The following is a 230686-nucleotide window of genomic DNA, read 5'->3' as shown; positions in this document are numbered from 1 at the left end:
ACCGGCGATGCCGAGCACCCCGTGTTTGCGCACCGGCACGGTCGCCGGCACGTCCAGAGCGCTCCACCGGACCTCCCGGCGGTGCTCGTCCTGGCTCGGATCCCGCAGCACCACCTCGGACGGCAGGTCGGCGCTGCCGGCGCGCAGTTCGAGGAAGTCGGGGTCGGTGCGGCGTCGTTCCCAGAGGCGGCGCTCCGGTCCGACAGCTATCAGCCGTACGGCGGCGGGGTCGGGGAAGTTGTCCCGTCGGGCCAGCCGCTCGGCGGTCAGGGCCGCCCGCGCCTCGGCGCTGATCCGCGCCTTCTTCGCCTCATAATCGGCGAGCCGGGTCCGGTAGCTGGCCTTTCCCTGGCGTCGGGCGCTGATCTGACCGGCGATCAGCGCCACGGGCGACAGAATGGCGAAGAGCAGGGTCAACGGGTTGCCGGTGATGAGGTACGCGGCTCCGGAGACCACCAGCGGGGCCAGTACGGTGATCAGCACGAACGGTCGCCGTTCCGGCGGTGACGGCGGCGAGGGAAGGGTGAACTGGGTCGGGCGGACCTCCGGCAGCAGCCGTGGCGGACGGTTGTAGTCCAGCCCGGTGCGGTCCTCGGAGACCTGTAGCGCCGCTTCGGCCGGGACCGGGATGCGCAGTTCCAGCAGGGACGAGCCGACCGCGAGTTGTCCGCCGGGGGCCCACGCCTGTTCTCCTTCCAGTTCGACCCGATCGAGCAGGAGATCGGGCTGTTCCGGCCGTAACCGGCAGGTGCCGTCCGGGAGGACCCGGACCGAGGCCATCACGGGGGCGAGCGAGGGGTCGGTGAGGCGGACCCGGCTGACGCTTCCGGTACCGATGGTGTGCTCACCGAGGTCGAGCTGGTACGTGGCACCGGCGTCGGTGCCGCTGACGACCCGCACCTGCACCAGTCCCGGCGGCGGTGCCGGCGGCTCCGACACCGGGCGGTCCAGGCCGAGCACCGTGCCCTGGCGCAACGGGGATTCGGCGAGGGTGAGACGTGGATCCAGTGGCGCCCCGGCGACGAAGATCACCGGTGGTGTGTCGGTGGGCTCTGGCCGACGCGCCGCGAGCGCCTCGGCGAGTTCCCCCACGGTGTTCTCGGGGGCCGCCTCGACCTGGTATTCGATGACGGCGGTGGACGGATCCGCAACGGTGAGTTGCAGGCGCACGAGGGTCTCCTGGTCGGGTGGTCCGTCGGGAAAGACGGTCGGGGCCGCGTGGTGATTCGCTCACCACGCGGCCCCGGGCCGGTCCGGTCGTTCAGCGGCCGAGGCTGGCCCCGGTCTGGTTGTCCGTCTCGGAGAAGGCGTCGCTGACCTGCGAGAGGTACTGGCTGATGCCCTCCATGCCGTTGAGGGTCTGGTCGACGCTGCCCTTGTACTCGTCGAAGTACGGGCCGAACTTCTGCTGGGCGGCCGGCGTGTTGTAGCCACCCTGGATCAGGGTGTCGATCTTGCTCTTGGCCTGGTTCATCCCGTCCAGCAGCGTCTGCATGTTCTGCTTCAGCCAGGTCGCGGACTCCTGCATGTCCTCGCTGACGATGTGGTAGGTGGCCACGTTCCGCTCCTTCGAGTCGTCGGTCCTGCTGGCTCCGGGGGGCGACCTCTCCTGGGTCGCCTTCCGCCGTCGCCGCCACCCACACGGACGGTCGCCGCGAACGGTTCAGCGCAGATTCGACGTCGTGACGGGCACCTCCGACAACGTGCCGGTGAACCAGTTCGTCGACCGGGCCGTGTGGATGCCGGACCACGCGGATGGGCGCGGTCCTCCCCGACCACGAGGTGGAGCAGAGATGCTTGTGCACAGTCGGGTCGCGCTGAGCGCGATCGCACTGGCCAGCCTGGCGGCCCTGGCCGCATGCGGCAACGAGGTGACCGGGCCGGCCGCGCCCGCCACGGCGGCCGCCCCGACGGTGGCCCCCACGGCCGCGCAGCCGACGCCGAGTCCGACGGCCGACGCCGGCACCCCGCCGGAGGTGATCGAGGAGCCGGCGACGCCGGTGGCCGCGCCGACGGTGGCGAACACCCAGGGTCGCGTCCGGATCTACAGCGGCCCGTCCGACGTCGAGCTGACGCCCGCGCCGGACACCGGGCGGGGCAGCACCGTCATCCAGCTCAACGGGACCGCGTCCACCGCGATCGGCACCTACGTCGCCGACGGGCAGGGCCGGGCGCTGTACCGGTTCGACAAGGACCGGGCCAAGCCGTCGAAGTCGAACTGCAACGGCGACTGCGCCGCCATGTGGCCCCCGCTGCTCGTCAAGTCGCCGGGGCAGATCTACCCGAGCGGGATCAACCCGAAGCTCGTCGGGTACGTGGAGCGGGCCGACGGCACCTGCCAGGTGACCATCGACGGCTGGCCGGTCTACCTGTTCGCCAAGGACACCGCGCCGGGCGCCCTCAACGGTCAGGGCGTCGGCGGCACCTGGTTCGCGATCAGCCCGACCGGCGAGCGCACCCGGCCGCTGGGCGGCACGTCCACCACGGCCGCCGGCTGACCCCGAGGAGACGACGATGACCACGCCGTACGCGGGAGCCGACGGCTCCCCGACTCCCGCCCCCCGGTGGACGCCGGCACCACCGGCGCAGTGGGGGCCCGACTCCACCGGATCGCAACCGCCGGTCGAGCGTCGGCGGCGCTTCTCCCGCAGGCTCCTGATCGCCATCGTCGCCCCGGTGGTGGCCGTGGTGGCGCTGGTGACGGTGCTCGGACTGGTCTGGCCCGGGTTCTTCGTCACGAAGGTGTTCGACACGGCGCGGGTGCAGCAGGGGGTGCTGTCGGTGCTGCGCGACGACTACCAGCTCGACGCGGACCTGGTGGCCTGCCCGCCGGGCCAGTCGGTGACGGTGGGCAGCCGCTTCTCCTGCTCTGCGCAGGTCGGAGGGGTGCCGAAAGTGGTGACCGTGACGGTCGTCTCCTCCGACGGCCGGTTCGAGGTTGGTCGTCCGCAGTGAGCTGCCCGGCCCGGCGTCCGGATCAGTCCCGGCAGGCCCGTCCACTGTTCAGACAGTCGACGACAGTGGCCATCAGCGGCCGCGGCATCAGGTTGACGAAGAACGCGTGATCGGTCAGCGGGCTGTTGCGTTGGCCGTCGAAGGCGTCGATCTGCAACGCGGCAGCCGGCGGGATGTCGTACCCGAGGGTCAACCGCAGTCGCGGCACCGGAAAGGTGTTGCGCGGGCACGAGCCGTCCGGGGACGGGAAGGCCAGGTGCGCGCGGTGGGTCTTGCTGTCCGCCCGCCGGCCGTCCCAACAGCTCGGGAAGTCGTACACCCGCTGCACCTGCTCGCCGGCCGGGCAGCGAGGGTACGCCGTGGTGCGCCGATCCGTGGTGCCTGAGCAGGTCCAGGTCGCCGCCACGTTCCGGCCGCCGTTGGTGACGGCCACGGCGTCCCCGACCGTACCGGCGAGCAGCGGCGGCATCGGGACGACGTTTCCCCGAGGGTTGCCGAAGTAGGTGAGCCGCACCTCGACCGGCACCTGGATCTGGCCGTCGTGGCCGGTGTGGTCGCTGGTGGCGGCGGGGCCGAGGGTGCGCAGCACCGGCCAGAAGTACGTCGACAGGTCGCCGTTGCGGCAGGTCGTGCGCGCGCCAGCGAGGGTCTGCGGCGTCGAGTCGACGGCGGTGGAGACGTTACCGACGTAGTCGTGCACGTGGTGCGGCTGCCCGGGGGAGCCGGGTGCCATCACGATGTTGGCGGTGTTGCGGTGACCGTTCTCGTTACGGCCGCAGTCCCAGGTGTAGGTGCCGGTCGCCGCGCCCGGCACAGCAGGGGCGGACGGTGCCGACGGGGCAAGGTTCATGTCGACCAGGTTCGTCGCCCTGGGCCGCTCGTCGCCGGCGTCGCTCTGCCACACCAGCGCGCCGGCGAGCACGACGAGCATCAGTTCCAGGGCCAGCGTGACCGAGAGGGTGCGCCGTCGCGCCGTCCCGTGGTGGCTCGCCGCTCGAACGTCCTGCGGCACGTCTCACACTCCCGTCGCCCACCAACGTGGGCTGTCGTCAGGTTTGGTCGGTCGTCTCGTCCGCCGCCGGGCTCGCCCGTGCAGTGCTCGACACGTTGTCGAGGGTTCGCCGGTCAGGTGAGGGCCAGAGCGGGTGGCCGTCCGGCGGCGGTTCGGGACCGGTGACGCCGAGCGCGGCGCGCAGCCGGCCCGACGACAGCTCCCCCGAGCAGCGCCGTGGTGTCCACCACCGGATCAGGCGCGGCGTTCACCCAGCAGCGCCCGTCGGGCAGGGCCGCCGTTCGACAGTCGCTGCGCTGTGCGGCGCTCGGGCACCACGAATCACTGTGGCCGGCGGCGAGAGGTGCGTCCATCCGTCGGAGCCCGCGTTCGGCAACGGCAATACCATCAGTGACCGCATACCTGGCACGACGTGGTGCAGCTGCGGCGGTTCAGCAGGGCCGGCCGGGTGTTACTCGAACACGCCACTGTGGGTGTTGATGGCCGGCTGACCGCCGAGTACCCCTCGGTACGGTCACGGTCGCACTTCGCGGTCCGGTCGCTGCGCGAGACGGTGCTCGACTGAGCGCTCACGAGTCGTCGTCGTTGCGATAGAGCAGCCGTGCGAGGTGGGCTGGGTGCTCCAGGTGCGGAAGGTGCCCCCCGGGCAGTACGGTGACGACCGCGGTCGGCAGGGCCGAGGTCAGCCACTCGACGTAGGGAGCGGGCGGCTGCGCGCCGGTCACCCACCGGTAGCCGATGCCCCGCTCACCGATCGCCCGCAGGTCCGCCGCACGATCGGCGGCGAGCTGCGCGTCCTTGTCGCGCAGCAGTTCGTCCCAGTAGCCCAGCAGCAGGTCGCGCTGGGGATCCGTGGCGGTCTCCGCGAGGTGGCGCGCCTCGCCGCGCAACGACTCGATTCCCATACCGGCCACCATGCGCTCCCAGACCGCGTGCCAGCCCGGGCCGCGCAGTTCCGGCTCCGCCGCACGCACGACGGCGCCGAATGTGCCGGGCAGCAGGAACTGGTCCAGGTTGACGACGGCGCTGGTGGGGTAGCGCGCGGCGTAGATGGTGGCGATCACCGCGCCCACCGAGTGACCCACCACTGTCGGCGGCCCGGCCAGGCCCGCCGCGGTGATCTGGCCGTGGATGACCTCGGCGACCTCGCCCAGGTGGTACGAGGCGCGGGGCCGCGCGTCACCGTGACCCGGCAGGTCCAGGGCGAGGACCGTGCGGTTCGGCTCCAGCACCGCGAGTTCGCGTTGCAGGGGCCGCCAGTGGCGTCGGTCGAAAGTGAGTCCGTGCAGCAGGACGATGGGAGACGACATACCCGGTGGGCGTAACCGGCCACTGAACGACCCGTACGTGGCCCGGGTCACACCTGCCAGCGTGCCGGACCACCGGCTGCTGGTTGGTAGCGGAAGTAACCTCCCGTGTGCATCGATGCCCGCAGGTGCGCCGCGACGATGGGAGCGACCGGCTCGAGCCTGGTGAGCACCATCCGCAGGGCGCGCGTCGCGTTGACCCGAGCCCGTTCCGCTTCGGCGCTCTGCATCCGGGCCCGACCGCTGAGACCGGTGGCACGGCGTAGCTCGGCCAGCAGGGCGCTGCGCTCGGCGGTGAACCTTACGGCGCGGTCGACGTCACCCGTACGGTCCGCCGTGTCCAACTGTTGCGCGAGGTCGTCGAGCCGCCTCCGGTACGCCGCCCGAGCGGCGGTGTCGAGCACCGGTTCGGGCGCGGGCGCCACCAGGCCGACGCCACCGGCGACAAGATCCAGTGCGGCGATCTCCTGACCGGGTGCGGCCAGCAGGGTACGCAGGAAGTGCATCCCGCGGACGTCACGGAGGCGGGCGTGCTCCGGGCCGGCCTCGATGACCCAGTCGTCGCCGTCGCGCCCCAGTTTCCACACGTCGGCACTCGGTTCGCGATGGGCTCCCGGCGGGCCGACCCCCGCTGGCACGGGTTCGCTCGGCGGGGGCGGTCCGACGGGCACCGGCAGGCCCAGCCCTTCGGCGATCGACGCCGCCTGCGTCCGGTCGCCACGAGCCACGAGGGTGGCCGCCAGCCACGGCAGGGCACCGAGCCGCTCCTCCTGGGCGACCGCTCGATCGAAGTGTGCGGACGCCTCGTCGCACCGGCCCAGCCGCGCGGCCAGACGCCCCAGATAGTCGTCGACCGGGCCGGCAATCGTGTTCGCCCCACCCCAGACCACCAGGCGGCCCGCGTACGGGAGCAGAGCATCGTAGAGGGCCTGCACGGCATCCGGTGCGGCACCGAACGAGGAGACGAAGGCCAGGTCGGCCACTGCGCCGAGCCAGCGGGGTCCCGCCCCGGCCAGCACCGACGGCAGCAGGCGGTCCACCTCCAGCAGCGCCTCGGTGACCTGACCCGACTCGGCCAACGCCCGGGCCGCGGTCACCTCGAAGAATTGCCCAGGCAGCCGCCGCGCGAGCGCGCGCAACGTCTGCACCTCGCCCGCCGCCTCGCCGCGCAACAGGGCCATCCGGCCGCGCAGCGACGCCGTCAGCCGGGCGGTGTCCGCCAGACCGACCCGACGTCCGGTCTCCTCCACCTCGGCGGCCAGCGCCTCAGCGAGCCCGAGCCGACCCCGGACCAGCGCCAACACGGCCTGCCGGGAGAGGGCAACGACCGCCGCCTCAGGATCGCTGTCCCGCTCCCCCGCCCGCCCGTACGCCACCAGGGCGGCTTCGGCGGCGTCGAGGTCGCCGAGTTCGGCGAGCGCGGTGAACCGCCAGAAGAGTCCACGCCGCTCAAGGACGGCGTCCCCGGCCCGACGGGACAGGTCGATGATCTCCGACGCCCTGGTCAGCCGTTCGTCGGCAGCGCCGGGATCCCACACCGCGTGCAGCCGCCCGTCCAGCACCTCGGCGAGCGTGCCCGGATCCCCGGAGTCCCGGGCGAGACGGACGGACTCGTTGACGAGTTCCCGTCGCCGGGTCGAGGCGGACGGATCGCCCAACATCTCCGCGGCCAGCCGCACCAGCACCCGAGCGCGGAGGGTCGGCGGTAGCGCGCGGGACGCGGCGTCCTCCAGCAGGCGGATCAGCCCCATATCGAGGTCGAGGAACTGACCTCTCGAGGGCGAGGTGAGGGCTGCCTCGACGACGGCGTCCTCCTCGGCCCCGGGCGGCACACTCGCCGCGAGGTCGAGAGCCGGACCGGGCCACCCGGCGGTGAGCAGCCAAATCGCGTGCACCACGCCCCTCGACGTGTCCGGCAGGAGGGCGGCCAGTTCGGCCTCGGTCAGCGGGGCGAGATAGAGGTGCTGGCCGGATTGCCTCGCCTCGACCGCGGTGGCCACGACCGCTGCGCCGCTGCGTACCAGCCGGTCGAGGTCCACGGTCGGCGCGGTCTGGTCGAGGTCGTCCAGGAGCACCAACTGGGGGCCAGTAGGATCGGCCATCGCCGTACGGTGCACCGGCAGGCCACGCTGCCGAGCGAGGTCCGCCGCCGCGTCGCCGAGCGTGGTCTTCCCCGACCCGGCAGGTCCCACCACGATCAGGCAACCGCCCACGCCAGCGACGGCGCGATCCAGGAGTCGTTGGACGGCGGCACGCTCACGACGACGTCCGATCATGAGTCGAGCGTAGGCGCTGCCCCCGAGCCCACCCCGTCAAGTCCCGTGCGCGCTACGCCACGCAGCCCCCGCGCAACGCGTTGATCAACGCCTGGGCCGGCCCGCCAGCGGGCACCACGTCACCCTGACCAGCCGGCGGGACGCACGCGCGATCGGCGACCGGCTACCGGGTGCAGTTGGGGCCTCATCCCATCCGTAGCAGCGTCGCCGGTCAGGACGCCGCCAGGCGGTCGAGTGCACGCCTGGCGAGTTCGGCGAGGACGAACGACGCGTCGGCGAGAACCGAGTCGTCGAAGACGGCGTACGGGCTGTGGTTGGTCGCGGCGGTCACCGGGTCGTCGGCGGCGCTCGCCCCCAGGTGCAGGTAGCAGCCCGGCACCTGGTTGAGCACCCGGGAGAAGTCCTCCGCGGCGGCGATCGGCGTGGCCATCGGCTTGAACCGGTCCGGGCCCAGCGCGTCCCGCACCACTGCCGCGGCGAACTCGTACTCGTCCGGGTCGTTGACGGTCACCGGGTAACCATCGGTGTAGGTGACCTCGGCTGTCGTCCCGGTCGCCATCGCTGCCGACTCGCACAAACTGGTGAGTTCGGCCCGGACCCGAGGGCGGTTCGCCTCCGAGAACGTGCGGATCGTGCCGGTCAGCTCGGCGCGTTCGGGAATGGTGTTCGCCCCGCTACCGGCGCGCACGGACGTGACGGTGACCACGACCGGGTCGAGTGCGTCGAACCGGCGGGTGAGCATCGGGGGGATGGACGTGATGATCTGCGCCGCCACCGGGATCGGGTCGTCGGCCAGGTGTGGCATCGACGCGTGGCCGCCCGCGCCGTGCACCGTCACGGTGAACGCGTCGACGCCACCCATGAGCGCCCCCGGCCGGCTGCGGAAGACGCCCCGGGCCGTCCCGTAGGAGCGCACGTGCAGGCCGTAGGCCGCCCGCACCCGGGAGCCGGCGGCGTCGAGCACGCCCTCGTCGATCATCCGGGCGGCGCCGTCCCACCCCTCCTCGCCGGGCTGGAACATGAAGACGACGTCGCCGGCCAGCAGGTCGCGGTGCTCGGCGAGGGTGTGGGCCGCGCCGACCAGGGCGGCGGTGTGCAGGTCGTGTCCGCACGCGTGCATCGCCCCGGGGGTGCGGCTGGCGTAGTCCAGGCCGGTCGCCTCGGTCTGCGGCAGCGCGTCCATGTCCGCGCGCAGTAGGACCGCCGGGCCGGGTCGTCCGCCACGCAGCACCGCGGTCACCGAGGTCAGGCCGGCACCGCGTGACACCTCCAGCCCCAGACCGTCGATCGACTCGATGACGGCCGCCTGGGTACGCGGCAGGTCGAGGCCCGTCTCCGGATACGCGTGCAGGTCCCGGCGCAGCCGGACCAGCTCCGGTTGAAGCCGGTGCGCGGTCTCGCGCAGGACGGTGACGTAATCGTGGGGTTCCACAGCGGATTGGCCTCCTGGTCGGTTCTCTGGTGGGGCGGTCACTCGGCGGGCGTCTTCACGGGCTGCGGGATCTTCGGACGTCGGGGACGTACCGCACGTTGCTCGGGGAAGGTCCAGCCGAAGCGGACTGCGGCCAGTCGGACGAATGTGGTCACGGCCACACACACCAGACCCGCGATCGGTGTCGGGGTACCGAGCGCGGTGAGCAGGATGAGCGACCCGGTACCGGTTCCGGCGGCGACGGCGTAGAAGGTGCCGACCTGCAGGAACGAGATCGGCAGGCTCAGGATGATGTCGCGCAGCATGCCGCCACCGATGGCTCCGATGACCCCGACGACCAGCGCGCCGGCCTCACCGACCCCGAGAGACAACGCCTTCGAGGCCGCGATCGCGCCGAACAGTCCCATGACGACCGCGTCCAGCACGGTGATGAGCCAGTCAGCCCGTGCCAGCACCGGTTGCAGCATCATGCCCAGGACCGCCGAGGTGCCGGCCACGAGCAGGTACCAGTTCTTCCAGATCACCACGGGTGGCTGGTTGAGCATGATGTCGCGGAGCAGGCTGCCGCCGAGCGACACCGCGAGTCCGATGACGATGACGCCGAGCAGGTCGATCCGGCGATGCTTCTCGCCCGCGGCGAACAGGGCACCCTGGAGGCCACCGAGCCCGGCGGCGAAGAGTTCGATCCACAGCGCCACCTGGAACGTCGTGCTGGACATGCGGGGTCACGCTCCGGGCGGCTGGGGCCGGCTCACGCGGCGCGCGAGCCGGCCCAGGTCGGGTGGTGGGCGTCAGCGGGCGTTGCCGGCGTTCTGCGCGGCGGTGACGATAACGTCGGCGACGGCGCCGGGCTGGGTCGTGAACAGGGCGTGGCTGGCCGACACGTTGGTGATCTTCGCGCCGATACGCTTGGCCATGTGCTGCAACATCGCCTGGTCGAACGCCCTGTCCTCGCTCGCGATGACCGCCCAGCTCGGCTTGTCGCGCCAAGCGGCGTTCTTCACCGGAGTCTCGAACGCCGCCATCTTGACAGGCGCCTGCGAATCACGGAGGAAAGCGGCGTCGGCGTCGCTGGTGTCCGCCGCGAACCCGGCCTTGAACGTGTCGGGGTTGAGGAAGCCGTACCCGTCCTCGGTGACGTCGATGACGAAGTCGGGTGTGGGGCCGAACCCCTCGTACTGCTGGGCGGTGGTTTCGCCCGCGTCCGGCGCCAGTGCCGACACGTAGACCAGGCCGGCCACGTTCGGGTGCACGCCCGCCTCGGTGATGACCGTGCCGGCCCAGGAGTGGCCGACGAGGATCGTCGGGCCGTCCTGCTTGTCGAGGACCCTCGTGGTCGCCGCGACGTCCTCCTCGAGTGAGGTGAGCGGGTTCTGCACGATTTTGACCCGGTAGCCCTGGGTTGTCAGCTTGTCGTACACGCCACGCCAGCCCGAACCGTCAGCGAACGCGCCGTGCACGATCACGACATTCTTGATCTCTCGACCGTTGGTGCTCATGAGGCTTCTTCCTTCCGTCGCCGCGTCGGCGACCACCTACTCCGTGGTGGCGGCGCAGAGCGCTTAACCGAGTGGACAGCGACTAAACGTGTCGGCGAGGTTGCGGCCGCGTCACCGGGCGGCGTGGAACTGACGGTTCAGGATGTCGGCCGTGGGGCGACCGACCAGGGTCGTCGGCGCCGCGCCGCTCCAGAGCGGCGGGAGTACGGCGACGCCCTGGTCGAAACGAAGCCCGGCCACGCCCTCGCGCCACCGGGGCTGTGTGCGACAGCACTACCGGGTCACCCCTTTCAGGCCGCGACGGCACGCCCCCGCAATCGGTCGTCCGGTTGCATCGCGACCAGACGAGGACAGCGGCGACGTGGCGGATGGTGGCTCTGATAGCGGATTACAGCGCCCGGTCCGGGCCAGCCGCATAACTCCCGTAACCCCATACCCCGACGACGGAGCGGCTGTCGGAAAGTTCAGCCACGACGGCCCTCAGCTGCGACGGTCGTGGCCTCGACGAGTCGCTTCAGCCTGTCCTGGAGCGTGGTCGTCGTCCGCGCGAAGCTGACCTGCCCGAGATCGCGGTACACCAGCGCCGGCTCCGGCCGGCGCCCCGACCAGTCGTCGCCGTCGATGTCGAGTAGTCGGTCTGCCAGTTCGTCGGCGGGATCGCCGAGGGAGGTGCTGGGTGGGGAGGCGATGTGCCCGCCGATGACCCGTAGGGCGATCCCGATCGGCAGTCCGCCGGAGGGTTGTGCCAGCCTGTGCACGGCCGGCGGGTGTCGCGATCACCGACAAGTCCAGCCGGGGCTGAAGTGCGATCGGTGGCTATCTCGGGTCGGCGTACGCTGGTGGCATGGGTGTGCGCGACGCGGATGCGGTCAGAACCTCCCCCACGGTGGGCATTCCGGGCTCCGACCTGGGCTGGCATCTCGGCGTCATCCTGCGCAGCTGGCACGAGCGGGTCGAGCAGGCCGTCGAGGGCGTGCCCCATGGGACGCGCGGCTATCAGATCCTCGCCGTCGTCGGGCACAACGATCCGCCCACCCAGAGCGGGCTCGCCAAGCATCTGCAGATTGACAAGACCGTCATGCCCTATGTGATCGACGCGCTCGAGGGAGTCGGCCTGGTGGAGCGGAGGACCGACCCGGCCGACCGGCGCGTCCGGCGGATCGCGATCACCCCGCGCGGCGCGGCGAAGCTGACGGAGTTGGAGGCCAGGGTCCGGGCGGCCGAGGACGCGGTGTTCGGCAACGTGCCGGCGCCGCTGCGCCGCATGTTCGTCGACAACGCCGCGCAACTCGCCGCCTCCCTGCATAACGATCAGCCCGCCCTGGACCCCTGCCTGGCCGTGATGGACGCGCTAGCCGACCCGGCGCTGGACTCCGCGCAGCGGTAACAGCCGCCGGCCGGCTACCGCGGCCGGACGCGCGCCGTGAGCGCCTCGGCGGTGAGGACGTCGCCGAAGATCGGCCCGCCTGGCTCCAGCACCCGCCCGAGGGGCAGGGTGCCGAGAATCACGGGGTCGAATCCCAGGTCGTCCACCAGTGCCGCCACCCGGCTCAGCGCGTCAGCGTCGTCGGAGGCCAGCGCGATAGCGACCCGGTCCGCGGCACCGCGCGGCTTGGGCCGCTCGTCGATGTCGTGGTAGCCGAGGTGGTTGAACCCCTTCACGAGGCGGGCCCCGGGTAACGCGTCCCGGAGATGCTCGCTGGAGGTCTCCTCCGCGTCGAGCCAATCGGCACGGGGCCCGTCGGTCTCGAGCCAGTGGTTGACGGCGTCGATGACGACCTTCCCCGCGAGCTGTGCGGCGGGCAGCTGCCGGTGGGAGCGCAGCGGGATGGCCAGGATCACGATATCGGCGATCTCGGCGACCTCGTGCGCCCAGCCGGTTTCGACGCCCGGGGTGAGGATTTCCGCAGTGAGCACGATCGCCTCGGGGTCACCGGAACCCGCCGCGAGGACGCGATAACCGGCGTTGCGGGCGAGTCGTGCGAGCACGGTGCCGACCTTGCCGAAACCGATGACGCCCACGATGGGGCGCTCCGCCTGGACGGGAATCATTCTGCTTCCTCCTACGCTATCGTTTGTCAGACATACTAATTGTGATGCAAACGAAGCGAGGTGGACGGGGTGGAGATCGGTGTACTCCTCGACGCGGACAACGCCGGAACAGACGAGCTGGTCACGCTCGCACGGGCCGCCGAGGACCGCGGGATCGGCATCGCCCTGGTGACCGGCAGCCGCAACGCGGACGCATGGGCGATGGCGACGTGGATCGCCGGTGTGACCGACCGCATCCGCGTGGGGGTCCCGCCGCGCGAGCAGGCCTACGAGCCGACCAGCCCCGACTCGGCGGTGCCGTCGGTACTGGACAAGGCGGCGACGACGCTCGCCGCACTGGCCCCGGAGCGCACCCCGCCACCGGGTTCCCGCTTCACGATCGTGGCCGCCGACGCCGATGACGGCGCGATCCGGGACGCCGCCGGCGCCGGCATCCCCGTCGTGCCGGTCCGCGACGCCGCCGATATGACCCGCCTTGCGGCGCTGGTCGCGGCGCCGGAGCCGGAGGCGCCGGCCGGACGCCCGCACCGATCCGGGCCCGCTCTCGCGCAACGGGTGCCGGGCATCGCCTACGACGCGGTGCCGGCCAGCCTGGCCGGCCGGGCGATCGAGCCCGGTGACCGGGAACACCGCGCCGTCTCCTCGACCTACCTACGCGGTGGCAACCCCGGGCTCGTGCTGCGCCCGCGTACGGTCGCCGAGGTGGTGGACGCGATCGCGTTCGCCCGCGACCACCGCGACATCCCGCTGGGGGTGCGCAGCGCCGGGCACGGCATCAGCGGCCGCTCCACCAACCGGGACGGGCTGGTGATCAGCGTCGGGGCGATGAACTCCCTCGAGGTTCTCGACGCGTCGCGCCGGCTGGTCCGCATCGAGCCGGGCCGCACGTGGAAGCAAGTGGCGCACTCCCTGGTCTCGCACGGCTGGGCGCTCGGCTCCGGCGACTACGGCGGCGTGGGTGTCGGCGGGCTGGCGACCGCGGGCGGCATCGGGCTGATCTCCCGCAAGCACGGCCTCACAGTCGATCACGTGAAGGCGGTGGAACTGGTGCTGGCCGACGGCACGCCGGTCCGCGCCTCCGACACGGAGAACCCGGACCTGTTCTGGGCCGTGCGCGGAGCGGGCGCGAACTTCGGGATCGCGACGGCGTTCGAGTTCGAGACCTCCGTGGTCGGCGAGGTCGGGTATGCGAAGCTCACCCTGGTCTCCAGCGACATCGAGGCCTCTCTCTACCGCTACGGGCAGATCGCGAGTCAGGCGCCGCGGGACACGACGGTGTTCCTGGTCACCGGCCGGGCCCGGCGGGGCCAGTGGGTTATCTCCCTCTACGCGGTGGTCGACAACTCCGACCCGGACATCGTCGTCGCGCGGCTGACCCCATTCCTGGAACTCGGTCAGCTTGTCCGCCAGCACGCGCTGATGACCGGTTACCCGGGCGTGATGGACAACGCCGTCGATATCGGGCCGTCGGGCCAGCAGGGCTTCGGGGAGCCGATCTCGCGCTCCGCGTTCGTCCCCAAGCTCACCCGACAGTTCGCCCGCGAGGCGGCTGAGCTGCTGAGCACCGGCCTCGTCTACTTCTTCGAGCTGCGCGCTATGGGCGGGGCGATCTCCGACGTGCCGCCGGAGGCGATGGCGTTCAGCCACCGGACCCCGCATTTCCAGCTGACCGCGATGAGCTCGAGCGACGACCGCCTCATGGCCGAGTGGGACAGGCTGCGCCCGCACTTCGACGGCCTCTATCTCAGCTTCGAGACCGACCGGCACCCCGAACGTCTCCTCGACGCCTTCCCCGCGCCGGTGCTGGAGCGGCTGCGGCGGCTCAAGGCCGAGTACGACCCGACCAACCTGTTCCGAGACAACTTCAACATAGCGCCGACCCCGCTGGCGTTCGAGAAGAAGGTGGCGGCATGACTGACTACGGCCATGATCTGCTGTTCGGTAGTTTCGTCAGTCCCGTCGCACAGCCCGCGCAGCACGCTGTCGACCTCGCCGCCGTCTCCGAACAGGCAGGCCTGGACCTGGTGACGTTCCAGGACCACCCGTACCAGTCCTCCCTCCACGACACCTCGACCCTGCTGACCTATGTCGCCTCGAAGACCCGGAAGATCGCGGTCAGCGGCAACGTGACCAGCCTGCCGCTGCGGCCACCGCTGGGCCTGGCTCGCACGGCCGCGACCGTCGACCGGCTCTCCGGTGGCCGGTTCCGCCTGGGCATCGGCGCCGGCGCGTTCTGGGACGGCATCGCCCGCATGGGCGGCCGCCGCCTGACCACCGGGCAGGGCATCTCCGCCCTGGAGGAGGCGATCGGCATCATCCGGGACGCCTGGGACCCGGAGCGGCAGGGGCCGCTGACCCACGAGGGGCGGTTCTACCAGATCGAGGGCGGCATCCGGGCTCCGTACGCTCATCATCCGATCCCTATCTGGGTCGGCTCCTACAAGCCCCGGATGCTGGCCCTAACCGGCGCTGTCGCAGACGGGTGGCTGCCCAGCATCGAATACATCGACGGCGGCCTGCGGGGTCTCGCCGACGCCAACGAACGGATCGACGACGCGGCGCACCGAGCCGGCCGGGAGCCGGCCGCGGTCCGGCGCCTGATGAACTTCATGCACGCCAGCCTCGAGACGACCGGGCAGGGCTTCCTCGACGGCCCGGGCAAGGTGTGGATCGACAAGCTCACCATGCTCGCCCTCGAGCACGGCGTCAGCGCGTTCATCATCGGCGGTGACGACCCGCTCACGCTGACCCGCTTCGGCGCCGAGGTCGCTCCTGCCGTACGCGAGAACGTGGCGCAGGCCCGGCGGTGACGCGCGGGCGCCATCCGTCCGACATTTATCACGATCGAGAGAAGGCAGTCATGGAGCTGGGCATCGGCGCGTTCGGGGATGCGAACTGGGACCCGGAAACGGGCAAGCGCATCTCGGAGGCGCAGGCGATCCGCAACGTCGTGGAGTCCGGGGTGCTCGCCGAGCAGGTGGGCCTGGACTGGTTCGGCGTCGGAGAACATCACACCCCGGAGTTCCCGGGATCGGCGGCCGCGCCGATCCTCGGCGCGATCGCGGCGCAGACCAACCGGATCAAGCTGTCCACGGCGGTGACCGTGCTCAGCACCGAAGACCCGGTCCGCGTGTACGAGCAGTACTCGACGGTCGACGCGATCGCGAACGGGCGCGTGGAGTTGATCCCCGGCCGCGGGTCGTCGATCGAGTCATTTCCCCTGTTCGGGTACGACCTGCGCGACTATGACGAGCTGTTCGCCGAGAAGTTGGAGCTGCTGCTGGAGATCAACCAGCACGAACGGGTCTACTGGCGCGGCAAGACCCGCCCGGACCTCAACGGCGAGTACATCCCGCCGCGCGCCGAGCGAGGACCAATTCCCATCTGGCTGGGCGTCGGCGGCAACCCCGCCTCCGTCATCCGGGCCGCGCGACTGGGTCTGCCGATGGCGACCGGCGTCCTGGGCGGCAACGCGATCCGCAACGCGGGCATCTCCGAGCTATACCGCCGCGCCGCCCAGCAGTTTGGCAACACCCCGCAGCAGACCATGCTCATGCTGGGCTCGCCCGGCTTCCTGAACAAGGACGGGAAGAAGGCCCGCGAGACGTTCTGGCCGCACTGGCACCAGTTCATGAAGGTCGTCGGCGAACAGCGCGGCTTCCTGCCACCCACCCGCGACCGCTTCGATCAGGACAGCGGACCGCAGGGCGGGCTGCTGGTCGGCTCCCCCGAGGAGATCATCGAGCGCATCCTGCTCATGCATGAGCACTGGGGCCAGGTGCGCTCCTACATCCACATCGACACCGGTGCCGTGCCGCAGCGCGAGGTCCTCAGGACGATCGAGCTGTACGGAACCGTCGTACGCCCGGCTGTGCAGGCCGAACTCGGCACCGCGACCATCGATGAACTCACGGGGCGCGCGACGGCGGCGACCGTCTGAGCCAGCCGGCCAGCGGCATGACGATGGCGCGTCTTGACCCCGTGCGGATCAAGACGCGCTGTGGGTCGTCTGTTCATCTTTCGGGTCCCCGCACCTCAGGCGGAAATGACGCTGACCGCGATATCGATGCTCATCGGGTTGTAGAGGAAGGCGAGGATCGAATGTGAGATGACCTGGAGGCAGATGCCGGAGGTCCGGGCATCTCGTTTTCCTAACCGGTCAGGCCAGCCGGCGTCTGCTCGGTGGCGGCAGCTGGGACCGGCCAGCAAGACCGCGCCGTTGGCACCGATGTGGATCCGGGTGGCGCCGAGAGAAATCGGCTCGTCGACCGCAGCTTGCCGGTCGCCCCGACCGGCAAGCTGGAAGCGCTGACGGTTGGACTCGTCCTTTTGGCTGCGGTGGGCGAGCCCGCGCAACCTTTGTGCCGCGAGTGAAGACTGGATCGCCGTCTCCTCGCCCCGGTCTCATGTCAGCGGCCAGCGCAGCACGGTTGCCAACCCGCCGAATGCCGTCAAAGCGAACTCACCCAGTACGCCTCATTCGGCTAGATAGGCGTTGCTGGGCTCGATCAGAGACCGAGCTGCCCGTCCGTGCCGGCAACAGCTCCAGCAGGCTCCTCCGTCCCCTCCCGGCCGAGCAGAGCGGCCCAGAACCGCGCACCGCTCCAGCCCGGGTCGCACGCATCGAAGGCAACTGTCAGCAGCCGTAAAAGCATCGCCCAGACCATAGACGCCGCCCCGACGCGCCGTGCACCGCGATCGCGCCGTTGACAGACAGGCCGGCAACGACCCTCTATGCGCTCACTCCCTTTCCGCCGACCATGAATCATCAAATCCTTGGCTTTCTACCTGCTGCAACAGGCCTTCACAAGGACGGTTCATAGTGGGACGACCAGGACGCGTACCAGTACGTCGGTGCTCGACGGCCTCGTCGAGGAAGCCATGTTGACGCTGATCGCGGAGACACTGCGGTCGCCTTCGCAGCGGCACGGTGAGTTGACGCCATCACCACGGTCCAGAGTTACTTGCCTTGCACAAGTAGCTTGGGAGGTGTTTGCCGCCGACTCGACACTGGACGACGATTTCCTCGTGGCCGCCGCTAAGGCCACAACGAACACGAGACGAGAAAGGGACATCGCAATGTCTGAGCTCAACCACTTCAATGCCAGGGACTTCGCTCCCGCCGAGATCCTGGAGTCCACCGACCCGGTCGGCTACTGGGGCAATGCCCGGCTCAAGCCGGGTGTGGACGCCGCCGAGGTCGAGAAGACGATGCGGGTCGTGATGGACGCGGCCCGGGAGGAGCCCGGCTACGAGCTGTACGCGATCTACCACAGCCCCGACGAGGTCGGCTCTTACCGCATCAACGAGCGCTGGGCAACCGGTGAGGACCTACGCAAGCACATCGAGAACCCGGCCCTGTACCCCCACCTCGGCCGCTTCGCCGAGACCCTGGACTTCTCGGACGCCCAGTGGGTGCGGGCGGTAATTTGAGACCGGCTCCGGCCGGGCCTCACCGCCACCCGGCGACGGGGCCCGGCCGGCAGTTCGAGGAAGGGCGGGCACACGCCACCCACGTGGTGCAGTCCCTTGTCGTACGAGCCGCGTGAATCTACTACGTGGTCTGCGGCGGTTCGGTGAGCAGTTGGGCGATGTGTTCGGTGGCTTGTTGGCGGCGGGTGGCGTTGATGCGGGTGTAGTAGCGCATGAGGGTGCCTGGGTCGTGGCCGAGTCGTTCGGCGACTTCGTGGATGCCGTATCCGGCGTCGAGGTAGGTGCAGGCGAGCAGGTGCCGGATCTGGTGGGGTCCGATGGGGCGGACTCCGGCGCGGGTGGCGAGGTGGTTGAAGCGGCTGGTGACGTTGTCGGGCCGCAGGGGTTGGCCGGTGCGGCCGGTGAACATGTACCGCGAACCAGCGGTCACTGTCGTGGCGGTGAGGGTCTTGAGGGTTGCCGGGTCGAGGATGAGGGTTCGGGTGCTGTTGTGGGACTTGGGTGGCTTGTCGCGGACTCGGCTGGCCGGGTCTTCGACGACGCGTTGCCGGCGGACGGTGAGGGTGGCCAGGTCCGGTTCCAGGTCGCGCCACTGCAGGCCGCACAGTTCGCCGCGTCGTAGGCCGGTGACCAGCAGCAGCCGCCACAGCGGGTAGAGCCGGTCATGGTGGATGTGGTCGAGGAAGCGGCGCGCTTCGGTGAGGGTCCAGACAGGCCGCAGGGTGTCGCTTTCGCGTGGCCGGCGCGCGCCGAGGGTCAAGCCGGTCTGCTCGCCGTATGCCTTGGTCAGCACGAGGTCGAGGGTGCGCAGGGTGGTGCGGGAGTAGCCGGCCGCTTCCAGGTGGCGGTAGGCACGCTCGGTCATCCTGGCGCTGAGCCGCGAGCCTCGTACCGTGCCCAGGTAGGGGTAGATCAGGCTGAGCAGCCACGTGTAGTTGTAGACAGTGTTCGGCTGTAGTTCCTGCTCACGGGCACGAAGCCAGTCCTTGCACAGTGTTTCGACGGTGTCGGTAAGCCTCGGCCGGACCGTCCGCGCGTCACGTTGGCGGCTGAGCCGACGGTACTCGACCAACGCCGTCTTCTCCGTCACGAACCCTGTCCGACGGGCCTGCATCCACGCGCCGTTACGGTCGCGTCCCATCTCCAGCCGGAACCCGTACAACCCGGACTTTGGGTCACGAACGATCACACCACCATCGACCACGACGACCTCCTCACCGCCTGGCAGTCACCTCCAGCACTGGAGGCCCACCCCGCCATGGGAACCCCGCCACCCGCAGACACAACGGACCAACTGCCCGCCGCAGAACACACGCGGCCGCCCATCCGATGCGGGGTCGATCGTGACCGGCGGCGTGAAGCACGACGTCACCGTACGGACATCCGTGTCGAAGGTGTGTCAGGATCATCCACGAGGGACGGATGTCGATACCTGAGGCAAGCCCTGCCGGGGCGGGGTGCCCAAGACGCAGGAAGCCTCCGGGCCGCAGGGCAGAGAACAAGGCCGTCACGCCTGCTTAAGCGGCCTGCACCGTCATCGCGATCTCTACCGAACTCCGCACAACATTGGATGCCGCCGAGCCACGCGCGCTCGTCGCCCGGGCGCAGGCAGGACGGCGATCGACCTCAGACCGTACGCTCGTACGGGCAAAATCACGTGTCGAAAGCCGATCAACACATCCATAGACACAAATGAAAAAGGCCAGCTGAGCTGGCCTTTCAAGTCGGGACGGCCGGATTCGAACCGACGACCCCTTGACCCCCAGAGAACCAGCCGGCTTGCCGGAGCCTGCCGGACGGTCCCGGGTCCTGCCGGACATGCAGGTCAACGGCCATGTGGCAGTCCGGGACAGGTCGGGCTCTATCGAGCCTTCCCGGACCATCCGTGAGACGGGCGTGAGATATCACGTCAGTCCGGTTTGGAGTGGCGCTGGCGCATTCACCAGCGCCACTCCTTCGATCACAACAACGCCGTAGACCGTCGCCACTTCCGGCCGCCGCGTCCCCGTCCGATCGATTCAGCGCGTCCCAGCCACGCTTCTTTCGTCCGGCAGTATGCCCGCATCGGGAGCCTCGAGCTCGGCGAGCATCTGTCTCCTGGCACCGGGCAGCACGGTGGAGGCGCTCGCCGCCGACCAGCTCCGGGCAGCCATCGCGGCGCTGATCGAGGGGAATCCGTCCCTGCTAGTACGGCAGCCGCCGTTTGAGATGTCGCTGGTGGGGCCGGGTAGACGAGGTGCGGCCACCGCGTGATCGTCTGTCTGCTGTGGACATAACTTCAGATCTGGCGGTGGCCGCGTGCCACAGCGTAAACCCTGCCCGGTGGCGGCGGGTTCTGGCCGGGGTGTGTGATGCGTTCGCGGGTCGGTTCGGGCGGGTCGAGCCGCGGCGGGCTGCGGCGGCGTTCGTGACCGGGCTGCTGGCGGATATCGAGGTCAAGACGTGCTGGCAGTTGGCGGAGCAGGCCGGGCATGCGCGGCCGGATGCGATGCAGAGGTTGTTGTATCGGGCGGTGTGGGATGCCGACGCCGTCCGCGACGATCTGCGTGACGTGGTCGTGGCCCGGTTCGGTGACTCGGACGCGGTGCTGGTCGTTGACGAGACCGGGGACCTGAAGAAGGGCACGCATACGGTTGGGGTGCAACGCCAGTACACCGGCACCGCCGGCCGGATCGAGAACGCGCAGGTAGGGGTGTTCTGTGGCTACGCCAGCCGGCATGGGCACACACTGATCGACCGCCGGGTCTACCTGCCGGTGTCGTGGACCGATGACCGGGACAGATGCCAGGCCGCCGGAGTTCCCGACGAGGTCGTCTTCGCCACGAAGTCCGAGCTGGCCGCCGACATGATCACCGCTGCCCTCGACGCCGGCGTCCCCGCTGGGTGGGCGGCTGCGGACGAGGCCTACGGCAACAGCAGTGTCTTCCGTGCTCACCTGCGCGAACACGGCCTGGGCTACGTCCTGGCCGTGTCCCGCAGCCACCTCGTCCCCCTCGACGGCGGCAAGACCCGCCTGCGGGCTGACCGGGTCGCCGCCGGCCTGCCGGCCTCGGCGTGGCAGCGCCGCAGCGCTGGCGCCGGATCCAAGGGCCCGCGTTTCTACGACTGGGCCTGGCTGGATGACGTCTGCACCGACGCCGACCCCGACGACGGCGGCCACCACAGCCTCCTGATCCGCCGCAACACCACCACCGGTGAACTGGCCTTCTACCGCTGCTGGACACCCAGACCGGCCACCCTCGCCCAGCTCGTGAGGATCGCCGGCATCCGCTGGACGGTCGAGGAAAGCTTCCAAGCCGCCAAGGGCCAGGTCGGCCTCGACCAACACCAAGTCCGCCGCTGGGACTCCTGGCACCGCTTCACCACCCTCGCCCTGGCCGCCCTCGCCGTCTTGGCGATCTGCGCCGCCGAAGCCGACGATGATTCCACCGACACCGGTCTGATCAAGCTGACCGTCAACGAGACCCGCCGGCTGATCAACACCCTCGTACTCCGCCCGATCCGCGACCTCGCCCACCGTCTGCGCTGGTCAGACTGGCGCCGCCGCCATCAAGCCCGAGCCCGCCAAGCCCACTACACCCGACGCCTCAACCTCGAACTCCAGCCATGATCCCGAACGGCGGCTGCCGTACTAGGCGACGGTGCGCGCCGGCTAACTTGGGAGATCCTCGGTTAGCACCGAACCCAGGCAGCCCGTCTCCCCTTGCCCGACGATCGGGCGATAGAACCGCCACGCCAGCCGAGTAAAGGAGTCGTCGCACCACTGCCTCACCATCATCGGCGTCCGGCGGTTACCCGGTCCGCTGCTGCGGTGACGCTGTCGTGCCGGTTGCGACTGCCGTGCTCTGCCGAACGACGAGTTGAGGTACCAGCAGCTCGCGTGCTGCGGTCCGCCCGTCGACGGTCCGGTCGAGCTGCGACAGCAGCAGCCGCACGCTGCTCCGGCCGAGTGCGGCGAAGTCCTGCCGTACGGATGTGAGTGGTGGCAGGAAGTGTTCGGCATCGGGGATGCTGTCGAAGCCCACTACGCTGACGTCAGCCGGGACCTCCCGGCCGGCCTCGTGCAGCGCCCGCAGCACGCCCAGGGCGAGTTGGTCACTGGCGCAGAAGATCGCCGTGACGGAAGGGTCCCGTGCCAGTCGGCCGCCCTGTTCGAATCCGGCGCGGGCGCTCCAGTCACCGGGCAGCAGTGGCGGCACCGGTGCACCCGCGGCCTCGAGTGCCTCCCGCCAGCCGGCGACCCGTTCGCCCGCCTCCGGCCAGTCGTCCGGGCCGCACAGGTGGTGGACGGTCCGGTGCCCCAGAGCGAGCAGGTGGCGGGTGGCCGCTCGCGCCCCGGCGACGTTGTCGATCCGCGCGTTCGGCACCGCCTCGCTGCATCCTCCGCCCACGGTCACGCACGCCACCTCGGTCGACACCTCGACCAGCGCGCGGGCCATGGCCGCCTTGGGCGCGATCGCGATAATTCCCTCGACCGACTGACAACGCAGCCAGTCCACCGCGTCGAGCACCGACCGTCGGTCGAGATCACGAACGCTTGCCACGCTGACGACGTAACCCGCGGCCCGGGCCGCCCTCTCGATCGCGTACAGCATGGAGGTCGGCCCGTACAGCGGACTCTCGTAACCCACGATGCCCAGCGTGCCGGAACGGCAGGTGGCCAACGCCCGGGCCGCCAGGTTCATGTGGTAGTCCAGTGTCCGCATGGCGGCGGTCACCCGCTGCCGGGTGTCGGCCGCAACGTGCGGATGCCCGTTGATCACCCGGGAGACCGTCTGTGCGGAAACGCCGGCCAGCTCCGCCACATCGCGCATGATCGACCGACCCGTTCGGCGGGCCGGCCGCTCACCGCGGGGCGGGACGGACGGCAGACGCGCTCCGTCCGCCAGTGCCAGGTCATGCTTCTCGATCAAAGCCACCCCTCCCGCGCCGGCCGGCGAAAATCCACGGACGTACGCTCGGCCGCAGCAGTCCTGCCTCGTCGCCGGGCCACGCCGTCACCCATCCCCTGACAATGACCTCCAGGAGGATTTCGGCAATGCCTGCCCGGAGAGTGCCGCGAGCCCGTCGGGCATAACGAACCGGTCGTGGTCGGTGAACACGGTGCCACCGACGACCGGGAGGGAGCGCCGGGCCAGCCGGCCACCCGCACGCGGGAGCACCCTTCCGGTGAGAGGTGCGCACGAGTTACCGCGAATGTTGCGTACACCGCCTGCTCGAGCAGGCGGTGTACGACGGTGAGGCCGCCAGTCAACACCAGGTCAAGGTCGAGTTGACCCGGGTGACGTTGCTGATCGTGTTGTTCGATCCGCCACAGGGACTCTGGGTGATGTTGGTGTTGGTAACGGTCAGATTCTGGAACCGGATGCCCGAGGAGATCGGGAACTCCGTCCGCGAGGAGATCCGCACCTCACCGCCGCCCGTCACAGTGCCGGACACTCCGGCGATGGTGACGTTGTAGCAGTTCTCCACGAGGATCGAGTTGTTCCCGGTGTTCGAGATCGTCACGCGGTCGATGACCGCGCCGCCGGACTCCGAAACACAGAAGATCCCCCGGCCGCCGCCGGACGCAATCACGTTCCCGACCCGGATGTTGGCCGGGTACGAGCTACCCACCCGACCGTTGCGGTTGGCCATCCGGAACGCCGCGTACCCGGTCCCGGTCCCGGCGCCCTGCGCGTCAACCGTACCCACCGTGGCGTTGATGGTGTCGTTGAGCAGCAGACCGGAGTAGCCGGTGTTCCGCGCGGTGACCGTGCCGACGGTCAGACCGTCCACGCCGTACGTCTCCACCCCGTGGGCGCCGGTTCCGGAGACGTACACGTTGTCGATCCGAACGTTGCGCACCTTGACCGCCCGGTCGCCGCCGTGGTTGTCGACCCGTACGCCCAGGCCGCCCGAGAGCCGCATGTCGATCTGTCCGAGGGTCAGGTTGTTCACGTTGCGCATGAAGATCCCGTACAGCGGCGATCCGGTAAGGGTCAGGTTCTGCACCTCGATGTCGGTGGTTCCCCGGGAGTAGACCGGTGCGTAGTCGCCCGATCCTGAGCCGGTCACGTTGATCGTGCCGCACACCGCCAGTGTCGTGTACGACGGCAGCGACAGCCGGGAGCCCGCGCTCATCGAACCGGAGCCCCGCACCACCACCCGCTGCTTGGTGGTTCGTCCGGACGACAGCGAGTTCACCGCGGCCTGCATCGCCGACAGCATGTTCGAGCCCGAGTACACGGTCGACGACCCGTTGCGGGACGTCCAGGTGCTTCCGTTCAGCACGGCCTCGGCCTGGAACGAGCCGCTACCGCAACCGGTGCTCGGTGGCGGCGTGGTAGGCGTCCCCCCGCTGCCGACCCGGACCATCTGCCACTGCTGGTTGGCGCCATTGAGATCGGCGTACTGGCTGATCCGGGCACCGTCGGCGGTCGACCACTCCCAGACCTCCAGTGCCTTGGCGGAGTGCCGGTTGATCAGCCGGATGTAGCCCCCGTCGGAGTCGAGGACCTGAAACTGCTGGTTGGTGGCGTTGAGGTCGGGCCACTGTCGGTACTCCGCGCCGTCGGCGACGTTCCACTCCCACAGGTCGACGACCTTGCCACTGTGGCGAGCCTTCAGACGGTAGTAGCCGCTGCCGGAGGAGACGAACTGGAACTGTTGCCACTCACCGTCGTTGCGGGACCACTGCTGAATCGCCGCACCGTCGTCGACGGAGGTGTCCCGGACGTCGAGGACCTTGCCGCTGTTGCGGTTGACCAGTACATAGTAGGCACTGGTGTCGATGGTGGCCGCCTGCGCCGACGGCGCGGCCACCACGGCGACACCTGTCGCGCCGGCCAGCGCCGCCACCAGGGTCAGCACCAGGCCGGCACGCCGAGTTCGGCGACCTGGCCGGTCGGGCGGTGATGTCAGTGCGGGGTTGCGCATCGTTGAACCTCCAAAAGATCGGTGACGGCAGGGTGGTCGTGGTGGGCTCGCGCCGGGCTACTCCAGGTGGAAGGTGGCGGAGGCACGGTCCGCGCTCGAGCTGACCGTCTCCACGTGGAGCAGACCGCTGCGGTGGCGCACGTACCGTCCCGGGAAGTTCTGCGACTCCAGGGAGAGCCCGGCGCTGTCGGCGAGGCCGGCCCGCCGGTGGAAGCTCGCGTCCGAGTCGAACAGGGTTGACCCGTCGTCCCGTTCGACGTAGAGGGCGAAGTCACGGTGACGCAGGAAGTGGCCGGGGAAGTTCGTCGACTCCAGCGACACGGTGCCCGCGCCGGCGAGCCCGGTGACGATACGGAACTGGGAGTCGGCCAGGTTGGTCACGTCCGGCTCGACCCGGGCCCGATAGTCGTAGTGCCGGACGTAGCTGGCGGTGAGGTCGTGCGAGCGTAGCCGCACCGGGGTGGGCCCGTCGGGCACCGGGATGCCGAAGTTCGGGGTGCCGTCGGCGTTCCAGTAGAGCTTCTGGATCCGGGTCCGGCGGTTCGGGTCGTTGAGCGGGTCGCCGTTGATGTCCCGGTAGTTGCGGTCGTGGTAGACCAGGATGTCGCTCTGTCCGTCCTCGGAGACGGTGAAGGAGTTGTGTCCGGGGCCGTACTGGCCGGTGGCCGTGTTGCTGGCGAACACCGGGGTCGGGCTCTTGCGCCAGGAGGCGGCGTCGAGCAGGTTGGCGGTGGTGGACGCGCTCAACAGGCCGAGGCAGTAGTTGGCGTCCGTGGCGCTTGCGGAGTACGTCATGAAGACCCGCCCGTTGCGCTGGATCACTGCCGGGCCCTCGGCCACCCGGTAACCGCGGGATTCCCAGTCGTACGTCGGCACCACCAGCCGGGTCACCGGACCGGTGATCTGCCACGGGTTGCTCCCCATCCGGGCGAGGTAGACGTTGGAGTTGGTGGAGATGCCGGGCTCCTGCTGCGCCCAGGTCAGGTATCGCACCCCGTTAACCACGAAGGTCGAGGCGTCCAGGCTGAACGTGTCCCACGGCGTGCTGATCCGGCCGCGTTCGGTCCAGGAGCCGGACAGCGGGTTCGCGCTCGCGTTCTCCAGCACGTACATCCGGATCCGCCACACGTCGTCGGTCCGTCCGGCGGCGAAGTAGATGTACCACCTGTTGTTGATGAAGTGGATCTCGGGAGCCCAGATGTGGGCGCCCATCTCCCCGCTGGTGTGCCGACGCCAGATCGTCGTTTCGGTGGCGGTGGCCAGTCCTTGCAGGGTGGTCGCCCGGCGGAGCACGATCCGGTCGTACTGCGGCACCGTCGCGGTCATGTAGTAGTAGCCGTCGGTGTGTTTGACGATGTGCGGATCGGCCCGCTGGTTCGCCAGCGGGTTGGTGTAGTTAACCGCCGGTGCGGCCTGTGCGGGCCCGGCCGCCGGTAGGCCGGCCGAGATGGCGAGTATCGCGAGCACCGCGGCCAGCATCGACCGCAGGTGCCGGCGGGAAGGTCTGTCGGTCAGCGCCGGACTGACCGCCCGGTGGTCGACCGGATGGAGAAAGTGCGGATGCAGCATGCGCCCTCCCAGGTGGCGAGTTCGTAGTCGGTATGTGGAGGTGTGCCTCCGGGCACCTCAGTCGGCGTAGCCGCACTCGGCGTCCACTGTGCGTGCGAGCACGTCCGTGGACGGGCGGGCAGTCCGCCCGTCCACGGTGGCAGCCGAGTCAGTACACGTAGGGCCAGGCTGCGGCGTCGTAGCCGATGCGGTTGATGCCGAGCAGCGACCGACCGTTGTCGGCGTAGTAGTGGTAGAACAGGTGGTCGCCGTCGGTGTCGGCGAGGAACGCCTGGTGGCCGGGGCCGTGGATGGCGCCGTGCGAGGCCAGGATCTGGGTGCCTCCCCCGGAGAGCATGTCCCGGCCGGCGCGGTCGACGAATGGCCCGGTCGGGCTCGCCGAACGGCCTACCATGATCCGGTACGTGCTGCTGGCGCCCTGGCAGCAGCGGTCGAACGAGACGTACAGGTAGTACCACGATCCCCGCTTGACCAGGACGGGCGCTTCGATGCCGGGGCCGTAGTTGGCGAGGCTGTGCATGGCGGTGCCGAGCCGGCGACCGGTGGCCGGATCGATCTGGATCATCTTGATGCCGGACCAGAACGAACCGAAGCTCAACCACCAGCGGCCCTGGTCGTCAATTGTCAGATTCGGGTCGATGGCGTTGAAGTTGTCCGAGGTCCGCGATTCGATGACCAGCCCGTCGTTGGTCCAGCTGCCGGAGGCCCCGGTGGTGCTGGTGGCCAGGAAGATCGCCGAGCGGTTGGAGCCGAAGGTCGACGCCGAGTAGTACAGGTAGTAACGCCCGTTGCGGTAGGACAGGTCCGGAGCCCACAGGTTACGCGCACCGTCGGTGTACGTGGTGGTCCACGGCGCACCCCCGGGGAAGACCGCGCCCGCGTTGCGGTAGGTGACCCGGTCCGTGGAGGTCTTCAACGCGACGTTGTCGCCGGTGTGTGCGAGCAGGTAGGTGCCGTCGGCTCGTTTGACCACGGTCGGGTCGTGGACGCCGATGTCCCCGGCGACCCTGCCGGGCTGCGGATAGGCCGGCGGAGGGGTGCCGGTCGGCGGGGGCGGCGTGGTGGGGCCGGGTGGGGTGGTGGGTGTCGCGCCGCCCAGCCGGATCAACTGCCACTGCTGGTTGGCACCGTCGAGGTCGGAGTAACCCGCCAACCGACCCCCATCCGCCGTCGACCACTCCCACACATCAATGACCTTGCTCCACTGCCGGTTCACGAACCGCACGAACCCACCCGCGGAATCCTGCAACCGGAACTGCTGCGTCGCCGACGACCGATCCGTCGACTGCACCAACTGCGTACCGTCGCTACCGTTCGGCAACTCCAGCACCTTCCCACTGTGCCGCGACCGCACCTTGTAGAAACCGCCACCGGCATCCACAAACTGCCACTGCTGCACCGCGAGATCATTGCGCGCCCACTGATTCACCGGCGCGTTCTCCGCCGTCGACCAGTCATACAGATCCATCGCCTTACCACTGTGCCGATTCACGAACACATACGACGCCGACGTGTCCACCGTCGCCGCCGACGCCGACGGCAACCCGTAGAGCACTCCCGTGCCGAGCAGCAGCGACGTCGCGCCCACGACCGCTCCCGTCCGCCAGCGCCGCGACCTCACCCGCGGCACCTGATCCGTCTCTGTCATCGAAACCTCCTTGGTGGTGGAAGTGGCGCGGTTCAGTAGCCGACCTGGAAGGTGGCGTCCGCCCGGTCGACAGCGCTCGACGAGGCGCTCAGCGGATCGATCCGCAGGACGTAGTTGGCGTGCCGGATGTAGTAGTTGGCGAAGTTGTGCGACCGGAACGAGGTCCACCCACCGTCGGCGAGCCCGGCGGTCCGGTAGAACGTGGCGTCACCGGCGAACCCGGAGGAGCCGTCGTTAGCGGCCAGGACGAGGACGTAGTTGCTGTGCCGCAGGTACCGGCCGGGGTAGTTCACCGACTCGAACGACACGCCTGAGGAGTTCGCCAGGCCGGGCCGCAGCCGCCACTGGGCGTCGGCGTAGGGGTCGAACGGGTAGGGATCGATCCGGGCGGCGTTGTCGGCGTGCCGGATCAGGTGGTCGGGGAAGTTGTACGACTTGATCCGGTTCCAGGACGGCGCTCCCCACCGGGACAGCATCGCCGCATGTTCGGCGGCGGTGATCGGCGCGATGGTGGGATGCTTGGCGTTGAGCGGCTGGGTGTAGCGCTCCTTGCCCAGCGGGGTCCAGCTGTTGCTGTTGATGTCGCCGCTGCGCCACACGTACAGTTCGCCGTTGTTCGGCGAGAACGAGTCGCCCCAGAGGAACCACTCGTTCCGGTCGTTGGCCTTGACCACGATCGGTGCCTCGATGCCACCGTTGATCACGCCGCTGGTGTACGTGCCCCGGTCGAAGCTGCGCGGCGCGAGACTGCTCGACCGGGCGCCGTAGAGCCGGCCGTCGGTGAAACTCTTGTAGTACAGGTAGTTCGTCCCGCTGCCGACGTGCATGGTCGCGTCCAGCACGTCGAAGCCCGGGTCGAAGTAGAGCTGGTGCGCGCTGACCGTACGGAAGTCGGTGGTGTAGTTGACGTAGAAGGCGTCCCGGTTGTTGTTCCTGGCCGAGTACAGGATGCCGTACTGGCCACGCGAGGCGTCCCAGAATGCCTCCGGCGCCCAGGTGTGGGTGGGCATGTTGTGCATCCGCACCCGGCGGTAGCCGGTGAAGCTGCGCAGGTCCGGGGAGTCCCAGATGTGGATGTACTGGTTCTGCTGGGTGAAGTCGGTGCCCTTGAGGTCGGTGGCGAGCACGACGAAAGTGCTGTCCTGCTTGCGCATGATGAAGGGGTCACGCAGGCCGCCGGTGCCGGCGGTGGGGGTGACGACCGGGTTGTTCTGGTTCAGCGGAGTCCAGGTGAGACCATCGGTGCTGATGGCCAGGTGCAGACCGTAGTTGTTGGCCACCGAGTTGGGTGACTCGGTGAAATAGCCCATCACGTAGCCGCCGTACACGGGCGCCGCCTGGGCAGGCGCGACACGGGACAGCGGAGCCGTGCCGGCGGCCGCCGCCACGGACGCGCCGGCGACAAGCAGGGTGCGTCGAGAGACCATCGGATCATTCATTTCCGGCCCGGCGTGCGGGCCTGGTTGCAGATTGGGAACGGGACGGTTGGGCAGGCTTCATTCGCCGGAGGGAGCGGTGAGGGTCACCCCGAGCCGGGCGGGCGTGCCGAAGTTCGGGGTGCCGTCGGCGTTCCAGGTGAACTTCTGAGCCCGGGTGGATCGGTTCATGTCACATCCGCCGCCGGCGGAATCATTGGCGTGGTAGACGATCCAGACCTCGGTGCCGTCGGGCGACTTGAAGAACCCGTTGTGCCCGGGGGCGAAGACGCCGTTGGCGTCGTTGCGCTGGAAGACGGGACTGGCTGCCTTGGTCCAGTGCGCCGGGTTGAGCGGATCGCTGCCGGTGAAGGTAAGCAGGCCGAGCTTGTAGTCGGGTCCCCAGCAGGCGCTCGCCGAGTAGACGATCATCGTGCGGCCGTTGCGGTAGAGCGGCTCCGGGCCTTCGTTGACCGGGTGGGTCTGCCGCTCCCAGGACAGGGTCGGGGAACTCAGCCGGACCCGGCTGCCGCTGAGCGTCCACGGATTGCTCATCGGCGTGATGAACAGGCTCTGCCCGTAGTTGCCACCGGCGTTGTACGTACCCATCAGGTAGAGCCGGTTGTTCACCGTCAGAATGCTCGCGTCGAGCTGCCAGTCGGTGCCGAGATCGGCCTTGAACGTGTACGGACCCATCGGGTCGGTGCCGGCACTCTCCAGCACGTGCAGCCGCTGGGTGGGGTTGAAGTCGGGCACGTTCTGCCCGGCGGTGTAGTAGAAGTACCAGCGTGGCCCGTTCGGCCCGTTGATCAGGTGGAATTCCGGGGCCCACATGTTGCAGCAGCCGTTCGGTCGGCCGGCCAGATTGAAGATCACTTGATCCTGGGCGGTGGCCAGCCCGGCGAGGGTGGTGGAGCGACGCATGGTGATCGTCGAGTTCCACGTCGTCGTGGCGAGGTAGTAGACGCCGTTGTGCACCTGGAGCCAGGGGTCGGGGCCGTTCCGCTTGATCGGGTTGGTGAACGTCCGACTGCCGCCGGGTGGGGTGGTGGGTGTCGCGCCGCCCAGCCGGATCAACTGCCACTGCTGGTTGGCACCGTCGAGGTCGGAGTAACCCGCCAACCGACCCCCATCCGCCGTCGACCACTCCCACACATCAATGACCTTGCTCCACTGCCGGTTCACGAACCGCACGAACCCACCCGCGGAATCCTGCAACCGGAACTGCTGCGTCGCCGACGACCGATCCGTCGACTGCACCAACTGCGTACCGTCGCTACCGTTCGGCAACTCCAGCACCTTCCCACTGTGCCGCGACCGCACCTTGTAGAAACCGCCACCGGCATCCACAAACTGCCACTGCTGCACCGCGAGATCATTGCGCGCCCACTGATTCACCGGCGCGTTCTCCGCCGTCGACCAGTCATACAGATCCATCGCCTTACCACTGTGCCGATTCACGAACACATACGACGCCGACGTGTCCACCGTCGCCGCCGACGCCGACGGCAACCCGAACACCCCCGAACCGGCCAGCAGCACCGCCGCGACAGCCACCACGAAGCCAGACCACCAACCACGCCACCGTGCACCCACCGGCGACAACTCATCACGTTTCGTCATCACAACCTCCTTTGACTGCCGGGTCGTGTCGCCCGTTGACCCGACGGAACAATCGACCGCTTGTCGCGCCCGGACAGAATCGATGTTTACGTATGAGCACATACGTATGACGAATGTGTTGCTACGATGTCACAAATAGATGTTCGCGTTAACATCGACGTTCGTCAAGCGTTGCGCCATCGAATCAATCGAATTTTTGAGGAGTATGCAATTTCACCGAGAAGCACGGTCCGGCACCGCGAGGGCACTCCGGCCAGGGCGCACAGCCGGCGGAAGTCTCACCCGCGTCCTCGGTCTCGCTGGAGCCGGACGTCGGGCACTGTGCAGGCGAGCTGCTAAGTTTCAGCCCACGGGGCGCGGCTGCGTGGACAGGCGCACGGCCGTCCACGACACCGGCGGCAGGACAATCTGTGCCCCACTGGTGTTCGGGGTGAGTTGCCGGTTCGGTCGCAGGATGATCCGGTCCTGCTGATCGGCGGTGTTGGTGGCGCGGATGTCGTCGTCCGAGAGTGTCGAGGCCTCTGCGCTTCGCACCGTGAGGCCGAAGCGAGTCAGGTCGATGGTGAGCTGCACCGGTCGGGTGTCGTCGCGATTGACGACGAAGATCGCGACGTCGCCCGTAGCCGGGTCGTGGGTGGCGACCGCGTCGAGCACCGCCGCTTCGCCGTAGCGCGCCGTCTGGTAGGACGGGCTGTCGACCACCGTGCGCAGGACATCGCCGCGGGCAAGTGCCGCCGTGCGGGCGAACGGGTGGAAGGTGGTCTGTCGCCAGGCGGGCCCGCGCGGTTCGGTGCGGATCGGGGCGATCACGTTGACCAACTGGGCCTGGCAGGCCGCGGTGACCCGGTCGCTGTGGCGTAGCAGGGAGATGAGCAGGTTGCCGACGACGACCGCGTCGGCGACGTTGTACTCGTCCTCGATGACCCGGGGAGCGACCTGCCAACCGTCGGTGGGTGGCTGGTTCTGGAAGCGGGAGAGGTACCAGACGTTCCACTCGTCGAAGGACAGTTGGATCTTCTTCTTACTGCGCAGTCGGGCACCGATGCTGTCGGCGGTGGCTACGACGCTGTCGATGAAGTGGTCCATGTCGGCCGCGCAGGCGAGGAAGGAGCCGAGGTCGCCGTCGTGTTCCTCGTAGTAGGCGTGGCAGGAGACGTAGTCCACCAGGTCGTAGGTGTGTTCGAGAACTGTGGCTTCCCATGCGCCGAACGTCGGCATGGCGGAGCTGGAACTGCCACAGACGATCAGCTCCAGACCCGGCTCGGCCGCACGCAGCGCCCGGGCGGTGGCCGCGGCGAGTTGCCCGTACGCGTCGGCGCTCGTGTATCCGAGCTGCCACGGGCCGTCGAGTTCATTGCCCAGACACCACATCCGCACTCCGTACGGCTTTTCGGCGCCGTTGGTCCGACGCAGGTCCGCCAGGTGGGTGCCGGCAGGTTGGTTGAGGTACTCGTGGACGTCAAGGGCCTCCTGCACGCCCCGGGTACCCAGGTTCAGCGCGTACATGATCTCGATGTCGGCCTTGGCGGCCCACCGCGCGAACTCGTCGATGCCGACCTCGTTGGTCTCGATGCCGCGCCAGGCGAGGTCACGCCGGCGCGGGCGCTGCTCCCTCGGGCCGATGCCGTCCTCCCACCGGTACCCGGAGACGAAGTTGCCGCCCGGGTAACGGACCACCGTCACACCGAGCTCGCGGGTCAGGGCCAGGACGTCGGAGCGGAACCCGTCCTCGTCGGCGGACGGATGGCCGGGTTCGTACAAGCCGGTATAGACGCAGCGCCCCATGTGTTCGACGAACGTGCCGAAGGTACGGCGGCTGACCGGAGCCACCACGGCGGCGGGATCAAGCGTGACGTGAGCGAGGTGCACGTCCTTCTCCTGAGGGTTGAAAGTATGTCGGCGCCCGCAGTCGGACGGATCAGTCACTTGAGGGCGCCGATGGTCAGGCCACCGCGCCAGTACCGTTGCAGCAGCAGGAAGGCAGCGATCAGTGGGATGATCGCCGCCAGCGAGCCGACGACGATGACGTTGAACAACGCGGGGCCACCGTTGCCGATGGTCGCCGAGAGGTACCAGGACCGCAGGCCAACGGTGAGCGGGTAGAGATTCTGGTCGCTGAGCATCACCAGCGGCAGGAAGAAGTTGTTCCAACTGGCCACCATGGTGAACAGCAGGACGGTGACCAGAGCCGGTCGCATGGCGGGCAGCGCGACGCTGCGGAAGACCCGGAACTCCCCCGCGCCGTCGATGCGCGCGGCCTCGAGCATCTCGTCGGGCACCGAGTCATGGACGTAGACCCGCAACAGGTACACCCCGAACGGGTTGAGCAACGAGGGCAGGATCACCGCCCATACCGAGTCGATGAGCCCGGCCTCGGCCATCAGCAGGTACGTCGGCAGGACCAGGGCCGTCGCCGGCACCATGATGAGGCCGAGCAGCAGCGCGAACAACGCATTACGGCCGGGAAAGCGCAGTTTGGCGAAGGCGTAACCGGCCAGGGCGGCGATCACTGTGGCCCCGATGCCGCTGGTGACGGCGTACAGGGCCGAGTTGCCCAGCCAGCGCAGGTAGAGGCCGTCGTCCTGGGTGAACAGCAGCCGAAGGTTGTCGAGCAGGTGCAGGTCGGCGAACCAGAGGGGCTCCGAGCCGAACAGCCCGTCGTTGTCCTTGGTTGCCGCGACGAGCAGCCACCAGAACGGCAGCAGGAAGTAGATGACGAACAGCGCCATCACCGCGTGGGCGGCGATGCTGCCGCCGCTGCGCCGCGCTGGCTGGCTGGTCGTGGCGGCCGGGGTGCTCATCGCAGCGAACTCCTCTTCCGCGTGGCGAACAGGAAGATGTACGAACCAACGAAGACCACCGCGCCGAGCAGGAAAGATATCGCCGCCGAGTAGTTGTACTGCTGGTACGAGAACGCCTGGTTGTAGGCGTAGACGTTGGGTGTGTAGCTGTTGGTGATCGCCCCCGGGTTGAGCGGTTGCAGGATGAGCGGCTCGGTGAAGAACTGGAGCGTGCCGATGATCGTGAAGACGGTGCACAGCACCAGGGCTGCGGAGATCATCGGAGTCTTGATCCGCAGCGCGATCTGGACCGCCCCCGCACCATCGATCCTGGCGGACTCGTACACCTCTCGCGGGATGCCCTGAAGGGCGGCGTACAGCACGATCATGTTGTAGCCGGCCCACTGCCAGATGACGAGGTTGCCCAGTGACGCCAGGACGGTGTCACCGGCCAGGAAGTCGATCCCGGTGAACCGGAACGGGCCGGTGTTCTGGCTGTAGAGAAAACCCCACATCAGGGTGCCGACGACCACCGGCACGGCGTACGGGACGAACGCCGCCAGCCGCAGCGTACGCGCGAAGCGCGAACTGGCGCCGTCGACCAACAGGGCGAGCACGAGGGCGATACCGATCATCACCGGCGTCTGCACGAGCCCGAAGACGAACACCCGCACCACACCCGACCGGAACTCGGGGTCACCGAAGGCCTGCCGGTAGTTGTCGAACGCCGCGAACACCTCACCCTCCACCAGGGTGGAGCGGTACAGGCTGAGTTTGAACGCGTATCCCATCGGCAGCAGCAGGAAGACGACAAGCAGCACCGCGAACGGCGCGACGAACAACCATCCGACGACCGCCTGCCGATCGAAGCGACGCTTCCCGGCTGCGAGCCGCCCGTCACCGCCGGGCACAGCAGGCCCCGCGGCCACCGTGGTGGCAGCCGCGGGAACAGGTCGGGTCCGGGTCATTGTGAAACCTTGAAGCCCTGGTTCGAGGCGTACGCCGTGATGTTCTGCTGGACGGTGTCCAGCGCCGCGGGCCACGATGTCTTCTTCTCCACCGCCTGTCCCACAGCGGTGGTCAGCTGGTTGAAGCTGTAGCTGTTGAACGGGCTCCACTCGAACTCTTCGATGCCGTTGTACGCCGGCACGAACACCTCGTTGACCTTTTGTCCGCCGAAGAAGTCGTACTCCTTCGTGCGGAAGTAGTCCCAGTTGAGGATCGACGTCGCGGTTGGAAAGAGGAATGCCTCGTCAATGCCGATTCTCCAGGCGTCCTTGTCGGCTCCGAAGATCTCCATGGCGACCGTGGTGGCCTGCTCGGGGTGCTTCGTCTGGTCGGTCACCGCGAACGAGGAGCCGCCCCAGTCGCCCTGCGCGTTCTCGCCCGCGTTCCACTGGGGCAGCGGCGCCGCGCGCCACTTGCCGGCGGTCGTCTTCGCCACACTCGCCAGGTAACCGGGACCCCACCCCGCTGCCAGGTAGGTCGCGTACTTCCCACTGCCGAGCCCGTTGTAGAAATCCGTCGTCCCGTACGCTGTGGTATCGACCAAGCCGGTGTCGACCATGTCCTGCCAGTAGGCGAACACATTCTTTGCAGGCTCGCTGTTAACGTTAACACCGATGGTGTGCGGATCTGCCACGTTGTAGCTGAACGGCCGGGCGCCGGCCTGCCACATCAACCCCGTCATGAAACCGCCGTCGTTCGCCCCGAAGTCGGTCATGAACTTGTCGGGCGCCGCGGTCTTCAGTTTCTGCGCCTGCTCCTTGAATTCCGCCCAGGTCTTCGGAACAGTCAGCTCGTACTGCTCGAAAATGTCCTGCCGATACAGCATCGCCATCGGCCCGGCATCGACCGGGATCGCATAGACGGCATCACCGTTGCTGACCTGCTTCCACGCCCAGTCGACGTAGTTGCCCTTGAGATCGTTGGCCCCGTACTTGCCCATGTCGACAAGGTGGTTGGTGAGCTGGAAGGTCGGCAGTTCCTGGAACTCGAGCATCACCACGTCGGGGGCGCCCTTGCCGGCTTTCAGCGCAGTCTGCAATTTCGTGTACTGATCCTGGCCAGTTCCCGCGTTGGTCCACTCGATCTTGATATCGGTGTGCGTGCGGTTGAAATGGTCAACCACGCCCTGGAAGGCCGGATACCAGGCCCACACCTTGATCGTGACCGGTCCGTCCTGCTTGTCACCGCTACCCGAACTACAGGCCACCAGCAGCAGGGCGGTGACGACCGCCACCGCTGCGGCCAGCGGCCTACGTCCTAGACTGGAACTCCTGGCACTCACTGAACTCCTCCACCGGAGATCGTTACCTACGTAGCCGATGTGTATGTGCCACAAAGGCCGGTCGCGGTGCTGGCACACCGCGACCGGCCGCTCGGAGACACGGCGGTCCTCCCTGGCACACGCCGCACCCCTACGCCCGTGGCACGTCCTGGTATCTTCCTTTGCAGCGCTGCAAAGACAGCATGCCTGGAGCATCGATGGACGGCAAGAGGTAACCTGCCGGAAACTCGCGGCTGCCCTCGGCATCGGAAAAGGGGGGCCGGAATGCGGCGAGATGTCACGTTACGCGAAGTCGCCGAGCTGGCAGGTGTCTCCAGCCGGACGGTGTCCAACGTCGTGAACGGTTACGCCAACGTCACCGAGCGCACTCGCGCCCGCGTCATGCATGCTGTCGAGCAGCTCGGCTACCGGCCCAATGTGCTGGCCCGCAACCTCGCCCAGGGCCGCTCGGGGCAGCTCGCCGTCGTCGTGCCGTACCTCGACACGCCATACTTCGCCGAGCTGTTGCAGGGCATCATCCGCGCCGCCCGGGTCCAGGGGTACAACGTGCTCATCGACCAGACTGACGGCGATCCCGATCACGAGCGGATGTTCATCCGCCACGGCCGCAGCCGGTTGTTGTTCGACGGCGTCATCTTCAGTCCCCTCGGGCTCGACCAGCAGGCCCTGGCCGACCACGATCCCAGCCTCCCACTGGTGATCCTCGGCGAGCGGGTCAGTCAGGGGACATTCGACCACGTCGGCATCGACGATGTCGCGGCGTCCCGCCTGGCCACCGAACACCTGCTCGATCTCGGCCGTCAGCGGGTCGCCGCCATCGGCGACCAGCCCTACCCCACCGGTGAGGCGGCGCAGCTGCGGACACGCGGATTCCGCGAGGCACACGATCACCGCAGCGCGGCCGTGCATGAGGAGCTCATCATCGCGACTCCACGGTTCAACCGGGCCGATGGTGCGGGCGCCATGCGACACCTGCTCGACCTGCCGGAACCGCCGGACGCCGTGTTCTGCTACAGCGATCTCGTGGCGCTGGGCGCGATGCACGTGCTGGCCTCACGCGGGATACGGGTGCCCGAGGACGTCGCCGTGATCGGCTACGACGACATTGAGGACGGCGCCTATGCGAACCCGCCGGTGAGCACGATCTCCCCCGACAAGGAGGGAATCGCGACGGTCGCCGTGGAGCGTGTCCTGCTGCGCATCGCCAGCCCCACGCCGGTGCCCGGCGTGGAACTGCGCGCACCACACCGGCTCGTCGTACGCGAGAGCACGGTTGGTCGAGCCGCAGCGAGCCGGCCTGGTGCCGGTTAGCAGTTCGTCGGAGTGACGATCCCGACCTGGCGGAGCGGCACCGCCACCTCGTGTCGCAGGGCCGCGTGCCGGCGGAGACTCACGAAGTCTACGAGGAGATGCGGAAACGCAGCCGGGGTAGTAGGCGGCCAGCGACAGCGGTTGACGGGACGGTGCCGATGCGCTCCGCGCCCATCGCCGCGTAGAAGCCCTCGGCGTGCGGCTCGGCGTCGATCAGCACCGCCGTGAACCCGACGGCGCGCGCGGCGGCCATGGCGTGTTCCCAGAGGCGGCGGCCGATCCCACGACGCATCTGCGTCGGATCGATCCAAAGATTGCCCAGTTCACCCTCGGGTGGCACGCCGTCCAACGTGTAGAAGCCGACGATGCGTCCGGACGTCTCCGCCACCACCGCACGTCGAGCGCTGATCTCGTGCGATCGGAGCGTCAGACCCGGCCGACATGCCTCAAGGAACTGCGCGGCGTAGCCCCATTGCGCCTTGGACCTGAGCGCCAGGCGGCTCAGCACATCGGCCTCTTCAGCGCGCGCCGGCCTCATGCTGATCTGCATCGCCGCGACCCTCCGCTTTGCTCGCAGCCTGGCGACGACTTGCCGGCCGTTCCCAGGCCTCGCAACGTCAGGATAGCCCGGCTGCGTGCCGAGCCATTCTCCCGGATGAACGGTGTCGACGGGTGGATGGCCGCCCCCGCGACGCTACCAATGAACGCCGCACACCACCGTACGCCGGATCGTCGACACCTCTCAGCTGCGTGGAGTTGATGATCCGGGACTCCAGCGACCACCACCGCCGCCAGGCCGGTGTCCGGCCCGCACGCCCAAGGAGGTGTCACGGCGGTGGTGCGGTGCTGGCGCGGACGACGAGTCGGGTGGGCACCAGGTCCGTGCCTGGGTCGGTCGATCCGTTGCGGATCTGCCCCAGGAGTGCCCGCACGCAGCGGCGACCCACCTCGGCGAAGTCCTGGTGCACCGTGGTCAACGGCGGGAGGTAGGACGACGCGTCCGCGACGTCGTCGAAGCCGACCACGCTTACCTGCGCCGGCACCTGCCGGCCCCGCTCGTGCAGGGCTCGCAACACCCCGAGGGCCATCTGGTCGTTCGCGGTGAAGACCGCGGTGCAGTCAGGCTGCTCGGCCAGCCGCAGGCCAGCCCGGTAGCCGGACTCTGCGGACCAGTCACCGCGCTCGACCGGCGGCGTCGGGCGGCCGTACGCCTCGAGCGCGGCGCGCCATGCCCTGGCACGCCTTTCGCTGGCGAACGACTCGACTGGACCGGCGACGTGCCACACGGTGCGATGACCGAGGTCGAGTAGATGGAACACCGCCTTCCGGGCACCGTCGGCCTGATCGGTGTCGACGACCGGGTAGCGGTCACCGGCGTCGGAGTCCACCACCACTGCGTGTACCCCGGGTGGCAGGACCACGGTGTTGGTGTCGAGCAGGTGGACCTCGATGATGACGATGACTCCGTCGACCGCCAGCTCGCCCATCCGGGTGAACGCACCGAGCACATTGTCCTGAGTGGGAGCATCGAGCGGAATCAGGGTGATCGCGTAGCCCTCCATCGCGGCGTGCGTCGCGATCGCCTCGACCGTACGACTGTTGCCCGTCGAGGACAGGTTGAACAGGATCACGCCTATCGTGTTGAACTGCCCGTAGCGCAAGGCTCGGGCGGCGCTGTTGGGGCGGTAGCCCAGCTGCCGCATCGCCGCCAGCACCTGCTGGCGGGTCGCCTCGACGACAGCGGGATGGCCGTTGGAGACCCGGGACACGGTCTGGGACGACACGCCCGCGAGCTGGGCCACGTCCGCCATGGAGACCCGCTGCTTACGGCGTCCTCCGGGGATGCCCGCAGTGGCGCGCTGCGCGACAGGTGCGGCCTGGGGCCGGCGACCTGGGGCATCCGTATCCATCGTTGCTCCTGACTGTCGCGCACCATCGGTCGCGCCGACCGGCGGTCCCTTGACGGTCATGGTGAGCGGTGCCACCATGACCGCCACGCGAGTTTACGTAAACATCGCTCACGTCCCTTTCGCTCCCCCGCCCGTGGGCCGGACTTCGACACCGATGTTTACGTAACCATGACCGTCCGGCGATCTGGCGGGAAGGAGGGCGTCGATGGCTTCGGCCCGGCCCACCCGCCGCCCACCCCGCCGGCCGGCAACGGCCGCCGCCCGGAGATCGCGGGCCGGCTGGCAGTTCACCGGCCCGTTCCTGGCCGTCTTCGCGCTGGTCTTCCTCGCGCCGATCGCATACTCGCTGTACCTGAGCGTGTTCCGAACGCGGTTGGTCGGCGGTACCGCGTTCGTCGGCCTGGACAACTACTCCAAGGCGCTGACCGACCCGCAGTTCTGGTCGGCGTTGGGCAGGGTCACGCTGTTCCTGGCCGTGCAGGTCCCGATCATGTTGTTCCTGGCCCTGCTGATCGCCCTGGCCCTCGACAGTGGACGGCTGTACGGGGCGTCGTTCTTCCGGATCGCGGTGTTCCTGCCGTACGCGGTGCCTGCGGTTGTCGCCACGGTCATGTGGGGCTTCATGTACGGCACCCAGTTCGGCCTGGTCGCGAACGTCAACGAGGCGCTCGGGATGTCGCTGCCGGATCCGCTCTCGCCGGACCTGATCCTCGCGTCGATAGGCAACATCGTCACGTGGGAGTTCGTCGGCTACAACATGCTGATCCTCTATTCCGCCCTCCGGGTGGTGAACCCCGCGCTGTATGAGGCTGCGGCGATCGACGGGGCCGGACAGCTGAGGATCATCAGCGCGATCAAGTTGCCGGCACTACGCGGCCCCCTGCTGATCGCCACAATCTTCTCGATCATCGGTAGCTTCCACCTGTTCAACGAACCGAGCATCCTCCAGACCCTGGCACCGAACTCGATCACCACATACTTCACGCCGAACCTCTACGCGTACTCGTTGTCCTTCGCCGGCCAGCAGGTCAACTACGCCGCCACGGTCGCCATCGTGATGGGCGTGATCACGATGGTCGTCGCCTACCTGGTCCAGCTCCAGGGCATCCGGAAGGCGGCCTGAGCATGGCCCTGACCTCAGCCGCCACCCGGACCGCAGCCCGGGCGGCCGGTCGCCGTCCGCCCCGGGTGCGGCGACGCGCCACCCGCCGCCGCGGCAGCGTCACGCTGACCGTGCTGACCGGCCTGGTGCTGATCTACGCGTTGCTGCCGCTGGCCTGGCTGTTGATCAACGCGACCAAGACGCAGCAGGGGCTTTTCGACTCCTTCGGGCTGGCCCTCGCCGAGGACTTCGCGTTGTTCGACAACATCGCCGACACCCTCGCCTACGACGACGGCATCTTCCTCCGCTGGCTGCTCAACACCCTGCTCTACGTGTGCGTCGGGGCCGGTGGCGCCACCCTGCTGGCCGCGTTGGCCGGTTACGGACTGGCGAAGTACGACTTCCGCGGCCGGAAGGCCATCTTCGCGGTGGTCATCGGCGCGGTGGCGATTCCGGGCACCGCGCTGGCGGTGCCGACCTTCCTGATGTTTTCCAGACTGGGTCTGACCAACACCCCGTGGGCGGTCGTCATCCCGTCGCTGGTCTCACCATTCGGCCTCTACCTGATGTGGATTTTCGCCGCCGACGCGGTGCCGGACGAGCTGATCGAGGCGGCGCGGGTCGACGGCGCCGGCGAGTTCCGGACCTTCTTCTCTGTCAGCGCGCCGCTGCTGGCCCCCGGGATGGTCACCGTCCTGCTGTTCAACGTGGTCGCGACCTGGAACAACTACTTCCTGCCGTTGATCATGTTGAAGAACCCGGACTGGTACCCGCTCACCATCGGGCTCAAGACCTGGAGCCAGCAGGCCGGCACCGCGGGCGGTGAAGCGGTCTTCCACCTCGTGATCACCGGTTCGTTGCTGACCATCGTGCCCCTGATCGCGGCGTTCCTGCTGCTCCAGCGGTACTGGCAGTCCGGCCTGGCCACCGGAAGCGTCAAGGAGTAGCACACGTCCAACGCCCGACCATCCCACACACCGACAGCCCCACGAAGGGAACGATCATGATGGTCCTACCCCGCCGGACGCTCCTGGTAAGCGCGGTCCTTTGCGTCTCGCTCCTGGTGACCGGCTGTGGCTCCGGTGACGGGGGCGACTCCGGCGGGTCGCCGGCCGTCGTGTCCGACGCCGACATCGAGGCCGCTTTGGAGGCCGGCGGCAGTATCACCGTGTGGGCCTGGGAGCCGACCCTCAAGCAGGTCGTCGCCGACTTCCAGGACAGGTACCCGAAGGTAGCCGTCAATCTGGTCAATGCCGGCACCGGCAACGACCAGTACACGGCGCTGCAGAACGCCGTCGCGGCGCGCTCCGGCGTGCCCGACATCGCCCAGGTCGAGTACTACGCGCTGCCGCAGTTCGTGCTCTCCAAGTCGCTGACCGACCTGAGCGGATACGGTGCCGACCAGCTCGAAGCCACCTTCACCCCGGGCCCGTGGAACGCCGTGCGATCCGGCGACGGCGTCTACGGTCTGCCGATGGACTCCGGCCCGATGGCCCTGTTCTACAACAAGGAGGTCTTCGACAAGCACGGGTTGACGGTGCCCACCACCTGGGACGAGTACGTCGCCGAAGCTGAGAAGCTGCGCCGGGCCGACCCCGATGCGTACATCACCAACGACACCGGGGACGCCGGCTTCACCACCAGCATGATCTGGCAGGCCGGCGGCAGACCGTACAGCGTCGACGGCACCACTGTCGGCATCGACTTCGCCGACCCCGGAACCCAGCGGTTCACCGCCACCTGGCAACGACTCATCGACGGCAAGCTGCTCGCGCCGGTCACGAGCTGGAGTGACGCCTGGTACAAGGGCCTGGGCGACGGCACCATCGCCACGCTGGTCATCGGCGCCTGGATGCCCGCGAACCTGGAATCGGGTGTGCAGTCCGCCCACGGCAAGTGGCGCGTCGCCCCCATGCCGCAGTGGGACGCGGGCGGTGCGGTCACCGCCGAGAACGGCGGCAGCTCACTGGCCATCCCCGAGCAGGGCACCAACAAGGCCCTCGCCTACGCCTTCCTCAGGTACGCCACCGTCGCCGAGGGCGCCCAGACGAGGACCGACCGCGGGGCCTTCCCCGCCACCACCGCACAGCTGAACTCGCCGCGGTTCCTCGAAAAGGAATTCCCCTACTTCGATGGCCAGCAGGTCAACCAGGTCCTCGCCGAGTCCGCGAAGCAGGTCGCCCCCGGCTGGTCCTACCTGCCGTTCCAGGTATACGCCAACAGTGTCTTCGGCGACACCGTCGGCAGGGCGTACCTCGGCGGCGCCACCACCCTCCAGGACGGACTTCTGGCCTGGCAGGACGTCTCGGTCACGTACGGCAAGGAACAGGGCTTCACAATCCGGTGACCCACCGCGCCGTCCGGCCGCCCGCCAGGCGGTGTCCGCACGGTCGCCCGCTCGAGGTAAAGATCGCCGTCTTCGTTGGGAGCTCGTCGTGGGAGTAAACCGTGATCACCGATGGCTACGTTGGCCCTCGGAGCCGGACCGGGCCCGCCTGGGGTACGGCGCCGACTACAACCCGGAGCAGTGGCCGCGCCACGTGTGGCGCGAGGACGCGCGGGCGATGCGGACCGCAGGGGTGAACATCGTCTCGCTGGCGATCTTCTCCTGGGCACGACTACAGCCCCACGAGGACGAATGGGACTTCGCCTGGCTCGACGAGGTCATGGATCTGATGCACGAGAACGGCATAGCGGTGGACCTCGCCACCGCCACCGCCTCCCCGCCGCCCTGGCTCACCACCAAACATCCGGAGATCCTGCCTGTCGATCGCAACGGTCGCCGGCTCTGGCCCGGCGGCCGGCAGCACTGGCGACCGACCTCGCCCGTCTTCCGACGTCATGCGCTGCGTCTGACGCGCGAGCTCGCGCAGCGCTACGGTCCGCATCCCGCGCTGGCCGCGTGGCACGTCTCCAACGAGCTGGGTTGCCACAACGTCCACGACTACTCCGACGACGCCGCGTCCGCCTTCCGCGCCTGGCTGCGCGCCCGCTACGGCACGCTGGAGGCGCTGAACCAGGCGTGGGCCACCGCGTTCTGGTCACAGCACTACAGCGATTGGGAGCAGATCCTGCCGCCCCGGCTCGCCGCCACCTACCCGAATCCCACCCAGCAACTGGACTTCCGACGTTTCTCCTCCGACGCCCTCAAGGATCATCTGCGCGCCGAACGTGACCTGCTGGTCAAGCTGACGCCGAACATCCCGGTGACCACCAACTTCATGGTGACCGGAGAGAGCAACGCGATGAACTACGCCGACTGGGCCTCCGAAGTCGACTTCGTCGCCAACGACCACTACCTCGCCCCGGGCCCCCAGGCGTACGACGAGCTGTCGTTCTCCGCCAACCTCACCGCCAACCTGGCCGGTGGGCGGCCCTGGTTTCTGATGGAGCACTCCACCAGCGCCGTCAACTGGCAACCGGTGAACCTTCCCAAACGGCCGGGCCAGATGATCCGCGACTCGCTGACGCACGTCGCCCACGGCGCGGACGCGGTCTGCTTCTTCCAGTGGCGGCAGTCGGCGGCCGGTGCCGAGAAGTACCACTCCGCAATGGTTCCGCACGCCGGTGAGGACAGCGACGTGTTCCGTGCCGTCACCGACCTCGGCGCCGCCCTGCACACCCTGGCACCTGTGGCCGGCGCGACGCGAAGCCGTGCCCAGGCTGCCATCGTCTTCGACTGGGAGTCCTGGTGGGCCGCCGAGCTCGACTCCAGCCCCACCGACCGCCTCCGCTACCGTCAGGAGGCGCTGGACTGGTACACAGCCTTCCTCGGCCTGGGCCTTCGCGCCGACGTCGTACCCCTGAATGCTCCACTGGAGGACTACGACCTGCTGGTCGCCCCGATCCTGCACATCGTCCCGAGGTCCCTGGCCGACCGGCTCCGGGCCTACGTCGCGACCGGCGGTCACATGGTCACCACCTACTTCTCCGGCACTGTGGACGAGCACAACCACGTCTGGCTCGGCGGCTACCCCGGCGCCATCCGGGACGTGCTCGGCATCCGCGTCCAGGAGTTCGCCCCGCTCACCGACGAACAGACCGTCGCGCTCGACAACGGCACCACCGGCACGCTGTGGACCGAGCGGATCGACCTCACCGACTCCGAGACCCAGGTCCTGGCCCGCTACACGGGCGGGGACCTGGCCGGGCAACCGGCCGTCACCCGTCGGGCTGCGGGCGACGGCTCGGCCGCCTACGTCTCGACCCGGCTCGGGCCGGCGGGCCTGTCGACAGTCCTGGCGGAACTGGCCGACCTCGCCGGCGTGCACAGCGAACTACCCGAGGAGCTGCGCGGTCGCGTCGAACTGACCGTACGGGGACGCTACCGGTTCCTGATCAGCAGAACGCCACCTGGACACGTCTCCGGCGGGGAGGTCGACCAGGACCAGGCCGCGCCCGGCGGCACGCTCCTACTGCAGCTCAGCGGCGTGACGGTCATGCACCTACCGGCCGAGAATCCCGTTTGACGCCCCTGGCCCGGGACAATCCGGCGACGTCGGGTGCCGTTCGGCGCCGGCGACGTTGCGCGACGCCGGACGGCACGGCGATCCGGATCAGGAGCAGTGGCTACACCGGAAGGGCCGTGCCGTGCCGGCATCCGGAGCAGCCGACCGCGCTCAACCCGGTCCAGGTGTTGAGGTCGGAACTCGTCGCGGTCCACACCCCGCCGTTGGTGTACCTGTCGACGTAGATCCGCCACCTGCCGTCGTCCAACCGGACCAGGGACGGTCCTTCGTAACCGGAACTCCACAGCCGGCCCCGGTTGGTCCAGCCCTCGAAGAGGTTCGCGGTCGTGGTCCAGTGCTCGATGTACTTGGTTGTCTCGTTCTTCACGAACGCGTGCCACGTGTTGCCCGACTTCACCACGAAGGTGTCGATGTAGTTGGTGCCTAGCCCCCACATCTGGGCGGGGCCACTCCATGACGTCAGCGCGGTGTTCCGCGCCGTGTAGACGTACGGGCGGAAGCAGTTGGAACAGGTGGTGGCTGCGACGGACGCGAGGATCCGTACGGTGCCGCCCTCGACGTAGAACTCGGGAGCCCAGGTGAACCTGGTGTTGGCGATCCCGGAGTTGACGCTGGCCACGTGCGTCCAGGACGTGAGGTTGGTGCTGGACGCGATGTTGAAGTAGGTCGAGTTGGTGGTCCAGGACTGGACGGTGTATGCGATGTAGTACCTGCCGTTGTGCCGGATGATGCTCGGGTCGCGGAGCACGCCGGTGGGGCCCCGGAAGTTGGTGTCCGACAGCACGCTGTAGCTCGTGCCGCCGTTCGTCGACCGGTAGACCCACAGCTCCTGGTCTGCTGCGCCGTCACCCTTGAACGTGGTGTAGACCAGTGTCGTGGCGGCCGAGGCCGGCTGCGGCGCGGCGACGGCACCGGCGAGGACGGCGCACACGCTGACCAGTGCGGCCAGCCAACGTAACCGTCTGCTCTTTGGGTTTCTCGACGTTGTCATGCTGCCTCCGTTGGCTCTGCTGACGCCTCGGCTGTTCGGGAGCCGTGCGTTGGTCACCGCGCTCATGCCACCGTGCGGGACCATTGCTGGTTGGTGCCGCTGCCGCAGGTGTACTGCTGGATGTCGGCACCGTCGCCAGTGCCGGCGTTCACGACGTCGAGGCACTTGCCGCTGTGCCGGGCGCGGAGCTGGTGGTAGCTGCCGATCGCCGCCCATTGCCATTGCTGGTTGGTGCCCGTGCCGCAGGTGTACTGGATGATGTTGGCACCGTCGGCGGTGGAGCCGGAGGCGACGTCGAGGCATTTGCCGCTGTTCTGGTTGACGAGGCGGAAGTAACCGCCACCGGCGTCCTGGAACTCCCAGCGCTGGTTCCCGCCACCATTCCAGCCGTACTGCTTGACCTCGGCGTTGTTGGCCGTGGAGTTGCTCACCACGTCCATCACCCGGCCGCTGTTGCGGTTCGTCACCCGGTAGTACGTCGGAGAGTTCGCGGTGATCGTGCCAGTGACCGTGTCGATGGTGATCGACGGAGCCCAGTTCAGGCTCATGCTGGTGCTGGACGGGAAGGTGATCGGCAGCCAGACGTACTGGGAGTCGTTGACCGGCCCGCCCCAGGCACCGGCCCAGCGGTCACCCAGGTAGAGATAGCTCGTCGTGTTGGTGCCCTGGATGGGCAGCACGAACGCCGGCTGGGAGCGGAAGGTGGTGGAATCACCAACGTTGCTCCAGCCGGTCCACGGACCGGAGATACTCGACGCGGTCGCGTACCTGGCCTGGTTCGGGCTCCAGCCGGTCGCGCCCGAGGTCAGCATGAAATAAGTACTGCCCCGCTTGAACAGGGCGGGAGCCTCCCGGTGGGCGTCGTTCCAGAAGTTGCCGACGAGGCTGGCGACGTTGAGGTAGTCCGAGGTGAGCCGGTAGATGTGCAGGTCGTAGTTCTCGTCGGCGGCCGAGATCATGTAGCCGGTGCCGCCGTCGTTGTAGAGCGTGATGTCCCGCGACATGTGCCCGAGCGGGCGAAAGCTGCCGTGGTAGGTGTAGTTGCCGTCGACCGTGGCCGACGAGGCCACGGCAGCGCGCGCCTCGCTGTAGTTCGTGCCGTTCTCCTTGTGCATCCACATGACGTAGCGCCCGGTGCTGGCGTTGTAGATGACCTTCGGCCGCTCGATGTTGGCGGACTGCAACTCAGCGGCCGAAGACTGGGTGAGGACGTTGTTGCGGAACTCCCAGTTACGCAGGTCGGTGGAGCGGTAGACCGACACCGCTCGGAACGTGTTGTTCGGGTTGCGGTTCTCGCCGAACCAGTAGTAGTAGGAGCCGACCTGGAGTACGCCACCGCCGTGGGCGTGCAGGGCGTTTCCGCTGGTGTCGGTGAACTGGGTGCCGTTGGTGATGGTCACCGCTACCGCCTGGGCGGGTCGGCCGTCGCTGGCGACCGCTGCTGCGACCATTCCAGTTGTGACCACGAGCGCCATCGCGAGCGACAGGAGCCCTCTGCTCGATCTCACTGTGCTACCCCCTTCTGCCGCCGGCGCGTCCGGTCCAGCACGATTCACACTTGGGTAACTTCTTGGTAATCGACGCGGTCCCAGGCACGCCACAGATCGCACCAATTCATTCACGAACATACATAGACGAACGTCACCAGGGTTGTCGTCCTCGCTAGCGCATCGGCGACCGCGGCCACGACGAGTCGCGTACGACAAGCTCGGGGGCGAGAAGCACCCGGTACGCCGGGCGGCGTTCGCCGTCGAGCAGACGCGAGACCATCAGCTCCACCGCGAGCCGGCCGACGTGACTCTTCGGTGGCCGGATGGCCGTAAGTGGCGGATCGGCGAGGTGGGCAAGCTCGTCGTCGTAGGAGACGATCGCCAGGTCGTCGGGGATCCTGAGGCCGTGCTCGGCGCAGACCTGCGCAATAGCTATCGCGTGCGAATCGCTGTGGATGATCAGGGCGGTGATCTCGGCGTGCCGGCACCGCCGAACCAGCCGACCGATGACGTCCCGGTCGTCGCTCGTGCCGAGCGTCACCCACTCTCGCAGCACGAGCAGGTCGGACACGGCGGGATCGGCGGTCGCCGCCTGCCAGGCGCTCAGCAGGTGGGCGGAGGTCGGGCTGCCGTGGGACACGACGAGACCCACCCGGCGGTGCCTCTGTTGCCGCAGGTGGTGGATAGCGATCTCCAGGCCGAGTGCGTGGTCGCTGCGTACCCACTCGATCTGCCGGGTGAGGGGCGTCCATCGCCGCGGCTGGCGCTCGACGAGAATCGTCGGCACCTGTAGGTGCCCGATCCAGTCGAGCATGTCCTCCGCGCGGTCGTCATCAAGGCTGGGAGCGAGGAGCAGACCCTGGACCTCTTGAGCGGCGACCAGCAGGCCGATCTGGCGGCGGTCCTCGTCCGGGTCGTAACTGGAGCCGCGCAACTGGATGTTGACGCCGAGGGCGGCGGCGGCGGCTCGCGCCCCGCCCACAATCGACGGCCAGTAGAAGTCCAGCGATGGTACGACCATGCCGATGGTGAACCGCATCGGTGTGCGTCGCGGCTGTTTGTCCGTACCGCCCCGCAGGGGCAGGGTCGCCCCACCGTGCACCTTGGACACCAAGCCACGCTGCGCCAGGGCGGCGATGTCCCGACGAATGGTCAGTTCACTCACGCCGAACTCGCGGGCGAGATCGCGAACCCGCACGGCTCCGTTCCCGCGAAGTGCGGCGAGCAGTCGCTCCTGCCGCTGCGTACCGAACAGCCGCCCTTCCATCATGCCCGCCTCACCTGAGGCCGCCCGGCGATCGCCGGCAGCGGTCGGGCGGCCTCGACGCCTGTCACGAACCCACGAAAGCCGGTTTCGCTGATGTCACGTCCCGTCTCCGTTCACGTCGTCCGGCGGCTACGCCGTCCACCCGAGAGGGACGCCAGGGGTGTTTCTAGCGGGCGAGCCAGCCGCCGTCCACCGGTACGACGACGCCGTGCACGTAGCGGGCGGCGTCGGAGGCGAGGAAGACGATGGTGCCCGCCAGGTCGTCCGCTGCCCCCCAGCGACCGGCGGGAATCCGCTCCCGGATGGCGCGCTCCCGGTCGGGGTCCTCGCGTAGTGGCGAGGTGTTGTCGGTGGCGATGTAGCCGGGCGCGATCGCGTTGACGTTGACCCCGCCGGCGGCCCACTCGTTTGCCAGTGCCCTGGTCAGACCCACCACGGCGTGCTTCGCCGCGGTGTAGGACGGAACCCGGATGCCGCCCTGGTAGGACAGCATGGAGGCGATGTTGATGATCTTTCCGTGGCCGTGGTCCAGCATCACCCGCCCGGCCGCCTGACTGAGGTGGAACACCGCGTCGAGGTTGACCCGCAGCACGGCGTCCCAGTCCTCTGCCGGGTGCGCTGCGGCGGCCGCGCGGCGGATGATGCCGGCGTTGTTCACCAGGATGTGCACGCCACCAAGGCCGGAGACGACCGTGTGCACGGCGTCGGCGAGTTCGTCCGGTCCGGCAGCGGCCAAATCGCCAGGCACCACCAGGGCTCGCCGGCCCGTCGCTTCGATGTCGGCCACCGTCCCGGTGGGGTGGGTACGGTCCAGCAGGGCGATGTCGGCACCCGCCTGGGCCAGGGCGATCGCGAGTGCCCGGCCGATGCCCCGGTTGCCGCCGGTAACCAGGGCAACCCGCCCGTCCAGCCGGAATCTGTCCAGAATCACGGCTACAGCCCCACGCTGCGCAGGGTGGGCACGGTCCCGCCGACCCAGGCGAGGTCGGTGTCCTCCCGGGCGCCCTGGGTGCGCTGGGAGCCGGCAAGGAACCACAGATAGTAGGTGGTGTACCCGGGTGCGCTCACCACCGTGTGGTAGCCCTCCGGCATCATGTGCATGCCGTGGTCGCGGACGGTGAAGTTCTCCTCGTACCCATCGTCGGTGTACATCCGGCAGATGCCGAACCCGTCGGACGGGTTGACCCGGAAGTAGTACATCTCCTCGTGGGCGGCCTCCGCCGGCAGGTCGTCGACCTTGTGCCGGTGCGGCGGATAGGTGCTCCAGTTGCCGGAGGGTGTGTACGTCTCCCCCACGATGAGCCGGCCGGCCGGCAGATCCGGCTGCGCGATCTCGGTGAGGATCTGGTGATACGTCCGGCCGAAGTTGGCGGCACCCCAGCGGCCACTCGCGACCCGGGCCGGTTCGATGACGTACGGATCGACGGCAAGGTCGCTCGGTGCGCTCGGGAGCGCGACCTCCACCGCGCTGTCCGCCACGACGGCGACGTCGGCGCCGGCGGGAATGAAGACGGAGTGGGGTTTTCCGGAGAAGACGTCCGCCCGCTCGCCGACCTGCGCGAAGTGGTGGCCGGCGACGGTGAAGCTCGCGGTTCCGCCGAGGACGACCGCGAGGATCTCCCGATCACCGGACTCACCGGCCCAGCTCTGGCCCGCCGCCAGCTTCAGCAGCGTGAAGTCCAGCAGCTCGCACGGGTTGAAGGGCAGCTTGTTGTGGCCGTTCTCGGCCGGGAGATAGCAGTGGTAGCGGTAGTCCATGAGTTGGCCTCTCTGTCGGGTGGGGTCTGGCAGTAGACACCGGCGGCGGCTACCAGGGGCTGGTCCAGTCCGGATCGGTCGCCCGAACCAGGGCTTCGAGGTAGAAGTAGTCGCCCCACAGGTTGCCCTCGTCGACGCCGATGCCTTTCGGCTTGTCGTAGACGCCGTGCAGGATCAGCGCGTTCGAGGTCGGCTGGTGGCTGGCGGCGTAGTGGTCGATGAGCGAGCGGAGGATCCGGTCGGCCGCCTCGCGGTAGCTGTCGGCGCGCGCGGTGTCCGTGAGGTTGTCGGCCAGCTCGATCAGGCCGCAGACGGCGATGGCCGCCGCCGAACTGTCGCGCTCCTGGTCGCTGCCGTCGGTGAACTCCAGATCCCAGTACGGCACCTGGTCGGCGGGCAGCCGGGCGAGGAAGTGGTCGGCGCAGATCTGGGCGGCCACGAGCAGCGATGGATCCCGTGTGTAGCGGTGGTTGAGGCTGAAACCGTAGATGCCCCAGGCCTGCCCCCGCGCCCAGCAGGAGTCGTCGGCCTGGCCCTGTTCGGTCTCTCCGCGCAGTGGCACCCCGGTGGCCGGGTCCCAGTAGAAGGTGTGGAAGGTCGTGCCGTCCGCACGCAGGATGTGTCGGCGTAGTTGGTTGCTGTGCCGGTGGGCGGCGGTTGCGTAGCGTTCGTCTCCGGTGGTGTGACTCGCCCAGTACAGCAGCGGCGTATTCATCAGGCTGTCGATGATGGTTCGCCCACGCTGGCGTGGGTCCCGCAGGTCGCCCCAGGCCTGGATGATTCCGGCCGGTTCCAGGACGCGGGTCATCAGGTGGTCGGCGGCCGCGAGGGCGGCCTGCCTGGCTGATGCGTCACCAACACGCCGCGCCGGGATGACGCAGGCGAGGGTGTAGAGGAATCCCAGATCATGGGTGTCCAGGTCGATCCGGTTGACCACCCGGGCGACAAAGCTGTCCACGTGTGACACGCCGGCACGGCGGTAGCGTTCCGCTCCGGTCAGATCGTGCGCCAGCCACAACATGCCCGGCCAGAAGCTCGTGGTCCAACCCACGTTGGCACCCGCCGGTTGCCCGCTGGCCGGTGCGCGCACCGGGTAGCGGTTGTCGACGGTGGTGTCCGCCGGATACCGGTCGCCGAAGGTGTCGATGTTCGCGTCCAGAGTGCGCAAGGCGGCGGACACGGCCGTGGGGATCGTCTCGGCGTCAGGACTGGGACGGGCACTGATTGCCGTCATGAAGGTTGTTCTCCCTCGGTCTGCGGTCGGATCACCATCGGCCCGACCGGGTTGTCGAACTGTGGTGACGGGCGATCAGGCGGTTCGGGGTTCGGTCGGCGGATCGAGTGCCACGCGTAGGCTGAAGCGACTGTTTGCCCAGACCACGTACAGCAGCGGCGTGGCGGCGACACCCAGGGCGATCGCCGGACGCAGCGCGACGAGCTGCGCCAACAGGGTGAGCGTCAGCAGCGACGCAACGGTGAGGTACCAGCGGCGCACCGCCAGATAGAGGCAGGCCCGCGCCACCCGGTGCAGCCGCGCGCCGGGCTGTTCCGCGATGGCCACTAGTCCGAGCAGTGTGGTGGCGACGGTGAGGACGGCCAGCATGGCCAGGATCGGCAGGGTGACCGCTCCGGCCCGGTGTCCCCAGAGGGCGTACGCGTCCACGCCGAGCACGACCAGGACGGCGGTCGCCGCGGCGGCCCAGAGCGTCGCCGGCCAGGCGGTGGCTCGCCAGGCACGGCCGAAGATGCGCAGCGGGCCGTCGGCCCGACCGGCCGAGTAGGCGGACATCACCGCGAAGATCCCGCAGAGCCCCGGTGCGCACAGCGGAGCCGCCAACGCGTACAGCGGCCAGGCCCGGGTGCTGTCGGTGGTGACTGCGAGCAGCACCAGCGGAAGGCCGCCGGCCACCAGCAGCATGTTGGTGACCAGTGCGGTGTACACCCCGTCGAAGATGGCCTGGATGGTGTCGTGCCGCATCGGTCAGCCCTTCAGCCCGGTGGTGGCTATGCCTTCGACGAAGTGCCGCTGTCCGAGCAGGAAGATGACCGCCACTGGCAGCACGGACAGCACCGAACCCGTCATGATCAGCGCGTACTCGGCGTTGTACTGGGTGATGAACGTGCGCAGCCCCAACTGGATGGTGCGCAACTCGGGACTGCGCAGGTAGATCAGCGGACCGAGGTAGTCGTTCCAGGTGGTGACGAACGTGAGTAGCGTCAGGCTCGCCAGTGCCGGGCGGGACAGCGGCAGCATGATCCGCCGGTAGATGCCGAACTCGGAGAGGCCGTCCACCCGTGCCGACTCGCTGAGTTCCTCGGGGATCGTCTCGTAGAACTGCTTCATCAGAAACACGCCGAAGGCGCCGAACGCCTGGAGTGCCACGATCGCCCACAACGTGTCTGACAGGTGCAGCTTGGACATGAGGATGAACTGCGGGATCATGTACGACTGCCACGGCACCGCGATGGTCCCGATGTAGGCCAGGAACAGCAGGTTGCGGCCCGGGAAGCGGATCCGGGCGAAGCCGTACGCGGCGAAGCTGCCGGTGAACACCTGGAGCATGGTGACGACGACCGACAGCAGCAGGGTGTTCTTCAGCCACGTCGTCATGTCTGACCGTTGCCAGATGTCGACGTAGTTTCGCCATACCAGCGTGTCCGGGATCCACTTGATCGGGATGGTGAACACGTCGCTGTTGGTCTTCAGTGACGACATCACCATCCAGTAGAACGGCAGCAGCAGCGCGGCCACCGCGAGGGCGAGACCGAGGTATCCCGCCAACCGCCAACCGCAGGAGGTCACGCGGCGACCGGGTGCGGAGTTGGCCGGCCCGGTGATGGAGACGGGTACGGGCGTTGTGGTGAAGCGGGTCGCGGTCATCAGCCATCCCTCCGGTTGTTGATCCAGAACTGGATGGCTGTGACCCCGAAGCAGATCGCGAACAACACGACGGATACCGCCGAGGCGTAACCGAACTGGTTCTCGACGAAGCCCTTCTGGTAGATGTACTGCGACAGCACCAGCGTGGACTGGCCGGGACCGCCCTCGGTCATCACGAGGATGAGGTCGAACACCTTGAAGCTGCCGATGGTCAGCATCACGACGACGAAGAACGTGGTGTGCCTCAGCCCTGGGATCGTGACGTGCCGGAACCGTTGCCAGGCGGTCGCGCCGTCGATCTTGGCGGCCTCGTACAACTGGGCGGGGATGGTCTGCAGGCCGGCCAGGAACAGCAACATGTAGTAGCCCATCTCCCGCCAGGTTCCGACGATGATGACCGCCGGCATCGACCAGTCCGCAGATGTCGTCCAGCCGGGCGGGCTGTCGACTCCGATGGCCCGCAGGAACGCGTTGACCGGCCCGTACTCCGGGCTGAACAACTGGTTCCACACCACCGCGATCGCCACGATGGAGGTGATGTAGGGGAAGAACGCGACGGTCCGGAAGAACCCCACACCCCGCAGCCTGCGGTTGAGCAGCAGCGCCAGGCCGAGGGCCGCCGCCATGGTCAGCGGAATGTGCAGGACTGAGTAGTAGAGGGTGTTCTGCAGTGCGGTCCAGAAACTGGAGTCTCCCCACATCCGCCGGAAGTTCGCGCTACCGGTCCACTCGGCCGCCCCGAACACGTTCCAGTCGGTGAAGGCCAGGTAGAACAGCGCCACCACCGGCACCAGCGTGAGCAGGGCGAAGCCGACGAAGTTCGGCAGAATGAACGACCAACCCGCGACGGTGTTGCGCCATACCAGGCGGCTGCGCCTGGGGCGCGACCGCGTCAGTGTTGCTGCCATCAGGGGACTCTCCGGGGGAGGCGTTTTCGGGTCAGGTGGCGGGCCCGGCGCCCGGCTCGCGTCGTACGCCGGACCCGCCGATCGCGCTCAACGGCGACCTGTCGCCGGACCTTTCTCAACCGGCACCGCGCGCCGGCCGTGGTCGACCGCCGGGGGGTGGGTGGCGGAGGTCACTGATTGAGAACCTCGTTCTTGGCGCGGGTCTGCGCCTCAGCGATGGCCTCGTCCAGGCCCTTGCTGTCGGACATGACCGCCGAGTGCAGGTCGTTGAGCACGTTCTGCATGCCGGCCGTGTGCTTCGAAACCGGGTTCTCCGGACGGATCTCGTGCGTGCCGTAGGCGAACTTCGACAGGTCGTCGCTGGGCACGCCGTCGAGGGCGAACAGCGTCGTGGTGATCGGGTCGGAGGCCTGGGCGGGAGTGATGCCGATGCCCGCCAGCGCCTTGCCGGCGTCCTCACTGGCCACGTACGCGAGGAACGCCTGGGCCGCCGCGACCTTCGACTTGCTGATCTTCGGGTTGATTCCCATGCCCGTCGGATCACCGAAGGTCACAGGTGTGGCGGAGGTGCCCGCGGTGGACTTGTCGTACTGCGGTGCGGGGGCGAGGCCCCAATCGAACGTGTCGGCTTCGCCACTCTTGCGCTGGTTGAGCAGGGTGGCCACATACCAGGTGCCCATGAGCAGCATCGCCGACTGCTGCTTGCCGAACTGCGCCTGGTAGGTGAGCTTGTTGGTGTTCGCGGTGCCGAAAGTCGGCTGCGCGCCGGCAGCCTGCAGGTCGAGCGACCGCTGGTAGTACGGCTTCAGGTAAGCGAAATCGCCGGAGAGCAAATCGGCGCCGGGTGTCTGGGCGAGCGCGAACCCCTGCACTGTCGACTGCCAGACGTGCTGGTAGGCACCGGTAGCGCTGGATCCGGCGGCCTTCAGCCCAGCGGTGAGCTGCTTCGCCGCGGCGGCGTACTCGTCCCAGGTCCAGGTCCCGGTCGGATGGGCCACCTTCGCCTTGTCGAACAGTTCCTTGTTGTAGTACAGCACCCACGAGTCCTGCCGGTACGGGACCGCGTAGATCTTGCCGTCGACCTGGTATGAGGCCAGCGCGGGCAGCTCGCCGAGCGCGGACCCGGCGTCGGACACGTCGAGAAGCTGACCACCACTCTGGTAGGTGTAGAAGTTTTTCAGGTTCTTCAACACGTACACGTCCGGCGCCGTACCAGCAGCGAGGTCGGCGATCATCTGGGTGTCGTAGTTCGCGGCGTCGTACTCCTTGAGTTCGACAGTCACGTTGGAGTGCGTCGCCTTGAACCCATCGGCGAGTGTCTTGAACTCCGGCGTGGAGGACAGGCTCCAACCCGCCAGAGTGATCGTTACCGGGGCGTTGGGGTCGACTGGCTCGTCCTCGCCGCCGCAACCGGCAAGGACGAGCGTCAGCGCCATCGCGGTGCTGACAACGGCTGGTATCGCGCGTTTCATACCTTCTCCTTCGGATCAGGGGCCCTGAGGGTGGGTCCACGCTGGCGCCAGGTCGGTCATTCGGTTGGCCCGCTCGGTTCCGTGTCGAGGCGGATCGTGGTGCTGAGTCCGTCCGGCCAGTCGACAGTCACGTGTGCCTCGGCGACATCGAGGACCGCCCGACAGGCCTGTCGTTCTACGCTCGCCTCACCACCGGACAGTTCGACGAGGCACGCGGTCCAGGTGCCGGTTCGGGCGGGGTACCGGAGCCACGGCACGGTCAGCGAGCCGCCCAACGGCCCACCGTCGGGGACTGAGGTGGTACCGGGGGAACCGGTGCCGAGGACACTCTCCAGCCGGCTGGTCAGGCCCGCTCCGGTCACGCTGAGCACATCACCGCAGCCTGTGGAGGGCACCCCGTCCGGCACCGCCCAGCCGCCGACGACCAGCCGCAGACCTGTCGCGTCGATCCCCTCGGCGAGGTCCTCAATGCGAGCCAGACGCAGCTCCCAGGGGCCGCGGACCAGCGAGTAGACGGTGAGGTGCCCGGCCGGCCACGAGTGGCCGTCGCGTCCGCTTCCATGGTCGCGCTGGCCGGGGTCCGGGTCGACCCAGTGGGCGAGGGTGCGCGATCCGGCCACGCCGATGCCGTCGTCGCCAGCTCGCAGTGTCAGCAGCCGCATGCCGGCGCGGTGAGTGGCGCGACCCTCGCTGTCGACCAGGGTGACGGACTGGTCGAGCGGGTTCAGCCAGCCACACTCGTCGAGCACCGGGCTGGTCGCGGTCGAGTAGCCGAGGCGGGTGTACAGGGGTGAGTCGCCGACGCTGGCGCCCTCCTCCGCGTGGTCGGTGCCGTGATTGACCACCCGCACAATGCCGTCGGACCGGGTGGCCGAGATCAACCAACCCGGTGCGCGTACGGCCCGCACGGTGTCGCGCTCCTCGATCGGCAGCGGCTGCTCCGGCGTCAGCCACACCGGATGATCGTCGGGCAGCGCTATACCGAGCAGGCCCTTGCTGGCCCAGTAGGGGGATCCGGGCCCGGAGTAGTGCTGGGCGAGCCGTGGCCAGGGCCGATGCCAGCCGATGGTGAGCAGGTCATCCGAGTCGGGAGCGCCGTGAGTGACGAAGTGGCGTACGGTCTGCGTGGCGGCCCGACGCAGCTGCCCGAGGCTGATCGACGGTACCCCGGCGATGGCGCCGACCCAGAATGGCGCCGCGGCGGCGAACCGGTAGATCAGGCTCCGCCCCTGGATGAGCGGTGACCCGTCAGCGCCCACCAGGGCGACCGCGTCGCGCAGGAAGCGGTCGAGGTGCGACCGGTCCCGGTCCCGACGGCCGGCGGCGAGGTCGCCCGCGCCGGCCATCCTCGCCCACAGCGTGGGATACAGGTGCAGCGCCCAGCCGACATAGTGGTCGTAGGCGCGGTCCGGGCCGTCGGCCATCCAGCCGGCGGGACGCGCGAAGCTGTCGTGGGTGGCGAGGTCCTCGGCCATCTCGTCCAGCGAGTACGGCCCGCCCACCGATCGCAGGAACGTCTGCACGAGAAGCCGGAACCAGACCCAGTTGATCCTCGGATACGTGTCGTCGCCGACGGCCGGGGCGAGGTACCGCACCACGCGCTCCTGCACGTCGGCCGGCAACCGGTCCCAGAGCCACGGCCGGGTCAGGTCGAGGATCAGGGCCAGCGAGGCGGCCTCCACTTTCGCCTGAGGGTGCTCGTCCAGCCGGATCCACCGATCAGCGGAGGTTGGATCGGTGCCGGCGGCGATCCCGGCCGCGTACCAGTCGAGGAGTTCGTCGACACCCTCCCCCCGCGCACCCGCTATCCGAAAACCGGCCAGCAGGAGCGTCCGGGCGAACCCCTCAAGCCCGTCGACAGCTCTGCCGTACCCGCCGGGCGGGCCGGGAAAGGTGATGAGGGCGTGCCCTGGCGAGGCGTGCGCCCGAGCGGCGACGAGCAGCCGGTCGGCAAGGGCAAGCCAGTCACCACGGCTCCATGTCCCGACGGTCTGCGGGACCGTCGTGGTGGGAACCAGATCGTTCGGCGTGCCGGACATCATCGGCGGTCCTGTCGCATCGGCCCACGTCAGGGGATGTAGGCGAACGGAAGATGTCGCCAGCTCTGTGTCAGCGGGGTGACAGCTGGGTTTCCGAAGTAAAGCGCTCACAACCGAACAAGTCAATGCCATCAACAAACTCAGACGGACACGTTCGATCAAGAACGTGCGCACACCAACACCTCGAAATGGGTTGTTGGTGTGGAAAAATGACCTTACGACAGTCCACTCGAGAGGACGGAACTCCCCCTTTTAGGACCAATCGCTACTGATCCAGTGCTGATCGATCAGGATCGCGCCTGATACGGTCGCAATGGTTCACGTCCGCTCTGTCGTTCACCGAGGAACCATGCCCACCAACGACCGCTTCACCGGTCCTCTCGCCGCCGCCTGGCCGGGTGTCGGAGCTGCCCTGCTCGCGCAGGTGCTTGAGCCGGCCGAAAGGTCGCTGCCCGTCCCCCCGGCAGAGGAGCGGGCCGTCTGGGCCGAGTCGCATGTGGACGTGCCCACGCTGAGGCGTCTGCGGGCCCACGCGGAAGAGGACCTGGGTCGCCCCTGGCCTTCGCTACTGGCTCGTCACTACGCCAGATACTTCCGCGACGGCGACCGGGACACCTACGAACAGCTGGTCTTCGCCCGGCAGCGGCGGCTGAGTCGGGCCAGCGTCCTCGCCGCCGCGACGCTCGCCCCGCACTGGCTGGACGAGGTGGTCGACGGCGTCGTGTTGCTGTGCGAGCAGAGTTCCTGGTGTTGGCCCGCCCATGACGACACCCGCACTCGCCACGACGCGGTGCTGCCGACCGTGACCGATCCGGTCCTCGACCTCGGCGCGGGCGAGGTCGCCGCGCAGCTCGCCTGGATCGACCACCTGCTCGGCGGGCCACTCGACAAGCACACACCGGGCCTACGCCCGCGCATCCGGCACGAGGTCGACCGACGCGTGCTGACCCCGTTCACCCGGCGCCGCGACTGGCACTGGCTCGGTCTCGACGGCGACGTACACAACTGGAGTGCGTGGATCCACGCCAACGTCCTCGTCGCCGCGCTGCGCCTGGTCGACGACCCACCGCGCCGAGCGGCGATCGTCGATCTGGTCATCGAGGGCCTGGATCGGTACGTGGCCTCTCTGCCGGTCGACGGTGCCGTCGACGAAGGCTACGGATACTGGTGGCAGGGCGCGTGCCGGGCACTCGAGGCACTCGACATCCTCGCCCACGCCACCGGCGGGAGGCTCGACGGCGTGCCGGGCGAGGCCCTGCGGCACACCGTCGCCTTCCCCCATCGCATGCACCTCGGCGGCGCCTGGTATCTCAACCACGCGGACGGGGTGGCGCGGCCACCGGCAAGCCAACCCTGGGACGCCCTCTACCGGGCCGCACGGCGCGTTGGCGACCGGGACGCGCTGGCACACGCCACCGCCCACCGCGACCGCGACGCGCCCGTGGGCGACGAGGATCAAGGGCTCGGCCGGTTGCTGCGTGCGCTGAGCCACCAGGAATGGATCAACGCCTCCCCCGGCACACCGCCGCTGCCACGCGACGTGTGGCTCCCCTCCGTCCAGGTCCTGCTGGCCCGCCGTCGCCGGGGCAGCCCAGCCGGTCTGACCCTGGCGATCAAGGGTGGGCACAACGGCGAGCACCACAACCACAACGACGTCGGCGCGATCGTGGTCGCCCTCAACGGCGTACCCGTGCTCGTCGACGCCGGCCGCCCCACCTACACCGCACAAACCTTCGGACCCGACCGCTACGACATCTGGACGATGCAGAGCGCGTGGCACAACGTCCCCCACATCCGAGGTACCGCTCAGGCCCCCGGCCACGCCTACCGCGCCCGCGACGTGGCGGCCCTCATCGACGAGACGAGGGCCGAGTTGTCCCTAGACATCGCCGCCGCCTATCCGCGCACCGACTTACGCCACTGGCGGCGCAACGCACGGTTGGAGCGCGACAGCGGGCGGATCGTGGTCACCGACGCCTGGGACCTCGCCCCGACCGACTCCGCCGCGCCGACCCGCGTCCACCTGCTGGTTGCAGGTGACGTGCGGCTCAGCGCGGGCCGGGCGGAGATCAGCGCACCTCACGGCGCCGGCCACCTCACGCTGACCTGGCGTCCCGCGTCCGCCCCCGGCACCGCGACCACCCGACCACTTGATGATCCTATGCTCGTCAGCGTGTGGGGACCGACACTGACCCGTCTGGAGATCGACGTCGGCGCGGCCACGGCGACCGGCACGTTCATCCTCACCGTCGAGGAGTCCCCAACCCGTGAAGTGTCTTCCTCGGAGGTGCCCGATGCCCAGGAGAGGTAACGCCGTCAGCCCGCCAGCGGCCCACCGGGGACCATTGCAGGCCGCGCGTCGCCAGCACCTGCTCGAGGCACTGCAACGCGACGGATGGATGCGCATCTCCGACCTGTCCCGGCGGCTCGGCGCCGCGCCGGTCACCATTCGCCGTGACCTGGCACAGTTGGCCGCTGAGGGCCTGGTGCAGCGGGTCCACGGCGGAGTGGCCCTGATCGAGCCGGGCGATCCGCAGACACCCGAGGAGGAGCCCGCCACCGGGCTGGATTCCCTCAGCGGGCGTACCCTCGGCATGCTCGTGCCCTCCCTCGACTACTACTGGCCGGACGTGGCCCGCGGCGCCGAGGAGGCAGCTCGCGAACTCGACATGCGGGTGGTCCTGCGTGGCTCGTCCTACGACACAGAGGACGACAAGCCGCAGCTGACCCGCCTCGTCGACCGGATGGGCGTCGATGCACTGATCGTCGTTCCCCGCATGGACGCGCCGACCGCCGGACGCACCATCGACTGGCTCGCCCACATCGGCGTTCCGGTGGTGCTGCTGGAACGGTCCGCCACGGTCGGGGCGCACCACGCGGTGATGGAGTCGGTGGTGACAGACCACGCACTGGGCGCGGCCATGGCGGTACGACATCTCACCTCCCTCGGGCATCGCCGGGTCGGCCTCGTGCTCGACGCCAACAGCCCCACCCGACCACACGTACGCCGCGGTTGGCTCGATGCGGCGGCCGAGTGCGGCATGAGCCCTCACGAAACCCTGGAGGCGGTGATACCCGACATCCGCTCACCCGACCGCGACGCGCTCCTCGACCAGGTCCTCGACCGCTGTCGGGAAACCGCAACCACCGCGCTGCTGGTGCACGCCGACGCGGAGGCCATCGCGCTGGTGCAGCGCTGCGAGGAACGGCACATCACCGTACCCGGCGATCTGTCCATCGTGGCCTACGACGACGAGATCGTGGGGCTGTTCAGCCCACCGCTGACGGCGGTCCGCCCTCCGAGACGTTCCATCGGCCGCGCCGCGGTACGCCTCGTCGCCGATCGGCTCGCCGATCCCGACCGGCCCACCCATCGGGTCGTCATCAGCCCCTCCCTCCGGATTCGTGAGTCGACCGCAGCACCACGGGCCTAGCCTTCCCACCTTCATCGGCACCGGGTCCGGCGGCCGAGGTGATGGCCGCGCCATGCCGCCCGGGCAGTTGACGACGTCATCCGACGCGGTAGCCGTCGCGGGGGTGGCTCGATCGCTGTGCAACCGGCCAGAGGCCAATGCTGGCCGGGGCTGGCGCGGTTCCGACGACGCACACCAGCCCCGATTAGATTCGGCCGGTGCCGGCAGGCCAGGCCCCGACGGCGATTCGATGCAGATCAATTGACAGTCGAATGTCCGGCGGGAAAACTGGCCCTTCCGAGGGTGCGTCGCTTCAGGCCCGCACCGACGACCCGACGATCAGCACCGCGCGAGCCGCCGCGTCGCCCGAGACGGGTGCCACCGCATGCTGCATATGGAGGATCCGATGCAGATTTTGAAACGATTCATAGCTGTCGCCGCTGTCGCGTCCCTCACGCTGAGCACGGTTGGCTGCGGGGGCGATGACGCCGGGTCGGATTCCGTGACGTTGCGGTACTCGTGGTGGGGCAACGCCGACCGTGCCAAGTTGATGCAGCAGGCGATCGACCTTTTCCAGGACCGGAACCCGAACATCAAGATCACCCCAAGCTTCCAGGAGTACGAGGCGTACTGGCAGAAGATGGCGACGGAGACCGCCGGCAACAACCCGCCCGACGTGTTCCAGATGGACTTCTCGTACCTGCGCGAGTACGCCGACCGCAACGCCCTCTACGACCTGAAGGAGCAGGAGGGCGACGCGCTCAAGCTCGACGACCTCCTCGACGGGCTCAAGGGTGCCGGCGAGGTCGGCGACGGCCTGTACGGCGTGCCGGTGGGCGGCAACACCTGGGGGTACATCTACAACCCCGCGGTGTTCGAGCAGGCCGGTGTGCCGGAGCCGAAACTCGGCTGGACCTGGAACGACTACCGAGCCGCACTTGCCAACATCACCCAGTCCACCGGCGGCAAGGTGTTCGGCGGGGCCAACTACATCGGCAGCTACTACAACCTGGAACTGCAGCTGCGACAGGAGGGCGGGCTGCTGTACACCGAGGACGGCAAGCTCGGCTTCGACAAGGCCCGGCTGGCGAGGTTCCTCAACGAGGGCAAGGCGCTCGCCGACGCCAAGGTTGTGCTGCCGGTGGAGAAGGGGGTTCAGATCAAGCCGCAGCACGCGCTGGAGCTCGACCTGATCGCCAGCGACCTGAGCTGGGACAACTTCATGGCCCGGTACGCCGCCAGCACGCAGGAGCAGCTCGAGCTGGGGCCGGTCCCGTCGGACGTCCCAGGCAGCCAGGGCCAGTACCTCAAGCCCGCCATGCTGCTCAGCGCCTCGACGAAGTCGAAACACCCGGAGGTGGCGGCCCAGTTCATCTCCTTCATGATCAACGACCCGGAGGTGGGCAGGATCTTCGGCGCCAACCGAGGACTGCCGGCCACCAACGCGCAGCGCGCCGCAGCCCAGCTCGAAGGCCCACTCGCCGCCGTCGCCGCATACGAGGACGAGCTCAGGGATCAGCTGACCAAGGCGCCGCCCGCGCCGCCGAAGGGTGCCGGCACCCTGGAGCAGGCGTTCATCCGGATCGCTGAGGAGCTCCAGTACGGCCGGATCACCGTCGACGAGGCGGTCAATCAGTTCTTCACCGAGGCCGAAGAGACCCTCGAGCCCTGACGATGACAACAGTCACGCCGACCCGGCGTACCGGGGTCGACAGCCCCGCACCGTCGGGTCGCAGTAGGAGTAGCCGACGGTCCGGCGACGGGGTGGCGGGCTACCTTTTCCTCTCGCCGTGGATCATCGGCATCCTGCTGCTCACCCTCGGCCCGATGCTGGCCTCGCTGTATCTGTCGTTCACCGACTACGACCTCTTCAACCGCCCGCAGTGGATCGGCCTCGACAACTACCAGCGAATGCTCACCGACGCCCGGTGGCTCACGTCGGTGCGGGTCACCGCGCTGTACGTGGTGCTCGCCGTGCCGATCAAGCTGGCCTGCGCGCTTGCCGTCGCCATGCTGCTCAACAATGATCGGCGGGGCCGGTCCTTCTATCGCGCCGCGTTCTACGGTCCCTCGTTGATCGGCGCCAGCGTCAGTCTGGCGATCGTCTGGAAGGCGATGTTCAGCGACGACGCCGTGGTCGACCGGCTGCTGCAAACGGTCGGCGTCAACGTCGGCGGCTGGGCCGGCAACCCCGACTTCTCACTGCTCATGCTGGTGCTGCTGGCCGCATGGCAGCTTGGCGCCCCAATGGTGATCTTCCTCGCCGGGCTCAAGCAGGTGCCCAGGGAGTTGCACGAGGCGGCCGAGGTGGACGGTGCCGGCGCGTGGCGACGGTTCCGGTCCATCACGCTACCGATGATCTCGCCGGTGATCTTCTTCAACCTGCTGCTGGAGACGATCAACTCGTTCCAGGTCTTCACGTCCGCGTACATCGTCGGCGGGCCCAACGGCCAACCGGCCGGCACCACGCTGTTCTACACCGTCTACCTCTTCGACCGTGGCTTCGGCGACTACCGCATGGGTTACGCCTCGGCCATGGCGTGGATGCTGCTGGCCGGGGTCGGGCTGGTGACGCTCCTTCTCTTCCGCACCGCCCGGGGCTGGGTCTACTACTCGGGGGACAGGCAATGAGACCGAAGCTTTCGACCGTGGCCTGGCACGCTGGCGCCATCGCGTTGCTCGCCGTCGTGTTGTACCCGATCGGGTGGGTGCTGGCGGCGACCTTCAAGCCCACCGAGGACATCATCGGCAGCCTTCAGTTGCTGCCCACCCGCGTCACGACGGCCAACTACGACCGTGCGCTCGACGGCATCGCCGGCATCAGCGTGGTCCGCTTCTTCTGGAACTCGACGGTCTTGGCGGTGCTGTCCGTCGTCGGCACGGTGGCAACCTCAGCCATGGCGGCTTACGCGTTCGCCCGACTGCGGTTCCGCGGTCGCAGCCTCATGTTCGTCCTCATGATCTCCACGCTGCTGCTGCCGTTCCACGTGCTGATCATCCCGCAGTACGTGGTCTTCCAGAAGCTCGAACTCGTCGACACGTACGCCCCGCTGCTGCTGGGCAAGTTCCTCGCCACCGAGGCGTTCTTCGTGTTCCTCATGGTGCAGTTCATGCGGGCGATCCCGCACGAGCTTGACGATTCCGCGAAGATCGACGGTGCCGGCCACTGGGGCATCTTCTGGCACATCGTGCTGCCGCTGTCCCGCCCCGCCATCATCACCACGGCGATCTTCACGTTCATCTGGACCTGGAACGACTTCTTCGGCCCCCTCATCTACCTCAGCACCCCGGACAAGTACCCGCTGCCGCTGGCGCTCCAGCTCTTCATCGACGAGACCGCCGGCTCCAACTTCGGCGCGCTCATGGCGATGTCGATGCTCGCGCTGGTACCCGTGATCCTGTTCTTTCTGTTCTTCCAGCGCTTCCTGGTCGAGGGCGTCTCCACCTCGGGCCTCAAGGGATGAGGCGCTTCGCGCTCTTCGGGGAGTGCCTGACGGCCGGCCTACTGGTCGCACTCGCGGTCCTCCCGGTCGTCACGCTGCTGCCGGCGCTGGCGGCCGGCTGCGCGCACATCCGGGCGCACGTCGACGGTGAGAGCACCGCGATCCGTACGTTTTTCGCACGGGTCGGCGCGGCGTACCCGGGGAGTCTCCCGCTGTCGCTCGGCGTCGCCGCCGGTTACGCGGTCCTCGCCACCGACGTGCTCATCCTCCGTGCCGGCGTGCCCGGTGGTGGCGTCGTCGTCGCCGTCTGCGCCGTCGTGGCCGTGGCGCTGTCGGTGGTCGTTCTACGTGCTGCGGCCGGCTGGTCGCCGGACACGCGGTGGACCCAGCTGGTACGGCAGGCCGCCCGCCTCGCCGTCAGGGGCGATCCGTCCGGCTCCCTGCTCCTGGTCATGGCCCTCGCCGTCCTCGTTGTCGTCACCTGGCAACTGCTGCCGCTCGTGGTGCCGATGCTCGGCTGCCTGCTCATGGCCGCCGTGGCGGTCGAGCGCCGCCGCGCCGGGCCGGTCTAGCCCCCAGGAGCGTTCACCGGGCCGCCCCGGGTTCGGCCGAAGGCGAGGTGGCGGCCGGCACCAGCGGCCGGCGGGGCGGTCAGCGACCAGTTCAGGTGGCGTCGGCAGGCTCTGGCCCTCAAGCCGACGACTGGATAGTATATCGACAAGCTTCTATTAAAACGTTTCATGGTCGCGCCGGCGTCCGGCCCACAGGCCAGCCGACGCGGGAGCAGTTAGGCGGCATCGGCCACGCTCCGTGCCCGGCCGGGCCGACATCGACCCAGGAGACCAGATGAGTCCTCGCTACAGACCTCGTCCCCGGCTCGCCGCAACCCCAGCCGGACTGCTCGCGGCCGTCTGCGTCACCGCCGTTGCCGTGGCAGGCACGCCAGTGTCCGCTGAGCCCGGCGACACCAATCGCGTCGGCGTCGTCCAGCTGGAGCGCCTCAACCGTGGGCTGGTGGCCGCGACCACCGACGCAGGGGTGTTCCTCAGCTGGCGCCTGCTCGGCCACGAGGTCACCGGTTCGGCCGCCACCGGCATGACAGGGGCGAACTTCCACGTGTACCGCGACGGCAGGCGGATCGCCACGGTCGCCGACAGCACCAACTATCTGGACCGGGACGGCACCTCGACGGCCAGGTACCGCGTGGCGGCGGTCGTCGGCCGGCACGAGATCGACCGGGGCGCGACGGTGACCGCGTGGTCCGAGGCCTTCCACGACCTCCCGCTGCGCAAACCAGCGGACGGTGTCACCCCGGCCGGGGAGAGCCACACCTACTCGGCGGGTGATGTCAGCGTCGGTGACCTCGACGGCGACGGCGAGTACGAGTACATCGTCAAGTGGGATCCGTCGAACGCCAAGGACGTATCCCAGGTCGGCTACACCGGCAACGTCTTCATCGACGCGTACCGGTTCGACGGCACGCTGCTGTACCGCGTCGACCTCGGTGTCAACATCCGCGCGGGCGCGCACTACACCCAGTTCCTGGTCTACGACTTCGACGGTGACGGCCGGTCGGAGCTGATGTTCAAGACCGCGCCGGGCACGAAGATCACCAGGTACGGGAAGAGGGGCAACGTCGTCGCCGAGCGGTACATCAAGCTGCCCAAGAAGGACGCCAGGGCGGGCGTGGCGCACACCGACGACTACCGCCTCAGCGCCACCGACTACCACGCGCACGTCGTGCGGATGTTCCGGCAGTGGCACCGTCACCCCGAGGTGGTGGCCGGGCGGTGGCCCGCCACGCTGGAGCAGGCGTTCGGTATCGAGCCGCGCTACCCGTACCCGCTTTCGCAGGAGGACGCGCTGGCACTCGCGGACCACTTCATGGACGTCTACGCCCCCGGACGCAGCAGCCGCAACAACCTGCGGGCGTTCGAGGGCTTCATCCTGCACGGCCCCGAGTACCTCACCGTTTTCGACGGTGCCACCGGACGAGACCTGGAGACCGTCCACTACCAGCCCGGACGGCATGACGACGGCCTGATGTGGGGCGACTACGCGATGGGGCGCATCGAGCCGGGAAACCGGGTCGACCGGTTCCTCGCCGGGGTGGCGTACCTGGACGGCCGGCGTCCGTCGGCGGTTTTCGCCCGCGGCTACTACACGCGTTCGACACTCGCGGCCTACCGCTGGGACGGCGCGCGATTGACCCGGAACTGGTACGTCGACAGTGGCTGGACACCGATGACGAACCCGTTCAACGACAGCCCGCACGGCCGGGACGGCACCGACCCCCAGTTCGGCACGATCACCACCCAGGGCCAGCACTCGCTGAGCGCGGCCGACGTGGACGGCGACGGCAAGCAGGAAATCGTCTACGGCGGAGCCACCATCGACCATGACGGTTCTTTGTTGTACAGCTCGTACGGCACCATGCCGCCGGAAAGCGCCGACCCGGGCGCCTCGGCCCGGATCGGTCACGGTGACGCGATGCATGTGACCGACATCGATCCGAACCGTCCGAGGCTGGAGATTTACCAAGTGCACGAGGGAGGACAGTGGGCCCCTTACGGCTTCACTCTGCGCGACGGCGCCACCGGTGAATTGATCTACGGAGGCTACACCGGCGTCGACACCGGTCGGGGTATGATCGGAGACGTCGTCGCCGAGCATCCGGGGCTGGAAACCTGGTGCTCGCAGCCCGCCGGGTCGATCGACGGACTCGGGCTGCGCGGCGCGGACGGTGCACGGCTCGGTGACCGGGTGCCCGGTACGAACCAGAGCATCAAGTGGGCCGCCGACATGACCACCCAGATCGTCAACGGGGCGATCGACGTCACGCCGACCATCGACGACTGGCGGCGCGGCACTCTCCTCACCGCGGAGGGCACCCGCACCAACAACCACACGAAGGGGAACCCGGGCCTGATCGCCGACGTCTTCGGTGACTGGCGGGAGGAGATGCTCGTCCGGACCGCGGACAGTTCGGCGCTGCGGATCTACCTGAGCACCGAGGTGACCGACCGCAAGCTGTACACCCTCATGCATGATCCGCAGTACCGCGCGGAGGTGGCTCGCCAGCAGACCACCTACAACCAGCCGTCGTACCCGGGCTTCTACCTCGGCTCGGACATCGACTGGTCGCAGGTACCACTGCCGCGGATGTGGGCACCGGGCAGCGTCGCCAGGCCCGGCGACCGGCTCGACGCGCAGATCCGTGCGGAGGAGGTGCCCGGCCCCAGCGCATGACTCGCCACGCTGACGGCCCAGCCGGGGAACACGACGACCCCGCCGGGGCGCGTCCCGGTGCGCTTCGGATGCCGCCGCCCATCAGCTTGAGTTCGAACTCAAACGGCGTCGCCGGTCACCCAACGCAGCGCGTGGGCCAGATGGTCACGGAAGGCATGCTCGGCGTACGCCTCGATCGTGTGTCCGAGCGCGGTGTAGAAGACCCGACCCCCGAGCCGTTCGTGACACCAGGCCACTGGATGGTCGACGCCCATACCGCCACCGCCGTACGTGGACTCGTCGACGCGCAGCAGGATCCGGGCGTCGGGGTACGAGCGAAAGTCGTACCACTCGTCGACGCGTGGCCAGGACGCTGGCAGGTGGGCGGTGGCCGGATGATCCGGATCGACCACGGTGACCGTGGCCGGTTGCACCTCCGGATGCCTGTCGAACCAGGCGCCGACCAGTTCGCCGTAGAACGGCCAGCCGTACTCGGTGGCAGCGGCGGAGTGCACGCCGAGGAAGCCGCCGCCGCCGCGCACGTACGCCTCCAACGCGCTCCGGCTGGCGTCGGTGAGCACGCGGCCGTTGGTGTTCAGGAAGACGACCGCGGCGAATCGCGCCAGATCACTCTGCGTGAAGGCGTCCGGGTCCTCAGTGGCCTCAACATCGGACCGTAGCTCGCGGATGGTGCGTACGCCGGCCGGGATCGAATCGTGCCGGAACCCTGTCGTACGGGAGAAGACCAAGACGCGCTTCATCCGACACCGATCCCGGGACCGCTCACCACCTGCATGATGCCACCTGCGCTCCGGGTCGTCATCGGTCTTACCGGACCCCGGTGTTCGAGCCTGAATGTTCCTGAACGTGTCGGTTCGGGTTCTGGTTTCTCGTTGCCGTTTCCGTTACCGATGTAACTCATACGACATCAGCCTGATGTCCGAGCCGGAGGCCCAGTTCAGTGATTGGACATTCGATGACACGGATTACCTCATCTGATGGTCATGCATCAGGGCCCTCGCGCAGCACTCGATCGTCGCGCCGGCTGCTGATCGCCCTGGTGACCGCTCTGACAGCCCTGGGTAGCGTCGTCGCCGTCTCGTCGCCGGCCTCTGCCGCCACCCGCCAGTTCCGAGGCATGAACTGGGCGGTACTGGGAGACAACTTCAGCACCGGACCGCTCGTCCTGCACGGTCTGAGCCAGTCCGACAGCAACGCGACGGTGCGGGCCAAGGCCAACGCCCTCTACGACGACATGGCCGCCACCATGGGGGTCAACACAGTCCGGCTGCCGATCAACACCCACACGGTGGGGACGACGTGGTGGAATGCCTACCGGGGCACCATCGACGCCGCCACCGACCGCGGATTCAAAGTCATCCTCGCCTACTGGGAGGACGGCGCCGCCTCCGGCGGCAGGATCACGAACCTCGCCGCGTGGAACACGATGTGGTCCACCGTGACCAACACGTACGGCTCGAACCCCAACGTGTACTTCGAACCGATGAACGAGCCGCACGGGTACAGCTCGACGGAGTGGCGCAACGTGGCGGCCAACTGGCTCAGCTACCACTACTCGGCGGCGCCCAGCCGGGTGCTCATCGGCGGCACCGGCTACAGCCAGGACCTGCGGGACATTTGCAACGACAGTCGCTTCAACTCGACGCTACTGTCCTTCCACCACTACGCCTTCTTCTACAGCGCGATGACCTACGACGCCTTCCGGAGCCACATCCAGACCCGCCTCGGCAACTGCGCCTCCCGCGCGGTCGCGACCGAGTTCGGCGCACCCATGGACAACGGTCTCAACTACGGCGACCCGAACAGCACCGACAACTTCGTGCGCCACATCCGCGCGATGGCCCAGGTCATGCGGGACAACCAGATGGGCGGCACCTACTGGCCGGCCCTCGGCGGCAAGCCCGGCAACATCGGCTACGACTGGTACTCGATGTACGCCCTCAGCGGCAGCGGCACCAACCTCAACCTGACAATCCGCAACAGCTCCGGCGCCGACCGGATCCGGTACGCCTGGGGTGACACCGTCGGCGGCGGCCCCACGACGCCTCCGCCGACGACGGGCACGTTCTACCGAATCGACGTACGTCACAGCAGTAAGGCCATGGACGTCCAATCACCGAACACCGACAACGGTGCGCGCGTCGGCCAGTACACCTACGGTGGCAACGCCTGGCAGCAGTGGCGGTTCGAGGATGCCGGCGGTGGCTACTGGCGCATCATCAGCCGGCACAGCGGAAAGTGTCTCGACGTGGTGAGCGCGTCCACCGCCGACGGTGCCGAACTCATCCAGTACACCTGCGGCACCGGCACCAACCAGCAGTTCCAGATGGTCACCAACGGCAGTTACTTCCAGCTCCGGGCGCGGCACAGCAACAAGTGCGTGGACGTACCGTCCGCGTCGACCGCCAACGGCGCGATCCTCAAGCAGTATCCGTGCAACACCGGCACCAACCAGCAGTGGTCGCGCACAGCCGTCTGACGGCCGCCTCGACGTGACCGCGATCCGCCTCGACGTGACCGCGATCCGCGGTCTGGTCTCAGCCCCGGTGCCGAGTTCCTGCGCGGCGCCGGGGCTCGTCGTCCCGATCATTGCGGAAGGGAAGGTCGCCGGCCCTCGCCCACGCTGTCCGGGCGAATACCGGTCCAGTCGTGGTCAGGTCCACCCGCCTGAAGCGTCGCACCACGCACGTGCGACCGTCGAAAGGACCGCACCATGCGCATACGTAGGCAAACCATTGCCACCGTGTTGGTCACCGCTGTCACCGTCGGCGTGGGCCTGGTGGTTTCTTCCACCCCGAGCAGCGCGGCTCCCGGAGCATCGTTCCGAAACCCCATCGTCGGTACGCCCAACAGCGCCGACCCGTGGCTCGGCTATCACAACGGCAACTACTACTACACGGCCACCACCTGGACCGGGAACATCTACATCCGCAAGGCGTCCACTCTTGGCGGCCTGCGGACCGCACCGGAGACCCGTGTCTTCACGATGTCGCAGGCGAACGCGACATCGAACATGTGGGCGCCCAGCATGCACCTACTCAACGGCCCGAACGGGCAGCGCTGGTACCTGTACTACTCGGCCGGCCCGAGCGCGTGCTGCGGCGGGCAGCGCCAGCATGTGCCGGGTACGTGTCGTTCGAGTCGGTGAACTTCCCCGGGTACTACCTGCGGCACGCCGACTACGTCCTCAGGTTGAGTCCCAACAACGGCTCGGTAGTGTTCAGCGAGGACGCCACCTTCCGTCAGGTAGCCGGACTGGCCGACTCGTCGTGGTCGTCGTTCCAGTCCTACAACTTCCCCGACCGACACGTCAGGCACAGCAACTACATGTTGCGGGTCGACCCGATCAACAACGCCACGGGCCGCGCCGACGCCACGTTCCGCCGGATCTCCTGATCCTCAGCATCAGCTTTGTTGATCTAAGCCGCGTTGACAGCCCCAGTCCATCGCATAGCATAGATTTACATGAGTCGATGGGTGGACGCCCAGTCGGGTTCCGCTCGGCCGCCCCGGTGATCGGTGAGGCACGCTCCGGCCCCGCCGGTCAGGCGCACCCGCCTGCTGGGTTCAGATCCTCCGTCGATCCACTCCACCACCGTTCGGAGGATCGGTAATGCGCGTACATCGTCCCCGGTCCCGGCTGTGGGCAGCCGGGACCGTGGCGGCCGTGGTCGTCGCCAGCGGAGCGGCTATCACCCTCGCCGGACCCGCAGTGGCCGCACCCGGCTGCAGAGTCACCTACACGGTCGGCTTGCAGTGGCAGGGCGGTTTCACCACGACAGTCACCATCAACAACGTCGGCGACCCGGTCAGTTCCTGGACCCTTACCTGGAGCTATGACGCAGGCCAACGCGTCACGCAGGCATGGAACGCCACCGTGACGCAGAACGGGAGCCAGGTCAGCGCACGCAACGCCAGTTACAACGGCAGCATCGCGACCGGGGCCAGCACCTCGTTCGGCTTCAACGGGTCCTGGAGCGGCAGCAACCCCGCGCCGACCAACTTCGCCGTCAACGGCACTCCCTGCACCGGGTCGCCCGGCCCCAACCCCACGACGCCGCCCCCCACCACACCGCCGCCCACCACACCGCCACCCGGCAACCCCACCTGGGGGACCGCACTGCCGCCCGCAGGAGTGGAGACCAGCCGGGCGTATGATCTGATCGCCACCGCGAACGAGAAGGGCTACCTGCCCCGCTCCGGCGAGTGTTCGGTCGAAATCCACGCCCGGTACTGGACGTACGGTCCGGATGGCAAGGTCTACCCGACCTGGCACCCGCCGCGCGACCCCAGCGGTTGCAACTTCGGCCACGAACACGGTGACGACCCTAGACCGTCCGACCTGTTCAGCACCGCGGGCTGGCCCGCCTTCGGCTACACAAGCGAGGTGATGCTGGACCACATGCCCGAGCACAGCCACCGGCATGAGGACCACGTCGGGCACAAGGTCCTCACAGTCAACAACGTCAACGTGATCCAGGGCGACAACGGCAGCAGCTTCTTCCCGCCGCAGGGCACCACGATCGCGACCTGCGACACTCTGCTCAAGTTCCACCAGGGCACCCACTCGCCGGACGCGTTCAGCAACAACCTGCACGAACTGCTGTTCAACCAGCGCTGCGCCGCCAGCAACGGCGGTCAGGTCACCGAGGCCCGGTACAGCGCGATGATCCCACTCGGCCGGCCCGGCGGGTTCAGCCCCAGCGAATGCCCGGGCTTCGGCGGCCAGTTCATCAACGTCGCTCCGGCGGTGCCGGCGGACTCGCCGTCGGACACCCGCTCACTCGGCCGACTGATCACCGAGCCGGGCTGCGTGCAGGCGATCCGGGAAGGCCGCACCCACTACGACCCGCTCTACCCCAATCCCGTGCCGTTCACCGTCTCCGACATGGACGACTTCTGGTTCTCCGACTTCCAGGTCACCGGTCCCGGGCTGAACTTCCGCCTGGCGCCGCTGTTCTACGTGGTCAACCCGTCGCGCTACTACGACCCGTCCAAGCCGAACAACGTGGGCCGGATCGTGGACCTGTGCTACACGAACCTCGCCGGTGGTGACTACTGCGACCAAGCCCGCCAGGCCGGCCAGAACCTCGCCTGGGACGACCCGCGCTCACCGTTCAAGGGCACCCTGCGGGAGTTCCGGCCGGGCACCTTCCAGGTGCAGAATAGCGGCCCGACCACGGTCTACACCGACGTGCACGGCCGCAACGCCTCCAGCACACCTTTCGCCGGCTCCATCAAGCAGTACTTCTCCGGCAACCAGGGCAGCTCCATGTACGTCCGGGGTGCCACCAGGGACTGGTCCGCCAGCGGGGTGCACGCCCCGAACTGACAGCCACCAACCATGACCCGGGCCCGCGACGGAAACTCCGTCGCGGGCCCGGACCGCGCCAGCCGGCAGCGGCACCGCGGTACGAGAAGCCGGTGCCACCATTTGACGGCCGCCTGCGCCAGCGGGTCGATGTGGCAGGCCGTTCGGGCGGGCGGTGCCAAACATCGACCCAAGGTGCGCCCGACGAGGCCGGCACTCACCACGACCAACCGGTTCGCCCTCATCCACCGGCTCAACGCGGCGAAACGGGCGGAGACCCGGAAGCGGAAGATCGGCGAATTCATCGCCATGCTGATCCGGCACGAGACGGTTCACCCGCAGAAGGCGAAGCCGCCGCAGTCGCCGTGAGGCGTGGGGCACGATCCCGGTTCCTTCGCACTGCCGTGCTGCCCGTGTCTCCTCGACTCGACGAGCGGCTGCCCAAATCCTGCAACAAACCTGCACATCGCTGGGCTTGTCTTCTGGGCAAGCGCTTTCCTAGCCTGACATTACATCGATGTTTCGCTCTATAGCCAGGCTGATGACACGAACATGTAGCCACTCTGCGGTGCCGGGCTGCGCAGGAGAAGCCTCGCACCATGCTCACTCCCCGGAGGAGACGAACAGTGAGAACTACAGTGCGACAAAGGCTGCTCGCCGGCGGCACCGCCGTGGCCGCCGCAGCCGCCATCGCCTCGGCGCTGCCGGTGCCCCATGCGTCGGGCTCGGCTGACGGTTTCGCCGCCGCTTCGGTAAGCGCCAACGCGACGAACCTCAGTCTCGGGGCCGGCGCCGACGGCTCCAGCAAGGCCAGCGGCACCAGCTACGGCAATGTGATCGACGGCGACATGGGCAGCTACTGGTCGCCGACCGGCACGACCGGTCGCATCTCCGTCAAGTGGGGTGCCGCCACCACTGTGGCGTCGGTGAACATCCGGGAGGCGGCCGGCGCGGTAGGTGTCGTCGGCTCCTGGCGACTCGTCAACAACGACACCGGGGCCACCCTGGCCAGTGGTGCCGGGGCCGGGGTCATCAACTTCCCCGCCACCTCGCTGAGAAAGATCAACTTCGAGATCACCGGCGCGAGCGGCACGCCGAGGATCGCCGAGTTCGAGACGTACGCCTCCGGTGCGACGCCCGGGCCGACGACCCCGCCACCGACGACCGGGCCGACCACCCCGCCACCGAGCCCGCCCCCACCGACCAGCCCGCCCCCGCCGTCGAGCGGCACGCTGTACGTCGCGCCGACCGGCACCGACAGCGCGCCCGGCACGCTCGCGAACCCGACGACGCTCACTTCCGCGATCACCCGGATTCCCGCAGGCGGAACGATCTTCCTACGCGGCGGCACCTACCGCCACTCGCAGACCATCACCATCGCCCAGGGCAACAACGGCACGTCGAGCGCACGCAAGAACATCTTCGCGTACGCGGGTGAGACCCCGATCCTGAACTTCTCGGCGCAGAGCGAGGACCCGGCCAACCGGGGCCTGGCGGTGGGCGGATCGTACTGGCACATCCGCGGCATCATCGTCGAGCGGGCCGGCGACAACGGCATCCTGCTGGCCGGCAACAACAACATCATCGAACGTACGATCACCCGCCACAACCGGGACTCGGGGCTGCAACTCTCGCGGCTGGTCGCCAACGCGCCCCGCGACCAGTGGCCCGCCAACAACCTCGTGGTGAGCACGGTGTCGCACGACAACGTCGACTCCGACGGCGAGGACGCCGACGGTTTCGCCCCGAAGCTCACCGTCGGCCCCGGCAACGTCTTCCGTTACACGGTGGCCCACCACAACATCGACGACGGCTACGACCTCTACACCAAGAGCGACACCGGGGCCATCGGCGCGGTGACCATCGAGTCCTCCCTCGCCTACACCAACGGCACTCTGAGCAACGGTGGTCAGGCCGGCAACGGTGACCGCAACGGATTCAAGCTCGGCGGCGAGGACATCGCGGTGAACCACACCATCCGCGGCAACATCGCCTACAACAACGGCAAGCACGGGTTCACCTACAACCGCAACCCCGGCACGATGACGGTGTCGAACAACGCAAACATCGGCAACGCCGAGCGCAACTTCAACTTCGACGGCGGCTCCTCCGTGTTCCGCAACAACACCTCGTGCAACGGCGGCTCGAACGACCGGATCATCGGCAACTCCGACAGCTCGAACCAGTTCTGGTCCGGCACCAACGGATCCCGGTGTTCCTCGTACACCGGCGCTCTGGGCTGGTCCTTCGCCTCCGACGGTCGGCTGGTCGTGACCTTCGGCGGCCGAGTCGTCACCCCGTAACGAGCGCGGCCGATGCCGGCGTCACCGCCGACGTGACGTCGGCATCGGCTCAGGTCCACCGGGTCAACGCTCGCTGCGGTACGAAACCACAGTGTCCGGGACGTCGCCGTACCGGAGCAGCCACTCGCGCTCGACATCGGTGACAGGTCTCGGCCTGCCGCCATCGACGAGCACCAGCACCTGCCGGCTGACAGCCGCCTCGGCCCCGTCACGACTGCGGCGCAGTCGGTAGGTGGCCCGGACGGACGTTCGACCGACGTGATCGACGGTGAGGCCGACATCCAGCGTGTCGTCACTGAGCGCCGCCGGCAACAGGTAATCGCACTCGACCCGGGCGATGACGAACCCGTCCTCAGTCCAGCGCACCCCCGTGTCCTGCTCCAGGCAGCGCAGCATCGTCGTACGGTGGTCTTCGCAGTAGGTCAGGTACCGAACATGGTTGACGTGGCCAAACACGTCCAGGTCGCTGAACCGGATCGGTACCGTCACCACGAACTCAGGCATCGCCGTCCTCCAACTGGGCTACGACGTGTTCGGCGATGGCAAGACTGGAGGTCGCCGCCGGCGACGGCGCGTTACGGACCAGCATGATCGGTCCGACCCGCTCGATCAGGAAGTCGTCGACGAGAGATCCATCGCGGGAGACCGCTTGAGCGCGGACACCGGCCGGTGCCGGCGCCAGATCGGCTGCGGTGAGCCCAGGTAGGTAGCGCGCGGCGCGCCCGGCGAAGCGTCGGCGCGACAGCGAGCCGGCCAGTTCGTACATCCCGGTGCGCCAGTGCCGCCGTGCCATCCTGGCCGTTCCCGGCCACACAGCCATCCGTGCCAGGTCAGGAAGGCTGACATCACGCCAGGTGTATCCCTGAGTGGACAGGGCGAGAACGGCGTTCGGTCCGACCAGCACCTCGTCGTCGACATGGCGGGTCAGATGAATACCGAGGAACGGGTAGCGCGGATCCGGCACCGGATACACCAGCCCTCGCACACGGTCACGCAGACCAGCCCGCAACAGGTAGTACTCGCCACGGAACGGGATGATGCGGGCGTCGCCGCGGCCACGCACCATCGCCGCCACCGCGTCACCGGAGAGACCGGCGCACACCACGAGCCGGCCCACGAGATACCGTTCCTGACCTGCCGACACCTCGATATGCCCGACCCCCGGTCTGATGCGGTGTACCTCGGTGGACGTCAGCACTCGACCGCCGAGCCGCCGTACGTCTGCGGCGAGACGCTCGCAGACCGCGGCGAAGTCCACCACCGCGGTACGGGGTGAGTGCAGTGCGGCGATGCCGGCCACCGCCGGCTCGCGATCGGCGATGCCGGCGCGGTCGAGCCGCGCCAGGTCCGGCACGCCGTTGCTCCGCGCCCGGTCCTCGATCCGGTCCAACGCCGGCAGTTCCGCGCGGTCCAGGGCCACCACGAGCTTGCCAAGTTCCCGGTAGGGCAGCGTGTGCTCGGCGCAGTACTCCCGCAGCAGGCCCGCGCCTCGGCGACAGAGGTGAGCCTTCAGGGAGCCGGGCTGGTAGTAGAGGCCAGCGTGCACCACGCCACTGTTGTGGCCGGTCTGGTGTGCGGCGAGTCGGTCCTCCTTCTCGAAGACCGTGACGCTGGTGCCGGGCCGGCGCAGCAGCAGTTCCCGTGCGACCGCCAGCCCGAGGATGCCGCCGCCGACAACTCCGACGGTCTGCTTCCTGCTACTCATGCGGCCAGCCACCCTCCATCTACGGCAATCATCTGACCGGTGACGTACGTTGACGCCTCAGCGAGAAGAAAGACCACGGCGCCACCGAGTTCCTGCGGCGTGCCAAGGCGGCGCATGGGGATCCGCGACCTGATCCACGTGTGCCGTTCCTGGTCGTCGAGCAGGTCGGCGGTGAGCGCCGTCCGGAAGTAGCCAGGAGCCAGGCAGTTCACCCGTACCCCGTCGGCCGCCCACTCGGCCGCCAGCGAGCGGGTGAGGCCCAGGACGCCGCTCTTGCTCGCCGCGTACGCCGCGACGTCGCGGAGGCCGATGGCGCTGGCCAGGGAGCCGATGAAGACGTGGCTGCCGCCCGCGGAGCGGGCGCGTTGGGCGCGGTACAGCGACGTGCTGAGGAAGAACGGCGTGTCCAGGTTGACCGCGAGGACCCGCCGCCACTCCTCGGGCCGGAAGTGGGCCGCCGGTGACCGGCTCTGCACACCCGCGGCGTGGACAACCCCGTGCACCGGCCCGGCCAGCCGCTCGGCCTCGGCCACCAACGCATCCGCGTGACCGGCCTGGTCGGCATCGGCCAACAGGTCCCAACGCAGCGGCACCACCCTCGGGCCGCCGGCCAGGGCCGTCTCCTCAAGCTCCGCGGCCGAGCGGGCGACGGCCACCACGCGGGCACCCGCGCCAGCCGCCGCCAGCACCATCGCCCGACCGAGGCCACGCCCGCCGCCGGTCACCAGCACGGTACGGCCGGTCAGATCGAATGGCGAGGTCACCACGCGAACCGCACCGCACAGGTCTTGACGCGCGAGTAGAAGTGCAGGGCCTCGGTGCCCTGCTCCTTGAACGGAGATCCCGATGCCTTGAATCCGCCGAACGGGTGGTGCACGTCCCAACCCGACGTGGGCAGGTTGACTGCCACCTGACCTGTGTCGGCGCGGTCGAGGAAGAGGTTTGCGTGGGACAGGTCGCGCGTGAACAGCGCCGCCGCCAACCCGAACTCCGAGTCATTGACCGCGGCGACCGCCTCGTCGAAGCCGTCGACCTCCAGCAGAGCGAGCACCGGGCCGAAGACCTCCTCGCGCCAGATGTCCATGTCGGCGGTCACCCCGGTGAGGATCGTCGGCCGGACGAAACAGCCGTGTGCCAGCCGCTCGCCGTCCGGTGCCGTACCGCCCTCCGCGACCGTCGCTCCGGCCGCGACCGCGGCGTTGACGTGGTCGAGCACCGCGACGCGATGCCGTTCGTTGATCACAGGTCCCATCGCTGTTCCGGGCTCGCCGCCCGGCCCCAGCGCGAGGGCGCGGACCCGGGTGCGCAGCAACTGGAGCAGGCCGGCGCTGACCCGCCGGTCGACGATCACCCGACTTGTCGCCGTACACCTCTGGCCTGCCTGGGCGAAGGCCGCCGCCACGATGGTGTCGGCGGCGAGGGTCAGGTCGGCGTCGGCGAGCACCACCGTGGCGTTCTTGCCACCCAGTTCGGTCTGTACCCGCAGGTTTCGACCGCTCACCGAGGCGTGGATGGCGGCTCCGACCTCGTTGCTGCCGGTGAAGGTCACGGCGGCCAGTCTCGGGTCGTCCAACAGCGCGGCCGATATGTCCGCACCGCGGCCGGTGAGCACCGACAACACCTCGGCGGGCAGCCCGGCGTCCACAAGCGCGCGGGCCAGCCGCACGCTCACCAGCGGGGTGTCCGTGGCGGGCTTCAGCAGCACGGCGTTGCCGCAGGCCAACGCGGGGGCCAGTTTGCGGGCCGGGGTCAGGAGCGGGTCGTTCCACGGCGTGATGGCCAGTACGACGCCGACCGGCTCGTACCTCACGCTGGTGGTCGTGCCGGGCCGGCCGTCGTTGAGGCTGTACCCGGTCGCCGAGCGAGCCAGCCCGCCGTAGTACTCGAAGAAGTCGGCCGCCTTGGTCAGCTCGATGCTCGCCTCGGCTCGCGTCTTGCCCATCTCGCGCACCAGGTCGGCGACGATCGGGGCGCTACGGTCGCGCAGCAGACTCGCCGTCCTGAGCAGGACCGCACCCCGGTCGAGGCCCGAGGTGCGCCCCCAGGCCCGCGCGCCCCGGATGGCTGCGGCATAGGCGCTGTCGATGTCGGTAGCCGTCAGGGCCGGTACCCGCGCCACCACCTCGCGCAGGTCCGCCGGGTCGCGGACCTCCAGATCCGCGCCCTGGGTGGCACCGCGCCACTCACCGGCCACCAGCGTCTCGACGTTCCTGATCTCGGTCGCCGCGGTCGTACTCATGCGGACACCACCGTCGGCGACGAGGCCCACGCGCCGCTCAGATCTCCTTCGACCATGTGGGTCAGAAGATCTCGTACGGCGGTCTCGGTAAGCGGCACCGGGTTGTTGGGCCGCGGATAGTCACGCATGATCTCGGCGGCCATCAGCGCAACCTCCGTGGGTCGAATCCCGATTTCCGACAGGTGGCCGGGTAGTCCGAGACGGGCGGTCAGGGCGGCGACCTCCTGGGCGGCGTCCGCCGGCGTGCTACCGGCCCGGCCGGTCAGCAGCTCGGCCAGGTGTACGCCGATCTCGGCTGGCACCGCCGCGTTGTAGGCCAGGCAGTACGGCAGCGCCAGGGCGCAGCAGGTGCCGTGCGGCAACGGCGAACGCCGCGCCACCACGTAGGCCAGGCTGTGCCCCAGCACCACGCCGGCGTTGAGCGCGATCCCAGCCAGGTGCGCGGCGTAGAGCGTACGACCGCGGGCGGTGCCGTCGCCCGCGACGGCAGGTTCGAGGTTCGCGCGCAGCATGGTGATCGCCTGGGCGCTGAGTGCCATCGTGAAGGGCGTGCGGAGCGTCGACAGCATCGACTCGATCGCGTGAGCCAGCGCGTCCATGCCGGTGGCGGCGACGACCGTGCTGGGCAGCCCGGTCACCAGTTGCTCGTCGAGCACGGCGATCGAGGGCACGAACTGGCTGCAGCTGATGACGCGCTTGACACCACCGACCGTGACCATCGCAATTCGGGATGCCTCCGAACCCGTACCGCTCGTCGTCGGCACGAGTACCAGCGGCGGCAGCGACCGCTGCGGCTCCACCACCCCCACGTGGTCGGCGGCGGCGCCCAGATTGGTCGCGAGCAGCGCCGCGACCTTGGCTGCGTCCATGGCGCTACCACCGCCGATCCCGATCACCGCTGTCACGCCCCGCTCGCGGGCCTGGGCGGCGGCGGCGTCGACAACGGCCTCGCCGGGCTCGCCGGAGACCTGGTCGAAGACGTCGGTCACGAAGTCGGCAGCATGTAGACCGGTGAGCAGGTCGGCAAGCAGACCGAGCTGGGTGACGGCGGCGTCCGCGACCACCAGTACCGGCCCGGGTGCCACACCCCTTGCCCGTAGCACCGAGCCGACCTGTCCGGACGTCCCGGGACCGGCCAGCGTCTCGCGTGGCGCGAGGTGACCATGAATTTGTGCGTGCTCGCTGATGGGCATCGTTGCCTCCTACGCCGCGCAGGGCTGCGGCTGTTCGGCTGGCTCGGTGGTGGGCACCACGAGCACCTTGACGGCTGTCTCGTCGGTGGCACTGGCGCGGATGGCGGCTCCGGTCTCGTCGAGCGGGAACCGATGCGACACCGCCGCGCGCATCGACACGCGCCCGTCGACGATCAGGCTGATCGCGCGGTGGAAGTCGCGATCCAGGTAGGCGAACGCACCGCGCAGATCGGCGTGTGCCGCCTCAACCGGAATGGGCCGGTCGGACAGGCCGAGCAGTACCAGCGGTGCCCGCTCGGCCGCACGCGCCGCGGTGGCCAGCCCGCCCGATGCACCGGACGCCTCGAAGACCGCGTCGTGACGGCCGGTGGCCACCTCGTCCGCGGTAACGGTCCTCGCGCCGAGCACCTCGGCCGCCGCGCGCCGGACCGGCCGCGGCTCGACAACGTCGACGCGCACGCCACCGGCGATGAGCGCGCCGATCACGCACAGTCCGACGGATCCGGCACCGACCACCAGCGCCTGATCGCCGGCGGACGCCGCGGAGAGCGTGATCGCGCGGATCGCGACCGCCAGAGGCTCCGCCCAGAGCAGGTCCTCCGGATCGACGTGCTCGGGCACCGGCACGACGTCGCGGCCGATGACGGCGTCCGGTACGAGCACCTCCTCGGCGAAGCCGCCAGCCAGTCCGTAGGCGAGGCTGCGGGCCGCGCTGCGGCCGCACAGGTGTGCGTCACCTCGTGCGCAGTACCAGCATCTGCCGCAGGTCCGCAGGGGACGAACCGCGACGAGGGTCCCGGGCCCCAACTCGACCTCGGCGCCGACGGCGATCACCCGCCCGGCCATCTCGTGACCCATGACCTGGCCCGGTTTCACATAGTGACCGTGCAGGTAGCTCCCGACGTCGGAGCCGCAGACCCCGCACGCCGTCACCCGGAGCAGCACGTCCCGCGGGCCGAGTTCGGCCCGTTGCACCTCGACGATCTCCACCGCGCCTGCGGCACGGAACACCGCCTGCCGATACCCGCTCAATGCATCTCCTGACCGCCGGTCACGTTGATCGACTCTCCCGTTACGTAGGCCGCCCGTGGCGAGGCGAGGAACCGCACCATGTCGGCGATGTCGCCCGGCACCGCGAAGCGTCCGAGCGGGATCTGCCGGAGCAGTTTGGTCTTGTAGCGCTCGGGATCGATCCCGAACCGCTTGGGGTAGGTCTCGAACACGCCTCCCTTGACGTCGAGCAGCGGCGTGAGCACGGTGCCCGGGCAGACCGCGTTGACGGTGACACCGTGCGACCCCAACTCGTGAGCAAGGCTCTGGGTGAACCCGAGGACGGCGAACTTCGCGGCCGTGTAGGCGGCCATCGAGGGTTGGCCGGTCTTGCCCGCCTGGGAGGCCATGTTGATGATCCGGCCGCCGCGGCCCTGCCGGACGAGGATGCGCGCCGCGGCCCGGCTGCACAGGAAGGTGCCCGTGGCCATCACGTCGAGGTTGAGTCGCCAGTCGGCCTCGCTGAGATCGACCACGTCGGTGAGACCGACCGCGAGACCCGCGTTGTTCACGGCCACGTCGAGTCGCCCGAACGTGTCGACGGCGGCGGCGAACAACGCGTCGACCTCCGCCGCGCGCCGGACGTCACAGGGCACGGCTAGGACGTCGCCACCGGTCGTCTGCGCGAGTCCGCTGGCCGTGCGGTCGAGCATCGTCGCGGTGGCGGACTCGTAGTCGGGGTGTGAGCTCATCGGTGTGGCGAGGTCCGACACGATCACCCGGTAGCCGTCGGCCAGCAATCCGGCTGCGATCTCCTGGCCGATTCCACCCGGCCGGCCGGCACCGGTGACGACGGCTACCGGCGCCTCGTCCCTACTCATGACGCATCCCTTCCGATCAGGCCGGCGGCGAGTAGTTCCCACGCGCTCATCAGGTCCCGGCGCTGCAGCAGCCGAATCTCCCGCTGCACGATCGTCGTCGGCGTGGGCATGGTCCGGGCGATGCCTGGCACACCGGCGGCACCGCCACGGCGTACCGTGGCAGCGGCCCACGCGAGATCCCCGTCGAGATCGATGACCACGTCCGCGCGTCCCGGCCGTCCGCGGGCGATCCACTCGTCCCGGGACGCCTCGCCCGGCAGGACATCCGCCACGACGGTACGTACGAGGTCGCACACGGCGGCGGCGCGCCGGCGGTCCTGGGTGCGTACCTGCACCGCGCCGAGCGGCATTCCGCTGACGAGCACCATGTCCACGACGCTGATGGCGTCGAGCAGCAGCGGCGCCGACGCGACCGGTGGCCCGTTGCGGTCGGTGCGCGCGGTGGTCGTCGAGGTGCAGTGGGCCGGATCGCCGACCCGACATCGGGGGCACGCTCCGCACTGGGCGGAGCTGAGGGTGGCACCCTCAGCGCTCATCTGCACACGGTACGGGCCGAGCTTCTCAGTGCTCATCATCTTCTCCCAACCGACTGGTCGGTCGACCGTACTGGCCAAGCCCATTCACGGTCAATGACTAAACCCACTGTCGCTGCCCTTCTGAGCTGCTACCGGATGCTACTCGACTGGCCAGTCGGTAAGCTTGGGGGTGACGAGCCTCCGCAACTCCTTCTTGAGCAGCTTCCCGGAGGCGTTGCGGGGCAGCGTCGGCACGACCTCGATCTCGTCAGGACACTTGAAGCTCGCGAGCCTTGCCCGGCAGAAGGCGCGGATGTCGTTCAGATCGGGCGTCGCCGCGCTCGGCACCAACACGAGGTAAGCCTTGGGCCGCTCACCCCAACGCTGGCTCGGGACCCCGATCACGGCCACCTCCGCCACGGCAGGGTGGTCGAGCAGGACGCTCTCCACCTCCGCGGGGAAGATGTTCTCGCCACCAGAGATGATCATGTCCTTGACGCGGTCGCAGAGATACAGATGGCCGTCAGGCCCGAAGTAGCCCATGTCGCCCGTCCGCAGCCACCCCCCGGGCATCAGCACCGCCGCCGTCTCCTCGGGCCGCCGCCAGTAACCGGCCATGACCTGGGCACTACGCACCCAGACCTCGCCCACCTCACCGACAGGCAACTCGGTGCCGTCGTGCAGTGCGCGGATCGACAGCTCGATGCCTCGGCGCGGACGCCCGCAGGAGCGCAGCAGATCAGGCTCGCCCTCGGCCGGCTCGGGCTGCCCGGCCGCCTCCCGATGCGCCTCCGGTCCCAGCTGGGTCATCGAGCTGCAGCTCTCCGTCATCCCGTAGGCCTGGATGAAGTCCGCATCCAGGACCTCAAGAGCCTCCCGCAGCTGACTACGTGGTATCGGCGAGGCGCCGTACACGATGATCTCCAGCGCCCTGATGTCCAGGCGATCCCGGAGTTGCTGCTCAACGATGGAGGCCATCAGAGCGGGCACCAGGATGACGTGGGTGACGCCGTGCGCGGAGATCGACCGTAGGATCAGATCCGGCCGAGCCTCCTCGAGGAGCACCACGGTGGCACCCCGGGCGACCGAAACAAGGATCCAGCCAAGCCCGCCGATGTGGAAGGCCGGCAGCGGGCACAGCAGGACCGAGCCCGGCATCACCCGCCAGTCCTCGTGCGCGCCGCTGAGCAATGACCACATGTTGCGGTGACTGAGCAGGACCCCCTTGGGTCGTCCGGTGGTGCCGGAGGTGTAGAGCTGCACGCAGGTGTCGTCGAGGTCGGAGTTGCTCCGACCCGCGATCGGCACAGCTTCGCCCACCCACGTGTCGTAGTCGCGCCCGCGCGTCGACGCCATCTCGTTGCCCATGGTCGAGGCCAACAGCACGATCGCGGGACCGTCGCGCGTCGGGTCGACGAGGCCGTCCGCGGACGGCACCTGCGGATCCACGACGACGAGCCTCGCCTCGGCGTCCTCGACGATGGCGCGAAGCTCCGCCGTCGCCAGGCGCCAGTTGAGCACCACCGGCACGGCGCCCAGCACGAGGGCGGCGAAGTAGACCTCGACCAGTTCGACCCGGTTGCGTGCGAGCACGGCCACCCGGTGTCCGGCGGCGATGCCGTCGGCCGCCATGGCGCCGGCGACCTGACGCGTGCGGGTGGCCAGTTGGGCGTACGTGAGGCTGCGTCCCCGCCACTGGACCGCCAGGTGGTCGGGGCGGTGCTCCGCGTTGTCGTCGAGCGCGGTCAGCAGGTCACCCGGACCGCGCGTCAGCCAGGTTGCCGGCATTGCCCATCTCCTCCTCGGCGGATCTCGCCTCGTCCCGTACCTGGACGAGCTTCCCGAGCGCGGTTCGGAACAGCTGAACGAAGCCACCGGGCATCAGGAACATCACGGCGATGATGGCGACGCCGAACACCATTCCGGACAGACCCTGGTTGACATCCGCGGCGTACTGCGGCAGGAGGTGCACGATCGCCGCGCCGAAAAGCGCACCCCAGACCGAACCCAGGCCGCCCATGACGACACCCGCGAGTAGGAAGATCGACAGCATCACGCCTACCGACTGTGGCGCGATGAAGCCGATCGCGAGCACGTAGAAGGCACCACCGAGGCCGGCGAGCATACCGCTCGTGCCGAACAGGGCGGTCTTCCAGCGGGCGGTGTCGACGCCCTGACTGCGCGCGACGATCTCGTTCTGTTTGATGACGGCCAGGGCCAGCCCGCTGTAACCGCTGGTGATCCGCGATACCAGCCAGGTCACCAGCAGCATCGCCGCCAGGACGATGTAGTAGACGCTCGCGTCCTTGCCCAGTGGGCTGTCACGCAGCCAGTCAGGAGTCGGCACGATGACACCTTGAACCCCGCCGGTCAGCCCCTCGAAGCGCCGCAGCAGCGGCCCGGTCGACAACGCCAACGCCAGGGTGGCCAGCGCGAGGTACAGACCCCGCAGCCGCAGTGCAGGAAAGCCGAGCAGTAGGCCGGCCCCGCCCGAGAACAGGGCGACCGGAATGAGCGTCGCGAAGAAGTTCCAGCCGTGGTCGGCCATGAGTACCGCACTGGTGTAACCACCCACGGCGATGAAGAAGCTGTGTCCGAGCGAGACCTGCCCGCCGTAGCCGACCAGGAGGTTGAGCCCCAGCACGCCGATCGCCAGGGCGAGGATCAGGCTGACCTGGAACACGCTGAACGCCGTCATGAAGAACGGAATCGCCAGCGCGACCAGGAGCACGACGCTGACCGCCGCGCGGGTGACATGGCGCGCCCGACGTGGACTGACGACGATCGGAAAGGCGCTCATACCCGCGCCACCTCCTTCGAACCGAGGAGTCCGGCCGGGCGCACCAGCAGGACGGCCAGGATGATGGCCAGGGCGAACACGATCGTGAGATCGGAGCCGATCCACGGGATGTAGGTGGCGGCGAGATTCTGGCCGACACCCACCAGCAGCCCGGCGATCACCGCGCCGATCGGACTGTCCCAGCCGCCCAGGGTTGCGGCGGCGAAGGAGTAGATGAGCACGCCGAACATCATGTGGGGTTCGAGGAAGAGCTTCGGAGCGATCAGAATCCCGGACATCGCCCCCATTCCCGCAGCCAACGCCCAGCCGAGACTGAGCACCGCGCCGATCGGGATGCCCACCAGCTGGCTGGAGGTGCCGTTGTCCACCACCGCGCGCATGGCCAGGCCCACCTTGCTGCGTTGAAACAGCAGAAAGAGCAGGAATGTTGCCGCGAGCACGATCGCCAGCGTCCCGAGGGTGGCGATCGAGGTCCGTACCGGCCCGATGTCGAGGGTTCCATCCGGGAGCAGGCTGGGGAACGGCCGGATCGTGTACGACCAGATCCAGCCCGCCAGGCTGTTGAATATCAGGAACAGGCCGAGTGTGACGATGATGATGGTCAGCTCGTCGCGCTTGCGGAACGGGCGGATCAGCACGCGCTCGATCCCGGCGCCGGCCGCCATCGACAGCACGACCGTGATCAGAAAGGCGAGCCAGATGTTCAGCCCGATCGCGGTCAGTTGCCAGGCGACGAAGGTGGAGAACATCGCCATCTCACCCTGGGCGAGGTTGATCACGCCGGTGGAGCGGAAAACGAGCACGAGCGCGACGGCCAGCGACGCGTAGATTGCTCCGTTGCCGATCCCGGACACTATCTGCTCTGCCAGTTGCTCCATGTCAGTACCCCAGGTAGGCGCGGCGGAGGTGCGCGTCGCCACGCAGCTCGTCGGATGTGGCGGCGGCGACGACCCGCCCGGTCTCCAGCACGTACGCATGGTCGACGAAGGCGAGGGCCAGCTCGGCGTTCTGCTCCACGACCAGAATCCCGACGCCCGAATCGCCGTGGATCTCCCGGAGGATGGCGAACACATCCGCGGTCACCCTGGGGGCGAGGCCGAGCGACGGTTCGTCGAGCAGCAGCAGCCTCGGCCGCAGCATGAGCGCTCGGCCGATGGCGAGCATCTGCTGCTCCCCACCGCTGAGCGCGGCTGCCTTCTGCCGCCGCCGCTCCCGCAGCACCGGGAAGTAGCCGTACACCTTGTCGATGTCCTCGGCCACCTCGCCGTCCTTGCGGGTGAAGGCGCCGACCGTCAGGTTCTCCTCGACCGTCAGCTGGCCGAACGTGCCCCGGCCCTCCGGCACGTGCGCCACGCCACGGGACACGATCTCCTGCGGTCGGCGACCTCGAATCTCCTCGCCGTTGAAGCGGATCGAGCCGGTGACGTCGATCAGTCCGCTGATCGCCCGGAGCAGAGTGGACTTCCCGGCCCCGTTCGCGCCGAGTACGGCGACCCGACCGGCGGGAGCGATACGGACATTGAGGTCCCGCACGGCGTTGCGCCCCCCGTATCCGGCCGTCACGTCGCTGAGTTCGAGCAGAGTCATGACGTACCCCCGTCCCGGGCCGACGACTCGCCGAGGTAGGCCGACACGACGGCGTCGTCGCTACGAATCTCGGCCGGTGTCCCCTGCGCGAGCACCTGTCCGAAGTTCAGTACGACGATGTGGTCCGACAGATCCATCACCATGCGCATGTTGTGCTCGACCAGCAGGATGGTGAGCCGGTAGGTCCGCCGCAGCGTTCGGATGAGGTCGGACAACTCGTCGACCTCGGCCGCGGACAGACCGTTCGCCGGTTCGTCGAGCATCAGCAGCGACGGCTCGGCGGCGATGGCACGAGCCAGCTCGATCCGCTTGAGTGTGCCGAACGGCAGGGCGTCCGGGCGCAGCGAGGCAACCTGGGCGAGCCCGAGGTCGCGGAGCACGATCTCGGTACGCTCCCGCGCCTCACGTTCACGCCGGGCGGTACGAGTGAACCCGATCCCGGCGCTGATCACGCCGTGTCGGCTGCGGGCGTTGGCGCCGAGCAGCACGTTCCCGCGCACGTCGAGCGCGGGAACCAGTCCCAGATTCTGGAACGTACGGGCGACGCCGAGCTGCGCGATCTGGTGTGCCGGCCGGGTCAGCAGATCGACGCCGTCGAACCGGACCGATCCGGTGTCGGCGCGATAGGCCCGCGTGATGACGTTGAACAGGGTCGTCTTGCCGGCACCGTTCGGTCCGATGAGCCCGACAACCTGGTCGCGGCCCACGGTGAAGCTGACGTCGTGCAGTGCACGCAAGCCGCCGAAACGGATACCGACGTCGCAGACCTCTAGCAGGGTGTTCTTCCCCGCCTCGGGCTCGCTTCGTCGGGCGAGCAGCTGGTCGGTCATGTCTCTCCTTCGCCGTCGTGGTTGCGACCGGAAACAGGTTCGGGCGGTGCGGCCACCGGCTACCGGTGCGGCGCCCTGCGGCGCCACACCGGTCCCGGTCTACTGACCGGAAAGCTGTTCGACGGTGAGTTTCGGCGTGCGGCCCTGCAGATTGAGAGGCCCGCCGAGAGAGACCCACTTCTCCCCCTCGAACCTCATGAGTTGCAGGGATTCAACGGGAAATCGGTGGTCGGGAGTGGTGTTGATGCTGCTGCCCGGGATCAGCATCGGGTGCTGGATGTTGGACATGCTCAGGGCGGCGTCCATCAGCCCCTGGCGGGTGGGCTCCTCCATCAGTTTCAGCGCCTCCACCAGGGCGTAGAAGTGCATGAAACCGTGCACCGGCATGTTCTCGCTGAGGTTCTGCACGGATCCGTAGTTGGTCAGGATGTCCTTGTACTCGCGCATCCCCTCGTCGGCCTCCCACTGCGGATCGGCAGGGTCCTTGAAGTAGAGCGCAGTGATGACACCTTGGGCCTTGTCGAAGCCGGCCGGTTCGATCGTCGCCGAGATCGACGCGGATGGGCTGGGCAGCAGGGTGGTCTGCGGATCCCAGCTCGACTGGGCAAGGTTGACCAGTGCCTGTGCCGCGAACTTCGGCGTGGTGATCAGGTTGGCGACGGTGGCGTTGCTGGCGGCGAGGCGGGCCATCTGGGAGTCGACGCTCGCGTCGGCCGTCTCGTACGACTCCTTCGCCACGATCTTGATGTTCGAGTCGGACTGCTCGACAGCCCACTCGAATCCGGCGAGGAAGTCCTTGCCGTAGTCGTCGTTCTGGTACAGGATCGCCACGGTGGCGTCGGGGTCCGCCTGCTCAAGGTGCTGCACGAGGGCGGTCGACTCCAGCGAGTAGGCCGGCTGGAAGCCGACCGTCCACGGCCAGACGTCGGGTTGGGCTCCCCACTTCGTCGCACCGGTGGCGGCGAACAGGTGCGGCACCTCGGCGTTGTTCAGGTACTCCACGATCGCCGAGTTCGGCGGCGTGCCCACCACACCATTGATCGCAAAGACGTTGTCCGACTCCACGAGTCTGCGGACCTGCTCAAGTGACTTGCCGGGGTCGTACTGATCGTCGCGTGCCTCGACGACCAGTTTGCGGGTCTTGCCGTCGGCGCTCTGGATGCCGCCCTGGACCTCGTTGACGTACCTGACGTACGCCTCCGCGCCCTTGTACTGATCACCGTAGGCGGAGACGGGGCCGGAAAACGGGTAGGTGACGCCGATCTTGATTTCGGTGTCGGTGATACCGGGATCGGGGTAGGCCGACCCCGAGTCGCCGTTACCGCCGCTGACCGCCGAACCGGAGCAGGCGCTGAGCAACAAGGCGGCTGCGAGAGTGGCCGCGCCGGCCAGCCTGATCCGGACCGATCCACGCCGGTAGCGGCGGTGTTCCGTGAAGCGGGTCATCGTCTTCCTCCAGGTTAGGTCAACGTGCGGCGGCGGAGGTCGGGAGGGGGAACTGCATCTGCTTGAACGCGAAGTCGTACAGGTCGAAGAAGTCCTCAAGCTTGACGATCTTGTCGCCGTCGAAGGTGGCGATGCTGACGACATCGAGGAGGTAGCTGCGGCCGCTCGGGGCGAGCTGGCGGCGTGGGCTGACCCGGAATACCCCCGAGTGCGTCGCCCGCGCCTCGAACCGCATGACAACGGTGTCGCCCTCGGCCACGAACGGCTTGTACGTGAGGTTCTCGTCGGGGAATGCCTCGGTCAGGGTGAGCATGTACGAACGGATGGCGTCCTTGCCCCTGATCACGCGGCCGGGGCAGGTGTAGACGGCGTCGTCGCTGAAGTAGGAGAGGTAGCCTTCCAGGTCGTGTGCGTTCCAGGCGTCACACTGTGCGGTGGCCAGGGCCTTGAGGTCTGCCATTGCGGTCCTTCCGCTCGTCCTCGCCGCGCTACGAGTCGACTGACCAGTCGGTGGAACTGTGTCGGATCGTAAATTCGCGGTTTCGGCGTCGTCAACGATCTGTGCGTGATCGACCGTCCTGACCTGGACGATCAGCGGCTGACGTATGACTGTCGCCGCGTGGAGCGTGGTGTCTGCCAGTAGGGGCAGTGACGGGATCCCGGGGCTGCAATCGACCATTCGGTCGGTTAGGGATCAGTCTCGGACTCCAGATTGCGACGCAGGACGCCGGTGAACCGCGCGGCGGTAGCGCCGTCGAGTACCCGATGGTCGAACGCCGAGGTGACGGTGAGCGACGGCCGTACCGCGATGGCACCGTCCACCGCGGTGACCACGTCACGAACGGCACCGGCGAAGACGATGCATGCCTGCGGCAGCGTGACCAGCGGAGTGCCGTGGTCGACGCCGTACATGCCGAGGTTCGAAAGGGTGATCGTGCCGTCGTTGACGTCCGCCAGGCCGAGATCACCAGCCCGGGCCCGCTGCACCAGTTCACGCAGCCGCCTCGCACGACCACTGATCGTGTATTCCTGGGCCGACCGCAGGACCGGAACCTGCAGTCCCGAGGGCGTGTCCACGGCGATGGAGACGTTCACGTCGCCCCACATGACGACGTCGTCCCCCTCGAAACTCGCGTTCGCCTCCGGCACCTCCCCCACGCTGCGCACCAGGGCATCGAGGATCAGGTCGTTGAACCCGATCGGCAGTCCCGTACGCTCGCGCAACCCGTCGCGGCGGCGGCGCAGGGCGGTCGCGTCGACCTGGACACCCTGGCTGAACTGGGGAATCTCCGTCCAACTGCGCGTCACCACGGACGCCATCCGTCGGGCGATCGGAGCCAGCGGCATCCGCTGGCGGATGCGCGGTGCACCCGGGCGGGCAGGGACGCTCGTGGATCGGGGCGGCGCAGCGGCAGGCGACGGCGCAGGGACAGGCGGCGGAGCAGGGACCGGCGACGGGGCAGGGACCGGCGACGCAGACGGCTGCGCCGCGACGGATGCCGGGGCGTGCGACTCCACATCCCGCTCGGTGACCAGACCGTCCGGGCCCGTGCCTGGGACGTCGCTCAGGTCCACCTTCAGACGACGGGCCAGAGCTCGCGTGCGTGGCATCGCCCGGACCGGTCCGGTACGCGGGAGGCTTGTCTGCGGGGCATCGACCGGCGCCGACGGCGAGCCGGCCAGACCGGGCTCACCGGTGGCCGGTGCCGACGCCCGCCCCGCGATGAGATCGTCGACAGCGGCTTCGGCCACGGTGTCCGGATCGGCGGGGTCGGCCGCCACGGCGATCAACGCGCCGACCGGCACCGTGCTGTTCGGTTCCACGAGTATTCGCAGCATTCGACCCGGCAGGCTCGCCTGCACGCTGGCCGTGACCTTCTCGGTCTCCACCTCGTAAAGGTCGTCGCCCGCCTCGAAGCTCTGCCCCGGCTCGACCAGCCACGCGACGAGCAGCCCCTCTTCCATGGTCTGCCCCAGCCGGGGCAGGAACAGCTTGTGCATCCTGTCCTCCGTTTCGTCAGCCCATGGCGCGACGGCAGGCCGCCACGAAGTCGTCGGTGGTCGGTATGGCCAACTGCTCCAGATCCGCGCTCTGCGGCAGCGGAATGTCCTTGCCGCAGACCCTGGTCACCGGTGCCGCCAGGTACTCGATCGCGGCCTCGGCCACCAAGGCGGCAACCTCGTTGGCGGCTCCCCCGGCCGCGGGTGCCTCGCTACCGACGACCAGCCGTCCAGTACGGCGGACCGAGGCCAGGATCGTCTCGGTGTCCAGCGGGCGAACACCCCGCGGATCGATCACTTCCACCTCCACGCCCTCTGCCGCCAACTGCTCGGCGGCGGCCGTCGCCCGGTGCACCATGGAGGTCCACGCCACGACCGTGACGTCGCGGCCCGGGCGTACGGTGTTGGCCACCCCGATCGGCACCAGGTGCTCGCCGTCCGGCACCTCGCCCTTCAGGCCGTACAGCCCCTTGTGTTCGAGGAAGACGACGGGGTTGTCGGATCGGATCGCGCTCTTCAACAGGCCAAGGGCGTCGGCCGGGGTCGCCGGCGTCACCACGTGCAGGCCGGCGGCGGACAGCAGCAGACCTTCCGGGCACTGGGAATGCTCGGGCCCAGCGCCGTTGGCCGCGCCTTCCGGTGCCCGGATGACAAGCGGCACGGTGAACAGGCCGCCGTGCATGTACCGCCACTTGGCCGCCTTGTTGTACACCTCGTCCATCGCGACCTCGATGAAGTCCGCGTACTGAAGTTCGACCACCGGCCGGGTGCCGGTGAGTGCCGCTCCGACGCCACCACCGACGAGGAAGTTCTCCGAGATGGGCGTGTCGAAGACCCGGTGCTTGCCGTACTTGGCCTGGAGTCCCTTGGTGACGCCGAAGACGCCGCCGAAGGCTCCGACATCCTGGCCCATCACGAAGACCGCGTCGTCGCGCTCCAGTTCCTCGTCGATGGCCCGGCGGATGGCCTTCGCGTAGCTCATGATCGGCATTTATCAAGCTCCGTTCAGGCGTACACGTGCTGGAGGATGCGGGAGGGGCCGGGCTTCTCGCCGCAGAGCGCGACCGTGGCGGCTTCCTCGATCTCGGCCGCAACCTCGTCGTGCGTGGCCTGCAGCCACTCCCTGGTCGCATCACCGGCCTGGAGCATCCGTTCGGGGTACGTCGTCAGCGGGTCGCGCGCCTGCCAGGCGGCGAGTTCCTCCGCCGTGCGGTAGTTCGTCGGATCCCCCTCGTAGTGACCACGGAAGCGGTAGGTCATCGCTTCGATGAGGGTCGGGCCGGCACCGGCCCGGGCCCGGTCGACCGCGGCGGCGACGGCGGTGTAGACGGCGTCGGGGTCCATGCCGTCGACGACCTCGCCCGGCATGCCGTAGGCGGCGGCACGGTCGGCGACCTGCGGCACGCTGAGCGCCTCGGCGGCGGGAACGGAGACGGCGTAGCCGTTGTTCTCGCACAGCCAGATCACCGGCAGTTTCCACAGCGCCGCCGCGTTGGCGGCCTCGTGGAAGGTGCCCCGGTTGGCGGCCCCGTCACCGAAGAAGCAGAGGACGACCTGGTCGGTGTTCCGGTGTCGGATACTGAGGCCGGCGCCGGCGGCGATGGGAAAGGAACCGCCAAGGGTGCCGCTCTGGCCGAGCACTCCCACCTCGGGCCAGGCGATGTGCACGATTCCTGCGCCCAGACCGCCTGTGGTGCCCTGCGTGGTACCGAGGAAGTCGCCGAAGAGGCGGTCGATCGGTACTCCTTTGGTGATGGCATGCCCCATGCCGCGGTGGTCGTAGAGCAGGTAGTCGTCCTGGCGGAGGACCGCGGTCGCACCGACCGCTGTCGCCTCCTGACCGCGACCGGCGTGGTAGAAGCCGGAGGTACGGCCCTCCTCGATGAAGCGCAACAGCCGGCCCTCCCAGAGGGCGACGCGCAGTATCTCCCGGTACAGCCGGCGACGCACATCACGCGTGACCATCGTGTCCTCCCTGTCGGCGGACCGTGCCGACCGACTGGTCGGTCGGTTTGCTGTTTCGTCGCACAGTAGGGATGGCCTGCCGGAGGTGTCAAGGGTTCTGCAGTCGCACCGCGCTACCATGGCACGACCTGCGGGTACTCGGCTCAGAACCAGCGGCGGGTCGACACACCCGACCAGTCGGTCTAGCCTGAGAGCCAGAGATCGAAGTCGGTAGGAGTGGCTGGTGAAGAGATCGGACAGCCGTACGCCCCCGGGCACCAGGGCGGCGTCGGCCAATCGACTGGCGCGGCGCCGCATGACCGCCGAGGAGCGCCGGCGCGAAATCCTGCACACCGCGGCCAACCTGTTCGACGACCGCGGTTATGCCAGCACGACCATGGACGACATCGCGGAGGTCGTCGGCGTGGCGAAGGCGACGCTCTACCACTACTTCCAGAGCAAGGACGAAATCCTGCACTGGATCCACGACGAGCTGATCGAGCTGCTGGTCTCCCGTCATCAGCGGCGACTCGGCGCCGGGCTCGGGCCCGACCAACTTCTCCTGGAGGTCATGGCCGACATCCTCGAACTGATGGAGACACACCGCGGACACGTGCGGGTGTTCTTCGAACACTTCCGTGAGTTGCCGGCATCAGCTCAGGACAACATCCGGGAGAAGCGCCAGCGTTATGACGACATGGTGCTCCAGGTGTTCACCGACGGGATCGGCAGCGGGGTGTTCCGCGACGTCGACGTCCGCCTCGCCTCCTTCGCCGCCTACGGCATGTGCAACTGGGCCTACCAGTGGTACGAGCCTCGTGGTGCGCTCCGGTCGCGCGAGGTCGCGTACCAGTTCTGGAGTTACCTGGTTCGCGGCCTGGCGCCGGACCAGAAAATTCCGGATTCCGCCAACCGCCGGACGCACGTATCGAATCCGCCGGCCGTCGCCCGCCTCGACGGTGATGCCGTGCCGAATCCGGCATGACAGCCCCGCCACGGCGGCCAGTCGCGAGGCCCTCGCCGGTAGGCCGGCGAGAGCTGCTGGTGTCGGCGGAGCCGGTCAGTGCGGTGGCGACCGCTGGTTGACCGACACCGGCAGACTGCCGGCCGGTCATCGCATCAGGTGTGCGGTCGCGGCATCGTCGGCTGTCCGCACGCCGACCAGCCGCAGCGCGAACTCGCCGTACTGGTAGACGACCTGGTCCTCGGTCAGACCCCCACCCTCGCGGTACCACACGGAGGTGCCCATGCCGAGGTCCAGGATCGAGTAGGAGGCGAGCTTCGCCGACGACACCCGGAAGTGACCTGAACCGCGGCCCTCCTCGATGAGGTCGCGGAATGCGCGCTCGTACCGGGCCCGCTGATCAACCACGCCTTGGCGGTTGCGCTCGTCGAGGCTGGAGATCTCGCGGGTCCCGACGAACGCCTCCAGCCGGTGCCGGACGTGGAAGCGGACGTGGGACTCGGTGGCGCGACGCAGCCGCTCGGTCACGTCCGCACAGTCGGCTACCGCGGCGTGATGGTTGGCCAGGAGACGATCCATCGTCGCGGTCATGATTCCAGCCAAGATCTCCTGCTTGGAACCGACGTGCTTGTACAGGCTGGGGCCCCGGATGCCGACGGCGTCGCCGATGTCGGCCATCGTGGTGGCGCGGTAACCGCGCTCGGCGAACAGGCGAAGGGCGGCCTCGAAGATCTGCGCGTCCCGCGTGCCCGCCATGCGGTCAACCTCCCTTAGGAATCGAGCGGCTAATGCTGATTATGGGATACAGGACACTACCTGAGCATGTCTCTTGACCACCAACCGAGGTCCTTGCTATCAAGAAGGCTAATCATCATTAGCCACCCGCGCTCCACGGGATCCGCCGCGACGTCAGGAGCCCCCCTTGGCCATCACGCTGAACCACGAGCCCCACGTCGAGGAGTTGGCTCGACGGACCGCCACATTCGTCCGCGAGGTGGTGGTGCCGGAAGAGGAGCACCACGCCGACGCCCTCGCCGCCGACGGCGAGCGGTTGCGACTCCAGCTACAGGAGGCGGCCCGCCAGGCAGGGGTGTTCGCACCGCACGTACCCGCGCGGTACGGCGGTCACGGGCTCGACATGCGCAGCCGGGCCGTGGTCTTCGAGGAGGCCGGCTGGTCGTTGTACGGGCCCCTGGCGCTCAACATCGCCGCCCCCGACGAGGCCAACATGCACCTGCTCGACGCGATCGCCACCGTCGACCAGAAGGAGCGCTACCTCCGGCCGCTGGCGGCCGGCCAGGTGAGATCCTGTTTCGCCATGACCGAGCCGAGCCCGGGTGCCGGCTCGGACCCGTCGGCTCTCGCCACCAGGGCGACCAAGGTCTCCGGCGGCTGGCGGATCGACGGGCACAAGTGGTTCACGACCGGGGCCGACGGGGCGGCCTTTGCCATCTGCATGGCCCGCACCTCAGGCGAGCCGGGCGACCGCGACGGCGCCACGATGTTCCTCGTGGACGCCGACAACCCCGGCATCCGGGTCGGACGTCACCTCGACACCATCGACCAGAGCTTCGTCGGCGGCCACTGCGAGGTGGTCTTCGACGGATGTGTGGTACCCGACGAGGCCGTGCTGGGCGAGGTAGGTGCGGGCTACCGCTACGCGCAGGTACGCCTGGGTCCCGGCCGGCTGTCCCACTGCATGCGCTGGCTCGGTATCGCCCGACGAGCCCACAGCATCGCACTGGGGTACGCGGCACACCGGCGCCTCTTCGGATCCCGGCTGGGCGATCTCGGCATGGCACAGGGGATGATCGCCGACTCGGAGATCGACATCAGCGCCGCCCGCGCACTCATCATGCAGGGCTGTTGGGATCTGGACACCAACGGGCCATGGAAGCAGTCGACCTCGATCGCCAAGACCTTCACGGCGGAAGCGGTGTGGCGGGTGGTGGACCGATCGATGCAGATCTGCGGCGGGCTCGGCATGTCCGGAGATGTCCCGCTCAGCCGTTTCCTCCGTGAGGTACGGCCGTTCCGGATCTACGACGGCCCCTCGGAGGTACACCGATGGTCGATCGCACTCTCGGCACTACGCCGGGCCAACTCGGACGGAGCGACCCCGGCGTGAGCAGCCAACCCAGAGGCCTCCCGCTGGAGGCATTGCAGCGGTACTTCACCGAGCACGTTCCCGAGGTGCGTGGCCCGGTCGAGGCCGAAATCCTGCACGGCGGCCGGTCCAATCTCACCTACCTGCTGACCGACGGGTACGCCCGGTGGGTGCTGCGTCGGCCTCCCCTCGGTGGACTCACACCGTCCGCGCACGACATGAGCCGCGAATACCGGGTCGTAGCCGCCCTGCACGGTACCGGCGTCCCCGTCGCCAGACCGGTGACGTTGTGCGAGGACGTCTCGGTCATCGGCGTGCCGTTCTCCGTCGTGGAGCACGTCGCGGGCCAGGTACTGCGGAGCCGGACGGATCTCAGCCGGCACGACGACGGTGATGTCGAACGATGCGCGTTCACGCTGATCGACGGCTTGGCACGGCTTCACGACCTGCCCTACCGGGACATCGGGTTGGCCGACTTCGGGCGCCCGCAAGGGTATCTGCGCCGGCAGGTGGACCGCTGGTACAGCCAGTGGCAGCGGGTGACCACCCGCGAGCTGACCGACATCGAGAAGCTGCGTGGCCAGCTCGCCGAGGATGGGCAGGCCGAAAGCGGCGCCTCGGTCGTCCACGGTGACTACCGCATCGACAACACAATCCTCGACGAGCAGGACATCGCGACGGTCAGAGCGGTCGTGGACTGGGAGATGGCAACCCTCGGTGACCCCCTGGCGGACCTCGGGTTACACCTGGTCTACCGGGATCCGGCGTTCGAGCCGGTGCTCGTGGGCTCGGCGGCCAGCGTGAGCGAGCGGATGCCGTCAGTGCAGAGTCTGGCCGAACGGTACGCCCGCGCTTCCGGTCGTGACCTGGGGCGGCTCGAGTACTACCTCGCCCTCGGCTATTTCAAAATCGCCGTCATCGCCGAGGGCATCCACGCCCGATACCGCCACGGGCTCACGGTCGGAGACGGTTTCGAGACCGTGGGAGCAGCCGTACCCGAGCTGGTGGCCGGTGGTCTGCGTGCGCTGCAGGTCGGGAGGCCATCGTGACACCGACACCGCCGTCCCGTCCGGTGGCGCTGGTCACCGGTGCCACCGGTGGCATCGGACGCGCCATCTGCCAGCGCCTGGCCCACACGGGGCACGACCTGACGATCTGCGCCCGCAACGCCGAACGCCTGGCAGAAGTCGCCGACGCGCTGCGTTGCCATGACGTCCAGGTGCGGGTCGAGTCAGCCGACATGGCGGTGGAGGCCGACGTACTGCGCGTCGCCCACGCGCACGTGGCGGCCTACCACCGGCTGGACGCGTTGGTCCTGGCGGCTGGCGTCGGCACGGCTGGTCCGATCGAGACGGTCGGCCTGCGCCGCTTCGACAAGCAGATCGCGGTCAACGTACGGGCCCCCTACACCCTGGTCCACGAGCTCATGCCGCTCATGCGCGCCACTGCTGCCCAGGACGCGAGGAACGGCGCCAAGATCATTGCGATCTCGTCCATCACCGGTGTGTACGCCGAGCCCGGCCTGGCCGCTTACGGAGCATCCAAAGCGGCACTCGGCGCGTTGTGCCGGTCGATCAATGTAGAAGCCTCTGACGCCGGAGTGACGGCCACCGCAGTCAGCCCGGGTTACGTCGACACGGACATGAGCGCCTGGGTCCACAACCGGATCCCGCCAGAGAAGATGATCACGGCAGGTGACGTGGCCGAACTGGTGATGAGCCTGACTCGTCTGTCCGCGCAGACCGTGGTGCCGGAGCTGGTCATCACCCGAGCCGGTGATCAACTGCACCGCGCCTAACTTGATCTTCAACCTGTGCGGCGTGGCCGGGGGTTGGTCAGTGTCCACATCCCGGGGGAACCTCAGCTCACTCCACTAAACTTCCTGGGGAAGTAGCTGAAGAAGGGCGGCGAGCCCGACCGACTCCTGGTTACCGGAGGCCCGCCGCTCCGCTGATCAGGAGCGGCGGGCACCGGTGTCATCCCGTGGTGCAGGACCTGATCTGAGGTCGGGCCCAGCTGTTGCCGTTCATCATGGTGGTGAAGCCGAACGTGTTTCCGCTGCCGTTTGACCGGACGGTCATGATGTTTCCGCTGGTGTCCCAGCTGAAGCTGCCGCTCCAGGTGGTCGAGACCTTCTGCGGCGCGGTGATGGCCACCACCACCGTCCAGGTGCTGGCCCCGCTGACCGTCACCGACGTGTTGTAGCGGTCGCCCCATACCGTGCCGGGCGTCATCGACGCGGTGCAACTGCCGCCGGTCGGGGGCGGAGTCGTGGGCGGCGGAGTCGTGGGCGGCGGAGTCGTGGGCGGCGGGGTGGTGGGCGGCGGGGTGGTGGGGCCGTCCGCGAGGGTTGGCGTCTGCCAGTCTCGCCACTGAGCCAGGTTGCCGGCCGCCTTGCTGGCGATTCGCATGGTGCCCGCGGAGCTGCCCGTCTTCAGCAGAAACTTCTGGATGTGCTGCTGCAACGGGGTCCGCCATTCGGACCGGTTGGCGCAGTGACTGCCGTCCTGCACGTCCGACCAGTAAGTGATGTTGTCGCCCGCGCCGAGAGCCTTGTAGACCTCAGCGCCGCCCAGTGCCGCGACGCTGGCGGAGCGTGGCCCGAGGTTGGCGATGTGTGGGTTGTCCATGATGAACAGACCCCGTGGGGCGATCATCGCGACGATCTCGTGGGTGTCCACCGGCAGGTTGTTCGGGTTACCCGTGAAGGAGCCGAACGCATCGCCGAGCCACGGCTGCTCGCCGTAGGCGCTGCTCAGGCTCTGGGCACCCTCGCCGGGAATGCCGCGGAAGATGGGGACACCGGCGCTGCCGGACTCGATCGGCATGGTCAACGCGATGCGCTGGTCCAGCGCGCCGACCGCGAATGCGCCCTTACCGAATCGGGAACACCCGGTGACGCCGATGTCGGTCCGCAGGATGTTGCCGCCGGAGGACTCGATGACGTCGATGATCCGGCTCACCCCCCACGACCAGGCGGCCAGCAACCCGGTGCTGCTCGTGTTGCCGTAGATGCCGTAGAACGCGCCCTGCTTGTTGCTGCGCGGCGTACCCTCCCGACCAACGACGTAGGGGTCGTAGTTGATGACGGCTGCGCCCGCGGATCGAATGGCGGCCGTGTCCGCGCCGAAGCCACCCAACACCACCACGGCCGGGAAGGGACCGTTACCACTGGGCAACTGGACGCTCGCCGAGAAGCTGGAACTCCTACCGTTGTGCGACACGTTGACCGTGATGTTGCTGCTCGACACCGTCCCCGTGACGCTCGCCGGCTTCGCCGGCTTGTCACCGTAGACATAGCGTTCGACCAATTCCTTGATCTGCGCCCGCTGGCATCGCCAGTCCGCCCTGCTGGAGATACGCGAGCCGTCCAGCCTGCGGAACGGGTCGGGAAGCCGGGAGTTCGCGGTCAACGAGCCGGGCAACGACACCGAACAGTCGACGCCCTCGTCCTCCACGGCGGAAGCTGCCGCCAGAGCGGCAGTGCTGGTGTTGGCTACTCCGATAGCCGATCCACCGACGGCCAGCGCCCCGACCGCTAATGCGGCGAGCACCGAGCGAAATCTGGAACGGGCTGAGCGGATGTGCATGGCCGGTCCTCCCTGAGGTGGTAGGTGGCTGCGCCACCTGTGTGCAGCGACTCAGCGGGCGGTCCGGCCACCAGCCCACATAGCCATGTTTCAATATGTTTGCCAACATAGCCTGACCGTCATCTGCTCACAACCCCATCGGGCCAGCGCCGAACAACGGGCAGCCGCACGAAAACAACACGCGCCGTCCGATGAGAATCGTCGCCGGGCGGGGTCAGACTGGCCATCATGCAGGCAGCAAGCGCGGCACGACAAGAAAAACGTTTGCCGCCGTGGTGCCACCAACGCCGCGATCATCCGATCTTGGTTATCAGATTGCCACCGTTATGAGTCGATGTCAGTGCGGCAGGCTCGGGCTCACCGGGCGAGTAGCTCTCGCCGAATCCACATCGACGGTTGCCGTGCGACCTGGTTGGGCCCCGGTGACCTGCCGGGCCCACCCCGCGCGTCAACCGGAGTCCTCAGCGAGGATGTGACCTCGTGGACCGTCGCTGTTGACGCGCTTAAGGAGGACCATTACCAGGCACCGGCTACGGTGCGAGACCACGCGCCGCGGGGCGCGACCGCAGGAGTGTGACCCACGGTGACAGGTGGCCTCGCTTGCTCCGAGGATTGGCGGACACGGCCATTTCTCCCGATGAGACGGGTTGGTGTGGCTCAAGCGGCGTGGGGATCGACGGTAGCGGTAACGGCGCCGTCGAGGTTGGCGAGGCGGCTGGCGGCGTCGCCGTCGAGGCGGCCGAGGATAACGATGCCGGGGCAGTACGACTGATCGCCGTAGTAGAGGACGAGGTCGTTGCCGGGTGCGTCAGTACCCGTTGATGGTGATCTGAATCTTCATCTCTTCACCCCGAGGCGCGGTCGTCTCGCTCGGCCGTACCGTGGCCGGGTCGATAATGCCGGGCGGTGTTGCGGACGTTGCGCCGCCAGTGTCGCCGGACTTACCGATGCCACCGCAACCGGCGAGGCTCAGGCCCAGGACCGCCGACAAAGCGGCGCGGACGGTCGCGCGCGAGACTGGCATGGTGTCCTCCGGTGCCGGGTTGGGCATTTGTCAGAATGTGAGCAGGACCTTGGTGGCGGTGCGCTGGTCCATCGCCTGGTAGCCCTCTGCGGCCCGGTCGAGCGGCAGGGTACGGTCGAAGACCTTGCCGGGGTCGATCTTCCGGTCCCAGATGAGCTGGATCAGCTCGGGTAGGAATCGCCGGACCGGGGCGGGGCCGCCGTGGATGTGGACGCCCGCCATGAACAGTTCGTCGCCGGGAATCGCGACGTCGTGGGACACCCCCACGAAGCCGACGTGGCCGCCGGGGCGGGTGGAGTGAATGGCCTGCATCATGGCTTCCTGGGTGCCGACGGCCTCGATGACGCTGTGGGCGCCCAGGCCGCCGGTCAGCTCCTTGACCTTTTTGACGCCGGCGTCGCCGCGTTCGGTGATGATGTCGGTGGCGCCGAATTCTCGGGCGAGAGCTTGCCGATCGTTGTGGCGGCTGAAGGCGATAACGCGTTCGGCGCCAAGCTGCCGGGCGGCCAGGACGCCGTGCAGGCCGACTGCGCCGTCGCCGACGACCGCAACCGTCTTGCCGGGGCCGGCTTCGGCGGCGACGGCCGCGAACCAGCCGGTGCCGAGTACGTCGGAGGCCGCCATCAGCGACGGAATGAGGTCGGGGTCGGGCTGGCCGGGGGTCGCCACGAGGGTCCCGTCGGCGAGCGGGATGCGGGCCAGCTCGGACTGGGTGCCGATGGTGCCCATCAGGACGCGGTGCACGCAGTACGCCTGGTAGCCGGCCTGGCAGATGTCGCAGGTGTTGTCGGACGCCCAGAAGGAGCCGACGACGAAGTCGCCGACCTTGACGGTGCGCACGGCGGACCCGATCTCCTGGATGACACCGATGTACTCGTGGCCCATCACCTGGTGCTCGACCTGCTCGGCACCGCGGTACGGCCACAGGTCGCTGCCGCAGATGCAGGTCGCGGCCAGCCGGATGATCGCGTCGGTCGGCTCGATGATCATCGGGTCCGGGCGCTCCTCGACGCGCACGTCCCCGGGCTTGTACATGACAACCTGACGCATGGTGGTGTGCTCCGTTCGCTTCGATTCCGACGCCCTCGGGACAACAACTGCACCCAGTCAAACTGCTCGCCCGAGGCGGGAGAAGTCCCTGTGGATGGGTGTACTGAGAGGGAACCCCTCAGCGGTGTCGTGCGGCCTACGCTCGATACATGGACAACCGTTCGGAGGTGCGCGACTTCCTGACCAGCCGCCGGGCCCGGCTGACGCCGGAGCAGGTCGGCCTGCCACCGACCCGTAGTCGACGTGTCCCCGGCCTGCGGCGCAGTGAGGTCGCTGCCATGGCCGGGGTCAGCGTCGAGTACTACGCCCGGCTCGAACGCGGCCAGATCGCCGGCGCGTCGTCCGGCGTGTTGGAGGCCTTGGCCCGAGCGCTGCACCTCGACGAGACCGAGCGTGCACACCTGTATGACCTGGCCCGCGCCGCCGACGGCATTCCGGCCTCGGGGCGGCCCAGGCGCCGCACCGCCACGAAGGCCGTCGAACGCCTCAGCTTGCGGTGGGCGTTGGAGGCGATCACCGACGGCGTCGCGTTCGTACGGGATCCGCAGCAGAACCTGCTCGCCACCAACACGCTCGGCCGCGCGTTCTACGCACCTGTCATCGGCGACGGCGGCCGTCTGCCGAACCTGGCCCGGTTCCAGTTCCTCGACTCGGCGTCACGCGACTTCTACCCCGACTGGCACCGCTTCGCCGAAATGTGCGTCGGCGTCATGCGCGCCGAGGCGGGCCGCGACCCACACGATCGCGGTCTGCAGGACCTCGTCGGCGAGCTGTCCACCCGCAGCGAGGACTTCCGCCGGCTCTGGGCCGACCACAACGTACGCACCCACGGCACCGGCACCAAGCGGTTCCATCACCCCTTTGTCGGCGATCTCACGCTCGCCTACGAGGAACTCGCGATCACCGCCGAACCAGGCCTGGTGCTGCTCGTATACACGGCCGAGCCCGGTTCGCCGTCAGCCGAACGACTTCGCTTGCTCGCCTCTTGGGCGGCCACCACCACCGCAGCAGTCCGCGACACCGAAGGAATCTGATGCAGATCACCCGCAGCTCCATCGCCACCGCCAAGGGACCCCGCGACTGGTTCACCGGCGACGTCTACATCGACGCCGTCGCCGCCGCGCCCCCGCCGTCGCGGGTCACCGCGAACCTGGTCCACTTCATGCCCGGCGCCCGAACCCACTGGCACCGCCACCCCCTGAGCCAGACCGTCTTCGTCACCGAAGGCGTCGGCCTGTGCCAGCGCCGCGGCGGGCCCGTCGAAGTCATCCGCCCCGGCGACCGCGTCCTGTTCGAAGCCAACGAGGAACACTGGCACGGTGCCGCACCCGACCGCCTCATGGTCCACCTCGCCATCAACGAGGCCGACGACCACCACGACGTCGTCCACTGGCTCGAACCCGTCAGCGACGGCGAGTACGCAGCAGCCCCCGCCATCGGGTAGGAACCGCTGAGGCATTACCGGAAAGGGCAGGCCGGCTGAGTCACCTCCCCCACGAGACCGTCCTCGGAAGCGAGCGGGCCTACCAGCACGGCCCGGCGCCCGGTCTGCTTGAGCTGGAGCCTGGGGCGCAGTCAACGCCGTCGGTGATGAGGACGAAGTCCATGGCGAAGCTGAGCAGGCCACAAGCGGTCAGTCGCGTGCTCGATGTCGCCACGCGACGGTCAACACCGCGCGGGTGGGAGAGCGCCGCCGACGCTCTCCCACCCGCCTCAGGTGAGGTCCCCGAAGGGCCGGAGACCTCACCTTCCTCGCTAGGCGGCCTTGAAGGTGAACTTGCCGGACGGGACAGTGAAGACGGTGTATCCGCCCTCGACGCGCTTGAGCGTGGCCCGGTTCGGCGCCTTGACCTTCTGGCCTGCTCCGGTGGGAACCCAGACCTCGGCGGTGGTGTTCGTCGGAACGGTCACGTCCAGCACGAACTGCTTTGCGGACTTCTTCCAGGAGCTGCGCGCCACACCCTTGGGCGTCTTGTAGCTACCTTCGGCGAAGGTGAGATCCCCGACGGCCTTGGGCTGGAAGACCAGCCTGTCGTACGCGACCGAGTCATCCGCGGCCCGGATGCCCACGACACCTGACTGGAACCACTCCTCGATCTGGGCGAGGATCATGTGGTTCTTCGAGCTACCCCGGGTCCACCGCTCTCCGATGGTGGTGAACCCCTCGGGATTCTCCGTAGTCGGTTGTAGGAAGAAACCATAGCTGGGTTCGGTGTCCTCCTGGAGCAGGTCCCACAGCACGTCGTCGCGCCCGGCGTCGGCGAGCACCCGGACGATCGGCGCCATGCCGATGGTGCCGCCGCTGAAGTGCGGCCCACCGCCATTGGGCTGGAAGGCGTAGATGTTCTCGACCAGGTGGTCGAGTACGCCCTGCCGCTTGTCGTCGGGCACGAGAGCCGCGTCAAGGGCCAGCGCCTGCGCCGCCTGGGTGGCGCCGCTGGTACCGGCGTTGCCGGTGGCCGTGTAGTAGCCGAGCGAGTCGTTGAAGAACGCGCGGTGGTAGGCGGCCTTGATGTCCTCGGCCAGCGCGGTGTACTTCGCGGCGTCCGCCGTGCGTCCGGTCACCTCGGCCATCATCGCCATCTTGGTGATCATGACGTAGTAGCCCCAGGTGCCGGTGATCCGGCCCGAGGTCTGCTCGGCCGAGACCCAGTCGGCCAACGCCGCGTCGACGATGTGCTGCTCGTCGCCGGTGCCGGCCTTCTCACGCTGGATGTAGTCGACGAACTTCACCATCTGGTCGTAGTACGTGTCCATGGTCTGGGTGTCGCCGTACAGCTCGTACAGCATCGCCGGGACCAGAATGATCGCGTTACCCCAGTTGATCTCGTCGCCGAATCGACCGCTGTAACCCCAGTCGTAGACCGGGGTCTTCAGCGCCACGTTGCCCTGCATGGGGGTGTCGGCGACGGACTGCCCCTCGACCAGGTGATGCATGGCGGTGCGTAGGTAGGCGCCGAGGTCGAAGTTGCGGTGGATCGCACCCATCGGCATGGTGTAGTCGGCCGGATACGACAGCTTCTCCCGGCCCGGGCAGTCGGTGAAGACCGACATCATGTTGCCGGCGATCGAGTAGCGCGACATCTTGTGGATCCGGTTGATTCGCGCGTTGGAGCTGTGGAAGGTGCTGGCGACGGGGGTGTCGGCCTGCAACCGCACGCCGGTGATCAGGTCACGCGTCGGTACGTAGCCCTCGGGCAGTCCGGTGACCTGGACCCACTGCATCCCGAAGTAGTTGAACTTGGGGTGCCACTTTTCACCCTTGCGGTCCCCGTAGGAGGTGTAGGTGTTGAACAGGTCGGCGCCACGGCCACCGGGGCCGAGCGAGCTCTGGTTGACCGTGCCGTCCGGGTTCAGTGACTCCGCCGGAGCCATCCGTACGGTCGTTCCCGCCGGTACCCGCCGTAGGTTCAGCTCGGGCCAGCCCACGATGTTCTGGCCGAAGTCGAACACCCAGGTCCCTGGTGCCGGGTTGGTCATCGACTTCGGTGTGAACCGTTCCCATTCCACGATCGGTTCGGCGGACCGGGCGACCAGCTCGGTCGTCAGGTTCGGCGGTGGTGCGATGCCGGCGTCGATCCAGCCGGTGGCGGAGCCGTCGCGTCGCTTGGCGGTTGCGCTCAGGTTCGCTCCCGGCTCATTCCAGCCGGGCTGCTCGCGGCGGGCGTCATAGTCGGCGCCGGAGTACCAGGCGTCGGTGACCAGCGGGCCGAGCGCGGCGCGCCAGGACCGGTCGGTGACGATGGCGGACCGACGGCCATCGGTGTAGGTGATCTCAAGTCGACCGATGAAGCGGGGGGTCACTGCCGCACCGGCCGAGGGGTCGCTCGCCGCGAGCGAGTTGCCCGATCCGGTCACCTGGGCACCCGCGCTGTGCGCCCGGCTCAACGCCGGGGTGAAGGTGATGCCGGTGCCGTCGGCGCCCTCGGTGCCGATGGCCGTGATGGTTCGCGACTCCAGTCGGTCGCCGCCGTCGCCGGTGTCGATGTTGACCGTGCCACCCACGTGATAGCCGGTCACCGCGCTCACCTTGACGTTCGTCGCGCCAGCCGGTACGTCGACCACCAGCGACCCGTCACCCTTGAGCTGGCTCTGCCACCACGAGTACGGCGAGGCCCGCCCCACCTCCGGGTTGGTGACGCTGCGGCGTACGTAAGCCGTGCCGTTGCCGAGTTCCACCCCGACGGTGTTGCTCCCCCGCCGCACGATCCGGGTGAGGTCGTAGACGCGGTACTCGCTGGAGAGCTGATAGTTGGAGTTGCCCGGCGCCAGGACCTCGTCGGTCAGCTCCCTGCCGTTGACCGTGGCGTGGTGCAGGCCGACGCCGGACAGGTACAGCTTCGCGTCGCTGACCTTCTTGCCCCGGGGCACCTCGAACGTGCGGGCGAAGATCGGCAACGGTTGGTTCTCGGTGCGGTCCGGGTAGTCGATCCAGCGCGCGTCTCCCCAGTCGGCCTGGTCGAGCAGCCCCATCGACCACGAGGCAGGTTCCGACCAGCTGGACACCCGCCGGTCAGCATCCCACACACGTACCCGCCAGACGACGGTGTCCCGCGAGCGCAGCGACTTGCCGAACACCACGCGCTGCGCGGAGCTGTGCACCTTGCCCGACGTCCAGATCAGCCGGCCCGCCCGAAGTCTGCGCTCGCTCTCGGCCGCCTGCACCTCGTAGGCGGTCTGCCGGTCACCCGGGCAGGCGACGCGGGCGTTCTGCCGGTGGCACGGGTGCGACTTGGCGCGCGGCGTCTCGGCGAACTGCCAGCTCAGCGTCGGACGAGGATTGCCGATGTCCAACGGCGAGTCGTAGCGACCGTCGATGGCAAGGTCGCGGACCTGCACGTTGCCCGGCTTTCCCTTGGCAGCGCCGACCCCGGAGGCAGCGGTGACGAACGGTGGCGCGGCCAGTACGAGCGCCAGCCCAGCACCGATGAGTGCGGTAGCTGTGTGCTTTGTGGATGGCACCTGTTCTCCCTTCGCATGGTGCCAAAGACCTGAAGCCATCGGGTCGCCGGGAGTGCGACTCCCTCCGCTTTGGAACGTGCCAAGGAGAGAGTTACCGATGAGGCGCGATGGCCAGGCCAGAGGTTGAATCGTTTCATCGATCTAGCTGCCCCGAGCCTCGCCGAGTCGCAATAGCAAGGCAATAGACCGGAAACAAGTTGGCCGCCTCCGGCCGCCCATGCGTCTCGACGGTTCGGCGTCGAGCATCTGGCCACAGAGGACTACCAATGCCTCCCGCCGCCGTTGGATCGGGCGGGGTGCCGTCGCCGAGCCGCATCGGGAGGTCGCGCAGGGCCGCCAGATCGTCAGCCGATGCTGGGTGAACTCAGGGCAGCAGGATCACGTGCAGGGTGCGGGGGCCGTGGACGCCTTCGACGCGGTTGAGTTCGATGTCGCTGGTGGCTGACGGGCCGCTGACCCAGGTCAGTGGTCGGTGCGGGGCGAGCCGGGTGAGCGCCTCCGGCACGTTGGCGACGACCTGGGCAGCGCGGACCACGCAGATGTGCAGGTCCGGCAGGAGGCTGAGGACGCGGCGACCCTGGTCGGGTGAGCCGTCGAGCACGACGGTGCCGGTGTCGGCGATGGCGACGGCGGCGGCGGTGACCACGCCGTCGGCGGCGGCGATCGCGGTGGTGTCGAGACCCTCGTCGGCCAGGGCGGTCACGGTCGCCGGCAGCCAGGCCGACGGCAATGCCGGTGGCACGACGACGCTCGCGCCGGTCGGCAGGATGCCGGTGATGGTGTCGGCGACGGCCGCCTCGGTAACCCGGTGCACCTGGGCGCGGTAGTCGGTCAGCCGATCCACAAGCAAATCCAGGTCGACCGCGCCGTCGCGCCGGTAGTCACGGAGCACCTCGACCGGGGCCGGCGCGGGGTCGAGGGCGGCCCGCAGCCGGGCGAGGATCGTCTCCCGCGCGCTCACCGCTGCGCCCACCACTGCCGGAAGGTCTGCCCCGGCACCTCGGGCAGGTCACGGCCGGCGGTCCAGCCGGACAACGGCGGCGGCAGGCCCCGACCACGCCGGCCCGTCAGCCGGCTCAGCCGGGTCGCGCGCTGCGCCGCCGCGAACAGCGCCGGGTGGTCCATGGCGTACGCGGCGGCGGCCATCACGGCCGACTCACCGCGCGGATGCGGCGCCTGGTCACGCAGGTGCACCAGCAACTCCGGAATGTCGATCTTAACCGGGCAGGCGTCGTAGCAGGCCCCGCAGAGCGACGACGCGTACGGCAGCGACGCGTTGTCGGCCACCCCGGTCAACTGCGGCGACAGCACCGCACCGATCGGCCCCGGATACACCGACCCGTACGCGTGCCCGCCGGTTCGCTCGTACACCGGGCACACGTTCAGGCACGCCGAGCAGCGGATGCAGTGCAACGCCTGCCGGCCCACCTCGTCGGCGAGCACCGCGCTGCGACCGTTGTCCAGCAGCACCAGATGAAACTCCTCCGGCCCGTCACACGGGCTCACCCCGGTCCACATCGACGTGTACGGGTTCATCCGCTCCCCGGTCGAGGCCCGGGGCAGCAGTTGCAGGAACACCTCAAGGTCACGCCAGGTCGGCACCACCTTCTCCACACCCATCACGGTGATCAACGTCTGTGGCAGGGTCAGACACATCCGACCGTTGCCCTCTGACTCCACCACCGCCAACGTGCCGGTCTCCGCCACCGCGAAGTTCGCCCCGGACACCGCCACCGGCGTGGACAGGAACGTCTGCCGCAGAAACCGACGCGCCGCCGCCGCCAGCACCGCAGGCTCGTCGGTCAACCCCGGATCCACCCCCGGCATCGCCCGCAGGAAGATCTCCCGGATCTCCGCCCGGTTACGGTGAATCGCCGGCACCAGGATGTGACTCGGCCGGTCCTGGCCGAGTTGCACGATCAGCTCGGCCAGATCCGTCTCCACCGGCGCGATCCCGGCCGCTTCAAGGGCCTCGTTGAGGCCGATCTCCTGCGTCACCATCGACTTGACCTTGATCACCCGGTCACTGCCGGTGGCCCGGACCAGGTCGACGACTATCGCGTTCGCCTCGTTGGCGTCGGCGGCCCAGTGCACCACTCCCCCGGCCGCGCTCACCCGATCCTCAAGCTGCTCCAGCAATTCCGGTAGCCGGGCCGTGACGTCGGCCTTGATCGCGCTACCGGCCGCCCGCAACTGCTCCCAGTCCGGCACCTCACCGATCACGCCCGCCGACTTCGCCCGGATCGTCGCGGTCGCGTGCCCGAGGTTGCGGCGCAGCTGCGTGTCCGCCAGCGCCCGCCGGGCGGCAGCCGGGAATGGCTCGTCACCCCGCAGGTGCCCGACACCCGCCGGGGCGGTCGTCGGCATGCCGAGGAAGGTACGGGTCACGACGCCACCACCGGCTCGCTCCGCTCGCTCATCGTGCCGCCCTGCTCCGTCGAGGCCAGGATCTCCGCCAGGTGCACCGTCCGCACTCCGGCCCCCGCCCGGGACAGCCCGCCACCGATGTGCATCAGACACGACGAGTCTCCGGCCGTGCAGACCTCGGCGCCGGTGGCCAGCACGTGGCGCATCTTGTCCGCCAGCATCGCCGTCGAGGTGTCCGCGTTCTTCACCGCGAAGGTGCCACCGAACCCGCAGCACTGCTCCGCCGCCGGCAGCTCCACCAGGTCGAGCCCCCGCACCGCACGAAGCAGCCGTACCGGCCGGTCGGCCACCCTCAGCATCCGCAACGAATGACACGTCGGGTGGTACGTCACCCGGTGTGGAAAGAAGGCACCCACGTCGGTCACCCCCAGCACGTCCACCAACAGCTCGGACAGCTCGTACGTCCGCCCGGCCACCGACTCGGCCCGACTGGCCAACCGTTCGTCACCGCTGCGGCGAGCCACCGTCGCGTGTTGATGCCGTACCGACCCCACACACGACCCCGACGGTGCCACGATCACGTCATACGGATCGAAGGTCCGCACGTGGCGGCGTACCAACGGCACCGCCTGCTCCTGATAGCCGGTGTTCACGTGCATCTGCCCACAACACGTCTGCCCGTCGGGGAACACCACCTCATGCCCCAACCGCTCCAACAACCGCACCGTCGCCTTCGCCGCCGCCGGGAACAAGGTGTCCGCCAGACACGTCACGAACAACGCGATCCGCACCTCACACCCCCACCCGCCGCTCGGCTGCCCGCGCCGTCCCGGACCCATCGCCCGGCTCGTAGCGCATGATCCGCTGAGTCTGCCGCACCAGCCGCCGCAAGGCAGCAAGGTCACCACCGACCACGCCGGCCGCTCGTGCCTGGACCAGCAGGTTGCCGATCGCGGTGGCCTCCACCGGCCCGGCCAGCACCGGTAGCCCGCACGCGTCGGCGGTGAGTTGGCAGAGCAGGGCGTTGCGCGCTCCCCCGCCGACGATGTGCACCGCGTCGACCTGTCGGCCGGAGAGGTCCTGCACCTGACGGACAGCCCGGCGGTGGGCCAGGGCCAGGCTGTCGATGACGCAACGGACGACGGCGGCCGGTGACTGCGGCACCGGCTGGCCGGCCAGGCGGCACGCCTCGACCACGCGCTCGGGCATGCCACCCGGCGGGAGGAACGACGGGGCGTCGATGTCGACCACGCTGCGGAACGCCGGTTCCCGCGCGGCGGCAGTGAGCAGGCCGGGCAGGTCGGGCTCGCCCCAATTGCGCAGGCACTCCTGCAACGGCCATAGACCCATGACGTTACGCAGGTAACGGATTGTGCCGTCGACTCCGCCCTCGTTGGTGAAGTTGGCCTGCCGGCTGGCCTCGGTGAGCACCGGCCGGTCCAGCTCGACGCCGACGAGGGACCAGGTGCCGCAGGAGATGTAGGCGAAGTGCTCGCCGTCGGCGGGCACCGCGACGACGGCCGAGGCGGTGTCGTGGGAACCGACCGCCACCACGCCCGCCGTTTCGGGTAGGGCCAACTCGGGCAGCGTCGGCCCGATCGCGGTGCCCGGCTTCCGCAGCGGCGGGAACAGGTGCGCCGGGATGCCCGCGTCGGTGATCAGGTCGTGCGCCCAGGTACCCGTGTTCAGGTCGTAGAGCTGGGTGGTGGAGGCGTTCGTGACCTCGGCACCAAGCTGCCCGGTGAGCCAGTAGGCGATCAGATCCGGGATCATCAGCAGCCGGTGGGCGGCGGCAAGTTGCGGCGTGCTGGCTGCCGCGGCAAGTTGGTAGAGCGTGTTGAACGGCAACTGTTGCAGCCCGGTGGTGGCGTAGAGACGTTCGGCACCCAGCCGCCGGGTCACCTGCTCCACGACACCATCGGTACGGGCGTCCCGGTAGTGCACAGGGTTGCCGAGCAGCGCGCCGGTGGAGTCGAGCAGGCCGTAGTCGACCGCCCAGGAGTCCACGCCGACGCTGGTGACCGGGCCGGTCGTCCGGAGCCCAGCCAGCACCTCGCGGAACAGGCTCAGGATGTCCCAGTGCAGAGTGCCGCCGACGCGCACCGGCTCGTTGGCGAACCGGTGCGTCACAGTCAGCCGCAGGGTGTCCCGGCCGACCTGTCCAAGGACCACCCGGCCGCTGGACGCGCCGAGGTCGACGGCCGCCAGGCTGACCTCGCCGCCGCCACGAGGGTGCGGCGCCTGAACTGGCTGGGCCGACGGTCGCGGCCCGGATCCCGGTACCCTACTTCGCTGCGGACCGGTCGACGGTTCCGCGCCCGCCGACGGTCCGACGTGCGGTCCGGACCCGGCTGCCGACCCGACGCGCGGTGCGGATCCGGCTGCCGGCCCAGTGTGCGATGCGGCTGCCGGCTCGGCGTGCGGCGGCATCGGCGTCATCGCAGGAACGCGGCGGCGACGCCGGCGTCGACCGGGATGTGCAGGCCGGTGGTGTGCGACAGGTCGCCGGCGGTGAGGGCGAAGACCGCGTTGGCGATGTGCTCCGGCAGGACCTCCCGCTTGAGCAGGGTGCGCTGGGCGTAGAACTCGCCGAGCTTCTCCTCCGGCACTCCGTACACCGCCGCCCGGTCGGCGCCCCAACCACCGGCGAAGATGCCGGACCCCCGGACCACCCCGTCGGGGTTGATGCCATTGACTCGCACGCCGTACGCGCCCAGCTCGGCGGCGAGCAGCCGCACCTGGTGGGCCTGATCGGCCTTTGCCGCACCGTATGCGACGTTGTTCGGGCCGGCGAACACCGCGTTCTTGCTGGCGATGTAGACGATGTCGCCACCCATGCCCTGCGCCAACAGCAGCCGGGCCGTCTCCCGGGAGATCAGGAACGACCCCTTGGCCATCACGTCGTGCTGCAGGTCCCAGTCCCGTACGGAAGTGTCCAGCAGGGACTTCGACAGCGACAACCCGGCGTTGTTGACCACCAGGTCCACCCCGCCGAACGCCAGTGCCGCGGCCCTCACCGCGGCGGCGACCTGCTCCTCGTCGGTGACGTCGAGCGGTACGGCGACCGCGACATCCGGGTTGCCGATCTCGGCCGCGACGGTCTCGGCGGCGGAGGCGTCCCGGTCGGTGACCACCACGCAGGCGCCCTCGGCGGCGAGCCGATGGGCAATCGCCCGGCCGATCCCCGAGCCACCGCCGGTGACCAGAGCGATCCGGGTCGCCAGGGGCTTCGGCTTCGGCATCCGCTGGAGCTTGGCCTCCTCCAGCGCCCAGTACTCGATGCGGAACTTCTCCACCTCGTCGATCGGAGCGTACGTCGACACCGCCTCGGCGCCCCGCATCACATTTATCGCGTTGACGTAGAACTCGCCGGCGACCCGGGCGGTCTGCTTGTTGGCTCCGAAGCTGAACATGCCGACGCCCGGCACCAACACGATGGCTGGATCGGCACCGCGCATCGGTGGGCTGTGCGGCCCGGCATGCCGCTCGTAGTACGTCCGGTAGTCCGCACGGTAGGCGGCGTGCAGCTCTTTCAGGCGGGTGACGGTCTCCTCGATCCCGGCGGTCGGTGGCAGGTCGAGCACCATCGGGCGGACCTTGGTCCGTAGGAAGTGGTCCGGGCAGGAGGTGCCCCGCGCGGCCAACTCGGGCATCCGCTCCCGGCCGACGAAGTCCAACACCACGTCGCTGTCGGTGTAGTGACCCACCTGCGGCCGGTCGGTCGAGACCAGACCGCGAAGCACCGGAAAGAGCGCCGCCGCCCGATCCCGGCGCTGCTGTTCGGGGAGGGCCGGCTGGGTCACGGCACCGAACGGCTCGGGCCGGCCGTGTTCGGCGATGTACCGCGCGGCGGTGGCGATGATCTCGCGGGAGTTGGCCTCGCACTCCTCGCTGGTGTCACCCCAGGCGGTGATGCCGTGCCCGCCGAGGATGACCCCGATCGCCTGCGGGTTCGCCCGACGCACCGCGGCGATGTCGAGGCCGAGTTGGAAACCGGGCCGACGCCAGGGCACCCAGAGCACCCGCTCGCCGAACATCTTCGCGGTCAGGGCGGGCCCGTCGGTGGCGGTGGCGATGGCGATCCCCGAGTCGGGATGCAGATGGTCGACGTGCGGCGCGTCGACCAACCCGTGCATGGCCGTGTCGATCGACGGTGCCGATCCACCCCGCCCGTGCAGGCAGTAGTCGAACGCGGCGACCATCTCGTCCTCACGCTCCACCCCCGGGTAGACGTCGACAAGCGACCGGAGCCGATCCAGCCGGAGCACCGCCAGCCCGCGCTCGGTGAGCGTGCCGAGGTCGCCGCCGGAACCCTTGACCCAGAGCAGGTCGGTGGGCTCGCCGGTCACCGGGTCGGTCTCCACCCCCTTGGCAGAGGTGTTGCCGCCGGCGTAATTGGTGTTCGCCGGATCGGCGCCGAGCCGGTTGCTGCGGGCGAGCAGGTCATCCACCGCGGGATTCGTCATGGCTTCCTTCACTCTTTCGGGGTGCGCGCTAAGCGCGTGTCGCACTGGTCCCACCCCCTCGGGGTGTCGACGGTGGGCAGCCAGGGCATGAAACGTTTCATCCCGGCGTTCCTGAGGTTACGAGGGCATCTTCGCTGCCGTCAAGCTACGGACCAGGTCACACCAGCCCTCGTCGGGCGGCCCAGACCACGGCCTCGATCGAGGTATCCACGTCCAGCCGCTCACAGATCACCCGCACCCGGCGCCGGACGCTGCGCTCGGACAGGTGCAGTTCGGCGGCCACGCTCGCGGTGAGCCGGCCCTCGGCAAGCAACGCGAGGATGGCCAGTTCGTCCTCGGTCAGAGTCGCCGGCCCGGCGTCCTGCGGTTCGGTCACCACCTGGCAGTCCTTTCGTCGGGGGTAACGAAGGGATGCGGCCGCCGATACCGGTGGGCCGGTGCACCGACCCACGGGTCAGCGAGCGGTACGGGTCGTCAGTGCAGGTCAGGCACCCCAGCCCGCCTGCTGTCCACCGACCCGCTCGGCGCTGACCCGCTCCAGGTATCCGGAACGCTTGTAGGCCGCGACCGGGTCCGGGTCCAGACCCACCTCCTCGCGCAGGTCGCGCAGCAGGGGTCGTACGTCGGTGTTGTAGGCGTCCATCAGCACGGCGTTGGCCTCCAGCACGTCACCGCTGCGCTGGGCGGCGGTCAGCGCAGCGGTGTCCACCAGCAGCGCCTTGGCGGTCGCCTCCTGGACGTTGAGCACCGACCGGATGACCGCCTGCACCTTCGGCTCGATGTTGTGGCACTGGTCGAGCATGAACGCGATGCCGTAGGACGGACGCAGGGCGTCGGCCTGGACGATCTCGTGCATGATCCGGAACAACTGGAACGGGTCCGCCGAACCCACCATCAGGTCGTCGTCGGCGTAGAAACGCGAGTTGAAGTCGAAGGCGCCCAGCTTCCCGACGCGCAGCAGGAAGGCCACGATGAACTCGATGTTCGTGCCCGGCGCGTGGTGGCCGGTGTCGATGACCACCTGCGCCCGCTCGCCCAGCTCCACGCAGTGCGCGTACGCGGTGCCCCAGTCGGGCACGTCGGTCAGGTAGAACGCCGGCTCGAACAGCTTGTACTCCAGCAACAGGCGCTGATCACCGGTCAGCCGGTCGTACGCCTTCCGCAGCGCGTCGGCGAGCCGGTCCTGGCGCTCCCGAACGCTGTCCTGGCCCGGATAGTTGGTGCCGTCGGAGAACCACAGCTTGAGATCACGCGAACCGGTGGCGTCCATCACGTCGACGCACTCCAGCAGGTGCCCGATCGCCTTGCGGCGCACCGCCGGGTCGGGATTGGTGACCGAGCCCAGCTTGTAGTCGTCGTCCTGGAACACGTTGGCGTTGATCGTGCCCAGCTCGACGCCCTGCTCCTTGGCATAGGCGGCCAGCGCGGCATAGTCGTCCACCCGGTCCCACGGGATGTGCAGCGCGACGGTCGGTGCCACGCCGGTGAAGCGGTGCACGGTCGCCGCGTCCGCCACCTTCTCGTACGGGTCGCGCGGCACTCCCGCCTGCGCGAACACCTTGAACCGGGTGCCCGAGTTGCCGTACGCCCAGGAGGGTGTCTCGATGCGCTGCTCCCGCAGGGCGTCGATGACCCGTCTGCGCGTGGCCGGGTCGATCTCGGTCATTGCTGTTCCCCCAGTTGCTCTTCCAGGTTGAAGATCTCGGTCAGGACGCGGAAACCCCGGTCGGGTCGCCCGTCGGGCAGGTCGGCGAAGAACGGGGCCATCTCCGCCTGCCACCGCGCGTTGACCTCGGTCGCCTCCATCGCCGCCCGAGCGGCGTCGAGGTCCTCGGTCAGGAAACAGCCGACCAGCAGTCCGTCCTCACGGAGAAAGAGTGAGTAGTCGTGCCAGCCTGCGCGCTTGAGCGCGGCGAGCATGTCGGGCCACACGGCGGCGTGGCGGCGCCGGTAATCCTCCAGCCGGTCCGTCCTGACCTGAAGCGTGAAGCAGATCCGGCGCACACCACACCTACCCGTGACCCTAGAAGTTGAAGTCGTCGATGTTGTCGGCGTTGAACTCGAACGGGTCGCCCAGCAGGATCTCGCCGTTCGCGCCGACGGTGTACTCGCCGAGCTTGCCGGCGGTGAAGGTCTCGCCCTCCTTGCCGGTGATGATCCCGGAGGCCAGCGCCCCGCCGGCGTACGCGGCGAGGTAGCCGAGGTCCGCCGGGTTCCACAGGGCGAAGGACTTGACCGTGCCGTCCTTGACGTACTCGCGCATCTGGTTCGGGGTGCCGAGGCCGGTGAGCTGCACCTTGCCCTTGTAGGACGAGCCGGACAGGTAGCGGGCGGCGGCGGCGATACCCACCGTGGTCGGAGAGATGATGCCCTTGAGGTTGGGGTACTTCGACAGCAGGCCCTGCGCCTCCTGGAAGGACTTCTCGTCCTGGTCGTCGCCGTAGACCGTGGCGACCAGCGTGAGCTTGCTGTACTCCGGCTTCGCCAGCTCGGTCTTCATCAGCTCGATCCACGCGTTCTGGTTGGTGGCGTTCGCGGTCGCCGAGAGAATCGCGATCTCGCCACCGTCCGGACCGACCGCCTCGGAGATCAGCTTGATCTGCGTCTGGGCGATGCCTTCGGCGCTGGCCTGGTTGACGAACGCGTCGCGGCACTCCGGCTTGGTGTCCGAGTCGTAGGTGATGACCTTCGCACCGGCGGCCTTCGCCTCGGTCAGCGAGCCGCAGACCGCGTCCTGGTCGTTCGCCGCGATGATGATGACGTCGGTGCCCTGCTGGGACAGGGTGTTGATGTAGGAGACTTGGGCCGATGGGCTCGCCTCGGAGGGGCCGGTCTGGGCGTACTGGCCCTTGAACTCCTCGACCGCCGCCTTGCCGCCCTGGTTGTCGGAGGTCTCGAAGTACGGGTTGTTGACCTGCTTGGGCAGGAAGGTGACCTTGAGACCCTCCTTGATCGTGCCGGAGGCGTTGCCGGTGTCACCGGTGCCGGGGTCGGTGCCGCCGGTGTCCTCGGCGCAGGCGCCGAGGGTGAGGGCCACGGCCGCCAGGACTGCGGTCGCGACAACCCGGGTACGTCTGATGATCATGACGAGGTCCTTTCGAGGTTGGTGGTGACGGGTCGGCGACGACGGAGCCGCTCGCGCGCCATCCGCACGACGTTCGGTCCGACCACGGAGAGGATGAGCAGGGTGCCGGTGACGATGGTCAGCGTGTTCGCCGGCACGTTGGCCAGTTGCAACGCGTTGCGGAGCACGCCGAGCAGGGCCACCGCCGCGAGCACACCGACCAGACCGCCCCGACCGCCGAAGATGGAGACGCCGCCGAGAAGCACGGCCGCCACCACCGCCAACTCCAGGCCGGTCGCGTTGTCGGCGCGGGCGCTGGCGAAACGGAACGTCCAGAACACCCCGGCCAGGGACGCCATGGCACCGGTGGCGACGAACAGCCAGAACTTGGTGCGCAGCACCGAGATGCCGCTGAAGGTGGAGGCCTCGGCGTTGTTGCCGATGGCGTAGAGGGAGCGGCCGATCGGAGTGGCGTACAGCAGCACGCTGAAGACGACGGCCAGGGCGGCCAGGACCAACACGAACCACGGAATGACCGTGCCCGGGATGGGGGCGATCGCGTTCTGGGTCCAGGTCGGCGGGTAGTCGGCGATCGCGCGGTCACCGAGCACGACGTACGCCAGGCCACGGTAGAGCGCCAGCGTGCCGATGGTGACCGCCAGTGACGGCAGACCGAACACGGTGATGAAGACGCCGTTGACCGCGCCGAGCACGGCGCCCAGCAGCAGGCTCAGCACGATGAGCAGCGGCAGGGACGTGACGCCGAGGTACCACAACTGACCGAGCACCGAGCAGGTGAGCCCCACCGTGCTGGCCACCGAGAGGTCGATCTCGCCGGTGATGATGACAAGCGTCATCGGCAGGGCGATCAGCGCGATCGGGATGGCTTCCAGCACCAGGAACCGGTAGAAGCGGGGGCTGCCGACACCCTCGATCGTGGCGGTGGCGACGAGCACCACCACCATCAGCGCGACGATGAGGATGGCGTCCCACGAGCCGAACAGTCGACGCCAGACGGGCGGCCCCGCCGTCGCGGTGCCCGTCGGGGCGGCCATGGTGTCAGTTGCCACGGGTGTTGCCTCCTCGCAGACGGCGTGCCATGCGGACGGCGAGCGCCCGGTCCAGCCCGATGGCGGCCAGGATGAGTGCGCCGACGGCGGCGCGCTGCCAGAACGGGTTGACCCCCAGTACGGGCAGGGCGCTTCCGATGGTGGTGAGCAGGACGGCGCCGAGCGCGGCGCCGTACACCGAACCGCTGCCACCGAAGATCGCGACGCCGCCGACCACCACGGCCGCGACCACGTTGAGTTCCAGGCCGAGGCCGGCGTTCGCGTCGATGGTGCCGAAGCGGGCCGCGTAGAGCACACCGGCGAGCCCGGCGAGCGCGCCGCTGGCCACGAAGGCGAAAAACACCCGTCTACCCACCGCGATACCGGAGAGCCGCGCCGCGTCGGGGTCGGAGCCGATCGCGTACAGCTCGCGACCGCTGCGGTAGTTCTTCAACAGGTAGCCGGCGACGACGAGCACGGCGACCGCGAACAGGGCGAGCACCGGCACGCCGAGGACGGTGGCGTTGCCCATCCGCAGGAAGTCGCGCGACATGTCGGCGGCGTTGATCTGCCGTCCGGTGGCCCAGGTGTGGTCGAGGCCCCGGAACACGTACAGCGTGCCGAGGGTCACCACCAGGGCCGGTACCCGAGCCGCGGCGATCAGGGCGCCGTTGACCGCGCCGCAGGCCGCGCCGAGCGCCGCGCCGACTCCGATGGCGAGCGGGATGGGCAGGCCGGGGTTGTCGACGAAGAGCACGCCGGTGGCGAACGCGGACAGCCCGAGAATCGACCCGACCGACAGGTCGACGTTCCGGGTGATGATGACGATCGCCTGCCCGACCGCGAGGATCGCCAGGATGGTCGAGCTGAGTAGCAGGTCCTTGATGTTCTGTGCGGACAGGAACCGCTGGTTCACGCCGAAGGTCACCGCGACCAGGAGCACCAGCGCGAGCAGGATGCCCAGTTCGCGGACGACGAACAGCCGGTGCGCCGAACGGGCGCCGGACTGAGGGCTGGGTCCGCCCGCCGTGGTGGCGTCCGCTTGGCGTACGTCTGCGGTGGTCATGCGGCGGCCTCCCGCTGTCCGGTCGCGGCGAACATGACGCTCTCCTCATCGGCCCGATGACGGGGGATGTCGGCGACCAGGCGGCCCTCGTGCATGACGAGCACCCGGTCGGCCATGCCGAGCACCTCCGGCAGCTCACTGGAGATCATCAGCACCGCCACTCCCTCGGCTGCGAGCTGGGAGAGCAGCCGGTGCACCTCGGACTTGGTGCCGACATCGATGCCCCGGGTCGGTTCGTCGATCATGAGCACCCGTGGCTCGGTGGACAGCCACTTGGCCAGCACCACCTTCTGCTGATTGCCGCCGGAGAGGGTGGAGACCGGGTCGCTGTTGCGGGCGGCCTTGACCTGCAACCGGCGGGCCCAGTCCGCGGTCGATCGCCGCTCGCTGCCGCCGAACAGCAGCCCCAGCCGGCTCAGCGCCCACCGACGCGGCAGCGTGGCGTTGCGTTCGATCGACAGCTCCATCACCAGGCCCTGCTGGCGGCGGTCCTCCGGCACGAGGGCCAGCCCGGCGGCGATCGCCGCCGGCGGGTCGCCGGGCCGTAGCCGCCGACCGTCGACGCGGACCTCACCAGCGTCGTAGCGGTCGACGCCGAAGATCGCCCGAGCGACCTCGCTGCGTCCCGCGCCGACCAGCCCGGCCAGCGCCACGATCTCGCCGCCACGCACGCTGAACGAGATGTCGTCGAAGTAGCCGTGCCGGGTCAGCCCGTCGATCTCTAGGCGGACCTCGCCCGGCTCGGTGTCCGTCTTCGGAAACAGCGAGGAGATGTCGCGGCCGACCATGGTCCGCACCACACCGTCGACGGTCAGCTCACCGATCTCGTCGGTGGCGATCCAACGGCCGTCGCGCATCACGGTGACCCGCTGGCAGAGGGCGAACACCTCGTCGAAACGGTGCGAGATGAACAGCACCGCCGCGCCGTTCTCCCGCAGCGTACGGACCACGGCGAAGAGTCGCTCGACCTCGACGCCGGAGAGCGCCGCCGTCGGTTCGTCCATCACCAGCACCCGGGCGTCGAAGGAGAGCGCCTTGGCGATCTCCACCAGCTGCTGATCGGCGATGGACAGACCACGGGCGGGCCGGTCCGGGTCGATCCCGACGCCGAGCCGCGTGAACAGCTCGTTGGTACGCGCCCGCATGGCCGCGGCGTCGATGCGGCGCAGCCCTTTGCGGGGCTGCCGGCCCATGAAGATGTTCTCCGCGACCGACAGATCGGGAAAGAGGGTCGGTTCCTGGTAGATCACGGCAATGCCCGCACCCCGAGCGTCGGCCGGGTTGCCGAAGGTGACCGGCTCCCCGTCGAGCAGCATCCGGCCCGCGTCCGGCCCGTGCACACCGGCCAGGATCTTCACCAGGGTGGACTTGCCGGCGCCGTTCTCACCGACCAGGGCGTGCGCCTCACCGGCGAACAAGTCCAGTCGGGCGTCGCGTAACGCGGCGACGGCTCCGAACGACTTGTCCACACCCTCCAGTGCCAAGACCGGAAGCACCTGGCCTCCTTCGCAGCTCGACGCGACCTAATGAAACGTTTCATTGCTGTCCCGACTGTAGGTGTGGCCTCAGGCACAGGTCAAGGGTTTCCGGCCGGTTACCGAGTTGTTATCCGGCGACCCTCTTGGCCCCGAACCCGCCCTTCACCTGGCAGTTCCTCTTGCCGAGCGCGACCCGGGGCGGGTTGGATGAATGAAACGTTATACAAGCGATAGACTTCCCCCGATCGGGGCGGACCCCGACAGTCCAGCCTGGTCCCGGGGGCCCGACCACCCACCAGGCACGACACCGCCGAGGGAGCCATGGCTACGGCAAGCATCAAGGAGGTCGCGCGGCACGCCGGCGTGTCCCTGGGCACCGTCAGCAACGTGCTCAACCGGCCGAACACGGTCGCGCCGGCCACCCGACAACGGGTCCTCGACGCCATCGCCGAACTCGGCTACGTCCGTAACGACTCCGCCCGCCAACTCCGCGCCGGACAAAGCCGCACCGTGGCGATCGTCGTGCTCGACGTCGCCAACCCGTTCTTCACCGACGTGGTCCACGGCGCCGAGCAGGTCATCGAGGAGGCCGGCGCCATGCTCATCGTCTGCAACAGCGGTGAGGACAGCGCCCGGGAACGCCGGCACCTCGAACTGCTGGAGGAGCAGCGGGTGCGAGGCGTACTCATCACCCCCGTCGCGCACGGCCTGCAACCCAACCTGGAACGCCTGCACAGCCGCGGCATCCCGGTGGTGCTGGTCGACCGCGGATCGGGGCAGGCCAGTCGCTGCTCAGTGGCCGTGGACGACCTCCTCGGCGGTCGGCTGGCCATGGAGCACCTGCTGGATCAGGGGCACCGTCGCATCGCGTACGCCGGCGGACCCTTCTCCATCCCTCAGGTGGCCGACCGGCACGCCGGCGCCGCCGCAGCACTGTCCGAGCGGGCCGGCGACGCCGAGCTGCGGGTTGCCACGACGAGCAGCCTGACCGTGGGCGGCGGCCGACGCGCCGCCGAGGAACTGCTGGCTCTGCCCGCCGGACGCCGACCCACCGCCGTGATCTGCGCCAACGACCTGATCGCCCTCGGTGTCCTCCAGCAGCTGACCGAACGCGGGCTGCGGGTGCCCGACGACGTCGCGATCGTCGGGTACGACGACATCGAATTCGCCGGTGCGGCGGCGGTGCCCCTGTCGTCGGTGCGCCAACCCCGCGAACAGTTGGGCCGCACAGCCGCGCTGCTGCTGCTGGAGGAGGCCGAGGGGGGCCTCGCCCACCGCCACCGGCACGTCGTCTTCCAGCCCGAACTGGTCGTGCGGCGCTCCAGCGACCACCGCCGCGACTGACGTCCACTCACCCTGTTGGGTCCAGCCGGCCCGTCTCGGCCACCTTGGCGAAGGCGTACGCGCTCGGCTTGGCGATCCGGGCGAAGTCGTCGTCGTGGTCGACGGCGATCAGGCCGAACTTCGGCCGGTAGCCCTCACTCCACTCGAAGTTGTCAAAGGCCGACCAGTGCAGATACCCGCGTACGTCGACACCCTCGGCCATGGCCTGGGCTACGGCAGCGAGGTGCGAGTGCAGGTAGTCGACCCGCTCGGTGTCGTCCTCGGTGGCGACGCCGTTCTCCGTCACGTAGAGCGGCAGACCGGTCCGGGCGGCCCGGTGCAGGATCTGCCGCAGACCGTCGGGATGCACGGCCCAGCCCATCTGGGTCCGGCGAAAGCCGGCCGGCGGCTCACCGAACAGGGTGGGCGAGTTCGGATCGACCCACTGCTTGCGGTAGTACTGCACGCCGAGGAAGTCGCCGCGATCCGCGCCGGTGAGCCCGTCGAGATACCGATCGACGATTTCATGCCGCATGAGGCGGCACAGCCTCCGGCACGCCTCGTCGTCGCGGGCCGGCGCCAGCAGCGGCAGTTGGACCGCCAAGCCGACCTGTGACCGGTCCGATTCGGTACGCACCGCCCGCACCGCCGCGAAGTGGGCGTCGAGCAGCCGCCCACCGACCCGCTTCCACAGCGTCTCGTCGGCGATGCCCGGCGGATGGTACGCCTCCAGGTAGCCGTGCAGGGCGACCATCTGCGGCTCGTTGATCGTGCACACGAAGGGCATCAGGTCACCCAGTTCTGCGCTGACATACCGGCAGTAGCGGGCGAACGTTGTCTCGGCGTCCGCCGCGAGCCAGCCGCCGGCGGCCGCGAACCAGCGCGGCAAGGTGAAATGGTGCAGGGTGACGAAGGCGGTCATGCCCGTGTCGGCCAGGGCGGTGAGCACCCGCCGGTAGTGCGCTGTCGCGGCGCGGCTGAACTCGCCGGGTGCCGGCTCGATCCGGGACCACTCCAGCGACAGCCGGTGCGCGTTGTGGCCCAGTGACCGCAGCAGGGCGAAGTCCTGCGCGTAGCGGTGGTAATGGTCGATGCCGTCGCCGGAGGACCAGCGTGCCGCGCTGCCGGGGCGGTGCTCGAAGTCCCACCAGTCGTTGTTGACGTTGCTTCCCTCGACCTGGTGGGCCGAGGTGGCGCTGCCCCACAGGAAGTCGGCCGGAAAGTCTGCGCCCACGGATGTTCCTCCTCGCCCAAGTGGCCACGGATGTCCGGGCACCGCCGGCGCGCCTCCAGTCGGAGACGCGCCGGCAAGCGGCCGATCGAATGGTCGCGTGAGTACCCGCGACGGCTTCCGGTCGCAGGTCAGGAACCGGCCTGGTATTCGGCGTCCATCCTGGTCAGCACCTGCTGAGCGGTGGCCTGGTCACTGAAGATCTCCTGTAGGCCGGAGAGCATGGTCTGCTGCACCTTCGCGTTCGGCCACAGCTGGTCCATGAAGGGCACGGTCCGGTTGTCGTTGATGAAGGTGGTCAGGTCGGTGAAGGCGGGGTCGACCTCCGAGCCGCTGTTCGGCAGCGACGGCAGGCTGCCCTGCTTGGCGTTGAACACCCGCATGCCCTCGGGAGACATCACGAAGTTGACGAACTTGAGCGCCAGATCGGTGTTCTTGGCCTTGGCGTTGACGCCGTAGCCGGCGCCTGCGGCGGCGGGCATGACGAAGGTGGCCGGGTCGTCGGTGGCCGGCAGCGGCTTGAGCACGAACGTGCCCGACGGGTTCTTGCCCTTGAGCAGCGCCACCACCCAGTTGCCCTGGATGATGCCGAGCGTCTTGCCGGTGGCGGCCAACTCCTGGCTGGCCTCGTAACTGGTGCTGAGCGGACTCTCCTGGAAGCAGCCGGTCTCGTTCATCTCCTGGTACTTGGCCATGGCCGTGGTCCACTCCGAGTCCGCGAAGGTGGCCTGGCCGGCCTGCATCTTGGTGTCGAAGTCCCGGTCGTTGCCGTAGACGGTGGTGGCGACCAGCGCGAACAGCGCGATCTGGGTGACCCAGTTGTCCTGGATGCCGAGCGCGAAGGCCGGCGTTCCCTTGGCGGCGGCGTTGCGGCAGAACGTGAGCAGCTCGGTCCAGGTGCCCGGCGGGGTCAGCTGAGCCTTCTCCATGGCCTCCTGGTTGTAGATCGCGCCGATGCCGTTGAGCCCGAAGATCGCGTTGTAGGTCTTGCCGTCGTACTGGGCGACGCTCTTGACCGACTCGGGCAGTTGGGCTGCCCACGGCTGGTCGGACAGATCCATCAGATAGCCCGGCTCGGCCAGCACGAAGGTGGCGCCGGGGTTGCCGTTGCCCGGCCAGACCGTCATGACGTCCGGGGCCGTGCCGGAGGCCAGCTGGGTACGGATCTGCTGCTGGTACTGGTCGGCGCCGCTGGTGGTGAAGTTGACCTTCACCCCGGGGTTGGCGTCCTCGAAGGCCTTCACCACGTCCTCGACCGAGCCCTGGTCGACCGAGGCGAGGGTCAACGTGTTGGCGTCGGTGCTGGCGTTGGTGCCACCGCTGCACGCGGTGAAGGCGATCGTCATCGTCGTCGCGGCCACCACGGCTGCGAACCTCTTGATTCTCACTGTGTCTCCCGGGCTGATCTGCCGGTCAGGAAACCGCGTCGGGTGCCGCGGCGGTGATGGTGTAGCGGCCGGACGCCAGCCGCAGGGTGGCCCCTGCGGCGGACGGCTCGACCCCGAGAACCCCGGGCTGACCGGCGACCGGCGCATCGCCTTCGCGCACGCTGGCCGGGTCGGCCGTGGGGATCTGCAGTACGGCGGTGCTTCCGGGTGGCACCGTGGCGGTCACGGTGATCCGGTTGTCGGCGATCGACCAACCGCAGGCGACCGTCCCCCGCGCGGTCTCCTGCTCGGCGTGTGCCCAGGTGAGCCGACCGCCGGGCTGGGGGCGCAGCAGCAGTTCGCGGTACGCCACCGAGGACGGTGTCTGGTCGATGCCGGCGACCCGGCCGTAGAGCCAGTCGCCGACGCTGCCGAGGCTGTAGTGGTTGAACGAGTTCATCGCCGGTGACTGGAACCCGGCGTGGTCGGTCCACCCGTCCCAGCGCTCCCAGATGGTGGTCGCGCCGTGCCGGATCGAGTAGCCCCAGGAGGGGTAATCCGTCTGGTGCAGCAGGGCGTAGGCCAGGTCGGTCCGACCGTGTTCGGTCAGCACCGGGCAGAGTAGGGCCACGCCGACGAAGCCGGTGGTGAGCCGGCGATCGCGTTTCTCGATGTCGGCGGCCAGGTGCCCCACGGCCGCCGCGACCAGCCGCTGCGGCACCAGCCCGAACGCGAGCGCCAAAAGGTACGCCGTCTGCGTGCCGCCCTCGACCGTGCCGTCGGCGTGCACGTAGGAGTCGATGAAGGCGTCACGGATCCGGGCGTGCAACTGCCGTAGCTCGGTGGCGTCGTCGGAGCGACCCAGCACCTCGGCGGCTTGGGCGACGAGGTGTGTGCTGTGGGCGAAGTAGGCGGTCGCCAGCACCTCCCGCTCGGTGGTGACGTCGACCTGCAACCAGTCGCCGTAGGAGTTGCCGGTGCGGTTACGCCAGCGCAGGTCGGGATTGTGCCGGTGGATGTGCCGGACCCAGGCGCGCATCGCGTCGAAGCTGTCGGCCAGCACCCGCCGGTCGCCGTAGGTTCGCCATAGATACCAGGGGATGATGACGCCCGCGTCGCCCCAGGCGGGGGCGGCTTCCCGATGCAGGGACACCACGGGCGCGACGTCCCGGAAGGCACCGTCGGCGTCCTGCCCGTCCACCACGTCGCGCATCCAGCGGGCCAGGAACGCGGCGACGTCGGCGTTGCGTCCGGCGGTCGGCGCGAAGATCTGCGCGTCGGCGAGCCAGCCGAGCCGCTCGTCACGTTGCGGGCAGTCGGTCGGCACCGCGACGAAGTTGCCGCGCTGGCCCCAGGTGATGTTGGACTGCAACTGGTTGACCATCGGGTCCGAGCACCGGAACCGGCCGGTCCAGGGCAGGTCGTTGTGCACCACCCGGGCGACGATGTCGGCGGTGACCAGCTCGCCGGGGTGGTTGTCGATCTCGACGTAGCGGAATCCGTGGAAGGTGAAGCGCGGCTCGAACACCTCCACCTCGTCCCCGCCGCAGACGTACACGTCGGTCGCCCGTGCGGTGCGTAGGTTCGCCACGTACAGCTCGCCGTCGGCGAGCATCTCGGCGTGCCGCAGCACGATCCGCTGCCCCTCCGGGGCACCGCGCAGGGTCAGGCGAACGTGCCCCACGACGTTCTGCCCGAAGTCGACGACGTAGCGGCCGGACGCGCGTCGGGTCACCTCGACCGCCGGCATCTCGGTCACCACCCGGACCGGGTGATCCGGCTCGGCCACCAGTGGCCCCGGGGTGGCGTCGAGCACGGCCACCGCGACGAACCGAGCGTCCGGGCACCCGGCTCGATCCCAGCCCGGCACGTGCCAGCGCCGATCGACGTATTCGCCCATCAGCAGGTCCGCGGCGCGGATCGCGCCGGGATGCTCGCTCCAGCTCGCGTCGGTGGTCACCACCTGACGGGAACCGTCGGCGAACTCCATGACCAGTTGCGCCAGCAAGGCCGGCTGGTCACCGTAGTGACGGGCGGGACGACGCCGGTCGAAGCCGACGTACCCGCACCACCAGCCGTCCGCGACGATCGCGGCGATCGCGTTCGCACCGGTTCGCAGCATCGTCGTGACGTCATAGGTCTGGTACTGCAGCCGGTGGTGGTACTCGGTCCAACCCGGCGCCAACTCGACGTCGCCCACCCGTTCGCCGTTGAGCCGGGGCTCGTACACACCTCGAGCGGTCGCGTACAACCGGGCACGCACCGGGGTGTGTTCCAGCTGGAACTCCCGGCGCAGGTACAGCGGTGGCGAGTCCATCGGGGGAAGGTCCTCCTCCCCCGGCGGGTCGACGTGCGGCTGCGCGGCGGGATCCCGGCCGATCCAGGCCGCGGTCCAGTCCTCGTGGTGCAGCAGCCCGGTCTCGAACCAGCTCTGCGCCGACCCGGCGGGAGAGCCGGTCTCGTCCCACACCTGGACCCGCCAGTGGTACCGGGTGGCCGACCGCAAAGCCGGCCCGTCCCAGGGCACCAGCAGACCGTCCGGGGACTCCCGGCGGCCGCTGTCCCAGATCAGGCGGTCGGGATCGTCGAGGTCCGCGGCCCGCTCGGCGGCGGTGATGCGGTACGCGCTCTGCGCCGCCCCGCGCCGGTCGGATTCCAGCTTCCAGGACAGTCGGGGTTGCCGCTCCCCCACGCCCAGCGGCTCACACCGCTGTTCCGTCTGCAGCCCGTAGGGGGTCATCCCTTCAGCCCTCCGGCAAATCCGTTGATGATGCTGCGCTGCAACGCGAAGTACAGGAGCAGGACCGGCACGATGCTGATCACCAGCGCGGCGAAGATGAGGTTCCAGTCGGCGACGTACTGACCGACGAACCCGGCCAGTGCGACGGGCACGGTCTGCTGGGTGCTTCCACTCAGGTACAGCAGCGGGGTGAAGAAGTCGTTCCACACGGTGATCGCGTTGAGCACGAGGGCGGTGACCGTGATGGGCTTCAGCATCGGGAAGACGACGTACCGGAACGCCTCCCAGGGACGGCAGCCGTCGATGAGCGCGGCGTCCTCGAAATCATGGGGCAGGGCCCGGATGAAGCCGGTGTAGAGAAATGTCGTGAAGGGCACCTGGAGCCCGGAGTAGAACAGCACCAGGGACCAGACCGTGCCGAGCAGTCCGAGGTCCCGCATGGTCTGGTAGAGCGGCAGTGCGGCCAGTTGGAACGGCAACACCAGCCCGAGCATGATCAGCAGGAACATGCCGCGCGACCAGTGGGCGGTGGCCCGAGCCAGCGGATAGGCCGCCAGCGCGGAAACCGCCAGCACGACCAGCACACTGATGGTGGTCACCAGGACGCTGTTCATCAGCGCACCGCCGAGCCCGCCCTCGCGCCACGCCTCGGTGAAGTTGGACAAGGTGGGCGAGGTCGTCGGACGCAGCGGCGACGAGGTGTCAGACGGGGCCCGTACGGCGAGGTTCACCAGGATGTAGACCGGAAAGGCGATCACCAGTGCGGCGGCGATCATGACCATTTCCAGGCCGAAGGTTCGCCAGCGGTAACGGTTCACGACGCCGCCCTCTCGTTGCGTGCCAACATCAGGTACTGCCCGGTCGACACGACCGCCACGATGATCGTCAGGACCACCGCGAGGGCGATGCTGTAGCCGAACTCGCCGAGCGTGAATGCCTCCTTGTAGATCAGCGTGGAGATGGTGTCCGTGGCGTGTCCGGGGCCGCCTCCGGTCAGGGCGTACACCTGGTCGAACAGCTTGATGCCGCCGATGATCGACAACATCAGGTTGATCGTGATCGCGGGGGCCAGTTGCGGCCGGACCACCGACCAGAACCGCCGTACCGGCCCGGTGCCGTCGATGGCGGCGGCCTCGTAGAGTTCCTTCGGCACGGACTGCAACCCGGCCAGGAAGATGACCATCGAGTAGCCGGCGAACTGCCACACGATCACGGCCACCACCGACCAGAGGGCCATCTCGGGATCGCCCAGCCAGTCCTGCTGCCACGAGCCGAGTCCGACCGCGGCGAGCAGGCTGTTGACGGCGCCGTCCGGACCCAGCAGGTTGCGCCACAGGTAGGCGGTCACGATCGGGGTGACCACGGCCGGCGCGAACAGGAACACCCGCAGCACGTTGCGCGACTTGATCACTGTGTTGACGCCGAGTGCGAGCAGCAGTCCGATGCCGTTCTGGATGATCGTGATCGAGACGGCGATGACCAGCGTGTGCCAGATCGCCTGCCGGGCGGTGGGGTCGTGGGTGATGTCGACGAAGTTGCCGAGGCCGACGAAGGCGAGGTCGGGGCTCAGTCCGTCCCAGTCGGTGAAGGCGTAGTAGACGCCACGCGCGCTGGGCACCAGGACCACGAAGGCGAACAGCAGCAGCGCCGGTGCCGCGAACCACCACGGCGGCGCTGCCGCTCGTCGACCATCGACAGCGACCCTTTTGTCACTGTCCGGGGTAGTAGTCATCCGCAATCCACTCTTTGAAACGTTTCATACGATAGGTCCAATGAGGGCCCAGCAGCGACGCGATCCCTCGACCGTGAACGGTGTGGCGTGGGCAACGTTTTCCAAAATGTTGCGGCTGACCATAGGAGGTCATCCAGCGGACGTCAAGAGGTTGCCTGCTGACATCGGCGACGCGGCGGTCTAGTCTCTGCGCAACGTTTTACACAGCCCGGAGGACGTCAGGTGGAGAAGCTGTCAGCGCCGGCCCGCCGGATCACCATCATCGACGTCGCGCGACACGCACAGGTCAGCACCACCGCGGTGTCCAAGGTGCTCCGCAACGCCTACGGCGTCAGCCCCCAGATGCAGGCGAAGGTACGCCAGGCGATCACCGAACTCGGCTACCGACCGAACGCCGCCGCCCGGGGCATGCGGGGCCGGACGTACACCATCGGCGTTCTGGTGCCCGACATCCGCAACCCCTTCTTCGCCGAGATCCTGGACGGCCTCGACGCCCACATCGCCGGAAGCGAATACCAGGTCCTGCTCGGGCCGGGCTGCAACGGCCAGGAGGCCGAGGCGCGGATCGTCAACGCGATGATCGACCGCGGCATGGACGGCATGGTCCTGATAGCGCCGATCTCGAACTGCTCCGACCTCGACAGGATCGCCAGCACGGTGCCTACCGTGGTGGTCGGCCGCCACGGGCACTCCCGCAGCTACGACACCGTCGTCGACGACGACCGCACCGGCGCCACCCTGATGGTCAACCACCTCACCGACCTAGGGCACCGCCGCATCGCGCACATCGAACATCACGAGACCACCGCCGACTGCCTCGCCGAGATGCCCAACGCCATCCGCGCCGAGGGCTACCAACAGGCCATGCGCGCCCATGGCCTCGCCGACGAGATCGACATCGCGTCGACCCGCTACAACCAGGAGGGCGGCTACCTCGGCGCTCAACAGCTGCTCAACCGTCCCACCCGCCCCACCGCGATCTTCGCCGGTGCCGACATCGTCGCCATGGGGGCGCTCGACGCCATCGCCGAGGCCGGTCTCCGCGTCCCGGAGGACATCTCGGTCGCCGGCTACGACAACACCACCTTCGCCGCATTCCGGCCAATCTCACTGACCAGTGTCGACCAGGCCGGCCGCGAGATCGGCGTCAACGCCGCCCGGCTCCTGCTGGACCGCATCGCCGACCGCAGCCGACCCACCACGCAGGTCAAGCTCTCCCCCACCCTCGTCGTCCGCCGGACGACCGCGCCACCACCGGCGTAGCGCTGTCCGACCCAACTCGCTGACCCGACGCTGCCGGTGCGGACCAGATCACGTCCCAGGAACGGAGAACACGTCGATGACAATGGCCGATCTGCTACCCGAGCTGACGCTCGAGGAGAAGGCGGTGCTCTGCCTGGGTTCGACCTTCTGGCACACCTCGCCGGTGCACCGGCTGGGCATCCCGGCGGTCCTGCTCGCCGACGGTCCGCACGGGTTGCGTCGCCAGCCGGACGGCAACCAGGCCGGCATCTCCGGCAGCCTGCCGGCCACCTGCTTTCCGACCGCGTCCGCGCTCGGCTCGTCCTGGGATCCAGAGCTCGTCCGCCGGATCGGCGCGGCGATCGGCGTGGAGGCCCGGGCGCAGGGGGTGGGCGTGGTTCTCGGCCCCGGCGTCAACATCAAGCGGTCACCGTTGTGCGGGCGCAACTTCGAGTACTTCTCCGAAGACCCTCTCCTGACCGGAGTGCTGGGCGAGGCGCACGTTACCGGTGTGCAGAGCCAGGGCGTCGGCGCCTGCGTCAAGCACTTCGCCGCCAACAACCAGGAGACCGACCGGCTGCGGGTCAGCGCCGACGTTGACGAACGCACCCTGCGGGAGATCTACCTACCGCACTTCGAACGCATTGTCACCCGAGCCCGGCCGTGGCTGGTGATGTGCGCGTACAACCGGATCAACGGCATCCACGCCTCCGCGCACGGCTGGTTGCTCACCGATGTCCTGCGTACCGAGTGGGGTTTCGACGGCGTCGTGGTCTCCGACTGGGGCGCCGTGCACGACCGGGTGGCCGCGCTGGCCGCCGGGCTCGACCTGGAGATGCCACCGAACCTCGGGGTGAGCGACGCGGCGCTCGTCGCGGCGGTACGCGGCGGCACGCTCGACGAGCACCTCCTCGACCGGGCGGCGCTCCGCATCCTGCGCCTTGTCGACCAGGCACTGGCCGCCGGCCCGCCGCCCGCTGCCGACGACGCGGTGGCCGGCTTCGACGTCGACGCCCACCACGCGCTGGCCCGTACGGCGGCCGCCGAGTGCGCGGTGCTGCTCAAGAACGAGGCGGATCTGCTACCACTGCGTCCGTCGGCCGGCGACGTGATCGCGGTGATCGGCGAGTTCGCCCGTACGCCACGCTTTCAGGGCGCCGGCAGCTCGCAGGTCAACCCGACCCGCCTCGACGTGGCGCTGGAGGAACTGCGTGCCGCGGTGCCGACCGGCGTCCACGTGCCCTTCGCCGCCGGATTCGGCATCCAGACCACAGACCAGGACCACCAGTTGGCAGCCGAGGCCGTCGCGCTTGCGGCCCGCGCCGGCACGGTGGTCGTCTTCCTCGGTCTGCCCGGTGCTGCCGAGTCCGAAGGTGCAGACCGGCCCCACATCGCGCTGCCGGACAATCAGACCGCACTGTTGCCCCGCCTCGCCGCCGCCAACCCGAACCTCGTGGTTGTCCTGGCCAACGGCTCCGCCGTGCGGCTGGCCGACTGGGACGGCCACGCCCGGGCGATCCTGGAAACCTGGCTGTCCGGCCAGGCGGCCGGGGGCGCGACCGCGGACCTGCTCCTCGGCACCGTCGAGCCCGCCGGCCGCCTCGCGGAAACCCTGCCGCTGCGGCTCGAGGACACCCCGGCGTACCTCAACTTCCCCGGCGAGGACGGCCACGTCCGGTACGGCGAAGGCGTATTCGTCGGCTACCGGGGATACGACGCCGTCGGCCGCGACGTCGCCTATCCCTTCGGTCACGGCCTGTCCTACACCACCTTCGACTACCGCGACCTGACGGTGACGGTCACCGGACGCGTCGAGGACGGCGACCTGACCGTCGCCGTGTCCTGCACCGTCGCCAACACCGGACGAAGGCCCGGCAAAGAGGTGGTCCAGCTCTACGTCGGCGCTCCGCAGTCCCAGGTGGCTCGCCCGATCCGCGAGCTGAAGGACTTCGTCAAGGTCGACCTCGCACCCGGCGCCGCCGAGTGGGTCAGTCTCACTCTCAGCGCCCGCGACCTGTCCTACTGGTCGACCGGGCAACGCCGCTGGGTCCTCCAGGCGGGCACGTTCGACATCGGGATCGGACGTTCCTCCCGCGACCTACGCCTGAGCGCCACCGTCGAGATCGACGCCCCACCGGTTCCCGTACGCCTCGACGCCGAGGCGACACTACGGGAGTGGCTGGCGGACCCGGCCGGCGCCGATGCGCTGCGCCGGGTTGTCGGCGTCGACGCCACGGGCCGCCCGCGCGGTATCCTGGGCGACCACGAGGCGATGACCGTCCTGGGTGACTTCCCGCTGCGTACCCTCACCGCGTTCCCCGGCCTCGGCATCGACCGTACGGTGCTGGCCGTTCTGCTCGACCGGCTTGACACGACGGGTTGAACCGCTCGCAGCAGCCGGCGCAGGGGCGGGGTGCTCCCGATCCGACAGGTCGTCGTCCATCTCGCACGTCCTTCACCGGAAGATCGGTCCGAACACCACACCCGGTGTCCGGACCGATCTCCGGTGGTCAGCACCTGCTGCCATACGACCTGACGTGCAGGTGGATCAGGCGTCAGATCAGCGGGCAGCTGTTGCGGTACTGCCTGATGCCGGATCGGTCGTTGAGGGGGCAGAGGAAGGGGGCGTAGCGGGTGTCGCTGTCGATGAATATCTTCAGCCACGGGATCATCGTGCGGGCGAGTGTGGTGCTCGGCTGTCCGATGTAGTTGTGACCCGCGCCCGTCACCTCGATGTAGGCACGCTCGGTGGCGGCAGGGATGGTGTTGTACAAGCTGGTCAGGCGTGCCGGTGTCACGAGCGTGTCGTTCTGCATGGCGTAAATCAACGTCGGCACCCGATCGTTGGCCAGGCTGCCCGACGGCAGGTGGGGTGCGTTCCCGATCGTCGCCTTCAGCGTCGGCCGCCGCAGGGCCGCGTCGAGGGCGCCACCGCCGCCCATGGAATGCCCCATCACCGCGAGGCGGTTGGCGTCGAGGCGGCTACGCACTGAGCTGCGTTGGGTCAGGTAGTCCAGTGCCGCGAGCAGTTGGGTGCCACGGCTGGTGGGGCTGTCGTTGAGATTGTTGGTCTCGATCCCGAACACGACGAAGCCCTGCGATGCCAGCCGCGGTCCCAGCCACGAGATGCCGGACCAGGTGCCGTTGAGCCCCGGCGAGATCGCGATCCCGCCGAAGGTGCCCTGGCTGGTGCTGGTCGGGTAGTAGATCACCCCACCGCCGAATCCGTTGCCCCTGGGCACTGTGGTCGAGGCGATGGCGAAGGGTCCGGTGGTGGCCGCGATGCTGGCGGCGGTCGGATTCGGACCACGCTGATACGGGCTGGCGGCGGTGGCCGGGCTCGCCACCGTCGTCGCGGCGAGCAGGCCCAGGACGATCGCGGCACCACCCAGTGCCCTACGGATCGGCGATGGGCGCGGCTGCCGTGGCGCCAGCTCAGTTTCCTCGTTCGACATGCGGCATTCCTCCTTCTTGTTTCACAGGCGGGAAACCCGCCCTTAAGCGACGGGATGGGTGCGGGACGGGATCGAGTGAGGCCGAAGCGATCACGATATTGAATCGTTTCATCGCCTATGGCGCTTTGACGTTAAACCAGCACATAGGAGTTCGTCAATAATTACCTAGACACCCGGCCGCCCGCCGAGACGCGATCACCGTTGCACGCGCGGCGCCCGCTCTGACGGCAGGCCAATCCGACGCAATCTCCTGCACCCGGGCGGGGTTCCCGATGGCCGGTCGCGGTCAATGCGGGCCACCTCGCCGGCGCACCCCTTGACGCGGCCAACGACCCGTTCGTACGCTATCGACAAGCTGCGATGTGAAACGTTTCATTGATTCGCCCTCGATGAAACGTTCTACGGCTTCCTTCCACCACCCCACTGCGCACCACAGCATGCCCGCATCGGCAGTTTCATCCCGTCCCCCTGGAGGTCCAGGTGCTCAAGGCTGTCCTTCTTCCTCAACGCAGACCGCTCAGCGGCACACGTGTCGCCCTCACCGCTGTCGTCGCCATCGCGACCTGCGTCGCCGCGACCCTGCTGTCCGTGCAGGGCGCCAAGGCCGCACCGCCCACGTGGCCAGCCAACCCGAACTGGCAGAGCCTTGTGCCCGCTCCCACCAGTGACAACGTGCGTCCCGTCCAGATCGTTCGCACCAGCGGTTCGGTGACCAACGCCGGGGCGCTGATCGGTCAGGGCAGCGGATCGACCACGCTGCGCACCACGTCGAGCAGTTCACCGGCCACCGTGGTGCTCGACTTCGGCAAGGAGGTCGGCGGCAATCCCTACGCCAGCGTCTCCTCGTCGACGCCCTCCGGCGGATCCTCGAACACCCTGCGGGTCACCACCAGCGAGGCCCTGCCCTTCCTTACCGCGAACAGCAGCGGAATCTACAACAACGACAACGGCTCCCCCATCACCCTGAGCGTGACCGGCGCCCGGACCTACACGGGCGGTCTGCGGGGCGGCCTGCGCTTCATGGCGGTCCAGCTGACCACCCCCGGTACGTTGACGCTGACCGCTGCCGGCCTCACCTTCCGGGCCTACCGCGCCACACCGGACAGGTACCAGGGCTGGTTCATGTCCAGCGACGACCAGCTCAACCGCATGTGGTACGCCGGCGCCTACACCGCCCAGATGGACATGGTGCCGGTCGGCGTGGCCTCCTGTTTCAATATGCCCGTCGTGTTCGACGGCGCCAAGCGCGACCGGGCGATCTGGTCCGGCGACCTGCTCATCACGAACCCGGTGATGCAGCTCTCCCTCGGCACCAACAGCGTCCCGTACGTCAAGGGCTCCATCGACAGCATCATGAACCTTCAGGCATCGAACGGCCGGCTGACCAGCGCGGTCGGCTTCCGTGGGTGCGGCAAGTTCGACTATGCGGTGACCTACTCGGCGTACTCGGCCATCATCGCCATCCAGTACTACCGCTACACCGGCGACACGCCGTACATCACGGCCCTGCGGCCCAAGCTTCAAGCGGCGGCCGCCTATCATGCGACGCGGCTCAACGCCAACGGTCTCGTCGTGACCAACGACCCGGACTACTGGCAGACCACCCAGAACGGCGAGGTGACTGAATACAGCCTCGCCTACTACGAGTTGCTCCAGAACATGATCTGGATGGAGAGCAGGGTCGGCACCGCCGCCAGGGTCACCGAGTACACCAACAAGGCCACCGCGTTGCGCAACGCCATCAACGCGCGGCTGTGGAACGCATCGGCCGGCCTCTACAAGCACACCTACGACCGGCCGAACGTCTTCCCGCTGGACGCGAACATGAACGCGATCCGGCTGGGCGTCGCGCCGCCGGAACGGGTGCAGGGCATCCTCACGTACTTCAGGAGCCGGTGGCAGACGCACGGTAGTCAGATCAGCCAGCCGGCACCGAGCATGGCCGATCCATACGGCCACACAATCGAACCGCTCAACAACACCTGGGAGGTCATGGCCCGCTTCGACAGTGGCGACACGGCCGGCGCCGTCGAACTCCTGCGTCGGCACTGGGGCATCCAGGTCGATCCGAACAGCGGTTACTACACCGGGACCTTCTGGGAGTTCGTCAACAGCAACGGTCTCCCGTCACGTGGCTTCGACAGCCTGGCTCACGCCTGGGGAGCCGGCCCGACCCAGCTGATCACCGAGTCGATCCTCGGGCCGACTGCGGTACATCCGGGGTACTCGACCTGGCAGGTGAAGCCGAGGCCGGCCACCCTGAACTGGGCCCAGGGCCAGGTGCCCACAGCGCGGGGAGCACTCACGGTCAGGTGGGCCCGTGACACCGCCAACCAGTTCCGTATCCAGGTGACAGCGCCGGCCGGCACGAGCGGTCAGGTCTGGGTACCGCTACTGTCGGCGTCCGCCACCACGACGCCACCCCCCGGTGCCACGTTCGTCCGCCGCGACGGCGGTTACGACGTCTACAACGTGAGTGCCGGAACTTTCGAGTTCACCTCAGCGCCGTAGTCAGCCGGCACCCCCGCGGACGAGCACTGCTCGGCGGGTCGTGACAGGCAGGGTAAGAGCCCGTGGCCACCGTGAAGGCGAGCGGTGGTCACGGGCCGAGCGGTCTCGTTCCGCAGTCTTCCCGAACATTCGACAGGCCGCCGGCGGGCACGATCACCACCCGCAGCGCCGAGGGCGACCGGGTCAACGGGCCAGCGCAGTGCGGACGCCTTCGGGATCGGCGATGCGCACGCCGCCGGCCTGTGGCGGCAGTGGGAGGGTGTGGAACTTGCCCCGGGTCATCTACGGGGACCTTCCACCGCTCGCCGGGGAAGTGTCGGACCCGCCGGAATACCAGACGATCTCGTTGCACGAATTCCACTATCTCGGCGCCGACGGCCAGCCCGCGTCGCATCGGACCATCCAGGACATCCGGTCGCTGGTCGACGGGCTGACCACCTATCGCTACACCTTCGACACCGATGAGGTGGAGGTCGAGCGCGTGCAGGGTGGCATACCCGGCGAGCCCTATCGGCGGCTCAACCGGGGCGAGATGACGAGCATGGAGTACATCACCCGGTTTCACTACTCCGCCGACGTCGAGCCGGTGTTCCGGCGGGTGGCGCACCGTCGCTTGGAGAAGGTGGCAATCCGGGTACAGTTCGATCCTGCGCGGCTGCCCCGCCAGGTCTGGTGGACGGAGTGGGCGGACTACCGAGACCCCGACGACCGAGTCGCCCGCCAGCACCCGGTCGAGCTGGACGTGGAGAATGCCGTTTACCACTGCGTTGACGTCGTCGACCGCTCGGTGATCGGGTTTGCCTGGCAGTTCGACCCGGTCTAGCTTGATCTTTAACCTGGGTCTGGTTCATATCGACCCTGGCTGATCATGGCCGCAGCCCCTGGCTGATCATTCTTCTGCGGCGGTTCGGTGAGTAGTTGGGCGATGTGTTCGGTGGCTTGTTGGCGGCGGGTGGCGTTGATGCGGGTGTAGTAGCGCATGAGGGTGCCTGGGTCGTGGCCGAGTCGTTCGGCGACTTCGTGGATGCCGTATCCGGCGTCGAGGTAGGTGCAGGCGAGCAGGTGCCGGATCTGGTGGGGTCCGATGGGGCGGACTCCGGCGCGGGTGGCGAGGTGGTTGAAGCGGCTGGTGACGTTGTCGGGCCGCAGGGGTTGGCCGGTGCGGCCGGTGAACATGTACCGCGAACCAGCGGTCACTGTCGTGGCGGTGAGGGTCTTGAGGGTTGCCGGGTCGAGGATGAGGGTTCGGGTGCTGTTGTGGGACTTGGGTGGCTTGTCGCGGACTCGGCTGGCCGGGTCTTCGACGACGCGTTGCCGGCGGACGGTGAGGGTGGCCAGGTCCGGTTCCAGGTCGCGCCACTGCAGGCCGCACAGTTCGCCGCGTCGTAGGCCGGTGACCAGCAGCAGCCGCCACAGCGGGTAGAGCCGGTCATGGTGGATGTGGTCGAGGAAGCGGCGCGCTTCGGTGAGGGTCCAGACAGGCCGCAGGGTGTCGCTTTCGCGTGGCCGGCGCGCGCCGAGGGTCAAGCCGGTCTGCTCGCCGTATGCCTTGGTCAGCACGAGGTCGAGGGTGCGCAGGGTGGTGCGGGAGTAGCCAGCCGCTTCCAGGTGGCGGTAGGCACGCTCGGTCATCCTGGCGCTGAGCCGCGAGCCTCGTACCGTGCCCAGGTAGGGGTAGATCAGGCTGAGCAGCCACGTGTAGTTGTAGACAGTGTTCGGCTGTAGTTCCTGCTCACGGGCACGAAGCCAGTCCTCGCACAGTGTTTCGACGGTGTCGGTAAGCCTCGGCCGGACCGTCCGCGCGTCACGTTGACGGCTGAGCCGACGGTACTCGACCAACGCCGTCTTCTCCGTCACGAACCCCGTCCGACGGGCCTGCATCCGCGCCCCGTTACGGTCGCGTCCCATCTCCAGCCGGAACCCGTACAACCCGGACTTCGGGTCACGAACGATCACACCACCATCGACCACGACGACCTCCTCACCGCCTGGCAGTCACCTCCAGCACTGGAGGCCCACCCCGCCATGGGAACCCCGCCACCCGCAGACACAACGGACCAACTGCCCGACGCAGAACACACGCGGCCGACCATCCGATGCGGGTCGGTCATGAGCGGCGGCGGGAAGGACCGACGTCACCGTACGGACATCCGTGTCGAAGGTGTGTCAGGACCATCTACAAAGGACGACGTCGAGACCTGAGGTAAGCCCTGCCGGGCCGCGGTGCCAAGACGCAGGAAGCCTCCGGGCCGCATGGCAGAGAACAAGGCCGTTACGCCTGCTCAAGCGGCCTGCACCGTCATCGCGATCTCTACCGAACTCCGCACAACATCGGATGCCGCCGAGCCACGCGCGCTCGTCGCCCGGGCGCAGGCAGGACGGCGATCGACCTCAGACCGTACGCTCGTACGGGCAGAATCAAGTGTCAAAACCTGATCAACACATCCATAGATATAAGTGAAAAAGGCCAGCCGAGCTGGCCTTTTTCAAGTCGGGACGGCCGGATTCGAACCGACGACCCCTTGACCCCCAGTCAAGTGCGCTACCAAGCTGCGCCACGTCCCGATGCCACCGCCAGCCGTAGCCCGCGACAGCCGGTACAGCTTAGCGCAGCTACTCCCTCCCGTCGCACAGCCCCCACCCATGCCACCACCCCTACAGCATCCTAGGAGGATAGGTGGAAGGGGTGGGGCGTGGGTGTCGGCGTGGCTGGGGTCAGCCGTGGGCCTTGCCGCGACCGCCGGGGCCGAGCTTCTTACGGGGCCGTACCGAAATCTCGATCGGGCTGCCCTCGAAGCCGAACTCCTCGCGCAGCTTACGCTCGACGAAGCGCTGGTAGCCGGCGTCCAGCGGACCGGTGGTGAAGAGGACGAAGCGTGGCGGGGCCACGCCGGCCTGGGTGGCGAACAGGATCCGGGGTGCCCGGCCGCCGCGCACCGGGTGCGGGGTGGCCTGGACCAGGGCGGTGAGCCACGCGTTGAGCTGCGCGGTGGGGATCCGGGTCTCCCAGCTGTCCAGCGCCCGGTGCAGGGCGGCGGCGAGCTTGTCGACCGCCCGGCCGGTCTTCGCCGACAGGTTCAGCCGGATCGCCCAGGGAATCCGCCGCAGCTCCCGTTCGATCTCCTTGTCCAGGTAGTACCGGCGGTCGGCATCGACCAGGTCCCACTTGTTGAAGGCGATCACCAGCGCCCGGCCGGACTCGGTCACCATGGACAGGATCCGCTGGTCCTGCTCGCTGATCGGCTCGCTGGAGTCGAGCAGCACCACCGCCACCTCGGCCGCCTCGATCGCCGAGGCGGTACGCAGGCTGGCGTAGTACTCGGTGCCGCTGGCTCGGCCGACCCGCTTGCGCAGCCCGGCCGTGTCCACCAGGTGCCAGGTGTCGCCGCCGATGGTGACCAGGCTGTCCACCGGGTCGACGGTGGTGCCGGCGACGGCGTCGACCACCGCCCGTTCCTCGCCGGAGAAACGGTTCAGCAGGCTGGACTTGCCGACGTTCGGCCGGCCCACCAGCGCCACCCGACGTGGGCCCCGGGGGCGGTACTCGGCCACCTTCGGTGCCTCCGGCAGCGCCGCCAGGATGGCGTCGAGCAGGTCGCCGGAGCCCCGGCCGTGCAGGGCCGAGACCGGATGCGGTTCGCCGAGGCCGAGGGACCACAGCGAGGTGGCCTCCAACTCGATGCTGGCGTTGTCGGCCTTGTTGGCCACCAGGATCACCGGCTTGGCGCTGCGGCGCAGCATCTTCACCGCCGCCTCGTCGACGTCGGTGGAGCCGACCGTCGCGTCGACCACGAAGACCACCACGTCGGCGGTGGCCACGGCGGTCTCCGCCTGGGCCGCGATCGCCGCGGCGCGATCCTTCGCGTCCGGTTCCCAGCCGCCGGTGTCCACCACGGTGAACGCCCGCCCGGACCACTGCGCGTCGTAGGGCACCCGGTCGCGGGTCACCCCCGGCACGTCCTCGACCACCGCCTGACGGCGGCCGATGATGCGGTTCACCAGCGTGGACTTGCCGACGTTGGGACGGCCGACCACGGCCACCACCGGCTGCGGACCGGTCTGCTCCTCGGTGTCCAGGTCGGGCTCACGCAGCTCGATCCAGCCGTCGTCGCTCACGCCACTGACCGTTCGACAAGTAGTGCCCGCAGCCGCGCCACGACCTCGTCGATGCCCAGCTCGGTGGTGTCCAGGACCACCGCGTCCGGCGCCTGGGCCAGCGGATCGGCCTTGCGGGTCGAGTCCAGCTGGTCGCGTCGGGCCAGGTCGGCGGCGGTGGCCGCGACATCGGAGGCGTTCTCGGCGCTGCGTCGCGCGGCCCGCGCCGCCGCCGACGCGGTCAGGTACACCTTCAGGTCGGCGTCGGGGGCCACCACGGAACCGATGTCCCGACCCTCGACCACGATCCGGCCCGCCTTGATGATCATGTCCCGTTGGCGGGCCACCAGCAGCGCCCGGACCGCCGGCACGGCGGCCACCGCCGAGACGGCGGCGGTCACCTCGGGGCCACGGATGTCGGCCTCGACGTTCACTCCGTCGACAGTCACGCCGTACCCGGTGGGGTCGGTGCCGATGCGCAGGTCCACCTCGCCGGCGACCTTCGCCACCGCCTGCGTGTCGGTCAGGTCGACGCCGGAGCGCAGCACCGCCCAGGTGATCGCCCGGTACATCGCACCCGTGTCGAGGTAACGCCCGCCGAGGCTCGTGGCGAGCCGTCGGGAGACGGTGGACTTCCCCGAACCGGACGGCCCGTCCACAGCGACCACGCAGCGCCCGGCCGGCACGTTTTCCTCCACCGTCGTCCTCCTCAGCCCGTACCTCACGATCCGTCGGAAACGACCGCGAGCGGTTGACCACACATGTCCAATGATGCCCGGCGCCGTGGCGCGCCACCGGCCGGGCCGTCAGGCAGCCTACCCGCAGCCGTACCCGCCACCGCCGCCTCAGTCACCCACGGCCTTGAACAGGGCGGCGACCTCCGCGTTGGTCAGCCTCCGGGTCCGCCCGGCACGCAGGTCGCCGAGCCGGATCGGCCCGATGGAAGTACGCACCAGCCGGCTCACCGGGTGGCCGACCTCCGCGAGCAGCCGCCGTACGATGTGTTTGCGGCCTTCGTGCAGGGTCAGCTCGACCTGGGCGGTACGCCCCAGACTGTCCACCACCCGGAAGGCGTCGACGGTCACCGGGCCGTCCTCCAGCTCGATCCCGGCCGACAGCCGCTTACCCAGGTTGCGCGGGATCGGGCCGGAGACCTCGCACAGGTAGGTTTTCGGCACCCCGTAGGAGGGATGCGTCAGCCGGTGCGCCAGGTGGCCGTCGTTGGTGAGCAGCAGCAGCCCCTCGCTGTCGGCGTCGAGCCGCCCGACGTGGTAGACGCGTTGTTCGACCCGGTTGCCGAGGAAGTCGGCGAGCGCGGTGCGTCCCTTCTCGTCCGCCATGGTGGAGACCACCCCGCGCGGCTTGTTCATCGCCAGGTACACCAGCCGGGTGTCGGCCGCCAGCCGCTCGCCGTCGACGTGGATGACCGCCGTGGTCGGGTCGACCTTGTCGCCGAGCTGCGCCACCCGCCCGTCGACCGTCACCCGCCGCCGGAAGATCAGGTCCTCGCAGGCCCGCCGGGAGCCGACACCGGCGGCGGCGAGCACCTTCTGCAGGCGCTCCGGGCCGGTGTAGACCGGGGCGTCGGGGCGGGGGGTGCGGTCATCGCGCGGCATCGGCAAGCTCTTCCACGTCGTCGGGCAGGAACGGGGCCAGGGGCGGCAGGTCGTCGAGGCTGTTCAGGCCGAGCTTCTCCAGGAACAGGGTGCTCGTCCGGTACAGGTGGGCCCCGCTGTCGGACTCGATGCCACATTCCTCGACCAGGCCGCGAGTGACCAGGGTACGGATCACCCCGTCGCAGTTGACACCGCGGATGGCGGAGATGCGCGACCGGGTCACCGGCTGCTTGTACGCCACCACCGCCAGGGTCTCCAGCGCGGCCTGGGTCAGTCGCACCGACTGCCCGTCGAGCACGAACCGCTCGACGTAGGTGGCGTATTCCGGCCGGGTGTAGAGCCGCCACCCGCCCGCCGCCCGCCGCAGCTCGAAGCCGTGACCGGCGGCGGCGAAGCCGGCGGCGATCTCGTCCAGCATCGGGCCGATCCGCTCGGCCGGCTGCTCCAGCACCTGGGCGAGGACCAGCTCGCTCACCGGTTCGTCGACCACCAGCAGGATCGCCTCCAGCGCGCCACGCAACTCCGCGTCGTCGAGTTCCGGCGGCGGCTCCGCTACCGGCCGGGCCCTCGCTGCTGACCGCTTCCGCCCCGGACCCGAGGCCCCCTCCCCCGAGACATTTGCCCCCAGGTCACGTCCCGAGACCCCCTCCCCCGTGACGCCCTCTGCCGAGACCCCCTCCCCCGTCTCTCCATCATCGCCGACCCGCCCCCCAGCGCGCTCCTCGACCAGTTCGATCTTGGACGAAGACCGACCCTGGAGGGGCACCTGCGGACCAAGATCTGCGGCGTCCGCGGCGGGTGGGGTGGGGTCGGTGGGTGGGGTGGGGTTCTCTGGTGGGGCGGGAGCCGGGCGCTGCCACGGTGGAATCCAGGCGGCGGCCTGGTCGGCCAGGGAATCCGGCCGCTCTTCGTTGCTCATCCAGCTTGCTCCTCGGTCGTTCCCATCGCCTCAGCCTGGCCGGGCCCAGCACCCTCGGCATCAGAGCCTTCAGCGCCAACACCGCCCACGCCAGCCCTCGCACGAACACCGCCGTCAGCATTGACACCACCGACACCGACACCGACAGCACCAGCACCAGCACCAGCACCAGCACCAGCCTCGCCGAGCCCAGCACCGCCAGCATCGGCGTCACCGGTGCTCGCAGTGTCACCAGCACCGTCCGCCGCCACCGGTCCGCCATCCGGCGGCGGGCCAGCAGGCGACTCCGGCCCGGAAGGCGGTTCGGTGGAGGGCTCGGGTGGGGTGCCCGCGTACTCGTCGATGGTCAGGGCCGGGCCGCCGTCGGCCGGACCCGTCCAGCGGACGGTCAACTCCTCGAGCGCCTGCTCCTGGGTGAAGGCCACCACACCCTGCCGGTACAACTCCAGCAGGGCGAGGAACCGGGCCACCACCTCGAGGGTGGCCTCGCAGTCGGCACAGAGCAGCGAGAAGCTGGCGGTGCCGGCCCGGCGCAGCCGTTCGGCGATGATGTCGGCGTGCTCCCGGACACTGACCCGGACCATGTGCACGTGGGCGACGGAGACCTCGGGTACCGGTTTCGGGGTCATCGCCCGTACCGCCAGCTTGAGCAGCCGCTGCGGGCCGATCCCCAGCACCAGGTCAGGCAGGGCCTCGGCGTAGCGGGCTTCGAGGGTGACGGCCCGGGGGTAGCGGCGACCGCCGACCTCCTCCAGCGCGGCGATGTGCGCCGCCGCCTCCTTGTAGGCCTTGTACTGCAACAACCGGGCGAAGAGCAGGTCCCGCGCCTCCAGCAGGGCCAGGTCCTCCGGGTCCTCGACCTCGGCGGCGGGCAGCAACCGCGCGGCCTTCAGGTCGAGCAGGGTCGCGGCGACCAGCAGGAACTCGCTCGCCTCGTCCAGGTCCCAGTCGTCGCCCATGGCCCGGATGTAGGCGATGAACTCGTCGGTCACCTGGTGCAGGGCGACCTCGGTGACGTCGAGCTTGTGTTTGCCGATCAGTTGCAGCAGCAGGTCGAACGGGCCGGTGAAGTTGGCCAGCCGTACGGTGAACCCGGTCGCGTCCGTCGGCGCGGGTGGGTCGGCCACCACGGGCTGCGGTGCCGCCGGGGCGGTCGGGTCGAGGGGCGGGGCGCTCACGCCGACGACGGTAGTCCACGGTCGGGACACCTCGGTTCCGCGCCTCCTACCGCTCGGCCTGCGCGGCGATCACCTCGCGGGCCAGCTGACGGTAGTTGCGGGCCCCCGAGGAGGCCGGGTCGAGCGTGGTGATGGGTGAGCCGGCGACGGTGGACTCGGGGAACTTCACGGTCTTGGTGATCACGGTCTGGTAGACCTTGTCGCCGAACGCCTCCACCACCCGCTGGAGCACCTGACGGCAGTGGGTGGTGCGGCTGTCGTACATGGTGGCGAGGATGCCCTCGAGTTCCAGGTCGAAGTTGAGCCGCTCGCGGACCTTGTCGATGGTGTCCAGCAGCAGCGCCACCCCGCGCAGGCTGAAGAACTCGCACTCCAGCGGGATGAGCACGCCGTGCGCGACGGTCAACGCGTTGATCGCCAGCAGGCCCAGCGACGGCTGGCAGTCGATCAGGATGTAGTCGTACTCCTTGCGGATGCTCTTGAGCACCCGGGCCAGGGCCATCTCGCGGGCCACCTCGTTGACCAGTTGGATCTCGGCGGCGGAGAGGTCGATGTTGGCCGGCAGCAGGTGCAGCCCGGCCACGTCGGTCTTGATGAGCACGTCGTCGGCGGTGACGTCGTCCTGCATGAGCAGGTTGTAGACCGACAGGTCCAGGTTGTGCGGGTTGACGCCCAGCCCCACCGAGAGGGCACCCTGCGGGTCGAAGTCGACGAGCAGCACCTTGCGGCCGTACTCGGCCAGCGCGGCACCGAGGTTGATCGTCGTGGTGGTCTTGCCGACCCCGCCCTTCTGGTTGGCCATCGCGATGATGCGGGCCGGCCCGTGTCGGTCGGTGGGCATCGGCTCGGGGATCGGCTTACGCATGGTGTAGGCGGCCGGGTCCGCCGGGCCCAGATCCGAGCCGAGGGCGTTCTGCTGCTCGCGGAGCTCCGACGTCCAGGTCTCGGCACGGTCACCGTTGCCAGCCATGTCCTCGTTGCCCCCTCCCGGCGACCGTGCGGCATCGGAGCCGCCCGACGTCCTTCGCGGCGCCGCTGCGCACCCCGGTCCACTCGCCGCGAGGGCCGCGCCATGCCGACTGTACGCCACCGGCCAGCAGGGCGTTCGGCACCCGCTCGGCGTGTCGGACGGCGGCTGCGGCCACCGGCAGGTCAGGCCACCGACGCGCGCTCCACGGCGGCACGCATCGGCTGCCACCGCACCGGCGATCACGGGCCGGACGGCGGTCGGTGCAGCGCGCGGGGATGGGCGGTGGCGTAGACCTCGCGCAGCCGTTCGACGGTCACCAGGGTGTAGACCTGGGTGGTGGTGACCGAGGCGTGCCCGAGCAGTTCCTGCACCACCCGCACGTCGGCCCCGCCGTCGAGCAGGTGGGTGGCGTACGAGTGGCGCAACGTGTGCGGCGACACGGCCCGGGGGCCGTCGACGGTCAGCCCCGCCCGCTGCGCGGCGCGGCGCAGGATGCCCCAGGCACCCTGCCGGGTCAGCGGCCCACCCCGGGCGTTGAGGAAGATCGCCGGGGTGCCCCGGCCGGCGGCGGCCAACCCCGGTCGGGCACGCACCAGGTACGCACCGAGGGCCCGCAACGCGTATCCGCCGATCGGCACCAGCCGGGTCCGGCCGCCCTTGCCGCGCAGCACGGTCACCCCGTCGTCGAGGTCCACATCGTCCACCGCGGCGCCCACCGCCTCGGAGATCCGCGCCCCCGTGCCGTAGAGGAACTCCAGCAGGGCCCGGTCCCGCAGCGCCAGCGGCGCGGTGTCGCCGGCCGCGTCGACCGGTCCGGCGGTCTCCAGCAGCGCGACCACGTCGTCGAGCGGCAGCGCCCGGGGCAGCCGTCGGGACGCGGCGGGGGGCCGCACGTCGCGGCTCGGGTCGGCGCCGGTGAGGCCCTCGCGCAGCGCGAACCGGTGCAGTCCGCGTACCGCGCTGGCGGCTCGGGCCGCCGAGGAGACCGCGAGGGGCGGGTGCCCGTCGGCGCCGGCTCGCAGCCGGGCCAGGTGACGTTCGATCTCCCCGGCGGAGACGGCCGACAGGTCGGTCACCCCGGCGGTGGTCAGCGAGCCGAGGTAGCGGTCCAGATCCCGGCGGTACGACGCGAGGGTGTTCGCGGCCAGTCCACGTTCGACGGTGAGGTGGTCCAGGTAGCCGCGGACGGCACGGCGCAGGGCCGGCGCGGGCTGCTCGCCCCCACCGGTCCCGTCCGGGGTCGGTCGCTCGCCGGTCAGGCCAGCACCTCGGTCAACGGCAGGGTGGGCAGGCCGTGCGCCTCGGCGACCGGACCGTAGACCACCTGTCCGTCGTGGGTGTTCAGGCCCAGCGCCAGCGCCGGGTCGCGGCGGGCGGCCTCGCGCCAGCCGTGGTTGGCCAGTTCGAGGGCGTACGGAAGGGTGACGTTCGTCAGCGCGTAGGTGCTGGTGTTCGGCACCGCGCCGGGCATGTTCGCCACGCAGTAGAAGATCGATTCGTGCACCCGGTAGACCGGGTCGGCGTGGGTGGTGGGTCGCGAGTCCTCGAAGCAGCCGCCCTGGTCGATGGCGATGTCGACGAGTACGCTGCCCGGCTTCATCCGGGAGACCAGCTCGTTCGAGATCAGTTTCGGCGCCTTCGCGCCGGGCACCAGCACCGCGCCGATCACCAGGTCCGCGTCCAGCACCGCCCGCTCGATCTCGTACGCGTTGGAGGCGACGGTCTGCAGGTGGCCCCGGTAGATGGCGTCGGCCTGGCGCAGCCGACCGACGTTCTTGTCCAGCAGCAGCACCTCCGACTGCAGGCCCAGGGCGATCGCGGCGGCGTTCATGCCGGACACGCCGGCGCCGATGACCACGGTCTTGGCCGCGTACACGCCGGAGACGCCGCCGGGCAGCACCCCCCGGCCACCGCCGGTACGCATCAGGTGGAACGCGCCGACCTGCGGGGCGAGCCGTCCGGCCACCTCGGACATCGGGGCGAGCAGCGGCAGCGACCGGTCCGGCAGTTCCACGGTCTCGTAGGCGATGCCGGTGATCCTGCGGTCGAGCAGCGCCTCGGTGCAGTCCCGGGAGGCGGCCAGGTGCAGGTAGGTGAAGAGCACCTGTCCCGCGCGCATCCGGTGGTACTCCTCGGCGACCGGCTCCTTGACCTTCAGCACCAGCTCGGCGGCCTCCCAGACCTCGTCGGCGCTCTCCAGGATCTTGGCACCGGCGGCGGCGAACTCCTCGTCGGTGATGCTCGACCCGAGCCCGGCGCCGGCCTCGACGAAGACCTGGTGACCGCCGCGGGTGAACTCGTTGACGCCGGCCGGCGTGATCGCCACCCGGTACTCGTGGTTCTTGACCTCGCGTGGGATGCCGACCTTCACGATGCTGACACCTCTCTTCGGGGCACGTTCACCCCGACTGCGCGGCGCCGCGGCGGCCCCATTGCCACCCCGGTCGACCGGTCCCGCCGGCGGCAGTCTAGGCGGGACCGCAGCTCAGCGGAGCCTGCACTGTGACACCTGCTCGCCGCGGCCGTTGACGATGTGTCAGGTGTGCGGCCCCGCCCGGCGGTGCCTGTCACATCAGCCGTGCGGACGGTGTTCGGCACCATCGTCCCATCTGGTGCGCACCGGTGCGGACAGCGACCGAGGGATCACTACTGTGTCGCTTCATGACCACTCCTCCCATCCCACCCGGGTATCCCCAGGGCGTTTCCGACAAGAGCAAGGTCGTCGCGGGTGTCCTCGGCATCGTGCTCGGTTTCTTCGGCGCCGGCCGGTTCTACATCGGTGACGTCAAGACCGGTGTCCTGCAGCTCGTCGTGAGTGTCTGCACGTTCGGCTTCGGCAGCATCTGGGGCCTTGTCGACGGCATTCTGATCCTGGTGAACGGCGGCGTCGACGCCCAGGGCCGTCCGCTGCGCGACTGACCCGTGACACCACGTGGGGGCCGGGCGGTGCACCGCCCGGCCCCCACACGCCGTTCCCACCCAGCCTGACGAGATCCGGCCCACCTCGGGCGGGCACATCGCGCCGGGTCAGCGGGGCAGCGGCGCGTCCGCCCGGCGCAACCCCGACCAGCCGGCGTCGCGGGCGCGGGCGGCGGCCAGCAGTCCCGCCACGCACGGTCCGTTGCTGATCTCACCGGCCAGCACCATGCCGACCGCCTCGTCCAGGTCGATCCGGACGATCTGCAGGTCGGCCTCCTCGTCGTGCCGGTCGTGTCGCTGTTCGGCCGGCACCTCGCCGAGATCCCGGGCCAGGAAGACCCGGACCAGCTCGTCGGTGAACCCGGGCGAGCTGTGCACGTCGACGAGCACGTCGAGCCGGCCGGCGGTGAGGTCGACCTCCTCGGCCAGCTCACGCGTCGCCGTCACGGCCGGATCCTCCCCGGAGACGTCGGTCAGCCCGGCCGGCAACTCCCACAACCGCCGGCCGACCGGCTGGCGGTACTGCCGGATCAGCACCACCTGACCGGCGTCGTCCAGCGCCACCACCGCCACCGCGCCGACGTGTCGCACCAGGTCACGCGCCGCGGTGCCACCGCCGGGCATGGTGACCTCCTCGGTGACCACCTCGAAGATCCGGCCGCGGTAGCGCAGCTCCCGCGAGCGCACCTCGTAGCGGTGCTCGACGGCGCTCACCGGCCCACCACCGGGTCACCCGTTCCGACAGCGGCCCGGATCGCCCCGTCGATTCGTACGGACCGTCCGCTCACGAGGCCGAGGCCGCCTTCGTGGCGGCGCCGTTGCGGGTGGCCCGCTCGGCGGTGGCCCCGTCCAGATCGACCGGGAGCTGGTCGGCGTGCGAGTACGTCACCGCGGCGTGGACGAAGGCGGCGAACAGCGGATGCGGCCGGGTGGGGCGGCTCTTGAGTTCCGGATGCGCCTGGGTGGCCACGAAGAACGGGTGCAGGTCCCGGTCCAGCTCGACGAACTCGACCAGCCGACCGTCCGGCGAGGTGCCCGAGATGTGCAGCCCGGCCTTGACGAGCTGGTCGCGGTAGGCGTTGTTCACCTCGTACCGGTGCCGGTGCCGCTCGCTGACCTGGGTGCTGCCGTACGCCTCGGCGACGATCGACCCCTCGGTGAGCGTCGCCGGGTACGCGCCCAGCCGCATCGTGCCGCCCAGGTCGCCCTTGCCGGCGACGATGTCCTGCTGATCGGCCATGGTGGCGATGACCGGGTGCACCGCCTCGGCGTCGAACTCCAGGGAGTTCGCGCCGTCCAGGCCGGCCAGGTGCCGGGCCACCTCGATGGTCATGCACTGCAGGCCCAGGCAGAGCCCGAGCAGCGGAATGCCGTTCTCCCGGGCGTACCGGGCGGTGCCGATCTTGCCTTCGATGCCCCGGACGCCGAACCCGCCGGGAATGACGATGCCGTCCACCCCGGCCAGGGCCGCCGCCGCACCGGTCGGGGTGACGCAGTCGTCGCTGGGCACCCAGCGCAGCTGCACCCGGGCCCGGTGGCCGAAGCCGGCCGCCCGGATCGCCTCGCTGACCGACAGGTACGCGTCGGGCAGGTCGACGTACTTGCCGACCAGCGCGACGGTGATGGTGTGCCGGGGCTGGTGCACCCGCTCCAGCAGGTCGTCCCAGCCTTCCCAGTCCACGTCCCGGAAGGAGAGGTTCAGCCGGCGCACCACGTACGCGTCGAGCCCTTCCCGGTGCAGCACCTTCGGGATGTCGTAGATACTCGGCGCGTCCGGCGCGGCGATCACCGCCTCGGCGTCGACGTCGCAGTAGAGGGAGAGCTTGTGCTGGAGCTTCTCCGGAATGTCCCGGTCCGAACGGCAGACGATGGCGTCGGGCTGGATACCGATGCTGCGCAGCTGCGCCACCGAGTGCTGGGTGGGCTTCGTCTTCAGCTCACCGGAGGGGGCGAGGTAGGGCACCAGCGAGACGTGCAGGTAGAAGCAGTTGTCCCGGCCCAGGTCGTGGCGGACCTGGCGGATCGCCTCCAGGAACGGCAGCGACTCGATGTCGCCGACCGTGCCGCCGACCTCGGTGATCACCACGTCCGGGGTGCGGCCGTCGTCGTCCGGGTCGGCCATGGCCAGGATCCGGGACTTGATCTCGTTGGTGATGTGCGGGATCACCTGGACCGTGTCGCCCAGGTACTCGCCGCGCCGCTCCTTGGCGATCACCTCGGAGTAGATCTGGCCGGTGGTGACGTTGGCCTTGCCGGACAGCGCCCGGTCCAGGAAACGCTCGTAGTGGCCGACGTCGAGATCCGTCTCGGCACCGTCCTCGGTCACGAAGACCTCACCGTGCTGGAACGGGTTCATCGTGCCCGGGTCGACGTTGAGGTACGGGTCGAGCTTCTGCATCACCACACGCAGGCCGCGCGCGGTCAGCAGGTTGCCGAGGCTGGAGGCGGTGAGCCCCTTACCCAGCGAGGAGGCGACGCCTCCGGTGACGAATATGTGCCTGGTCGTCCGTGCTGAAGGGGCCAAGGCCTGCTCCCGTGTCGTCCGTCGCGGTCGTGCAGACCGCCGAGCCGATCAGCGAAGTGATCACGCGATCCACGGGATTCCACGGTAACACCTCCCCGACGGCCCTCCGGTGGCGCACCCGGGTACCGCCGCCGAGTCACCCGGTCGCGACCTCGGCCGACGACCGCCCGCCCGAACCACCACCGTCCGCAACGCCACCGTCCGGACCGGCATCGCCCGGGCGAGGAGCGCCACCGGACGGGCCGCCATCGGACGGGCCGCCATCGGACGGGCCGCCATCGGACGGGCCGCCATCGGACGGGCCCGGAGCGCCCGGACCGCCAGCGGACGGCCCGCCGTCAGCCGGGCGGTCCAGCCCCGGCCTGGTCCGGTCCGCCGAGTGGTCGAGCACCCGCAGCGCCGACAGTGCCGCCATCGGCACCACGACGGCCGCCGCGGCCCCCGCCACGTCCAGCGCCGCGGCACCCAGCAGACCGCCGATCACCGCCGCCACCGCGGTGCCCGCCATCGCCGCCCGGATCGCCGGGTAGATGCCGAACAGCCGCATGAGCCCGCCCCAGGGCTGCAGCAGCGCGAACCAGACCAGCAGCGCCCCCGCCAGCGCCAGCACCGTCAGCGGGCTGTTGACGAGCGTCTCGAAGCTGGCGGCGCTGGACCGCTGCACGGTCAATCCGCCGGTGCCGTCGCCGAGCGCGGCCAGGAACCGGCCGAGGCTGCCCCGCTCCGCCGGGTCCCGGCCCAGATCCACCACCGCGAACCCGACCGTCAGGGCCAGCCCGGCCATGGTCGCCCAGGCCAGCCGGGTCAGCGTCAGCCAGCCACCCGCGCTGATCGCCGCCGCCACGCTCACTCCGGCGGTCAGCGCGATCGCGCCGATCGAGTCGGCACCCAGGTACGGGCTACCGACGATCACCACGGCGGCCCCGCCCACGATCACCATGACGGTCGGTCGCCAGCCACGACGTACCCGCTGGGCGAGCCAGCCGGCGCTGAGCAGGGCGGCGGCGACGAACACGCCGAGTCCGACGGTGCCCAGACCCGCGTAACGGCCACCCTCCAACGCGGAGTAGCCCACCACCCCGTTGAGCTGCAACCGGGCACCGGTGACGACGTCCAGGCCGACGGCCAACGTGGTCAACCCGGCCACCGCGCCGAGCGGACCCAGGGTGCTGCGGTAGCCGGGGGCGAGCCGTACCAGCAGCGTCGTGGCCGCCAGCAGCACGGCGGTCAGCCCGGCGAACGAGGCCGCCGGATGGGCGAAACGCCACCACGGAGCGGCCTCGGCGACCAGCGCCGCCGGTATCGCGAGGGCGGCGGCGACCAGCAGCACCTCCACCGTCGCCACCACCGCACGCGGCACCGGTTTCGGCCCGTACGGTCCGGCGTGCCGGCGGGCCCGGCGCAGCAGCGGCAGCACCGCCACCGCGAGCGCCACCTGAACGACGGCCAGCAGGACGAAGAACCCGCCGGCCACCTCCCGCTGGGCGGCGGCCTCCCGATCCGCGTCCGCCGGCTCGGCGATCGCGGCGGACAGGTCGGCGGGCCGGTCACCGACCGACTCGGCGGGCCGGCCGAGGAAGGGCCGGTCCGGCATCGGGCGGCCCAGGGCGGCCAGCGCGGTCGGGGCCAGGTCGATCAGTTGCAGATACCCACGGCGGTCCGTGCTGGGCGAGGTCAGCCAGCCCTCCTCCCAGCCGGGACCGTGGGCGACGGCCACGTGCAGCCGGGACGGCCGCTCGGTGTCGCTGACCCCGGCGACGATCACCAGTGAACGTGGCGGTCGACCGGCCAGCACCCGGGCCAGTTCGGCGTCGGCGGATTCGGCCGCCGCCGCCCGCACCGCCGGATCCTCGCCCGCCACCGTGCCAAGGTCGACGATGCTGAGCACACACGAACCAAGCAGTCCGGCCGGTTCCTCGGGCAGCGTCGGCGCGTACCGGTCGACCCGGCCGAACGGGCGGGCGGCGGCCACCGCCGCGCCCGGTCCGACCGCCACCGAGCACCGCACCGACTCCGACAGCGCACCGGGCACCGTGCCCCACGGCAGCCGCTCCTGGTTGTGCAGGACCACGCTCTCCTGGTCCGGCAGGTTCGCACCGATGCCGTCCGGCTGGTCCACCGTCACGTCGACGGGCGCACACTGCCCGTCCCCGTCCCGGTTGCCGGGCCAGGCGGCGAAGCTGCCCGCGCCGAGGGTCAGCCAGCCGTCCACGGGACAGGTGGGCCGGTGCGCCGAACGCACCGACAGTGACCCGATCGAGCCTTCCCGGGCCAGCCGCCACAACGTCGGCGTACGCTCCGGGTCCACGTCGTCCCAGCGCAGCCCGGCCACCCCGACGAGGACCACGTAGTCGGCGCTCGGTCGAGACGGTGGACTCTGCGGGCGGGCGGCCAGCGCGGTGACCCCGAGCGCCACCACCAGCACGGTGAGCAGGATCGGCGCGATGCGGCGCAGCATCACCGGCGTCCCGTCGACGGGGTGTCGGCGCCCGGCGTCGCCGGCCCGGCCGGGCCGGGCACCAGCTCGGCGTAGAGCGCCAGCAGTTGGGCGAGAGTCTGCGTCTCCGTCGGCCAGGTCGACGCCCGCGCGGCACCGCGCCGCGCCAGCTCGGCGCGGCCGGCCTCGTCGTCGAGCAGGCCCCGCACCGCCGCGTCGACCGCGTCCACATCGCCCGGGGACACCAGCACCGCCGCGTCGCCGACCAGTTCCGGCAGCCCGCCCACCGCGGTCGCCACCAGCGGTACGCCGGCCCGCAACGCCTCCTGCGCGAACAGTTGACGGGCCTCCCAGTCGCTGGTGACCACCGCCAGGTCGGCACCGGTGAGCAGGTCAGCCACGTCGGTGCGGTGCCCCAGCAGGGTGACCGGCGCCCGGGCGGCGCTGATCCGCGCGGCCAGCGGCAGGTAGGCCGGTCCGCTGCCGGCGATCACGACCACCGGCGGCGGGGTGCGCTCGCGCCAGCGGGCGGCGGCGTCCACCAGCACGTCGTACCGCTTCTGCGGATGCAGCCGGCCGACCGACAGGATCAACGGCTGGTCGGCGGCGACGGCGAACTCGGCCCGCACGGCGGCCCGGCGACGACGCGGCGCGGGCAGTTCCGGAGCGGCGACCGGGGCGACACGGGCATCCTGGGCGCCCAACGCGACGGCCCGCGCCACCAGGTCGGCGGAGGCACCGAGGGTCACCCGGGCACCCCGCGCCACGATCCGCTCCACCAGCCGGGACACGGCACCGCGTACCCCGCCGGCCAGCACGGCGTTGTGCCAGGTGACCACGAGTGGAGCCACCGGCCGGGCCAGCACCGCCACCAGCCCGGCGCGCAGCCCGTGCGCGTGCACCACGTCGGCCGGCTCGGCGGCGAGCAGCCGGCGCAGCGTGCCCACCGCCCGGGCGTCAGCCGGCGTGGGACTCGCCGGGATCTCCACCGGCCGGAACCGGGCACCGGCAGCCACGAAGTCGAACTGCTCCTGGGTCGCCGCCGGCCCGCAGACCAGCACCGGCCGCCCGGCCGCGACCAGCCCCCGCGCCACCGACCGGACATGCTGGCCGACCCCGCCGGTGCTGGACGCCAGCAGCAGCACCACCGTCCCCGGCCCACCGGCGACGGCCGCCGACCCGTTCGACGCACTCACCGGACCGACCCTTCGTTCGCGACTGCGGGGCTCGCAAGCTCACTCCTCGCGCTCACCGAACCAGCCTTCCGTTCGCGACTGCGGGGCTCGCAAGCTCACTCCTCGCGCTCACCGAACCAGCCTTCCGTTCGCGACTGCGGGGCTCGCAAGCTCACTCCTCGCGCTCACCGGGACGCCTCCTCCTTCCGGTCGGCTGGCCGGGCCCGGCGCAGGCGTCGACCCAGGCCGGTCAGCAGTGGCCGCAGGTCCTGCCGGTCGACCAGCCACACCACGGCGAGGAACACGACAGCGACCAGGACTCCGGACAGCATGCCCTGCATCAGTGCCGTCCACCGCGCCGGGGGGTCGCCCCCGGCGTCCAGCAGCCGCAGCGTCGCCACGGCCACGACGGCGGCCGTACCGCCGGCCAGCAGACCGGCACCGGCGGCCCGTCCGGCACCGGCAAGCGCCTCCCGTCCGGCCGACCGGGCGACCGCGACCAGCAGCAGCGCCCCGAGCAGCAGCATTCCCGCCGAGTTGGCCAACGCCACCGCCAGCACCCGATCGGCCACCGGGAGCAGCGCCGACAGCGGAAGCAACACCAGCGGGACCGCCAGCCAGCCGGCGGTGATGGTGACGGTCGCCGCCCGCGTCGCACCTCGGGCGTACAACGCGCGCGACAACACCGCGAACAGCCCGTACCCGAGCAGCCCCGGCGCGTAGCCGGCGATCGCGGCGGCGGTCGCGTCGCTGTCGAGCGGGAAGAACCGACCGATCGGACCGGCCGCACCGACCAGCGCCGCGGCACCGAGGAAGCTGCACAACAGCACCCCACGCAGCGTCGCCGACAGCACCTTCCGGTAGGTCGGCTCGTCCGCGCCCGCCGCCGTGGCCAGGGCCGGGTACGCGGCGGTGGCCAGCGGCACCGCCAGCACCGCCCAGGGCAGCAGGTAGAACGTCTGCGCCAGATTGAACACCTGGAACGCCTCGGTCCGACCGCTGGAGAGCCGATAGAGGATGACCGCCAGCGCGACCTGCTGGGCGGTGACCGTCACCACGCCGGCCACCGCCAGCCCGCGTACCCGGACCCGGGCGTCGGCCGGCAACGCGTACCCGGGGCGCAGCGGCAGCCGCAGCCGACGCAGCGGGATCAGCAGCGACAGCGACAGCACCACCACGCCGAGGGTGGTGCCCACCGACAGGACCAGCTCACCGCCGCGGCCCGCCTGCGCCACGCTGGCGCCGGTACCGGCGACCCCGGCGAAGACCAGGTAGACCACGACGACCGTGAGGCTGGACAACAGCGGGGCGATCACCGGCCAGGCGAACCGGCGGTGCGCCTGGAGCACGCCGGTGAGCACGATGCCGACGCCGTACAGCGGCAGTTGCGGCGCGAACACCCGCAGCATCCGGGCGGCGGCCGCCAACTCCTGCGGTGACCGGCCGTCGCCGAGCGCGTTGATGATCGGCCCGGCGCCCAGCGCCACCAGCGCCGCGAGCGGCACGAGCAGCGTCACCGTCCAGGTGAGCAGCGCGCCGGTGGTGGCCGCGACCGTCCGCCGGTCCCCCGCCGCGACCGCTCCGGCGAGCAGCGGTACGACCAGGCTGGCCAACGCCCCACCGGCGACGATCTCGAAGATGATGTTCGGGATGGTGTTCGCGAGCAGGTACATCGCGCCCAGGTCGCTGCCCTGCACCACCCAGGTGAACACGGCGGTACGCCCGAATCCGGCCAGCCTGCTGAGCACGGTGAGCGCGGCGATGAGGGCGGCCGCTCCGGCCACCCGGCCGGCGCCGACGAGGGGGGCCGGTCTGGTCACGTCAGTCGGCGCGTCGGCCCAGCGCGTCGAGTTCACGCAGCCCCGGCGTGCTCGCGATGACCTTCGTGAAGCTCACCTTCTCGCTGGCGGCGGTGAGCCCGGCGAGGACGGCCAGCAGCCCGGCCCGGCCGACCGGGCCGGTACGGGCGGCCAGCGCCACCCCGAGCACCGCACCGAGGGCGTTCGCGCCGCTGTCGCCGAGCATCACGTCCTCGGCGAGGTCGGCGGGGAGCAGCCCGGCGGCGGCACCGGCCGCGCCCGAGGCGATCCCGCCGTGGCGGCCGCCGCTCAGCGGGGCACCGAGCAGCAGACCCGACTTCAACGCCCGTCCCGGACGCAGGTCGAGCAGGTTGACCAGGTTCGCCGTGCCGGCCACCACCCCGGCGCCGAGCAGCACGTCGACGCCCCGCCCCACCGCGCCCGGTCGGCGCCGACGGGGATGCCCCGCCACGTCGCGATCGGCGGCGAGCAGGACCGCCGCCCCCAGACCGGCCGCACCCACTCCGACGATCTTGACGAGGCCGGCGGTGACCCGGCCCTGTCGCAACGCGGCCAGGTGCCCGGCGAAACCCTTGGCCGCCTTCTGCTCCGGGCGGGCACCGACGACGTCGTCGTAGAGGCCCACGGCCCCGGCGCCGAGCCCGGCGACCAGGGTGGCCGCCGCAGCCGGCACGCTCGCCGCTCCGCAGGCCGCGGCGCCCGAGGCCGCCAACGCGAGGGCCGGTCCGCCGGCCAGGGTCACGGTGCGTCCCCGGAAGTTGGTCCGTTCCAGAGCCGGCGCGGGCGGTGCGGTGCGGATCACGCGGAGCGCGTACCGGGCGGCGACCGCCCCGGCCCCGGCCACCAGGAGTCGACCGAAGACCGTCACGTCACCGTCCCGCTCACTCACGCCATCCCCTCCCGCCGGCCGGCGGAGATCGTCGGATCGGGCACCTGATGCCCGTCAGGCAACTGAACCCCCGTCAACCCGCCCCGCTCGGCGTGGGCGCACCTCCGGCGACCCGTCGACAGGTCCGCCCCCGCAAAGGGCGGAAGGGTTCACTGGGGCAGTCTAGGCACCAGCGAGGCAGCGCTGTCACCGACGCCGAAGTGACCGGCCTTACGGTCGGCGAGCTGCTGCACCAGCGCCAGGGTGGTGACCAGTTGCCCCTGGACGGTGTTGGCGTTGTCGATCGTCGAGATGGTCTGGGCGAGCACCGCGTCACCCCGGACGAAGGCCACCAGGTTCCCGCCGGCCGAGCCGTTGCCGGCCACCACGATCGCCCCGGTCCGGTCGAACTGCTCGGCGATCTTGACCACGGACTCGTCCTTCTTGGCGGAGTCCTTGTCCACGTACGGCTGCCCGCTGACCACCACGACGGCCTCCGCCGGTGCGGTGATCCGGTCGCCGGTGGTCAGGTAGTTGGCGTTGCCGTACGCGGCCAGCACCGCCCGCCGGTCGGCCTCGGTGACCGGCTCGGCGCCGGCGGGCTGGTCCAGCAGCACGGTGGCCAGCAGGGCGCTGGAGGTCTCGACGCCGTGACCGTTGCCGGGTAGCCCCGCGGTCGGCGCGTCGGTCGGTCGGGCCGCGGTGACCGCCAGTTCGAGCAGGTCGTTGTTGTTCTCCGGGTTGATGAACTTGTCCTGCAGGTCGACCCGCCCGGTGACGTCGGCACCGGCCAGCTGGAGCATGTTGAGCACCCCGTCGGTGTGCTCGCGACCGGTGGGCAGGCTGAGCACCAGCACCCGCTTGCCGCTGAGCGTGCCCGGCAGCATCACCTGGGCCATCTCGGCGGCGAACTCCTCCTCCAGCTCCAGTTCCCGTTGCATGTTCTGGACCGCCTGGCGCATCTGCTGGTTGTCCTTGCGCAGTTCGTTGACGGTCTCCCGGAGCGAGTCCGCGACCGGACCGTTGAGCGCGGCGGTACCCACCACCAGGCCGATCGCCAGGGCGAGGAAGACCGCGGTCAGGGACACCACGTGGTACCGGAAGTTGATCACGCTTGAAGCCTCTTGATCGGTCGGGAGCTAGAAGAGCTGGCCGAGCTGGAACACGAAATTGTCCCACCACTCGGAGACCACGCCCAGGTACGCCTTGCCGACGGTGGAGACGGCCACCGCCGACGCCATGGCGGCCAGCGCCGACAGGACCAGCAGCAGCAGGGACGACCCCGAGATGCTCTGCCGGTACAGCCGGCTGACGCCCTTGGCGTCGACCAGCTTGCCACCGACCTTGAGGCGGGTGAGGAACGTCGACGCCATGCCGCCGCGCCCCTTGTCGAGGAACTCGACGAGCGTGGCGTGGGTCCCCACCGCGACGATCAGCGAGGCGCCCTTCTCGTCGGCCAGCAGCATGGCGAGATCCTCGCTGGTGGCGGCGGCGGGGAAGGTCACCGCCGGCACACCGAGGCCGTTGACGCGGGGCAGTCCCGGCGCCCGCCCGTCCGGGTACGCGTGCACGATGACCTCGGCGCCGCAGCGCAGCACGTCGTCGGTGACCGAATCCATGTCACCGATGATCATATCGGGGGTGTAGCCCGCCTCGACCAGGGCGTCGGCGCCCCCGTCGACGCCGATCAGCACCGGCTTGAACTCCCGGATGTACGGGCGCAGCACGTCCAGGTCGGCCTTGTAGTCGTAGCCCCGGACCACGATCAGACAGTGCCGGCCCTGCACCTCGGTGGCGATCTCGGGCACTCCGACACCGTCGAGCAGCAGGTCGCGCTCCTGCTTGAGGTAGTCCATCGTGTTGGCGGCGAACGCCTCCAACTGCACCGACAGGCCCTCCCGGGCGTCGGTCATCGCCTTGGCCACGCTCTCGGCGTCCTGGAGGCTGCCGTGTGCCACCGGATCGTCGTCCAGGTAGACGGTGTTGCCCTCGATGCGCACCGTGTCGCCCTCACGGATCCGCTCGAAGACGCCCTCGCCAAGGTCGTCGAGCAGCGGGATGCCCGCCGAGATCAGCACCTCCGGCCCGAGGTTGGGGTAACGGCCGGAGACCGACGGCTTGGCGTTGAGCACCGCACCGACACCGACCGCGACGAGCGAGTCGGCGGCGACCCGGTCCAGGTCGACGTGGTCGATGACCGCGATGTCGCCGGGGCGGAGCCGGCCGACCAGCCGTTTCGTACGGCGGTCCAGGCGCGCGGTGCCGAGGATCTGTCCCGGTTCCGCGTTCCGGGCCCGGCGCAACGTGGGTAGACGCATCGTGACCATCCTGGCATGTGAGGCAGGGGAATCTGTCGCGACATGCCTGAGCAGGGCCGCCTACCCAGGGAAGCACACATGGGCGAAGGCCGGTGTGCCTCCGCTCACAATCGCGGTCTCAGGACCGCCGTTCCCTGGCCGCCACGGCCAGGAGTTCCTCGGCGTGGGCGATACCCAGATCCGAATCCGGCAAACCCGCGAGCATCCGGGCGAGTTCCCGGGCCCGCTCGGTGTCCTCCACCACCCGGACGCCGCTGGTGGTGACCGCGCCGCCGGTGTCCTTGGCCACCACCAGGTGCCGGTCGGCGAAGGCGGCGACCTGCGGCAGGTGGGTCACCACCAGGACCTGGTGGCTGCGGGCCAGCCGGGCCAGCCGGCGGCCGATCTCCACCGCCGCCTGGCCACCCACGCCCGCGTCGACCTCGTCGAAGACCAGCGTCGGTGGGCCGCCGGAACCGGCGAAGACCACCTCGATGGCGAGCATCACCCGGGACAGCTCGCCGCCGGAGGCACCCCGTTGCAGGGGCAGGGACGGTGCGCCGGGGTGGGCCAGCAGCCGCAGCTCGACCTCGTCGCCGCCGTCGGGTCCGACGCCGACCTCGACCCCGTTGACCGGCAACGTCGGTTCGGCCCGACCGGCGGGTCGGGGCAGCACCGCCACCTCGATCCGGGCGTGCGGCATCGCCAACCCGGCCAGCTCGACGGTGACCTGCTCGGCGAAGCGCGCCGCCGCCTCCTGCCGGGACACCGACAGCCGGCCGGCCAGCTCGGCCACCTCACCGGCCAACCGGGACGCCTCCCGATCCAGCTCGTCGAGCAGCTCGTCGGAGTTGTCCAGCTCGGACAGTCGGGTCCGGGCCCGCTCCGCCCAGGCGATCACACCGTCGACGTCGTCGGCGTACTTGCGGGTCAACGCGCGCAACGCGGCCCGTCGCTCGTAGAGGGCCTGCAGCCGGGCCGGATCGGCGTCCAGGCCGGCGAGGTACGTGGACAGCTCCACCGACACGTCGGCGACGAGCGTGGCCGCCTCCTCCAGGCGCACGGCCAGTTCACCGAGCGCCGGATCGGTGCCGGCCTGCGCCTCGAGCGTGCGCCGGGCGGTGCCGAGCAGCGTCGAGGCGTCGGGCGTGTCGTCGGTGGCCTCCAACCCGCCGGCCACGCACTGGTGGGCCAGCTGAGCCGCGGTACGCAGACCTTCGGCGTGCTCCAGTCGTTGCGCCTCCGCCTTCAGCTCGTCGTCCTCACCCGGCTGCGGATCAACCCGGGTGATCTCGTCGAGGCCCAGCCGCAGCAGGTCGGTCTCCTGGTGGCGTTCCCGCGCGTTGCGTCGCCGGTCGGCCAGGTCGTCGACCACCCGACGCCAGCGGGTGAACGCGTCCCGCGTCGCGTCGAGCAGCTTCTCGTGCTCGGGACCGGCGAACCGGTCCAACGCGGCCCGCTGCTCCGCCGGGCGCAGCAACCGCAGCTGGTCGGACTGGCCGTGGACCGCGACGGCCTGCTCACCGACCTCGCCGAGCATCGACACCGGCATCCCGCGACCACCCAGGTGGGCCCGGGACCGACCCTCCACCGTGACCGTACGGCTCAGCAGCAGGCAGCCGTCCTCGTCGGGTTCACCTCCGGCGTCGATGATCCGGGCGTGCACCGTCTCCGCCACCCGGCCACCCAGACGCAGCCGGCCCTCGACGACGGCGCGGCCAGGTTCGGCACGCACCCGGCCGGCGTCGGCCCGACCACCGAAGAGCAGGCCGAGCCCGGTCACCACCATCGTCTTGCCGGCACCGGTCTCGCCGGTGATGACGTTCATGCCGCCGGTCAGCGGCAACGTCGTGTCCTCGATGACACCCAGTCCGGTGATGCGTAGCTCCTCCAGCACAGCAACCGACAGTAGACGCGTGGCCCGACACTTGACCAGCCGGCGCGGCCGCCGACGTCAGCGACGGTTGCCCCGCCAGCCGTGCACCGGAAGGTCGAACTTGGCCACCAGACGCGCGGTGAACGACCGGTCCCGCAGCCGGACGACGCGTACCGGCAGGGCGCCCCGCCGCACCGTGACCCGGGCGCCGGGAGGCAGGTCGTAGACCCGCCGCCCGTCGCAGCAGAGCACAGCCAGCGTGGTGAACGGGTCGACGGTTATCGTCATGGTGGAGGTGGGGGCCGTCACCAGCGGCCGGCTGAACAAGGCGTGCGCGCTGATCGGCACCAGCAGCAACGCCTCTACCTCGGGCCAGACCACCGGCCCCCCGCCGGAGAAGGCGTACGCGGTGGAGCCGGTGGGCGTGGCGCAGACCACGCCGTCGCAGCCGTACCGGGACAGCGGCCGCCCGTCGACGTCCACCAGCAGTTCCAGCATCTGGGCCCGCTCGCCCTTCTCGACGCTTATCTCGTTGAGGGCCCACGACTCGATGGTCGGCCCGCCGTCGAATTCGGCCGTCACGTCGAGGGTCAGTCGTTCGTCGACGCTGTAGTTGCGGCTGACCACGTCACGTACCGCCACGTCGAGATCGTCGATCTCCGCCTCGGCGAGAAACCCGACCTTGCCGAGGTTGATGCCGAGCAACGGCACCTTCGCCGGCCGGGCCAGCTCCGCGGCGCGCAGGAACGTGCCGTCCCCGCCGAGCGCGAAGACGATCTCGGCTCCCTCGGCCGCCTCCGGCCCGGTCACCGGTACCGTGCCCGGCAGGTCGAGGTCCTCGGCCTCCTCGGCCACCACCCGCACCTCGAATCCGGCGGCGATCAGGTCCGCGGCGACCGTACGGGCATGCTCGGTGCTGCGCCGTCGGCCGGTGTGCGTCACCAACAGGGCGGTGCGGGTCACCGTGACTCCTGCCCGGGAACACCGCGCCGATGGTCAACTCGCCGGGACCGGCTCACGCGGCCGCCCCGCTCCGCTCACCGGCGGCGCGCGCCGCCACGCTGCCGCGCCAGACGGTTCGCTCGCTTCGCTCGCTCACGTCGCCGCCCCGCTCCGCGCGCCGGCGACGCGAGCCCCCGCGCTGCTGCGCCAAATGGTTCGCTCGCTTCGCTCGCTCACGTGGCCACCTCCTCCGTCGCCTCGTCCGGCCGGTCGCCGGACGGCACCGGGCCGCGTGGCCCGGCCGTCACCACGGTCCGTACCCGGTCCGGGTCGGCCGGTGGCGCATCCCGGCGTAACCATACGAAGAACTCGACGTTGCCGCTCGGCCCGGGCAGCGGGCTGGCCGCCAGGTCCGCCAGCCCCAACCGCAGCGTCGCGGCCGCCGCGGCGACATCCAGCACCGCTCGCGCCCGAAGCTCCGGATCGCGCACCACCCCACCGGCGCCGACCCGCTCGCGACCCACCTCGAACTGCGGTTTGACCATCAGGGCCAGGTCACCGTCGGCCCGGGTGCACGCCGCCAGGGCCGGCAGCACCAGCCGCAACGAGATGAACGACAGGTCGGCGACGGTCAGGTCGACCGGGCCACCGATCGACTCGGGAGTCAGCGTCCGCACGTTCGTGCGTTCGTGAACCCGCACCCGGGAGTCATTCCGCAGCGACCAGGCCAGTTGGCCGTAACCGACGTCCACCGCGACCACCTCGGCGGCGTCGGCGCGCAGCAGCACGTCGGTGAAACCGCCGGTGGACGCCCCGGCGTCGAGGCAGCGTCGACCGGCCACCACCAGCCCGGCGGTGGCGAAGGCGGCGAGCGCGCCGGCCAGCTTGTGCCCACCCCGGGAGACGTACTCCGAGGTCGGGTCGGCACCGCTGACCAGCAGCGGATCGGCGGGATCGACCATGGCGGCGGCCTTGCGGGCCGGCACCCCACGCAGCTGCACGCGGCCGGCCTCCACCAGCGCGACCGCCTGCTCGCGGGAGCGGGCCAGACCGCGACGGACGAGTTCGGCGTCCAACCGGTTACGCCGTGCCATGGACGGACGCGCCTCCTCAGGCCTGGTCGATGGTGGCCAGCGTCTCCCGCAGCGTCTGGTACGCGGCCTCGTACTGTGCGATCTGGTCGGCGGGGCCCAGCGTCGCGGCGTTGGCGATCGCCTGCACGGCGGCGTCGACCGCCGGATGAGTGTCGTCCTGCCCGTTCTCGCCGGTCCAGCGCTGCGGCGGTGGGCCGGGGCGCGGACCGGTCGGACCTGGCAGCGGCGCGGTCATGCCGCCCCCTCGCGCGGGGCCGGCCCGGCACGGTGGCCGGGGGCCGTGTCGCCGCGTGCGGCCCCGACGGGACGCCCGGTCACGCGACACCGTCCGGGCGCGGCGGGCGCGGCGGCGCGGCCTTGGCCGGTCGCGGCGCCGGCTCACCATCGGCGGTACGCACGACTGTGCCGCCTCCCTTCGTGGCCACGGTCTTCTTCGCCACCGCCTTCTTCGCGACCGCCTTCTTCGCGACCGCCTTCTTCGCCACCGTCTTCTTCGCGACCGTCTTCGCCGGTGGGGCCGCGGCTGCGGTCGGCGGGGTGCCCACCGAGGGGCTGTCGGCGGTGCCGGCGGTCGTCACGGGACCGGGCGCGGTGCCGCCGGTGGGAGACCCGCCGGTAGCCCGGAGTTGGCGTTCCAACTCGCGCACCCGGCGGTCCAGTTCGGCGACCTCCTCAGCGGTGGCCAGGCCCACCACACCGAGCGCCCGCTCGACCTCGAACCGCACCAGCTTGGTCAGGGCCTCACGGTTGGCCGCGCCGGTCGACCGCAACTCCTCGGCCAGGGTCTGCAGCTGAGCGGCCGTGGCACCGGTTGACCCCATCGCCCGGCGTACCGCGTCCTGTGCCTTCTTCCGGGGCGCCTCCGTCAGGCCCATGGCCAGTTCGAGGTAGGCGCGCCACGCGTCCTGCATGCCTGAGTCCTTTCGCCCGGCGGCTGTGCACGTGTCACGCTACCGGGCCGTCGGAACCGTCCCGTGCGGTACGGTGCCGGGAGACGACGTGGTGTGGCGAGGAGGCGATCGGTGGCCACGGTGGACGAGTGTCGGCAGGCGTTGCAGGATCTGGCCGCCCGGCTCGAACGCAACGCGGAGACCGTCCGTGATCGCGTGGACCTGGATCGCACCCTGGCCTGCCGGATCACCGACCTGGAGACCGCCTTCCACGGTCGGATCACCGGCGGCCGGCTGGTGGAGCTCGCCGACGGCGACGACCCGAAGGCGAAGATCGCCATGAGCACCACCAGTGACGATCTGGTGGCCCTGGTGCGCGGTGACCTCGACGTCACCCGCGCGGTCGCCAACCGCCGCGTGTCGATCAAGGCCAACCCGTTCGACCTGATGAAGCTGCGCAAGCTGCTCTGAGCCGGTCAGGAGACCAGGCCGAGCCGCGCCAACGCCTGGCCCGCAGCCGGCGACTCCGGCCGGACCGGGCCGACCCGGTGGCCGCGCCAGGCAGCCGCACAAAGTGCGGCGAGCGCGTCCAGCTCACGTCCCGCCCCGGACAGCCGCCACTCGTCGGTTCCGGTGCTCACCTGCCAGCCGCCGTGGTCGGCGTCCGGTGCCGGCACCCGCACCACACCATCGGCGTCGAAGAGCCCGGTCAGATCCCACGAGACGTACGTCGGCCGTCGCTCGGCGGGCGCGGCGAGCAGCTCGGCGGCGTCACTGACCCCGGTGAGGACCAGCAGGCTGTCCAGGCCGGCCCGGTTCGCGCCCTCGATGTCGGTGTCCAGCCGGTCGCCCACGACCACCGCCGCAGCGCCGTCCGCCCGCCGGGCGGCGGTGGCGAACAGCTCCGGTGCGGGCTTGCCGACGATCTCGTCCGGGTCCCGGCCGAGCGCGGTGGCCAGCGCGGCCACCAGAGCGCCGTTGCCGGGCAACGGGCCACGTCCGCTGGGCAGGGTGCGGTCGGTGTTCGTGGCCACCCAGGTCGCGCCGGCCCGTACCGCCACCGCCGCCTCGGCGAGATCGGCCCAGCCGACCTGTGGGCCGTACCCCTGGACGACCACGACCGGGGCCTCGTCGGCGGTGGCGACCGGCTTGAGGCCGGCCTCGCTGATTTCCGCTCGGAGCGCGTCGGCTCCCACCACCAGCACCGGCGCACCGGCCGGTAGGCGCTTACCCAGCAGTTGGGCGGCCGCGGCGGCGCTGGTGAGAACCTCCTCCGGTCGGGCCGGCACACCCATCCCGGTGAGCAGGTCGGCCACGTCGGCGGCGCGACGCGAGGCGTTGTTCGTCGCGTACGCGACCGCGCGGCCCTCACCGTGCAGCCGCGCGACCGTCTCGACCGCGCCGGGAATCGGCTGGTCGATCAGGTAGATCACCCCGTCCAGGTCGAAGACGACCAGGGCGTAACCGTCGACCAGCCGGTCCCCGCTCATCGCTGCCGTGCCTCCGGTTCCTCGGTCCCCTCCGCCTCGCGGGTGGTCCCGCCGGCCGGCTCCGCGTCCGCGTTCCCCTCATCGTCAGTGTCCGGCGGGTCGGCCGCCAGGTCCTGGGCCGTGGGGTCCGCGTCGACCGTCGCCTCGACCATCGGCTCGTCCGACCCGAGGTCGTCCCCGGCCGGGTCATCCTGGTCGCTGTCGACCGTCACGCTCGACGAGCCGGCGTCCGGACGGGCCGGCACCGCACCAGGGGCACCCGGACCGGCAGCCAGTTCCTCGGCCACCTCGTCCTCGTCGTCGCCCTCGATGACCACACCGTCGAGTTCGAGCAGCCGCTCGGCGGCGTCGGTCTCCGCCTCGGCGTCCACCTCCGCCGCACGGGAGAACCACTCCCGCGCCTCGGTCCGCCGTCCCACGGCCAACAGAGCGTCGGCGTACGCGTACCGCAGTCGTGCCGTCCACGGCTGCACGGCATCGGTGGTCAGCTCGGGGACCTGGAGCATCGCCACGGCGGCGTCCCGCTGGCCGAGATCGCCACGGGCGCCGGCAGCGACGATCAGCAGTTCGACGGCGACGGCCGGATCGAGCTTCTCCTGGTCGGCGCCACGGAACAGGTCGATGGCACGCTCGGGCCGGCCCAGTGCCCGCTCGCTGTCCGCGATCACCGCAAGGTGGCTCTGCGCACCGCTCATCCGGTGGTACGTCCGCAGCTCGGCGATTGCCGACTGCCACTCCCCCGCGTGGTACGCGGCCAAGCCCACAGCTTCCCGTACCGCGGCGATCCGTGATGCGAGCCGTCGAGCGGCAAGTGCGTGGGCGAGCGCCTCGGTCGGATCCTCGTCGATCAGCTGCCCGGTCGCCACCAGATGCCGGGCGACGGTATCCGCGACCGGCTTCGCCAGCGACAGCAGCTCGGCCCGGACGTCCTTGTCCAGGTCGGTCGCGACGATCTCGTCAGGCAGCGCCGGCGCCTCCGTACGCCCCTCATCGGCCGAGCCGGGTGCGTCCGCACGCCGTCCAAAGCGACGCTCACCGTCCCGGTCGTCCCGGAATCCGCCGCCACGGCGGTCGCCGCCACGCTCATCCGCGCCACGACGGAATCCACCGTCGCGGCGATCGGCGAAGCCGCCCGCTCCGCGAGCGCCGTCCCGGCCCTGGAAGCCACCCTCGCGGCGCTCACCCCGGAACCCGCCATCCCGACGGTCGCCGCCACGGAAGCCACCCTCGCGGCGGTCGCCGCCACGGAAACCACCCTCGCGGCGCTCACCGTCGCGGAAACCACCCTCACGACGGTCACCGCCCCGGAAGCCACCCTCACGACGGTCGCCCCCACGGAATCCGCCGTCCCGACGGTCGCCCCCACGGAAGCCACCCTCGCGGCGCTCACCGTCCCGGAAGCCACCCTCACGACGGTCGCCGCCACGGAACCCGCCCTCGCGGCGCTCACCGTCCCGGAAGCCACCCTCACGACGGTCGCCGCCACGGAACCCGCCCTCGCGGCGCTCACCGTCCCGGAAGCCACCCTCACGACGGTCGCCCCCACGGAAGCCGCCCTCGCGGCGCTCACCGTCGCGGAAGCCACCCTCACGGCGGTCGCCCCCACGGAACCCGCCGTCCCGACGGTCGCCGCCACGGAACCCGCCCTCACGACGGTCGCCCCCACGGAAGCCACCCTCGCGGCGCTCACCGTCCCGGAAGCCACCCTCACGACGGTCGCCCCCACGGAAGCCACCCTCGCGGCGCTCACCGTCGCGGCGCTCACCGTCCCGGAAGCCACCCTCACGGCGGTCGCCCCCACGGAACCCGCCCTCACGACGGTCGCCCCCACGGAAGCCACCCTCGCGGCGCTCACCGTCCCGGAAGCCACCCTCACGACGGTCGCCCCCACGGAAGCCACCCTCGCGGCGCTCACCGTCGCGGAAACCACCCTCACGACGGTCACCGCCACGGAAGCCACCCTCGCGGCGTTCGCTGCCGCCGCGGTCGTTGCCCCGGAAGCCGCCCTCACGGCGGTCACCGTCTCGACGGAAGCCGCCGCCGTCACGGCGTTCGCTACGGAATCCGCCGGTTGTCCGGTCGCCGCCGCGGAAGCCGCCGGAGCGCTCGCCATCGTCGCGCCGGAACCCACCCTCACGACGGTCGGAGTCGCGGCGTTCGCCGCCACGGAAGCCGCCAGTTCCACGGTCCCGGTCGCCGGAGCCGTCGCGCCCGCCGAAGCCACGGTCGCTGCGCTCGCCCCGGTAGCCACCGCCCGAGCGGCCACTGTCCCGGAAGCCGCCCTCACGGCGGTCACCGTCTCGACGGAAGCCGCCGGACCGGGAGCGGTCGCTGCCGTACCCGCGGTCGTCGCGAGAACCTCGTTCCTCTCCCCGGTCCTGGCGCGACGGGCGGTCGTCGCGGCGAGGTCCGCCGTCCCGATCCGCCGGTCGACCCTGGTAACCCCGGGGGCGGTCCCCGCCCTGAGGTGCTGAACTCACAGGTACATCCTTCCTGAGTACGCCGTATCAACGACGCAACGCAGTCGAGGGCCGACCCGATTCCGGGTGGCCCTCGACTGTGACGTGTGTCCGGCGGTGTCCTACTCTCCCACACCCTCCCGGGTGCAGTACCATCGGCGCTGGAGGGCTTAGCTTCCGGGTTCGGAATGTGACCGGGCGTTTCCCCTCCGCCATGACCGCCGTAACCTTATCAACATGTCAAACAACACCAATTTGCTGACAGCATCGTGTCAGGGGTGTGTGTTTGTTTGTTGTGAGTTACACAGTGGACGCGAGCGATCGTTGTAGTCAAGTCCTCGGCCTATTAGTACCGGTCAACTGAACCCGTTACCGGGCTTACATTTCCGGCCTATCAACCCAGTCGTCTAGCTGGGGGCCTTACCCACCCGAAGGTGGTGGGATACCTCATCTTGAAGCAGGCTTCCCGCTTAGATGCTTTCAGCGGTTATCCCTTCCGAACGTAGCTAACCAGCCGTGCCCCTGGCGGGACAACTGGCACACCAGAGGTTCGTCCGTCCCGGTCCTCTCGTACTAGGGACAGCCCTTCTCAAGTATCCTACGCGCACGGCGGATAGGGACCGAACTGTCTCACGACGTTCTAAACCCAGCTCGCGTACCGCTTTAATGGGCGAACAGCCCAACCCTTGGGACCTGCTACAGCCCCAGGATGCGACGAGCCGACATCGAGGTGCCAAACCATCCCGTCGATATGGACTCTTGGGGAAGATCAGCCTGTTATCCCCGGGGTACCTTTTATCCGTTGAGCGACACCGCTTCCACACGCAAGTGCCGGATCACTAGTCCCGACTTTCGTCCCTGCTCGACCCGTCAGTCTCACAGTCAAGCTCCCTTGTGCACTTGCACTCAACACCTGATTGCCAACCAGGCTGAGGGAACCTTTGGGCGCCTCCGTTACCCTTTAGGAGGCAACCGCCCCAGTTAAACTACCCACCAGACACTGTCCCTGAACCGGATAACGGTCCGAAGTTAGATACCCGAATCAACCAGAGTGGTATTTCAAGATTGCCTCCACCCATACTGGCGTATGAGCTTCACCGGCTCCCACCTATCCTACACAAGCCGACTCAAATACCAATGTCAAGCTATAGTAAAGGTCCCGGGGTCTTTCCGTCCTGCCGCGCGTAACGAGCATCTTTACTCGTACTGCAATTTCGCCGGGCCTGTGGTTGAGACAGTGGGGAAGTCGTTACGCCATTCGTGCAGGTCGGAACTTACCCGACAAGGAATTTCGCTACCTTAGGATGGTTATAGTTACCACCGCCGTTTACTGGCGCTTAAGTTCTCCGCTTCGCCCCGAAGAGCTAACAGGTCCCCTTAACGTTCCAGCACCGGGCAGGCGTCAGTCCATATACATCGAATTACTTCTTCGCATGGACCTGTGTTTTTAGTAAACAGTCGCTTCCCCCTGCTCTCTGCGGCCATACAACGCTCCACCCGCGCGGGGCTTCACGTCTCCGGCCCCCCTTCTCCCTAAGTTACGGGGGCAATTTGCCGAGTTCCTTAACCACAGTTCGCCCGATCGCCTCGGTATTCTCTACCTGACCACCTGTGTCGGTTTGGGGTACGGGCCGCTCGAAACTCGCTAGAGGCTTTTCTCGGCAGCATAGGATCACTGACTTCACCTGAATCGGCTCGGCATCACGTCTCAACCTTCATGCACCACGGATTTGCCTATGATGCGGTCTACACGCTTACCCCGGCACAACCACCGGCCGGGCTCAGCTACCTTCCTGCGTCACCCCATCGCTTGACTACTACCCGCCAGGTTCCCACGCTCCCCAACCTCGACCCGAAGGTCTCGGCTGGTTCGGGTGGTTAGCACAACGAGGTTCGTCAGGGACGCTCCTTCGCGGGTACGGGAATATCAACCCGTTGTCCATCGACTACGCCTCTCGGCCTCGCCTTAGGTCCCGACTCACCCAGGGCGGATTAACCTGGCCCTGGAACCCTTGGTCATCCGGCGGAAGGGTTTCTCACCCTTCTTTCGCTACTCATGCCTGCATTCTCACTCGTGCCGCGTCCACAACTCGATCACTCGGCTGCTTCACCCCCGGCACGACGCTCCCCTACCCACCCACACACCTGCACACCACCCCGAAGAGTGATGCGAAGTCATTGTGTGAGTGCCACAGCTTCGGCGGTGTGCTTGAGCCCCGCTACATTGTCGGCGCGGAACCACTTGACCAGTGAGCTATTACGCACTCTTTAAAGGGTGGCTGCTTCTAAGCCAACCTCCTGGTTGTCTATGCGACCCCACATCCTTTTCCACTTAGCACACGCTTAGGGGCCTTAGCTGGTGATCTGGGCTGTTTCCCTCTCGACTACGAAGCTTATCCCCCGCAGTCTCACTGCCGCGCTCTCACTTACCGGCATTCGGAGTTTGGCTGATTTCGGTAAGCTTGTAGGCCCCCTAGACCATCCAGTGCTCTACCTCCGGCAAGAAACACACGACGCTGCACCTAAATGCATTTCGGGGAGAACCAGCTATCACGGAGTTTGATTGGCCTTTCACCCCTAACCACAGGTCATCCCCCAACTTTTCAACGTTGGTGGGTTCGGCCCTCCACACGGTCTTACCCGCGCTTCAGCCTGCCCATGGCTAGATCACTCCGCTTCGGGTCTAGAACATGCGACTCAAACGCCCTCTTCAGACTCGCTTTCGCTACGGCTCCCCCACACGGGTTAACCTCGCCACATGCCACTAACTCGCAGGCTCATTCTTCAAAAGGCACGCCGTCACCCCGCAAGGCTCCGACGGATTGTAGGCGAACGGTTTCAGGTACTATTTCACTCCCCTCCCGGGGTACTTTTCACCATTCCCTCACGGTACTCGTCCGCTATCGGTCACCAGGAAGTATTTAGGCTTACCAGGTGGTCCTGGCAGATTCACGGCAGATTTCAGGAGTCCGCCGCTACTCGGGAACACCCACAGAAGACCAGCTGCTTTAACCTACCGGACTATCACCGTCTACGGTCAGCCTTTCCAGACCATTCAGCTAACAACTGGCTTTATCACTCCTCACACGAGTGTCAGCTCGTGTAGCAGGGTCCCACAACCCCGACCACGCAACCCCTGACAGGTATCACACGCAACCGGTTTAGCCTCAATCCGCTTTCGCTCGCCACTACTCACGGAATCACTATTGTTTTCTCTTCCTACGGGTACTGAGATGTTTCACTTCCCCGCGTTCCCTCCACACACCCTATGAGTTCAGGTGCAGGTGACATCACATGACTGATGCCGGGTTACCCCATTCGGACACCCTGGGATCACAGCTCGGTTGACAGCTCCCCCAGGCCTATCGCGGCCTCCCACGTCCTTCATCGGCTCCTGGTGCCAAGGCATCCACCGTCCGCCCTTGACAACTTGACCACAAAGATGCTCGCGTCCACTGTGCAATTCTCAACAAACAACCAACCCACAACCCACAAGCCCCACACCAGACCCGACCACCGCCGGCGGTATGCGAGACCAGGCCATGCCTGGCGCCTGACAAACCCCACCAAGGATCCGTCCACGGCTCTGAAAGACCAACCACACGGGTTGTTCCTTCAGGACCCAACAGGGTGCTCTACGCCAACCACCAGCCGCACCGAAAACCCGTTCCCACCACCAACAGTGGCTGTACTAAGAGAAAATTTCGGCCGTTGCCGGCACCGACTCACCAGTGTCTCCGCCAATGAGCACCCCACCATCACACTCGGACAGCGCGGGCTCCATACCCACCTTCGCGGGATGGTGCTCCTTAGAAAGGAGGTGATCCAGCCGCACCTTCCGGTACGGCTACCTTGTTACGACTTCGTCCCAATCGCCAGCCCCACCTTCGACGGCTCCCTCCACAAGGGTTGGGCCACCGGCTTCGGGTGTTGCCGACTTTCGTGACGTGACGGGCGGTGTGTACAAGGCCCGGGAACGTATTCACCGCAGCGTTGCTGATCTGCGATTACTAGCGACTCCGACTTCACGGGGTCGAGTTGCAGACCCCGATCCGAACTGAGACCGGCTTTTTGGGATTCGCTCCACCTCACGGTATCGCAGCCCATTGTACCGGCCATTGTAGCATGCGTGAAGCCCTGGACATAAGGGGCATGATGACTTGACGTCATCCCCACCTTCCTCCGAGTTGACCCCGGCAGTCTCCCATGAGTCCCCAACCGAATTGCTGGCAACATGGGACGAGGGTTGCGCTCGTTGCGGGACTTAACCCAACATCTCACGACACGAGCTGACGACAGCCATGCACCACCTGTCACCGGCCCCGAAGGACCCCACATCTCTGTGAGATTTCCGGCGATGTCAAACCCAGGTAAGGTTCTTCGCGTTGCATCGAATTAATCCGCATGCTCCGCCGCTTGTGCGGGCCCCCGTCAATTCCTTTGAGTTTTAGCCTTGCGGCCGTACTCCCCAGGCGGGGCGCTTAATGCGTTAGCTGCGGCACAGAGAACCGGAGAGGCCCCCCACACCTAGCGCCCAACGTTTACAGCGTGGACTACCAGGGTATCTAATCCTGTTCGCTCCCCACGCTTTCGCTCCTCAGCGTCAGTATCGGCCCAGAGACCCGCCTTCGCCACCGGTGTTCCTCCTGATATCTGCGCATTTCACCGCTACACCAGGAATTCCAGTCTCCCCTACCGAACTCTAGCCTGCCCGTATCGACTGCAGGCCCGCAGTTGAGCCACGGGTTTTCACAGTCGACGCGACAAGCCGCCTACGAGCTCTTTACGCCCAATAAATCCGGACAACGCTCGCGCCCTACGTCTTACCGCGGCTGCTGGCACGTAGTTGGCCGGCGCTTCTTCTGCAGGTACCGTCACTTGCGCTTCGTCCCTGCTGAAAGAGGTTTACAACCCGAAGGCCGTCATCCCTCACGCGGCGTCGCTGCATCAGGCTTCCGCCCATTGTGCAATATTCCCCACTGCTGCCTCCCGTAGGAGTCTGGGCCGTGTCTCAGTCCCAGTGTGGCCGGTCGCCCTCTCAGGCCGGCTACCCGTCGTCGCCTTGGTAGGCCATCACCCCACCAACAAGCTGATAGGCCGCGAGCCCATCCCAAGCCGAAAAACTTTCCACCCACAAACATGCGTCCGCAAGTGAATATTCGGTATTAGCCCCGGTTTCCCGGGGTTATCCCAAAGCCTAGGGCAGGTTGCTCACGTGTTACTCACCCGTTCGCCGCTCGAGTACCCCGAAGGGCCTTTCCGCTCGACTTGCATGTGTTAAGCACGCCGCCAGCGTTCGTCCTGAGCCAGGATCAAACTCTCCAACAAAAACCTGGAAAATCCATCCCAGCAACAAACCAAATTGTTGCCAAAGGAATCCAAACCAACCAGAAAAACTGGCCAGCCCGGGAATCAAACAAAACTTGGCACTGGCTTATCAAGCACCCTGTTGAGTTCTCAAAGAACAACCACACACCATCCGAAACCCACACCGTGGATCCCATCCGGGGCACCACACCCGACCACAACCGCACCGGGCACTTTTACTACGTTACCCGGTGGTTTCTGTCGTGTCAAACCGGCTTGCACCGGTCTGTCGCAACTTCCACCCATTTCTCCGGGCACCACGAGCAAGCCGGCTCTCGCCGTTCCTGTCGTGGTTGTGGCAGGCCAGCCGCTGCGGTCTCCCGCGAGCGCGCCTGGGGCCCTGCCGGTCGTCAATCATACCCGGTCGGTTTCGCCCCGCCAAATCCGCCTCCCGACGAATCTGGGGCACCACCCGGTTCGAGCGCCTGGCCGTAGCTCTTGGCCCGAAAGGTCTACCTGCGCTCCGGCCTGAGGCTTTCGCCCTGTTCGTCCGTTCCGCGCTGGCAGAGAGAAAGCTACGCGCCCGGCGGATTGATCGTCAAATCCGCCGGGCGCGTCCCGCGTCACACCTGGCCGGCAGGGTCAGGACGCGACCTCCACCCCGGCGAAGGAACGCTTGCCCCGCCGGAGCACGAGGTACCTGTCGTGCAGCAGGTCCGCCGGCGAAACCACAGCGTCCGCCGTGACGACGCGGATGTTGTTGACGTAGGCGCCACCCTCGGCGATCACCCGCCGGGCCTCCTTCATGCTCGGCACCAGGCCGGACTCCTTGAACAGGGTGGCCACGTCCGGCAGGTCGTCGAGGCGTACCAGCCCGGCCTCGGTGAGGGCGGCGCGCAGCGTCACCGCCGACAGCTCGTCGAGCGAGCCCCGGCCGAAGAGCGCCTGACTGGCCGCGACCACCTGAGCCATCTCGCGCTCGCCGTGCACCAGGGTGGTCAACTCCTCGGCGAGAGCGCGCTGAGCGGCCCGGGACGCCGGCCGCTCCGCCGTCTCCTTCTCCAGCTCCTCCAGCTCCTCCCGGCTGCGAAAGCTGAAGTAGCGCAGGTAGCGGCCCACGTCCCGGTCGTCGACGTTGATCCAGAACTGGTAGAAGGCGTACGGGCTGGTCATCTCGGGATCGAGCCAGATCGCGCCGCCCTCGGTCTTGCCGAACTTCGAGCCGTCCGACTTGGTCACCAGCGGGGTGGTGAACGCCTGGACCGGCCCGAGCCCGCGCCGCCGGACGTAGTCGACCCCGGCGGTGATGTTGCCCCACTGGTCCGAGCCACCGAACTGGAGCTGGCAGCCGTGCCGCCGGTGCAGCTCGAAGAAGTCGTTGGCCTGCAGCAGCTGGTAGCTGAACTCGGTGAAGCTGATCCCGCTCTCCAGCCGGGCCCGGACCACCTCGCGGGCCAGCATCCGGTTGACCGGGAAGTGCTTGCCCACGTCGCGCAGGAACTCCACCACCGACATCTCGCCGGTCCAGTCCAGGTTGTTGACCAGGCGGGCGGCGTGGTCCCCGGTATACGACACGAATGGCGCGAGCTGGTCACGGATCCGCTGCACCCAGCTCGCCACGACCTCCGGCGGGTTGAGGGTCCGTTCCGCGCTCTCCTTCGGATCACCGATCTGCCCGGTGGCGCCGCCGACCAGCAGCAGTGGCCGGTGCCCGGCGAGTTGGAGGCGGCGGGCGGTGGTGACCTGCATCAGGTGGCCGACGTGCAGGCTCGGCGCGGTCGGGTCGAAGCCCACGTAGAAGGCGGCTCCCGGGCCGTCGAGCAGCGCGCGCAGCTCGTCCGGGTCGGTGGAGTCCTGGAGCAGGCCCCGCCAGCGCAGGTCATCGGTCAGGGAGTCCCGCCGGGCCGGCGGGAGGGTGCTGTCGGTCACGATCACCGATTGTCCCCCATCAGCCCGGTCCGGCCCTACCGGGTTCCGGCGACGGGCACCGGCACTAGGCTGACCAGTCCAAGATCATGGAGGTGGCCGTGGACGTGTCGACGATGTCGGGTGGCTTCTTCGCCCTGCTCGGACTGGAGTTGGACGAGATCAGCGGGGACCGGGTCACGATTCGCTGGCGGGTCCGCCCGGAGTTGCACCAGCCGTACGGCATCCTGCACGGCGGGGTCCACTGCTCGGTGGTGGAGACGGCGGCGAGCCTGGGCGCCGGTGTCTGGCTGGGTGAGCGCGGGCGGGTGGTCGGCGTGTCCAACCAGACCGACTTCCTGCGGGCCGTGGGCGAGGGTGAGTTGGTCGCGGTCGGCACCCCGGTGCACCGGGGGCGCAGCCAGCAACTGTGGCAGGTGGAGATCACGGACGCGGACGGGCGGCTGGTCGCCCGTGGCCAGGTCCGCCTCCAGAACCTCTACCCGGCCACGGACTGACCGGAGCCGCGCCCCGACCAGGGCGGCCGGGTCGCCGAGCCGGCCGCACACCGTCGACAGGACACTGCGCGCTGCCCGACCGCCGCTCATCGTCACCGCCGTGCCTGAGCAGCGCTGAGGGCGGTTTCGGGTAGCTGGCGGCTTTGGTGGCGTTATCGTCGCGTCGATGACCGAGCCCGTACCGCCGACGTGAGGAAGCTTCTCGCCGCCACGCTCGGCATCCTGTCCGCGGTCGGCGGCTTCGTCGACATCGGCGACCTGGTCGCCGCCGGCCAGGCCGGTGCCCGCTTCGGCATGGCGCACACCTGGGTACTGCTGCTCGGGGTCGTCGCCATCTGCGCGTACGCGGAAATGGCCGGACGGATCGCGGCGGTGACCGGGCGGGCGGTGTTCGACCTGGTCCGGGAGCGGCTCGGCGCGCGGATGGCGCTGCTCAACCTGGTGGCGTCGTACCTGGTCACGGTGATCACGCTGGCCGCCGAACTGGGTGGGGTGGCGCTGGCGTTGCGGCTGGCCACCGGCGTGCCGTACCTGCTCTGGGTGCCGGTCGCCGGGATCGCGGTCTGGCTGGTGCTGTGGCGGATGAGGTTCCCGGTGATGGAACGGGTCTTCGGGCTGGCCGGGCTCGCCCTGGTGGTGTTCGCCGTCGCCCTGTTCTGGCTGCCGACCGACTGGGCGGCGCTCGGGCGCGGTGCGGTGACACCTGGCGACTCGGGTCAGGGATGGGGGGCGTACTGGTTCGTCGCGGTCGCGCTGTTCGCCTCGACGGTCAGCCCGTACGAGGTCTTCTTCTTCTCCTCCGGTGGGGTCGAGGAACGGTGGAGCGCCACCGACCTGGCCGACGCCCGCTTCAGCGTGCTCGTCGGCTTTCCGGTCGGCGGCTTCCTCGCGCTGTCCCTGATGGCCACGGCCACGGTGGTGCTGCGCCCCGCCGGCCTGTCGGTGGACGGTCTCGACCAGGTCGCCCATCCGGTGGTGCTGGCCTTCGGCTCGGTCGGCCTGGCCGTGGCCGCGCTGGCGTTCTTCGCGGTCACCTTCGGCGCCGCGTTGGAGACCGGTCTGTCCGCCGCGTACGCGGCCGCGCAGTACTTCGGCTGGCAGTGGGGCAAACGGGTGAGCCCGCACGAGGCGGCCCGCTTCCACACGGTGCTGCTGGTCAGCGTGCTGCTCGGGGTGCTCGCGCTGCTCACCACGGTCGACCCGGTGACCCTCACCGAATACATGCTGATCATCAGCGCGGTGGCGTTGCCGCTGACCTACCTGCCGATCCTGGTGGTCGCCAACGACCGCACCTACCTCGGTGACCGGGTCAACGGCCGAGCCCTCAACCTGCTGGGCGCGGTGCTGTTGCTGGTCATCCTCGCGGCCTCGATCGTCGCCGTGCCGCTGGCGATCGGTACGAGGATGGGCCAGTGAGGATCCAGATCAGCCAGGAGCTGCTCGACCGGCAGCTGGTCGACCGGGACGGGCGGCTGGTCGGCAAGGTCGACGACGTGGAGTTCGCGCTCGACGCGGACGGGGTGCCGTACCTGCGGTCGTTGCTCAGCGGGCCGGGTGCGCTCGGCCAGCGGGTCGGCGGTCGCCTCGGCCGGATGCTGGTGCTGACCGCCGAGCGATTCGTCACGGACCGGCCGATGGCGCCGCTACGCATCCCGTACGCGCTCGTCGAACGGGTCGACAGTGCGGTGTGGCTGCGGGTGCGGGCCGACGAACTGCCCACCTCGCCGGTGGAGCAGTGGTTGCGCCGGCACGTGATCGATCGGATTCCGGGGGCGCACCGTGCGAGCGGGTGACCTGTTGGGGCGTACCGCGTACGACCCACAGGGCCGGCGCCTGGGTCGGGTGGTGGACCTCGTGCTCCGTGGCCCCGCCGACGGCCCGCTGCGGCTGACCGACCTGGTCGTCACCCGGCACTGGTACGGCCGGTTGAGTGGCCGGCTGATCGGTCCGCAACGGCACCCGTCCGGTCCCTGGGCGATCCGCGCGCTGGCCCGACTGCTCGCTCGGAGCACCTGGCAGGTGCCGGTGCACCGGGTGCGCTTGGACCCGCCGCTGCCTGGTCCGCCCGATCCGGGTCGGCCGCGCGACGCTGGCCCGGAGCCTGCCTGAGCCGGCCGTGCGTGGCTACGTCGGCGGCCCGCGCGGTCGGACCCGTTCGCACGGTGCTCAGTGCCGGGTGCGGTCCAGCACCGACGGGGAGTCGACCGACGGCCCTGCCGCCTCCGGCTGCGCGTCGGGTTCGTCCGCCGCCTGTCCGGTCGTCTCGGCAGCGTCCGGGTCCGCGGGTCCCGTCGCCGTCCGGCGCAGCCGGACACCGGAGACCGCGCGGTCGTCGGCGAGCGTCACCTCCAGCCGCCAGCCGTCGACGGTGAGCTGCTCCCCGGCGTGCGGGATCCGGCCGAGACCGGCCAGCAGCAGCCCGGCCACGGTGGTGTAGTCGCCGTCCGGCCGTCCGGGCAGCTCCACGCCGATGTCGGGCAGGTCGTGGACGGGGAAGGTGCCCGGCAGCAGCAGCGCCCCGTCGTCGTCGGTGCGGACCGCACCGACATCCCGGTCGGTCTCGTCGTAGATCTCCCCGACGATCTCCTCGAGGATGTCCTCCAGGGTGACGATGCCCTCGACGGCGCCGCGCTCGTCGACGACCAGGGCCATGTGCTGGCGTTCGGCCTTGAACCGGCGCAGCGCGTCGACCACCGGCACCGAGTCCGGCAGCAGCAGCGGCGGACGGGCGTACTCGTCGACCGGCTGATCGTCACCGACGCCGACCAGGTCCCGCAGGTGGATGACGCCCACCGAGTCGTCCAGGCCGCCGTGGCGTACCACCGGCGCGCGGGAGTGCCCGGAGGCGGCCAGCACGAGTCGGGCGGCCTCCGCGGTGGTGCCGCTGTCCAGGCAGAAGACCCGCAGCCGCGGCACCAGCACCGCCCGCAGCCTGCGCTCGGCGATCTCCACCGCGCCGGCGATGATGGTCTGCTGCTCCTTGGTGAAGCCGTGGTGGCCGGCCACGATGTCCCGCAGCTCGTCCGGGCTGATCTCGTCCCGCTCGGGCTTGGGGTCCAGGCCGACCAGCCGTACCACCAGGTCGCTGGTGGCGCCGAGCACCCAGACGACCGGCCGGGTGAAGCCGGCGAGCAGATCCAGCGGGCGGGCGACGAGCAGCGCCCACCGCTCCGGAACCTGCATGGCGATCCGTTTCGGGGCCAGCTCACCGAAGACCAGGGTGATGAAGGTCAGCACCAGCGTGACGAGCACCACGGAGATCGGGCCGGCGGCCCGGCCGAAGACGCCGTCCAGCAGCGGAACCAGCGGCTGGGCCAGCGACACCGCGGCGGCCGCCGAGGCGAGGAACCCGGCAAGCGTGATGCCGATCTGGATGGTGGCCAGGAAGCGGTTCGGGTCGCGGGCCAGCCGGGCCAGCACCCGACCCGTGCGTCCGCTGCGTTCCAGTCGCTGGACCTGGCTGTCGCGCAGCGACACCAGCGCCAGCTCACTGCCGGCGAAGATCGCGTTCACCACGATCAGGACCGCGACCAGGGCCAGCTGGCTCCAGTAGCTCTGCACGCCTGGTTCTCCCTCGCTGGACCGCGCCCCGTGGCGCCGCCGGTGGCGGCCCCGCCGGCGTAGCGGAGCCTATGCCCACTCGCTCCGGCGGTGAATCATCACCAGGTGGGGCCGGGGCGCGCGCTCAGCCCTGCGGCAGCGCCGGCGCCGGCAGGTCCAGCACGTACGACTCCCCCGCGCGGCGGAACCCGAGGCGGTGGTAGTACGGGGCGATCATGCCCGGTGGGCTCAGCACCTGGCGGAACCCACGGTCGGTGAACAGGCTGCTGCGCCGGTAGACGAACTCGCCGGGGGTGAAGTCACGAAACGGCGGAGTGACGTAGTCCAGGTCGACCTGGGCCACCCCGTCGCCGACGTCGCGGACCAGTACCACACCGACGACCTCGTCGGCGCGTACCACCAGGAAGGCCGACCGACCGACCGGCCGGTCGGGACGGAAACCCGGGTTGAACCGGGCGATGTCGGCGGCGTGCACCCGCAGCGTGTGGGCCAGGAACGCGTCGTCGGCACCCACCTGCACCACCTGGTAGGTCTGCTCGTCGTGGCGGGTGGTGAGCAGCCGCCGCAGGTACCAGATGTTGATCACGGCCAGCACCACGTTCAGCCCGACCATGGGCCACACCCGGATCGTGGCGTTGTAGCCGATCAGGACGGCACAGCCGACCAGGTTCAGGGCGCGCAGCCGCAGGATGCGCGTCTGCAGCAACGACCAGACCAGCAACGCGGAGCCGGCCCAGCCGACCAGTTCCAGCCAGTTCACCCCGCGAGGGTAGTCGCCGCCCTGGTCAGCCCCGGTGTCAGGGGGCGGATCACGCCGGGTCGGTGCCGGTTGACGGCGGCAGTTCCAGGACGTACTCGTCGATCTCGTGGCCGCGGCCCGGTGCGTACGCCCGCTCGGTCCCCCGGACGACGAAGCCGCAGCGGCGCAGCACCGCCAGCGACGCGGCGTTGTCGGTGGCCGTCCGCGCGAACAGTGGCCGGCGGGTGACCTCCCGCAGCAGCGCGGTCAGGGCCCGGGTGGCGTACCCACGGCCCCAGTGCGGCCGGTCGATCCAGTAGCTGACCTCGAACGCGTCGTCGACGGGGAAGGCCAGCACGTGACCGACCACCGTGTCGTCGACGGTCACCGTGCGGGCCAGGTTCTCCGGGCCGGTGAGGATGCGGACCCAGTGCGCGGCGAACGCCCGCCGGTCCGTCGGATCCGCGGCGCCGAAGGCGGCCATCCGGTTGGCCTCCGGGTCGAGCTGGTGGACGAAGAACTCCACCAGGTCGTCCTCGCGTACCGGGCGTAGCCGCAGGTCATCGGTCACCGGCCGACCATACGCGTTGCGGGTGGGGACCACCGGCCCGGTTCGGATCGGCTTTCGGCCCTGCCCCCGCGGGATGCGGCGTTGCTACCAACGAGGCAGAGGCATCGACGGCGAAGTGGAGGCCGGGTCATGACCAGGTACGTGTACGACTTCATCGAGGGTGGCCGAGAGATGGCCGACCTGCTCGGCGGCAAGGGCGCCAACCTCGCCGAGATGACCCGGCTCGGGCTGCCGGTGCCGCCCGGATTCACCGTCAGCACGGACGCCTGCCGGGCGTACCTCGCCGACAAGGCGGTGCCCGACGGACTGTTCGACGAGGTGAACGCTCATCTGCGGGAGGTCGAGGTGCGGCTGGGCCGGCGGCTCGGCGACCCGGCCGAACCGCTGCTGCTGGCCGTCCGTTCCGGCGGGCGCTACTCGATGCCCGGGATGATGGAGACGATCCTGGACATCGGGCTCAACGACGCCACCGTGACCGGGCTGGCCCGGATCAGCGGCGACGAGCGGTTCGCCTGGGACTCGTACCGACGGCTGATCCAGATGTTCGGTCGGACGGTGCACGGCGTGCCGGCCGAGGAGTTCGACCGGGAACTGGACGCGTTGCGGGCCACCGCCGGGCCGGACGGCCCGACCGCGGAGCAGTTGCACGGCCTGGTCGAGACGTACAAGAAGGTGTTCGCCGACCGGGTCGGTCACGAGTTCCCCCAGGCCCCGCACGAGCAGCTGTACCTGGCGATCCGGGCGGTCTTCGAGTCGTGGAACGCCTCCCGGGCGGTGCTCTACCGACGCCGCGAGCACATCTCCGACGACCTGGGCACGGCGGTCAACGTGATGGCGATGGTCTTCGGCAACCTGGGCCCGGACTCGGGTACCGGGGTGGCGTTCACCCGCGATCCGGCCACCGGCGCGCCCGGCGTGTACGGCGACTACCTGTCCGACGCCCAGGGCGAGGACGTGGTGGCCGGAGTCCGCAACACGGTCGGGCTGGACGAGCTGTCGCGGCTCGACCCGGCCAGCTACCGGCGGCTGACCGGGATCATGACGACGCTGGAACGGCACTACCGGGACCTGTGCGACGTGGAGTTCACCATCGAACGGGGCCGGTTGTGGATGCTGCAGACCCGGGTCGGCAAGCGCACCGCGGCGGCGGCGTTCGTGATCGCCGCCCAGCTGGCCGACGAGGGTCTGATCAGCTGGGACGAGGCGTTGACCCGGGTCAGCGGGGCGCAACTGGCCCAGCTGATGTTCCCCACCTTCGACCCGCAGGCCACGCCCGAGCCGCTCGCCACGGGCGTGGGTGCCTCCCCCGGGGCCGCCGCCGGCCGGGTGGTCTTCGACAACGCCGCCGCGACCGCGGCGGACGGGCCGGTGATCCTGGTCCGCCGGGAGACCAACCCCGACGACCTGCCCGGCATGATCGCCGCCGCCGGGATCCTCACCGCCCGGGGCGGCAAGACCTCGCACGCCGCCGTGGTCGCCCGGGGCATGGGGCGTACCTGCGTCTGCGGCGCGGAGGCGCTGCAGATCGACCCGGAGCGCGGCGAGTTCCGGGTCGGCGACACCACGGTCCGGGCCGGTGACCTAGTCTCCATCGACGGCACCACCGGGCGGATCTATCTCGGCGAGGTGCCGGTGCGGCCCTCCCCGGTGACCCGCTACCTCGCCGGTGAACTGGCGCCGCAGTCCGACCGGCTGGTCTCGGCGGTGGACCGGCTGCTGCGGCACGCGGACTCGGTGCGCCGGCTCGGCGTACGCGCCAACGCCGACACTCCCGCCGACGCGTCGCGGGCGCGGGCGCTCGGCGCGGACGGGGTCGGGCTGTGTCGGACCGAGCACATGTTCCTCGGTGCCCGCCGGGCCCTGGTGGAGCGGTTGATCCTGGCCGACGGGCTGGACGAGGTCCACGCCGCGCTGGCGGAGCTGCTGCCGTTGCAGCGGGAGGACTTCGTCGCGATCCTCGCGGAGATGGACGGCCTGCCGGTGACCATCCGGCTGCTCGACCCGCCGTTGCACGAGTTCCTCCCCCCGTTGCCCGAACTGGCCGCGCGGGTAGCCCGGGCGGAGGCGCTCGGGCAGCAGCCGGGTCGCGACGCGGTGCTGCTGGCCGCCGTCCGCCGGATGCAGGAGAGCAACCCGATGCTGGGCCTGCGCGGGGTCCGCCTGGGTCTGGTGGTGCCGGGCCTGTTCGCGATGCAGGTCCGGGCCGTGGCGGAGGCGGCGGCGCGGCGGGTGGCCGAGGGCGGCGACCCGCGCCCGGAGATCATGGTGCCGCTGGTCGTCGACGTGCACGAGCTGGCGGCGGTGCGGGCCGAGGTGGCCGACATGCTGGCCACCGTGCCGGGTGCGCCGCCGATCCCGGTCGGCACGATGGTCGAGACGCCGCGCGCGGCGCTGACCGCCGGGGCGATCGCGGGCGAGGCGGAGTTCTTCTCCCTGGGCACCAACGACCTGACCCAGACCACGTGGGCGTTCTCCCGCGACGACGGGGAGGGCTCGTTCCTCGGTGACTACCTGGAGCGGGGCATCGTCGAGGCGTCACCGTTCGAGACCGTCGACGTCGCCGGGGTGGGCCGGCTGGTCCGCCTGGCGGTGGCCGAGGGCCGCGCGGCGCGACCCGGGCTGACGGTCGGGGTCTGCGGCGAGCACGGCGGTGACCCGGAGTCGGTGGAGTTCTTCGCCGAGGCCGGACTCGACTACGTCTCCTGCTCGCCGTACCGGGTGCCGATCGCCCGCCTGGCCGCCGGCCGGGCCGCGGTGACGCCGGACTGCGTCGGCTCCGACGCCCGATAGGAGGTGCCTGAGATGACCGCCATCTTCAATGCCACCGGGTCGGTGCCGCTGGCCCAGCCCCGACCGGCCCCGGAAACGGCGCAGCAGCCGGCACCGCCGCTGTCGGTCGGGCCGGTGCTGGAGTTGCCCGGCACGCCGCCGGCCGCTCTGGTGCCGGTGACCCGCGACGGACGCCCGGTCGGCGTGTTCGTCGCGACCGCCGGACGCGTGCGGTACCGGCCGCTGCCCGACCCGGATCGACTGCTGGTCGCCACCGCCGGGGTGCTGGCCGTCGGGCTGGTCACCGCCGGGGTGACGGTGCTGGGTCGGCGCAGGCCACCCGCGGTCGCGCGGTTGACCATGGGCCCGGGCGGCTGGGTCAGCTTCCGGGGGGTACGCGCTCCGGCTCCCCGGGCTGCCCGCCCCTGGTGGGCCCGCCTGTTGCGGGCCCGCCGCCTGGTCGCCGAACGCTGAGCCGCAGCGTCGGGCGGGTACGCCACGGCGAGCACTTTCGGTGCTGCTGCTGCCTCGGACCGGACGGAGGCAGCAGCAGCACGGATGCTGCTCGGATCATGACCGATGTCGCTCGGGCGGCAGTCGGTACGGGCCCGACGGGCCAGCTGCGCGCGGCATCACCGACACCACGGTGGGACGGGCTGGCAGGGCCGTTGGTCCCGGGGCGCGCGGGCGGATCGCCCCTGCCGGGCGGCGCCGGCCTCGGCGAGGCTGGTGTCGAAGGGGCGGGCCGTCGGGGTGCGCCCGACGCACAGGGCGGAGCGGACGGTGACCGGACAGGTCCAGGTCGCGGACGGTGGCGTACGCGGGGAGAGCATCGTCGTGACGGCACCCGCCACCGGGCTCAGCTCGACCGAGGCCGCCCGGCGGCTACAGGCGGACGGCCCCAACGCCGCCGCGACACCGCCCCGCCGGCATCTGGCGACGCGGGTCCTGCACCAGCTCTCCGATCCCCTGGTCGCCCTGCTGCTGGCCGCCGCCGTGGTCACCACGGTGCTGCGGGACTACCCCGACACCGTGGTGATCCTGCTCGTGGTCGCCGTGAACACGGCGATCGGGGTGGTGCAGGAGGTACGCGCCGACCGGGCCATCGCCGCGCTCGACCAGCTCGCCGCGCCGACCGCCCGGGTGGTGCGGGACGGCCGGGACGCGGTGCTGCCCGCCACCGAGCTGGTCCGGGGCGACCTGGTCCGGGTCGAGGCCGGCGACGTGGTCCCGGCCGACCTGCTGCTGCACGACGCGAGCCGGCTGCACCTGGACGAGTCGGCGTTGACCGGCGAGTCGGTGCCGGTGTCCCGGGCGGCGGGCGAGGAGGCCAGCGCCGGCACGGTGGTGACCACCGGTCGGGCCGTCGGCACGGTGGTGCGCACCGGCGCGACGAGTGCGCTGGGCCGGATCGCCACCCTGGCGGCCAGCACCCGGCCGACGGCGACCCCGTTGCAGCGCCGGCTCGCCTCGCTCGGCCGGATCCTCGGCGTCGTCGCCGTGGTGTTGTCCGGGCTGGTCTTCGCCGTCGGCGTGTTCAGCGGTCGTCCCCTGGTGGACATGGCGGTCACCGCGGTGAGCCTGGTGGTCGCCGCGGTGCCGGAGTCGCTGCCGGCGGTGGTGACGCTGGCGCTGGCGCTGGGGGCACGTCGGATGGCGGCGGCCCGGGCGATCCCCCGCCGGCTGCACGCGGTGGAGACGCTCGGCTCGGTCACCGTGATCGCCTCGGACAAGACCGGCACCCTGACCGAGGGACGGATGGCCGTGCAGTCGGCGGTCACCGGCGACGGTGCCGTGTTCGGGGTCACCGGCAGCGGGTACGCCCCGCACGGCACGGTGCACCGCGACGGCGCGCCGGTGGCGGTGCCGGACGAGCTGCGTCGGCTGGCCCGGGCCGGGCTGCTCTGCAACGACGCGACCCTCGCCCCGCCGACCGAGCAGCGACCCCGCTGGGGTGCGGTGGGCGATCCGCTGGAGGCGGCCCTGGTGGCCTTCGCGGCCCGCTGCGGCCTGGATCCGCAGACCATCCGCAACGCCTGGCCCCGGGTCGCCGAGCACCCCTTCGACCAGCAGCTACGCCGCATGACCACGGTGCACCGCTCCTGCGACCGTCGCTACCTGGTGGTGTGCAAGGGCGCCCCGGAGAACGTGCTCACCGCGCCGCTGCTCGACGCCGACGCCGACGAGTTGGCCGCCCTGACCGCCGCCGCGCACCGGCTGGCCGGTGCCGGGCTGCGGGTGCTGGCGTTGGCCGCCGCCGTGCTGGACACCGCGCCGGCCGACCCCGCGCGTCCCGAGGGGTTGCGCCCGCTGGGTCTGGTCGCGGTCGGCGATCCGCTGCGCGCCGCGGCGCCGGACATCGCCGACGGTTTCGCCGACGCCGGCGTGCGGCTGGTGCTGGTCACCGGCGACCATCCGGCCACCGCGGCGGCCATCGCCGGTCAGCTGGGGCTGTGGAGCGAGGGCGACCCGGTGGTACGCGGTGACGACGGTGATCCCGCCGCGGCACCACCGGCGACCCGGGTGTACGCGCGTACGCAGCCGGAGCAGAAGCTCGACATCATCGCCGGGTTGCAGTCCCGGGGTCATGTGGTGGCGATGACCGGCGACGGCGTCAACGACGCGCCGGCGTTGCGCCGGGCCGACATCGGGGTGGCGATGGGTGGCGGTACCGAGGTGGCCCGGCAGGCGGCCGACCTGGTGCTGGTCGACGACGACCTGTCCACGGTGACCGCCGCGATCGGTGAGGGTCGCCGGATCTACGACAACATCCGCCGGTTCCTGCGCTACGCCCTCTCCGGTGGGGTGGCCGAGATCGCGGTGATGCTGCTCGGGCCGCTGTTCGGCCTGCCCGTGCCGCTGCTGCCGGCCCAGATCCTCTGGATCAACCTGCTCACCCACGGGGTGCCCGGGGTGGCGCTGGGCGCCGAACCGGCCGAGCCGGGCTCCCTGCGCCGGGTGCCACGCTCGCCGCAGGAGTCGGTGCTCGGCGCGGGGCTGGGCCGGCAGATCCTGGTCGGCGGCGCGCTGATCGCGGCGGTGACCCTGGGCGCGGGCGTGCTCGCCGCCCACTGGGACCGGCCCTGGCAGTCGGTGATCTTCATCGTTCTCGGCCTGGCGCAGCTCGGGGTCGCGCTGGCGGTCCGCGCGCCACGACCGGCCGGACAGCGGCGGGGCAACCTGGCGCTGCCGCTCGCGGTCGCCGCCTCCGCGCTGCTCCAGGTGGCCGGGGTGCTGCTGCCCCCGCTGCGGGAGCTGCTCGGCACCGAGGTCCTCGGCGTCACCGAGCTGCTGGCCTGTGCCGCGGTGAGCGTCCTGCCCGGCCTGGCGCTGCGGCTGACCCGGCGTACGGCGGCAACCGATCTGTCCACCCTGACGCCGTCGGTACGCAAGGCTGACAGCGGAGTCGAGAAGGAGATGCGATGACCAGCAACACCGGCGCCCCCGTCGTGGTGGGCGTGGACGGTTCCGAGATCGCCCTGCACGCGGTGCGTGCCGCCGCGCGGGAGGCCGCGTACCGGCACCGCCCGCTGCGCGTCGTACACGCGTTCATCTGGCCGTTGATGGGCGTGCCGCTGGGTCCCGCGCCGGGTGCGCCGGCCGATGGTGGGCTACGCAACCAGGCCGAGCGGCACCTCGCCGACGCCGTCGCCGAGGCCGGGAAGGTCGCCCCGGAGGTGGCGGTGACCGCCGAGGTGGTCGACGGGTCGGCGAGCAGCGTGCTGCTCGGCGAGGCCCGGGACGCGGCGCTTGTCGTCCTCGGCAACCGTGGCCTGGGCGGCTTCGCCGGGCTGCTGCTCGGCTCGGTGGCCGTCCAGGTCAGCGCCCACGCCGACGCCCCGGTGCTGGTGGTGCGCGGCGAATCGCGGGCGGACGGACCCGTGGTGGTCGGCGTCGACGGTTCGGAGCTGTCCCAGGAGGCCGTCCGGTTCGCCTTCGAGGAGGCGGCGTGGCGCGGCACCGAGCTGGTCGCGGTGCACGCCTGGCTCTATCCGACGCCGGTCGGTCCCGGTGACATCCTGCCCCTGGTCTACGACCTGGACGCCTTCCGGAACGAGGAGGAGCGCGTCCTCGCCGAGGCGGTGGCCGGCTGGTCCGAGCGGTATCCGGAGGTGCCGGTGCGGCGGCGGTTGGTGCGCGGTTCCCCGGGCCGGGCGCTGGTGGAGGAGTCCCGCACCGCCCAGTTGGTGGTGGTCGGCGCGCGGGGACGTGGCGCGTTGGGCGGGCTGCTGCTCGGCTCGGTCAGCCACGCCGTGCTGCACCACGCCCACTGCCCGCTGGCGATCGTCCGGAAGCTGCGTACGGTCGAGGGGACCTGACCGGTGGTGTGTCGACGCGTACCGGCGGCGGGAGGCGTCGACAATGAACCCTGACCGACCGATGGAGTGACGATGACCCGACCTGTCGTGGTGGGGGTGGACGGATCGCCGCCGAGCCTGGTGGCCGCGGAGCACGCGGCACAGGCGGCGGTGTGGCGTTCCCGCCCGCTGCACCTGGTACACGGATACCTGCACCCGCTCGGCTACGGCGTGCCGATCAACCCGTACGAGGTGGGTGTGCCGGCGGCGTCGGAGGACGGCCGCAAGATGCTCGAACAGACCGCCGCCGAGCTGGTCGACCGGTGGCCGGGGCTGACGGTCGAGGTGCGTCAGGTGGCCGGCGGGCCGGGTGCGACGCTCGTCGAGGAGTCCCGGCGGGCGGAGCTGGTGGTGGTGGGCAGCCGGGGCCTGGGCGGCTTCGCCGGGCTGCTGCTCGGCTCGGTCGGCACCCAGGTCGCCGCGCACGGTCACTGCCCGGTGCTGGTGATCCGCCCGCCCGACCGTCCGCTGCCCACCGAGGGGCCGGTGCTGGTCGGCGTGGACGGTTCGGAGTCGGCCGAACTCGCCGTCGGGTACGGCGCCGAGGAGGCCGGCCGGCGCGGTGGGACGCTGGTGCTGGTGCACGTCGCCGCCGACGGCGACGACACCGGGGAGGCCGAGGCCCTGCTCGCCACCGCCGGTGCGGCGGCGCGCGGTAGCCGCCCGGGGCTGACCGTGCGGGAACGGTTGATCGTCGCGCCCAAGGCGGACCAGGCGTTGATCGAGGCGACCGGGGACGCGGCGCTCGTGGTGGCCGGATCCCGTGGTCGGGGTGGCTTCGCCGGGCTGCTGCTCGGCTCGGTCAGCCAGACGCTCGTGCACCACGCCCGTTGCCCGGTGCTCATCGCCCACCCGTACCAGCCGGAGCAGTGACCACCCGCCGGCCGGGCCGCCGCCAAGTGGCGGCCCGGCCGGCGGGATCAGCCGTCGCGGCCGTGGAGCAGTTGGTCGAAGCTGGTGGTGAGGGCGAACGGGTCGGTGGGTCCGCTGGACGGGGCGCTGCGCCGTACCAGTTCGGCGAGTTCCCGGCCGGCGCGCTCGATCCGGGCGCGCAGCGCGCCGTCGACGGTCCCGCCGGACCAGTCCTCCGGTGCGGCGAAGACGGCGGTCGGCGCCACCACCGCCCGCAGGTAGGTGAACATCGGACGCAGCGCGTGCTCCAGCGCCAGGGAGTGCCGTGCGGTGCCGCCGGTCGCTCCGATCAGGACGGCACGGCCGCCGAGCGCGTCGGCGTCGACCAGGTCGAAGAACGACTTGAACAGCCCGTTGTACGAGGCGTTGAAGATCGGACTGACGGCGATCAGCCCGTCGGCGCCGGTGACCTCGTCCAGCACCCGCCGCAACGGTTCCGCCGGAAAGCCGGTGAGCAGGTGGTTGACGATGTCGTGGGCGTGTTCGCGCAGCTCGACCGGGCGCAGCTCGACCTGCTCGCCGTGCCGGATCAGCTCGTCGCGGGTGGCCGCGGCGAGCTGGTCGGCCAGCAACCGGGTCGACGAGGGCTGGCTGAGACCGGCCGAGACCACGGCGAGGGTACGCACGGTCATCGGGCGGCCTCCGGTGCCCGGCCGGTGACGTCGTCGACGGCGTGGACGGTGCTGTCACCGCCACCACCGGCGGCGGCCAGCAGCGAGGCGTGGGTCGGCGCCAGCGGCACGTGCGCCGGCCGCAGCGACTCGAACTCCTTGCGCAGCACCGGCACGACCTCCTCGCCGAGGAGATCCAGCTGCTCCAGGACGGTCTTCAACGGCAGCCCGGCGTGGTCGACGAGGAACAACTGCCGCTGGTAGTCGCCCACGTAGTCGCGGAAGCCGAGCGTACGGTCGATGACCTGCTGCGGGCTGCCCACGGTCAGCGGGGTCTGGGCGGTGAACTCCTCGAGCGAGGGGCCGTGGCCGTAGACCGGCGCGTTGTCGAAGTAGGGGCGGAACTCACGCACCGCGTCCTGGGAGTTGCGGCGCATGAACACCTGGCCACCGAGACCGACGATCGCCTGGTCGGCGGAGCCGTGGCCGTAGTGCTCGAAGCGCTGCCGGTACAGGCCGACCATCCGCCGGGTGTGCTCGGCGGGCCAGAAGATGTGGTTGGCGAAGAAACCGTCGCCGTAGTACGCGGCCTGCTCGGCGATCTCCGGGCTGCGGATGGAGCCGTGCCACACGAACGGGGGTACGCCGTCGAGCGGGCGTGGCGTCGAGGTGAACGACTGCAACGGGGTGCGGAACTTCCCCTTCCAGTCGACCACGTCCTCGCGCCACAGCCGGCGCAGCAGGTCGTAGTTCTCGATGGCGAGCGGGATGCCGTTACGGATGTCCTGCCCGAACCAGGGGTAGACCGGCCCGGTGTTGCCCCGGCCCATCATCAGGTCGACCCGGCCGTCGGCGAGGTGCTGGAGCATCGCGTAGTCCTCGGCGATCTTCACCGGGTCGTTGGTGGTGATCAGCGTGGTCGCGGTCGACAGCAGCAGCCGCTCGGTGCGGGCGGCGATCCAGCCCAGCATGGTGGTGGGCGACGAGGGCACGAACGGCGGGTTGTGGTGCTCGCCGGTGGCGAAGACGTCGAGGCCGACCTCCTCGGCCTTCAACGCGATGGTGACCATCGCCTTGATCCGTTCGGCCTCGGTGGGCTCCCGGCCGTTCGTCGGGTCGACCGTGACGTCGCCGACGGTGAAGACTCCGAACTGCATGACCGCTCCCTCGTGTCGTCCGACCGGGCGGTGGTGCCCGACGCCCCCGACAACATATTTGACGAGTCAACTATTCCGCGAGCCCGCCTCGCGTCAGTGTCCCCCGTCACGGCCGTCCCATCCACGCTGATGCGGCGGATCAACGCGTGGCACGGCTCGTGAGCGGATGCTCGTCTATGACTTCGGGCTGGGGCCGAAGCGGTTTGGACCGGGCGTACCGTTCTGGACAGCGAACACCAGCAGCACAATCCACCCGACAATCGGGATCAGGGCGAGCAACAACCACCAACCGGAACGGTCCAGGTCGTGCAGACGCCGTACGGAGACAGCCAGCGACGGCAGCAGAAGTGCCAGATTGACGACCAAGGAAACAGGTCCGCCCGACGCCTCGAAGTCGACGCCCAGCGCACTGTCGACGACCCGGGCCGCAATTCCAACCAGAAGGAGGAACAACGAGAACCACCAGTACTCGGAGCGACGAGCCCGGCCCTGGAAGGTAGCGTACTGCGACAGAACAGAACGAACCGCATCGGCGAAAGACATGACATCCCCGTTCCACAATAGAGCCTCGCTGGTGCCAGCAGGGTACGTCGTCGCGTCACACCGCGTTGTTCCACACGATCGGCCTCGAGATTCGGCCGGCGGGCCAGCGGACCCGGCCGTTGCCACGCCAGTGATGGCCGACAGATCCGAGAAACCCGTCTCGCCTGCCCGCCAGCTCCGCACCCGCCCAGGAGGACGGGTCACCGACCTGACGGCCGACGCCTTCGTGGCACGTGCCGGCGGTACGGGCTGACGGTCGGGTCGCCGGTGATCCAGAAGCGCCAGGGCACGTCGTGCGCGGCGGCCACGCCGACGCGCGGGCCAGCGGAGACGGCCGATGGCGCGACCGGGTGGGTCGGCGGCGTCAGCAGCAGCGGCCCGGTGCCGTCGACAACGCTGGTGCCGTTTGCCGACGCGTCGACGCCGAGCGCGACCACCAGCCGTGCCGGTCCGCGCGCGAGATCCCGGTCGGGCACCTCGCCACGCCGCTTGCGGGCCAGGTCCACACCGTCGATCACCTCGCCGGCGCGGAGCAGGACCGCTGCCGCCTCTCCCTCATCGCCGCAGACGACGTTGAGGCACCAGTGCATCCCGAAGACGAAATACGTGTAGGCGTAGCCCGCCGGACCGAACATGACCTCGGTCCGGGGTGTTGGCCCGCGATGCGCGTGCGAGGCGGGATCCACACCGGTTCCGGCGTACGCCTCGACCTCGGTCAGCCTGATCCGCACCCCGTTCGCCGCCACCTCGGCACCGAGGAGCGTCCGCGCGGTCCACGCGACGTCGGCGGCGGGGGCGGTAAGCCAGGGATGGTCCATCCGTCCAGGTAACCCGGCCCGGAGCCCAACCGGCAAGCGGCACTCCCCCGCTGATCCGGTCGGGCCGAAGCCGCGACGTCCGGCAGGGAGGAGGCGGAACTTACTCCGAGGATCGACGCGCGACAAGATCGTTCTCGTAGGCGGCGATGACGAGTTGAGCTCGATCACGGGCTTCGAGCTTGGTGAGCAGGTTGCCGACGTGCGTCTTGACGGTTTTGATCGAGATGGTGAGTGTCCGGGCGATCTCGTCGTTGGACAGGCCGCGGGCCACGAGAGACAGCACCTCGGTCTCGCGGCCGGTCAGCCTGTCGATCTTACGGACCTCGGGCGGGCCGGGCCGGTCGAGGTAGTGCGCGACGAAGCGGGTGAGAATGCTGGGCGCGAAGAGGGACTCGCCCGCGTGGGTCCGTCGGATGGCGTCGACGAGTTGGTCCGGGTGGGCGTCCTTGAGCAGGAAGCCGTGCGCCCCGGCGCGCAGCGCGGCAGCCACGTACTCGTCGAGTGCGAACATGCTGAGCACGAGAACCCTGGTATCGCTCAGGTCGGTGGCGGCGGCGATGCGTCCGGTCGCTTCGATGCCGTCGCCGTCGGGCATCCGAATGTCCATCAGGACGACGTCGGGTCGGCGTTCCCGGGTGAGCGACACGGCCTCGTGTCCGGTGGCGGCCTGACCGACGACGGTGAGGCCCGGGGTGCCGTCGATGAGCAGGGCGAGGCTGTGCCGCAGGAGCGGCTGGTCGTCCGCGACGAGCACCCGGATGCTTGTGGATCGGCCCGCTGATCCGGTTGTCATCCGGACCGCCGGGCCGGCAGGCGCGCCGTGAGCTGGAAGCCCGGCCCGACCGGGCCGGCGCGCAAGGCACCATCGAGCATGCTCACTCGCTCGCGCAGACCATCCAGGCCGTGGCCGGCACCGGGGCGGGGTCGCCAGCCGGGGCGGGGACCGGTGTCCCGTACCTCCACCACGATCGCGTCGCCGTCGCGATCCACGGTGACGTGCACGCAGGTCGGCCCGGCGTGCCGGGCCGTGTTGCTCAGGCCCTCCCGGACGATCGCGCACACGGCGAGCTGCACGACGGGTGGCACCTCACCGACCCGCCGCACCTCGACAGTGGCGGCGGTCCCGGCGGCGGTCGTGGACCGCACGATCTCCGGTAGGGCGTCGAGTGTGTCGGGCGGTCGTAAGGGAGCGGGCTCGGCGCCAGGTGCGCGGAGCACATCGAGCATCCGCCGCAGTTCGGCCGTGGTCTGCCGACCGACCTGTTCGATGTCGGACAGGGCGTTCACCCGTTCGGCCTCACCGGTCGGCCCGGTCACCCGAGCTGCCGTGGCGGCACGCACGGTGACCAGGCCCAGGCCGTGCGAGACGAGATCGTGAAGCTCACGGGCGATGCGCAACCGTTCCGCCGCCGCGGCCCGCTCAGCCGCCCATGCGGTCAGCCGGTCCTCGTACACCCGCCGTTGCTGACGGGCGCCGATCACCGCCCAGAGCAACGCCGCGACGGCGGTCGTGGTGATCACCGTCAACAGGAGCGTCCCGGCCGGACCCACGGTGCCCGCGGTCATCAGGCAGAGGAGCAGAGCCACCGGCACCGAGGCGGCGACGGCGGACAGCCAGGGCCGCCGTGTCGGTCGCCCGTCAGGTGCCATCTTGCGAGTCTAGGAACCCGGACCGTGGCCTGACATCGGACCTGGGTCGGAGCGACCTGAGGTGGGCGGGCTGGCGGAAGTCCCGGCTCTGGTCCGATGACGCGGACCGGCACGCTGCGCTGACATGGTGCTCATGCTGTCAGTCGAGCGTCTGGTCAAGCGGCGCGGCTCCCGCGAGATCCTCACCGATGTCACCTTCCGGACCACACCGGGCCGGGTGACAGGTCTGCTGGGGCCGAACGGTGCGGGCAAGTCATCCACCCTGCGCATCCTGTTGGGCCTGGACCGGGCGGATGCCGGCACGGCCCTGGTCGACGGCCAACCGTACCGGCGCCTGCGCCAGCCGCTACGCACCGTCGGGTCGATGCTGGACGGCTCCGGCGCACACCGCTCCCGTACCGCGCGCAACCACCTCACCTGGATGGCGCGCAGCAACGGCATCCCGATCCGGCGGGTGACCGAGGTGCTCGATCAGGTCGGGCTCGGTGCCGCCGGGGGAACCAGGGTCGGCCGGTTCTCACTCGGCATGTGCCAGCGGCTCGGGCTGGCCGCCGCGCTGCTCGGCGAACCTCGTGCACTCGTGCTCGACGAGCCGGTGAACGGGCTCGATCCGGAGGGCATCCGCTGGATCCGCGTTCTGCTGCGCGGGCACGCGGACGCCGGTGGCACCGTGCTGCTCTCCAGCCACCTGATGAGGGAGGTGGACGAGATCGCCGACGACCTGGTCGTCATCGCCAACGGCCGGGTCGTCGCCGCGGGTCCGATCCGAGACGTCACGGCCGGCTACCCGACCCTGGAGGATGCCTTCTTCGCCCTCACCGGGCCGACGGCAGGTGGGCGATGACCTTCGTCGACACGGTCGTCGCCGAGATTCGCAAGACGGCGACGCTGCCGGCGACCACTGTCGCGCTGGCTGTCACGGTGCTCGGTCCGGTCGCGATCACTCTGATCAACGCCGTCGGTGTCCGCGCCGCGCTGCGCAGCGGCCGGACCGAGCTGACGGCCTACACCTCGCCGGTCGAGGCGGTCTTCTCCGCGGTGCCGATCGGCACGGTCGGCGCGGTGGTCCTCGGCGTCGTCGCCGTTGCCGGCGAGTACACCGCGAACAGTGCCCGGATCGGCGGCGGTCGGCAGATCACCACGACCCTCACCGCCATCCCCAACCGCCTCGGTGTGCTGGCCGCCAAGGTCGTCACCGTCGTCCTGCTGGTCGCGGTCGCGGCTCTGGTGGTGATTCCCGCCTCGTTGGCGCTGGCCGGCGGGATAGTCGGCACCGACGCTCCACCGGCACCGGAAGGGGTGCTGTCCCGCTGCGTCGGTGCCGGGATCTACTGGATGCTCACGGCGTTGATCGCCCTCGCGGTCACGGTCTTCACCCGCAACGGGATCGTCCCGATCATCGTGCTCGTGGTGAACAGCAGCCTCGTCTCGGTCTCCGTGCTGCTGTCGCACCTCACCCCGCTCGCGCGGTTCCTGCCCGATCTCGCGGGCATGAGCATGTTCGCCGGTGACCTGTTGGCGTTCGACGACGCGCTCGCCCCGGTCACCGGCGGCCTGGTCATGGCCACCTGGACGGCAGCGCTGCTCGCGCTGGCCAGTGCGGTTTTCCTGCGGCGGGACGCATGATCCGCTCCTGCGCCCGTGCCACCGCCGCGGAGTTGGCCAAGCTGTCCGGCCTGCCGGCGGTGCTGGCGGCGGTCTTCGGCACGATCGGCGCAGCCGTCGCCGTCACCGGGGCGTTGGCCGCCTCGCCGGCCCGGGTGGACGAGCCGGTCGCAGTCGTCCTCCAGGCGGTGCCGTACCTCCAGGCCGGCACCATCTCGCTCGGCGTCCTCGCGGTCGGGACCGAGTACGCCGATGGGCAGATACACACCACCCTGCGGTGCGTGCCGGACCGCCTGGCCGTGCCGGTCGCCAAGACCCTCGCCTACCTGGCCTGGGCTACCGCAACCGCCGTCGCGGCGCTCGGCGTCGGGCTGCTCACGGCCCGAATCGCGCTGGCCGCGCGGAACGTCCCGGTGGTCACCGACGGTCTCCCGTGGAACGTCGTCGGCGCGGCGGTCTACCTCGCGCTCATCGGGTTGCTCGGGCTGGCTCTTGCCGCGCTCCTGCGGGCCGTCGTCTCCGCTCTCGTCGTCACGCTCAGCCTGGTGCTGGTCGTTTCGCCGCTGCTGGACGCCGTCATCCCGCACGCTCGTTACCTGCCGGATCGGGCTGGTGGCCTGCTCTACCTTCCCGACCCGGCACAGGTTCTGACGCCCGCCACCGGCCTGCTCGTTCTGCTCGGTTGGGTCGTTGTCATCGGCAGTGGGGCGGTGGCCGCCTTCCGCCGCCGCGACGCCTGAGTCCGGGCGCGTCGAGGCAGCAGTTTCGGGGAAACCGTCGCCTCAGCGTGCCTGGCGGCGACAGTTTCCCCGAAACTGCACGAGAGATCGCGAAGGGGTGCGGGTCAGCGGGGGACGACCTGCTCGGCGGACCACTCGCGCCAGGTGGTGAGTTGGTCGGCGGCGGTGGCGAGTTGGTCGGCTACCGGGCCGGGGCCCGTCGAGCCGGGGGTGATGCGGGCGGCCAGCGCCGAGCGGACCGACAGCACGTCGCGTACGGCCGGGTCGAGGTGTTCGCTGACGGTGGCCAGGTCGGCGTCGGAGACCTCGTCGAGGGCACAGTCCCGGGCCGCGCAGAGCGCCACCAACTTGCCGGTGATCTCGTGCGCGTCGCGGAACGGCACACCCTTGCGCACCAGCCAGTCGGCCACCTCGGTGGCCAGGGAGAAGCCCACCGGCGCGGCGGCGACCAGGCGGTCGACGCGTACCGTCATCGTGGAGATCATTCCGGCGAGCGCCGGCAGCAGCAGTTCCAGGGTGTCGACCGCGTCGAAAGCCGGCTCCTTGTCCTCCTGCATGTCCCGGTCGTACGTCATCGGCAGGCCCTTGAGCATGGTCAGCACCGCGACCAGCCCGCCGACCAGCCGACCCGACTTGCCCCGGGCCAGCTCGGCGATGTCCGCGTTCTTCTTCTGCGGCATGATCGACGAGCCGGTGGCGAAGGCGTCGTCCAGCTCCACCCAGCCGAACTCCTGCGACGTCCAGAGCACCACCTCCTCACCGAGGCGGGACAGGTGCACCCCGATCATCGCGGTGACGAAGAGGAACTCGGCGACGAAGTCCCGGTCGGCGACCGCGTCCATCGAGTTGGCGAACGACGTCCGGAACCCCAACTCCTTCGAGACCGCCACCGGGTCCAGGGGCAGCCCCGAACCGGCGAGCGCCCCCGCGCCGAGCGGACTGACCGCCGCCCGGTGGTCCCAGTCGCGGAGCCGCTCCAGGTCCCGCAGCAACGGCTGCACGTGGGCGAGCAGCCAGTGGCCGAAGGTGACCGGCTGGGCGTGCTGCAGGTGCGTCATACCGGGCGCGGCGGTGTCCACGTGCCGCCCCGCCTGCTCGACCAGCGCCTCGGCCAGCTCCACCAGCCGCGCGGCCACACCCCGGGCGTGATCGCGCAGATAGAGCCGCAGGTCGGTGGCGACCTGGTCGTTGCGGGACCGGCCGGCGCGCAGCTTGCCGCCGAGACTGCCGAGCCGTTCCAGCAGGCCACGCTCCAGAGCGGTGTGCACGTCCTCGTCGTCGACGGTGGGACGGAACGCGCCCGAGGCGCAGGCCGCCTCCAGGTCGTCGAGGGCGGCGAGGATGCGACCCAGTTCCTCCGGGTCGAGCAGGCCGGCACCGGCCAGCACCCGGGCGTGCGCCCGGGAACCAGCGATGTCGTACGGGGCCAGCCGCCAGTCGAACTGCACGCTCACCGACAGGCGGGCCAGGGCCTCCGACGGGCCACCGGCGAAGCGCCCTCCCCACAGGCTCGTCCGGTTGGCCGCTGCGCTGTTCTCGGTCAGGCTCTTGTCATCCACCCGGTCAATTGTGGTCCCCACGATCAGCCGCCTCCCCACCGGGCACCCACGTCCGACACGACCTCGCTCACTGCGTACCGCTCCCTTCGGCACTGTCGTCCCGGCGGGCCCAGCTGGCGAGCCGTTCACCGAGCGCGGCGCCACCGTCGGCGGCACGTGCCACGACGAAAATGGTGTCGTCGCCGGCGATGGTGCCGACGACCTCCGACAGGCCCGCCCGATCCAACGCGCTGGCCAGGTAGTGGGCGGCCCCCGGCGGGGTACGCAGGACCGCGATGTTGCCGCTGGAATCGACCTCGTTGAGCAGCTCACGCAGCAGCCGCACCAGACGGGCCGGTGCCGCCTCGGCGTCGCGCAGCGGCCGGTGACCATCCTCGGGAATCACGTACACGGCGCGGCCGTCACCGCCCCGCGCGGTGACCGCGCCCAGCTCCTTGAGATCCCGCGAGAGGGTGGCCTGGGTGACCTGGACGCCCTCCGCGCCGAGCAACTCGGCCAGCTCGGTCTGCGAACGGACCGCCCGGTCGCGGATCAGCTCGACGATGCGGGCGTGGCGGGCGCCCCGGGTCAGCGGCGCGGTGTTCCTCGCGCTCACCGGACCAGCCTTCCGTTCGCGACTGCGGGACTCCGCTGCGCTGCGTTCCTCGCGCTCACCGGACCAGCCTTCCGTTCGCGACTGCGGGACTCCGCTGCGCTGCGTTCCTCGCGCTCACCGGGACTCCTGCAACAGGAAGGTCAGCAGCGCCTTCTGGGCGTGCAGCCGGTTCTCCGCCTGGTCGAAGACGGCACTGCGCGGGCCGTCGAGCACCTCGTCGGTGATCTCCTCGCCGCGGTGCGCCGGCAGGCAGTGCAGCACGATGGCCTCCGGCGCGGCGTGCCCGAGCAGCGCCTTGTTGACCTGGTACGCCAGGAACGGGGTGCTGCGGTCCATGCCGTCGGCCTCCTGTCCCATCGAGGTCCAGGTGTCGGTGGCCACCACGTCGGCGTCGCGGACGGCGGCGACCGGGTCGGTGAGCACCCGGACCGAACCGCCGGTGCCGGCGGCGATCGCCTCGGCCCGGGCCACCACGTCCGGGTGCGGGTGGAAGCCGGCCGGACCGGCGACCCGCACGTGCATGCCGGCGGTCGCGCCGGCCAGCAGGTAGGAGTGGGACATGTTGTTCGCCGCGTCCCCCACGTAGGCGAGCGTCCGCCCCACCGTGCCACCGCACCATTCGCGGATGGTGAGCAGGTCGGCGAGCAACTGGCACGGGTGGAACCCGTCGGTGAGCGCGTTGACCACCGGCACGGTGGCTCCGGCGGCGACCTCCGCGATCCGGTCGTCGCCATGGGTACGCAGCACGATCGCGGCCACGTAGCGGGACAGCACCCGGCCGGCGTCGCCGAGCGACTCACCCCGGCCGAAGTGGGTGACCTGGGTGTCCACCACCAGCGGGTGACCACCCAGTTCGGCGATGCCGGCGTCGAAGGAGATCCGGGTGCGCAGGCTCTGCTTGTCGAACAGCACCGCCACCGAGCGCGGCCCGGCCAACGACGCGAACGCGAACCGGTCGGCCTTCATCCGGCCGGCCAGGTCGAGCACCGCGGACTGCTCGGCCGGCGACAGGTCGTCGTCACGCAGGAAATGCCGGATCACGCGGAAGCCTCCCTCGGCGCCACCGGGTTGGTCGAGAAACTGGTCGGCGCACTCCCGTCGACCGGGGCGACCGGAATCGCACCGCCGGACGGCGCGACCGGGGCAACCCGATCCGGGACACCCGTGGACGCCGCCAGGGCGGCCGGCAGCGCCGCCAGGAAGGCGTCGACCTGAGCGGCGGTGAGGATCAACGGCGGGGCCAGCCGGATCACGTCGGGCTGGATCGGATTGACCAGGAAGCCGGCCTCGCGCAGCGCCCCGGCGAGCGCGGCGGACACCGGTGCGGTCAGGGTGACGCCGAGCAGCAGCCCCGCACCGCGTACGCCGGCCACCAGCGGATGACCGAGCGCCTCGATCCCCAGACGCAGCCGCTCACCGAACCGCTTGACGTGGTCGAGCAACCCCTCACTGGCGATCGTGGAGATGACGGCCAGCGCGGCGGCGCAACTGACCGGGTTGCCGCCGAAGGTGCTGCCGTGCGAACCGGGGCCGAGCAGGTCGGCGGCCGGGCCGAAGGCGAGCGTCGCGCCGATGGGCAACCCGCCACCGAGCCCCTTGGCCAGGGTCACCACATCCGGTTCGACGCCGTCGGCCTGATGGGCGAACCAGTGCCCGGTCCGGCCGACGCCGGTCTGCACCTCGTCCAGCACCAGGAGGGCACCGTGTCGGGCGGTGATCCGGCGGGCCGCGGCGAGGTAGCCGGCGGGCGGGACGACCACACCGTTCTCGCCCTGGATCGGCTCCAGGATCACCATGGCCGTGGCGTCGGTCACCGCCGCGGCCAGCGCGGCCACGTCACCGTACGGGACATGGGTCACCTCGCCCGGCAGCGGCCGGAACGGGTCGGCCTTGGCCGGCTGACCGGTCAGGGCGAGAGCGCCCATCGTCCGCCCGTGGAAGCCGCCGACGGTGGCCACCACCCCGGTGCGGCCGGTGCACCGGGAGAGCTTGAACGCCGCCTCGTTGGCCTCGGCTCCGGAGTTGGCGAAGAACACCCGGCCCGGCCGGCCGGCGAGGGCCAGCAGCAGTTCGGCGAGCGCCACCGGCGGTTCGCAGACGTACAGGTTGGAGACGTGGCCGAGCGTGGCGACCTGCTTCGACACGGCCGCCACCACCGCCGGGTGCGCGTGCCCGAGAGAGTTGACGGCGATGCCGCCGAGCAGGTCGACGTACTCCCGGCCGGCCTCGTCGACCACGACGGCGCCGGAACCCGACACCAGCGCCAACGGCGGCGTGCCGTAGTTGTCCATCATCGCCTGCCGCCACCGGCTGACCAGGGCGCTCATGAGGGAATCACCATCGTTCCGAAGCCTTCCGGGGTGAACACTTCCAGCAGGGTGGAATGGGCGACCCGACCGTCCACGACATGCGCGGCCGGCACTCCTCCGTCGACGGCCCGCAGGCACGCCTCCATCTTCGGCACCATGCCCGACTCCAGCGACGGCAGCAGCTTCGCCAACTCGTCCGTGTTGATCTCGCTGAGCAGGCTGGACCTGTCCGGCCAGTCGGCGTAGAGGCCGGGCACGTCGGTGAGCACGACCAGCTTGCGCGCCCGCAACGCGACCGCGAGCGCGGCGGCGGCGGTGTCGGCGTTCAGATTGTGCAACACCCCGTCCGCGTCCGGCGCCACCGTGGAGATCACCGGAATTCGGCCGGCCGCGATCAGGTCGTCCACCGCCGAGACGTCCACCGACTCGACGTCGCCGACCTGACCCACGTCGACCGGCTGCCCGTCGACGTACGCGGACCGCCGCACCGCCCGGAACAGCCCGGCGTCCTCACCGGACAGACCGACCGCGAACGGACCGTGCGCGTTGATCAACCCGACCAGTTCGCGGCCCACCTGCCCGAACAGCACCATCCGGACCACGTCCATCGCCTCCGGGGTGGTCACCCGCAGGCCGCCCCGGAACTCGCTGGCGATGCCCAACCGGCCGAGCATGGCCGAGATCTGCGGTCCGCCGCCGTGCACCACCACCGGCTTGAGGCCGACGTAGCGCAGGAAGACCATGTCGGCGGCGAAGGCCCGCCGCAACTCCGGGTCGCTCATGGCGCTGCCGCCGTACTTGATCACGACGGTGGCACCGGACAGGCGGGCCAGCCAGGGCAGCGCCTCGATCAGCGTGGCCGCCTTGGCCTGGGCCAGGGCCAGATCGGAGTTCAGATTCACCGGATCCGCCTTCCGTTCGCGACTGCGGGACTCCGCTGCGCTGCGTTCCTCGCGCTCACGTTGAGTAGGCCGAGTTCTCGTGCACGTAGGCGTGCGACAGGTCGTTCGTCCACACCGTCGCCTCGGCGGCGCCGGCGTGCAGGTCGATCCGGATGGTGACGTCCCGGCCGGAGAGGTCGACCTTCGAGCGGTCCTCGGCGGCGGCGCCGGCCCGACAGACCCAGACGCCGTTGACCGCCACGTCGACCGCGTCCGGCTCGAAGGCGGCGGCGGTCGTGCCGACAGCGGCGAGGATCCGGCCCCAGTTCGGGTCGTTGCCGAACAGCGCGGTCTTGACCAGGTTGTTGCGGGCCACCGACCGGCCCACCTCGACCGCGTCGTCCTCGTCGGCGGCACCGACCACCTCGATGGCGATCTCCTTGGTGGCGCCCTCGGCGTCGGCGAGCAGCTGCCGGGCCAGGTCGTGGCAGGCGGCGGTGACCGCCGAGGTCAGTTCCGCCTCGCTCGGCGTGACACCCGAGGCACCGCTGGCCAGCAGCAGCACCGTGTCGTTGGTCGACATGCAGCCGTCGGAGTCCACCCGGTCGAAGGTGACCCGGGTGGCCGCCCGCAGCACCGCGTCGAGCGTCGCCGGCCCGGCCACCGCGTCGGTGGTGAGGACACAGAGCATCGTGGCCATCCCCGGGGCGAGCATGCCCGCGCCCTTGGCCATGCCGCCGACGGTCCAGCCGGCACCGGAGACAACGGTGGTCTTCGGCCGGGTGTCCGTCGTCATGATCGCCTCGGCGGCGACGCCGCCGTGGTCACCCAGGCTCTCGACAGCAGCGGCGACCCCGGGCAGGAGCCGGTCCATGGGCAGCCGCTCGCCGATCAGGCCGGTGGAGCAGACGGCCACCTCACCGGCACCGACCTGGTACGCGTTGGTTGAGGTCAACGCGGCGGCGGTGTGCTCGGCGGTGGCGTGGGTGTCCTGGAAGCCGGCCGGGCCGGTGCAGGCGTTCGCACCGCCGGAGTTGAGCACCACCGCCCGTACGCGGCCGCCCTGGACCACCTGCTGGGACCAGAGCACCGGCGCGGCCTTGACCCGGTTGGTGGTGAAGACCCCGGCGACGGCGGTGTCGGGGCCCTCGTTGACCACCAGCGCCACATCCGGCCCACCGCTGATCTTGAGGCCGGCGGCGACCCCGGCCGCCCGGAATCCCTCGGGAGTGGTCACGGTCATGGCGCGGTCCCCCACACGGACAGGCCCGTGGTTTCGGGCAGACCGAACATCAGGTTGGCGTTCTGCACCGCCTGGCCCGCGGCACCCTTGCCCAGGTTGTCCAGCGCGGCGACCACGATCAGCCGGCCGGAGTCGACATCGACGCCGGCCTGCAGGTGGCAGGAGTTGCCGCCCAGCGTGGCGGCGGTGTGCGGCCACCGCCCCTCGGGCAGCAGGTGCACGAACGGTTCGTCCGCGTACGCCCGCGCCAACACCGCGCGCGGGTCGGCCTCGCCGGTCGGCAGCGCGGTGACCGTGGCCAGGATGCCGCGCGGCATGGGCGCCAGCACCGGCGTGAACGACAGCCCGGTCGCACCGGTGGCCTGCTTGATCTCGGGTACGTGCTGGTGTGCGCCCACCTTGTAGGGCGACAGGTCGCCCATCACCTCGCTGGCCAGCAGGTGAGCCTTGGCCACCCGGCCCGCGCCCGAGGTGCCGGACGCGGCGACGACCACCACGTCGTCGGGTCGGGCGGCACCGGCGGCGATCAGCGGCGCCAGCGCCAGGGTGATCGTCGCCGCGTAGCAGCCGGTGCTGGCCACCCGTTCGGCGGTGGCGATCCGCGCCCGCTGGCCGGGCAGCTCGGGCAGGCCGTAGGTCCACGCGCCCGCGTGCGGGCCGCCGTAGTAACGGGCCCAGGCGTCACCGTCGGCGAGCCGGTGGTCGGCGCCGAGATCGACGATCCGGACCCCGGCGGGCAGTCGCGCCGCCAGGGCGGCGGACTCACCGTGCGGCAGCGCGAGGAAGACCAGATCGGCCTCGGCCAGCACCTCCGGCGTGGTCCCGCCGAGAGTCATGTCCAGCCCGGTCAGCTGCGGGTGGACGGCCTCGACCGGTTGCCCGGCCTGGCTGTGCGCGGTCGCGGCGACCAGGTCGAACTCGGGGTGCCCGGCGAGCAGACGGAGCAGCTCACCACCGGCGTACCCGCTCGCCCCGGCGACCGCAGCCCGAATCCCCATACCCACCTCCGCATGAATATGCAGAGAAGATTAACAGGGGCGCACCTCGAACTGCAAGTTCATACAGGAAGCCGTATGGTAATGAACCACGATGGGTGCCGGTGTGCTACAACCGGCCCTCGGCGACCGCGTCGGTCACCCAGGGGATGACCTCGTCGAGCATCTCATCCAGGGACGTGGTGGCGGTGAAGCCGAGCACCTCGTGGGCCTTCGTGGTGTCCGGCACCCGCTTCTGTACGTCATGCTGGAAGGGGTCGTCGCTGACGTACCGGAACGGCACGTCCGGTCCCTTGATCTTGCGCCAGATCAGCTCGGCCAACTCCAGCACGGTGGTCGACTCGGCGGTGGAGAGGTTGAAGTCCTCGTTGGCCGCCGCCGGATGCTCGATGGCCAGCGCGATGCCCCGGGCCAGGTCCCCGCCGTAGGTGTAGTGCCGCACCTGGTCGCCCTCGCCGAGGATGTGCAACGGATCCTGCCCCTTGACGATCTTCTGCACCAGATCGGGCACCACGTGCGACATGGCCAGCTTGACGTTGCCGGAGAGCACCTCGGCCTGGCCCAGCGCCCGCCCCTCCCCCACGCCGACGCAGTTGAACGGCCGCACGATCGTGTAGGGCAACCGGTACTGGTCCCAGGCCGCGCGGGCGTAGTACTCCACGGCCAGCTTCTGGAAGCCGTATGAGGACAGCGGCGGCGGGACACGTCGCTCGTCGCCTTCCCGGCTGGGCCAGTGCTCGGTGGACTCGAACACCATCGAGGAGGAGAGGTAGGTGACCTTGGACAGCCGGCCGTCGCGGTGGGCTCGGATCGCCGCGTCACAGGTCGCCGCCATGATCCGCTCGTTGGTGGCGAGCAGGTCGTAGGCGTACGCGTGGAAGTAGGAGATCCCGCCGATCATCGCCGCCCCGGCGACCAGGTGGTCGCAGCCGTCGAGCAGCCCGGTCAGCAGCTCGGTGTCGCGGGCGTCCCCCTCCACGAACCGGAACCGGGGGTTCCCCTCGTGGCTCTGGGCGACCGGACCGTACTTCGAGAAGTTGTCGACACCCACCACCTCGTGGCCGCGGTCCAGCAGCTCCGCGACGAGATAGCCGCCGATGAAGCCGGCCGAACCGGTTACCAGGATCTTCGCCACGAACGCTCCTATGCCGTCTTCTCGTACTCGGTACCACGCGGAGCCGGCACGGCCGCCGTCCGCACCCGGGCGGTCAACTTCTCCCGGCTCAGCCGTCGACCGTAGGCGAACAGGTACCAGCGCAGGTAGCCGGGGAGGAAGCGGCCCAGGTCGAAGTGGGACTCGCCGAGCGGACGGTCCAGCCAGATGGTCGGAATCTCCGCCACCGGCAGGCGCAGCCGGGTGGCCTTCGCGGTCAGTTCTAGCCCGATCTCGAAGCCGGTCCGCGACTCGATGCCGACCTCCCGGACGAACGCCGTGTCGTACGCCTTGAAGCTGTTGGTGGCGTCGCGGGTGCCGGCCCGGGCGAAGGTGTAAAGACTTCGTCCCGCCCAGCGGGACATCATCCGCTTGAGCCTCGGCCCGCCGACCTGCTGACCACCCGGCATGTACCGGGAGGCCGCGGCGACCACCACCCCCCGGTCCACCAACCGGGCCAACTCGTCGATCTGGCGGGGATCGTCACACCCGTCGGCCATCGTCACCACCGCGACCGGCGCCAGGGCCGCGTCGATGCCGAACCGGATCGCGTTGGCCGGGCCCCGGCCGTAGGTGTTGAGCACCGCCCGGACCCTCGGGTCGGTACGCGCGATCCGTTCGACGTACGGGACCGTGGTGTCCTCGGGCATGTCGTGCACGATCAGCACCTCGGCGGGCAGCATCAGTTCGCGCAGCATCCGCTCCAGGCAGCGGATGATCGCCTCACCCTCGTTGTAGACCGGCACGATCACCGAGACCCGGGGATTCATCACACCCGCACCCCCTGCCCGGTCAGACCCCACATGTCGACCACCGGTTTGTCGGTGTCCAGGCGGGCGTACTGCTCGTGCGGCGCGGCGATGACCAGCAGGTCCGCCCGGCGCAACACCTCGTCCAGGTCGACCAGGCGCTCGTCGGCCACGTACGGGTCGGTGCAGAGCGTCTCCCGGGTCTTCAACGCCAGGATCTTGCGCAGCTTGTACGCCAGGCTCTCCCGGGGGTCGTCGCTGCCGCCCTTGAAGGCCATGCCGAGGATGCCCACCGTCGAGGCGGTCAGGTCGAACCGGTCCTCCAGGCGGGACACCAGGTACAGCGGCAACCCCTCGTTGATCAGCATCGCGGAGTGGCCGAGCACGAAGTTGTTCCGGTTGAACGCGGCCAGTTGCATGGTGTCCTTGAACAGGCACGGCCCGGCGGCGAAACCGGGCATCGGCAGATCGGCCGCACGGGGGTAGTCGTACGCCACCGCGTGCCGGATCCGGGCGAAGTCCAGCCCGAAGTCGTTGGCCATCATCCAGAACTGGTTCGCGGTGGCGAACTTGATGTACCGCCAGGTGTTGGTGAACAGCTTCGCCAGCTCGGCCTCCTCGGGTTCGAGCGGGACGATCTGGTCGGTCAGGTGCCGGAACAACTTCTCCGCCCGCGCCAGCGCCTCCGGGGTCCACGCGGCGACGATCTGCGGCAGCGTGAACAGCTCGGTCATCGCCCGGCCCTCGGCGATCCGTTCCGGGCAGAACGCCACGTCCGCGCGCAGGCCCTTGCCGGCCAGCAACTTCTCGGTCAGCGCGGTGACCCCGGGGTAGACGGTGCTGCGCAGCACGATCAGCTGGCCGTCGCGCAGGTGTTCGGCGCAGCGTTCCAACGCGCGGGGCACGGCACCGAGATCCGGGTTGAGGTGCTCGTCGACCGGCGTGCCGACCACGACGACCAGGTGGTCCGAGATCCCGACGGCGGCGGGGTCGGTGGTGGCGCGCAGTCGGCCGGCCGCCACCGCCTCGGCCAGCGGATCGGCCGCGCCGGGCTCGGCGAAGGGCAGGGTGGCCGCGTTGACGCCCGCGACAGCCTCGGCGTTGATGTCGTACAGCACGACGGACAGCCCGCGGGCGGCGAAGGCGATGCCCAGCGGCAGGCCCACCCGGCCACAACCACCGACAATGCAGACGTCGACCGAGGCGGGCGGATCATCGGACATGAGGGGGCTCCCGTGGGGGTGGCGGGTGTGATCCCAGGGTCATCGGGATACAGCAGGCTAACCCCTCAGACGTGACTCGTGGGTAACCAAACGATCGAACGGTCTTGGCCTTTCGGCCGATACGGCATCTTTCGTCGGCTCTTACGCACCATTCCGAAAGAGCCGACGAAAGACGTTCACCGTGCTGGACTGGCGAGGCCCTGTTGCCGCTCGTATGTCCGCAACGCGACGTCCCATGCCTGCGTGTACTCGGACGGGCCAAGACCAAGGTCGCCGTGGCCCTTGACCGCCTCCCGCAGGAGATCAACCAGGTTCGGGACGATGTCCCGGCGCTCCTCTACGTAACGGTGGAACACCTCGGCGAACTGTTCGCCCGTCAGGCGAGCGGCATGTGCAGTGACCGGATCGTCCTGGAGACTCTGCAGCACGGCTGCCCATCGACGGGTCAGGTCGTCGGCCTGCCGGGCACGGATCTTCTCAAGCTCGTGGTCGCACTCGAGTTTGATCCGCTGTTCCCAGTACGGCCGGAGCCGTTCCCGTACCCGCTCGTCCGGGCTGACCCGCAGCCGCACCGTGAACTGCGGTAGGTGTGCCTCCTGCGGCCAGCGCTGGCCCGTCAGTAGGTTGTTCAACGCCCGTTCGAGGTCGTGAGCGCGGTGTGGCTCGTGCTCGCGGGCCAGATCGATCGATCGCTCCCGGACGATGCCACCCGCCCAGGGGAGTAGCGCCTCGGCCCGCATGCGCAGTTCGTCGAAGCTCATGTTGGTCGCCGTCCAGAAGTAGACGACGTGCACGTTGAAGTCGAAGGCGTCGCCCTTGGCCGGTACCAGGAGAGGTTGCGGCACATCCTGCCGGAAGGTGATCCGGGGAGGCGTGACCGGGGCTGGTGGCGTGAGATCGGATGCGGGTGAAAAAACCGTCTGCCACCACCTGCGCCGCTCCTGCTGCGGCAGGGGTTGGCGAACGTGAGAGCTACCGAAGGGTTGAGTGCTCATCTTGCATCCTCAGCAATCAGATTCTCGATGTCGTCAAGCAGGACGCACCCGGGCATGACGGGGCGCCAGACATGCCGGAGCTGGTGGTCGAGCCGGCGACGCAGCGGCGGGCGCCCAGCCAGCACGAGCCGTAGCAGCGCCAGGACATGCGCCGCGACCTCGGGCTGGCCGTCCGCCCGGTTGACCCAGAAGCCGAGCGCCCGCCAGGCCCGGTACGCCGTCTCGGGCAGGCTCAGCGCCGTCGCCCAGAGAGTCGCCAAATCGTCGGGAGACACGACACCGCGACGCGCCAGCTCCAGCAGCTCGGGCCAGTGCCCGCGGGGTGGCCGGGCCCAGCGTTCGGCCAGTGTCCGCAGCGCCCGAGCCGCGTGCAGCCGCACCTCTCGGCTGGGGTCGACGGTCCACTGCGCAAGCGCTGGCAGCAGCGCGGCACCATGTCCGCCCTGATAGACCTCGATCAGACCGCGAACCACCGAGTTGTGCCAACGTTGCATCCGTCCAGAGGCAACCAGGCGCAACTGCGTCAGAGCCGCGTCCGGCCACAACCGGGCCAGCCCGAGTTCATGGGCACGGGCGACGGTGTCTCGCAGGTGCGCCGGCCCGGTAGCCCAGCCGTCCAACTCGACGCGGACCCGCTGCCTCAACCTGGGCTGCATCGCAATCGCGACAAGGACGATCGCTGCGGCCTGCCGTACGCTCGCCAGCCGTTCCCGAGCCAGGTCACGTACGGTGTCCAGGGCCGCGTACACATCCCGGCCGGCCGACCACCCGATGGCTGCTGCCGCTGCCTGCCGTACATCCGGCTGGTCCCCGCGGATCAGGTCCGCGAGCCAGTCGAGCAGCGCTCGGGGCGCCCACCAGTCGGTCCATGCCACATCGAGTACGGCCAATCGCAGCTGTTCGCTACCGGGTACGAACTGGAGCCGGGCGCCCCCGGTGGTCCAATCCTCGTCCGGCGTTACCACGACGGCGCGCAATGTCGGACCGAGCAGGTCATCGAGCGTGGCACCGCGCAGCCGTACGGGGACCGGCTGGGTTGGTTCGTCCCGCGTTACGAGTCGATCGGCCGCGAGGCGGATCTCTGCCGGCGTCAGTCCCGCGAGTACCACACAGGACAGCCGAAAGGCCCGCACCTGCTCGACGGACCAGCCCACCGAGGCACCGTCGTCCGCCTGCGGGTCGAGGATGTGTGCGGCCCGCTCACGAAGCTGCCGGGGCAGCAGTTGTGCCAGCCGCTCACTCAGCGACCTGGCTCGTGGTACCGATTGCGCGATGGCTTCCACCACCGGGACCACCTCGCGGGGTCGCGGTTCCCCGGCCAGGTATCCCGAGAGCAGTGGATGGCTGGCGCACTCGTCGACGTACTTCTCCACGCAGACGGCAGTACACCCGTCGGCGCAGAAACCGACACACCGGCCGGCCAACTCGCGCCGGAGGCGGGCCCGGAACACCTCGCCCGCCGGAGCCGGTCGATGCTCGACGACATGCCCTGCGAGTTCCTGGACGCGTCGGGAGAAGTCGCCCACCAGCAGCAACGTCATCCCGTGAGCAACGGCCCGCGCAGCCAGCCCCAACAACGCATAGCCGTCCAGGTTACGGACGTCATCGTCGGTGAGTCGAAGCACGTAACCGCATCCGCGTTTCTGAACCAGTTTCGTCTGAAACAGGTCGGTGAACTGCTGGACCCCGATGACGTTCACTCCGTTCGCGCCGTGCCGACGAGCTGACGCGACCACCGCCGAGGTGAACCGCCCGCTCCCCGCCGGACCGGAAAGGCACACCAGATTGCGCTGCTTCAGGCTGTGGTCGATCTGCTGGTCGCTACCGGCCGGCGCGTAGCTCTTCACCAGGTCGAGCACGGTGGCCTCGCTAAGCGTCTCCGACCAGACGCGGCGGCCTTCCACCGCCTCTGTCGCCGCACCGATGTTGACCGTGCCGATCGCCAGAGCGCCGTTTCCGGTCGCGTTCTGGCCTTGTACGAACATGTCGCCGGTGTCAATGCCGGCGCTGCCGAACAGGCCGGCGAGGCGGCGCAGCACATCACCGGAGTCCAGCGGATCTTCCCGGTTCTCCGCCTCGTCCTCGCCGTTCGTGTCACCGGTCGACGAGGCGGCCTCCGCGTTGTCCACGGGCGACGATTCCCCGTTCGGGTTCTCCGGCGAGTCGCCGGGGTTCCCCTGACGCGATTCGCCGGACGAGTCCGATGTCGTTGCATGCGTCACGGGTCGCTCGCCACTCCCCGTTTGACCGGGGCGGGTCACGCCGAGCGCCCGCGTTGTCGCCTGTTCGGGCCCAGCCGCCTCGACATCGGCGGTCGCCTCCGGCCGCATGTCGTTCATTGGTTCGATTCCGGGCGAATATTCGCGTCACGACCGATGGAACCGATCGCTATCGCACCGGGCCCGACCGCGTTCTGGCCGTCGACGCGGATGTCTCCGGTACGGATACCGCCGCCGGCCGACGGGTCTCCGCCCTGCCCGGTGTTGCCGCGTCCGGTGGGCTCTGTCGGTCGATCAGCCGAACCAGGCGATACTCCGTCCCGCCAGGGCGTGGTCTCCTCTCCCAGGACGCAGAGCCACGCCAACTCCCGGAACCCCTTGTCCGCGTGAACCACCTCGATTCGTTGGAACCGCTCCGGCAGGATCTCCTCGGGGTACTCGGTCACGACGTCGCGGTAGATGTCGGATGAGACCACCAGCGCGATCCCGGCGTCGGGGCAGGCCGCCAACGCTCGGCGGACAGGTGCCGCGTCGCAGAGCCGGCTGACCGTCACCACCGCCTGCCCGGGGAAACCATTGGCTCCGTCGAGGTGCACCATGCCCTGGTGCACTGCCACCCGCAGCCTGATGCGGGCCTGCGGTAGGCGGCTGGCGTTGTACGAACGCAGCCGGCGGTTGAGCTCTGGCAGAAAACGGCCGATCACTCTCGCCTCGGGAACCTCCCGGGGCAGGATCGCCAGTTCTCCGTCGCCCGCCTGCTGCGTCGTCCACCCGACCCGGCTCATGCCCACCTCATCGGCCGCCTCGCGCAGCAGCCGATGGAAGTCCTGTTGTGCCTCGTACTGCTGGACATTGCCACGCCGGCTGTAGCGCTCCATGTCCACGCACACCAACAACCGGCGCTCCGGATGCTGCATCGCGTATCCCTCCTCACCCCGGTCTCCAGAAGCCGGGCACCAGCGAACATCCAACTCGCGGGAAGGGCCTGAAACCCCGTAGAAATACGGCATCGAATCGGCTGTCTGCCAACCGTCATCCCGTAACGTGCAGGCATCTCGCGCGGCCGACCACAGTGCACTAATCACATGTGGAACGCACCGATTGATCTGCTGCTGTCCCTAGGGCTGGACCTTCACCTGACGCTGGGGTTACTGGTCGCGTACCTGATCGGGGTTGCACTGCTACGTCGGGTGTGGCATTACGCAGCCAGCCGGCTACGCTGCGGTCGCGGTGAATGGCTGAGCAGAGCGGGAGCCTGGATGCGGCGCGAACCACCCCAAACCTCGAAATGGCCCTACGGAACCTTCATGCAACGGCTCGATCCGAGCGTTCGCGCCACCCTGTTGGGACTCGGCGTCCGCCGCCAGGTGCCGGCCGGTCAGATGCTGATCCTTGAGGGACAGTTACAGTCCCACCTGGTGCTGATCGAGGAGGGCCTGACCAAGGTCACCGCTGCCCTGCCGGATGGCCGCACCGCATTGCTGTCGCTGCGGGTCGGCGGCGACCTGGTCGGCGAGATGTCGGCACTCAATGATCAGCCGCGCTCGGCGACGGTCACCGCCTGCAGCCCGGCCCGCTACAGCGTGATCACGTCGGACCGGTTCCGTGTCTTCCTGAGGGGCCATCCCGACGCAGCGCTCGAACTCGCCGCGATGGTCTCCGACCGACTCCGCTGGTCGAACCGGCGGCGAATCGACTTCTCCTCCTACCCGGTCAAGATCAGGGTGGCCCGGGTGATCGCGGAGCTGTCCCGCACACACGGCCGCCAGGCACCCGACGGAGTCGTCATCGATGTGCGACTCACCCAGCCCGAACTGGCGTCCATATGTGGTGCCTCCGAGACGTCGGTGCAAAAGGTCCTTCGGGAGCTACGGACCGACGGGCTGGTTGACACCGACTACCGTCGGGTGACGGTCCGGGACATGACTCGCTTGCAGCAGCTCGGGCAGGTCGACTCTACAGGTTAAGAAGGGCCCCTTCCCCGCACGAGGCGTCGGGAAGGGGCCCTTGCTCGCCGGTCAGGCGCCGCGGAGGGCGGCGCCGCAGCGTTCGGCGGCGCGGGCGACGGCGGCGTCGCGGGCGGCCACCGCCTCCTCGACCGTCAACGTGCGGTCCGGAGCCCGGAAGGTCAACTTGTAGGCCAGTGACTTGCGTCCGGTGCCGAGCTGCTCCGAGGCGTACACGTCGAACAGGCTGACCGACTCCAGCAGCTCGCCGGCACCCTCGACGAGTGCCTGCCGGACCTGCGCCGCCGGTACCGACTCGGCCACCACCAGCGCCACGTCGATCAGCGCCGGCGGGTAGCCGGAGACAGCGGGCGCGGCCGTCACCGCAGGTGCCGGCAGAGCGTCCAGGTCCAGCTCCATGGCGCAGGTCCGCCTCGGCAGTTCGAGCGTCGCCACGACCTGCGGGTGCAGCTCACCGGCGTGGCCGACGACCGCACCGTCGACCAGCAGCGCCGCGCAGCGGCCCGGGTGCCAGGGGGCGTACTCGGCCGAGCGCACCTCGACCTGCCGGTCCGGTATCCCGGCGGCGGCGAGCACCGCGCGGCCCGCCTCGACGGCGTCCGCCCAGCCGGCCGCCCGCCCGCCGCCCCACCAGCCGGCCGGCTCGATCTCACCGGTCAGCACGACGGCGACGTGCCGGGGCTGGTGCGGAACCACCGCGTCGGCGGCGGCGAACTCCGCGTCGGTGGGACGCCGGTCCACGCCCATCGGCGGCGGGCTGCCGGCGTCCACCCGAGGCTGGAAGACCGTGCCGATCTCGTAGAGGGACAGGTCCCGCAGGCCACGGCCGAGGTTGCGCCGGACGATACCGAGCAGCGGGCCGAGCAGCGTGGTGCGCAGCAGCGGCTCCTCCTCCGACAGCGGGTTGGCCAGCCGCACCGCCCGGCGGCGTGGGTCGTCGGCGGGCAGGCCGAGCTGGTCGGCCAGCTCGGTGGCGACGAACGGGTGCGCCAGTACCTCGACGTAACCGCGCTCGGCCAGGGAACGGGACACCGCCCGGTGGCGTCGCTGCTGCCAGGTCAGGCCCCGGCCGGGCGGCGCGGTCGGCAGCACCGACGGCACCTTGTCGTACCCGTCGAGGCGGACCACCTCCTCGACCAGGTCCGCCGGATCGGTCAGGTCGGGCCGCCAGGTCGGCGGGGTGACGCTCAGCGCCTCGCCGTCTCCGGCGGCCACCCCCACCGAGCCCGGTTCCTCGGCCAGCCGGTCGGTGCCGCGCGCCACGGTGCAGCCGACCTGCTCCAGCAGCGCGACCACCCGGGCCGGCGGGTAGTCCACACCGACCCGCCGGCTGGGCAGGTCCGCCGGCAGGGTGACCGGGGTACGCGGCCGGACGTGGTTGATGTCCAGCACCTCCTCGCCGGCGGTGCCGCCCGCGTACGAGGTGAGCAGCCCGACCGCCCGGTCCAGGGCGACCAGCGGCAGCGCCGGGTCGACCCCGCGCTCCCAACGCTTCGCCGCCTCGCTGAACAGCTTGTGCCGGCGCGCGGTGCGACCCACCATCGCCGGGTCCCAGTGCGCGGCCTCGAAGAGCACGTTGACGGTGCCCGGCAGCACCTCGCTGGTCTCGCCGCCCATCACGGCGGCCAGTGAGATCGGCATGCCGTCACCCTCGGCGGCGACCGGGTTCGGCAGCCCGGCGTCGCAGATGACCATGTCCTCGGGGGCGAGGGCGCGGGTCACCCCGTCGAGCGTGGTCAGTTTCTCCCCCGGTACCGCCCGGCGCACCACCAGCGGGCCGGCGATCCGGTCGGCGTCGAAGGCGTGCATCGGCTGGCCGAGTTCGAGCATCACGTAGTTGGTGATGTCCACCGGCAACGAGATGCTGCGGATGCCGGCGATGGTCAGCCGTTGCCGCATCCAGTCCGGGGTCTGCGCCGCCGGGTCGACGCCGCGCACCATCCGGGCCGCGAACCGGTCGCAGCCGACCGGGTCGCGCACCTCGACCGGGTACGCCGGCTCGGCCGTGCCGGGCGTCGCGGGCATCCGGCCCCGGTCGGAGTAGTCGAGGCCGAGGCCGTGCGCCAGTTCGCGGGCGAGCCCGCGCAGCGACATCTGGTAGCCCCGGTCCGGGGTGATCTCCACCTCGACGATGACGTCGTCGAGGCCGACCACCGGACGGGCGTCGTCGCCGGGCGCCGCCACCACGTGCTCGGGCAGCACCAGGATGCCGGAGTGGTCGTCGCCCAGGCCCAGTTCCCGGGCCGAGCAGATCATGCCGTTGGAGTTGCGCCCGTACGTGCGGCGGGCACCGATGGCGAAGCCACCTGGCAGCACGCCGCCGGGCAGGATCACCACCACCCGGTCACCCGGGGCGAAGTTGCGGGCACCGCAGACGATCTCCTGCGGCTCACCGGTGCCGTTGGCGGCGCCCACGTTCACCAGGCAGAACCGGATCGGCTTCTTGAAGCCGGTCAGCTCCTCGATCTCCAGGACCTCGCCGACCACCAGTTGCCCGGTGACCGTGCCAGACAGGTCCACGATGGACTCGACCTCGATGCCGAGGTCGACCAGGGCCCGCTCCAACTCGTCGACGGGCAGGTCGGGTACGTCGACGTACTCCCGCAACCAACTGAGAGAAACTCGCATTATGGGTAACCACCGTCTCCGTAACTCGCGCCCGCACTAAGCCCCGTGGCCGAACGCCCGGGTGAACCGGACGTCGCCCTCGACCAGGTCCCGCATGTCGCCCACCCCGTGCCGGAACATCACCGTCCGGTCGATGCCCATGCCGAAGGCGAAGCCGGAGTAGACCTCCGGGTCGATGCCGCAGGCCCGCAGCACCCGCGGGTTGACCATGCCGCAGCCACCCCACTCGACCCACTGCGGGCCCTTGCGGTGCTCCGGGAACCACACGTCGAACTCCGCCGACGGCTCGGTGAACGGGAAGTAGTGCGGCCGGAACCGGGTCTTCGCCCCCGCGCCGAACATCGCCCGGGCGAAGTGGTCGAGGGTGCCCCGCAGGTGCGCCATCGTGATGCCCTTGTCCACCACCAGACCCTCCACCTGGTAGAAGACCGGGGAGTGGGTGGCGTCCAACTCGTCGGTGCGGTAGACCCGGCCGGGCACGACCACGTAGATCGGCGGTTTGCGGCTGAGCATGGTGCGTGCCTGCACCGGTGAGGTGTGCGTACGCAGCACCAGACCGGAACCCTCCGGTGCGATGTGGAAGGTGTCCATCAGCCCCCGCGCCGGGTGGTCGGCGGGGATGTTCAGCGCGTCGAAGTTGGTCCACTCCAGCTCGACCTCGGGGCCCTCGGCCACCTCGTAGCCCATCCCGATGAACAGGTCGCTGATCTGCTCCATCAGCAGCGTGATCGGGTGTCGGGAGCCACGCGGGCGCCGGTCGTACGGCAACGTCACGTCGACTCGTTCGGCGACCAGGACCCGCTCGGCCTGCTCGCGCTCCAGCACCTCGGCCCGGGCGGCGTGCGCCTGCTCGATGGCCCGGCGGGCCTCGTTGACCCGCTTGCCGGCGTCGGCCTTGGCGGCCGGCGGCAGCGCGCCGATCTCGCGGCGGGCCAGCGAGACCGGGGCCCGGTCGCCCAGGTGCGCCGGGCGCACCGCGGCCAGCGCGTCCGGGTCACCGGCGGCGGCGAACGCCTTCTCGGCCTCGGTCACGGCCTCGGCCAGCGCGGCCGGGTCCAGCAGGGCGACCTGCTTCGGGTCGTACGGATCGTTGCGGTAAGTCATGGCGTACGGGCACTCCCTCACGACGGCGCCGGCCCTCGCGGGCGGCTAGGCGAGTCTACGGACGCGCGGCTGTGCCGCAGCCCGCCGGTGGGAGTCGTGTGGAGAGCAGGTCAGGCCCGCCGCCCGCCGACACCGGCGGGCTGGCTAAACGAACGCCGTGGTGCGTTCACCATGGGGGCCGCGTCTCCTCCGTCATGCGCGCCTGACCTCGGGTCAGCGCTGTGCTCTGGCCGAAGCGTACAGGCAGACGGCCGCCGCCGCAGCCAGGTTGAGGCTCTCGGCCCGCCCGTGCAGCGGCACCCGGACCCGGGCGTCGGCGGCCTCGGCCAGGTCGACGGGCAGGCCGTGCGCCTCGGAGCCGAACAGCCAGGCGGTCGGTGCCGCCAGCCGGCCGGCGTCGACCAGCTCGTCGAGGTCAGATTCGCCGTGGCCGGTGGCGGCGAGCACCGTCAGTCCGGCGGCCCGGGCGGCGGTGAGCGTTGCGGCCGGGTCGCGTTCGCGTACCACGTCGACGTGGAAGAGGCTGCCGGCCGACGACCGGACGCACTTGCCGTTGTACGGGTCGACGGCGTCACCCGCGAAGATCACCGCGGTGGCGCCGGCCGCGTCGGCGGTCCGCAGCACGGTGCCGGCGTTGCCCGGGTCACGGATGCCGGCGAGCACGGCCACCAGCCGGGGGACGCGTGACAACGCGACCTCCAGGGACACGTCGAGGTGCCGGCAGACGGCGACCAGCCCCTGCGGGGCGACGGTCTCGGCGAGCGCGGCCAGGGCCTCGTCGGTCACCTCGGAGACGGGCACGTCGCCGCCGGCGGCGCTCGCCGCCAGATCGGCGTACCGGTCGAGGGCGGCCGGGGTGCCGAACAGCTCCAGCACGGTGCGGGGTCGGCTCAGCGCCTCCCGGACCGCCTGCGGTCCCTCGGCGAGGAACCGACCCGCGGCCTCGCGGTCGCGGCGACGCTGGAGTCGGCGCGCGGCCACCACCCGGGGCGTACGCGGTGTGAAGAGCATGGTCTCGGCCGCACGCGCGAGGCGTCCCCCGTTGCCGAGGGACGCCTCGCTGCGCTGCGTGGGACTCAGGCGGCCTGGGCGGGCGCGCCGCCGGTGCCCTCGGCCTGCACGGCGGCCCGGGCCAGCTCGACGATCGCCGCGAACGCGGCGGCGTCGTTGACGGCCAGGTCAGCCAGGATCTTGCGGTCGACCTCGATGCCGGCCAGGCGCAGGCCCTGGATCAGCCGGTTGTAGGTCATCCCGTTGGCGCGGGCACCCGCGTTGATCCGCTGGATCCACAGCTGCCGGAAGTCGCCCTTGCGGTCGCGACGGTCCCGGTAGGCGTACTGCATCGAGTGCAGCACCTGCTCCTTGGCCTTGCGGTACAGCCGGGAGCGCTGACCGCGGTATCCGCTCGCGGTCTCCAGCAGGGTACGGCGCTTCTTCTGGGCGTTAACAGCCCGCTTGACGCGTGCCATCTCAACTCCTTCTTGGATTCAGGTGGCGCGCGTCAGCGGCCGAGCAGCTTCTTGATGCGCTTGACGTCAGCCTTGGCCACCTCGACCACGCCCGTCAGCCGGCGGGTGCGGGTGGAGGGCTTCTTCTCGAGGTTGTGACGCAGACCGGCCTGCTGCTTCGTGATCTTGCCCTTGCCGGTCACGCGGACCCGCTTGCCCATCCCCGTGTGGCTCTTCATCTTCGGCATGTGGAACGTCTTCTCCCCTGTTACTGACCGCTGGTGTCAGCGGTCGTGCCGGTCTCACCGGCTGCTGCGCTCTCACTGGTCACCGCAGGTTCGGCGGCCGCGGCGGTGGCGGGCTCCTCCGCGGTCCGCTCCCGGGGTCCACCGCGGGACGCCGTGGCGGCGACCGCGGAGGCCTTAACGGCCCGGTGCGGAGCGAGAACCATGATCATGTTTCGGCCGTCCTGCTTCGGAGCGGACTCCACGTATCCCAGTTCCGTGATCTCGGACTCGAGCCGGCGCAGGAGCCGGTAGCCCAGCTCCGGGCGGCTCTGCTCGCGACCGCGGAACATGATCGTCACCTTGACCTTGTCACCGGCCTTCAGGAACCGCACCACGTGACCCTTCTTGGTCTCGTAGTCGTGCGGATCGATCTTCGGCCGGAGCTTCATCTCCTTGATGACGGTCTGCTGCTGGTTACGCCGCGCTTCGCGCGCCTTCAGTGCGCTCTCGTACTTGAACTTGCCGAAGTCCATGAGCTTGCACACCGGCGGGCGCGCCATCGGCGCAACCTCGACCAGGTCCAGATCGACGTCCGCGGCCAGCTGAAGGGCGCGCTCCAGCGGGACGATGCCCACCTGCTCACCCTCGGGGCCGACCAGTCGGACCTCACGTGCCCGGATCTGCTCGTTCACGCGTGGTTCGACGCTGATGGGGCCTCCTCGAGTCGGATCTTCATGCGTGGCCGACCCGGCGGCTCCCGGTGGGAACCGGCCCGGAAAGTAGAAGGCCCCGGCGTATGCCAGGGCCCGCTCGACCGGTCGGCACGATCACAGGATCGCGCATCCGGCGCCGGGACGTGCCCGGAACCGGTGACCGGACCCGGACGCCACAGGCGGCGACTCGGGTGGGAGCAGGCGCTCCGCTTTCACGGCCGTCCTAACGGTTAGGACAGCCTGGTCGACTCGACAACACTACACCCTCGGCCAGCGGCTCCTCAAACCGGGCGCCGGCCCGCTGCCCGCTCAGCGAGCGCGGTCAGGTGCGCCTGGTGCAGGCGGCGCAGGGCGCGTACCCCGTCGACGGCGAGCTGCTTGTCGGCGGCCTGGAGGGCGACCACCGGCAGCAGGTCGTCGTCGTAGAGCTCCAGCGCCGCCCAGGGTGCCCCACGGTCGAACCGGACGCCGCGGACGACCTCCCAGGGCAGCTCGTACGAGCCGATGATGTTGCGGACCCGCACCCCCCGCACGTCCGCCTCGACCCGGGGTCGGGTGAACAGCAGGGTGCCCAGGGCGAACATGATCCCGAGCCCGATCATGGCCAACTGGTCGCCGCGCTGGAAGGTGCCGTACCCGTTACCGGTGGGGCCGGTGAGGGTGGTGGCGACCAGGGCGAAGACCACGACCAGCAGGATGGCCGACACCCAGCAGACCAGCCGGATTCGCCGGGGCCGTACCCGGACCACGTCGGTGTCACTCACCCCACCAGTCTGCCATCCGGTCGTACCCGGGCGGCCGCCGCCACACAGCGACGTACCGGCCCACCCACCGGTCACAGCCGGCAGGCGTGGATGTTGGTGACCAGGATCGCGCGGGCGCCCAGTTCGTAGAGTTCGTCCATGATCCGGTGCACGTCGTCGCGGAGCACCATCGCCTGCACCGCCACCCAGCCCTCCCGGTGCAACGGGGAGACCGTCGGCGACTCGATACCCGGGGTGAGCGAGCTGGCCCGGTCCAGCAGCCCGGCCGGCACGTCGTAGGCGAGCATCACGTAGCGGCGGGCCACCAGCACCCCGTGCAGCCGGCGCATCAGCTGCTCGGCCTGCGGGTGCGCCGCCGCGCCGGTGCGGCGGACCAGCACCGCCGAGGACTTCAGCAGGGGCTCACCGAAGACCACCAGACCGGCCTGACGCAGCGTGGCTCCGGTCTCGACCACGTCGGCGACCACGTCGGCGACGCCCAGCCGGATGGCGTTCTCCACCGCACCGTCGAGCCGGATGACGTCGGCTTTGACGCCCAGCTCGGCGAGGTGCCGCTCGACCAGCCCCGGGTACGCGGTGGCGATCCGGTGCCCGCCCAGCTCCCGTACGTCGTCGACGTCGTCCGGACGGGCGGCGAACCGGAAGGTGGCCCGCCCGAAGTTCAGGTCGACCACCTCCTCGGCCGGCGCACCGGAGTCGATGAGCAGGTCCCGGCCGGTGATGCCGACGTCCAGGTCACCGGAGCCGACGTAGGTCGCGATGTCCTTCGGGCGCAGGTAGAAGAATTCGATGTCGTTCGCCTGGTCACGGCAGACCAGGTCCTTGGTGTCGGTGCGCTGGCGGTAGCCCGCCTCACGCAGCATCTGGGCGGCCGAATCGGCCAGCGCGCCCTTGTTGGGTACGGCGACACGCAGCATGACGGGAGTGCTCCTTCGATCGGGTCTCTGGTCGACGGCGGGGGCACTCACAGATGTCGGTAGACGTCCTTCAGGTCCAGACCACTGGCGAGCATCAGCACCTGGACCTGGTAGAGCAGCTGGGAGATCTCCTCCGCGGTGCGCTCGGGCCCCTCGTGCTCGGCGGCCATCCACGACTCGGCGGCCTCCTCGACGACCTTCTTGCCGATGAAGTGCACGCCCTTCTCCAGTGCGGCGACCGTGCCCGAGCCGGGGGTGCCGGCCGCGGCCTTGGCCTGCAACTCCGCGAACAACTCCTCGAACGTCTTCACGGAGACGGATTCTCGCAGTCGCCGAGGGTCGCCCCGAGCACCGGGTCGGTGGTGACCGGTGGACGGGACCGGCGCACCTGGCGGAGCGGTGGGACAACCCTTCGATCCTCGCCTATGTTGGTCGTACGCTGTCCGCCATGGTCACCACCCCGCGTACCCTCGCCTTCGCCTCCGCGGCGGCCGTCCTGCTCGCGGCCAGCGCCTGCACGCCGCAGGCCCAGCCCGCGCCCATGCCGACCGTGTCGATGGCGTGCGCCAAGGACAGCCTGCCCACCCAGTCGCCGGGCACCCTCACCGTCGCCACCGGCGAGCCGGCCGAGGCGCCGTGGTTCGTCGACGACCAGCCGGCCAACGGCAAGGGTTTCGAGTCCGCCGTCGCCTACGCGGTGGCGGAGCAGCTCGGCTACGCGCGCGACGACGTCACCTGGACCCGGGTGCCGTCCGACGCCGCCGTCGCCGCCGGGCCGAAGACCTTCGACTTCGGCATCGACAGGTACCCGATGACCGATGAGCACCGGCAGGCGGTCGACTTCTCCGCGCCGTACTACCTGGTCCGGCAGGCGGTGGTCGCGCTGGAGTCCTCCGAGATCGCCGACCGGAGGGCGCTGGCCGAGCTGCGGGACGCCCGGCTCGGCGCCCGGACCGGCACGGCCGGCTACCAGGCCATCACCGATCTGGTCCGGCCGAAATCCGAACCGAGGACCTACAAGTCCGACGACGAGGCCGCCAAGGCGCTGCGCGGCGGGCGGATCGACGGCCTGGTGGTGGACCTGCCCACCGCGTTCGACCTCACCGGCGGGGAGATCGACGACGCGGTGGTCGTCGGGCAGCTGCCCCAGGTGGGCAGCCCGGAGGCGTTCGGACTGCTGCTGGCAAAGGACTCGCCGCTGGCCGGCTGCGTCAGCGCGGCGGTCGGACAACTCGCCGCCGAGGGCGTCCTCGAACAGCTCGAACAACAGTGGCTCACCCAGGCCGCCAAGGCCCCCGACCTCACCTGACTCCGCCCTCCCCCGCCCTCCACCTCAAGTGTTGATCAAGAAGTTTTCGTCGCCCGAGCACGATTTCTTGACGCGAACTTCTTGATCAACCGGGCAGGGGGTGGGGATCAGGAGGTGAAGCCGACGCGCTGATTGGCGGAGGTGGCGACCTGGCGGATGGCCAGGGCGGCGTCGAGGGCGGCCACCGTCGACGACCAGCCCTTGTCCTCGGCGGAGTCGGGCAGGCCGGCGCGGTCGCGGGCCTGCTCGATGGTGTCCACGGTCAGCACGCCGTGGGCGACCGGCTTGCCCTCGTCCAGGGCGACCCGGGTCAGCCCGTCGGTGACCGACCGGCAGACGTAGTCGAAGTGGGCGGTGGCACCGCGCACCACCACGCCGAGGGCGACCACCACGTCGCAGCGCCGCGCCAGCGCCTGCGCCACCACCGGTAGTTCCACCGAGCCGGCCACCCGGGCCACCACCGCCCGGGCGCCGCACGCCTGCGCGGCGGCCACCGCCCGGTCGAGCATGTGGTCGGTCAGGTCACCGTGCCATTTTGCGGCGACCACACCGACGGTCATCCCGGCCGCGTCGACCGGAGCCGAACCCGGCTCCCCGAAACCCGCCATCTCGCCTACGCTCCGATCTCCGTGCCCGGCACCGTACGCCCCATCGGCGCCTCGGCGGCCTCGTCCAGCTGGTCCAGCAGGTGCCCCATCCGGTCCCGCTTGGTCCGCAGGTACCGTACGTTCTCCGGGTGCGGGCGCACCGGCAGCCCCTCGCGGCCGGTGATGGTCAGGCCGTAGCCCTCCAGCCCCGCCCGCTTGGCCGGGTTGTTGGTCAACAGTCGCATCGAGCGCACCCCGAGGTCGTAGAGGATCTGCGCGCCGGTGCCGTAGTCGCGCGCGTCGGCCGGCAGCCCCAGGTCGAGGTTCGCGTCCACCGTGTCCCGGCCCTGGTCCTGCAACTGGTACGCCTGGAGCTTGTGCAGCAACCCGATGCCGCGCCCCTCGTGGCCCCGCACGTAGAGCACCACGCCCCGTCCCTCCCGAGCCACCCGGTCCAGGGCGGCGTTGAGCTGCGGGCCGCAGTCACAGCGCACCGACGAGAAGACGTCACCGGTCAGGCACTCCGAGTGCACCCGGACCAGCACGTCACGGCCGTCACCGAGGTCGCCCATCACCAACGCCACGTGCTCGGCCGAGTCGTACTCGCTGCGGTAGCCCAGCGCCCGGAACACTCCGTGCTCGGTGGGCATCCGGGCGTCCGCGACCAGCTCGACCTGCTTCTCGGTACGCCGCCGGTAGGCGATCAGATCCGCGATGGTGACCAGGGTCAGCGAGTGCTCGGCGCAGAACTTCTCCAGGTCCGGCAGCCGCATCATGGTGCCGTCGTCGTTGACCAGTTCGCAGAGCACCCCGGCCGGGCGCAGCCCGGCCAGCCGGGTCAGGTCCACGGCCGCCTCGGTGTGCCCGGGACGGCGCAGCACCCCACCCGGACGGGCCCGCAGCGGTACCACATGCCCGGGACGGGCCAGGTCCGTCGGTCCGGTGGCCGGGTCGGCGAGCAGCCGGATGGTGTGCGCCCGGTCGGCCGCCGAGATGCCGGTGGTCACCCCCTCCCGCGCGTCGACGGTCACCGTGTACGCGGTCTGCCGCCGGTCCTGGTTGGTGTGGTGCATGGGCGGCAGGTCGAGCCGGTCGCACTCGCTCTCGGTGAGCGGTACGCAGATGAAGCCCGAGGTGTGCCGCACCGTGAAGGCCAGCAGTTCCGGGGTGGCCAGCTCGGCCGCGAAGATCAGGTCGCCCTCGTTCTCCCGGTCGGCGTCGTCGACCACCACGACCGGGCGGCCGGCGGCGATCTCGGCCAGGGCCTGCTCGATGTCGGCGAAGGTCATGCCGGCACCTCCGCCCCGTCGGCCGCGCGAGCGCCCAGCAGCCGCTCGACGTACTTGCCCAGCACGTCCACCTCCAGATTGACCGGATCACCGACGGACCGGCTGCCGAGGGTGGTCGCCGACAGGGTGGTGGGGATCAGGCCGACGGTGAACCAGTCGTCGCCCACCTCGGCGACGGTCAGCGAAACCCCGTCGACGGTGATCGAGCCCTTCTCCACCACGTAGCGGGACAGCGCGGCGGGCAACCGGAACCGGACCGTCTCCCAGCGCGCCGCCGGCTCGCGGGAGAGCACCTCGCCCACGCCGTCCACGTGCCCCTGCACCAGGTGACCGCCGAGGCGGCCGCCCAGCGCGGCGGCCCGCTCCAGGTTGACCCGGTCGCCGGTACCCAGCGCGCCCAGCGCCGAGCGGCGCAGCGTCTCGCCCATCACGTCGGCGGTGAACACCCCGCCGTCGACCTCGACGACGGTCAGGCAGACACCGTTGACCGCGATCGAGTCGCCGTGCCGTGCGTCGGAGGTGACCAGTGGGCCACGGACCGCTACCAGGGTCGAGTCCTCCGCCGTCGGGGTCATCCCGACGACCTCGCCCAGTTCCTCGACGATGCCGGTGAACATGCCTAGCCCTCCCTCTTCCGGGGCAGCGCGGTGATCCGCAGGTCGGGACCGACCTGCGTAACGTCGGTGAGTTCCAGGTCGATCGCCTCGGCGATGGTGCTCACACCCGCGTCGACGAGCGCGGCTGGCCCGGCGCCGAGCAGCCGGGGTGCGAGGTAGCCGACCACCCGGTCGACCAGGCCGGCGGCGAGGAACGCCCCGGCGAGCCGGGGGCCGCCCTCCAGCAGCACCGCCCGTATCCCCCGGGCGTGCAGGGCGGCGAGCAGCGCCGGCAGGTCCACCCCGCCGTCCGGGCCGGTGCCCACCTCGGCGGCGGTGGCCACCCAGGTGCGGGCGGCGCCGTCGCGGACCCGGGCGTCGTCCGGGGTACGCCCGGCCGAGTCGACCACCACGCGCAGCGGCTGCCGGATGGCCAGACTGCCGTCGCGCAGGTTGCGCACGGTGAGCCGGGGATCGTCGGCGAGGACCGTGCCGACGCCGACGACCACCGCGTCGACGGTGGCGCGCAGCGCGTGCACGTCCATCCGGGCAGCCTCGGAGGTGATCCACATGCTGGTGCCGTCGGCCGCCGCGGAACGACCGTCGAGGGTCGCCGCGTACTTCCAGATCACGTACGGCCAGCCTCGGCGCATGGCGGTCAGCCAGGCCACGTTGCCGGCCTCCGCCTCGGCCTCGCGGACGCCGACGTCGACCCGGATGCCGGCGGACTGCAACGTGGCCGCGCCGCCGGTGGCGACCGGGTTGGGATCCGGCACCGCGATGACGACCCGGGCCACCCCCGCCTGGACCAGCGCGGTGCTACAGGGGCTGGTGCGGCCGACGTGGTCGCAGGGTTCCAGGGTGACCACCGCCGTGCCACCCTTGGCCCGCTTGCCGGCCTGGGCCAGCGCGACGATCTCCGCGTGCGGTCCCCCGGCGTACGCGTGGAAGCCCTCGCCGACCACCTCGCCGTCGGCGTCGAGCAGCACGCAGCCGACGACGGGATTGGGACTTGTGGTGCCGAGCCCGCGCGCCGCGAGTTCGATCGCCCGACGCATCGCCTCGTCCACGGAGACGCTCGCCATCGCCTGCCGTTGCCCTCTCGCTCGTACGCGCGGGCGGGGAGTTCGGCCAGGTGGCCACGGGCAGGCGGAGTCCGGGTACGGCACAGCCGCCCCGGTCGGGACGCGCGCACGCCGGAGCCCGGCGAGCCACACGGCCCCCTTCCGTCCCGCGCGCTGTCTCCCATCCGGACTGTCTGGGCGCGGACGAGCCGCCCCCAACCGTCGGCCCCGGATTCTCACCAGGTCCACCGGGCGGACGAACCGCTCCCGGGTCGCGGGCTTACCACGGTCGGACCGTGGATCACCGCCGGTTCGGAATTACACCGAGTCCCGCCAGCGCGTGGTGGGTACTGAGCAAAGTCTTACACGCCCGCCGGGGCGTCGGGGCACCCGGGCGAGCTACTTCACATGACGGTGACCGGGGTCGGCGACACCGCGACGACGGTCCACCGCCACGTACGAGCCGGGTTGGCTCTTGGCCACGGTCTTCATCTCGGAGGCGACCGTCATCGCCTCCAGCGGATCGGTGATGCGCTTGTCGGTGTCGGAGATCGCGACCCCGATGGAGAGGGTGACCAGCGCCGCCCGGCGGATGTTGCCGCGCCGGTCCTTCAACTCCACGTAACCGCGTTCCCGGTCGGTGGGATCGTAGAGGGCGTCCGCAGCCTTCTCGAAGTCCGCCGACACCCGCAGGGTGAGCGGCCGCACCTGCTCGGGCGTGCACACGAAGACGAAATCGTCGCCGCCGACGTGGCCGAGGAAGGCCGGCGGCAGGGCCACCGCGACCACCGCCCGGTGCAGGCTGCGGGCCAGCGCGGAGATGAAGCCGTCGCCCCGGACGAACCCGTACCGGTCGTTGACGCTCTTGAACCGGTCGATGTCGATGTAGCCGACGGCGTAGTCCGCGCCGCCACGGACCCGGTCGGCGATCTCCCGGCGGATCCGGCTGTTGCCCGGCAGGCCGGTCAGCGGGGAGACCTCCCGGAACTCCTTGTTGCGCCGCAGCGTGGAGCTGACCCGGGCGACCAACTCGGCGTTGTCGAAGGGCTTGACCAGGTAGTCGTCGGCGCCGGCGTTGAGCCCGTGAACCTTGTCCTGGGTCATTCCCTTGGCCGTCAACATGATCACCGGCAGGGCGGCGGTCATCGGGTCGGCGCGCAGACGTCGGGTCAGTTCCAGCCCGTCCACCCGGGGCATCATCAGGTCGACCACGGCCAGGTCCGGCCGCTGGCGTTCGATCAGCTCCAGTGCCTCCTGGCCGTCGGCGGCGAGGATCACGTCGAAGCCCTGCAGACGCAGGTTGAACTCGACGAAGCGGGCGATGTCCTCGTCGTCGTCGACGACGAGGATCACGTCCTTGCGATCGTCGGAGGTCTCCACGTCAGGCCCGGGTCGCCGCGCGCTCGGCCAGCCCGCGCAGCCGGCGTACCGCCTCGGCCGGGTCGTCGGCGCCGTAGACGGCGGTGCCGGCCACGAAGGCGTCGGCACCTGCCTCGGCCGCCTGTTCGATGGTGTCGGCGGCGATCCCGCCGTCGACCTCGATGCGCAGCTCCAGGTGGCCGGCGTCGACGTGCCGGCGCGCGGCGCGGACCTTGTCCAGCAACTGCGGGAGGAACCGCTGCCCGCCGAACCCGGCCTTGATGGTCATGACCAGCAGCGTGTCGAAGCTCGGCAGCAGGTCGAGGTACGGCTCGATCGGGGTGTCCCGGTCGATCGCCAGCCCCGCCTTGGCGCCCGCCGCCCGCAGGTCGCGGGCCAACGCCACCGGGTCGTCGCAGGCCTCGGCGTGGAAGGTGACGTTGTACGCCCCGGCGTCGGCGTAGCCAGGCGCCCAACGCCGCGGGTCGGTGATCATCAGGTGTACGTCGAAGGGCAGCTTGGTGGCGGCCCGCAGGCTCTGCACCACGGGCAGCCCGATGGTCAGGTTCGGCACGAAGTGGTTGTCCATGACGTCGACATGCAGCCAGTCCGCGGCGTCCTCGACGGCACGCACCTCTTCGGCGAGACGGGAGAAATCGGCGGCGAGGATGCTGGGCGCGACGATCGGCGGCGGTACGGTCACGGAGCCAGTGTACGAACGTGGCCAGCGGCCACGGCAGCGTGCCAGCAACCGGGACGCCTGGTGACCCGGAGGTGACCAATGGTGCAGAATGACCCCCTTCGAACCGGTGAAACGGAATGAAGCTCGGCTTCCACTGGCCAGACGACCCATTCGCGGCAACACTCCATCGGGGACGGTGACGGTATCGTGCAGGCCGGTGGGCGCGGGAGCCGGCAGCCGGGCGGCAGCTCCCGGAAAGGGCGGACGATGCGACGGTGGCTCGCGGCACTGGCGCTGGCCAGTGTGGCTGCGATGGTGCTCGGCGGCTGCGTGCGGCCGGGCGGAACCGACGGCGACCTCACCGACGACTGGCAGACACTGCGGGCACCCACGATGTTCGTCCCGGCCACCGACGCCTGCCTGCCCCGGATCACCTCGGTCGTGCAGGCGAGCACGTACGAGACCGTTGACTGCGCCCGCAACCACCTCGCCGAGACCATCCACGTCGGTACGTTCACCGACGACGACGCCGAGGGCGAGCGTCCGGAGCCGGGGTCGGCGGCGCTGCGTACCGCCCGGGCGGAGTGCGATCAGCGGGCCCGGCTGGTGCTCGGCGGTGACTGGCACACCGCCCGGTTGACGCTCAACATCGCCCTGCCGTCGGTGCCGGCCTGGAACGGCGGTGCCCGCTGGTTCCGGTGCGACCTGAGCGAGACCGACAGCATCGACAACACCCGGCCGGTCAACCGCACCGGCAGCCTGCGTGGCGCGCTGATCGGCGACTCACCGCTGGTGCATCGCTGCTTCGACCCGAAACTGATCGGCGACAGCCTGAACTACATGGCACCGGTGCTGTGCACCGAGCCGCACGGCGCGGAGTTCGTCGGTGTCTACGTCGAGCAGGACATGAGCTGGGAACAGTTCGTCGCCTCGGCCGGCCGGGCCCACAAGCGGTGCATGGAGCTGATCGCCGCCTTCGCGGACGTGCCCAACAACGCCGACCTGCCCTACCGCGCCGGTTCCATCTTCTACCCGCCCTCGCAGCGGGAGTGGGAGGAGGGCGACCGGGGGGTGCGGTGCATCCTGTGGAGCGACGACCGCAAACTCACCGGCTCGATGCGCGGCGTCGGCCCGCGGGGACTGCCCGTGACGTGAGCACGGCGCGCGAACGTCCCCGGCACCGTCCGATCCCGGTACCGTATGCTGCCGCTTCGACGGGCGGCAGCGGGAGGTCGGCGGGGATGCGGCGATGGTTGACCGGAGTCGCACTGGGTGCCGTGGTGGCGTTGGCGGCGACCGGCTGCACCAGACCGGCCGGCACCGACGGTGACCTGGTCGACGACTGGGCGTCGATGGCGGTGCCCGCGTCCTTCACTCCCGACTCCGGCACCTGCCACCGGCGACCGCAGGAGGTCGGTTACCTCAGCGCGTACGCCCCGGTGGACTGCGCCGAGCCGCACCAGGCCGAGACCCTGCACGTCGGTACCCTCACCGACGTGACCGGGAATCGGCCACCGGAGGTCGGCAGCGAGGGGATGCGCGTCGCGTTCGGCGAGTGCGACCGGCAGGTCCGTCGGATCATGGGCGGCGACTGGCGCGCTGCCCGGATCGGACTCACCGTCGTCCTGCCCTCGCCGCCGGCATGGGCCGGCGGCGCCCGCTGGTTCCGCTGCGACGTCCACGAGCTACGCGGGCTCGACACCCCGGTGCCGGTGCGACGCACGGCCAGCCTGACCGGCGTGTTGGACAAGTCGTCACCGCTGCGGCACGGCTGCTTCAACGCCCGCACCGAGGGCGACGAGGTGATCGAGATGGTCGCCGTGGAGTGCACCGCGCGGCACCGGGCCGAGTTCGTCGGTCTGTGGCAGGCGCCGCAGAGCGGCTGGTCGGAGTTCCTGGAGAATCCGGCGCGCGCCCATCGTGGTTGCCGCGGCGCCATCGCCCGCTATGCGAAGGTGCCGGACGACGGCAACCTCCAGTTCCGGGTCGGCACCATCTTCTACCACCCCGCCGAGGGCGAGTGGCGCAGCGGCAACCGGTCGGTGAAGTGCTTCATCTGGATGAGCGACCGCACCCTGACCCGCTCGGTGAAGGCCGCCGGCACCCGCGCCCTCCCGATCACCTGAGCCCCCGGCCACACCCCTCGGCCCCCGCCCTCGGCCGTGGCGGCAGAGCCGCGACCCTGACACAGCCTGAGCCCCTCGTCCCCAGCGACAGCCCACCCACGGCACAACACCCCCACCCCTCACCCCGCACAGCAGCCCGCCCCGCACGCCGATGCCGTCACCGCGGCGGGTGCCGCGCGCAATCTTGGAAAGTTTCCGTTAGGCGCTAACGGAAACTGTCCAAGGTCTTGGCGGATCGTTGGGATTTCGGAATGTGGGAGGTGACCGGGCGGTGGTGGGTCTTGCGGCTCGGTTTGGTCACGGTGGAGCGCCCGCCCCCCGGTGGGGACGGGCGCCTGTGGACGGGTCGGGTCAGGGCTGCTCGGCGAGTCGGGCGACAAACGCCTGCCAGGCCGCCGGTGCGAAGGCCAGGGCCGGACCGGTCCGGTCCTTCGAGTCGCGGACACCGACGACGCCGGGAAGGTTGTCGGCGACCTCGACGCAGTCGCCGCCGTTCGAGCTGCTGCGGGTGCTGGTGCGCCACACGGCGCCGGTCAGGTCAGCCATGATCGTGCCTCAAGGAAGTCGATGGTCTGGCGGCGCGGCAGCGCCACCGAGCGCAGCGTATCCCAAATGGACCAGAGCGCGGCGGTGTCGTCGGTCAGCCGGCCGGCGGCCTGGTCGTCCAGGTACGCGACGTCGCCGTCCTCGGTCGTCGCGATGACGAACGGCCCCGCCTGCCCCGGGTGCAGGCCGGCGTCCAGCGGCAGCACGTGCAGCAGGATGTTGGGCCGCCGCGCCAGGTTGACCAGGTGGTCCAGTTGCGGGTGCATGATGTCCGGGGCGCCGCGGCGGAGGGCGAACTCGTCGATGACCGCGACGAAGAGCGGCGGTTTGCGCCGTTCCAGGACCGACGCCTGCCGGCGCATCCGGGTCTCGACGTAGCCGGCCACCTCGTCGGGGGCGAGCAGCCCGCTGCTGAGCACCGCCGAGGCGTACTCGGGCGTCTGCAACAGCCCCGGGATGACCGCCACCTGGAAGGACCGTAACGCGGTCGCCTGGAGTTCGGTCTCCACCCAGGGGCGCAGCCAGGCCGGCTCGCGCCGCTTCAAGACGTCCGGCCAGATGTCCTCGATGTCGCGCCCCAGCGCCGCAGCCGCCGCCGCGCGGTGCCGGGGATGCGGCACCCGTCCCGGGGCGACCCACCGCGAGACCGTCTTGGGATCCACGCCGACCTGTTCGGCGAGACTCTCGGCGGTCTCGCCCGCGTCCACCATGGCTGCTCGCAGCGCCTGATTCATGCCCGCCTCCCGCATGACGTCCTTGACGTCTGCAGAACCTATGCCTACGCCCTGTAGTCGTCCACATTCGGTGGGCAATTGTCTTGATGGGCGGCGCGCGCGGGCCTGGGACGGCAATCCCGCTCGCCGGGTCGCCGGGGGTCGCCCCTGGGCGAGCAGACCGGGGCGGCCCTCTCCAACCACCACGGAGGAGAAGTCCCATGGCCCTGCGAGAGCCGGCGCGTGGCTGGTGACCCGGCGGGAGGGCGACATACCCGGGTCCGCCCCGGCGTGTACCTGCTGACCCGGGCAGCATCCCCGCAGTTCCACACACCGATCCTGGTCCGGGTGATCCGGCACCTGGACCGCACGACGTACGACGGGTGGGCCTGGGTCGACGTCTACCAGCTCGACCGGCACGGGGACGCGACGCAGCGACGAGCGCTGTTTCTGCGACCGGCGGGGATGCGGCCGGTCGACGTCCCGCCCGTCCCGTACGCCGAGCGTCGCTCCCGGCCCCGCTGCGCCGCCGCGAGCGCGACCGGATGAACGGCCGGATCGAGGAGCACGTCCCGTTACATGATCCAGATCGGAATAACCCACACTCCATGTAGGAACGCAGAAGGCTGGCCAGTAATGGACTTTCGATCGACAAGCTGACAGTTGTGGGTGTCGGCAGCGCCTTTTCCGTAGGTTGGTTTCCGCCGCACAGTCAGGAGGTTGGATGTCCCACGTCCGCATCCGGATCGCGTTCACGCCGCTCGCCGACGACGACGAGTTCGTCCTCGGCGAGTTGACCGACGAGCTGGCGGACGGCCTCCGCGAGGTCGGCGACGTTTCTCGCGTCGAGCGAGCCTCCGTCGCCCCGGATGCCAAGGGCGTCGCAGAGCTGGCGCTCGGCATCGTTACGGTGCTGGCGGGAACCGAGCCCGGCTACGTGCAGGCGTT

General features: G+C 69.8%; 200 protein-coding genes, 2 tRNA genes, 3 rRNA genes and 1 pseudogene (2 of these 206 cut by a window edge). 59 read left to right on the top strand and 147 right to left on the bottom strand.

All coding sequences use genetic code 11. The features are described from left to right. Positions 1-1170 carry the start of an FtsK/SpoIIIE domain-containing protein gene (locus O7597_RS23635; RefSeq protein WP_281580756.1) on the bottom strand. Its footprint begins 3207 nt before the window's first position, so only the first 1170 of its 4377 coding nucleotides appear in the window; the start codon lies at positions 1168-1170; the stop codon falls past the left edge of the window. A 91-nt stretch (positions 1171-1261) separates the two neighbouring features. Next, the gene (locus O7597_RS23630; protein ID WP_281580755.1) at positions 1262-1558 is read right to left on the bottom strand and encodes a WXG100 family type VII secretion target; all 297 of its coding nucleotides are present in this window, start codon (positions 1556-1558) and stop codon (positions 1262-1264) included. 235 nt (positions 1559-1793) lie between these two features. Between O7597_RS23630 and O7597_RS23625 the strand changes: the two genes are divergently transcribed. Together O7597_RS23625 and O7597_RS23620 are read left to right on the top strand one after the other, a co-directional pair. Next, positions 1794-2498 carry a hypothetical protein gene (locus O7597_RS23625; protein WP_281580754.1) on the top strand — a complete coding sequence of 235 codons (705 nt, stop codon included), beginning with the start codon at positions 1794-1796 and terminating at the stop codon, positions 2496-2498. A 16-nt stretch (positions 2499-2514) separates the two neighbouring features. After that, positions 2515-2955 (top strand): DUF4333 domain-containing protein, encoded by a 441-nt coding sequence (locus tag O7597_RS23620; RefSeq protein ID WP_281580753.1) that lies wholly within the window; start codon positions 2515-2517, stop codon positions 2953-2955. 22 nt (positions 2956-2977) lie between these two features. Here the strand turns inward: O7597_RS23620 and O7597_RS23615 are convergent, their stop codons facing one another. Continuing rightward, positions 2978-3967 carry a DUF1996 domain-containing protein gene (locus tag O7597_RS23615; RefSeq protein WP_281580752.1) on the bottom strand — a complete coding sequence of 330 codons (990 nt, stop codon included), beginning with the start codon at positions 3965-3967 and terminating at the stop codon, positions 2978-2980. A gap of 412 nt (positions 3968-4379) precedes the next feature. Between O7597_RS23615 and O7597_RS23605 the strand changes: the two genes are divergently transcribed. Continuing rightward, positions 4380-4532: a hypothetical protein gene (locus O7597_RS23605; RefSeq protein WP_281580751.1), complete on the top strand. Its 153-nt coding sequence runs from the start codon at positions 4380-4382 to the stop codon at positions 4530-4532. Between the two features lie 4 nt (positions 4533-4536). Here the strand turns inward: O7597_RS23605 and O7597_RS23600 are convergent, their stop codons facing one another. From O7597_RS23600 to O7597_RS23570, 7 genes are all read right to left on the bottom strand, one after another. Further along, positions 4537-5277, bottom strand: a complete 741-nt coding sequence (locus O7597_RS23600) for an alpha/beta hydrolase (RefSeq protein WP_281580750.1) — start codon at positions 5275-5277, stop codon at positions 4537-4539. Positions 5278-5324: 47 nt separating this feature from the next. Then, a complete protein-coding gene (locus tag O7597_RS23595; RefSeq protein ID WP_281580749.1) occupies positions 5325-7550 on the bottom strand; it encodes an ATP-binding protein in 2226 nt (741 codons plus the stop codon). Between the two features lie 211 nt (positions 7551-7761). Next, complete coding sequence (locus tag O7597_RS23590; protein WP_281580748.1) at positions 7762-8982, bottom strand: M20 family metallopeptidase; 1221 nt, start codon at positions 8980-8982, stop codon at positions 7762-7764. Positions 8983-9020: 38 nt separating this feature from the next. Further along, complete coding sequence (locus O7597_RS23585; protein WP_281580747.1) at positions 9021-9701, bottom strand: TRIC cation channel family protein; 681 nt, start codon at positions 9699-9701, stop codon at positions 9021-9023. Between the two features lie 72 nt (positions 9702-9773). Beyond that, entirely contained in the window at positions 9774-10517 is a 744-nt protein-coding gene (locus tag O7597_RS23580; RefSeq protein WP_281580746.1) for an alpha/beta hydrolase, read from the bottom strand. A gap of 75 nt (positions 10518-10592) precedes the next feature. After that, entirely contained in the window at positions 10593-10721 is a 129-nt protein-coding gene (locus O7597_RS23575) for a hypothetical protein (RefSeq protein ID WP_281580745.1), read from the bottom strand. Positions 10722-10945: 224 nt separating this feature from the next. After that, positions 10946-11239, bottom strand: coding sequence for a hypothetical protein (locus tag O7597_RS23570; RefSeq protein WP_281580744.1), 294 nt, complete (start codon positions 11237-11239; stop codon positions 10946-10948). Between the two features lie 86 nt (positions 11240-11325). Here O7597_RS23570 and O7597_RS23565 point away from each other — a divergent pair, with 86 nt between their 5' ends. Next, positions 11326-11868 (top strand): MarR family transcriptional regulator, encoded by a 543-nt coding sequence (locus tag O7597_RS23565; RefSeq protein WP_281580743.1) that lies wholly within the window; start codon positions 11326-11328, stop codon positions 11866-11868. Between the two features lie 14 nt (positions 11869-11882). Here O7597_RS23565 and O7597_RS23560 read toward each other — a convergent pair whose 3' ends face one another. Next, on the bottom strand, positions 11883-12533 hold the full coding sequence (locus O7597_RS23560; RefSeq protein ID WP_281580742.1) for an NAD(P)-binding domain-containing protein: 651 nt from the start codon (positions 12531-12533) through the stop codon (positions 11883-11885). Positions 12534-12602: 69 nt separating this feature from the next. Between O7597_RS23560 and O7597_RS23555 the strand changes: the two genes are divergently transcribed. The 3 genes from O7597_RS23555 to O7597_RS23545 are packed head-to-tail and all read left to right on the top strand — an operon-like array spanning position 12603 to position 16473. Further along, complete coding sequence (locus O7597_RS23555; protein WP_281580741.1) at positions 12603-14447, top strand: FAD-binding protein; 1845 nt, start codon at positions 12603-12605, stop codon at positions 14445-14447. Next, a complete protein-coding gene (locus O7597_RS23550) occupies positions 14444-15343 on the top strand; it encodes an LLM class flavin-dependent oxidoreductase (protein ID WP_281580740.1) in 900 nt (299 codons plus the stop codon). The genes O7597_RS23555 and O7597_RS23550 overlap by 4 nt, the downstream gene beginning before the upstream one ends. Next, positions 15340-16473, top strand: coding sequence for an LLM class flavin-dependent oxidoreductase (locus O7597_RS23545; protein WP_281580739.1), 1134 nt, complete (start codon positions 15340-15342; stop codon positions 16471-16473). Before O7597_RS23550 ends, O7597_RS23545 begins: the two co-directional genes overlap by 4 nt. A 95-nt stretch (positions 16474-16568) precedes the next feature. On the opposite strand, the gene O7597_RS23540 is transcribed toward O7597_RS23545, so the two are convergent. Next, positions 16569-16889, bottom strand: a complete 321-nt coding sequence (locus O7597_RS23540) for a hypothetical protein (RefSeq protein WP_281580738.1) — start codon at positions 16887-16889, stop codon at positions 16569-16571. A gap of 723 nt (positions 16890-17612) precedes the next feature. Between O7597_RS23540 and O7597_RS23535 the strand changes: the two genes are divergently transcribed. Further along, complete coding sequence (locus tag O7597_RS23535) at positions 17613-17966, top strand: antibiotic biosynthesis monooxygenase (RefSeq protein WP_281580737.1); 354 nt, start codon at positions 17613-17615, stop codon at positions 17964-17966. A gap of 121 nt (positions 17967-18087) precedes the next feature. Here the strand turns inward: O7597_RS23535 and O7597_RS23530 are convergent, their stop codons facing one another. Together O7597_RS23530 and O7597_RS23525 are read right to left on the bottom strand one after the other, a co-directional pair. After that, on the bottom strand, positions 18088-19170 hold the full coding sequence (locus tag O7597_RS23530) for a site-specific integrase (RefSeq protein WP_281580736.1): 1083 nt from the start codon (positions 19168-19170) through the stop codon (positions 18088-18090). 520 nt (positions 19171-19690) lie between these two features. Further along, a tRNA-OTHER gene (locus O7597_RS23525) sits at positions 19691-19771 on the bottom strand. Positions 19772-20301: 530 nt separating this feature from the next. Here O7597_RS23525 and O7597_RS23520 point away from each other — a divergent pair. Continuing rightward, the gene (locus O7597_RS23520; RefSeq protein WP_281583309.1) at positions 20302-21576 is read left to right on the top strand and encodes an IS701 family transposase; all 1275 of its coding nucleotides are present in this window, start codon (positions 20302-20304) and stop codon (positions 21574-21576) included. Between the two features lie 181 nt (positions 21577-21757). On the opposite strand, the gene O7597_RS23515 is transcribed toward O7597_RS23520, so the two are convergent. The 10 genes from O7597_RS23515 to O7597_RS23470 all read right to left on the bottom strand — a co-directional run bounded on the left by O7597_RS23515 (position 21758) and on the right by O7597_RS23470 (position 36161). Then, positions 21758-22780: a LacI family DNA-binding transcriptional regulator gene (locus O7597_RS23515; protein ID WP_281580735.1), complete on the bottom strand. Its 1023-nt coding sequence runs from the start codon at positions 22778-22780 to the stop codon at positions 21758-21760. Positions 22781-23216: 436 nt separating this feature from the next. Beyond that, positions 23217-24884 (bottom strand): RICIN domain-containing protein, encoded by a 1668-nt coding sequence (locus O7597_RS23510; RefSeq protein WP_281580734.1) that lies wholly within the window; start codon positions 24882-24884, stop codon positions 23217-23219. A 57-nt stretch (positions 24885-24941) separates the two neighbouring features. After that, positions 24942-26453 (bottom strand): family 43 glycosylhydrolase, encoded by a 1512-nt coding sequence (locus tag O7597_RS23505; protein WP_281580733.1) that lies wholly within the window; start codon positions 26451-26453, stop codon positions 24942-24944. A gap of 148 nt (positions 26454-26601) precedes the next feature. Then, positions 26602-28101, bottom strand: a complete 1500-nt coding sequence (locus tag O7597_RS23500) for a family 43 glycosylhydrolase (protein WP_281580732.1) — start codon at positions 28099-28101, stop codon at positions 26602-26604. A 32-nt stretch (positions 28102-28133) separates the two neighbouring features. Next, positions 28134-29528 carry a glycoside hydrolase family 43 protein gene (locus O7597_RS23495; RefSeq protein WP_281580731.1) on the bottom strand — a complete coding sequence of 465 codons (1395 nt, stop codon included), beginning with the start codon at positions 29526-29528 and terminating at the stop codon, positions 28134-28136. A 69-nt stretch (positions 29529-29597) separates the two neighbouring features. Next, positions 29598-31139, bottom strand: coding sequence for a family 43 glycosylhydrolase (locus O7597_RS23490; protein WP_281580730.1), 1542 nt, complete (start codon positions 31137-31139; stop codon positions 29598-29600). Positions 31140-31481: 342 nt separating this feature from the next. Then, positions 31482-33008: an alpha-N-arabinofuranosidase gene (locus O7597_RS23485; protein WP_281580729.1), complete on the bottom strand. Its 1527-nt coding sequence runs from the start codon at positions 33006-33008 to the stop codon at positions 31482-31484. Between the two features lie 53 nt (positions 33009-33061). Continuing rightward, entirely contained in the window at positions 33062-33940 is an 879-nt protein-coding gene (locus O7597_RS23480; protein ID WP_281580728.1) for a carbohydrate ABC transporter permease, read from the bottom strand. Beyond that, positions 33937-34887: a sugar ABC transporter permease gene (locus O7597_RS23475; RefSeq protein ID WP_269740913.1), complete on the bottom strand. Its 951-nt coding sequence runs from the start codon at positions 34885-34887 to the stop codon at positions 33937-33939. Before O7597_RS23475 ends, O7597_RS23480 begins: the two co-directional genes overlap by 4 nt. Next, positions 34884-36161 (bottom strand): extracellular solute-binding protein, encoded by a 1278-nt coding sequence (locus tag O7597_RS23470; RefSeq protein WP_269740912.1) that lies wholly within the window; start codon positions 36159-36161, stop codon positions 34884-34886. The genes O7597_RS23475 and O7597_RS23470 overlap by 4 nt, the downstream gene beginning before the upstream one ends. A 186-nt stretch (positions 36162-36347) precedes the next feature. Between O7597_RS23470 and O7597_RS23465 the strand changes: the two genes are divergently transcribed. Further along, positions 36348-37520, top strand: a complete 1173-nt coding sequence (locus tag O7597_RS23465) for a LacI family DNA-binding transcriptional regulator (RefSeq protein ID WP_332317143.1) — start codon at positions 36348-36350, stop codon at positions 37518-37520. Between the two features lie 88 nt (positions 37521-37608). On the opposite strand, the gene O7597_RS23460 is transcribed toward O7597_RS23465, so the two are convergent. After that, on the bottom strand, positions 37609-38070 hold the full coding sequence (locus O7597_RS23460; protein WP_269740911.1) for a GNAT family N-acetyltransferase: 462 nt from the start codon (positions 38068-38070) through the stop codon (positions 37609-37611). A 277-nt stretch (positions 38071-38347) separates the two neighbouring features. Continuing rightward, positions 38348-39430 carry a LacI family DNA-binding transcriptional regulator gene (locus tag O7597_RS23455; RefSeq protein ID WP_281580727.1) on the bottom strand — a complete coding sequence of 361 codons (1083 nt, stop codon included), beginning with the start codon at positions 39428-39430 and terminating at the stop codon, positions 38348-38350. A gap of 205 nt (positions 39431-39635) precedes the next feature. Between O7597_RS23455 and O7597_RS23450 the strand changes: the two genes are divergently transcribed. From O7597_RS23450 to O7597_RS23435, 4 genes are all read left to right on the top strand, one after another. Further along, complete coding sequence (locus O7597_RS23450) at positions 39636-40553, top strand: sugar ABC transporter permease (RefSeq protein WP_281580726.1); 918 nt, start codon at positions 39636-39638, stop codon at positions 40551-40553. A 2-nt stretch (positions 40554-40555) separates the two neighbouring features. Beyond that, a complete protein-coding gene (locus O7597_RS23445; protein ID WP_281580725.1) occupies positions 40556-41479 on the top strand; it encodes a carbohydrate ABC transporter permease in 924 nt (307 codons plus the stop codon). Between the two features lie 56 nt (positions 41480-41535). Continuing rightward, positions 41536-42879 carry a sugar ABC transporter substrate-binding protein gene (locus tag O7597_RS23440; protein WP_281580724.1) on the top strand — a complete coding sequence of 448 codons (1344 nt, stop codon included), beginning with the start codon at positions 41536-41538 and terminating at the stop codon, positions 42877-42879. Positions 42880-42967: 88 nt separating this feature from the next. Beyond that, entirely contained in the window at positions 42968-45001 is a 2034-nt protein-coding gene (locus O7597_RS23435) for a beta-galactosidase (RefSeq protein ID WP_281580723.1), read from the top strand. A 100-nt stretch (positions 45002-45101) separates the two neighbouring features. On the opposite strand, the gene O7597_RS23430 is transcribed toward O7597_RS23435, so the two are convergent. The 11 genes from O7597_RS23430 to O7597_RS23380 all read right to left on the bottom strand — a co-directional run bounded on the left by O7597_RS23430 (position 45102) and on the right by O7597_RS23380 (position 57810). Beyond that, on the bottom strand, positions 45102-45992 hold the full coding sequence (locus O7597_RS23430; RefSeq protein ID WP_281580722.1) for a glycoside hydrolase family 43 protein: 891 nt from the start codon (positions 45990-45992) through the stop codon (positions 45102-45104). 62 nt (positions 45993-46054) lie between these two features. Beyond that, positions 46055-47443: an RICIN domain-containing protein gene (locus O7597_RS23425; protein WP_281583308.1), complete on the bottom strand. Its 1389-nt coding sequence runs from the start codon at positions 47441-47443 to the stop codon at positions 46055-46057. Positions 47444-47654: 211 nt separating this feature from the next. After that, positions 47655-48752: a substrate-binding domain-containing protein gene (locus tag O7597_RS23420; RefSeq protein ID WP_281580721.1), complete on the bottom strand. Its 1098-nt coding sequence runs from the start codon at positions 48750-48752 to the stop codon at positions 47655-47657. A 163-nt stretch (positions 48753-48915) separates the two neighbouring features. Next, positions 48916-49680 carry a 2-dehydro-3-deoxy-D-gluconate 5-dehydrogenase KduD gene (gene kduD, locus O7597_RS23415; RefSeq protein WP_281580720.1) on the bottom strand — a complete coding sequence of 255 codons (765 nt, stop codon included), beginning with the start codon at positions 49678-49680 and terminating at the stop codon, positions 48916-48918. A 2-nt stretch (positions 49681-49682) separates the two neighbouring features. After that, entirely contained in the window at positions 49683-50507 is an 825-nt protein-coding gene (iolB, locus tag O7597_RS23410) for a 5-deoxy-glucuronate isomerase (protein ID WP_281580719.1), read from the bottom strand. A 49-nt stretch (positions 50508-50556) separates the two neighbouring features. Next, positions 50557-51741: a glycoside hydrolase family 88 protein gene (locus O7597_RS23405; RefSeq protein WP_281580718.1), complete on the bottom strand. Its 1185-nt coding sequence runs from the start codon at positions 51739-51741 to the stop codon at positions 50557-50559. Positions 51742-51816: 75 nt separating this feature from the next. Then, positions 51817-52485 carry a hypothetical protein gene (locus O7597_RS23400; protein ID WP_281580717.1) on the bottom strand — a complete coding sequence of 223 codons (669 nt, stop codon included), beginning with the start codon at positions 52483-52485 and terminating at the stop codon, positions 51817-51819. A 3-nt stretch (positions 52486-52488) separates the two neighbouring features. Next, positions 52489-53388 (bottom strand): carbohydrate ABC transporter permease, encoded by a 900-nt coding sequence (locus O7597_RS23395; RefSeq protein ID WP_281580716.1) that lies wholly within the window; start codon positions 53386-53388, stop codon positions 52489-52491. Then, positions 53388-54296 (bottom strand): sugar ABC transporter permease, encoded by a 909-nt coding sequence (locus O7597_RS23390; protein WP_281580715.1) that lies wholly within the window; start codon positions 54294-54296, stop codon positions 53388-53390. Before O7597_RS23390 ends, O7597_RS23395 begins: the two co-directional genes overlap by 1 nt. Positions 54297-54466: 170 nt before the next feature. Continuing rightward, positions 54467-55768 (bottom strand): extracellular solute-binding protein, encoded by a 1302-nt coding sequence (locus O7597_RS23385; protein WP_281580714.1) that lies wholly within the window; start codon positions 55766-55768, stop codon positions 54467-54469. Positions 55769-55824: 56 nt separating this feature from the next. After that, positions 55825-57810, bottom strand: coding sequence for a DUF2264 domain-containing protein (locus O7597_RS23380; protein ID WP_281580713.1), 1986 nt, complete (start codon positions 57808-57810; stop codon positions 55825-55827). Positions 57811-58156: 346 nt separating this feature from the next. Here O7597_RS23380 and O7597_RS23375 point away from each other — a divergent pair, with 346 nt between their 5' ends. The 7 genes from O7597_RS23375 to O7597_RS23345 all read left to right on the top strand — a co-directional run bounded on the left by O7597_RS23375 (position 58157) and on the right by O7597_RS23345 (position 67912). Then, complete coding sequence (locus tag O7597_RS23375; protein WP_281580712.1) at positions 58157-60118, top strand: heparinase II/III family protein; 1962 nt, start codon at positions 58157-58159, stop codon at positions 60116-60118. Continuing rightward, positions 60102-61241 (top strand): substrate-binding domain-containing protein, encoded by a 1140-nt coding sequence (locus O7597_RS23370; protein ID WP_281580711.1) that lies wholly within the window; start codon positions 60102-60104, stop codon positions 61239-61241. The genes O7597_RS23375 and O7597_RS23370 overlap by 17 nt, the downstream gene beginning before the upstream one ends. Before the next feature lie 481 nt (positions 61242-61722). Further along, a complete protein-coding gene (locus O7597_RS23365) occupies positions 61723-62892 on the top strand; it encodes an extracellular solute-binding protein (protein WP_281580710.1) in 1170 nt (389 codons plus the stop codon). Between the two features lie 92 nt (positions 62893-62984). Continuing rightward, on the top strand, positions 62985-63851 hold the full coding sequence (locus tag O7597_RS23360) for a sugar ABC transporter permease (RefSeq protein WP_281580709.1): 867 nt from the start codon (positions 62985-62987) through the stop codon (positions 63849-63851). Further along, positions 63848-64684 carry a carbohydrate ABC transporter permease gene (locus O7597_RS23355; RefSeq protein WP_269740891.1) on the top strand — a complete coding sequence of 279 codons (837 nt, stop codon included), beginning with the start codon at positions 63848-63850 and terminating at the stop codon, positions 64682-64684. The genes O7597_RS23360 and O7597_RS23355 overlap by 4 nt, the downstream gene beginning before the upstream one ends. Beyond that, positions 64681-65235 (top strand): hypothetical protein, encoded by a 555-nt coding sequence (locus O7597_RS23350; protein WP_281580708.1) that lies wholly within the window; start codon positions 64681-64683, stop codon positions 65233-65235. Before O7597_RS23355 ends, O7597_RS23350 begins: the two co-directional genes overlap by 4 nt. A gap of 274 nt (positions 65236-65509) precedes the next feature. Beyond that, complete coding sequence (locus O7597_RS23345) at positions 65510-67912, top strand: rhamnogalacturonan lyase (protein WP_281580707.1); 2403 nt, start codon at positions 65510-65512, stop codon at positions 67910-67912. 98 nt (positions 67913-68010) lie between these two features. Here O7597_RS23345 and O7597_RS23340 read toward each other — a convergent pair whose 3' ends face one another. Continuing rightward, positions 68011-68652: a ThuA domain-containing protein gene (locus O7597_RS23340; RefSeq protein ID WP_281580706.1), complete on the bottom strand. Its 642-nt coding sequence runs from the start codon at positions 68650-68652 to the stop codon at positions 68011-68013. A gap of 299 nt (positions 68653-68951) precedes the next feature. On the opposite strand from O7597_RS23340, the gene O7597_RS23335 reads away from it, so the two are divergent. The 6 genes and pseudogenes from O7597_RS23335 (at position 68952) to O7597_RS23310 (ending at position 75526) form a co-directional block, all read left to right on the top strand. Continuing rightward, the gene (locus O7597_RS23335) at positions 68952-70391 is read left to right on the top strand and encodes an RICIN domain-containing protein (RefSeq protein ID WP_269740887.1); all 1440 of its coding nucleotides are present in this window, start codon (positions 68952-68954) and stop codon (positions 70389-70391) included. Positions 70392-70655: 264 nt separating this feature from the next. Continuing rightward, positions 70656-71060 (top strand): family 43 glycosylhydrolase, encoded by a 405-nt coding sequence (locus tag O7597_RS23330; RefSeq protein ID WP_281580705.1) that lies wholly within the window; start codon positions 70656-70658, stop codon positions 71058-71060. Next, positions 71042-71308, top strand: coding sequence for an AbfB domain-containing protein (locus O7597_RS23325; RefSeq protein WP_281580704.1), 267 nt, complete (start codon positions 71042-71044; stop codon positions 71306-71308). The genes O7597_RS23330 and O7597_RS23325 overlap by 19 nt, the downstream gene beginning before the upstream one ends. 217 nt (positions 71309-71525) lie before the next feature. Further along, positions 71526-73244 (top strand): cellulose-binding domain-containing protein, encoded by a 1719-nt coding sequence (locus O7597_RS23320; protein WP_281580703.1) that lies wholly within the window; start codon positions 71526-71528, stop codon positions 73242-73244. Positions 73245-73439: 195 nt separating this feature from the next. Further along, positions 73440-73592: pseudogene (locus O7597_RS23315) on the top strand (YdeI/OmpD-associated family protein); the annotation flags it as partial. Positions 73593-73849: 257 nt separating this feature from the next. Then, positions 73850-75526 (top strand): right-handed parallel beta-helix repeat-containing protein, encoded by a 1677-nt coding sequence (locus O7597_RS23310; RefSeq protein ID WP_281580702.1) that lies wholly within the window; start codon positions 73850-73852, stop codon positions 75524-75526. 63 nt (positions 75527-75589) lie between these two features. Here the strand turns inward: O7597_RS23310 and O7597_RS23305 are convergent, their stop codons facing one another. From O7597_RS23305 to O7597_RS23220, 18 genes are all read right to left on the bottom strand, one after another. Further along, complete coding sequence (locus O7597_RS23305) at positions 75590-76030, bottom strand: thioesterase family protein (protein WP_281580701.1); 441 nt, start codon at positions 76028-76030, stop codon at positions 75590-75592. Continuing rightward, entirely contained in the window at positions 76023-77231 is a 1209-nt protein-coding gene (gene lhgO / locus O7597_RS23300; RefSeq protein WP_281580700.1) for an L-2-hydroxyglutarate oxidase, read from the bottom strand. The genes O7597_RS23305 and lhgO overlap by 8 nt, the downstream gene beginning before the upstream one ends. After that, positions 77228-77995 (bottom strand): SDR family oxidoreductase, encoded by a 768-nt coding sequence (locus tag O7597_RS23295; RefSeq protein ID WP_281580699.1) that lies wholly within the window; start codon positions 77993-77995, stop codon positions 77228-77230. The genes lhgO and O7597_RS23295 overlap by 4 nt, the downstream gene beginning before the upstream one ends. Continuing rightward, entirely contained in the window at positions 77992-79470 is a 1479-nt protein-coding gene (locus O7597_RS23290; RefSeq protein ID WP_281580698.1) for an aldehyde dehydrogenase family protein, read from the bottom strand. The genes O7597_RS23295 and O7597_RS23290 overlap by 4 nt, the downstream gene beginning before the upstream one ends. Next, on the bottom strand, positions 79467-80663 hold the full coding sequence (locus O7597_RS23285; RefSeq protein WP_281580697.1) for an iron-containing alcohol dehydrogenase: 1197 nt from the start codon (positions 80661-80663) through the stop codon (positions 79467-79469). The genes O7597_RS23290 and O7597_RS23285 overlap by 4 nt, the downstream gene beginning before the upstream one ends. A 9-nt stretch (positions 80664-80672) precedes the next feature. Beyond that, positions 80673-81695, bottom strand: coding sequence for an alcohol dehydrogenase catalytic domain-containing protein (locus O7597_RS23280; RefSeq protein ID WP_269740878.1), 1023 nt, complete (start codon positions 81693-81695; stop codon positions 80673-80675). After that, complete coding sequence (locus O7597_RS23275; RefSeq protein ID WP_281580696.1) at positions 81692-82534, bottom strand: SDR family NAD(P)-dependent oxidoreductase; 843 nt, start codon at positions 82532-82534, stop codon at positions 81692-81694. The genes O7597_RS23280 and O7597_RS23275 overlap by 4 nt, the downstream gene beginning before the upstream one ends. Further along, the gene (locus O7597_RS23270; RefSeq protein WP_281580695.1) at positions 82531-83070 is read right to left on the bottom strand and encodes a hypothetical protein; all 540 of its coding nucleotides are present in this window, start codon (positions 83068-83070) and stop codon (positions 82531-82533) included. Before O7597_RS23270 ends, O7597_RS23275 begins: the two co-directional genes overlap by 4 nt. A gap of 138 nt (positions 83071-83208) precedes the next feature. Beyond that, complete coding sequence (locus O7597_RS23265) at positions 83209-84837, bottom strand: long-chain-fatty-acid--CoA ligase (protein ID WP_281580694.1); 1629 nt, start codon at positions 84835-84837, stop codon at positions 83209-83211. Then, a complete protein-coding gene (locus O7597_RS23260) occupies positions 84803-85849 on the bottom strand; it encodes a branched-chain amino acid ABC transporter permease (protein WP_281580693.1) in 1047 nt (348 codons plus the stop codon). The genes O7597_RS23265 and O7597_RS23260 overlap by 35 nt, the downstream gene beginning before the upstream one ends. Continuing rightward, the gene (locus O7597_RS23255; RefSeq protein ID WP_281562272.1) at positions 85846-86769 is read right to left on the bottom strand and encodes a branched-chain amino acid ABC transporter permease; all 924 of its coding nucleotides are present in this window, start codon (positions 86767-86769) and stop codon (positions 85846-85848) included. Before O7597_RS23255 ends, O7597_RS23260 begins: the two co-directional genes overlap by 4 nt. Further along, positions 86729-87436, bottom strand: a complete 708-nt coding sequence (locus O7597_RS23250; protein ID WP_269740872.1) for an ABC transporter ATP-binding protein — start codon at positions 87434-87436, stop codon at positions 86729-86731. The genes O7597_RS23255 and O7597_RS23250 overlap by 41 nt, the downstream gene beginning before the upstream one ends. Beyond that, positions 87433-88266 (bottom strand): ABC transporter ATP-binding protein, encoded by an 834-nt coding sequence (locus O7597_RS23245; protein WP_281580692.1) that lies wholly within the window; start codon positions 88264-88266, stop codon positions 87433-87435. Before O7597_RS23245 ends, O7597_RS23250 begins: the two co-directional genes overlap by 4 nt. 99 nt (positions 88267-88365) lie before the next feature. After that, complete coding sequence (locus O7597_RS23240) at positions 88366-89712, bottom strand: ABC transporter substrate-binding protein (protein WP_269740870.1); 1347 nt, start codon at positions 89710-89712, stop codon at positions 88366-88368. A 19-nt stretch (positions 89713-89731) separates the two neighbouring features. Further along, the gene (locus O7597_RS23235) at positions 89732-90172 is read right to left on the bottom strand and encodes a nuclear transport factor 2 family protein (protein ID WP_269740869.1); all 441 of its coding nucleotides are present in this window, start codon (positions 90170-90172) and stop codon (positions 89732-89734) included. A 227-nt stretch (positions 90173-90399) separates the two neighbouring features. After that, positions 90400-91713, bottom strand: a complete 1314-nt coding sequence (locus O7597_RS23230) for a dihydrolipoamide acetyltransferase family protein (protein WP_281580691.1) — start codon at positions 91711-91713, stop codon at positions 90400-90402. 16 nt (positions 91714-91729) lie between these two features. Next, a complete protein-coding gene (locus O7597_RS23225) occupies positions 91730-92704 on the bottom strand; it encodes an alpha-ketoacid dehydrogenase subunit beta (protein WP_281580690.1) in 975 nt (324 codons plus the stop codon). Between the two features lie 14 nt (positions 92705-92718). After that, positions 92719-93678, bottom strand: coding sequence for a thiamine pyrophosphate-dependent dehydrogenase E1 component subunit alpha (locus O7597_RS23220; protein WP_281580689.1), 960 nt, complete (start codon positions 93676-93678; stop codon positions 92719-92721). Positions 93679-93901: 223 nt separating this feature from the next. On the opposite strand from O7597_RS23220, the gene O7597_RS23215 reads away from it, so the two are divergent. Continuing rightward, positions 93902-94642, top strand: coding sequence for a TetR/AcrR family transcriptional regulator (locus O7597_RS23215; protein WP_281580688.1), 741 nt, complete (start codon positions 93902-93904; stop codon positions 94640-94642). Positions 94643-94768: 126 nt separating this feature from the next. On the opposite strand, the gene O7597_RS23210 is transcribed toward O7597_RS23215, so the two are convergent. Beyond that, positions 94769-95377, bottom strand: coding sequence for a TetR/AcrR family transcriptional regulator (locus O7597_RS23210; protein WP_281580687.1), 609 nt, complete (start codon positions 95375-95377; stop codon positions 94769-94771). A gap of 166 nt (positions 95378-95543) precedes the next feature. Between O7597_RS23210 and O7597_RS23205 the strand changes: the two genes are divergently transcribed. From O7597_RS23205 to O7597_RS23195, 3 genes are read left to right on the top strand one after another with little or no spacing between them, the layout of a single operon-like run. Next, on the top strand, positions 95544-96749 hold the full coding sequence (locus O7597_RS23205; protein ID WP_281580686.1) for an acyl-CoA dehydrogenase family protein: 1206 nt from the start codon (positions 95544-95546) through the stop codon (positions 96747-96749). Beyond that, complete coding sequence (locus O7597_RS23200; protein WP_281580685.1) at positions 96746-97777, top strand: phosphotransferase family protein; 1032 nt, start codon at positions 96746-96748, stop codon at positions 97775-97777. Before O7597_RS23205 ends, O7597_RS23200 begins: the two co-directional genes overlap by 4 nt. 23 nt (positions 97778-97800) lie before the next feature. Next, the gene (locus O7597_RS23195) at positions 97801-98526 is read left to right on the top strand and encodes an SDR family oxidoreductase (protein WP_281580684.1); all 726 of its coding nucleotides are present in this window, start codon (positions 97801-97803) and stop codon (positions 98524-98526) included. Between the two features lie 178 nt (positions 98527-98704). On the opposite strand, the gene O7597_RS23190 is transcribed toward O7597_RS23195, so the two are convergent. The 3 genes from O7597_RS23190 to O7597_RS23180 all read right to left on the bottom strand — a co-directional run bounded on the left by O7597_RS23190 (position 98705) and on the right by O7597_RS23180 (position 102392). Then, positions 98705-100318, bottom strand: coding sequence for a cellulose-binding protein (locus O7597_RS23190; RefSeq protein ID WP_281580683.1), 1614 nt, complete (start codon positions 100316-100318; stop codon positions 98705-98707). 808 nt (positions 100319-101126) lie between these two features. Beyond that, positions 101127-101369, bottom strand: a complete 243-nt coding sequence (locus tag O7597_RS23185; protein ID WP_281580682.1) for a hypothetical protein — start codon at positions 101367-101369, stop codon at positions 101127-101129. Positions 101370-101372: 3 nt separating this feature from the next. Beyond that, positions 101373-102392 (bottom strand): zinc-dependent alcohol dehydrogenase family protein, encoded by a 1020-nt coding sequence (locus tag O7597_RS23180; RefSeq protein WP_281580681.1) that lies wholly within the window; start codon positions 102390-102392, stop codon positions 101373-101375. 149 nt (positions 102393-102541) lie between these two features. On the opposite strand from O7597_RS23180, the gene O7597_RS23175 reads away from it, so the two are divergent. Together O7597_RS23175 and O7597_RS23170 are read left to right on the top strand one after the other, a co-directional pair. Then, on the top strand, positions 102542-103426 hold the full coding sequence (locus tag O7597_RS23175) for a helix-turn-helix transcriptional regulator (protein WP_281580680.1): 885 nt from the start codon (positions 102542-102544) through the stop codon (positions 103424-103426). Continuing rightward, a complete protein-coding gene (locus tag O7597_RS23170) occupies positions 103426-103836 on the top strand; it encodes a cupin domain-containing protein (protein WP_269740856.1) in 411 nt (136 codons plus the stop codon). The genes O7597_RS23175 and O7597_RS23170 overlap by 1 nt, the downstream gene beginning before the upstream one ends. A 311-nt stretch (positions 103837-104147) precedes the next feature. Here O7597_RS23170 and O7597_RS23165 read toward each other — a convergent pair whose 3' ends face one another. From O7597_RS23165 to O7597_RS23105, 13 genes are all read right to left on the bottom strand, one after another. Beyond that, on the bottom strand, positions 104148-107354 hold the full coding sequence (locus tag O7597_RS23165; protein ID WP_281580679.1) for an alpha-L-rhamnosidase: 3207 nt from the start codon (positions 107352-107354) through the stop codon (positions 104148-104150). 364 nt (positions 107355-107718) lie between these two features. Next, entirely contained in the window at positions 107719-108315 is a 597-nt protein-coding gene (locus O7597_RS23160) for an LUD domain-containing protein (RefSeq protein ID WP_281580678.1), read from the bottom strand. Then, positions 108312-109721 carry a lactate utilization protein B gene (locus O7597_RS23155; protein WP_281583307.1) on the bottom strand — a complete coding sequence of 470 codons (1410 nt, stop codon included), beginning with the start codon at positions 109719-109721 and terminating at the stop codon, positions 108312-108314. The genes O7597_RS23160 and O7597_RS23155 overlap by 4 nt, the downstream gene beginning before the upstream one ends. A gap of 17 nt (positions 109722-109738) precedes the next feature. After that, on the bottom strand, positions 109739-110512 hold the full coding sequence (locus O7597_RS23150) for a (Fe-S)-binding protein (protein WP_281580677.1): 774 nt from the start codon (positions 110510-110512) through the stop codon (positions 109739-109741). 1 nt (position 110513) lies between these two features. Then, positions 110514-111851 carry a rhamnulokinase family protein gene (locus tag O7597_RS23145; RefSeq protein WP_281580676.1) on the bottom strand — a complete coding sequence of 446 codons (1338 nt, stop codon included), beginning with the start codon at positions 111849-111851 and terminating at the stop codon, positions 110514-110516. 305 nt (positions 111852-112156) lie between these two features. Further along, positions 112157-114187, bottom strand: a complete 2031-nt coding sequence (locus tag O7597_RS23140) for a bifunctional aldolase/short-chain dehydrogenase (protein ID WP_281580675.1) — start codon at positions 114185-114187, stop codon at positions 112157-112159. Between the two features lie 157 nt (positions 114188-114344). Then, positions 114345-114563, bottom strand: coding sequence for a LuxR C-terminal-related transcriptional regulator (locus tag O7597_RS23135; protein WP_269740850.1), 219 nt, complete (start codon positions 114561-114563; stop codon positions 114345-114347). A gap of 108 nt (positions 114564-114671) precedes the next feature. Beyond that, positions 114672-115853 carry an L-rhamnose isomerase gene (rhaI, locus tag O7597_RS23130; protein WP_269740849.1) on the bottom strand — a complete coding sequence of 394 codons (1182 nt, stop codon included), beginning with the start codon at positions 115851-115853 and terminating at the stop codon, positions 114672-114674. Then, positions 115850-116191: an L-rhamnose mutarotase gene (locus O7597_RS23125; protein ID WP_281580674.1), complete on the bottom strand. Its 342-nt coding sequence runs from the start codon at positions 116189-116191 to the stop codon at positions 115850-115852. The genes rhaI and O7597_RS23125 overlap by 4 nt, the downstream gene beginning before the upstream one ends. A 19-nt stretch (positions 116192-116210) precedes the next feature. Next, entirely contained in the window at positions 116211-117272 is a 1062-nt protein-coding gene (gene rhaS / locus O7597_RS23120) for a rhamnose ABC transporter substrate-binding protein (protein WP_281580673.1), read from the bottom strand. Continuing rightward, a complete protein-coding gene (locus O7597_RS23115) occupies positions 117269-118321 on the bottom strand; it encodes an ABC transporter permease (protein WP_281580672.1) in 1053 nt (350 codons plus the stop codon). Before O7597_RS23115 ends, rhaS begins: the two co-directional genes overlap by 4 nt. Next, positions 118311-119366 carry an ABC transporter permease gene (locus O7597_RS23110; RefSeq protein ID WP_281580671.1) on the bottom strand — a complete coding sequence of 352 codons (1056 nt, stop codon included), beginning with the start codon at positions 119364-119366 and terminating at the stop codon, positions 118311-118313. Before O7597_RS23110 ends, O7597_RS23115 begins: the two co-directional genes overlap by 11 nt. Continuing rightward, on the bottom strand, positions 119363-120862 hold the full coding sequence (locus tag O7597_RS23105) for a sugar ABC transporter ATP-binding protein (RefSeq protein WP_269740844.1): 1500 nt from the start codon (positions 120860-120862) through the stop codon (positions 119363-119365). Before O7597_RS23105 ends, O7597_RS23110 begins: the two co-directional genes overlap by 4 nt. A 303-nt stretch (positions 120863-121165) precedes the next feature. Here O7597_RS23105 and O7597_RS23100 point away from each other — a divergent pair, with 303 nt between their 5' ends. Beyond that, a complete protein-coding gene (locus O7597_RS23100) occupies positions 121166-122188 on the top strand; it encodes a LacI family DNA-binding transcriptional regulator (RefSeq protein ID WP_269740843.1) in 1023 nt (340 codons plus the stop codon). Positions 122189-122195: 7 nt separating this feature from the next. Here O7597_RS23100 and O7597_RS23095 read toward each other — a convergent pair whose 3' ends face one another. The 5 genes from O7597_RS23095 to O7597_RS23075 all read right to left on the bottom strand — a co-directional run bounded on the left by O7597_RS23095 (position 122196) and on the right by O7597_RS23075 (position 129237). Next, positions 122196-123401, bottom strand: a complete 1206-nt coding sequence (locus tag O7597_RS23095; protein WP_281580670.1) for a family 1 glycosylhydrolase — start codon at positions 123399-123401, stop codon at positions 122196-122198. Positions 123402-123529: 128 nt separating this feature from the next. Continuing rightward, a complete protein-coding gene (locus O7597_RS23090; RefSeq protein ID WP_281580669.1) occupies positions 123530-124786 on the bottom strand; it encodes an extracellular solute-binding protein in 1257 nt (418 codons plus the stop codon). Positions 124787-124811: 25 nt separating this feature from the next. Then, on the bottom strand, positions 124812-127505 hold the full coding sequence (locus tag O7597_RS23085; protein WP_281580668.1) for an alpha-L-rhamnosidase: 2694 nt from the start codon (positions 127503-127505) through the stop codon (positions 124812-124814). After that, positions 127502-128323, bottom strand: a complete 822-nt coding sequence (locus tag O7597_RS23080) for a carbohydrate ABC transporter permease (protein ID WP_269740839.1) — start codon at positions 128321-128323, stop codon at positions 127502-127504. The genes O7597_RS23085 and O7597_RS23080 overlap by 4 nt, the downstream gene beginning before the upstream one ends. After that, positions 128320-129237: a sugar ABC transporter permease gene (locus O7597_RS23075; protein WP_281580667.1), complete on the bottom strand. Its 918-nt coding sequence runs from the start codon at positions 129235-129237 to the stop codon at positions 128320-128322. Before O7597_RS23075 ends, O7597_RS23080 begins: the two co-directional genes overlap by 4 nt. Before the next feature lie 222 nt (positions 129238-129459). Between O7597_RS23075 and O7597_RS23070 the strand changes: the two genes are divergently transcribed. Beyond that, on the top strand, positions 129460-130500 hold the full coding sequence (locus O7597_RS23070; RefSeq protein ID WP_281580666.1) for a LacI family DNA-binding transcriptional regulator: 1041 nt from the start codon (positions 129460-129462) through the stop codon (positions 130498-130500). Between the two features lie 76 nt (positions 130501-130576). Continuing rightward, on the top strand, positions 130577-132862 hold the full coding sequence (locus O7597_RS23065; protein WP_281580665.1) for a glycoside hydrolase family 3 C-terminal domain-containing protein: 2286 nt from the start codon (positions 130577-130579) through the stop codon (positions 132860-132862). 172 nt (positions 132863-133034) lie between these two features. On the opposite strand, the gene O7597_RS23060 is transcribed toward O7597_RS23065, so the two are convergent. Then, positions 133035-133934, bottom strand: coding sequence for a dienelactone hydrolase family protein (locus tag O7597_RS23060; RefSeq protein WP_281580664.1), 900 nt, complete (start codon positions 133932-133934; stop codon positions 133035-133037). 480 nt (positions 133935-134414) lie between these two features. Here O7597_RS23060 and O7597_RS23055 point away from each other — a divergent pair, with 480 nt between their 5' ends. Next, positions 134415-136445, top strand: coding sequence for an alpha-L-rhamnosidase C-terminal domain-containing protein (locus O7597_RS23055; RefSeq protein WP_281580663.1), 2031 nt, complete (start codon positions 134415-134417; stop codon positions 136443-136445). A gap of 268 nt (positions 136446-136713) precedes the next feature. Then, positions 136714-137268 carry a hypothetical protein gene (locus O7597_RS23050; protein ID WP_281580662.1) on the top strand — a complete coding sequence of 185 codons (555 nt, stop codon included), beginning with the start codon at positions 136714-136716 and terminating at the stop codon, positions 137266-137268. Positions 137269-137276: 8 nt separating this feature from the next. Here O7597_RS23050 and O7597_RS23045 read toward each other — a convergent pair whose 3' ends face one another. From O7597_RS23045 to ald, 10 genes are all read right to left on the bottom strand, one after another. Next, positions 137277-138416, bottom strand: a complete 1140-nt coding sequence (locus O7597_RS23045) for a site-specific integrase (protein WP_281580661.1) — start codon at positions 138414-138416, stop codon at positions 137277-137279. Between the two features lie 520 nt (positions 138417-138936). Beyond that, positions 138937-139010: transfer RNA gene (locus O7597_RS23040), tRNA-Pro, on the bottom strand. 150 nt (positions 139011-139160) lie between these two features. After that, entirely contained in the window at positions 139161-140561 is a 1401-nt protein-coding gene (der, locus tag O7597_RS23035; protein WP_269740832.1) for a ribosome biogenesis GTPase Der, read from the bottom strand. Continuing rightward, complete coding sequence (gene cmk, locus O7597_RS23030) at positions 140558-141238, bottom strand: (d)CMP kinase (protein WP_269740831.1); 681 nt, start codon at positions 141236-141238, stop codon at positions 140558-140560. The genes der and cmk overlap by 4 nt, the downstream gene beginning before the upstream one ends. A 147-nt stretch (positions 141239-141385) precedes the next feature. Further along, the gene (locus O7597_RS23025) at positions 141386-142156 is read right to left on the bottom strand and encodes a pseudouridine synthase (RefSeq protein ID WP_269740830.1); all 771 of its coding nucleotides are present in this window, start codon (positions 142154-142156) and stop codon (positions 141386-141388) included. Then, positions 142143-143075: an SMC-Scp complex subunit ScpB gene (gene scpB, locus O7597_RS23020; protein WP_281580660.1), complete on the bottom strand. Its 933-nt coding sequence runs from the start codon at positions 143073-143075 to the stop codon at positions 142143-142145. The genes O7597_RS23025 and scpB overlap by 14 nt, the downstream gene beginning before the upstream one ends. After that, complete coding sequence (locus O7597_RS23015) at positions 143072-144205, bottom strand: ScpA family protein (protein WP_281583306.1); 1134 nt, start codon at positions 144203-144205, stop codon at positions 143072-143074. The genes scpB and O7597_RS23015 overlap by 4 nt, the downstream gene beginning before the upstream one ends. A gap of 94 nt (positions 144206-144299) precedes the next feature. Then, entirely contained in the window at positions 144300-145223 is a 924-nt protein-coding gene (locus tag O7597_RS23010) for a ParA family protein (RefSeq protein WP_164450082.1), read from the bottom strand. Between the two features lie 239 nt (positions 145224-145462). Then, positions 145463-146482, bottom strand: coding sequence for a site-specific tyrosine recombinase XerD (locus O7597_RS23005; protein ID WP_281583305.1), 1020 nt, complete (start codon positions 146480-146482; stop codon positions 145463-145465). Further along, on the bottom strand, positions 146479-147594 hold the full coding sequence (ald, locus tag O7597_RS23000; RefSeq protein WP_281580659.1) for an alanine dehydrogenase: 1116 nt from the start codon (positions 147592-147594) through the stop codon (positions 146479-146481). Before ald ends, O7597_RS23005 begins: the two co-directional genes overlap by 4 nt. A gap of 236 nt (positions 147595-147830) precedes the next feature. Between ald and O7597_RS22995 the strand changes: the two genes are divergently transcribed. Further along, positions 147831-148142: a TM2 domain-containing protein gene (locus O7597_RS22995; RefSeq protein WP_332317185.1), complete on the top strand. Its 312-nt coding sequence runs from the start codon at positions 147831-147833 to the stop codon at positions 148140-148142. 108 nt (positions 148143-148250) lie between these two features. On the opposite strand, the gene O7597_RS22990 is transcribed toward O7597_RS22995, so the two are convergent. From O7597_RS22990 to O7597_RS22930, 13 genes are all read right to left on the bottom strand, one after another. Next, positions 148251-148856: an NUDIX hydrolase gene (locus tag O7597_RS22990; protein ID WP_269740826.1), complete on the bottom strand. Its 606-nt coding sequence runs from the start codon at positions 148854-148856 to the stop codon at positions 148251-148253. Between the two features lie 70 nt (positions 148857-148926). Beyond that, a complete protein-coding gene (locus tag O7597_RS22985) occupies positions 148927-150666 on the bottom strand; it encodes a CTP synthase (RefSeq protein ID WP_164450078.1) in 1740 nt (579 codons plus the stop codon). Positions 150667-150802: 136 nt separating this feature from the next. Then, positions 150803-153124 carry a hypothetical protein gene (locus tag O7597_RS22980; RefSeq protein WP_281580658.1) on the bottom strand — a complete coding sequence of 774 codons (2322 nt, stop codon included), beginning with the start codon at positions 153122-153124 and terminating at the stop codon, positions 150803-150805. After that, the gene (locus O7597_RS22975) at positions 153124-154299 is read right to left on the bottom strand and encodes a glycosyltransferase family 4 protein (RefSeq protein WP_281580657.1); all 1176 of its coding nucleotides are present in this window, start codon (positions 154297-154299) and stop codon (positions 153124-153126) included. Before O7597_RS22975 ends, O7597_RS22980 begins: the two co-directional genes overlap by 1 nt. A gap of 164 nt (positions 154300-154463) precedes the next feature. Further along, positions 154464-156098: a lipid II flippase MurJ gene (locus O7597_RS22970; protein WP_281580656.1), complete on the bottom strand. Its 1635-nt coding sequence runs from the start codon at positions 156096-156098 to the stop codon at positions 154464-154466. 1 nt (position 156099) lies between these two features. Next, positions 156100-156966: a hypothetical protein gene (locus O7597_RS22965; RefSeq protein WP_281583304.1), complete on the bottom strand. Its 867-nt coding sequence runs from the start codon at positions 156964-156966 to the stop codon at positions 156100-156102. Positions 156967-157136: 170 nt separating this feature from the next. Further along, positions 157137-158078 carry a copper transporter gene (locus tag O7597_RS22960; RefSeq protein ID WP_269737400.1) on the bottom strand — a complete coding sequence of 314 codons (942 nt, stop codon included), beginning with the start codon at positions 158076-158078 and terminating at the stop codon, positions 157137-157139. A 27-nt stretch (positions 158079-158105) separates the two neighbouring features. Beyond that, positions 158106-159284 carry a putative cytokinetic ring protein SteA gene (steA, locus tag O7597_RS22955; protein ID WP_269737399.1) on the bottom strand — a complete coding sequence of 393 codons (1179 nt, stop codon included), beginning with the start codon at positions 159282-159284 and terminating at the stop codon, positions 158106-158108. A gap of 118 nt (positions 159285-159402) precedes the next feature. Continuing rightward, positions 159403-161160 (bottom strand): DNA repair protein RecN, encoded by a 1758-nt coding sequence (recN, locus tag O7597_RS22950; RefSeq protein WP_281580655.1) that lies wholly within the window; start codon positions 161158-161160, stop codon positions 159403-159405. Between the two features lie 57 nt (positions 161161-161217). Beyond that, positions 161218-162102, bottom strand: coding sequence for an NAD kinase (locus tag O7597_RS22945; RefSeq protein ID WP_164450072.1), 885 nt, complete (start codon positions 162100-162102; stop codon positions 161218-161220). A gap of 212 nt (positions 162103-162314) precedes the next feature. Further along, entirely contained in the window at positions 162315-163175 is an 861-nt protein-coding gene (locus O7597_RS22940; protein ID WP_281580654.1) for a TlyA family RNA methyltransferase, read from the bottom strand. A gap of 16 nt (positions 163176-163191) precedes the next feature. Beyond that, positions 163192-163410 (bottom strand): hypothetical protein, encoded by a 219-nt coding sequence (locus O7597_RS22935; protein WP_281580653.1) that lies wholly within the window; start codon positions 163408-163410, stop codon positions 163192-163194. A 79-nt stretch (positions 163411-163489) separates the two neighbouring features. Next, the gene (locus O7597_RS22930) at positions 163490-164086 is read right to left on the bottom strand and encodes a hypothetical protein (RefSeq protein WP_281580652.1); all 597 of its coding nucleotides are present in this window, start codon (positions 164084-164086) and stop codon (positions 163490-163492) included. 111 nt (positions 164087-164197) lie between these two features. On the opposite strand from O7597_RS22930, the gene O7597_RS22925 reads away from it, so the two are divergent. After that, complete coding sequence (locus O7597_RS22925; protein WP_164450069.1) at positions 164198-164536, top strand: SCP2 sterol-binding domain-containing protein; 339 nt, start codon at positions 164198-164200, stop codon at positions 164534-164536. 5 nt (positions 164537-164541) lie between these two features. Here O7597_RS22925 and O7597_RS22920 read toward each other — a convergent pair whose 3' ends face one another. Together O7597_RS22920 and O7597_RS22915 are read right to left on the bottom strand one after the other, a co-directional pair. After that, entirely contained in the window at positions 164542-165555 is a 1014-nt protein-coding gene (locus O7597_RS22920; RefSeq protein WP_269737393.1) for an HAD-IIA family hydrolase, read from the bottom strand. After that, positions 165552-166460 carry a Replicase polyprotein 1ab gene (locus O7597_RS22915; protein ID WP_269737404.1) on the bottom strand — a complete coding sequence of 303 codons (909 nt, stop codon included), beginning with the start codon at positions 166458-166460 and terminating at the stop codon, positions 165552-165554. The genes O7597_RS22920 and O7597_RS22915 overlap by 4 nt, the downstream gene beginning before the upstream one ends. Between O7597_RS22915 and O7597_RS22910 the strand changes: the two genes are divergently transcribed. After that, positions 166425-168029, top strand: a complete 1605-nt coding sequence (locus O7597_RS22910) for a hypothetical protein (RefSeq protein WP_281583364.1) — start codon at positions 166425-166427, stop codon at positions 168027-168029. The genes O7597_RS22915 and O7597_RS22910 overlap by 36 nt on opposite strands. A 94-nt stretch (positions 168030-168123) precedes the next feature. Here the strand turns inward: O7597_RS22910 and rrf are convergent. From rrf to tyrS, 4 genes are all read right to left on the bottom strand, one after another. After that, positions 168124-168240, bottom strand: a 5S ribosomal RNA gene (rrf, locus tag O7597_RS22905). Positions 168241-168340: 100 nt separating this feature from the next. Further along, a 23S ribosomal RNA gene (locus O7597_RS22900) occupies positions 168341-171450 on the bottom strand. Between the two features lie 377 nt (positions 171451-171827). Beyond that, positions 171828-173342: ribosomal RNA gene (locus O7597_RS22895) — 16S ribosomal RNA — on the bottom strand. The 16S, 23S and 5S rRNA genes sit together here, the layout of an rRNA operon. A gap of 621 nt (positions 173343-173963) precedes the next feature. Continuing rightward, a complete protein-coding gene (tyrS, locus tag O7597_RS22890; RefSeq protein WP_281580651.1) occupies positions 173964-175250 on the bottom strand; it encodes a tyrosine--tRNA ligase in 1287 nt (428 codons plus the stop codon). Between the two features lie 113 nt (positions 175251-175363). Between tyrS and O7597_RS22885 the strand changes: the two genes are divergently transcribed. The 4 genes from O7597_RS22885 (at position 175364) to O7597_RS22870 (ending at position 177853) form a co-directional block, all read left to right on the top strand. Beyond that, positions 175364-175744 (top strand): PaaI family thioesterase, encoded by a 381-nt coding sequence (locus O7597_RS22885; RefSeq protein ID WP_281583303.1) that lies wholly within the window; start codon positions 175364-175366, stop codon positions 175742-175744. A gap of 189 nt (positions 175745-175933) precedes the next feature. Further along, positions 175934-177160, top strand: a complete 1227-nt coding sequence (locus O7597_RS22880) for a divalent metal cation transporter (RefSeq protein WP_281580650.1) — start codon at positions 175934-175936, stop codon at positions 177158-177160. Next, entirely contained in the window at positions 177157-177537 is a 381-nt protein-coding gene (locus tag O7597_RS22875; protein ID WP_281580649.1) for a hypothetical protein, read from the top strand. Before O7597_RS22880 ends, O7597_RS22875 begins: the two co-directional genes overlap by 4 nt. Next, complete coding sequence (locus O7597_RS22870) at positions 177524-177853, top strand: PRC-barrel domain containing protein (protein ID WP_269737389.1); 330 nt, start codon at positions 177524-177526, stop codon at positions 177851-177853. Before O7597_RS22875 ends, O7597_RS22870 begins: the two co-directional genes overlap by 14 nt. Before the next feature lie 57 nt (positions 177854-177910). Here O7597_RS22870 and O7597_RS22865 read toward each other — a convergent pair whose 3' ends face one another. The 3 genes from O7597_RS22865 to O7597_RS22855 form a co-directional block, all read right to left on the bottom strand. Next, a complete protein-coding gene (locus tag O7597_RS22865; RefSeq protein ID WP_281580648.1) occupies positions 177911-179305 on the bottom strand; it encodes a hemolysin family protein in 1395 nt (464 codons plus the stop codon). Between the two features lie 124 nt (positions 179306-179429). Then, positions 179430-180065 (bottom strand): hypothetical protein, encoded by a 636-nt coding sequence (locus O7597_RS22860; protein WP_281580647.1) that lies wholly within the window; start codon positions 180063-180065, stop codon positions 179430-179432. A 49-nt stretch (positions 180066-180114) separates the two neighbouring features. Further along, positions 180115-180615: a GNAT family N-acetyltransferase gene (locus O7597_RS22855; protein WP_281580646.1), complete on the bottom strand. Its 501-nt coding sequence runs from the start codon at positions 180613-180615 to the stop codon at positions 180115-180117. Positions 180616-180744: 129 nt separating this feature from the next. Between O7597_RS22855 and ppdK the strand changes: the two genes are divergently transcribed. The 5 genes from ppdK (at position 180745) to O7597_RS22830 (ending at position 188615) form a co-directional block, all read left to right on the top strand. Continuing rightward, complete coding sequence (ppdK, locus tag O7597_RS22850; RefSeq protein WP_281580645.1) at positions 180745-183405, top strand: pyruvate, phosphate dikinase; 2661 nt, start codon at positions 180745-180747, stop codon at positions 183403-183405. 12 nt (positions 183406-183417) lie between these two features. Then, on the top strand, positions 183418-183858 hold the full coding sequence (locus tag O7597_RS22845; RefSeq protein WP_269737366.1) for a hypothetical protein: 441 nt from the start codon (positions 183418-183420) through the stop codon (positions 183856-183858). A 309-nt stretch (positions 183859-184167) separates the two neighbouring features. Beyond that, complete coding sequence (locus O7597_RS22840) at positions 184168-186810, top strand: cation-transporting P-type ATPase (protein WP_281580644.1); 2643 nt, start codon at positions 184168-184170, stop codon at positions 186808-186810. After that, the gene (locus O7597_RS22835) at positions 186807-187703 is read left to right on the top strand and encodes a universal stress protein (protein ID WP_281580643.1); all 897 of its coding nucleotides are present in this window, start codon (positions 186807-186809) and stop codon (positions 187701-187703) included. Before O7597_RS22840 ends, O7597_RS22835 begins: the two co-directional genes overlap by 4 nt. Before the next feature lie 66 nt (positions 187704-187769). After that, a complete protein-coding gene (locus tag O7597_RS22830) occupies positions 187770-188615 on the top strand; it encodes a universal stress protein (protein WP_269737363.1) in 846 nt (281 codons plus the stop codon). A gap of 47 nt (positions 188616-188662) precedes the next feature. On the opposite strand, the gene O7597_RS22825 is transcribed toward O7597_RS22830, so the two are convergent. The 6 genes from O7597_RS22825 to O7597_RS22800 all read right to left on the bottom strand — a co-directional run bounded on the left by O7597_RS22825 (position 188663) and on the right by O7597_RS22800 (position 193433). Continuing rightward, positions 188663-189286 (bottom strand): FMN reductase, encoded by a 624-nt coding sequence (locus tag O7597_RS22825; RefSeq protein WP_281580642.1) that lies wholly within the window; start codon positions 189284-189286, stop codon positions 188663-188665. Continuing rightward, complete coding sequence (locus O7597_RS22820; protein WP_210829872.1) at positions 189283-190422, bottom strand: LLM class flavin-dependent oxidoreductase; 1140 nt, start codon at positions 190420-190422, stop codon at positions 189283-189285. Before O7597_RS22820 ends, O7597_RS22825 begins: the two co-directional genes overlap by 4 nt. Before the next feature lie 174 nt (positions 190423-190596). After that, a complete protein-coding gene (locus O7597_RS22815; RefSeq protein WP_269737360.1) occupies positions 190597-190965 on the bottom strand; it encodes a DUF805 domain-containing protein in 369 nt (122 codons plus the stop codon). Between the two features lie 200 nt (positions 190966-191165). Continuing rightward, complete coding sequence (locus O7597_RS22810) at positions 191166-191783, bottom strand: DNA-3-methyladenine glycosylase (protein WP_281580641.1); 618 nt, start codon at positions 191781-191783, stop codon at positions 191166-191168. 100 nt (positions 191784-191883) lie between these two features. Beyond that, positions 191884-192576, bottom strand: a complete 693-nt coding sequence (locus O7597_RS22805; RefSeq protein ID WP_281580640.1) for a response regulator transcription factor — start codon at positions 192574-192576, stop codon at positions 191884-191886. Continuing rightward, positions 192573-193433 carry a histidine kinase gene (locus O7597_RS22800; protein ID WP_281580639.1) on the bottom strand — a complete coding sequence of 287 codons (861 nt, stop codon included), beginning with the start codon at positions 193431-193433 and terminating at the stop codon, positions 192573-192575. Before O7597_RS22800 ends, O7597_RS22805 begins: the two co-directional genes overlap by 4 nt. Positions 193434-193557: 124 nt before the next feature. Here O7597_RS22800 and O7597_RS22795 point away from each other — a divergent pair, with 124 nt between their 5' ends. Genes O7597_RS22795 through O7597_RS22785 form a run of 3 tightly spaced genes read left to right on the top strand, consistent with a single transcriptional unit; the run spans position 193558 to position 195778 of the window. Next, the gene (locus O7597_RS22795) at positions 193558-194277 is read left to right on the top strand and encodes an ATP-binding cassette domain-containing protein (protein ID WP_281580638.1); all 720 of its coding nucleotides are present in this window, start codon (positions 193558-193560) and stop codon (positions 194275-194277) included. Next, positions 194274-195059, top strand: coding sequence for a hypothetical protein (locus O7597_RS22790; protein WP_269737355.1), 786 nt, complete (start codon positions 194274-194276; stop codon positions 195057-195059). The genes O7597_RS22795 and O7597_RS22790 overlap by 4 nt, the downstream gene beginning before the upstream one ends. Continuing rightward, the gene (locus O7597_RS22785; protein ID WP_281580637.1) at positions 195056-195778 is read left to right on the top strand and encodes a hypothetical protein; all 723 of its coding nucleotides are present in this window, start codon (positions 195056-195058) and stop codon (positions 195776-195778) included. The genes O7597_RS22790 and O7597_RS22785 overlap by 4 nt, the downstream gene beginning before the upstream one ends. Positions 195779-195882: 104 nt before the next feature. Here O7597_RS22785 and argH read toward each other — a convergent pair whose 3' ends face one another. From argH to O7597_RS22720, 13 genes are all read right to left on the bottom strand, one after another. Then, the gene (gene argH / locus O7597_RS22780; protein ID WP_269737371.1) at positions 195883-197346 is read right to left on the bottom strand and encodes an argininosuccinate lyase; all 1464 of its coding nucleotides are present in this window, start codon (positions 197344-197346) and stop codon (positions 195883-195885) included. A gap of 58 nt (positions 197347-197404) precedes the next feature. Continuing rightward, on the bottom strand, positions 197405-197932 hold the full coding sequence (locus tag O7597_RS22775; protein WP_269737353.1) for an arginine repressor: 528 nt from the start codon (positions 197930-197932) through the stop codon (positions 197405-197407). A 114-nt stretch (positions 197933-198046) separates the two neighbouring features. Continuing rightward, on the bottom strand, positions 198047-198973 hold the full coding sequence (gene argF / locus O7597_RS22770; protein ID WP_281580636.1) for an ornithine carbamoyltransferase: 927 nt from the start codon (positions 198971-198973) through the stop codon (positions 198047-198049). Further along, complete coding sequence (locus O7597_RS22765) at positions 198970-200259, bottom strand: acetylornithine transaminase (RefSeq protein ID WP_281580635.1); 1290 nt, start codon at positions 200257-200259, stop codon at positions 198970-198972. The genes argF and O7597_RS22765 overlap by 4 nt, the downstream gene beginning before the upstream one ends. Then, the gene (argB, locus tag O7597_RS22760) at positions 200256-201143 is read right to left on the bottom strand and encodes an acetylglutamate kinase (RefSeq protein ID WP_281580634.1); all 888 of its coding nucleotides are present in this window, start codon (positions 201141-201143) and stop codon (positions 200256-200258) included. Before argB ends, O7597_RS22765 begins: the two co-directional genes overlap by 4 nt. 55 nt (positions 201144-201198) lie before the next feature. Continuing rightward, positions 201199-202365 (bottom strand): bifunctional glutamate N-acetyltransferase/amino-acid acetyltransferase ArgJ, encoded by a 1167-nt coding sequence (argJ, locus tag O7597_RS22755; protein ID WP_281580633.1) that lies wholly within the window; start codon positions 202363-202365, stop codon positions 201199-201201. Then, entirely contained in the window at positions 202362-203363 is a 1002-nt protein-coding gene (gene argC / locus O7597_RS22750; protein ID WP_281580632.1) for an N-acetyl-gamma-glutamyl-phosphate reductase, read from the bottom strand. The genes argJ and argC overlap by 4 nt, the downstream gene beginning before the upstream one ends. Positions 203364-203469: 106 nt before the next feature. Beyond that, entirely contained in the window at positions 203470-204495 is a 1026-nt protein-coding gene (locus O7597_RS22745; protein WP_269737344.1) for an NAD-dependent epimerase/dehydratase family protein, read from the bottom strand. A gap of 8 nt (positions 204496-204503) precedes the next feature. Beyond that, complete coding sequence (locus O7597_RS22740; protein WP_164445141.1) at positions 204504-205283, bottom strand: glycosyltransferase family 2 protein; 780 nt, start codon at positions 205281-205283, stop codon at positions 204504-204506. After that, positions 205283-206485 (bottom strand): nucleotide sugar dehydrogenase, encoded by a 1203-nt coding sequence (locus O7597_RS22735; protein ID WP_281580631.1) that lies wholly within the window; start codon positions 206483-206485, stop codon positions 205283-205285. The genes O7597_RS22740 and O7597_RS22735 overlap by 1 nt, the downstream gene beginning before the upstream one ends. Positions 206486-206661: 176 nt before the next feature. Next, positions 206662-207480 carry a hypothetical protein gene (locus O7597_RS22730; protein ID WP_281580630.1) on the bottom strand — a complete coding sequence of 273 codons (819 nt, stop codon included), beginning with the start codon at positions 207478-207480 and terminating at the stop codon, positions 206662-206664. Further along, the gene (locus tag O7597_RS22725; RefSeq protein ID WP_281580629.1) at positions 207477-209609 is read right to left on the bottom strand and encodes a hypothetical protein; all 2133 of its coding nucleotides are present in this window, start codon (positions 209607-209609) and stop codon (positions 207477-207479) included. Before O7597_RS22725 ends, O7597_RS22730 begins: the two co-directional genes overlap by 4 nt. 206 nt (positions 209610-209815) lie before the next feature. Then, positions 209816-210784, bottom strand: coding sequence for a hypothetical protein (locus O7597_RS22720; RefSeq protein WP_281580628.1), 969 nt, complete (start codon positions 210782-210784; stop codon positions 209816-209818). Between O7597_RS22720 and O7597_RS22715 the strand changes: the two genes are divergently transcribed. Next, positions 210785-211666 (top strand): Crp/Fnr family transcriptional regulator, encoded by an 882-nt coding sequence (locus O7597_RS22715; RefSeq protein WP_281580627.1) that lies wholly within the window; start codon positions 210785-210787, stop codon positions 211664-211666. A 51-nt stretch (positions 211667-211717) separates the two neighbouring features. Here O7597_RS22715 and pheT read toward each other — a convergent pair whose 3' ends face one another. The 9 genes from pheT to O7597_RS22670 form a co-directional block, all read right to left on the bottom strand. Beyond that, the gene (gene pheT, locus O7597_RS22710) at positions 211718-214294 is read right to left on the bottom strand and encodes a phenylalanine--tRNA ligase subunit beta (RefSeq protein ID WP_281580626.1); all 2577 of its coding nucleotides are present in this window, start codon (positions 214292-214294) and stop codon (positions 211718-211720) included. 36 nt (positions 214295-214330) lie between these two features. Continuing rightward, positions 214331-215398, bottom strand: coding sequence for a phenylalanine--tRNA ligase subunit alpha (gene pheS / locus O7597_RS22705; RefSeq protein WP_269737341.1), 1068 nt, complete (start codon positions 215396-215398; stop codon positions 214331-214333). A gap of 213 nt (positions 215399-215611) precedes the next feature. Next, a complete protein-coding gene (locus tag O7597_RS22700) occupies positions 215612-216409 on the bottom strand; it encodes an RNA methyltransferase (RefSeq protein ID WP_269737340.1) in 798 nt (265 codons plus the stop codon). Positions 216410-216474: 65 nt separating this feature from the next. Further along, positions 216475-216867 carry a 50S ribosomal protein L20 gene (gene rplT, locus O7597_RS22695; RefSeq protein ID WP_093404272.1) on the bottom strand — a complete coding sequence of 131 codons (393 nt, stop codon included), beginning with the start codon at positions 216865-216867 and terminating at the stop codon, positions 216475-216477. 32 nt (positions 216868-216899) lie between these two features. Further along, on the bottom strand, positions 216900-217094 hold the full coding sequence (rpmI, locus tag O7597_RS22690) for a 50S ribosomal protein L35 (protein ID WP_093404274.1): 195 nt from the start codon (positions 217092-217094) through the stop codon (positions 216900-216902). Between the two features lie 20 nt (positions 217095-217114). Next, the gene (gene infC, locus O7597_RS22685; RefSeq protein WP_269737339.1) at positions 217115-217765 is read right to left on the bottom strand and encodes a translation initiation factor IF-3; all 651 of its coding nucleotides are present in this window, start codon (positions 217763-217765) and stop codon (positions 217115-217117) included. 302 nt (positions 217766-218067) lie between these two features. Continuing rightward, positions 218068-218550, bottom strand: a complete 483-nt coding sequence (locus tag O7597_RS22680; protein ID WP_269737338.1) for a PH domain-containing protein — start codon at positions 218548-218550, stop codon at positions 218068-218070. 71 nt (positions 218551-218621) lie between these two features. Further along, the gene (gene hisG, locus O7597_RS22675) at positions 218622-219467 is read right to left on the bottom strand and encodes an ATP phosphoribosyltransferase (protein WP_269737337.1); all 846 of its coding nucleotides are present in this window, start codon (positions 219465-219467) and stop codon (positions 218622-218624) included. 47 nt (positions 219468-219514) lie between these two features. Continuing rightward, positions 219515-219796: a phosphoribosyl-ATP diphosphatase gene (locus O7597_RS22670; protein ID WP_166457935.1), complete on the bottom strand. Its 282-nt coding sequence runs from the start codon at positions 219794-219796 to the stop codon at positions 219515-219517. Positions 219797-219915: 119 nt separating this feature from the next. On the opposite strand from O7597_RS22670, the gene O7597_RS22665 reads away from it, so the two are divergent. Continuing rightward, complete coding sequence (locus tag O7597_RS22665) at positions 219916-220776, top strand: ABC transporter substrate-binding protein (protein WP_281580625.1); 861 nt, start codon at positions 219916-219918, stop codon at positions 220774-220776. A 107-nt stretch (positions 220777-220883) separates the two neighbouring features. Here O7597_RS22665 and ribH read toward each other — a convergent pair whose 3' ends face one another. From ribH to rpe, 6 genes are all read right to left on the bottom strand, one after another. After that, positions 220884-221384 (bottom strand): 6,7-dimethyl-8-ribityllumazine synthase, encoded by a 501-nt coding sequence (ribH, locus tag O7597_RS22660; RefSeq protein WP_269737335.1) that lies wholly within the window; start codon positions 221382-221384, stop codon positions 220884-220886. A gap of 5 nt (positions 221385-221389) precedes the next feature. Next, positions 221390-222652, bottom strand: a complete 1263-nt coding sequence (locus tag O7597_RS22655) for a bifunctional 3,4-dihydroxy-2-butanone-4-phosphate synthase/GTP cyclohydrolase II (RefSeq protein WP_281580624.1) — start codon at positions 222650-222652, stop codon at positions 221390-221392. Then, positions 222649-223269 (bottom strand): riboflavin synthase, encoded by a 621-nt coding sequence (locus tag O7597_RS22650; protein ID WP_269737333.1) that lies wholly within the window; start codon positions 223267-223269, stop codon positions 222649-222651. Before O7597_RS22650 ends, O7597_RS22655 begins: the two co-directional genes overlap by 4 nt. Before the next feature lie 2 nt (positions 223270-223271). After that, a complete protein-coding gene (gene ribD, locus O7597_RS22645; RefSeq protein WP_281580623.1) occupies positions 223272-224333 on the bottom strand; it encodes a bifunctional diaminohydroxyphosphoribosylaminopyrimidine deaminase/5-amino-6-(5-phosphoribosylamino)uracil reductase RibD in 1062 nt (353 codons plus the stop codon). A 378-nt stretch (positions 224334-224711) separates the two neighbouring features. Beyond that, positions 224712-225692: a response regulator gene (locus O7597_RS22640; protein ID WP_269737331.1), complete on the bottom strand. Its 981-nt coding sequence runs from the start codon at positions 225690-225692 to the stop codon at positions 224712-224714. 1 nt (position 225693) lies between these two features. Next, positions 225694-226374: a ribulose-phosphate 3-epimerase gene (gene rpe / locus O7597_RS22635; RefSeq protein ID WP_269737330.1), complete on the bottom strand. Its 681-nt coding sequence runs from the start codon at positions 226372-226374 to the stop codon at positions 225694-225696. A gap of 246 nt (positions 226375-226620) precedes the next feature. Here rpe and O7597_RS22630 point away from each other — a divergent pair, with 246 nt between their 5' ends. Both O7597_RS22630 and O7597_RS22625 read left to right on the top strand, forming a co-directional pair. After that, positions 226621-227508 carry a septum formation family protein gene (locus tag O7597_RS22630; RefSeq protein WP_269737329.1) on the top strand — a complete coding sequence of 296 codons (888 nt, stop codon included), beginning with the start codon at positions 226621-226623 and terminating at the stop codon, positions 227506-227508. Positions 227509-227594: 86 nt separating this feature from the next. Further along, positions 227595-228479 (top strand): septum formation family protein, encoded by an 885-nt coding sequence (locus O7597_RS22625; protein ID WP_281580622.1) that lies wholly within the window; start codon positions 227595-227597, stop codon positions 228477-228479. A gap of 351 nt (positions 228480-228830) precedes the next feature. Here O7597_RS22625 and O7597_RS22620 read toward each other — a convergent pair whose 3' ends face one another. Beyond that, a complete protein-coding gene (locus O7597_RS22620; protein ID WP_269737327.1) occupies positions 228831-229025 on the bottom strand; it encodes a DUF397 domain-containing protein in 195 nt (64 codons plus the stop codon). Next, positions 229013-229759, bottom strand: a complete 747-nt coding sequence (locus tag O7597_RS22615) for a DUF5753 domain-containing protein (protein WP_269737326.1) — start codon at positions 229757-229759, stop codon at positions 229013-229015. Before O7597_RS22615 ends, O7597_RS22620 begins: the two co-directional genes overlap by 13 nt. Before the next feature lie 270 nt (positions 229760-230029). Here O7597_RS22615 and O7597_RS22610 point away from each other — a divergent pair, with 270 nt between their 5' ends. Then, positions 230030-230287, top strand: coding sequence for a hypothetical protein (locus tag O7597_RS22610; protein ID WP_281580621.1), 258 nt, complete (start codon positions 230030-230032; stop codon positions 230285-230287). A gap of 175 nt (positions 230288-230462) precedes the next feature. Further along, positions 230463-230686, top strand: partial view of a hypothetical protein gene (locus tag O7597_RS22605; protein WP_281580620.1) — the 5' portion only. 157 nt of this gene lie beyond the right edge of the window; the window shows 224 of its 381 coding nt (coding positions 1-224); the start codon lies at positions 230463-230465; its stop codon lies off the right edge, out of view.

This window comes from Verrucosispora sp. WMMC514 (genome assembly GCF_027497295.1).
Classification (GTDB): Bacteria; Actinomycetota; Actinomycetes; order Mycobacteriales; family Micromonosporaceae; genus Micromonospora; species Micromonospora palythoicola.
This window is presented reverse-complemented; position numbering and strand designations above follow the sequence as displayed.

What these genes read in the sequence shown, in the direction of transcription:
- O7597_RS23240 (WP_269740870.1), bottom strand. Translation starts at nt 89,712, where the DNA reads ATGACCCGCTTCACGGAACACCGCCGCTACCGGCGTGGATCGGTCCGG.
- O7597_RS23065 (WP_281580665.1), top strand. Translation starts at nt 130,577, where the DNA reads ATGACAATGGCCGATCTGCTACCCGAGCTGACGCTCGAGGAGAAGGCG.
- O7597_RS23075 (WP_281580667.1), bottom strand. Translation starts at nt 129,237, where the DNA reads ATGACTACTACCCCGGACAGTGACAAAAGGGTCGCTGTCGATGGTCGA.
- rplT (WP_093404272.1), bottom strand. Translation starts at nt 216,867, where the DNA reads ATGGCACGCGTCAAGCGGGCTGTTAACGCCCAGAAGAAGCGCCGTACC.
- O7597_RS23270 (WP_281580695.1), bottom strand. Translation starts at nt 83,070, where the DNA reads ATGAGCGCTGAGGGTGCCACCCTCAGCTCCGCCCAGTGCGGAGCGTGC.
- rhaS (WP_281580673.1), bottom strand. Translation starts at nt 117,272, where the DNA reads ATGATCATCAGACGTACCCGGGTTGTCGCGACCGCAGTCCTGGCGGCC.
- O7597_RS23085 (WP_281580668.1), bottom strand. Translation starts at nt 127,505, where the DNA reads ATGACCCCCTACGGGCTGCAGACGGAACAGCGGTGTGAGCCGCTGGGC.
- O7597_RS23305 (WP_281580701.1), bottom strand. Translation starts at nt 76,030, where the DNA reads ATGCCTGAGTTCGTGGTGACGGTACCGATCCGGTTCAGCGACCTGGAC.
- O7597_RS23230 (WP_281580691.1), bottom strand. Translation starts at nt 91,713, where the DNA reads ATGCACAAGCTGTTCCTGCCCCGGCTGGGGCAGACCATGGAAGAGGGG.
- O7597_RS23370 (WP_281580711.1), top strand. Translation starts at nt 60,102, where the DNA reads ATGCCCAGGAGAGGTAACGCCGTCAGCCCGCCAGCGGCCCACCGGGGA.
- O7597_RS22650 (WP_269737333.1), bottom strand. Translation starts at nt 223,269, where the DNA reads ATGTTCACCGGCATCGTCGAGGAACTGGGCGAGGTCGTCGGGATGACC.
- O7597_RS22700 (WP_269737340.1), bottom strand. Translation starts at nt 216,409, where the DNA reads ATGCTCTTCACACCGCGTACGCCCCGGGTGGTGGCCGCGCGCCGACTC.
- O7597_RS23500 (WP_281580732.1), bottom strand. Translation starts at nt 28,101, where the DNA reads ATGACAGAGACGGATCAGGTGCCGCGGGTGAGGTCGCGGCGCTGGCGG.
- iolB (WP_281580719.1), bottom strand. Translation starts at nt 50,507, where the DNA reads ATGGACTACCGCTACCACTGCTATCTCCCGGCCGAGAACGGCCACAAC.
- O7597_RS23440 (WP_281580724.1), top strand. Translation starts at nt 41,536, where the DNA reads ATGATGGTCCTACCCCGCCGGACGCTCCTGGTAAGCGCGGTCCTTTGC.
- O7597_RS23620 (WP_281580753.1), top strand. Translation starts at nt 2,515, where the DNA reads ATGACCACGCCGTACGCGGGAGCCGACGGCTCCCCGACTCCCGCCCCC.
- O7597_RS23490 (WP_281580730.1), bottom strand. Translation starts at nt 31,139, where the DNA reads ATGACGAAACGTGATGAGTTGTCGCCGGTGGGTGCACGGTGGCGTGGT.
- O7597_RS23140 (WP_281580675.1), bottom strand. Translation starts at nt 114,187, where the DNA reads ATGACGAATCCCGCGGTGGATGACCTGCTCGCCCGCAGCAACCGGCTC.
- O7597_RS22940 (WP_281580654.1), bottom strand. Translation starts at nt 163,175, where the DNA reads ATGGCACGGCGTAACCGGTTGGACGCCGAACTCGTCCGTCGCGGTCTG.
- O7597_RS23100 (WP_269740843.1), top strand. Translation starts at nt 121,166, where the DNA reads ATGGCTACGGCAAGCATCAAGGAGGTCGCGCGGCACGCCGGCGTGTCC.
- argJ (WP_281580633.1), bottom strand. Translation starts at nt 202,365, where the DNA reads ATGACCGTGACCACTCCCGAGGGATTCCGGGCGGCCGGGGTCGCCGCC.
- O7597_RS23060 (WP_281580664.1), bottom strand. Translation starts at nt 133,934, where the DNA reads ATGTCGAACGAGGAAACTGAGCTGGCGCCACGGCAGCCGCGCCCATCG.
- O7597_RS23320 (WP_281580703.1), top strand. Translation starts at nt 71,526, where the DNA reads ATGCGCGTACATCGTCCCCGGTCCCGGCTGTGGGCAGCCGGGACCGTG.
- O7597_RS23420 (WP_281580721.1), bottom strand. Translation starts at nt 48,752, where the DNA reads ATGATGGAAGGGCGGCTGTTCGGTACGCAGCGGCAGGAGCGACTGCTC.
- O7597_RS22930 (WP_281580652.1), bottom strand. Translation starts at nt 164,086, where the DNA reads ATGCAGGACGCGTGGCGCGCCTACCTCGAACTGGCCATGGGCCTGACG.
- O7597_RS23375 (WP_281580712.1), top strand. Translation starts at nt 58,157, where the DNA reads ATGCCCACCAACGACCGCTTCACCGGTCCTCTCGCCGCCGCCTGGCCG.
- O7597_RS23400 (WP_281580717.1), bottom strand. Translation starts at nt 52,485, where the DNA reads ATGCGGCACGACACCATCCAGGCCATCTTCGACGGGGTGTACACCGCA.
- O7597_RS23025 (WP_269740830.1), bottom strand. Translation starts at nt 142,156, where the DNA reads ATGCCGCGCGATGACCGCACCCCCCGCCCCGACGCCCCGGTCTACACC.
- O7597_RS23510 (WP_281580734.1), bottom strand. Translation starts at nt 24,884, where the DNA reads ATGCGCAACCCCGCACTGACATCACCGCCCGACCGGCCAGGTCGCCGA.
- O7597_RS23175 (WP_281580680.1), top strand. Translation starts at nt 102,542, where the DNA reads ATGGACAACCGTTCGGAGGTGCGCGACTTCCTGACCAGCCGCCGGGCC.
- O7597_RS23380 (WP_281580713.1), bottom strand. Translation starts at nt 57,810, where the DNA reads ATGATGTCCGGCACGCCGAACGATCTGGTTCCCACCACGACGGTCCCG.
- O7597_RS23395 (WP_281580716.1), bottom strand. Translation starts at nt 53,388, where the DNA reads ATGACCGCGACCCGCTTCACCACAACGCCCGTACCCGTCTCCATCACC.
- O7597_RS22825 (WP_281580642.1), bottom strand. Translation starts at nt 189,286, where the DNA reads ATGACCGTGCGTACCCTCGCCGTGGTCTCGGCCGGTCTCAGCCAGCCC.
- O7597_RS22920 (WP_269737393.1), bottom strand. Translation starts at nt 165,555, where the DNA reads ATGAGCGGGGACCGGCTGGTCGACGGTTACGCCCTGGTCGTCTTCGAC.
- O7597_RS22655 (WP_281580624.1), bottom strand. Translation starts at nt 222,652, where the DNA reads ATGACCTTCGCCGACATCGAGCAGGCCCTGGCCGAGATCGCCGCCGGC.
- O7597_RS23265 (WP_281580694.1), bottom strand. Translation starts at nt 84,837, where the DNA reads ATGCCGGCAACCTGGCTGACGCGCGGTCCGGGTGACCTGCTGACCGCG.
- O7597_RS22730 (WP_281580630.1), bottom strand. Translation starts at nt 207,480, where the DNA reads ATGAGCACTCAACCCTTCGGTAGCTCTCACGTTCGCCAACCCCTGCCG.
- O7597_RS23225 (WP_281580690.1), bottom strand. Translation starts at nt 92,704, where the DNA reads ATGCCGATCATGAGCTACGCGAAGGCCATCCGCCGGGCCATCGACGAG.
- O7597_RS23275 (WP_281580696.1), bottom strand. Translation starts at nt 82,534, where the DNA reads ATGAGTAGGGACGAGGCGCCGGTAGCCGTCGTCACCGGTGCCGGCCGG.
- O7597_RS22765 (WP_281580635.1), bottom strand. Translation starts at nt 200,259, where the DNA reads ATGAGCGCCCTGGTCAGCCGGTGGCGGCAGGCGATGATGGACAACTAC.
- O7597_RS23180 (WP_281580681.1), bottom strand. Translation starts at nt 102,392, where the DNA reads ATGCGTCAGGTTGTCATGTACAAGCCCGGGGACGTGCGCGTCGAGGAG.
- O7597_RS23445 (WP_281580725.1), top strand. Translation starts at nt 40,556, where the DNA reads ATGGCCCTGACCTCAGCCGCCACCCGGACCGCAGCCCGGGCGGCCGGT.
- O7597_RS22815 (WP_269737360.1), bottom strand. Translation starts at nt 190,965, where the DNA reads ATGTCTTTCGCCGATGCGGTTCGTTCTGTTCTGTCGCAGTACGCTACC.
- O7597_RS23290 (WP_281580698.1), bottom strand. Translation starts at nt 79,470, where the DNA reads ATGAGTACGACCGCGGCGACCGAGATCAGGAACGTCGAGACGCTGGTG.
- ribD (WP_281580623.1), bottom strand. Translation starts at nt 224,333, where the DNA reads ATGGCGAGCGTCTCCGTGGACGAGGCGATGCGTCGGGCGATCGAACTC.
- hisG (WP_269737337.1), bottom strand. Translation starts at nt 219,467, where the DNA reads ATGCTGCGTGTCGCCGTACCCAACAAGGGCGCGCTGGCCGATTCGGCC.
- O7597_RS22795 (WP_281580638.1), top strand. Translation starts at nt 193,558, where the DNA reads ATGGTGCTCATGCTGTCAGTCGAGCGTCTGGTCAAGCGGCGCGGCTCC.
- O7597_RS23220 (WP_281580689.1), bottom strand. Translation starts at nt 93,678, where the DNA reads ATGGTCACGCGTGATGTGCGTCGCCGGCTGTACCGGGAGATACTGCGC.
- O7597_RS22785 (WP_281580637.1), top strand. Translation starts at nt 195,056, where the DNA reads ATGATCCGCTCCTGCGCCCGTGCCACCGCCGCGGAGTTGGCCAAGCTG.
- O7597_RS23405 (WP_281580718.1), bottom strand. Translation starts at nt 51,741, where the DNA reads ATGACGGCAATCAGTGCCCGTCCCAGTCCTGACGCCGAGACGATCCCC.
- O7597_RS22620 (WP_269737327.1), bottom strand. Translation starts at nt 229,025, where the DNA reads ATGGCTGACCTGACCGGCGCCGTGTGGCGCACCAGCACCCGCAGCAGC.
- O7597_RS22820 (WP_210829872.1), bottom strand. Translation starts at nt 190,422, where the DNA reads ATGCAGTTCGGAGTCTTCACCGTCGGCGACGTCACGGTCGACCCGACG.
- O7597_RS23480 (WP_281580728.1), bottom strand. Translation starts at nt 33,940, where the DNA reads ATGAGCACCCCGGCCGCCACGACCAGCCAGCCAGCGCGGCGCAGCGGC.
- O7597_RS23600 (WP_281580750.1), bottom strand. Translation starts at nt 5,277, where the DNA reads ATGTCGTCTCCCATCGTCCTGCTGCACGGACTCACTTTCGACCGACGC.
- O7597_RS23345 (WP_281580707.1), top strand. Translation starts at nt 65,510, where the DNA reads ATGAGTCCTCGCTACAGACCTCGTCCCCGGCTCGCCGCAACCCCAGCC.
- O7597_RS22665 (WP_281580625.1), top strand. Translation starts at nt 219,916, where the DNA reads ATGGTCACCACCCCGCGTACCCTCGCCTTCGCCTCCGCGGCGGCCGTC.
- O7597_RS22625 (WP_281580622.1), top strand. Translation starts at nt 227,595, where the DNA reads ATGCGGCGATGGTTGACCGGAGTCGCACTGGGTGCCGTGGTGGCGTTG.
- O7597_RS23010 (WP_164450082.1), bottom strand. Translation starts at nt 145,223, where the DNA reads ATGGCTGGCAACGGTGACCGTGCCGAGACCTGGACGTCGGAGCTCCGC.
- O7597_RS23475 (WP_269740913.1), bottom strand. Translation starts at nt 34,887, where the DNA reads ATGACCCGGACCCGACCTGTTCCCGCGGCTGCCACCACGGTGGCCGCG.
- pheS (WP_269737341.1), bottom strand. Translation starts at nt 215,398, where the DNA reads ATGACTTACCGCAACGATCCGTACGACCCGAAGCAGGTCGCCCTGCTG.
- O7597_RS23430 (WP_281580722.1), bottom strand. Translation starts at nt 45,992, where the DNA reads ATGACAACGTCGAGAAACCCAAAGAGCAGACGGTTACGTTGGCTGGCC.
- O7597_RS23250 (WP_269740872.1), bottom strand. Translation starts at nt 87,436, where the DNA reads ATGACTCTGCTCGAACTCAGCGACGTGACGGCCGGATACGGGGGGCGC.
- O7597_RS22630 (WP_269737329.1), top strand. Translation starts at nt 226,621, where the DNA reads ATGCGACGGTGGCTCGCGGCACTGGCGCTGGCCAGTGTGGCTGCGATG.
- ribH (WP_269737335.1), bottom strand. Translation starts at nt 221,384, where the DNA reads ATGGCGGGTTTCGGGGAGCCGGGTTCGGCTCCGGTCGACGCGGCCGGG.
- lhgO (WP_281580700.1), bottom strand. Translation starts at nt 77,231, where the DNA reads ATGAGTAGCAGGAAGCAGACCGTCGGAGTTGTCGGCGGCGGCATCCTC.
- O7597_RS23455 (WP_281580727.1), bottom strand. Translation starts at nt 39,430, where the DNA reads ATGGATACGGATGCCCCAGGTCGCCGGCCCCAGGCCGCACCTGTCGCG.
- O7597_RS23110 (WP_281580671.1), bottom strand. Translation starts at nt 119,366, where the DNA reads ATGACCACCGCAGACGTACGCCAAGCGGACGCCACCACGGCGGGCGGA.
- O7597_RS22810 (WP_281580641.1), bottom strand. Translation starts at nt 191,783, where the DNA reads ATGGACCATCCCTGGCTTACCGCCCCCGCCGCCGACGTCGCGTGGACC.
- ppdK (WP_281580645.1), top strand. Translation starts at nt 180,745, where the DNA reads ATGACCAGGTACGTGTACGACTTCATCGAGGGTGGCCGAGAGATGGCC.
- O7597_RS23170 (WP_269740856.1), top strand. Translation starts at nt 103,426, where the DNA reads ATGCAGATCACCCGCAGCTCCATCGCCACCGCCAAGGGACCCCGCGAC.
- O7597_RS23385 (WP_281580714.1), bottom strand. Translation starts at nt 55,768, where the DNA reads ATGAAACGCGCGATACCAGCCGTTGTCAGCACCGCGATGGCGCTGACG.
- O7597_RS23585 (WP_281580747.1), bottom strand. Translation starts at nt 9,701, where the DNA reads ATGTCCAGCACGACGTTCCAGGTGGCGCTGTGGATCGAACTCTTCGCC.
- O7597_RS23515 (WP_281580735.1), bottom strand. Translation starts at nt 22,780, where the DNA reads ATGCGCGATGTGGCGGAGCTGGCCGGCGTTTCCGCACAGACGGTCTCC.
- pheT (WP_281580626.1), bottom strand. Translation starts at nt 214,294, where the DNA reads ATGCGAGTTTCTCTCAGTTGGTTGCGGGAGTACGTCGACGTACCCGAC.
- O7597_RS23505 (WP_281580733.1), bottom strand. Translation starts at nt 26,453, where the DNA reads ATGCTGCATCCGCACTTTCTCCATCCGGTCGACCACCGGGCGGTCAGT.
- O7597_RS22980 (WP_281580658.1), bottom strand. Translation starts at nt 153,124, where the DNA reads ATGCTGCGCCGCATCGCGCCGATCCTGCTCACCGTGCTGGTGGTGGCG.
- O7597_RS23425 (WP_281583308.1), bottom strand. Translation starts at nt 47,443, where the DNA reads ATGGTCGCAGCAGCGGTCGCCAGCGACGGCCGACCCGCCCAGGCGGTA.
- O7597_RS23595 (WP_281580749.1), bottom strand. Translation starts at nt 7,550, where the DNA reads ATGATCGGACGTCGTCGTGAGCGTGCCGCCGTCCAACGACTCCTGGAT.
- O7597_RS23450 (WP_281580726.1), top strand. Translation starts at nt 39,636, where the DNA reads ATGGCTTCGGCCCGGCCCACCCGCCGCCCACCCCGCCGGCCGGCAACG.
- O7597_RS23460 (WP_269740911.1), bottom strand. Translation starts at nt 38,070, where the DNA reads ATGCAGATCAGCATGAGGCCGGCGCGCGCTGAAGAGGCCGATGTGCTG.
- O7597_RS23560 (WP_281580742.1), bottom strand. Translation starts at nt 12,533, where the DNA reads ATGATTCCCGTCCAGGCGGAGCGCCCCATCGTGGGCGTCATCGGTTTC.
- O7597_RS23550 (WP_281580740.1), top strand. Translation starts at nt 14,444, where the DNA reads ATGACTGACTACGGCCATGATCTGCTGTTCGGTAGTTTCGTCAGTCCC.
- O7597_RS22805 (WP_281580640.1), bottom strand. Translation starts at nt 192,576, where the DNA reads ATGACAACCGGATCAGCGGGCCGATCCACAAGCATCCGGGTGCTCGTC.
- O7597_RS23245 (WP_281580692.1), bottom strand. Translation starts at nt 88,266, where the DNA reads ATGACCGACCAGCTGCTCGCCCGACGAAGCGAGCCCGAGGCGGGGAAG.
- O7597_RS23235 (WP_269740869.1), bottom strand. Translation starts at nt 90,172, where the DNA reads ATGGCAGACCTCAAGGCCCTGGCCACCGCACAGTGTGACGCCTGGAAC.
- O7597_RS23535 (WP_281580737.1), top strand. Translation starts at nt 17,613, where the DNA reads ATGTCTGAGCTCAACCACTTCAATGCCAGGGACTTCGCTCCCGCCGAG.
- O7597_RS22935 (WP_281580653.1), bottom strand. Translation starts at nt 163,410, where the DNA reads ATGACCGCGCCGCTGCCAGGTCCGACCGGTCCGCGCCCCGGCCCACCG.
- O7597_RS22790 (WP_269737355.1), top strand. Translation starts at nt 194,274, where the DNA reads ATGACCTTCGTCGACACGGTCGTCGCCGAGATTCGCAAGACGGCGACG.
- O7597_RS23185 (WP_281580682.1), bottom strand. Translation starts at nt 101,369, where the DNA reads ATGCCCAACCCGGCACCGGAGGACACCATGCCAGTCTCGCGCGCGACC.
- O7597_RS22885 (WP_281583303.1), top strand. Translation starts at nt 175,364, where the DNA reads ATGTCGGGTGGCTTCTTCGCCCTGCTCGGACTGGAGTTGGACGAGATC.
- O7597_RS22615 (WP_269737326.1), bottom strand. Translation starts at nt 229,759, where the DNA reads ATGAATCAGGCGCTGCGAGCAGCCATGGTGGACGCGGGCGAGACCGCC.
- O7597_RS23355 (WP_269740891.1), top strand. Translation starts at nt 63,848, where the DNA reads ATGAGACCGAAGCTTTCGACCGTGGCCTGGCACGCTGGCGCCATCGCG.
- O7597_RS22740 (WP_164445141.1), bottom strand. Translation starts at nt 205,283, where the DNA reads ATGAATCCCCGGGTCTCGGTGATCGTGCCGGTCTACAACGAGGGTGAG.
- O7597_RS22910 (WP_281583364.1), top strand. Translation starts at nt 166,425, where the DNA reads ATGCCGGGCGACGGTATCCGCGACCGGCTTCGCCAGCGACAGCAGCTC.
- O7597_RS23210 (WP_281580687.1), bottom strand. Translation starts at nt 95,377, where the DNA reads ATGGCGGGCACGCGGGACGCGCAGATCTTCGAGGCCGCCCTTCGCCTG.
- scpB (WP_281580660.1), bottom strand. Translation starts at nt 143,075, where the DNA reads ATGAGCAACGAAGAGCGGCCGGATTCCCTGGCCGACCAGGCCGCCGCC.
- O7597_RS23625 (WP_281580754.1), top strand. Translation starts at nt 1,794, where the DNA reads ATGCTTGTGCACAGTCGGGTCGCGCTGAGCGCGATCGCACTGGCCAGC.
- O7597_RS22735 (WP_281580631.1), bottom strand. Translation starts at nt 206,485, where the DNA reads ATGTCCGATGATCCGCCCGCCTCGGTCGACGTCTGCATTGTCGGTGGT.
- O7597_RS23190 (WP_281580683.1), bottom strand. Translation starts at nt 100,318, where the DNA reads ATGCACATCCGCTCAGCCCGTTCCAGATTTCGCTCGGTGCTCGCCGCA.
- argC (WP_281580632.1), bottom strand. Translation starts at nt 203,363, where the DNA reads ATGGGGATTCGGGCTGCGGTCGCCGGGGCGAGCGGGTACGCCGGTGGT.
- O7597_RS23285 (WP_281580697.1), bottom strand. Translation starts at nt 80,663, where the DNA reads ATGCCCATCAGCGAGCACGCACAAATTCATGGTCACCTCGCGCCACGC.
- O7597_RS23390 (WP_281580715.1), bottom strand. Translation starts at nt 54,296, where the DNA reads ATGGCAGCAACACTGACGCGGTCGCGCCCCAGGCGCAGCCGCCTGGTA.
- O7597_RS23260 (WP_281580693.1), bottom strand. Translation starts at nt 85,849, where the DNA reads ATGAGCGCCTTTCCGATCGTCGTCAGTCCACGTCGGGCGCGCCATGTC.
- O7597_RS22715 (WP_281580627.1), top strand. Translation starts at nt 210,785, where the DNA reads ATGTGGAACGCACCGATTGATCTGCTGCTGTCCCTAGGGCTGGACCTT.
- O7597_RS22835 (WP_281580643.1), top strand. Translation starts at nt 186,807, where the DNA reads ATGACCAGCAACACCGGCGCCCCCGTCGTGGTGGGCGTGGACGGTTCC.
- O7597_RS23565 (WP_281580743.1), top strand. Translation starts at nt 11,326, where the DNA reads ATGGGTGTGCGCGACGCGGATGCGGTCAGAACCTCCCCCACGGTGGGC.
- rhaI (WP_269740849.1), bottom strand. Translation starts at nt 115,853, where the DNA reads ATGACCGAGATCGACCCGGCCACGCGCAGACGGGTCATCGACGCCCTG.
- O7597_RS23340 (WP_281580706.1), bottom strand. Translation starts at nt 68,652, where the DNA reads ATGAAGCGCGTCTTGGTCTTCTCCCGTACGACAGGGTTCCGGCACGAT.
- O7597_RS23495 (WP_281580731.1), bottom strand. Translation starts at nt 29,528, where the DNA reads ATGGTCTCTCGACGCACCCTGCTTGTCGCCGGCGCGTCCGTGGCGGCG.
- steA (WP_269737399.1), bottom strand. Translation starts at nt 159,284, where the DNA reads ATGCGTCTACCCACGTTGCGCCGGGCCCGGAACGCGGAACCGGGACAG.
- O7597_RS23350 (WP_281580708.1), top strand. Translation starts at nt 64,681, where the DNA reads ATGAGGCGCTTCGCGCTCTTCGGGGAGTGCCTGACGGCCGGCCTACTG.
- O7597_RS22800 (WP_281580639.1), bottom strand. Translation starts at nt 193,433, where the DNA reads ATGGCACCTGACGGGCGACCGACACGGCGGCCCTGGCTGTCCGCCGTC.
- O7597_RS22845 (WP_269737366.1), top strand. Translation starts at nt 183,418, where the DNA reads ATGACCGCCATCTTCAATGCCACCGGGTCGGTGCCGCTGGCCCAGCCC.
- O7597_RS23155 (WP_281583307.1), bottom strand. Translation starts at nt 109,721, where the DNA reads ATGCCGACGACCGCCCCGGCGGGTGTCGGGCACCTGCGGGGTGACGAG.
- rpmI (WP_093404274.1), bottom strand. Translation starts at nt 217,094, where the DNA reads ATGCCGAAGATGAAGAGCCACACGGGGATGGGCAAGCGGGTCCGCGTG.